Source organism: Pseudomonas mendocina (assembly GCA_037482215.1).
Taxonomy (GTDB): domain Bacteria; phylum Pseudomonadota; class Gammaproteobacteria; order Pseudomonadales; family Pseudomonadaceae; genus Aquipseudomonas; species Aquipseudomonas mendocina_E.
This window is the reverse complement of record CP148074.1, coordinates 748,086-978,771: the sequence shown is the minus strand read 5'-3', so window position 1 is coordinate 978,771 and position 230,686 is coordinate 748,086. Positions and strand designations below refer to the sequence as shown.

At 57.2% G+C, this 230,686-nt stretch carries 218 protein-coding genes, 4 pseudogenes and 3 riboswitches (2 of these 225 only partly in view); of the genes and pseudogenes, 133 read left to right on the top strand and 89 right to left on the bottom strand.

Annotated features, from left to right (window positions below):
- The 3 genes from WG219_04450 to WG219_04440 form a co-directional block, all read left to right on the top strand.
- Positions 1-3,030, top strand: partial view of a transporter substrate-binding domain-containing protein gene (locus tag WG219_04450; protein WXL26736.1) — the 3' portion only. It extends 504 nt beyond the left edge of the window; the window shows 3,030 of its 3,534 coding nt (coding positions 505-3,534); its start codon lies off the left edge, out of view; it ends in the stop codon at positions 3,028-3,030.
- Positions 3,031-3,229: 199 nt separating this feature from the next.
- Positions 3,230-3,862, top strand: coding sequence for a response regulator transcription factor (locus WG219_04445; protein WXL26735.1), 633 nt, complete (start codon positions 3,230-3,232; stop codon positions 3,860-3,862).
- Between the two features lie 297 nt (positions 3,863-4,159).
- Positions 4,160-5,656, top strand: a complete 1,497-nt coding sequence (locus WG219_04440) for a methyl-accepting chemotaxis protein (protein ID WXL26734.1) — start codon at positions 4,160-4,162, stop codon at positions 5,654-5,656.
- Positions 5,657-5,663: 7 nt separating this feature from the next.
- Here the strand turns inward: WG219_04440 and WG219_04435 are convergent, their stop codons facing one another.
- Positions 5,664-7,277 carry an ABC-F family ATP-binding cassette domain-containing protein gene (locus WG219_04435; GenBank protein ID WXL26733.1) on the bottom strand — a complete coding sequence of 538 codons (1,614 nt, stop codon included), beginning with the start codon at positions 7,275-7,277 and terminating at the stop codon, positions 5,664-5,666.
- Between the two features lie 151 nt (positions 7,278-7,428).
- Complete coding sequence (locus tag WG219_04430) at positions 7,429-7,980, bottom strand: TetR/AcrR family transcriptional regulator (protein WXL26732.1); 552 nt, start codon at positions 7,978-7,980, stop codon at positions 7,429-7,431.
- A 105-nt stretch (positions 7,981-8,085) separates the two neighbouring features.
- Here WG219_04430 and WG219_04425 point away from each other — a divergent pair, with 105 nt between their 5' ends.
- The gene (locus tag WG219_04425; protein WXL26731.1) at positions 8,086-8,598 is read left to right on the top strand and encodes an HPP family protein; all 513 of its coding nucleotides are present in this window, start codon (positions 8,086-8,088) and stop codon (positions 8,596-8,598) included.
- Positions 8,599-8,888: 290 nt separating this feature from the next.
- On the opposite strand, the gene WG219_04420 is transcribed toward WG219_04425, so the two are convergent.
- On the bottom strand, positions 8,889-10,022 hold the full coding sequence (locus WG219_04420) for an aminotransferase class V-fold PLP-dependent enzyme (GenBank protein WXL26730.1): 1,134 nt from the start codon (positions 10,020-10,022) through the stop codon (positions 8,889-8,891).
- Positions 10,023-10,146: 124 nt separating this feature from the next.
- Here WG219_04420 and WG219_04415 point away from each other — a divergent pair, with 124 nt between their 5' ends.
- The 7 genes from WG219_04415 to WG219_04385 all read left to right on the top strand — a co-directional run bounded on the left by WG219_04415 (position 10,147) and on the right by WG219_04385 (position 16,032).
- Entirely contained in the window at positions 10,147-11,391 is a 1,245-nt protein-coding gene (locus WG219_04415; GenBank protein WXL27935.1) for a TIGR03862 family flavoprotein, read from the top strand.
- Between the two features lie 70 nt (positions 11,392-11,461).
- Positions 11,462-12,454: a response regulator gene (locus WG219_04410; GenBank protein ID WXL26729.1), complete on the top strand. Its 993-nt coding sequence runs from the start codon at positions 11,462-11,464 to the stop codon at positions 12,452-12,454.
- A gap of 3 nt (positions 12,455-12,457) precedes the next feature.
- Complete coding sequence (locus WG219_04405; protein WXL26728.1) at positions 12,458-12,901, top strand: PAS domain-containing protein; 444 nt, start codon at positions 12,458-12,460, stop codon at positions 12,899-12,901.
- Positions 12,902-12,997: 96 nt separating this feature from the next.
- The gene (locus tag WG219_04400) at positions 12,998-13,783 is read left to right on the top strand and encodes a nucleotidyltransferase domain-containing protein (GenBank protein WXL26727.1); all 786 of its coding nucleotides are present in this window, start codon (positions 12,998-13,000) and stop codon (positions 13,781-13,783) included.
- Between the two features lie 37 nt (positions 13,784-13,820).
- Entirely contained in the window at positions 13,821-14,183 is a 363-nt protein-coding gene (locus WG219_04395) for a VOC family protein (GenBank protein WXL26726.1), read from the top strand.
- Between the two features lie 32 nt (positions 14,184-14,215).
- Entirely contained in the window at positions 14,216-14,965 is a 750-nt protein-coding gene (locus tag WG219_04390) for a class I SAM-dependent methyltransferase (GenBank protein WXL26725.1), read from the top strand.
- A 266-nt stretch (positions 14,966-15,231) separates the two neighbouring features.
- Positions 15,232-16,032 (top strand): hypothetical protein, encoded by an 801-nt coding sequence (locus WG219_04385; protein WXL26724.1) that lies wholly within the window; start codon positions 15,232-15,234, stop codon positions 16,030-16,032.
- A 61-nt stretch (positions 16,033-16,093) separates the two neighbouring features.
- On the opposite strand, the gene WG219_04380 is transcribed toward WG219_04385, so the two are convergent.
- From WG219_04380 to WG219_04365, 4 genes are all read right to left on the bottom strand, one after another.
- The gene (locus tag WG219_04380) at positions 16,094-17,425 is read right to left on the bottom strand and encodes a DEAD/DEAH box helicase (GenBank protein ID WXL26723.1); all 1,332 of its coding nucleotides are present in this window, start codon (positions 17,423-17,425) and stop codon (positions 16,094-16,096) included.
- Positions 17,426-17,554: 129 nt separating this feature from the next.
- Entirely contained in the window at positions 17,555-18,649 is a 1,095-nt protein-coding gene (gene zapE, locus WG219_04375; GenBank protein ID WXL27934.1) for a cell division protein ZapE, read from the bottom strand.
- 250 nt (positions 18,650-18,899) lie between these two features.
- Entirely contained in the window at positions 18,900-20,246 is a 1,347-nt protein-coding gene (locus WG219_04370; protein ID WXL26722.1) for a tryptophan--tRNA ligase, read from the bottom strand.
- Positions 20,247-20,296: 50 nt separating this feature from the next.
- Entirely contained in the window at positions 20,297-20,926 is a 630-nt protein-coding gene (locus WG219_04365) for an alpha/beta fold hydrolase (protein ID WXL26721.1), read from the bottom strand.
- 278 nt (positions 20,927-21,204) lie between these two features.
- Between WG219_04365 and WG219_04360 the strand changes: the two genes are divergently transcribed.
- The 3 genes from WG219_04360 (at position 21,205) to WG219_04350 (ending at position 24,118) form a co-directional block, all read left to right on the top strand.
- Positions 21,205-21,654: a DUF1043 family protein gene (locus tag WG219_04360; protein ID WXL26720.1), complete on the top strand. Its 450-nt coding sequence runs from the start codon at positions 21,205-21,207 to the stop codon at positions 21,652-21,654.
- Between the two features lie 230 nt (positions 21,655-21,884).
- On the top strand, positions 21,885-22,796 hold the full coding sequence (yddG, locus tag WG219_04355; protein ID WXL26719.1) for an aromatic amino acid DMT transporter YddG: 912 nt from the start codon (positions 21,885-21,887) through the stop codon (positions 22,794-22,796).
- Between the two features lie 68 nt (positions 22,797-22,864).
- Entirely contained in the window at positions 22,865-24,118 is a 1,254-nt protein-coding gene (locus WG219_04350; protein ID WXL26718.1) for a DUF2254 domain-containing protein, read from the top strand.
- Positions 24,119-24,148: 30 nt separating this feature from the next.
- Here WG219_04350 and WG219_04345 read toward each other — a convergent pair whose 3' ends face one another.
- From WG219_04345 to WG219_04330, 4 genes are all read right to left on the bottom strand, one after another.
- A complete protein-coding gene (locus WG219_04345; GenBank protein WXL26717.1) occupies positions 24,149-24,694 on the bottom strand; it encodes a GNAT family N-acetyltransferase in 546 nt (181 codons plus the stop codon).
- A 110-nt stretch (positions 24,695-24,804) separates the two neighbouring features.
- A complete protein-coding gene (gene cysN / locus WG219_04340; GenBank protein ID WXL26716.1) occupies positions 24,805-26,700 on the bottom strand; it encodes a sulfate adenylyltransferase subunit CysN in 1,896 nt (631 codons plus the stop codon).
- Position 26,701: 1 nt separating this feature from the next.
- The gene (gene cysD / locus WG219_04335; protein WXL26715.1) at positions 26,702-27,619 is read right to left on the bottom strand and encodes a sulfate adenylyltransferase subunit CysD; all 918 of its coding nucleotides are present in this window, start codon (positions 27,617-27,619) and stop codon (positions 26,702-26,704) included.
- A gap of 202 nt (positions 27,620-27,821) precedes the next feature.
- Positions 27,822-28,580, bottom strand: a complete 759-nt coding sequence (locus WG219_04330) for a Nif3-like dinuclear metal center hexameric protein (protein ID WXL26714.1) — start codon at positions 28,578-28,580, stop codon at positions 27,822-27,824.
- Between the two features lie 108 nt (positions 28,581-28,688).
- Between WG219_04330 and algW the strand changes: the two genes are divergently transcribed.
- Positions 28,689-29,837, top strand: a complete 1,149-nt coding sequence (gene algW, locus WG219_04325; GenBank protein ID WXL26713.1) for a Do family serine endopeptidase AlgW — start codon at positions 28,689-28,691, stop codon at positions 29,835-29,837.
- Positions 29,838-29,903: 66 nt separating this feature from the next.
- Here the strand turns inward: algW and WG219_04320 are convergent.
- Positions 29,904-30,104: pseudogene (locus tag WG219_04320) on the bottom strand (alkene reductase).
- Here WG219_04320 and WG219_04315 point away from each other — a divergent pair.
- Positions 30,078-30,275: pseudogene (locus WG219_04315) on the top strand (acyl-CoA dehydrogenase family protein). The pseudogenes WG219_04320 and WG219_04315 sit on opposite strands and share 27 nt — an antisense overlap.
- 61 nt (positions 30,276-30,336) lie before the next feature.
- Here the strand turns inward: WG219_04315 and hisC are convergent.
- The 10 genes from hisC to WG219_04265 all read right to left on the bottom strand — a co-directional run bounded on the left by hisC (position 30,337) and on the right by WG219_04265 (position 38,197).
- Positions 30,337-31,389: a histidinol-phosphate transaminase gene (hisC, locus tag WG219_04310; protein WXL26712.1), complete on the bottom strand. Its 1,053-nt coding sequence runs from the start codon at positions 31,387-31,389 to the stop codon at positions 30,337-30,339.
- Between the two features lie 63 nt (positions 31,390-31,452).
- Positions 31,453-32,763, bottom strand: a complete 1,311-nt coding sequence (gene hisD / locus WG219_04305; GenBank protein ID WXL26711.1) for a histidinol dehydrogenase — start codon at positions 32,761-32,763, stop codon at positions 31,453-31,455.
- Between the two features lie 122 nt (positions 32,764-32,885).
- Positions 32,886-33,521, bottom strand: a complete 636-nt coding sequence (hisG, locus tag WG219_04300) for an ATP phosphoribosyltransferase (protein ID WXL26710.1) — start codon at positions 33,519-33,521, stop codon at positions 32,886-32,888.
- Between the two features lie 4 nt (positions 33,522-33,525).
- On the bottom strand, positions 33,526-34,791 hold the full coding sequence (gene murA, locus WG219_04295; protein ID WXL26709.1) for a UDP-N-acetylglucosamine 1-carboxyvinyltransferase: 1,266 nt from the start codon (positions 34,789-34,791) through the stop codon (positions 33,526-33,528).
- Positions 34,792-34,803: 12 nt separating this feature from the next.
- The gene (locus tag WG219_04290; protein WXL26708.1) at positions 34,804-35,043 is read right to left on the bottom strand and encodes a BolA family protein; all 240 of its coding nucleotides are present in this window, start codon (positions 35,041-35,043) and stop codon (positions 34,804-34,806) included.
- A gap of 127 nt (positions 35,044-35,170) precedes the next feature.
- Positions 35,171-35,479 (bottom strand): STAS domain-containing protein, encoded by a 309-nt coding sequence (locus tag WG219_04285; protein ID WXL26707.1) that lies wholly within the window; start codon positions 35,477-35,479, stop codon positions 35,171-35,173.
- Complete coding sequence (locus tag WG219_04280) at positions 35,476-36,108, bottom strand: ABC transporter substrate-binding protein (GenBank protein ID WXL26706.1); 633 nt, start codon at positions 36,106-36,108, stop codon at positions 35,476-35,478. The genes WG219_04285 and WG219_04280 overlap by 4 nt, the downstream gene beginning before the upstream one ends.
- Before the next feature lie 10 nt (positions 36,109-36,118).
- Entirely contained in the window at positions 36,119-36,592 is a 474-nt protein-coding gene (gene mlaD, locus WG219_04275; GenBank protein ID WXL26705.1) for an outer membrane lipid asymmetry maintenance protein MlaD, read from the bottom strand.
- On the bottom strand, positions 36,592-37,389 hold the full coding sequence (mlaE, locus tag WG219_04270) for a lipid asymmetry maintenance ABC transporter permease subunit MlaE (GenBank protein ID WXL26704.1): 798 nt from the start codon (positions 37,387-37,389) through the stop codon (positions 36,592-36,594). Before mlaE ends, mlaD begins: the two co-directional genes overlap by 1 nt.
- Positions 37,382-38,197 carry an ABC transporter ATP-binding protein gene (locus WG219_04265; GenBank protein WXL26703.1) on the bottom strand — a complete coding sequence of 272 codons (816 nt, stop codon included), beginning with the start codon at positions 38,195-38,197 and terminating at the stop codon, positions 37,382-37,384. The genes mlaE and WG219_04265 overlap by 8 nt, the downstream gene beginning before the upstream one ends.
- 246 nt (positions 38,198-38,443) lie before the next feature.
- Between WG219_04265 and WG219_04260 the strand changes: the two genes are divergently transcribed.
- From WG219_04260 to WG219_04215, 10 genes are all read left to right on the top strand, one after another.
- The gene (locus tag WG219_04260; GenBank protein ID WXL26702.1) at positions 38,444-39,418 is read left to right on the top strand and encodes a KpsF/GutQ family sugar-phosphate isomerase; all 975 of its coding nucleotides are present in this window, start codon (positions 38,444-38,446) and stop codon (positions 39,416-39,418) included.
- On the top strand, positions 39,418-39,942 hold the full coding sequence (locus tag WG219_04255) for an HAD family hydrolase (GenBank protein ID WXL26701.1): 525 nt from the start codon (positions 39,418-39,420) through the stop codon (positions 39,940-39,942). The genes WG219_04260 and WG219_04255 overlap by 1 nt, the downstream gene beginning before the upstream one ends.
- Before the next feature lie 7 nt (positions 39,943-39,949).
- Complete coding sequence (lptC, locus tag WG219_04250) at positions 39,950-40,522, top strand: LPS export ABC transporter periplasmic protein LptC (GenBank protein ID WXL26700.1); 573 nt, start codon at positions 39,950-39,952, stop codon at positions 40,520-40,522.
- Positions 40,509-41,051: a lipopolysaccharide transport periplasmic protein LptA gene (lptA, locus tag WG219_04245; GenBank protein ID WXL26699.1), complete on the top strand. Its 543-nt coding sequence runs from the start codon at positions 40,509-40,511 to the stop codon at positions 41,049-41,051. The genes lptC and lptA overlap by 14 nt, the downstream gene beginning before the upstream one ends.
- A gap of 2 nt (positions 41,052-41,053) precedes the next feature.
- Positions 41,054-41,779 (top strand): LPS export ABC transporter ATP-binding protein, encoded by a 726-nt coding sequence (gene lptB / locus WG219_04240; protein ID WXL26698.1) that lies wholly within the window; start codon positions 41,054-41,056, stop codon positions 41,777-41,779.
- A gap of 265 nt (positions 41,780-42,044) precedes the next feature.
- Positions 42,045-43,553: an RNA polymerase factor sigma-54 gene (locus tag WG219_04235; GenBank protein WXL26697.1), complete on the top strand. Its 1,509-nt coding sequence runs from the start codon at positions 42,045-42,047 to the stop codon at positions 43,551-43,553.
- Positions 43,554-43,737: 184 nt separating this feature from the next.
- Positions 43,738-44,046, top strand: coding sequence for a ribosome-associated translation inhibitor RaiA (gene raiA, locus WG219_04230; protein ID WXL26696.1), 309 nt, complete (start codon positions 43,738-43,740; stop codon positions 44,044-44,046).
- Positions 44,047-44,061: 15 nt separating this feature from the next.
- Positions 44,062-44,535: a PTS IIA-like nitrogen regulatory protein PtsN gene (ptsN, locus tag WG219_04225; GenBank protein WXL26695.1), complete on the top strand. Its 474-nt coding sequence runs from the start codon at positions 44,062-44,064 to the stop codon at positions 44,533-44,535.
- A gap of 2 nt (positions 44,536-44,537) precedes the next feature.
- Positions 44,538-45,395, top strand: coding sequence for an RNase adapter RapZ (gene rapZ, locus WG219_04220; protein WXL26694.1), 858 nt, complete (start codon positions 44,538-44,540; stop codon positions 45,393-45,395).
- 12 nt (positions 45,396-45,407) lie between these two features.
- The gene (locus tag WG219_04215; protein ID WXL26693.1) at positions 45,408-45,680 is read left to right on the top strand and encodes an HPr family phosphocarrier protein; all 273 of its coding nucleotides are present in this window, start codon (positions 45,408-45,410) and stop codon (positions 45,678-45,680) included.
- Between the two features lie 69 nt (positions 45,681-45,749).
- Here WG219_04215 and pmbA read toward each other — a convergent pair whose 3' ends face one another.
- Positions 45,750-47,096: a metalloprotease PmbA gene (pmbA, locus tag WG219_04210; GenBank protein ID WXL26692.1), complete on the bottom strand. Its 1,347-nt coding sequence runs from the start codon at positions 47,094-47,096 to the stop codon at positions 45,750-45,752.
- A 102-nt stretch (positions 47,097-47,198) separates the two neighbouring features.
- On the opposite strand from pmbA, the gene yjgA reads away from it, so the two are divergent.
- Positions 47,199-47,720 carry a ribosome biogenesis factor YjgA gene (gene yjgA / locus WG219_04205; GenBank protein ID WXL26691.1) on the top strand — a complete coding sequence of 174 codons (522 nt, stop codon included), beginning with the start codon at positions 47,199-47,201 and terminating at the stop codon, positions 47,718-47,720.
- Between the two features lie 239 nt (positions 47,721-47,959).
- On the opposite strand, the gene tldD is transcribed toward yjgA, so the two are convergent.
- From tldD to mreB, 8 genes are all read right to left on the bottom strand, one after another.
- Positions 47,960-49,417: a metalloprotease TldD gene (gene tldD / locus WG219_04200; GenBank protein ID WXL26690.1), complete on the bottom strand. Its 1,458-nt coding sequence runs from the start codon at positions 49,415-49,417 to the stop codon at positions 47,960-47,962.
- Positions 49,414-50,268, bottom strand: coding sequence for a carbon-nitrogen hydrolase family protein (locus tag WG219_04195; GenBank protein WXL26689.1), 855 nt, complete (start codon positions 50,266-50,268; stop codon positions 49,414-49,416). Before WG219_04195 ends, tldD begins: the two co-directional genes overlap by 4 nt.
- Before the next feature lie 79 nt (positions 50,269-50,347).
- Entirely contained in the window at positions 50,348-54,130 is a 3,783-nt protein-coding gene (locus WG219_04190; protein ID WXL26688.1) for a YhdP family protein, read from the bottom strand.
- Positions 54,131-54,212: 82 nt separating this feature from the next.
- A complete protein-coding gene (rng, locus tag WG219_04185) occupies positions 54,213-55,670 on the bottom strand; it encodes a ribonuclease G (GenBank protein ID WXL26687.1) in 1,458 nt (485 codons plus the stop codon).
- 74 nt (positions 55,671-55,744) lie between these two features.
- On the bottom strand, positions 55,745-56,338 hold the full coding sequence (locus WG219_04180) for a Maf family protein (GenBank protein WXL26686.1): 594 nt from the start codon (positions 56,336-56,338) through the stop codon (positions 55,745-55,747).
- A gap of 39 nt (positions 56,339-56,377) precedes the next feature.
- Positions 56,378-56,863 (bottom strand): rod shape-determining protein MreD, encoded by a 486-nt coding sequence (mreD, locus tag WG219_04175; protein ID WXL26685.1) that lies wholly within the window; start codon positions 56,861-56,863, stop codon positions 56,378-56,380.
- A complete protein-coding gene (gene mreC, locus WG219_04170) occupies positions 56,863-57,873 on the bottom strand; it encodes a rod shape-determining protein MreC (protein ID WXL26684.1) in 1,011 nt (336 codons plus the stop codon). The genes mreD and mreC overlap by 1 nt, the downstream gene beginning before the upstream one ends.
- Before the next feature lie 154 nt (positions 57,874-58,027).
- Positions 58,028-59,065, bottom strand: coding sequence for a rod shape-determining protein MreB (mreB, locus tag WG219_04165; GenBank protein ID WXL26683.1), 1,038 nt, complete (start codon positions 59,063-59,065; stop codon positions 58,028-58,030).
- A gap of 238 nt (positions 59,066-59,303) precedes the next feature.
- Between mreB and gatC the strand changes: the two genes are divergently transcribed.
- From gatC to pcaC, 6 genes are all read left to right on the top strand, one after another.
- A complete protein-coding gene (gene gatC / locus WG219_04160; protein ID WXL26682.1) occupies positions 59,304-59,591 on the top strand; it encodes an Asp-tRNA(Asn)/Glu-tRNA(Gln) amidotransferase subunit GatC in 288 nt (95 codons plus the stop codon).
- Between the two features lie 14 nt (positions 59,592-59,605).
- Entirely contained in the window at positions 59,606-61,057 is a 1,452-nt protein-coding gene (gene gatA / locus WG219_04155) for an Asp-tRNA(Asn)/Glu-tRNA(Gln) amidotransferase subunit GatA (GenBank protein ID WXL26681.1), read from the top strand.
- 11 nt (positions 61,058-61,068) lie between these two features.
- Complete coding sequence (gene gatB / locus WG219_04150; protein WXL26680.1) at positions 61,069-62,517, top strand: Asp-tRNA(Asn)/Glu-tRNA(Gln) amidotransferase subunit GatB; 1,449 nt, start codon at positions 61,069-61,071, stop codon at positions 62,515-62,517.
- Positions 62,518-62,587: 70 nt separating this feature from the next.
- Positions 62,588-62,950, top strand: a complete 363-nt coding sequence (locus tag WG219_04145; protein WXL26679.1) for a septal ring lytic transglycosylase RlpA family protein — start codon at positions 62,588-62,590, stop codon at positions 62,948-62,950.
- 26 nt (positions 62,951-62,976) lie between these two features.
- Positions 62,977-64,086 (top strand): calcium/sodium antiporter, encoded by a 1,110-nt coding sequence (locus WG219_04140; GenBank protein ID WXL26678.1) that lies wholly within the window; start codon positions 62,977-62,979, stop codon positions 64,084-64,086.
- Positions 64,083-64,472: a 4-carboxymuconolactone decarboxylase gene (gene pcaC / locus WG219_04135; protein WXL26677.1), complete on the top strand. Its 390-nt coding sequence runs from the start codon at positions 64,083-64,085 to the stop codon at positions 64,470-64,472. Before WG219_04140 ends, pcaC begins: the two co-directional genes overlap by 4 nt.
- Before the next feature lie 31 nt (positions 64,473-64,503).
- On the opposite strand, the gene WG219_04130 is transcribed toward pcaC, so the two are convergent.
- Positions 64,504-65,445 (bottom strand): AEC family transporter, encoded by a 942-nt coding sequence (locus tag WG219_04130; protein WXL26676.1) that lies wholly within the window; start codon positions 65,443-65,445, stop codon positions 64,504-64,506.
- A gap of 343 nt (positions 65,446-65,788) precedes the next feature.
- On the opposite strand from WG219_04130, the gene WG219_04125 reads away from it, so the two are divergent.
- A complete protein-coding gene (locus WG219_04125) occupies positions 65,789-67,102 on the top strand; it encodes a CitMHS family transporter (GenBank protein ID WXL26675.1) in 1,314 nt (437 codons plus the stop codon).
- A gap of 52 nt (positions 67,103-67,154) precedes the next feature.
- On the opposite strand, the gene WG219_04120 is transcribed toward WG219_04125, so the two are convergent.
- Both WG219_04120 and WG219_04115 read right to left on the bottom strand, forming a co-directional pair.
- A complete protein-coding gene (locus tag WG219_04120; GenBank protein ID WXL26674.1) occupies positions 67,155-67,715 on the bottom strand; it encodes a response regulator transcription factor in 561 nt (186 codons plus the stop codon).
- Between the two features lie 11 nt (positions 67,716-67,726).
- On the bottom strand, positions 67,727-68,980 hold the full coding sequence (locus WG219_04115; GenBank protein WXL26673.1) for an ATP-binding protein: 1,254 nt from the start codon (positions 68,978-68,980) through the stop codon (positions 67,727-67,729).
- 200 nt (positions 68,981-69,180) lie between these two features.
- On the opposite strand from WG219_04115, the gene WG219_04110 reads away from it, so the two are divergent.
- The 8 genes from WG219_04110 (at position 69,181) to WG219_04075 (ending at position 78,821) form a co-directional block, all read left to right on the top strand.
- Positions 69,181-69,894: an SIMPL domain-containing protein gene (locus tag WG219_04110; GenBank protein ID WXL26672.1), complete on the top strand. Its 714-nt coding sequence runs from the start codon at positions 69,181-69,183 to the stop codon at positions 69,892-69,894.
- Positions 69,895-70,065: 171 nt separating this feature from the next.
- Entirely contained in the window at positions 70,066-71,667 is a 1,602-nt protein-coding gene (locus tag WG219_04105; GenBank protein ID WXL26671.1) for an ABC transporter substrate-binding protein, read from the top strand.
- A 216-nt stretch (positions 71,668-71,883) separates the two neighbouring features.
- Positions 71,884-73,206: an OprD family outer membrane porin gene (locus tag WG219_04100; protein WXL27933.1), complete on the top strand. Its 1,323-nt coding sequence runs from the start codon at positions 71,884-71,886 to the stop codon at positions 73,204-73,206.
- A 77-nt stretch (positions 73,207-73,283) separates the two neighbouring features.
- Positions 73,284-74,837 (top strand): ABC transporter substrate-binding protein, encoded by a 1,554-nt coding sequence (locus WG219_04095; GenBank protein WXL26670.1) that lies wholly within the window; start codon positions 73,284-73,286, stop codon positions 74,835-74,837.
- Positions 74,838-74,935: 98 nt separating this feature from the next.
- Positions 74,936-75,946: an ABC transporter permease subunit gene (locus WG219_04090; protein WXL26669.1), complete on the top strand. Its 1,011-nt coding sequence runs from the start codon at positions 74,936-74,938 to the stop codon at positions 75,944-75,946.
- A gap of 10 nt (positions 75,947-75,956) precedes the next feature.
- Entirely contained in the window at positions 75,957-76,868 is a 912-nt protein-coding gene (locus tag WG219_04085) for an ABC transporter permease subunit (protein ID WXL26668.1), read from the top strand.
- A gap of 10 nt (positions 76,869-76,878) precedes the next feature.
- Positions 76,879-77,853, top strand: coding sequence for an ABC transporter ATP-binding protein (locus tag WG219_04080; GenBank protein ID WXL26667.1), 975 nt, complete (start codon positions 76,879-76,881; stop codon positions 77,851-77,853).
- On the top strand, positions 77,853-78,821 hold the full coding sequence (locus tag WG219_04075) for a peptide ABC transporter ATP-binding protein (protein WXL26666.1): 969 nt from the start codon (positions 77,853-77,855) through the stop codon (positions 78,819-78,821). The genes WG219_04080 and WG219_04075 overlap by 1 nt, the downstream gene beginning before the upstream one ends.
- A 114-nt stretch (positions 78,822-78,935) precedes the next feature.
- On the opposite strand, the gene WG219_04070 is transcribed toward WG219_04075, so the two are convergent.
- A complete protein-coding gene (locus tag WG219_04070; protein ID WXL26665.1) occupies positions 78,936-79,373 on the bottom strand; it encodes a hypothetical protein in 438 nt (145 codons plus the stop codon).
- Positions 79,374-79,570: 197 nt separating this feature from the next.
- Between WG219_04070 and leuS the strand changes: the two genes are divergently transcribed.
- The 6 genes from leuS to WG219_04040 all read left to right on the top strand — a co-directional run bounded on the left by leuS (position 79,571) and on the right by WG219_04040 (position 86,962).
- Positions 79,571-82,186 carry a leucine--tRNA ligase gene (gene leuS / locus WG219_04065; protein ID WXL26664.1) on the top strand — a complete coding sequence of 872 codons (2,616 nt, stop codon included), beginning with the start codon at positions 79,571-79,573 and terminating at the stop codon, positions 82,184-82,186.
- A gap of 54 nt (positions 82,187-82,240) precedes the next feature.
- Positions 82,241-82,852, top strand: coding sequence for an LPS assembly lipoprotein LptE (gene lptE, locus WG219_04060; protein WXL26663.1), 612 nt, complete (start codon positions 82,241-82,243; stop codon positions 82,850-82,852).
- 35 nt (positions 82,853-82,887) lie between these two features.
- Complete coding sequence (holA, locus tag WG219_04055) at positions 82,888-83,931, top strand: DNA polymerase III subunit delta (GenBank protein ID WXL26662.1); 1,044 nt, start codon at positions 82,888-82,890, stop codon at positions 83,929-83,931.
- A gap of 79 nt (positions 83,932-84,010) precedes the next feature.
- The gene (gene arfA, locus WG219_04050; protein WXL26661.1) at positions 84,011-84,163 is read left to right on the top strand and encodes an alternative ribosome rescue factor ArfA; all 153 of its coding nucleotides are present in this window, start codon (positions 84,011-84,013) and stop codon (positions 84,161-84,163) included.
- A 71-nt stretch (positions 84,164-84,234) separates the two neighbouring features.
- Positions 84,235-85,533, top strand: coding sequence for a lytic murein transglycosylase (locus tag WG219_04045; GenBank protein WXL26660.1), 1,299 nt, complete (start codon positions 84,235-84,237; stop codon positions 85,531-85,533).
- A 112-nt stretch (positions 85,534-85,645) separates the two neighbouring features.
- On the top strand, positions 85,646-86,962 hold the full coding sequence (locus WG219_04040) for a PAS domain-containing methyl-accepting chemotaxis protein (GenBank protein WXL26659.1): 1,317 nt from the start codon (positions 85,646-85,648) through the stop codon (positions 86,960-86,962).
- A 50-nt stretch (positions 86,963-87,012) separates the two neighbouring features.
- Here the strand turns inward: WG219_04040 and lipA are convergent, their stop codons facing one another.
- The 12 genes from lipA to WG219_03980 all read right to left on the bottom strand — a co-directional run bounded on the left by lipA (position 87,013) and on the right by WG219_03980 (position 98,301).
- Positions 87,013-87,993, bottom strand: a complete 981-nt coding sequence (gene lipA, locus WG219_04035; GenBank protein ID WXL26658.1) for a lipoyl synthase — start codon at positions 87,991-87,993, stop codon at positions 87,013-87,015.
- Between the two features lie 110 nt (positions 87,994-88,103).
- Positions 88,104-88,775, bottom strand: coding sequence for a lipoyl(octanoyl) transferase LipB (gene lipB, locus WG219_04030; GenBank protein ID WXL26657.1), 672 nt, complete (start codon positions 88,773-88,775; stop codon positions 88,104-88,106).
- A complete protein-coding gene (locus WG219_04025; protein WXL26656.1) occupies positions 88,775-89,053 on the bottom strand; it encodes a DUF493 domain-containing protein in 279 nt (92 codons plus the stop codon). The genes lipB and WG219_04025 overlap by 1 nt, the downstream gene beginning before the upstream one ends.
- 67 nt (positions 89,054-89,120) lie before the next feature.
- Entirely contained in the window at positions 89,121-90,296 is a 1,176-nt protein-coding gene (locus tag WG219_04020; GenBank protein ID WXL26655.1) for a D-alanyl-D-alanine carboxypeptidase family protein, read from the bottom strand.
- Positions 90,297-90,411: 115 nt separating this feature from the next.
- Positions 90,412-91,422, bottom strand: a complete 1,011-nt coding sequence (locus WG219_04015) for a septal ring lytic transglycosylase RlpA family protein (protein ID WXL26654.1) — start codon at positions 91,420-91,422, stop codon at positions 90,412-90,414.
- Positions 91,422-92,432 carry a lytic murein transglycosylase B gene (gene mltB / locus WG219_04010; protein ID WXL26653.1) on the bottom strand — a complete coding sequence of 337 codons (1,011 nt, stop codon included), beginning with the start codon at positions 92,430-92,432 and terminating at the stop codon, positions 91,422-91,424. The genes WG219_04015 and mltB overlap by 1 nt, the downstream gene beginning before the upstream one ends.
- 17 nt (positions 92,433-92,449) lie before the next feature.
- Positions 92,450-93,595, bottom strand: coding sequence for a rod shape-determining protein RodA (gene rodA, locus WG219_04005; GenBank protein ID WXL26652.1), 1,146 nt, complete (start codon positions 93,593-93,595; stop codon positions 92,450-92,452).
- Entirely contained in the window at positions 93,592-95,481 is a 1,890-nt protein-coding gene (gene mrdA, locus WG219_04000) for a penicillin-binding protein 2 (GenBank protein WXL26651.1), read from the bottom strand. The genes rodA and mrdA overlap by 4 nt, the downstream gene beginning before the upstream one ends.
- A 12-nt stretch (positions 95,482-95,493) precedes the next feature.
- Positions 95,494-95,961, bottom strand: coding sequence for a 23S rRNA (pseudouridine(1915)-N(3))-methyltransferase RlmH (gene rlmH / locus WG219_03995; GenBank protein WXL26650.1), 468 nt, complete (start codon positions 95,959-95,961; stop codon positions 95,494-95,496).
- A gap of 15 nt (positions 95,962-95,976) precedes the next feature.
- Positions 95,977-96,354 (bottom strand): ribosome silencing factor, encoded by a 378-nt coding sequence (gene rsfS / locus WG219_03990; protein WXL26649.1) that lies wholly within the window; start codon positions 96,352-96,354, stop codon positions 95,977-95,979.
- Positions 96,355-96,376: 22 nt separating this feature from the next.
- Positions 96,377-97,036, bottom strand: a complete 660-nt coding sequence (gene nadD, locus WG219_03985; GenBank protein WXL26648.1) for a nicotinate-nucleotide adenylyltransferase — start codon at positions 97,034-97,036, stop codon at positions 96,377-96,379.
- The gene (locus WG219_03980; GenBank protein ID WXL26647.1) at positions 97,036-98,301 is read right to left on the bottom strand and encodes a glutamate-5-semialdehyde dehydrogenase; all 1,266 of its coding nucleotides are present in this window, start codon (positions 98,299-98,301) and stop codon (positions 97,036-97,038) included. Before WG219_03980 ends, nadD begins: the two co-directional genes overlap by 1 nt.
- A 265-nt stretch (positions 98,302-98,566) precedes the next feature.
- On the opposite strand from WG219_03980, the gene WG219_03975 reads away from it, so the two are divergent.
- From WG219_03975 to WG219_03935, 9 genes are all read left to right on the top strand, one after another.
- Positions 98,567-99,496: an AEC family transporter gene (locus WG219_03975; GenBank protein WXL26646.1), complete on the top strand. Its 930-nt coding sequence runs from the start codon at positions 98,567-98,569 to the stop codon at positions 99,494-99,496.
- Between the two features lie 172 nt (positions 99,497-99,668).
- A riboswitch (cyclic di-GMP riboswitch) is annotated at positions 99,669-99,755 on the top strand.
- Between the two features lie 137 nt (positions 99,756-99,892).
- A complete protein-coding gene (locus WG219_03970; protein ID WXL26645.1) occupies positions 99,893-100,516 on the top strand; it encodes a winged helix-turn-helix domain-containing protein in 624 nt (207 codons plus the stop codon).
- A 17-nt stretch (positions 100,517-100,533) separates the two neighbouring features.
- A complete protein-coding gene (locus WG219_03965) occupies positions 100,534-101,070 on the top strand; it encodes a GTP-binding protein (GenBank protein ID WXL26644.1) in 537 nt (178 codons plus the stop codon).
- The gene (locus WG219_03960) at positions 101,067-101,477 is read left to right on the top strand and encodes a hypothetical protein (GenBank protein ID WXL26643.1); all 411 of its coding nucleotides are present in this window, start codon (positions 101,067-101,069) and stop codon (positions 101,475-101,477) included. The genes WG219_03965 and WG219_03960 overlap by 4 nt, the downstream gene beginning before the upstream one ends.
- 63 nt (positions 101,478-101,540) lie before the next feature.
- Positions 101,541-101,900 carry a hypothetical protein gene (locus WG219_03955; GenBank protein WXL26642.1) on the top strand — a complete coding sequence of 120 codons (360 nt, stop codon included), beginning with the start codon at positions 101,541-101,543 and terminating at the stop codon, positions 101,898-101,900.
- A gap of 175 nt (positions 101,901-102,075) precedes the next feature.
- On the top strand, positions 102,076-103,062 hold the full coding sequence (locus WG219_03950) for an MBL fold metallo-hydrolase (protein WXL26641.1): 987 nt from the start codon (positions 102,076-102,078) through the stop codon (positions 103,060-103,062).
- A gap of 126 nt (positions 103,063-103,188) precedes the next feature.
- Positions 103,189-104,730 carry an alkaline phosphatase D family protein gene (locus tag WG219_03945; GenBank protein ID WXL26640.1) on the top strand — a complete coding sequence of 514 codons (1,542 nt, stop codon included), beginning with the start codon at positions 103,189-103,191 and terminating at the stop codon, positions 104,728-104,730.
- A 364-nt stretch (positions 104,731-105,094) separates the two neighbouring features.
- A complete protein-coding gene (locus WG219_03940; GenBank protein ID WXL26639.1) occupies positions 105,095-105,793 on the top strand; it encodes a DNA-3-methyladenine glycosylase in 699 nt (232 codons plus the stop codon).
- Positions 105,794-105,804: 11 nt separating this feature from the next.
- Positions 105,805-107,121, top strand: a complete 1,317-nt coding sequence (locus tag WG219_03935) for a bifunctional DedA family/phosphatase PAP2 family protein (GenBank protein WXL26638.1) — start codon at positions 105,805-105,807, stop codon at positions 107,119-107,121.
- Positions 107,122-107,272: 151 nt separating this feature from the next.
- Here the strand turns inward: WG219_03935 and WG219_03930 are convergent, their stop codons facing one another.
- From WG219_03930 to WG219_03920, 3 genes are read right to left on the bottom strand one after another with little or no spacing between them, the layout of a single operon-like run.
- Entirely contained in the window at positions 107,273-107,857 is a 585-nt protein-coding gene (locus tag WG219_03930) for an LON peptidase substrate-binding domain-containing protein (GenBank protein ID WXL26637.1), read from the bottom strand.
- Positions 107,858-107,869: 12 nt separating this feature from the next.
- Positions 107,870-108,577, bottom strand: a complete 708-nt coding sequence (locus WG219_03925; GenBank protein WXL27932.1) for an LrgB family protein — start codon at positions 108,575-108,577, stop codon at positions 107,870-107,872.
- Positions 108,578-108,579: 2 nt separating this feature from the next.
- Positions 108,580-108,939: a CidA/LrgA family protein gene (locus tag WG219_03920; GenBank protein ID WXL26636.1), complete on the bottom strand. Its 360-nt coding sequence runs from the start codon at positions 108,937-108,939 to the stop codon at positions 108,580-108,582.
- A 212-nt stretch (positions 108,940-109,151) separates the two neighbouring features.
- Here WG219_03920 and WG219_03915 point away from each other — a divergent pair, with 212 nt between their 5' ends.
- From WG219_03915 to WG219_03890, 6 genes are all read left to right on the top strand, one after another.
- On the top strand, positions 109,152-109,607 hold the full coding sequence (locus WG219_03915; protein ID WXL26635.1) for a MaoC family dehydratase: 456 nt from the start codon (positions 109,152-109,154) through the stop codon (positions 109,605-109,607).
- Positions 109,608-109,767: 160 nt separating this feature from the next.
- Entirely contained in the window at positions 109,768-111,480 is a 1,713-nt protein-coding gene (locus tag WG219_03910) for a C13 family peptidase (protein ID WXL26634.1), read from the top strand.
- Positions 111,481-111,530: 50 nt separating this feature from the next.
- Positions 111,531-112,172: an oxidoreductase gene (locus WG219_03905; protein WXL26633.1), complete on the top strand. Its 642-nt coding sequence runs from the start codon at positions 111,531-111,533 to the stop codon at positions 112,170-112,172.
- 18 nt (positions 112,173-112,190) lie between these two features.
- Positions 112,191-112,535, top strand: coding sequence for a DUF5629 family protein (locus tag WG219_03900; protein ID WXL26632.1), 345 nt, complete (start codon positions 112,191-112,193; stop codon positions 112,533-112,535).
- A gap of 78 nt (positions 112,536-112,613) precedes the next feature.
- Positions 112,614-113,390 carry a hypothetical protein gene (locus WG219_03895; GenBank protein WXL26631.1) on the top strand — a complete coding sequence of 259 codons (777 nt, stop codon included), beginning with the start codon at positions 112,614-112,616 and terminating at the stop codon, positions 113,388-113,390.
- Positions 113,391-113,415: 25 nt separating this feature from the next.
- Entirely contained in the window at positions 113,416-114,033 is a 618-nt protein-coding gene (locus WG219_03890; GenBank protein ID WXL26630.1) for a class I SAM-dependent methyltransferase, read from the top strand.
- A 6-nt stretch (positions 114,034-114,039) separates the two neighbouring features.
- On the opposite strand, the gene WG219_03885 is transcribed toward WG219_03890, so the two are convergent.
- The 3 genes from WG219_03885 to mpl are packed head-to-tail and all read right to left on the bottom strand — an operon-like array spanning position 114,040 to position 116,326.
- Positions 114,040-114,339: a YceK/YidQ family lipoprotein gene (locus WG219_03885; protein ID WXL26629.1), complete on the bottom strand. Its 300-nt coding sequence runs from the start codon at positions 114,337-114,339 to the stop codon at positions 114,040-114,042.
- A complete protein-coding gene (gene ubiX, locus WG219_03880; protein WXL26628.1) occupies positions 114,332-114,964 on the bottom strand; it encodes a flavin prenyltransferase UbiX in 633 nt (210 codons plus the stop codon). Before ubiX ends, WG219_03885 begins: the two co-directional genes overlap by 8 nt.
- 12 nt (positions 114,965-114,976) lie before the next feature.
- Positions 114,977-116,326: a UDP-N-acetylmuramate:L-alanyl-gamma-D-glutamyl-meso-diaminopimelate ligase gene (gene mpl, locus WG219_03875; protein ID WXL26627.1), complete on the bottom strand. Its 1,350-nt coding sequence runs from the start codon at positions 116,324-116,326 to the stop codon at positions 114,977-114,979.
- A 336-nt stretch (positions 116,327-116,662) separates the two neighbouring features.
- Between mpl and eat the strand changes: the two genes are divergently transcribed.
- From eat to eutC, 3 genes are read left to right on the top strand one after another with little or no spacing between them, the layout of a single operon-like run.
- Positions 116,663-118,111, top strand: a complete 1,449-nt coding sequence (eat, locus tag WG219_03870; GenBank protein WXL26626.1) for an ethanolamine permease — start codon at positions 116,663-116,665, stop codon at positions 118,109-118,111.
- Between the two features lie 51 nt (positions 118,112-118,162).
- The gene (locus tag WG219_03865) at positions 118,163-119,557 is read left to right on the top strand and encodes an ethanolamine ammonia-lyase subunit EutB (GenBank protein WXL26625.1); all 1,395 of its coding nucleotides are present in this window, start codon (positions 118,163-118,165) and stop codon (positions 119,555-119,557) included.
- A 9-nt stretch (positions 119,558-119,566) separates the two neighbouring features.
- Positions 119,567-120,376 carry an ethanolamine ammonia-lyase subunit EutC gene (gene eutC, locus WG219_03860; GenBank protein ID WXL26624.1) on the top strand — a complete coding sequence of 270 codons (810 nt, stop codon included), beginning with the start codon at positions 119,567-119,569 and terminating at the stop codon, positions 120,374-120,376.
- Positions 120,377-120,417: 41 nt separating this feature from the next.
- Here eutC and WG219_03855 read toward each other — a convergent pair whose 3' ends face one another.
- Positions 120,418-121,350, bottom strand: a complete 933-nt coding sequence (locus WG219_03855; GenBank protein ID WXL26623.1) for a LysR family transcriptional regulator — start codon at positions 121,348-121,350, stop codon at positions 120,418-120,420.
- A gap of 92 nt (positions 121,351-121,442) precedes the next feature.
- Between WG219_03855 and WG219_03850 the strand changes: the two genes are divergently transcribed.
- The 6 genes from WG219_03850 (at position 121,443) to WG219_03825 (ending at position 129,082) form a co-directional block, all read left to right on the top strand.
- A complete protein-coding gene (locus tag WG219_03850) occupies positions 121,443-121,997 on the top strand; it encodes a DMT family transporter (protein WXL26622.1) in 555 nt (184 codons plus the stop codon).
- The gene (locus tag WG219_03845; protein ID WXL26621.1) at positions 121,994-123,088 is read left to right on the top strand and encodes an efflux RND transporter periplasmic adaptor subunit; all 1,095 of its coding nucleotides are present in this window, start codon (positions 121,994-121,996) and stop codon (positions 123,086-123,088) included. Before WG219_03850 ends, WG219_03845 begins: the two co-directional genes overlap by 4 nt.
- A complete protein-coding gene (locus WG219_03840; GenBank protein ID WXL26620.1) occupies positions 123,085-126,156 on the top strand; it encodes a MexW/MexI family multidrug efflux RND transporter permease subunit in 3,072 nt (1,023 codons plus the stop codon). The genes WG219_03845 and WG219_03840 overlap by 4 nt, the downstream gene beginning before the upstream one ends.
- Positions 126,157-126,227: 71 nt before the next feature.
- Entirely contained in the window at positions 126,228-127,067 is an 840-nt protein-coding gene (locus WG219_03835; GenBank protein WXL26619.1) for a M90 family metallopeptidase, read from the top strand.
- Positions 127,068-127,145: 78 nt separating this feature from the next.
- Positions 127,146-127,673, top strand: a complete 528-nt coding sequence (ppa, locus tag WG219_03830; GenBank protein ID WXL26618.1) for an inorganic diphosphatase — start codon at positions 127,146-127,148, stop codon at positions 127,671-127,673.
- A gap of 203 nt (positions 127,674-127,876) precedes the next feature.
- On the top strand, positions 127,877-129,082 hold the full coding sequence (locus tag WG219_03825; GenBank protein WXL26617.1) for an integrase arm-type DNA-binding domain-containing protein: 1,206 nt from the start codon (positions 127,877-127,879) through the stop codon (positions 129,080-129,082).
- A gap of 182 nt (positions 129,083-129,264) precedes the next feature.
- On the opposite strand, the gene WG219_03820 is transcribed toward WG219_03825, so the two are convergent.
- Genes WG219_03820 through WG219_03805 form a run of 4 tightly spaced genes read right to left on the bottom strand, consistent with a single transcriptional unit; the run spans position 129,265 to position 132,935 of the window.
- Positions 129,265-129,975, bottom strand: coding sequence for an ABC transporter ATP-binding protein (locus tag WG219_03820; GenBank protein ID WXL26616.1), 711 nt, complete (start codon positions 129,973-129,975; stop codon positions 129,265-129,267).
- 4 nt (positions 129,976-129,979) lie between these two features.
- Positions 129,980-131,182, bottom strand: a complete 1,203-nt coding sequence (locus tag WG219_03815) for an ABC transporter permease (protein WXL26615.1) — start codon at positions 131,180-131,182, stop codon at positions 129,980-129,982.
- Entirely contained in the window at positions 131,179-132,330 is a 1,152-nt protein-coding gene (locus tag WG219_03810; GenBank protein WXL26614.1) for an efflux RND transporter periplasmic adaptor subunit, read from the bottom strand. Before WG219_03810 ends, WG219_03815 begins: the two co-directional genes overlap by 4 nt.
- A complete protein-coding gene (locus WG219_03805) occupies positions 132,327-132,935 on the bottom strand; it encodes a TetR/AcrR family transcriptional regulator (protein ID WXL26613.1) in 609 nt (202 codons plus the stop codon). The genes WG219_03810 and WG219_03805 overlap by 4 nt, the downstream gene beginning before the upstream one ends.
- 588 nt (positions 132,936-133,523) lie before the next feature.
- Between WG219_03805 and WG219_03800 the strand changes: the two genes are divergently transcribed.
- From WG219_03800 to WG219_03770, 7 genes are all read left to right on the top strand, one after another.
- Complete coding sequence (locus tag WG219_03800) at positions 133,524-134,387, top strand: MBL fold metallo-hydrolase (GenBank protein WXL26612.1); 864 nt, start codon at positions 133,524-133,526, stop codon at positions 134,385-134,387.
- 10 nt (positions 134,388-134,397) lie between these two features.
- A complete protein-coding gene (locus tag WG219_03795; protein WXL26611.1) occupies positions 134,398-136,140 on the top strand; it encodes a bifunctional protein tyrosine phosphatase family protein/NAD(P)/FAD-dependent oxidoreductase in 1,743 nt (580 codons plus the stop codon).
- Complete coding sequence (gene sulP, locus WG219_03790; GenBank protein WXL26610.1) at positions 136,137-137,903, top strand: sulfate permease; 1,767 nt, start codon at positions 136,137-136,139, stop codon at positions 137,901-137,903. Before WG219_03795 ends, sulP (WG219_03790) begins: the two co-directional genes overlap by 4 nt.
- A gap of 10 nt (positions 137,904-137,913) precedes the next feature.
- Positions 137,914-138,294: a rhodanese-like domain-containing protein gene (locus WG219_03785; GenBank protein ID WXL26609.1), complete on the top strand. Its 381-nt coding sequence runs from the start codon at positions 137,914-137,916 to the stop codon at positions 138,292-138,294.
- Between the two features lie 23 nt (positions 138,295-138,317).
- On the top strand, positions 138,318-138,857 hold the full coding sequence (locus WG219_03780; protein WXL26608.1) for a sulfurtransferase: 540 nt from the start codon (positions 138,318-138,320) through the stop codon (positions 138,855-138,857).
- A 285-nt stretch (positions 138,858-139,142) separates the two neighbouring features.
- Positions 139,143-139,787: a peroxiredoxin gene (locus tag WG219_03775; GenBank protein ID WXL26607.1), complete on the top strand. Its 645-nt coding sequence runs from the start codon at positions 139,143-139,145 to the stop codon at positions 139,785-139,787.
- A gap of 98 nt (positions 139,788-139,885) precedes the next feature.
- Positions 139,886-141,301 (top strand): dihydrolipoyl dehydrogenase, encoded by a 1,416-nt coding sequence (locus WG219_03770; protein WXL26606.1) that lies wholly within the window; start codon positions 139,886-139,888, stop codon positions 141,299-141,301.
- Between the two features lie 41 nt (positions 141,302-141,342).
- Here the strand turns inward: WG219_03770 and WG219_03765 are convergent, their stop codons facing one another.
- Positions 141,343-141,612 carry a metal-sensing transcriptional repressor gene (locus WG219_03765; protein ID WXL26605.1) on the bottom strand — a complete coding sequence of 90 codons (270 nt, stop codon included), beginning with the start codon at positions 141,610-141,612 and terminating at the stop codon, positions 141,343-141,345.
- The gene (locus WG219_03760; GenBank protein ID WXL26604.1) at positions 141,605-142,162 is read right to left on the bottom strand and encodes a DUF3365 domain-containing protein; all 558 of its coding nucleotides are present in this window, start codon (positions 142,160-142,162) and stop codon (positions 141,605-141,607) included. The genes WG219_03765 and WG219_03760 overlap by 8 nt, the downstream gene beginning before the upstream one ends.
- Before the next feature lie 188 nt (positions 142,163-142,350).
- On the opposite strand from WG219_03760, the gene WG219_03755 reads away from it, so the two are divergent.
- The 12 genes from WG219_03755 (at position 142,351) to WG219_03700 (ending at position 154,525) form a co-directional block, all read left to right on the top strand.
- Positions 142,351-142,599, top strand: a complete 249-nt coding sequence (locus tag WG219_03755; protein ID WXL26603.1) for a transposase — start codon at positions 142,351-142,353, stop codon at positions 142,597-142,599.
- Between the two features lie 74 nt (positions 142,600-142,673).
- Positions 142,674-143,000, top strand: a complete 327-nt coding sequence (gene tnpB, locus WG219_03750) for an IS66 family insertion sequence element accessory protein TnpB (protein WXL26602.1) — start codon at positions 142,674-142,676, stop codon at positions 142,998-143,000.
- Positions 143,001-143,061: 61 nt separating this feature from the next.
- On the top strand, positions 143,062-144,597 hold the full coding sequence (locus WG219_03745; protein WXL26601.1) for an IS66 family transposase: 1,536 nt from the start codon (positions 143,062-143,064) through the stop codon (positions 144,595-144,597).
- A 303-nt stretch (positions 144,598-144,900) separates the two neighbouring features.
- Positions 144,901-146,301 (top strand): cytochrome ubiquinol oxidase subunit I, encoded by a 1,401-nt coding sequence (locus WG219_03740; GenBank protein WXL26600.1) that lies wholly within the window; start codon positions 144,901-144,903, stop codon positions 146,299-146,301.
- A gap of 4 nt (positions 146,302-146,305) precedes the next feature.
- A complete protein-coding gene (gene cydB / locus WG219_03735) occupies positions 146,306-147,304 on the top strand; it encodes a cytochrome d ubiquinol oxidase subunit II (GenBank protein WXL27931.1) in 999 nt (332 codons plus the stop codon).
- On the top strand, positions 147,288-148,973 hold the full coding sequence (gene cydD / locus WG219_03730) for a thiol reductant ABC exporter subunit CydD (protein WXL26599.1): 1,686 nt from the start codon (positions 147,288-147,290) through the stop codon (positions 148,971-148,973). Before cydB (WG219_03735) ends, cydD begins: the two co-directional genes overlap by 17 nt.
- Positions 148,966-150,615, top strand: a complete 1,650-nt coding sequence (cydC, locus tag WG219_03725) for a thiol reductant ABC exporter subunit CydC (protein WXL26598.1) — start codon at positions 148,966-148,968, stop codon at positions 150,613-150,615. Before cydD ends, cydC begins: the two co-directional genes overlap by 8 nt.
- A 270-nt stretch (positions 150,616-150,885) precedes the next feature.
- On the top strand, positions 150,886-151,215 hold the full coding sequence (locus WG219_03720) for a hypothetical protein (GenBank protein ID WXL26597.1): 330 nt from the start codon (positions 150,886-150,888) through the stop codon (positions 151,213-151,215).
- Positions 151,216-151,312: 97 nt separating this feature from the next.
- Positions 151,313-152,281, top strand: coding sequence for a DUF932 domain-containing protein (locus WG219_03715; GenBank protein ID WXL26596.1), 969 nt, complete (start codon positions 151,313-151,315; stop codon positions 152,279-152,281).
- A 74-nt stretch (positions 152,282-152,355) separates the two neighbouring features.
- Complete coding sequence (locus WG219_03710) at positions 152,356-153,360, top strand: YqaJ viral recombinase family protein (GenBank protein WXL26595.1); 1,005 nt, start codon at positions 152,356-152,358, stop codon at positions 153,358-153,360.
- 92 nt (positions 153,361-153,452) lie between these two features.
- On the top strand, positions 153,453-154,352 hold the full coding sequence (locus tag WG219_03705; protein WXL26594.1) for a hydrolase or metal-binding protein: 900 nt from the start codon (positions 153,453-153,455) through the stop codon (positions 154,350-154,352).
- A complete protein-coding gene (locus WG219_03700) occupies positions 154,349-154,525 on the top strand; it encodes a hypothetical protein (GenBank protein WXL26593.1) in 177 nt (58 codons plus the stop codon). Before WG219_03705 ends, WG219_03700 begins: the two co-directional genes overlap by 4 nt.
- A 124-nt stretch (positions 154,526-154,649) precedes the next feature.
- Here the strand turns inward: WG219_03700 and WG219_03695 are convergent, their stop codons facing one another.
- The gene (locus WG219_03695; protein WXL26592.1) at positions 154,650-154,958 is read right to left on the bottom strand and encodes a hypothetical protein; all 309 of its coding nucleotides are present in this window, start codon (positions 154,956-154,958) and stop codon (positions 154,650-154,652) included.
- A 153-nt stretch (positions 154,959-155,111) separates the two neighbouring features.
- Here WG219_03695 and WG219_03690 point away from each other — a divergent pair, with 153 nt between their 5' ends.
- The gene (locus WG219_03690; protein ID WXL26591.1) at positions 155,112-156,200 is read left to right on the top strand and encodes a methyl-accepting chemotaxis protein; all 1,089 of its coding nucleotides are present in this window, start codon (positions 155,112-155,114) and stop codon (positions 156,198-156,200) included.
- A gap of 19 nt (positions 156,201-156,219) precedes the next feature.
- Here the strand turns inward: WG219_03690 and WG219_03685 are convergent, their stop codons facing one another.
- Complete coding sequence (locus WG219_03685) at positions 156,220-156,564, bottom strand: hypothetical protein (GenBank protein ID WXL26590.1); 345 nt, start codon at positions 156,562-156,564, stop codon at positions 156,220-156,222.
- Between the two features lie 260 nt (positions 156,565-156,824).
- On the opposite strand from WG219_03685, the gene WG219_03680 reads away from it, so the two are divergent.
- From WG219_03680 to WG219_03620, 13 genes are all read left to right on the top strand, one after another.
- Positions 156,825-157,688 (top strand): MBL fold metallo-hydrolase, encoded by an 864-nt coding sequence (locus WG219_03680; GenBank protein WXL26589.1) that lies wholly within the window; start codon positions 156,825-156,827, stop codon positions 157,686-157,688.
- Positions 157,689-157,697: 9 nt separating this feature from the next.
- Positions 157,698-159,440: a bifunctional protein tyrosine phosphatase family protein/NAD(P)/FAD-dependent oxidoreductase gene (locus WG219_03675; GenBank protein ID WXL26588.1), complete on the top strand. Its 1,743-nt coding sequence runs from the start codon at positions 157,698-157,700 to the stop codon at positions 159,438-159,440.
- Positions 159,437-161,206, top strand: coding sequence for a sulfate permease (gene sulP / locus WG219_03670; GenBank protein ID WXL26587.1), 1,770 nt, complete (start codon positions 159,437-159,439; stop codon positions 161,204-161,206). Before WG219_03675 ends, sulP (WG219_03670) begins: the two co-directional genes overlap by 4 nt.
- Positions 161,203-161,583 (top strand): rhodanese-like domain-containing protein, encoded by a 381-nt coding sequence (locus tag WG219_03665; GenBank protein ID WXL26586.1) that lies wholly within the window; start codon positions 161,203-161,205, stop codon positions 161,581-161,583. The genes sulP (WG219_03670) and WG219_03665 overlap by 4 nt, the downstream gene beginning before the upstream one ends.
- 16 nt (positions 161,584-161,599) lie before the next feature.
- Entirely contained in the window at positions 161,600-162,154 is a 555-nt protein-coding gene (locus tag WG219_03660; GenBank protein ID WXL26585.1) for a rhodanese-like domain-containing protein, read from the top strand.
- A gap of 12 nt (positions 162,155-162,166) precedes the next feature.
- A complete protein-coding gene (locus tag WG219_03655; protein WXL26584.1) occupies positions 162,167-162,352 on the top strand; it encodes a DUF2892 domain-containing protein in 186 nt (61 codons plus the stop codon).
- 166 nt (positions 162,353-162,518) lie between these two features.
- A complete protein-coding gene (locus WG219_03650; GenBank protein WXL26583.1) occupies positions 162,519-163,007 on the top strand; it encodes a Dps family protein in 489 nt (162 codons plus the stop codon).
- Between the two features lie 229 nt (positions 163,008-163,236).
- On the top strand, positions 163,237-163,452 hold the full coding sequence (gene cydP, locus WG219_03645; protein ID WXL26582.1) for a cytochrome oxidase putative small subunit CydP: 216 nt from the start codon (positions 163,237-163,239) through the stop codon (positions 163,450-163,452).
- On the top strand, positions 163,449-165,014 hold the full coding sequence (locus WG219_03640) for a cytochrome ubiquinol oxidase subunit I (protein WXL26581.1): 1,566 nt from the start codon (positions 163,449-163,451) through the stop codon (positions 165,012-165,014). The genes cydP and WG219_03640 overlap by 4 nt, the downstream gene beginning before the upstream one ends.
- Before the next feature lie 10 nt (positions 165,015-165,024).
- Positions 165,025-166,167 (top strand): cytochrome d ubiquinol oxidase subunit II, encoded by a 1,143-nt coding sequence (cydB, locus tag WG219_03635; GenBank protein WXL26580.1) that lies wholly within the window; start codon positions 165,025-165,027, stop codon positions 166,165-166,167.
- A 105-nt stretch (positions 166,168-166,272) separates the two neighbouring features.
- Entirely contained in the window at positions 166,273-166,389 is a 117-nt protein-coding gene (gene cydX / locus WG219_03630; GenBank protein WXL26579.1) for a cytochrome bd-I oxidase subunit CydX, read from the top strand.
- On the top strand, positions 166,364-166,672 hold the full coding sequence (locus tag WG219_03625; protein ID WXL26578.1) for a cyd operon YbgE family protein: 309 nt from the start codon (positions 166,364-166,366) through the stop codon (positions 166,670-166,672). The genes cydX and WG219_03625 overlap by 26 nt, the downstream gene beginning before the upstream one ends.
- 35 nt (positions 166,673-166,707) lie before the next feature.
- Positions 166,708-167,106, top strand: a complete 399-nt coding sequence (locus WG219_03620) for a group II truncated hemoglobin (GenBank protein WXL26577.1) — start codon at positions 166,708-166,710, stop codon at positions 167,104-167,106.
- A gap of 367 nt (positions 167,107-167,473) precedes the next feature.
- Here WG219_03620 and WG219_03615 read toward each other — a convergent pair.
- The 3 genes and pseudogenes from WG219_03615 to WG219_03605 form a co-directional block, all read right to left on the bottom strand.
- A pseudogene (locus tag WG219_03615) lies at positions 167,474-168,198 on the bottom strand (inovirus Gp2 family protein).
- A 585-nt stretch (positions 168,199-168,783) separates the two neighbouring features.
- The gene (locus WG219_03610) at positions 168,784-169,014 is read right to left on the bottom strand and encodes an AlpA family transcriptional regulator (GenBank protein ID WXL26576.1); all 231 of its coding nucleotides are present in this window, start codon (positions 169,012-169,014) and stop codon (positions 168,784-168,786) included.
- Between the two features lie 52 nt (positions 169,015-169,066).
- Positions 169,067-170,449 carry a hypothetical protein gene (locus WG219_03605; GenBank protein WXL26575.1) on the bottom strand — a complete coding sequence of 461 codons (1,383 nt, stop codon included), beginning with the start codon at positions 170,447-170,449 and terminating at the stop codon, positions 169,067-169,069.
- Between the two features lie 155 nt (positions 170,450-170,604).
- Here WG219_03605 and WG219_03600 point away from each other — a divergent pair, with 155 nt between their 5' ends.
- Positions 170,605-171,288, top strand: a complete 684-nt coding sequence (locus WG219_03600; protein ID WXL26574.1) for a hypothetical protein — start codon at positions 170,605-170,607, stop codon at positions 171,286-171,288.
- 601 nt (positions 171,289-171,889) lie between these two features.
- On the opposite strand, the gene WG219_03595 is transcribed toward WG219_03600, so the two are convergent.
- From WG219_03595 to WG219_03585, 3 genes are all read right to left on the bottom strand, one after another.
- The gene (locus WG219_03595; GenBank protein WXL26573.1) at positions 171,890-176,041 is read right to left on the bottom strand and encodes a ZirU family protein; all 4,152 of its coding nucleotides are present in this window, start codon (positions 176,039-176,041) and stop codon (positions 171,890-171,892) included.
- Between the two features lie 489 nt (positions 176,042-176,530).
- Positions 176,531-176,830, bottom strand: a complete 300-nt coding sequence (locus WG219_03590; protein ID WXL26572.1) for a metalloregulator ArsR/SmtB family transcription factor — start codon at positions 176,828-176,830, stop codon at positions 176,531-176,533.
- 424 nt (positions 176,831-177,254) lie between these two features.
- On the bottom strand, positions 177,255-177,755 hold the full coding sequence (locus WG219_03585) for a hemerythrin domain-containing protein (protein ID WXL26571.1): 501 nt from the start codon (positions 177,753-177,755) through the stop codon (positions 177,255-177,257).
- Between the two features lie 521 nt (positions 177,756-178,276).
- On the opposite strand from WG219_03585, the gene WG219_03580 reads away from it, so the two are divergent.
- A complete protein-coding gene (locus tag WG219_03580) occupies positions 178,277-179,128 on the top strand; it encodes a MaoC/PaaZ C-terminal domain-containing protein (protein ID WXL26570.1) in 852 nt (283 codons plus the stop codon).
- Between the two features lie 35 nt (positions 179,129-179,163).
- Here the strand turns inward: WG219_03580 and WG219_03575 are convergent, their stop codons facing one another.
- The 5 genes from WG219_03575 to WG219_03555 are packed head-to-tail and all read right to left on the bottom strand — an operon-like array spanning position 179,164 to position 184,870.
- On the bottom strand, positions 179,164-180,582 hold the full coding sequence (locus tag WG219_03575) for an OprD family outer membrane porin (GenBank protein ID WXL26569.1): 1,419 nt from the start codon (positions 180,580-180,582) through the stop codon (positions 179,164-179,166).
- The gene (locus tag WG219_03570) at positions 180,575-181,555 is read right to left on the bottom strand and encodes an HlyD family secretion protein (protein WXL26568.1); all 981 of its coding nucleotides are present in this window, start codon (positions 181,553-181,555) and stop codon (positions 180,575-180,577) included. The genes WG219_03575 and WG219_03570 overlap by 8 nt, the downstream gene beginning before the upstream one ends.
- A complete protein-coding gene (locus tag WG219_03565; protein WXL26567.1) occupies positions 181,552-181,755 on the bottom strand; it encodes a DUF1656 domain-containing protein in 204 nt (67 codons plus the stop codon). Before WG219_03565 ends, WG219_03570 begins: the two co-directional genes overlap by 4 nt.
- Positions 181,745-183,892, bottom strand: coding sequence for an FUSC family protein (locus WG219_03560; GenBank protein WXL26566.1), 2,148 nt, complete (start codon positions 183,890-183,892; stop codon positions 181,745-181,747). Before WG219_03560 ends, WG219_03565 begins: the two co-directional genes overlap by 11 nt.
- 39 nt (positions 183,893-183,931) lie before the next feature.
- Positions 183,932-184,870 (bottom strand): pirin family protein, encoded by a 939-nt coding sequence (locus tag WG219_03555; protein WXL26565.1) that lies wholly within the window; start codon positions 184,868-184,870, stop codon positions 183,932-183,934.
- Between the two features lie 360 nt (positions 184,871-185,230).
- Here WG219_03555 and WG219_03550 point away from each other — a divergent pair, with 360 nt between their 5' ends.
- The 6 genes from WG219_03550 (at position 185,231) to WG219_03525 (ending at position 188,823) form a co-directional block, all read left to right on the top strand.
- Positions 185,231-185,983 carry a hypothetical protein gene (locus WG219_03550; protein WXL26564.1) on the top strand — a complete coding sequence of 251 codons (753 nt, stop codon included), beginning with the start codon at positions 185,231-185,233 and terminating at the stop codon, positions 185,981-185,983.
- 72 nt (positions 185,984-186,055) lie between these two features.
- Positions 186,056-186,364, top strand: coding sequence for a MazG-like family protein (locus WG219_03545; protein WXL26563.1), 309 nt, complete (start codon positions 186,056-186,058; stop codon positions 186,362-186,364).
- Positions 186,357-187,115 (top strand): methyltransferase domain-containing protein, encoded by a 759-nt coding sequence (locus WG219_03540; protein ID WXL26562.1) that lies wholly within the window; start codon positions 186,357-186,359, stop codon positions 187,113-187,115. Before WG219_03545 ends, WG219_03540 begins: the two co-directional genes overlap by 8 nt.
- Before the next feature lie 39 nt (positions 187,116-187,154).
- Positions 187,155-187,757 carry a DUF4136 domain-containing protein gene (locus WG219_03535; protein ID WXL26561.1) on the top strand — a complete coding sequence of 201 codons (603 nt, stop codon included), beginning with the start codon at positions 187,155-187,157 and terminating at the stop codon, positions 187,755-187,757.
- 15 nt (positions 187,758-187,772) lie between these two features.
- Positions 187,773-188,327 (top strand): DUF4136 domain-containing protein, encoded by a 555-nt coding sequence (locus WG219_03530; GenBank protein ID WXL26560.1) that lies wholly within the window; start codon positions 187,773-187,775, stop codon positions 188,325-188,327.
- Between the two features lie 10 nt (positions 188,328-188,337).
- Positions 188,338-188,823: a GNAT family N-acetyltransferase gene (locus tag WG219_03525; GenBank protein WXL26559.1), complete on the top strand. Its 486-nt coding sequence runs from the start codon at positions 188,338-188,340 to the stop codon at positions 188,821-188,823.
- 15 nt (positions 188,824-188,838) lie between these two features.
- On the opposite strand, the gene WG219_03520 is transcribed toward WG219_03525, so the two are convergent.
- Positions 188,839-189,702 carry a hypothetical protein gene (locus WG219_03520; protein WXL26558.1) on the bottom strand — a complete coding sequence of 288 codons (864 nt, stop codon included), beginning with the start codon at positions 189,700-189,702 and terminating at the stop codon, positions 188,839-188,841.
- 222 nt (positions 189,703-189,924) lie between these two features.
- Here WG219_03520 and WG219_03515 point away from each other — a divergent pair, with 222 nt between their 5' ends.
- On the top strand, positions 189,925-190,407 hold the full coding sequence (locus WG219_03515) for an ATP-dependent zinc protease (GenBank protein ID WXL27930.1): 483 nt from the start codon (positions 189,925-189,927) through the stop codon (positions 190,405-190,407).
- A 20-nt stretch (positions 190,408-190,427) separates the two neighbouring features.
- Here WG219_03515 and WG219_03510 read toward each other — a convergent pair whose 3' ends face one another.
- Entirely contained in the window at positions 190,428-191,030 is a 603-nt protein-coding gene (locus tag WG219_03510) for a dual specificity protein phosphatase family protein (GenBank protein WXL26557.1), read from the bottom strand.
- Positions 191,031-191,265: 235 nt separating this feature from the next.
- Between WG219_03510 and WG219_03505 the strand changes: the two genes are divergently transcribed.
- The 3 genes from WG219_03505 to WG219_03495 all read left to right on the top strand — a co-directional run bounded on the left by WG219_03505 (position 191,266) and on the right by WG219_03495 (position 193,775).
- The gene (locus WG219_03505) at positions 191,266-191,964 is read left to right on the top strand and encodes an SDR family oxidoreductase (GenBank protein WXL26556.1); all 699 of its coding nucleotides are present in this window, start codon (positions 191,266-191,268) and stop codon (positions 191,962-191,964) included.
- A 57-nt stretch (positions 191,965-192,021) separates the two neighbouring features.
- Complete coding sequence (locus WG219_03500) at positions 192,022-192,471, top strand: DMT family transporter (protein WXL26555.1); 450 nt, start codon at positions 192,022-192,024, stop codon at positions 192,469-192,471.
- A 182-nt stretch (positions 192,472-192,653) separates the two neighbouring features.
- The gene (locus WG219_03495) at positions 192,654-193,775 is read left to right on the top strand and encodes a GGDEF domain-containing protein (GenBank protein ID WXL26554.1); all 1,122 of its coding nucleotides are present in this window, start codon (positions 192,654-192,656) and stop codon (positions 193,773-193,775) included.
- 23 nt (positions 193,776-193,798) lie between these two features.
- Here the strand turns inward: WG219_03495 and pbpC are convergent, their stop codons facing one another.
- Entirely contained in the window at positions 193,799-196,093 is a 2,295-nt protein-coding gene (pbpC, locus tag WG219_03490; GenBank protein WXL27929.1) for a peptidoglycan glycosyltransferase PbpC, read from the bottom strand.
- A gap of 198 nt (positions 196,094-196,291) precedes the next feature.
- Between pbpC and WG219_03485 the strand changes: the two genes are divergently transcribed.
- Positions 196,292-196,579 (top strand): hypothetical protein, encoded by a 288-nt coding sequence (locus WG219_03485; protein ID WXL26553.1) that lies wholly within the window; start codon positions 196,292-196,294, stop codon positions 196,577-196,579.
- A gap of 307 nt (positions 196,580-196,886) precedes the next feature.
- On the opposite strand, the gene WG219_03480 is transcribed toward WG219_03485, so the two are convergent.
- Entirely contained in the window at positions 196,887-201,812 is a 4,926-nt protein-coding gene (locus WG219_03480; protein ID WXL26552.1) for an alpha-2-macroglobulin, read from the bottom strand.
- A 188-nt stretch (positions 201,813-202,000) separates the two neighbouring features.
- Between WG219_03480 and WG219_03475 the strand changes: the two genes are divergently transcribed.
- The 7 genes and pseudogenes from WG219_03475 to WG219_03445 all read left to right on the top strand — a co-directional run bounded on the left by WG219_03475 (position 202,001) and on the right by WG219_03445 (position 208,637).
- Positions 202,001-202,543, top strand: a complete 543-nt coding sequence (locus WG219_03475; protein ID WXL26551.1) for a DinB family protein — start codon at positions 202,001-202,003, stop codon at positions 202,541-202,543.
- Between the two features lie 84 nt (positions 202,544-202,627).
- Positions 202,628-203,980 carry an MATE family efflux transporter gene (locus WG219_03470; protein ID WXL26550.1) on the top strand — a complete coding sequence of 451 codons (1,353 nt, stop codon included), beginning with the start codon at positions 202,628-202,630 and terminating at the stop codon, positions 203,978-203,980.
- Positions 203,981-203,997: 17 nt separating this feature from the next.
- The gene (locus tag WG219_03465) at positions 203,998-204,453 is read left to right on the top strand and encodes a DUF2214 family protein (protein WXL26549.1); all 456 of its coding nucleotides are present in this window, start codon (positions 203,998-204,000) and stop codon (positions 204,451-204,453) included.
- An 83-nt stretch (positions 204,454-204,536) separates the two neighbouring features.
- The gene (locus WG219_03460) at positions 204,537-204,779 is read left to right on the top strand and encodes an exodeoxyribonuclease VII small subunit (protein WXL26548.1); all 243 of its coding nucleotides are present in this window, start codon (positions 204,537-204,539) and stop codon (positions 204,777-204,779) included.
- Entirely contained in the window at positions 204,776-205,663 is an 888-nt protein-coding gene (ispA, locus tag WG219_03455; protein WXL26547.1) for a (2E,6E)-farnesyl diphosphate synthase, read from the top strand. The genes WG219_03460 and ispA overlap by 4 nt, the downstream gene beginning before the upstream one ends.
- 197 nt (positions 205,664-205,860) lie before the next feature.
- A pseudogene (locus tag WG219_03450) lies at positions 205,861-207,044 on the top strand (DUF2252 family protein).
- 261 nt (positions 207,045-207,305) lie between these two features.
- Positions 207,306-208,637, top strand: coding sequence for an amidohydrolase (locus WG219_03445; protein WXL26546.1), 1,332 nt, complete (start codon positions 207,306-207,308; stop codon positions 208,635-208,637).
- Positions 208,638-208,676: 39 nt separating this feature from the next.
- Here WG219_03445 and WG219_03440 read toward each other — a convergent pair whose 3' ends face one another.
- Positions 208,677-209,603 carry a LysR family transcriptional regulator gene (locus WG219_03440; GenBank protein WXL26545.1) on the bottom strand — a complete coding sequence of 309 codons (927 nt, stop codon included), beginning with the start codon at positions 209,601-209,603 and terminating at the stop codon, positions 208,677-208,679.
- 160 nt (positions 209,604-209,763) lie between these two features.
- On the opposite strand from WG219_03440, the gene WG219_03435 reads away from it, so the two are divergent.
- The 8 genes from WG219_03435 (at position 209,764) to WG219_03400 (ending at position 222,103) form a co-directional block, all read left to right on the top strand.
- Positions 209,764-211,455, top strand: a complete 1,692-nt coding sequence (locus WG219_03435) for an AMP-binding protein (GenBank protein WXL26544.1) — start codon at positions 209,764-209,766, stop codon at positions 211,453-211,455.
- A complete protein-coding gene (locus WG219_03430; protein WXL26543.1) occupies positions 211,452-214,730 on the top strand; it encodes a carboxyl transferase domain-containing protein in 3,279 nt (1,092 codons plus the stop codon). The genes WG219_03435 and WG219_03430 overlap by 4 nt, the downstream gene beginning before the upstream one ends.
- Positions 214,731-214,863: 133 nt before the next feature.
- Positions 214,864-216,768, top strand: coding sequence for a 1-deoxy-D-xylulose-5-phosphate synthase (dxs, locus tag WG219_03425; GenBank protein ID WXL26542.1), 1,905 nt, complete (start codon positions 214,864-214,866; stop codon positions 216,766-216,768).
- Between the two features lie 35 nt (positions 216,769-216,803).
- Positions 216,804-217,015: riboswitch (cobalamin riboswitch) on the top strand.
- 104 nt (positions 217,016-217,119) lie between these two features.
- Positions 217,120-219,027 carry a TonB-dependent receptor gene (locus tag WG219_03420; GenBank protein WXL26541.1) on the top strand — a complete coding sequence of 636 codons (1,908 nt, stop codon included), beginning with the start codon at positions 217,120-217,122 and terminating at the stop codon, positions 219,025-219,027.
- 77 nt (positions 219,028-219,104) lie between these two features.
- The gene (locus WG219_03415) at positions 219,105-219,866 is read left to right on the top strand and encodes an ABC transporter substrate-binding protein (GenBank protein WXL26540.1); all 762 of its coding nucleotides are present in this window, start codon (positions 219,105-219,107) and stop codon (positions 219,864-219,866) included.
- Entirely contained in the window at positions 219,854-220,840 is a 987-nt protein-coding gene (locus WG219_03410; protein ID WXL26539.1) for an iron ABC transporter permease, read from the top strand. Before WG219_03415 ends, WG219_03410 begins: the two co-directional genes overlap by 13 nt.
- Positions 220,831-221,559, top strand: coding sequence for an ABC transporter ATP-binding protein (locus WG219_03405; protein ID WXL26538.1), 729 nt, complete (start codon positions 220,831-220,833; stop codon positions 221,557-221,559). The genes WG219_03410 and WG219_03405 overlap by 10 nt, the downstream gene beginning before the upstream one ends.
- Positions 221,560-221,563: 4 nt before the next feature.
- Complete coding sequence (locus tag WG219_03400; GenBank protein ID WXL26537.1) at positions 221,564-222,103, top strand: hypothetical protein; 540 nt, start codon at positions 221,564-221,566, stop codon at positions 222,101-222,103.
- A gap of 14 nt (positions 222,104-222,117) precedes the next feature.
- Here the strand turns inward: WG219_03400 and WG219_03395 are convergent, their stop codons facing one another.
- The 11 genes from WG219_03395 to ribD all read right to left on the bottom strand — a co-directional run.
- Positions 222,118-222,534 (bottom strand): MFS transporter, encoded by a 417-nt coding sequence (locus WG219_03395; protein ID WXL26536.1) that lies wholly within the window; start codon positions 222,532-222,534, stop codon positions 222,118-222,120.
- A complete protein-coding gene (gene ribA / locus WG219_03390) occupies positions 222,531-223,151 on the bottom strand; it encodes a GTP cyclohydrolase II (protein WXL26535.1) in 621 nt (206 codons plus the stop codon). The genes WG219_03395 and ribA overlap by 4 nt, the downstream gene beginning before the upstream one ends.
- 149 nt (positions 223,152-223,300) lie before the next feature.
- On the bottom strand, positions 223,301-223,939 hold the full coding sequence (locus tag WG219_03385) for a TIGR02281 family clan AA aspartic protease (protein ID WXL27928.1): 639 nt from the start codon (positions 223,937-223,939) through the stop codon (positions 223,301-223,303).
- A gap of 25 nt (positions 223,940-223,964) precedes the next feature.
- Positions 223,965-224,693 (bottom strand): transporter substrate-binding domain-containing protein, encoded by a 729-nt coding sequence (locus tag WG219_03380; GenBank protein ID WXL26534.1) that lies wholly within the window; start codon positions 224,691-224,693, stop codon positions 223,965-223,967.
- 15 nt (positions 224,694-224,708) lie between these two features.
- Positions 224,709-225,239 (bottom strand): phosphatidylglycerophosphatase A, encoded by a 531-nt coding sequence (locus WG219_03375; protein WXL26533.1) that lies wholly within the window; start codon positions 225,237-225,239, stop codon positions 224,709-224,711.
- Positions 225,232-226,200, bottom strand: coding sequence for a thiamine-phosphate kinase (gene thiL, locus WG219_03370; protein WXL26532.1), 969 nt, complete (start codon positions 226,198-226,200; stop codon positions 225,232-225,234). Before thiL ends, WG219_03375 begins: the two co-directional genes overlap by 8 nt.
- A gap of 191 nt (positions 226,201-226,391) precedes the next feature.
- Positions 226,392-226,886 (bottom strand): transcription antitermination factor NusB, encoded by a 495-nt coding sequence (gene nusB, locus WG219_03365; GenBank protein ID WXL26531.1) that lies wholly within the window; start codon positions 226,884-226,886, stop codon positions 226,392-226,394.
- A complete protein-coding gene (gene ribE, locus WG219_03360; protein ID WXL26530.1) occupies positions 226,883-227,359 on the bottom strand; it encodes a 6,7-dimethyl-8-ribityllumazine synthase in 477 nt (158 codons plus the stop codon). Before ribE ends, nusB begins: the two co-directional genes overlap by 4 nt.
- Positions 227,360-227,412: 53 nt before the next feature.
- Positions 227,413-228,507 (bottom strand): bifunctional 3,4-dihydroxy-2-butanone-4-phosphate synthase/GTP cyclohydrolase II, encoded by a 1,095-nt coding sequence (gene ribBA, locus WG219_03355; protein ID WXL26529.1) that lies wholly within the window; start codon positions 228,505-228,507, stop codon positions 227,413-227,415.
- A 12-nt stretch (positions 228,508-228,519) separates the two neighbouring features.
- Positions 228,520-229,182, bottom strand: a complete 663-nt coding sequence (locus WG219_03350) for a riboflavin synthase (GenBank protein WXL26528.1) — start codon at positions 229,180-229,182, stop codon at positions 228,520-228,522.
- Positions 229,183-229,348: 166 nt separating this feature from the next.
- Positions 229,349-229,497: riboswitch (FMN riboswitch) on the bottom strand.
- Positions 229,498-229,583: 86 nt separating this feature from the next.
- On the bottom strand, positions 229,584-230,686 hold the 3' portion of the coding sequence (gene ribD / locus WG219_03345) for a bifunctional diaminohydroxyphosphoribosylaminopyrimidine deaminase/5-amino-6-(5-phosphoribosylamino)uracil reductase RibD (protein WXL26527.1). Its footprint extends 13 nt past the window's final position; the window shows 1,103 of its 1,116 coding nt (coding positions 14-1,116); the start codon falls outside the window, past its right edge; the stop codon is at positions 229,584-229,586.

Sequence of the window (230,686 nt, the reverse complement as noted above, 5' to 3'; positions counted from 1 at the left end):
ATCAGCGCCTACTACCGGATCAACCGCTCCTACTACAGCATGGTCAAGTTCGAGCGCCCGCTGGATGAAATCCCGGCAGGCCAATACAGCTATGCCGTGCGCAAGGACAACCAGTACCTGCTGAATCTTATTAACAGCGCTTTGGACTCCATCGGCAAAGAACGATTACATCGCATCGCCAAACGCTGGGTGGGCAGCGGCCTAATCCCCAATAACGAGCCAATAGCACTGACAACCAACGAGGCGCGCTGGATCGAGCGCAATCCGACCGTACGCTTAGTCATCAATGACGGGCTTGCACCCGTCGCATTTTTTACTTCTGAGGGAGTCTTCTCAGGCATAGCCGCTGACCTCTTCGACTTGATCTCCCAGCGCACCGGGCTGAAGTTTGAGGTTACATCGCACATGGGCGGATTCCCCGATAAAATTTCGGCGCTGGAAAAGGATAAGGCCGATTTAGCTATTCTGATTTCAGATCAGGACATCGGTGATCAGCTGCGCCTGTCCCGCCCAATACTTGCCAGCCCCTATGTCTTGGTAACCCGCCCAGAAGATGCCACGCAGGTGCTATCGGCCAAGCGACTCGCCAACGAGCACTTGGCTATTGCCGCTAACCATATCGACCCGGCTAAGGTTCATCTGGCCTATCCCCACTCCACGATCGCAATGGCCACCACCGCCTTGGATGCCATGCATCTGGTGCAAGAGGGTGAAGCCAAAGCCGCCATCATGAGCCTGCCCACGGCCCGCTATTACACAGCTCGCTGGTTTCACAACCAGTTGGCCATTGCTGACACGCTGCCGATGGGAATTAACACCACGCGATTTGCCATGCGCCCTGGCGACAGTGAGTTGGAATCGATCATCAACAAAGTACTGAGTGAAGTACCGCCCGATGAAATGAATGCCATCGCCAGCCGCTGGCGAACATTGCCCAGCATGAGCGAGCAGAGCTGGCGTAATTACGAACAGGTGATCCTGGAGATCGTCATCGCCGCAACACTGCTGTTGATGATGAGTCTGATTTGGGTGTTCTACCTGCGCCGCCAGATCAGTGCCCGCGAACATGCCGAGAAAGCGCTTAAAGACCAGCTGCAGTTTGTTGAAACCCTGACCGACAGCATGCCCCCGCCACTGTACGTACGCGATGTTGAAGGGCGCTTACTCTCTTGCAACCGCAGCTATCTGGAGTGTTTTGGCGTTGAAGCAAAAGATGTCCTGAACAAGACACTGATCGAGCTACCGTTCGAACATATCGAGCGTAAACCGGAGTTCCACCGCAGTTATCTCGAAGCCATACGCACGGGTAACACCATTAAGGATGTGATCAACGTGAATATGCGCGGCCGGAAAGTCTGGCTTGATCATTGGATCCGCCCATTTATGGACTCTGCCGGAAAAATCAAAGGCGTGATTTGCGGCTGGATCGACATCACCGAGCATCAGAATCTAATCAGCCAGCTTGAGGTCGCGAAAAACCAAGCCGACGAAGCCAGCCGAGCGAAAACAACGTTTCTCGCGACAATGAGTCACGAAATACGCACGCCCATGAATGCGGTGATCGGCATTCTCGAACTGGTACTCAAACGCACGGAGTTAACCAGTAATGATCGCAACAGCATTGAAATTGCCCACACCTCGGCCAAAAGTTTGTTGGAGCTGATTGGAGATATCCTCGATATCGCCCGCATTGAGTCGGGTCGACTGAATCTATCGCTAAAACGCGCCAACTTGCGTGAACTGGTGGAATCAGTCGCCCGAATCTTCGAAGGATTGGCTCGCCAGAAAGAGCTGACACTTAACGTCGATATCGATACCAGCGTTAACTGCGACGTTCTGATTGATGCAATGCGTTTCAAGCAGATTCTGTCCAACCTGACCAGCAACGCCATCAAGTTCACCGATGAAGGCTCAGTGTGCATCCGCATTAGCGGTGACAATACCGACACCACCACCCTGCGTATTGCCATGAGCGTGGCCGACACTGGCATTGGCATTTCGGAACAAGACCAACAACAACTGTTTCACCCGTTCTCGCAAGTCAACCCACGCGCCAATATCCGCGAAGGTGCCGGACTTGGTCTGGTCATCTGCCGCTCCTTGTGCAAGATGATGGGGGGCTCGCTGGTCATGCACAGTGAGCTCGGCAGAGGTACCCGGGTGGAAGTCGAATTACGCCTGCAAATCCTCGACCCAGTAGAAGAAAGCACTCCGACGCCCCTTACCTGCAATCAAACAGCTCGCTGCTTGCAAGTACTGGTAGTAGACGACCACGCGGTAAACCGCGAAATCTTGCACCAACAATTGCTCTACCTTGGTCATGAAGTGTCCGAGGCCGAAAACGGCCTGGAGGCCTTACAGCAGTGGCGAACTCAGCCCTTTGATGTGGTCATCACCGACTGCCGCATGCCAGGCATGGATGGCCACGACTTGACCCGGGCCATTCGCCTGGAAGAAACAGGGCATCACGAAGAGCCCACCATCATTCTTGGCCTGACAGCTGACGCGCAGCCCGATGAAATCCAGCGCTGTATTCAGGCAGGCATGAATGACTGCCTGATCAAACCAATTGGCCTGGATGTCCTGGAAAAATTACTGTTCAAGGTCAACAAAACGGATAGCGCCCCCGACCAATGCGAGCCTGGCCCAGACAGCGAATCTCGCTACTTTTGCATGAGCTCACTTAAATCCCTTTCAGGCAACAAACCCAAGGTATTTGAGCGGCTGATTTATGAGCTGATCAGAAACAACCAACAAGACCTTGATGCTTTGATCAAACACTTCACAACACAAAACCTCACTGAAATTGCCGAAATCGCCCACCGCATAAAAGGCGCGGCCCAGGTCGTGGGGGCAGATGCCCTGTTGGAGTGTTGCGAGCAGCTTGAACTGGCTTGCCAAGGCAGTCACGTCTCACTCGACGAGGTAGACAGTTGCTTAAAAAGGATCAAGGCCGAGATCAATGCGCAGAAAGAGCTGCTGTTAGACATACTGGCTCGTACACAAAATAAGTACGAGCCGGAGATATAACCAAACAAAAGTTCCAAACAAAGATTTAAAACACCGATTAATCGCACAACAATTATCAACCAAATAATAAAACGAACTTTTGTGCCAATTAAACCCATGCAATCTCGTACTGGAACTAAAGACAACCCATCACCCTAAGAATAAAATTACCGGCTTACTTACCAACTACCAAGCGACGACACAAAGGGTTGGCACTGTAATGCCTAAAATTATGATTATTGATGACCATCCGGCAATACGCGTCGCGATCCGGTCATTGCTTGAAGATAATGGCCTTGATGTCATTGCTGAAACCGACAATGTTACAGATGCCCTGAGTCTGGCCAAACAGCACAGCCCTGACGCAGTGATCGTAGAACCTGCCATTCCCAGGCTAGATACCTCTGCCCTAATCGCTCGTTTTGCCTCAATAGGCCTAAACTGCCCAGTTATTGCACTAACTTCCCAACCAGCTGATGCCTACTGCAACCGTTATATTGACGCTGGGGTCCAGGCCTATATATCCAAAGATGAAGACCTTTCACCGTTGCTGACTGCAATAGAAGCGACTATGAAAGGCTATTCTTTATTCCCAGCTCATATAAAAAATCAAACACCACACCTGCCCCCCGAACAACCGCATGAGCAACTACTTTTACAGTCGTTGACGGATCGCGAACTGACCATCCTCAAGCACCTTTCACTGGGTTATTCCAATAAGAAAATCGGTGAACTGTTATTTCTAAGTAACAAAACGGTCAGTACTTATAAAACACGCATCTATCAAAAACTCCACCTTAAATCCGTCGTAGAAATGGCAGCCTTTTCAAAGCGAAACTTGCTGATTCCCTAAGCGGTGGATCCTTTACATACCACGTAGGTAACCGAGCCAGCACACACCCCACAGTACCAAGCCCCCTCTCTCACAACGCCGCGCTTACTGCAGTGCACCTAAGCAGCCCACAACGTAGAACAATCGGACCGGCGTAGTGGCAGACTGCCAATCTCTTGACTACCGTTAAAACTCAATAACAAAACACGCGACCTACGATCGCGAAACTTAACAAGGGATGTCACGGCAGCTGACTAGCACGCGCCTTTCGACGCTCGTATGTAGCAGCTACCGAATCCATACAGGGAGTCCGTATTCGTGCCCTATTCGACGCGTTTTTATGAGCATTACCGTAAAGCAGACCGCATCATGTTGGGCATTATCTGGCTGATGTTTGTCTTCTCACTCGGCCTCGCGTTTTGGTTCGACACGTTCGCTCAAGCCTTGATTATCGGTGGCAGCACAAGCCTGTGTCTGACCCTGCTCTACCGTAATATCGGCGATACCCGCCTGATGCGTTGCTTACTCGGTGCAGGGCTGATGATTATGGCCGCCCTGCACATCAATCAGGCCCATGGTTTGATTGAGGTCCACTTCGGCATTTTTGCCCTGCTGGCAGTGTTGACCTTCTACCGTGATTGGCTGCCTATCCTGGTCGCCGCCGCCACCATCGCCGTACACCATGTGGTCTTTCACTTCCTTCAGCACCAAGGCTTCCCAGTCTATGTCATGAGCCACCACGCAGGCTGGGGCATGATCTTCGTGCATGCCTTCTACGTGGTCATGGAAACCCTCGTTCTGCTGTATCTGGCCGTACACAGTCAGGCCGATGCAGAAGAGTCCCAAGACATGCTGGACAACATGCTCAAAGCCACCTCACGGCTTACTGGGGCGGCGCAGTGCCAAGACAGTGCCCAACGACGTGTACGTCTGGCTGAGCGCTTCGACCAGTTCCTGATCCAGATAACCGCTCTGGTGGACGGTGTTGTGCGCGATGCCAACGGCCTAGGCGAGCTTGGCCAAGAGCTTTCCAGCGCCAGCAACACGCTGGAAGTTGGCGCCAAGCGCCAACTCACAGAAATTGAGCTGATGACTGACTCCATTCAGCGCATGGGGGATGCCATCCACCACATCACGGGGCAAGTCGAGCTCGCGGTGGAATACGCCGGTCAAGCCAGCACCCGGACAGCTGAAGTTGGGGAACGGGTTAACCGTGCCCAAACAGAAATTATCCACTTGGCCGAACGTATCGGTGAGACCAACACCACCATCAACACCCTGGCCAGTCAGGCTGAAAAGATCGGCACTGTGCTTGAGGTGATCACCAGCATTGCCGAGCAAACCAACTTACTCGCACTCAATGCGGCCATTGAAGCTGCCCGTGCTGGAGAACAAGGCAGGGGCTTTGCTGTGGTGGCCGATGAAGTGCGTAATCTAGCCCAGCGCACAGCTGTCTCGACGAAAGAAATCAGCACCATCATCTCCACGTTGCAACAACACAGCCGCAAGGCCGTCGAGTCCATGCAGCAAAGCCAGGCAGGGGTTGTGTTGTGCGTTGAAGACAGCCAGCAAGCCGCGCAGATGCTACAGGTGGTCAGCAACGATATCGGGCAAATCAATAGCCTTAACAACAGCATCGCCAACACCACTCGCGAGCAGTCCAGCGCCAGCCAAGACATCGTCGAGCACCTGCAGTCAGTGCAGGGCGTTGCGCAAAACACCGCCGCCGACATTGAAACGCTCAGCGTCAGCAGCCAGCGTCTGCTCCCTATTGCAACCCGCCTGGATGCGTTGGGGCAGACGTTTCATCGGTAAGCACCCACTACCACTGCTCCATCTCCCATCCGCCATCGGCTACAGATAGCCGATGGCTAAGGCGCAGTCGCTGCATAAATGCATCGTCATGGGAAACGACCTGCATCGCCCCCTGATAACTGCACAGCATCTCTTCAAGTGCATGTACAGAAGGCAGATCAAGATGGTTACTGGGTTCATCCAACAAAAGCAGCTCAGCCGGAGTTTCAACGTACAGCGCACAAGCCAGGGCTGCCTTGATACGCTCCCCGCCGCTGAGTTGATGACTGGGAACACTGATCTTTTGCGCATCCAACCCGAGCTGAGCCAGCCGAGTACGCAGCTCACTCTCAGGAGTTGCCCTGTTAGCTGAGCGCAATTGCTGCAAGACTGATTCGTGTGGCTCCAATGTGCTAACCATCTGGTCCAGATAGGCGCTCACAACCCTGACGTCACTGTAGCCAGAAACCAACTGACGCTGCCCAACCAGGACTTTCAATAAGGTCGTTTTGCCACAACCGTTCGGGCCTACAACCCCAACCCTGTGCTGCAAGGTCAGTGTCAGATCGACATAACGCGCGTCAGCCGAAACATACGGCAACTGCCCCGTCACTCGCGCAATCTGCCTGTTCGTATGGTTTCGCACCTGAGACGTAGCCCGCATCACCACAACAGAGTCTTCGTCCACCTGCTGCCTGATGTCGCTGATCTCTTGCGACCGCAGCTCCCTTAGCGCCGCCTGCTGCAACTGTAATCGTCCGGAAGACTGTTCACTTCGCCCCTTCTGCTGCCCCAAAAGGATTTTGGCTTGATTCGACACGGCACCAGTGCGTTTACCTCGTGCATTACGACGCTCCTGACGCTCAAGCTGCTTGCGCATGTTCTGCTCTTCACGCTTCTGTTCGCGCTTATGCTGATCCAGTCGTTCGAGAACCGATTGCTGTTGCTGTGCCCGGCTTTGGACGTAAAAATCGTAGTTCCCGCCATAACTGTTTAGCCCCAGAGTGGACAGTTCAACAATCCGCTCAACGCCACCTAACAACTCACGGTCATGGCTAACGACCAGCATCCCCCGGGGCCATGTTTGGATGTGCTCAATTAGCAATGTGCGATTAAGTCGATCCAAGTGATTGCTCGGCTCATCCAAGATCAAATAATCAGCCCGGGAAATCTCCGCACCGAGTAACGCCACACGCATGGCCTCACCGCCGCTAATCTGACTGACCGGTGTATCCAGCGCCAAATGCCCCAAACCACGTTGCTGTAAAGCCTGCTGCAATCGAGTGCGAATATCCCAACACTCCCCCACAGCATCAAAATCTAAGGCAGAGACACTCCCAGCCTCAATCCTTTGTATGGCTTCAAGTACTGGCAGTTGCCCTGTCAGCGAGGCAACCGTCATTCCCTCTGCGCGCACGATTTGTTGAGGCAGGTAATACACACTGCCAGCCCTCACACAGCACCCGGCAGACGGTGGCAGCAATCCAGCAAGAATCTTGGCGAGCACACTTTTCCCAATACCATTACGACCGACCAGGCCTGTAAGGCGCTCGTCGAACTGGGCATTGAGATTGGAGAACAATGTTCTGCCAGTCGGCAAAACATAAGACACGCTTTCCAGCGTCAGATAAGTAGAGGTCATGGTGTGTTCCACAGATGCCAAAGACTCCCCCCAGCCAGGGGGTAGAAGGAGACTGGCCGTCAGTAAGACGGCGGCATCAATGACGCATCGGACCAATACCTCTAAAGAGTTGTTGAGCAGCCATCATAGTCAATTAGCTAGCCCCGGGAAATTAGCGGCTATTTAGTATCAAATACTCCGCCATTTTCTGGGCCGAGCGGATTGCGCCTTCTTCAGGGCCCCTGACCTGACTGGCCACAATCAGCCCTTCGCCAAGCAGAAACAGCTGCATCGCGACGTCTTGAGGTGATGCCAACTGTGCCTGCTCGCAAATCTGCTGCAGGTAGCTGATCACCCGATCCTTGTGCTGCCGGGCCAGTATGTGAGGCGCGTCCTGCTCTGCGCTGTACTCTGCGGCGGCGTTTATAAACAAACAGCCATGGAAGTCAGGCTCCCGCACCCAACTTGCGATGAACTCGATATAGGCCGCCGGCCTGCCATCAACGGGTACCGCCTCAACAGCCGCCACCATACGCGCCATAAACTGCTCGTCACGCAGCTCGATAGCGGCATCCACCAGATGCTCCTTGCTGGGGAAGTGTCTGTACAGGGTCTTTTTAGTGACCCCGGCCTCCTGACTCAGCTGCTCCACACCCGACGCATGGAAACCCTGCCGGTAGAACAACGCCAACGCGGATTCGGTGATGGTACGGGAAGTGCTCATTGACTGACTCCGTGTACAAACAGAACAAAAGGTATACCGATCGGTTTACACAAGGGAAACCGATCGGTATCCTCAACATCTTCCAAGTCTTTGCGGAGCATTGCAATGCCTATCAGCAAACTGCTGCGATCCAGCGCTCCACCTGCGCCATCCTTGTACTTCACCTTTGTTTCATTTGTCGGCACTTTGCTGGCTATTGGTGTGACCGGCTGGCTCAGCCATGTTTCCGGGACACCCTGGCTGATGGCCTCATTCGGTGCCAGCTGTGTGCTGGCCTTCGGCGTGCCCGACTCCCCCTTGGCGCAGCCGCGTAGCATCATCGGCGGGCATTTGATTTCCACAGCGGTGGGATTATTGATTCTGCATACACTGGGCAATGCCTGGTGGGCCGGAGCCATTGCGGTCGGCCTAGCCTTGGCGGTGATGCAACAAACACGCACCCTGCACGCCCCTGCCGGAGCGAACCCGCTGGTGGTCATCAGCGCAGGCGCGTCGTTCAGCTTTCTGCTGACACCGGTGCTGATCGGTTCGCTGGTGATTGTGGCGGTGGCGTGGGTGATCAATAACGCCCGCCATCGCAACAGTTATCCGAAGTATTGGCTTGTAGGGCTCCGATGAATGCCTGACCTCTCGGTGGGTAACCTGCTGCGCAGGCTTACACCACCCTACAAATGCACTCAACTCAGGCCCTGAGAAAACCGAATCATTGTAGGGTGGACAAGGCCGCAACGCGGTTTGTCCACCAATGGCCCGCAAGGCTTCCGTTTAACACCCGCCCCATGGTGGGTAACCTGCTGCGCAGGCTTACACCACCCTACGAACCTAGCCCGTGGCTTGGATTAGCCACGAATGTGGCGTAATCCGGGTTTCGCAATCAAGGTCATCGCAAAACCCGGTTTCACCACTACTTACCCCGCCAACACTTTATCCAACGCTTGCTCAAGCGTGGCCACGGTGCGGTCGATATTGCCGAGCTTGTCCAAGCCGAACAGGCCCAGACGGAAGGTTTGGAAATCCGCCGGTTCATCGCATTGCAGCGGCACACCGGCAGCGATTTGCAGGCCTAGCGGGATGAACTTGCTGCCGTTCTTAATGCCCTCGTCGGTGGTGTAGCACACCACCACGCCCGGCGCTTCAAAGCCCGGTGCGGCTACACTCTTAAAGCCTTTCTGCGCCAGCATGGCACGCACACGGCTGCCCAGCTCGACCTGCTGGTTACGCACAGTGCTGAAGCCTCTGGCTTTCGCTTCCAGCATGGCATCGCGGAAACGCGCCAGCGCATCGCTCGGCATGGTGGCGTGATAGGCATGACCGCCCTGCTCGTAGGCCTGCATGATTTGCAGCCACTTCTTCAGGTCACAGGCAAAACTGGTGCTCTGGGTTACTTCGACACGGGCCTTGCCCGCTTCGCTGAGCATCACCAACGCACAACATGGCGATGCGCTCCAGCCCTTTTGCGGGGCACTGATCAGCACGTCGATGCCGCACGCCTGCATATCCACCCACAGCGTGCCGGAGGCGATGCAGTCCAGTACAAACAGACCGCCCACCGCATGCACAGCATCCGCTACGGCGCGCAGGTAGCCATCCGGCAGGACCATGCCTGAGGACGTTTCCACGTGCGGGGCAAACACCACCTGGGGTTTCTCTGCCGTAATGGTTTCCAGCACATCGGCCAGCGCTGGCGGGCTGAAAGGCGCCTGCGGCTCATTGCTCACCCGACGCGCCTTGAGGACCAGTGCCTCCGACGGAATCTGGCCCATCTCAAAAATCTGCGTCCAGCGATAGCTGAACCAACCGTTGCGAATCACCAGCGCCTTTTGCCCGGTCGCCAGCTGACGCGCCACCGCCTCCATACCATAGGTTCCGCTGCCCGGCACAATCGCCACAGCATGGGCGTTATAGACATCTTTGAGGGTGCTGGAAATGTCCCGCATCACGCCCTGAAACGACTTGGACATATGGTTCAGGGAGCGGTCGGTATACACCACTGAGTATTCAAGCAAGCCATCAGGATCAACACTCGGATACAGATCAGACATACGAAACTCCTAGCAGAAGGGCTGTCTGCGACCCTGCCTCAAGCCACAGGAAATGACAAGACCAAACGCCGGGATCACAGCAGCTGCGTTAGAATGCAGCACAGTCTTCGCCAGTGTTATCGCCATGCCCCACAGCAGCTCGAACTCCTCCCCGCGCGTCGCCGTCATTGGTGGCGGCCCCGCAGGCCTGATGGCCGCAGAAACCTTGGCCCAGGCCGGGCTTGCCGTGGACCTGTATGACGCAATGCCCTCAGTGGGGCGGAAGTTTCTGCTGGCCGGCGTAGGCGGCATGAACATCACCCACTCCGAAGCCAAGCCTGCGTTTATCAGCCGCTACGGCCAGCGTCAGGATGAGATCGCCCGGCTGCTCGAAGCCTTTGACGCCGACGCCCTGCGCCAGTGGATTCACGATCTGGGCATCGAAACCTTTGTCGGCACCTCCGGCCGTGTGTTCCCCTCCGACATGAAAGCCGCACCGCTGCTACGGGCCTGGCTCAAGCGCCTGCGCGAATTGGGCGTACAGATCCACACCCGGCACCGCTGGTTGGGCTGGAACGAACAAGGCCAGCTGCGTATTCAAAACAGCGAAGGCGAACTCACCGTACAGCCCGATGCCACCCTGCTCGCCTTAGGCGGCGGCAGCTGGGCACGGCTCGGATCGGATGGCGCATGGCTGCCATGGCTACAAGACAAAGGCGTGCAAGTCGCCCCTCTGCAAGCAAGCAACTGCGGATTTGATGTCGCGGCATGGAGCGATTTTCTGCGGGATAAATTCGCCGGTGCTCCGCTTAAAAACGTCAGCCTGCGACTGGGCCACAGCGAACCACGCATTGGCGAATTCGTCCTCACCCGCACCGGGATTGAAGGCAGCCTGGTTTATGCGCTCTCAGCCGGAATTCGCGAAACCATCAACGCCCAAGGCAGCGCCACTGTTTACCTCGACCTGCTGCCGCAAACGCCGCTGACTAAGTTGGAAAAAGCCCTGAGCAAACCACGGGGCAGCCACTCCATGGCCAAGCACCTGCACCGTCAAGCAGGTATTGACGGCGTAAAGGCCGCCTTGCTGCGTGAGCTCAGCAGCGCTGAAACCTTCACTCAACCGGCGCTACTGGCAGCCGCTATCAAAGCCCTGCCAATCACGCTGCAACAGCCACGGCCAATGGATGAAGCCATCAGCACCGCAGGCGGCGTCACCTTTGCCGCACTCGATGAACGCCTGATGCTGCGCCAACTGCCCGGCACGTTCTGCGCCGGAGAAATGCTCAATTGGGAGGCCCCAACCGGGGGATACCTGCTCACCGCTTGCTTTGCCAGCGGTAAAAATGCAGCCAACGGCCTTATCAATTGGTTGCGTACACAGACAAATTAAGCGTTTTGCCATCATCTATGCTTGAATGCGAAAACACACACCTTTCACATTCGCCAGCAGGTAAATCATCTTGATACCCATTGTGGTCTGCGACGACTCCAACATGGCCCGCAAACAGCTGATCCGCGCCCTGCCTACGGATTGGCCGGTCAGCATCACCCAAGCCAGTAACGGACAAGAAGCCCTGCTTGCAGTGCGCCAAGGTTTGGCGCAGGTCATGTTGCTGGATTTGACCATGCCAGTCATGGATGGCTATCAGACCCTCGCTGCGATCCGCGCTGAAGGGCTGAGCTGCAAAGTCATCGTGGTCTCCGGCGACGTACAGGACGAAGCCGTCAGGCGTGTCAAAGACCTCGGCGCACTGGCGTTTATCCGCAAACCGGCTGACCCAGATGAACTGCGCCAGACCCTGCACAACCTTGGTCTGCTGACACCCGGCGGCAGCCCCACCCAACCTGCGCCAGTGGCCGACATCAAGGTCAGCTTCCGCGATGCCCTGCGCGAAGTCAGCAACGTTGCCATGGGCCGCGCCGCCGCCCTGCTGGCGAAAACCCTCGGCGTATTCGTGCAGTTGCCGGTGCCGCAGGTGAACATCTTCGAAGTCAGCGAGCTGCACATGACCCTCGCCGACGCCATGCGCGGCGAACGCCTGACTGCACTCTGTCAGGGCTTTATCGGCGACGGCATTGCTGGTGAAGCACTGCTGTTATTCCATGATTCGGAGATCGCCGACATGGCGCGCCTGCTCGACTGGCAGCCCAAAGATGAAGCCGAAACCAGCGAAATGCTCCTGGACCTCGCCAGCATCCTGATCGGTGCCTGTCTGAGCGGTATCGCCCAGCAGATCGACGTGCGCTTCTCCCAAGGCCATCCACAATTGCTGGGCCGACATGCCTCCATCGAACGCCTGATCCAGCTCAACCAGCGCCGCTGGAAGAAGACCCTGGCGGTGGAGATCAGCTACAGCCTCGAAGCCCACAACATCCACTTCGACCTGCTCCTGCTGTTTACCGAAGACTCGATCAAACGCCTCACCCACAAGATCAACTACCTGATGAGCTAAGCCATGCCCGCCCAGATCGACATGAAAGAAGTGCATTGGCTGCTGGATATCGTCCAGTGCATCGACGTCGGCGTGATCGTTCTCGACCGGCAGTATCAGGTGGAAGTGTGGAACAGCTTTATGGAAAACCACTCCGGTATGCAGCCGGACGAAGTGCAGGGCAAATCCCTGTTCGACCAGTTCCCCGAAATCGACGAAACCTGGCTGCGGCGCAAAGTGGACACCGTCGTCCAACTCGGCACCCGCGCCTTCAGCTTATGGGAACAGCGGCCGTATCTGGTGCACTTCAAAAACTACCAGCCCATCACCGGGCAGGAAGACTTTATGTACCAGAACGTCACCCTCCTGCCCCTCAGCGGCCCCACCGGCGTGGTCGAACATATTTGTGTGGTGATCTATGACGTAACCGCGACTGCAACGTTGAAGAAGCAGCTAAATAAAGCGTGAAATATTGGCTCTACACAGCCAGTTAAACGCAGCATAATTTCCCCACTACCGGATCGATGAAGAGATCCGACCCACCCTATCTAATGGAGCTAGATAATGGTTTCCCCCGCCGCTAAGGAAGAGGTGCGCGCACGCCTTCGCCGCGCCGAAAGTGAACATAACGTAAAAGTCCTGCTGGCTATTGAGTCCGGCAGTCGAGCTTGGGGCTTTGCCTCACCAAACAGTGACTATGACGCACGCTTTATCTACGTCAACAAACCAGAGTGGTACCTTTCTGTTGGTTTAGAAGAGCAAAGAGATGTCATCGAATACCCAATAGTTGACGACATGGATATCAATGGTTGGGATCTACGAAAGGCCCTGCGCCTGTTCTGGAAATCCAATCCCAGTTTCGTTGAGTGGATCCAATCCAACATCATCTACGAGCATACGGGTTGTTTTCATGAAACCGCCAAAGCATTACTGCCTCAGGTGTACTCAGTAGAAAAAGGTATCCATCACTACCGTAGCATGGCCAAAACGAACTTCCGCCAATACCTCCAAAACGCAGAAGTCCCCCTGAAAAAATACTTCTATGTATTACGTCCACTGCTGGCCGTTCGCTGGCTAAATACGTTTGGAACACCTGCCCCAATCGAGTTTTCAACTCTGTGTGAACTCATTGATGATCCTCAGCTGCTGAAGGCAGTTGATGAGTTACTTGAGCTCAAACGAAATGCTCCGGAAATGGGCTTATACCCTCAAATCAAACCGATTCAGCATTTTATCGAGCAAGAACTTGAACGCCTTGAAAGCCTCACACCTGCCTCAAAAGAGCGCATTACTACTGAGCCATTGTTGTCCGATCTTTTCCGCAAAGCATTGAAAGAGGCTTGGGAATAGCCTCTTTCCCAACCTTCTAATCGTAAAGGGCTCTGCAATGCTCAACAGCGTCGAACTAAAAACCTTCGTCCCCGCTCGCAACTTTGAGCTGAGCAAAGCCTTCTATCTGGCTTTGGGCTTCAAGCCCGGCTGGAGCGATGAGCAACTGGCCTACTTCAGCCACGGCAAACACTGCGCCTTTCTGCTGCAAAACTTCTATGTGAAGGAGCAGGCAGAAAACTTCATGATGCACCTGCTGGTGGACGACGTGGATGCGTGGTGGCAACACATATCAGCGGAACGCCTGGATGAGCGTTTCGGTGCACGGCTGATCGCCCCACAAGATCAGCCATGGGGCATGCGCGACCTTGTTGTTATCGACCCCAGCGGCGCCCTCTGGCGCATTGGGCAAAATATCTGAGCGGCGCCCTATCAGAAATGGTATTTCTGCCCATGAGCAACGCGACCAAAAACTGGTTCGACCAAGGCGGCCAGGCCTACGCCCGCTTCCGCCCTGAATACCCTGCCGAGCTTGCCAGCTATCTCGCCTCACTGGTGCCTGACACAGCCCTCGCCGTCGATGTTGGCTGTGGTAATGGCCAGCTAACCCGCCTGCTCGCCGACCACTTCGACAACATCATCGGCCTCGACCCAAGCGCTGATCAGATCAAACACGCAGAACCGCAAGAGCGCCTCAGCTATCAGTGTGCCCCAGCAGAAAACCTCCCCCTGCCCGACCACAGCACCAGCCTGATCACAGCCGCTCAAGCCGCACACTGGTTCGACCTGGCCGCGTTCTACAACGAAGCGCGCCGAGTGGCAGCACCCAACGCAGTACTGGCACTAATTAGCTATGGCGTATTGCGTCTGGAGGGCGAACTGGGCGCTCGTTTCGAGCAGTTCTATTGGAATGAAATCGGCCCTTACTGGCCCGCCGAACGCAAACTGGTGGACAGCGCCTACACCACCCTCGACTTCCCCTTCAACGAACTGACGCCTCCCGCACTTGCGATTGACCTAGAGTGGAAACTCGACGAACTGCTTGGCTATGTCTCCACTTGGTCAGCCGTGCGCAGCGCCAAAGAAGCGGGGCGCGAAGGCCTGCTCAACCGCTTTTCCGCCGATATCGCCGAGCTTTGGAGCGAGCCTACGACCCGGAGACCGGTTAGTTGGCCGATCAATATGAGAATCGGGCGGCTATAAGCACCCGCAGCCAGAATCCGACTCCCCAAAGCACCCGTGAATCTGTACTCCGCACAACTAAGGCCATATGCGGGCAAATGCCCTGTAATTGAATCAGACCCTCTAGCCACTCTGCGTAGGTCATCGGGCGGTAGATTTGAGGCGTATGTAAGATGAGGAAAGGATTACGTACCTATAGCGTCTGGATTTTTTTATTTATAGGTACCGACAAGAGAACCATGAGGCATTAGTTTTGGTTCGTTTCCCACAAATAGGTATGTCTAAAAATGGGCACCCCATCCCAAGCTGTTCAAGTATGCGAAACGCTTCTTCGATTGGATTTGGAATACAACCAGACACGCAAAATCTGGCCAAGCATAAACTGCGTTATTGAACGCATGCTTGCACGGCAAAACGAATTGATCGATGCCTACGAAGAACTCCATACGTCGCTAGCGCACCGCCATCGCGCCCTAGAATCATTCTTCGACGTACTCACATCAATGCCCGTAGCATGGAGCCCCGATAAGATAACCAAAGCCCGGCAAACACGGAAAGATCTCACTGTTATCAACTCGCAGATTGCCGCAATGGCCGACAGTCTCGCCCAGCTGCTCACACGACGTAACGAGCTCAAGGAAACCTCTGGATTCAGCTGCGAGACCTTCCACCACGTTTTGGATGTGGTTGAGCTTGCGGCAGAGTCAGAGGGCAATCACCTTTTCGAGTGGCATGTAAAAGAACACCTAGACGCCCTGAGGTACCAGTACGACATAAAGTATTGGCCGCCACTAAGCATGGTGGTTGCTGCCGTTGGCGAAAATGCTCGAAACGCCGAGGTGTATGCGGCAGATTTAGCTACTGCTTCAGCTACGGAAAGTCCCCGCTCAGGCCTATCTGACTTTCTGAAAGCATTCCTCGCTCGCATTGAAGACAACAGCTCCATTCCAAGAAATTTCAAAATGTCAGACAATACCTTGGCCTCATTGGTCAACTGCGCCCTGGATCTGGACGCAGACAAGCTGATAGATGCTGAGTATGTTAGGCGCTTCAGGCAACGTGAGCGCAAACGCCAGACCGGCTCGTAGCGAGTTTTGCTACGAAAACTACAATAGTCAGAAGTAGCCGCCCCCTTACAGAAAAGTTCTCCTAGCGCCCACCTTTCTTCGGTTTACCACCAAAACTCGGCACTTTGCGCACGGCCTTGACCGCTGGAGCTGCTGGTTCATCTGCTTCCATCCAGCGGCCCAGGCTGCCGCCTTTACCGCCGCCGACAACTTTGGGCTTTTTAGGTTTTTTGGGTTTCTTCACCACTTGGCCGCCAGGCAGGGTTTGGGGCACGCGGTGGTCGGGGATAAAGTCGGGGTCTTCGATCCGCTGAATCACCTGTTGGATCAAGGTTTCGATGGCGGACAGCAGTTGCACTTCGTCTGCGCAGACCAGCGATACAGCCTGCCCGGTGGTGCCAGCACGGCCGGTGCGACCGATGCGGTGGACGTAATCTTCGGCGACGATGGGCAGGTCGAAGTTGACCACCAACGGCATGTCGTCGATATCCAAGCCGCGTGCGGCAACATCGGTGGCGACCAGTACCTTGACCTCGCCGTCTTTAAAGCGCTGTAAGGCGCGTTGGCGAGTGGCTTGAGGTTTGTCGCCGTGGATGGAGTCGGCGCTGATGCCGTTGCGTTGCAGTTCGGCTTCCAGCTCGTCCACGCCCTTGCGGGTTTTAACGAATACCAGCGCCTGGCTCCAGCGCTTGCTCTGGTAGAGGTGCAGGAACAGCTCAGTCTTGCGCTTCTTATCCACCGGGATCAGCCATTGCTTAACGGTTTTCGCCGTGGTGTTACGCGGGCTGACTTCGATGGACAGCGGGTCTTTCAGCATCAGCCGGGCCATGCCGCGGATGGCTTCGGAGAAGGTGGCGGAGAACAGCAGGGTCTGCCGCTTTTTCGGCAGGGTGACGAAGATGTCTTCCAGCTCGCGGGAGAAACCCAAGTCCAGCATACGGTCGGCTTCGTCCAGCACCAGCGCCTGCACCTGATTGAATTTCACTGCGTTCTGCCGGTACAGGTCGAGCAGACGGCCCGGCGTTGCTACCAATACGTCCACGCCTTTGCGCAGCTTCATCATCTGCGGGTTGATGCTGACGCCGCCGTAGACCGCATAGCTGCGCAGCGGCAGGTGCTGGCCGTAGGTGAGGAAGCTTTGCAGCACTTGCTCGGCCAGTTCGCGGGTCGGCACCAGCACCAGCGCACGCACGGAGTTGCTGGCCACTTGCGGGCCCTCCATCATCAAGCGTTGCAGCAGCGGCAGCGCGAAGCCTGCGGTTTTGCCGGTACCGGTCTGAGCCGCCGCCATGATGTCACGGCCTTTGAGCACCGGGCCAATGGCCTGCGCCTGTACGGCAGTCGGGGTTTTATAGTCGAGGCTGTCGAGGGTGCGCAGCAGTGGCTCAATCAGGCCGAGTTCAGCAAAGGTCATAAAGGTAACCGGGACATAAAGGTCGATGGCGCTAAGTTTAACGTGCCGCGAGCGATTCAGCCCAACAGCATCTGTATCCGCCAGAAACAACAAAGCCCGGAGACCGGGCTTTGTGTGGGGCGCAACAACTTATGGCTTGTGGGGGCGCGCTAAGAACTCATGCGACTGCATTTCCAGCAGACGGCTCAGGGTACGCTGGAACTCGAAGTTCAGGCGGCCACCGCTGTACAAGTCTTTCAGCTCCACTTCGGCGGAGATGATGAGTTTGACGTTGCGGTCGTAGAACTCGTCCACCAGGTTGATAAAGCGGCGGGCCATGTCGTCTTTGGCCACGCTCATTTGCTCGACGTTGGCGAGGATCACGGCGTGGAACTGCTTGCCCAGCTCGATGTAGTCGTTCTGGCTGCGCGGGCCGTCGCACAGTTCGCGGAACTCGAACCAAGCCACGTCCTGACAGGCGCGCACGGCGTTGATCACGCGGTTTTCGATGGTCAGGGCTTCGTTCTCGACAATCTGCGCGCCTTCCGGCAGCAGGCTGCAGAAGCTCTTGCGCAGGCTTTCTTCAGCGGCCGGGGTCAGCGGGCTGTGGAACAGCTCAGCTTGCTCCAGGGCACGCAGGCGGTAATCGACACCACTGTCGACGTTGACGATCACGGTGTGCTGTTTGAGCAGGGCAATGGCTGGCAGGAAACGCGCACGTTGCAGGCCGTCTTTATACAGACCGTCCGGCACGATGTTGGAGGTGGCCACCAAGCTGACGCCGTTTTTGAACAGCTCTTCCATCAGGGTCGCCAGAATCATCGCGTCGGTGATATCGGAGACGAAGAATTCGTCGAAGCAGATAACCCGCGCTTCATCAGCAAAGCGCTTGGCAATAATGGTCAGCGGGTTCTTTTCGCCCTTGAGGGTTTTCATTTCCTCGTGGACGCGCTTCATAAAGCGGTGGAAGTGGGTACGCATTTTCCGTTTGAACGGCAGCGCATCAAAGAAGGTGTCCACCAGGTAGGTTTTGCCGCGACCTACGCCCCCCCAGAAATACAGGCCCTTGACCGGCTCGTTGGACTTTTTGCCAAACAGCTTGCCTAGAAAACCACCGGAACCATTTTCCTTCGCGACCAGCTCCTCATACAGTCGCTGCAAATGGCGAACTGCATTCTCTTGGGCGGCATCGTGAAAGAAATCGGGACGTTTGAGATCAGCCTGATAGCGTTCTAGCGGGGTCATCATTTGTTTTGCCGGGCAAAAAAACGGGGGCGCTACTTTAACGACGCCCCCGCTTCTTGGCAAACGGATAGCCGAAATAACCGACAAAATCAGTGCGATTTAGTGGGATTTACCGCTTGGGATACCAAGGTGGATAAGCCTTCGGCCTTATCCACCCTACACGACTAGCCTATTCACGGCTAAAGCCGTTCCCGCAAAAGCAGCAATACTCGCGCCTCGTGGGAGCGGTTTTAACCACGAATTAGCCATATTACTCCTGCGGTGCCAACGCCTCGCGCAAGCGGGCAATGGCGGCCTGACACTCTGCAGCATCAGCGAAAGCCGGGCTGTGGGCGACGGCTTCGCCATCCAGCCACACGGCAAAACCACCGTCCTGCTCGCGTACGTCCAGCTCCTCACCGGATTGCAGGCGCTTGTTCACCTGACCGGCGGATTTGCCGTCTGCGAACGACTTGGACAGCAGCAGTTGCTCACCCGCAGCATCCAGCAGACGGAAGCGGAAGCTGCCATCGTCATCACGGAAGCTGACAAAGCGGGCCGATTTGCTGGCCTTTTTCTTCTCGCTGGTGGCCGCAGTCGCCTGTGTGCGGAAGGAGCGCAGGCCAACCGCTTCACGCAGCTCACCGAGGAACGGCGTAGCAATTTTGCGGGCTTTAGCAGCACCCGCCAGGAGGATATCTTCCAGATCAGCCGGTTTGCTGATCAGTGCGTTGTAGCGCTCACGGGCTTCGCTCAGCTCACCATCGAGCAGCTCGAACAGGCGCTGCTTAGCCTCGCCCCAAGCCAGACCATCCAGCAGCTCGGCGCGGAAAGCCGCTTGTTGCTCGGCACTGGAGAAGGCCTGATACAGGGTAAACAGGTGCGAGTTGTCCGGGTCTTTCGCTTCGCCTGGCAATTTGGAGTCTGTGACGATGCGGGCAATCGCGTTTTTCAGCTCTTTGGCGGTACCAAAGAGCGGGATGGTGTTGTCGTAGCTTTTGCTCATTTTGCGGCCATCGAGGCCTGGCAAGGTGGCTACGTCCTCTTCGATCACCGCTTCCGGCAGGACAAACAGCTCTTTGCCATTACCGAACAGGTGGTTGAAGCGCTGGCCGATATCGCGGGCCATTTCCACGTGCTGGATCTGGTCACGGCCCACCGGCACTTTGTGTGCGTTGAACATCAGAATGTCCGCTGCCATCAGCACCGGGTAGCTGAACAGGCCCATGGTCACGCCAGCATCCGGGTCTTCGCCCTGCTCGACGTTTTTATCCACAGAGGCTTTATAAGCGTGGGCACGGTTAAGCAGGCCTTTACCGGCGACACAGGTCAGCAACCAGCACAGCTCCGGGATTTCCGGGATGTCGGACTGGCGATAGAACGTCGCCTTGTTAACATCCAGCCCCAGCGCCAACCAAGTGGCAGCGATCTCCAGACGGGAGCGCTGAATGCGCGCCGGGTCATCGCACTTGATCAGCGCGTGGTAGTCAGCCAGAAAGTAAAAGGAGTCGGCATCAGCAGCGCGGCTGGCGACGATGGCTGGGCGGATGGCCCCGGCGTAGTTGCCCAGGTGCGGTGTACCGGTGGTAGTAATGCCGGTCAGTATACGAGTGGTCATGGTCACACTTGCTTATTCTGAGCGGGCTGCCGGTGAGGCAGCGGCGCTGTTTATAGACGCGGCAGCAGCAGATCTTTCAGATCAGTCAACTTGCCATGAAAAAAGTGTCCGCATTCTGCCACTTTCAGCAGCTCATGGGCACGCCCCAAACCTGCTGACCAGTCATAGACCGCTTGTGGCTCGATCACCTCATCCACCTCGGGCTGAATGATGGTGAGCGGGCATTGCGATGCTGGAGGTGTTTGCGCAGTGAGGCGATGGACTGCCGGTGCGACCATAAACAGGTTGTTCAGCTGCACACCTTGGGCCTCTAAACGTGCGCCCAGTGCGGCTGCCACAAAGCCACCGAAGGAGAAACCGAGCAGGGTCAATGGCAGGTTCGGGTATTGCTCCAGCACCCACTTGGCCACGGCTTCAGCATCATCCACCTCACCGGTACCCATGTCGTGGCTGCCTTCGCTGGCGCCCACGCCGCGGTAATTGAAGCGCAATGTAACCAAGCCACAATCGCGGGCGGTACGTTGCAGGGTGGAAACGACCTTGTTGAGCATGGTGCCACCCTGTACCGGGTTAGGGTGGCAGATCAGCGCAACGCCACGGGCGTCGGCTGTGTCCAGCAGCAAAGCTTCAAGCTGGCCGCAGGGGCCTTCGAGGGTGATGGGGGTTTCACGAATCAGCAACGGGGAACTCCGTGACCCGCTTCGGGGTCGGCACGTCTAGGTTCTTTACGGAAAGCCTGCAAGCGATAATCAGGCAAAGCAGAAACGATAAGTAGGCACAGTTTACGAACGGTAAGCGTCCAATGCGAATCGGTTTTCACTGCGGCTGAAAAGCATGATCACTTTTCGTACAGAACCGAACATTTGGCCTGACCGTACACACGTGCTAATGCTTTGCAGTGTACAGTGCAGACACAAGCCGCTAACGTTAAGCAAAGCCGTTTAAAGAGGAAGGACTCGTGGAACAGACCCTCACCGCCTGGTTACTACCCGCTGTTACTTTGGTTGCAGGTATCGCCATTGGCTTGCTCATTGCCCGTTTAGTGCCGAGTGCTGCCCCTGGCCGCACACAGCGTCAAATGGATGAGATGCAGGAGCGTTTTGACGCTTACCAAAGCGAAGTGGTCAGCCACTTCAACACCACTGCCAGCCTGGTCAAAAAACTCACCCAGAGCTATCAGGACGTTCAGGAGCATTTGTCTGACGGTGCTAACCGCCTGGCGCTGGATGAAATTACCCGTCAGCGTCTGCTGGCTGCCCTGCACAGTGAAGAAGGCAGCGAGAAGCGCGAACGCCTGACACCACCGAAGAATTACGAAGCACCGAAGGACTACGCCCCTAAAACGGCTGATGTCCCCGGCATGCTGGATGAAACCTACGGCCTGAAAAAGCCACAAGCGCCTCTCTAAGGCTTACCGTTCATCCGGTTAGAAGCCCTGCCAGTGCAGGGCTTTTTTATTATTGCCCAGCAGGAAGCAGGTCACACCTCACAGACACTGGATGTCCCAGGTTACTCCCGCCCAGCACCACCCTTCCCCTCTTCACATAACGCAGTCGTGTCTGCGTTCTAAGGTTTTTTTGTGATTGCGCTCATCACGTTCTGTCGCATACCGCCTGCAGACCAACTCAGGCCTCCGAAATGAGTACGAATCTGACTCGCCTCGGTCTGGACAAGGCCACCCTTATCGGCATGAGTGCCATCCTGATGTGGAGCTCCTCCATCGGGGTTTACCGCAACATTGCGGAAATTTTCGGCCCAGTTGGCGGCGCAGCGCTGACATTTACAGTGAGCGGCCTCGCCGCTGTGATCTACGCTGGACGTTCCGTGCTGCGGGGCCACTCGGTGAACTACCTGCTGCTGGGTGGATTCTTTTTTGTGGCTTATGAAGTCAGCCTGTCACTCGCCTTGGGCTTTGCCGACAACCGCAGCCAATCCATCGAGCTGGGGCTAATTAACTACCTGTGGCCCTGCCTGACCATTGTTCTGGCAGTGCTACTGGGGGATCAACGCGCCAATTTTGTGATTGTGCCGGGGGTGCTGCTGAGCCTGCTGGGTATTTTTTGGGTGACATCGGGCGGCGAATCGGTAGGGCTACAGCCGTTGCTGGCGAATATTGGCAAAAACCCGGTTGCCTACGCCCTGGCGCTGGCGGCCGCCATCACCTGGCCGATCTACACGCTGGCAACGCGCCGTATGGCCAATGGACGCAATGCCGTGCCGCTGTTCCTGCTGGGCACCGCTGCCGTGCTGTGGATAAAGTTTTTCATGACCGAGCAACCACCGCTGCATTTCGACCTAGAGGGCGCGCTGTTAGTCGGTGGGTTTGGGGTGATTACCACCCTCGCCTACTCCGCCTGGAACCACGGCGTCATGCACGGCAACCTGACACTGCTGGCCAGCGCCTCGTACTTCACCCCGGTGCTGTCGGTGCTGCTATCGAGCCTGCTGTTTCAAGTCATGCCAGAGGCCAGTTTCTGGATAGGCGCGCTGCTGGTAACTGGCGGCTCGTTGATGTGCTGGTGGGCAGTTCGCGCCAGTTCAAAATCTTGAAACAGGTTCGTCCGGCAGAGTAACCCCAGGCAACTATCCTTCCTTGAAACCCCATTCAAGGAATAGCTATGTCGCGTTGGCGTTGGGCTGCGGCCAAGATCAGTAAGCAACTCTGGGCCCGTGCAACCTTCATAGGTCTGCTGGGCATCACCACCGCGATTTTGGCAGCCGTCGTGGAGCGCTTTATTCCATGGGAGCTGCCTACAACCATTGGCGCGGATGCTGTAGGCAACATCCTCAGCATCATTGCGTCCAGCATGCTGGCCGTTACCACCTTTAGCCTGAGCGTGATGATTTCTGCTTACGGCTCGGCCACCAGCAACGTCACCCCCAGAGCCACAAAACTGCTGATTGAAGACAGCGTCAGCCAAACCGTACTGTCGACGTTTATTGGCTCATTTCTGTTCAGTATTGTCGGCATTATCGTGCTTAAGACAGGCATGTACGGCGAACGTGGACGCTTCATCCTGTTTATTGTCACCATTGCAGTCATTGCCCTGATCGTCGTTTCTCTGTTGCGCTGGATCGACCATCTCACCCGCTTGGGTCGGGTAGGCGAAACCACCCAACGGGTTGAAGATGCCACCCTTAATGCATTGCGAGCTTGGCGCGAGCAGCCCTACCTGGGAGGCAGCCCTATGCGGGGCGATGAGTCTCTTGATAAGGCAGTCGACATACCTGCTGACGGCATCGGCTACGTTCAATTTATCGACATGAATGCGTTGTCGAAGATTGCTGAACGCCTGCAAGGGACGATCTACATTCACTCAGTGCCCGGTGCATTTGTGTTCCCCCAGACCCTGCTTGCGCAGTTTCTGCCAGATGAGGCTGGCGATCTCAACGTCGAAGAGCTGCAAGAGGAAATTCGCTTTACCTTTGCTCTGGCCAGAGAGCGCAGCTTCGAGCAGGACCCTCGTTTTGGCCTGGCCGTGATGAGCGAAATCGGCTCGCGGGCACTGTCTTCAGCGATTAACGATCCGGGCACTGTGATTGACGTCATCGGACGCCTGGCGCGGCTTCTGTGCGGCTGGTCACGAGGCTATGAAGACAGCGAACCACTCTACCCGCGCGTGCACGTACCGCCGCTGTGTAACGAGGATATTTTTGATGATGCATTTGCACTGATAGCCCGCGACGGAGCCGCGCTGGTCGAAGTGCAAATCCGCCTGCAAAAGACCCTCAAGGCCTTGAGCGCAATGGGTGATGAAACCTTCAGGGCAGCCGCAGTGCATCAGGCTGAACTGGCACTGGCCAGAGCAGAAGCGGCGCTGACACTGGAGGCAGATAAACAACGTGTGCGTGAAATTGCAGGGCTGAGTTGATGGTGAGGGCGTAGGACTGCTGCGAGCGCCTCACGCCCGCTCCGCCAGATAGCTGGTGAGAATGTGATCCTTCCAGACGCCGTTAAGCTTCAGGTATTTTCTCGCGTAACCTTCGCGCTCAAACCCCAATGACTTGAGCAGACGAGCACTGCGGACATTGTCAGGCTCGTAGTTGGCCATAACCCGGTGAAGCCCAAACTCACCGGTAACATATTCAAGCGCTCCCCGTAGGGCCTCTTTCATCAGCCCTCTTCCCTGATAGTCAACATCCATGCTGTAGCCCAGATAACACGCCTGAAACGGGCCTCTGATAATCTGATCAAAGCCAATCTGCCCTACGACCTTAGCGCCATCCAGCAGAACATATCTGAGCGCGCCACCTTGTACGCGTAATGCTTTATAAGCAGCGAATTGGACACGCCAGAACTCGTGACTATAAAAAGCCTCCTCCCGCTCGGGCATGCTGGGCTCAAGGTGCGTTTTGTTTCTGCGAAAGTAATCGGCAACAGACTCAGGAGATGACAGCAGCATGTCCACCAACTGGATGTTACCCGCACTCAAAAGCAAAGTTTTCATGACCACTCCCTGGCATGTAATTAAGAAGCCAAGCAAGTGGCTCCAGACAAATCATACGCCCAATAAAAAGCCCCGCTACTTGAGCGGGGCTTTTGTTCTTCTGGCAGGGATCAGATCGCGCCGCGCTCACGCAGCAGCGCCAGCACCTGCTTAACGCCCTCCTCAACCGATACCGATTGAGTGTCGATCACCAGATCAGCATCCAACGGGATATCGTATGGGAAGGACTCACCCGGAATGTTGTCACCACCCGCGGCATACAGGCCCTGCGGATCACGCTCAGCGCAAACCTGCGGGGAAGCCTGAACGTACACAGTGATCAGACGATCATTGCCGATCAGTGATTTCGCTTGTTCACGGCCTTCTGCATCCGGCGCCACGAAGGCCGCTAACGTGATGATGCCGGCTTCGTTGAACTGACGCGCCACATGGGCGGCACGACGCCAGTTCTCAGTGCGACCAGCGCGATCTTGCGGCAGACCTTTGTTCATGTCGTGGCGCAGGTTCTGACCATCCAGCACATATACAGCGCGGCCTGCATCGAACAGTTTGCGTTCAACCGCATAAGCCAAGGTGCTCTTACCTGCACCGGAAAGACCGCTGAACAACACAGTGGCCGGTTGCTGGCCAAAGCGGTTAGCACGCTCTTCGGTAGACACGTGAGCGGCCTTGCCATGCTGGCTGCCACCTTGCGCTTGTGGCGCAGCGATGATCATGCCCGCACCTACGGTGCCGTTGGTCAAACGGTCGATGACGATAAACGAGCCAGTGGTGCGGTTTTGCTCGTAGCCGTCCAACGCAATCGGCGCATCCAGTGCAACACGCACTTTGCCGATTTCGTTCAGTTGCAGGCTGCTAGCAGCGCCCTTCTCCAGGGTGTTCACGTCCACGCGGTGTTCGATCGAACCCACGGAACCCGGCACATAGCTGGTGGCGCGCTTGAAGTCGTATTTCTTGCCCGGCAGCATCGGTTCTTCCGACATCCACACCAGCATCGCTTCAAAGCTATCAGCGATCTGCGGACGGTTGTCAGCGTGAACCAGCATGTCACCACGGGAGACGTCGATTTCGTCTTCCAGGGTGATGGTGATGGCCTGGCCCGGACCGGCCTGCTCCAGTTCACCCTCATAGGTGACGATGGATTTGACCTTGCTGCCCTTGCCGGATGGCAGGGTTACAACTTCGTCGCCCTTGCGCACGATACCGCTGGCCAGGGTACCTGCGAATCCACGGAAGTTCAGGTTTGGACGGTTAACGTACTGCACCGGGAAACGCATATCGGTGAAGTTGCGGTCGCCTGAAACCTCAACGGTTTCCAGAATTTCCATCAGAGACTGGCCGTCGTACCACGGCGAACGCTCGCTCTTGTTCACCACGTTGTCGCCCTTAAGGGCAGACATCGGTACGAAGTACAGAGAAGTCGGCTTCAGCGAGATACCCTCAGCGAACTTCAGGTAATCGGCTTTGATCTGCTCGAATACACCCTGATCAAAGTCCTTGAGGTCCATCTTGTTGACGGCCACAACGATGTGTTTGATCCCCAGCAGGCTGGCAATAAAGCTGTGGCGTTTGGTCTGAGTCTGCACGCCGTAACGGGCGTCGATCAGAATAATTGCCAAGTCACAGGTGGATGCACCGGTGGCCATGTTGCGGGTGTACTGCTCATGGCCGGGGGTGTCGGCGATGATGAATTTGCGCTTGGCGGTGCTGAAATAGCGGTACGCCACGTCAATGGTGATGCCCTGCTCGCGCTCGGCTTGCAGACCATCCACCAGCAGTGCCAGGTCGATATCGTCACCGGTGGTGCCGACTTTTTTCGAGTCGCGGCTGATGGCTTCCAGATGGTCTTCATAGATCATCTTGGAGTCGTGCAGCAGGCGGCCAATCAGGGTGCTCTTGCCGTCATCGACGTTGCCACAGGTGAGGAAACGCAGCAGTTCTTTGCGCTCGTGCTGAGCCAAGTAAGCGAGGATGTCTTCGCTGATCAGATCGGATTGGTGCGACATATTAGAAATACCCCTGACGTTTTTTCTCTTCCATGGAACCAGCACCATCGTGGTCGATGACGCGGCCCTGGCGCTCGGAAGTCTTGGTCAGGAGCATTTCCTGAATGATTTCCGGCAAGGTGGCGGCGGTGGATTCCACTGCGCCTGTCAGCGGGTAGCAACCGAGGGTACGGAAGCGCACCATTTTCTTCTGAATACGGGATTTCTCTTCGTCGCTGAGGTGCTCGAGGATACGGTCGTCGTCGATCATCACCAGCGTGCCGTTGCGCTCAATCACTTCGCGCTCAGCGGCGAAGTACAGCGGCACAATCGGGATTTGCTCAAGGTAGATGTATTGCCAGATGTCCAGCTCGGTCCAGTTGGACAGCGGGAACACGCGAATAGACTCGCCCTTCTTAACCTTGCCGTTGTAGATGTTCCACAACTCAGGACGCTGGTTTTTGGGGTCCCAGCGGTGGTTGCTGTCACGGAAGGAGTACACGCGCTCTTTGGCACGGGACTTTTCTTCGTCACGGCGTGCGCCACCAAAGGCGGCATCAAAGCCGTACTTGTTCAGCGCCTGCTTCAGGCCCTCAGTCTTCATGATGTCAGTGTGTTTGGCACTGCCATGGGTGAAGGGGTTGATGTCCTGCGCGATGCCGTCCGGGTTGACGTGGGTGATCAGGTCCAAGCCCATCTCCGCCACCATCTTGTCACGGAAGGCGTACATCTCCTGAAACTTCCAGCGGGTATCGACGTGCATCACCGGGAACGGCAGCTTGCCTGGGAAAAAGGCTTTGCGCGCCAGGTGCAGCATCACGGCAGAGTCTTTGCCGATGGAGTACAGCATTACCGGGTTGTCGAATTCGGCGGCCACTTCACGAATGATGTGGATACTTTCCGCCTCCAGCTGTTTCAGGTGGGTCAATTTGTCGAGCATGGCTACTCACGGAATACGGGTATTTTTTAAGGCCGGCGGGCCGTGGACGAGGGCGCACTCTAGCACAGCGCCCTCTTCTAATCAGGAGACCACTTAGAACGAAACGATCTAGTGTTATAGCTACAATATCGGCAACCCGGCCGGCTGTGAATCCTTGCCGGTTGCCGAAACGCCGCTGATACGCCAGGCAGATCAGCGGTAATTAGATTGGGTTAGGGCAATCAATAAAAATATGCTCCACCGCAAAGCGCCGGGCCAGGTAGTCGCCTAGGGCCTGCACGCCATAGCGTTCGGTGGCGTGGTGCCCTGCGGCAATGAAGCTGATGCCATTTTCACGGGCACTGTGGAAAGTTTGCTCCGACGCCTCACCCGTGAGGTACAAGTCCACGCCTGCAGCAATCGCCTGATCAATATAGCCTTGGCCACCGCCGGTGCACCAACCGACACGACGGATCATCTCTTGCCCCTCAACCAGCAGCGGTTCGCGTCCAAGAACTTCGCCCACATGCCGGGCAAACGCCTGCGGACTCATGGCTTCTGCCAAGGAGCCAATCAATCCGACCGTACGAGGGTTTTCAGGCTCAAGTGGCCCTTCAACGGTAATACCCAAACGGGCCGCCAGCTGTACGTTGTTACCAACGTCGGCATGCACATCCAACGGCAAGTGGTAGGCCAGCAAACTGATGTCATTGGCCAACAGTGTTTTCAAGCGACGCTGTTTCATACCTGTGACACAGGGATTTTCGCCTTTCCAGAAATAGCCGTGATGCACCAGCAGCACATCCGCCTCTGCCTCAACAGCCGCCTCAATTAGCTCAAGGCTGGCGGTTACGCCACTGACGATCTTTGAGACCTGAGGCCGCCCTTCCACCTGCAAGCCATTAGGGCAGTAATCGCTGATACGCGCAGCGTTCAGGTAGCGGTTGGCCTCTTCAACCAAGGCGGAAAGAGAAATAGCCATCAAAAAATCCTTAGACAAAATTACAAAACACTTTCTTGGCAGTGTTCGCCTCTATAATGCGCACCTTAAAGGGGGTGATGCGCCCCCGCAACCTTCAGGACTGTTTACATGTTCAAGGCCCTGCGTTTCCTTAGCTGGCCCCTTCTGGTCGGGGTTCTTCTGGCTCTGCTGATCATGGCTTATTTCCCCCGCTGGGTTGGCCTGCCGGAAAAGACGGCCCACATCACCATGAGTCCTTTTTATGGCCGCATGCAGCAAGGTCCTGTCTCATACGCTGAAGCGGTAAAAGTGGCCTCACCAGCAGTGGCTAACCTGTACAGCACCAAAGTGGTGAGCAAACCGGTTCACCCGCTGTTTGAAGACCCTCAATTTCGCCGCTTCTTTGGTGACAACCTGCCACAACAGCGGCGCATGGAATCCAGCCTGGGCTCGGCAGTGATCATGACGCCGGAAGGCTATCTACTGACCAACTATCACGTGGTAGCCGGTTCCGAGCAGATCGTCGTAGCGCTTAAGGATGGTCGCGAGACGATTGCCCGTCTGATTGGCAGTGATCCAGAGACTGATCTGGCCGTGTTGAAGATCGACTTGAAGAATATTCCGGCCATCACCCTCGGGCGCTCCGACAGCATCAACATTGGTGATGTCACGTTAGCCATTGGCAACCCGTTTGGCGTGGGACAGACCGTCACCATGGGCATCATCAGTGCCACCGGCCGTAACCAGTTGGGCCTGAACACATACGAAGACTTCATTCAGACCGACGCCGCGATCAACCCCGGTAACTCCGGCGGAGCACTGGTGGATGCCTACGGCAATCTGGTGGGCATCAATACGGCGATTTTCTCCAAGTCCGGCGGCTCCCAGGGTATTGGTTTTGCCATACCGGCCAAACTGGCTCTGGATGTGATGCAAGCCATCATTGAGCACGGCAAGGTGATCCGCGGTTGGCTGGGAATTGAAGTCCAGCCCATGACCCCTGAACTGGCTGAGTCGTTCGGCCTTGATGGCCGTCCTGGCATTGTGGTGGCCGGGGTTTACCGCAGCGGACCGGCGCAGCATGCAGGATTACAGCCAGGGGATTTGATCCTCAACATTGATGGTGTAGACACCAATGACGGTCGCAGCGCCATGAACCAAGTGGCTCGCACCAAGCCCGGCCAAACCATCCAAATCACCATTCTGCGTGCCGGTAAAACCTTGCGACTGAAAGCAGAGGTCGGGATTCGCCCTGCTGTAGAAACCAAACCCAACTAAGCACCAGAGCGTTAACCACCACAAACGGGTCAGCATTTGCACCCGTTTGTGGTCATCCACAGCATGTCATGCAGACCAAGCGGGATAGTCGGTGTAGCCTTGGGCACCGGCGGTGTACAGCGTCTTACGGTTGAGCGTGGCCAACGGGCGAGCATCGCGCAGGCGCTCAACCAGATCCGGATTGGCAACGTGGCGCCCGAACGACACAGCTTGGCCATGGCCATTGTCCAGCGAGCGTTCGGCCGACTCGCCATCGAAACCATCATTGGCCCAAAGGCAGAAGTGCTTGAGGGCGGGCCTTACGAGCTGTCGCGCTTACAGTCACTGTTCCTGTTTACCCGCTCAGACACCCTCTACGGCGGCAGTAACGAAATCCAGCGCAACATCATCGCCGAGCGTGCACTGGGCATGCCGCGCGAACCTAAGCTGCAACTGTAAGCCCATACAACGGGCAAGAAAAAACCGCTGCCGCTATCCGGCAGCGGTTCTTTATACCGCATCAAAGGCCTTTCAACGCATCCAGCAATGCCTGGTTCTGCTCCGGCGTGCCGATGGTGATCCGCAGGAATTGAGCAATACGCGCCTGCTTGAAGTGGCGCACGATGACACCCTGCTCACGCAAACCCGCCTGAAGCCCTGCCGCATCCTTTTGTGGATGACGAGCGAACACAAAGTTCGCGGCTGATGGCAGCACTTCAAAACCCAGCTCTTCCAGCCCAGCCACCACAACGGCTCGGCTTTCGATGACCTTTTTGCAGGTTTCATCGAAATACGCCCGATCTTCAAAAGCAGCCGCTGCGCCGGCAATGGCCATGCGATCCAGCGGATAGGAGTTGAAGCTGTTCTTAACCCGCTCCAGCGCCTCGATCAAATCCGGATGCCCCACGGCCAGACCGACACGCAGGCCTGCCAGGGAACGGGACTTGGACAGTGTCTGGCACACCAGCAGGTTCGGGTACTTATCCACCAATCCAATAGCCGTCTCGCCACCGAAATCAATGTAGGCCTCATCTACCAGCACCACCGTGTCCGGGTTGCCCTTGAGCAGTTGCTCAATCGCATCCAGAGCCAGCGCACGGCCAGTTGGCGCATTCGGGTTAGGGAAAATAATCCCGCCATTGGGGCGCTGGTAATCCGCCACGTTGATCTGGAACTGCTCGTCCAGGGCAATGGCTTCGAAGTCGATGCCATACAGGCCGCAATAAACCGGGTAAAAGCTGTAGGTCACATCCGGGAACAGCAGCGGCTTGCCATGCTGGAACAGCGCATGAAACGCATGGGCCAGCACCTCATCCGAGCCGTTGCCGACAAACACCTGGCCGGTTTGCACGCCGTAATAATCAGCCACGGCCTGTTTCAGCCGGTCGCTGTTCGGGTCCGGGTACAGACGCAAGTTGTCGTTCAATTCAGCCTGCATGGCAGCCAGCGCTTTGGGCGACGGTCCATACGGGTTTTCATTGGTGTTGAGTTTGACCAATTTGGTCATTTTCGGTTGTTCACCCGGCACATACGGCACCAGGTCCTTAACGAAGGGGCTCCAGAATTTGCTCATCTGCCCTTCACTCCTCAGAAACTTGGGGATTAGTGGGCGACGTAAACGCCGCCCAACTGACAATTAGCCTTTAATGCGGTACTCAGCGCTGCGGGCGTGGGCAGTCAGCGACTCACCACGGGCCAGCACGCTCGCCACTTTACCCAGCTCAGATGCACCGTCTGCCGAGCACTGAATGATCGACGAACGCTTCTGGAAGTCATACACCCCCAGTGGCGAGGAATAACGGGCAGTACCGGAAGTCGGCAACACGTGGTTCGGCCCGGCACAGTAATCGCCCAACGCTTCGGCGGTGTAACGACCCATAAAGATGGCGCCCGCGTGACGGATCAGCGGCAGCAGCTCCTGCGGGTTCTCCACCGACAACTCCAAGTGCTCCGGTGCAATACGGTTAGCCACTTCCACAGCCTGAGCCATGTCGGCAACTTGGATCAGCGCGCCACGACCTTCCATAGAGGTACGGGCAATTGCCTCACGCTCCAGAGTCGGCAGCAGCTTGGTGATGCTGGCGGCAACGCGGTCAAGGAACTCGGCATCCGGGCTCACCAGAATCGCCTGGGCGTCTTCATCATGCTCAGCCTGGGAGAACAGGTCCATGGCGATCCAGTCAGGATCGGTCTTGCCATCGCAGACAACAAGAATCTCGGACGGGCCGGCAATCATGTCGATCCCCACCTTACCGAAAACGTGACGCTTGGCTGTCGCCACATAGATGTTGCCTGGGCCGACAATTTTGTCCACCGGCGGCACGCTCTCAGTGCCATAAGCCAATGCCGCAACCGCTTGGGCACCGCCCACGGTGAACACACGGTCAACACCGGCGATGCAGGCAGCAGCCAGCACGATCTCGTTGATCTCACCACGTGGGGTTGGCACTACCATCACCACTTCTTGTACACCAGCAACCTTGGCTGGGATGGCATTCATCAGCACAGAAGACGGGTAAGTTGCCTTGCCACCCGGCACGTACAGACCTGCACGGTCCAGCGGCGTCACTTTCTGCCCCAGCACAGTGCCGTCGGCCTCGGTGTAGGTCCAGGAGTCCTGTTTCTGGTGTTCGTGGTATTCACGCACGCGTTTGGCCGCGATCTCCAGGGCATCACGCTGCTCCGGGCTGATGCGGGTCAGCGCCAGCTCCAGACGCTCACGCGGCAGGATCAAATCGGCCATAGAGCTGGCGTTTAAACCATCAAATTTGTTGGTGAACTCGACAAGTGCAGCATCGCCACGCTGGCGGACAGCCTGAATAATTTCCAGAACGCGATGGTTGACCGCATCGTCCGACACACTTTCCCAGCTCAGCAGATGATCCAGATGCTGGGCAAAGTCCTGGTCTGCGGCATTGAGTCGACGGATTGCAAGTGAAGCGGTCATAGCGGGCCTCATTGTTGGCTAATACTCGGACGTCGATAGGCTATCAAGCCCACCGTATGGACGCCCGAGATATTTGGCTATGACACGGATAGGCAAACGCGGCGTTTTGCCGCGCAATGGGATCAGATAGGGTGTCGTGCCTCGACCGCTTCACGCAGCGTGTCGATAAGCGCCTGAATGCGGGCGTGCTGAATCTTCATCGACGCTTTGTTCACGATCAGCCGAGAACTGATGGTAGCAATCAGCTCCTGAGCCTCCAGACCGTTCGCACGCAGCGTGTTGCCGGTGTCGACAACGTCGATGATCTTGTCAGCAAGCCCCACCAGCGGCGCCAGCTCCATCGAACCATATAGCTTGATGATATCGACCTGACGGCCCTGTTCGGCATAGTAACGCTTGGCCACGTTGACGAACTTAGTGGCTACGCGCAGACGCCCCTTGGGCTCCGGCGCACCGACAGCACCTGCCGTCATCAGCTTGCAGCGGGCAATACGCAGGTCCAGTGGCTCGTACAAGCCCTGACCGCCGTACTCCATCAGCACATCCTTGCCCGCCACGCCGAGATCAGCAGCCCCGTGTTCAACGTAAGTCGGCACATCCGTGGCACGCACAATCAACAAACGAACATCGTCCAGTGTTGTGGGGATGATCAGTTTGCGGCTTTTTTCCGGATTCTCGGTCGGCTCAATCCCTGCAGCTGCGAGCAGCGGCAGGGTGTCATCAAGAATACGGCCTTTGGAAAGGGCAATAGTCAGCATGGTCTTAACCCGGTACCCGACGAATCTTGGCGCCCAGCAACTGCAGCTTCTCTTCGATGCACTCGTAACCACGGTCAATGTGGTAGATGCGATCGATGAGCGTGTCGCCCTCAGCAACCAAAGCAGAAATCACTAGGCTGGCAGATGCACGCAGGTCAGTCGCCATCACAGGCGCGCCTTTGAGCTTCGGCACACCGGTGACAATCGCGGTATTACCTTCGACCTGGATTTGAGCGCCCATACGCAGCATTTCATGAACGTGCATAAAGCGGTTTTCGAATACGGTTTCGATGACCGTACCGGTACCTTCAGCGACTGCGTTCAGGGCAATGAACTGAGCCTGCATATCGGTTGGGAATGCTGGGTAAGGCGCAGTGCGCAGGTTCACAGCTTTCGGGCGCTTGCCCTTCATGTCCAGCTCGATCCAGTCTTCACCGCAGGTGATTTCAGCACCGGCTTCCTGCAGTTTGGACAACACGGCCTCAAGAGAGGTCGGATCGGTGTCTTTAACTTTCACACGGCCGCCAGTGACCGCAGCAGCCACCAAGTAGGTGCCTGTTTCGATACGGTCAGGCATCACGCTGTAGGTCGCACCGGTCAGACGCTCAACACCCTCAATGGTGATAGTGTCGGTACCAGCACCGGAGATTTTCGCGCCCATGGCGATCAAGCAGTTAGCCAGATCAACCACCTCAGGCTCGCGGGCAGCGTTTTCCAGTACAGTCCGGCCTTTAGCCAGAGTGGCTGCCATCATGATGTTTTCGGTACCCGTCACACTGACGGTATCGAAGAAGAAATGTGCACCGCGCAGGCCGCCTTCAGGAGCCTTGGCCTTGATATAACCGCCTTCTACATCAATCACTGCGCCCATGGCTTCGAGGCCACGGATGTGCAGATCAACTGGACGAGAACCAATGGCACAGCCACCTGGCAGGGCGACTTCGGCCTGACCGAAACGGGCAACCATCGGGCCAAGAACCAGAATAGAGGCGCGCATGGTCTTAACCAGCTCATAAGGCGCCACCAAGGTTTTGATCGCACGGGCGTCGACTTCAACGCTGAGTTTTTCGTCAATAACCGGCTCAACCCCCATACGACCGAACAACTCGATCATGGTGGTGATGTCATGCAGGTGCGGCAGATTGCAAATAGTGACAGGCGCATCGCCCAGCAGTGTTGCAGCCAGAATCGGCAGAGCAGAGTTCTTGGCTCCGGAGATACGAATTTCGCCATCAAGGCGAACGCCGCCGGTAATAATCAGTTTATCCATGAGTCTCTCAAATTAGGAGCGCGCAGCCCAATCGGCACGGCTGAAGAATTTCATGCTCACTGCGTGAATGCTGCCATCAGCAATCCAAGCGTTCAGGTGTGAGTAGACCTGCTGCTGACGCTTTACCGGGCTCAGGGCGGCCAGATCGTCGCTAATCAGGTTCAACTGGAAGTTGCAGCCTTCGCCTTCAACTTCAACCTGAGTATTCGGCAGTTTAGCCTCAAGGAGACTCTTTACTTCAAGGGCCTGCATGCTCAACCTCGATCAGGATATATTTAAACGACAGCAGAGCCGAGGCTCGCAAAGCAGGACATGATACAAAAAAGCCCTCGACCTGCGAACCCCGCACACACCACCAACCAGCAGGAAAGTGGGGAAATCAGCTTTGTTGCGGCAAAACGTCCAGCAATCCACTAACGCCAGCAATTTCCCGCATATCCTTGGGCAAGCCCCGGACAGTCAGCTGTTTACCGGCAGCACTGGCGTCACGCATGTACGCCAACAGAAGTGAAAGCCCAACACTGCTGGATTTGCTAACCGCGGTGCAGTCGATGACACATTCACTCGCTGCAGTCGCTTTGATGAGGCTACCGCCTTGCTTACGCAGGGCAGGCCCGCTGGAGTAGTCCAAGACGCCTGCCAGCTCGAAAACACCCGCTGTAACCTCGCGGATAGCGGCCTGACTCACGACTTGCCCGCTCCCTGACGCGCCTTGGCAACAGTATCGACCCAGCCATCAATCACTGCATCCAGCTTATTGCCGTTGTTCTGCATGGCCTGGGCGAACTGATCTCTGAAGAGCTTGCCAATGTTGATGCCATTGATGATGACATTGCGCATTTTCCACGTCCCGTCTTGGCTGACCATGGTGTACGACAATGGATAAATCACACCATTGCTGTCCTTAATCTCCATATTGACCGCAGCTCGCTGTGGATCATGCTGGCCACTGGCGGGCAGAACGCGGATGCCCTGATTGTCGTACTCAAGCAATGCGTTGCCGTAGAACTGCATCAGGCTACGCTTGAAATTATCTTGAAAACGCTGCATTTGCTCGGGTGTCGCCTGACGGGAATAGCGAACTGTCATGACGCCGCGGGATATACCATCAACATCAACTACCGGCCCGAGGATACGATCCAAGGCCCCGTAGAACGCACCGGGGTCGGTTCGATAGGTTTCTTTATTTGCTTTCAAGTCAGCCAACAACGTATCAGTAGTTTTCTGAACAATCTCTGTAGCAGTAGGCGCAGCCAGAACAGAGAATGAAAAGGCAGCCAAGCACACAAGCAGGCTGTTGCGCATCATCTTGATCATGTTCATACCCTTATTTACCGCCTTGGTCCTTATTGACCGAGTTCAGCAAAAACTTACCAATCAAATCTTCCAGCACCAGCGAAGACTGGGTGTCATTGATATGACCACCTTCAGTCAGGACTTCTTCGTCACCGCCCACACTGATACCAATATATTTTTCACCCAGCAGTCCCGCGGTAAGAATCGACGCAGTGGAATCCACTGGCAAATTGTTCACAGCCTGATCCAGTTGCATGGTCACACGACCAGTGTAGCTATCACGATCAAGGTCTATAGCCGTGACTTTACCAATGGTTACACCTGCCATCGTCACCTTGGACCGGACAGTAAGACCCGCAATGTTGTCAAAATGTGCATAGACCTTATAGGTATTATCGCTGTTGCCTACGGTCAGACCACTGACACGCAAAGCCAGCAGCAACAGAGCCAACAAACCAGCCAAGAGGAACAAGCCGACACCCACTTCCAGCGCGCGGTTTTGCATCAGAAATCTCCAAACATCAAAGCGGTCAGAATGAAGTCCAGCCCCAAGACGGCAAGGGAGGCATACACCACGGTTTTCGTGGTTGCGCGACTGATTCCTTCCGAGGTTGGCTCACAATCGTAGCCCTGGTACACGGCAATCCAGGTCACAACAAAGGCAAAAACGACGCTCTTAATCACGCCATTGAGCACGTCTTCGCTAAAAGAAACACTGGCCTGCATATTGGCCCAATAAGACCCCTCATAGACGCCAAGCCAGTCTACAGCGACCATTGCGCCGCCCCAGATTCCGACCACACAAAAAATGACGGCTAGCAAGGGCATCGAAATAAACCCCGCCCACAACCGCGGCGCGACAATATATTTCAGCGGATCCACACCGATCATCGACAAACTGGACAGCTGCTCGGTGGATTTCATGTTGCCAATTTCAGCGGTCAAGGCTGACCCAGCACGCCCCGCGAATAACAGCGCGGTAACCACAGGTCCCAACTCACGCAAGAGTGTAAGTGCGACCATTTGGCCTACGGCCTGCTCGGAACCATAGCTAGAAAGGATATTAAAGCCCTGCAACGCCAGCACCATGCCGATAAAAATGCCTGATACAACAATGATTGGCAGCGACAAAACGCCCACAGAATGCAGCTGCTTCACCAACAGCTGAAAACCATTGCCAGCCTGGCTGCGACCAATCAGAGCGTGCAGCAAAAACAACCCGGAACGCCCAAGGGACATCACCACGTCAATTCCGGCACGGCCGAACAGGCGCACCCGTTCAAGCAGGGAAACCTTACGCATCAGCGCCCCCCAGAAGATCGTCACGATAATCAGAAGCAGGAAAATGGAACGGCACCGGACCATCCGGCGATCCCTTCATAAATTGTCGGATACGTGGATTATCTGAATTCATCAGCTCTTCAGGAGTTCCATGACCAAGCACCTGTGCGTCCCCGACCACATAGATGTAGTCGGCGATACTCGCCGTTTCCGCCAGATCATGGGACACCAAGATGCTGGTGATACCCAACGCATCGTTGAGCAGGCGAATGAGGCGCACCAAAACCCCCATTGCAATGGGATCTTGCCCCACAAAAGGCTCGTCATAGATCAGAATCTGAGGATCCAAAGCAATCGCACGTGCCAATGCAACGCGTCGCTTCATACCGCCTGACAGCTCATCCGGGCGCAAATCCACGGCACCACGCAAGCCAACAGCCTGCAACTTCATCAAGACGATATCTCGGATCATTTCCTCAGGCAGCTTCGTGTGGACACGTAAAGGAAATGCAACGTTTTCAAACACGTCCAGATCAGTGAACAGCGCCCCACTCTGGAAAAGGACGCCCATCTGCTTGCGCATGTCAAACAGATCACTGCGGGAAAGCTCGGGCAGGTTAACACCATTGACCCACACCTCTCCCTTATAGGGCATCAACTCTGCGGCAATCAGACGCAGCAACGTCGTTTTGCCGCATCCGGACGGCCCCATGATGCCCACCACTTTGCCGCGGGGAATACAGATATCAATATTCCTGAAAATATCCCGCTCACCGCGCTTGAAGCTCAGTTGCTTCAGCTCAACTGCATATGGGGTCTCGGCGCTCATCTGGACTCCTTGTTCAAAGCCTGCCTGCAATGACGCGCATTACGGTTTAAAGGACACGCTTTACCAGCAGCGAGCCACAAAAAGGCTGCAAACTATACCATTGAGCCCCTATCTCCAACCAATTGAACTTGCCATGTCAAATTGGGATCAATTGATCGGAACATTGAATACCAAAGCGGAAAAGCTGGGCAGTTATCTCATTCCCGTTATAATCCTTCATTTAAGTCAATACGCCATAGAGCCACAATGAAGCACTCAAACGAACTGATCCAGTCCGCCCAGCGCACCATACGCCTTGAAGCAGAAGCCATTCAGGACCTGCTACAGCGTATAAATGGTGATTTCGTGCGCGCCTGTCAGCTGATTCTTGAGTGCAAGGGGCGCGTCGTTGTGGTGGGAATGGGTAAGTCCGGTCACATCGGCAACAAAATTGCTGCAACCCTCGCCAGCACGGGCACGACAGCCTTTTTCGTACACCCGGCCGAAGCCAGCCATGGCGACATGGGTATGATTACACGCGATGATGTTGTACTGGCCCTATCCAACTCAGGCACTACAGCAGAAATCGTTACCCTACTGCCTTTGATCAAACGCCTAGGCATTACCCTGATCAGTATGACAGGCAACCCCGACTCAGCATTGGCACAGGCCGCCGAGGTGAATTTGGATGCCCGTGTTTCTCAGGAAGCCTGCCCCCTGAACTTGGCGCCGACTTCATCCACAACTGTGTCCCTGGTTCTGGGAGATGCTCTGGCAATCGCGCTTCTCGAAGCGCGCGGCTTTACCGCAGAGGACTTTGCCTTCTCCCACCCTGGTGGTGCCTTAGGCCGCCGCTTGTTACTAAAAGTCGAAAACGTCATGCATGGCGGCGACGACCTGCCCAACATCAAACGGGGTACATCACTGCGCGACGCCCTGCTTGAAATGACCCAAAAGGGCTTGGGTATGACGGTGGTGACTGAAAATGATGGCCGCATGGCAGGAGTCTTCACCGATGGAGACCTACGCCGAGCCTTGGACCGAAACATAGATGTTCGCCAGGCAATTATCGACGATGTTATGACCTCTGGTGGAAAAGTAGCACGCCCAGAAATGCTCGCAGCCGAGGCCCTGAAGATCATGGAAGACAACAAGATCAGCTCGCTGGTGGTCATCGATGAACAAAACCACCCGGTAGGCGCCTTCAACCTTGGCGATCTACTGCGCGCCGGAGTGATGTAATGCACGACAACCTTCTGCAACGTGGCAAAGAAATCAAGCTCGCCGTATTTGATGTGGACGGTGTGCTAACCGATGGAAAGCTCTACTTTTTGGTTGACGGCAGCGAGTTCAAAACCTTTAACACCCTTGACGGCCACGGCATCAAGATGTTGATCAAGTCTGGCGTACGTACCGCCATTATTACTGGTCGCACTACAGCTGTCGTCGAACGACGCGCCAAGAACCTTGGCATCCAGCACCTTTACCAAGGCCGCGAAGACAAACTGGTAGTACTGGATGAACTCCTGAGCGAACTAGGCTTGGACTATTCTCAGGTCGCTTATTTGGGTGACGATTTACCTGATCTGCCTGCTATCCGCCGTGTTGGACTCGGCATGGCTGTTGCAAACGCCGACGCATTCGTACGGGAACACGCCCACGGGATCACCCAAGCCCGAGGTGGAGAAGGTGCAGCCCGTGAGTTCTGTGAATTAATCATGCGCGCCCAAGGCACACTCGAAGCTGCTCAAGCTGCTTACCTATAGGCCAATCATGCCCAGCAAAGCCATCAATTATGCACTGTTAGCCATTGGCGTTCTTCTGGTGGGCGCGCTCGGCTATTGGAAGAACCTACGCCCAGACGCATCCACAAATCCAGCACAACCGGATGCTGCGAAACAGACAATCGACTTTTACGCCAACAACACATACACCATTGAGTTTCAGGAAGATGGCACACTCGACTATGAACTGCTTGCTGACAAGGTCGAGCATGTCAAAGCGACCGACATCACCCTGGTGACCAACCCCAAGATGGACTTGTTTCGCGGGGAAGAGCAGCCCTGGAAGATTCAGAGCACTCGCAGCGAAGTCTCTCCGGGCGGAAAAGAAATTGAGCTCATCGATAACGTGCGCATTGAGCGCACCGATGAAAAAAATCGCACAACCATCCTAACCACCACTCGCCTGACCGTGTTCCCTGATAAGGAATTTGCGCAGACCGCCCAACCCGTTAAAATCGACGCGGCCGATGGGGTAACTACAGCTGTAGGGATGAAAGCATACTTGAACGACAGCCGGATGCACCTGCTGTCCAATGTAAGAGGTCAGTATGAGGCTCGTTAACACACTCTCCGCAATCCTAAGCCTCGGTGCCGCATTTAACTGCGCGACAGCACTGGCTCTGCCATCCGACAGCGAACAACCCATTCGCATCCAGGCAGACAGCGGGGAACTGGATGACAAAAAAGGCGTTGCGGTCTACCGCGGCGACGTAATCATTACCCAGGGCAGCATGAAAGTTACAGGCGACACTGTGACGGTTACCCGCAACGCCCAAGGCGAAGTTGAAGTATTCACCTCAGTAGGTAAGCCTGCTTATTACGAGCAAAAGCCCTCTGCTGATAAACAAATTGTTAAAGCCTATGGCCTGACCATCCAGTATTTCATGAGCAACGACAGGGTCGTCCTGATCGACCAGGCCAAAGTTGTGCAAGAAGGCAACACCTTCGAAGGCGAGAAAATCGTTTACGACACTAAACGCCAGATCGTTAACGCAGGCCGAGCAACAGGCACTAATGTCAGTGCACCTCGCCCCCGTATCGACATGGTTATACAGCCGAAGAATAAACCAGCCGGACAGCAGGCCCAGTAATCATGGCAACTTTGAAAGCTCAACATCTGGCTAAGAGCTACAAAAGTCGCCAGGTTGTACGTGACGTTAGCCTGAACATTGAGAGCGGTCAGATCGTTGGATTGCTTGGCCCTAACGGAGCCGGCAAAACCACTTGCTTCTACATGATCGTTGGCTTGGTTCAGGCAGATCAGGGCCGAGTCATGATTGACGACCTTGATGTGAGCTTTCAGCCCATGCATGGCCGCGCCCGCGCGGGCATCGGCTACCTGCCGCAGGAAGCCTCAATCTTCCGCAAGCTAAGCGTATCCGACAACATCATGGCGATCTTGGAAACCCGCAAAGACCTGAATGCTGCAGGCCGACGCGAGGCACTTGAGGCTTTGCTGCAGGAATTCCATATCACCCACATTCGCGACAACCTCGGCATGAGCTTGTCTGGTGGTGAGCGCCGCCGCGTGGAAATCGCCCGTGCGTTGGCAACCAACCCGAAATTTATCCTGCTTGATGAACCCTTTGCCGGTGTAGACCCCATTTCGGTTGGTGATATCAAACAGATCATCCACCACCTGAAATCCAAAGGCATCGGCGTGCTGATCACTGATCACAACGTTCGAGAGACCTTGGACATCTGTGAGACAGCCTACATTGTCAGCGATGGCCAACTGATCGCCGAAGGTGATGCCGAGACAATTCTGGCCAACCAGACCGTGAAAGAAGTCTATCTGGGCCACGAGTTCCGCCTCTGACATCAATGCAACTGCACAGCTGTCGCTAATGGTCAACACTCCAAAACAACGTACCATTTAGATCCCAAATGCGTATTTGAGTTGAACTGAAACGCACCACGACAGCCTGTGTAGCTTTTAGATACACCCTTCCCACCTTTTCACCGGCCAGCCCTTCCCGTATTGGTTAAACCCCTTATAATCGGGCATATAATTTGCTTCCACGTGGCACTTTGACGGTGCCCGCGAATGGATAGTACACAGACGCCGGTAAATAAGGTCTGCAATGAAACCATCGCTAGTCCTGAAGATGGGCCAGCAGCTGACGATGACACCTCAGCTGCAGCAAGCCATCCGCCTCTTACAACTGTCTACCCTCGACCTCCAGCAGGAGATTCAAGAGGCTCTTGAATCCAACCCGATGCTTGAGCGTCAGGAAGAAGGCGACGACTTCGACACCTCGGACCCTATGGCCGACGGCGCAGAGAGCGCTTCCTCTGACGAGCAGAAAGACGCCTCTTTTCAGGAATCCACCTATCAGGAGCCGACCCAGAACATCGACAACCTAGAGGATGGCGAGTGGAACGAGCGCATTCCTAATGAGCTTCCGGTGGACACCGCCTGGGAAGATATTTATCAGACCAGCGCCAGCAGCCTACCAAGCAATGACGACGACGAGTGGGACTTCACAACACGCACCTCTTCGGGTGAAAGCCTGCAGAGCCACCTGCTGTGGCAACTCAATCTGGCGCCGATGTCTGACAAGGATCGCCTGATTGCCGTAACGCTGATTGATTGCATCAATGATCAAGGCTATCTCGAAGAATCCCTCGAGGAAGTACTTGAGTCTTTTGATCCAGAGCTAGACGTAGAACTGGACGAGATAGAAGCCGTTCTGCACCGCATTCAGCAGTTCGAACCGTCTGGGATTGCCGCACGCGACCTGAGCGAATGCCTGCTACTGCAACTGCGCCAGCTCCCCCCCCATACACCCTGGCTGGACGAAGCTAAGCGCCTGGCCACTGACTTCCTCGATCTGCTCGGTAACCGCGACTACAACCAGCTCATGCGCCGCATGAAACTCAAGGAAGATGAGCTGCGCCCGGTCATCGAACTGATCCAGAGTCTCAACCCCCGCCCTGGCTCGCAAATTGAGTCCAGTGAACCCGAGTACATTGTGCCTGACGTCATCGTGCGCAAGCACAACGACCGCTGGCTGGTAGAGCTCAATCAAGACGCCATGCCACGCCTTCGCGTCAACGCGCAATATGCCAGTTTCGTTAAGCGCGCCGATTCCAGTGCCGACAACACGTTTATGCGTAATCAGCTGCAAGAGGCGCGCTGGTTCATCAAGAGCCTGCAAAGCCGCAACGAAACGCTGATGAAGGTCGCGACTCAGATTGTCGAGCACCAGCGTGGCTTCCTCGACTATGGCGACGAAGCTATGAAGCCTCTGGTACTGCACGATATTGCTGAAGCAGTAGGTATGCACGAGTCCACCATTTCTCGTGTGACCACCCAGAAATACATGCACACCCCACGAGGTATATACGAGCTCAAATATTTCTTCTCCAGCCATGTCAGCACCTCAGAAGGTGGCGAATGCTCATCCACAGCGATTCGCGCCATCATTAAAAAACTGGTAGCGGCAGAGAGCGCTAAGAAACCATTGAGCGACAGCAAGATCGCTGGTCTACTGGAGGAGCAAGGTATTCAGGTTGCCCGGCGTACCGTAGCCAAATATCGGGAATCACTCGGCATTGCCCCATCCAGTGAACGCAAGCGGCTGATCTGAGACCAACAAAGGACAAGCAGCACACTAATTAACAAATTACAGACTTGCCCCTCTGCCAAATCAGCCATACTGATTTGAAGCAAACTGCGAGTCTGTCAGACCCTGTAAATCAGTGACTTCAGCAAAGTGTTTCGCTGGCAGGCGTATCGCCTGCCTCCAATCACGGCAATAAGGAGAAAGTGGTATGCAAGTCAACATCAGTGGGCATCAACTGGTTGTGACCGACGCTTTACGCGACTACATCACCGAGAAACTCGGACGATTGGAGCGCCACTTCGACAAGATCACCAATGTTCAGGTCATCTTGGAAGTCGAAAAACTGAAACAGAAAATTGAAGCCACGCTGCATATCGCAGGTGGTGAGGTGGTCGCCAATGCCGAGCATGAAGACATGTACGCGGCCATTGATTTGCTGACCGATAAACTCGATCGACAACTCATCAAATACAAGGAAAAACAGCTCGATCGCCAGCAGGGCGTAACCGCCCGTTGAGATCGACTTACTCCTATGATCCAGCTTGAATCCATCCTGACCCCCGGCCGTTCCTTGGTGAACGTGCCGGGAGGCAGCAAAAAACGTGTACTTGAACAGATCGCCAACCTGATTGCTCGGGATCTACCCGATATTGACGGTCAGGACATCTACGAAAGCCTTATTGCCCGTGAAAAGCTCGGATCCACAGGCTTTGGTAACGGCATTGCCATCCCTCATTGCCGCTTGCCGGGCTGCACCACACCGATCTGTGCGTTATTGCATCTCGACGCCGCCGTGGACTTCGACTCAATTGACGGCGCCCCCGTCGATCTATTGTTCGTTCTGCTGGTACCTGAAGCCGCTACCGATGCACACTTGGAACTGCTTCGCCAAATAGCCAGCATGCTCGACCGCAGCGATGTTCGCGCCAACCTGCGCCAGGCTGACTCCAGTGAAGCCCTCTATCAGGCTGTAGTCGACGCCCAGAACCAGATCAACAAGGGTTAAGCATGCGCTTGATCATCGTCAGCGGCCGCTCCGGGTCGGGAAAAAGTACAGCCCTTGATGCCCTTGAGGACAATGGCTTTTACTGCATCGACAACTTGCCAGCCGGCTTGCTGCCAAGCCTAAACGAACTGGCATTGATGCACACCGAGCTGCTGCACCCGCTGGTCGCTGTGTCGATTGATGCGCGAAACCTACCCAGCCATCTACAACGTTTCCCTGATTTGCTTGCAGAGGTTCGCGCCCGGCATATCCGTTGTGATGTGATTTATCTGGACGCTGACGATGACACCTTGCTCAAGCGCTTCTCGGAAACCCGCCGGCGCCACCCGCTGACCAGCGACACCCGCTCACTGGCCGAGGCTATCCGCGACGAGCGCGTATTGCTCAGTCCTATTGTCGATCTGGCCGACCTGACCATCGACACCACCAACCTCAACCTTTACCAGTTGCGTGACACCCTCAAGTTGCGCCTGCTTGACCAGCCGGAACCCGGTACAGCTTTCCTGTTTGAATCCTTTGGCTTCAAACGGGGGATGCCAGTAGATGCGGATGTCGTCTTTGATGTGCGCTGTTTGCCAAACCCGTACTGGAAGCCTGATCTGCGTGGATTCTCCGGACTCGATCAGCCAGTAGCCGAATACCTGGCAGCCCAGCCAGATGTTGAAGAAATGTACCAAGACCTACTCGCCTACCTGAGCAAGTGGTTACCCCGCTTCGCTGCCAGCAACCGTGCTTATGTCACCGTGGCGATAGGCTGTACTGGCGGTCATCACCGCTCCGTCTACCTGGCCAACCGCTTAGGCGAAACGCTCAAACCGATTCTGAAAAACGTTCAGATCCGCCACCGTGATCTCCCTTAAGGAACTACCGCGATGCCATCCTGCGAAATCACCATCATCAACAAACTCGGCCTGCATGCCCGTGCGGCCGCTAAGTTTGTAGGCGTTGCAGGACGCTATCCGTGCCAAGTCAAGATTGGCCGCTCCGCGGAAAGTCTGGTCGACGGCAAGAGCATCATGGGCGTCATGATGCTGGCCGCCGGTAAAGGCACCACTTTGCATCTGCTCACAGAAGGGGCGCAGGAGCAGGAAGCCCTCCAAGCCATCTGTGATCTGGTTAATAACTATTTCGATGAGGGCGAATAACTCGCCTTCCTGCGGCCAATAAAAAGGGGCTGATTACCAAGGTAATCAGCCCCTTTTGCGTTCTAGTGGTTAGCTACCTGCGACCGTCATTCGCTCAATCAAAACCGAACCGGTTCGCACATTGCCGCGCAGTTCCAAATCACTGCCTACGGCCACTATCTGACGGAACATGTCGCGCATGTTTCCTGCGATGGTGACCTCTTGTACAGGGAACTGTATTTCACCATTCTCGACCCAGTACCCCGCCGCTCCACGGGAATAATCCCCAGTGACCATGTTCAGGCCATGGCCCATTAGTTCAGTAACCAACAGCCCGCGCCCCATGCGTTTGATCAGCGCCTGCTGATCCTCATCACCATGGCTCACGAACAGGTTATGTACACCACCTGAGTTGGCTGTACTCGGCATACCTAACTTGCGGCCAGAGTAGGTGCCAAGCACATAAGAGCGCAGCTCACCTTGCTCAACGAATGCCTTAGCGTAAGTCGCTAAGCCATCACCGTCGAACGAAGCACTGGCCATGGCACGGGGAATATGTGGACGCTCATCAATCGTCATCCACTCTGGGAACAGCTGTTGCCCAAGAGCCCCCTCAAGGAAGGATGATTTGCGGTACAAATTACCGCCGGAAATAGCACTGATAAGGCTACCGAACAGTCCAGTCGCCAGCTCCGCTGCAAACAATACCGGGACTTCGCAGGTTGGCACCGGGCGAGCGCCTAAGCGACTGGCCGCACGTTGGGCGGCACGCTGACCGATACTGACCGGGTCAGCCAGCAACTGGCCCTGACGACTTACGTCATACCAGTAATCACGCTGCATCTGCCCCTCACCTTCGGCAATCATCACGCAGCTCAGGCTGTGCCGGGTGCTGGCGTAGCCGCCGATAAAGCCGTGGCTGTTACCATAAACGCGACAGCCTTCATGGGTGTTCAACGTGGTGCCATCGGCATTAGTAATGCGCTTATCCGCCGCAAAAGCTGCAGCCTCACAACTCAACGCCAGTTCAATGGCCCTCTCCGGGGTGATGTCCCAGCGGTGATACAGATCGAGATCCGGAAACTCTGTTGCCATCAGGGCAGGGTCCGCCAGCCCTGAGCAATCATCCTCAGATGCATGCTTAGCAATCGCCAGTGCGGCTGCAACAGTTTCACGGATGGCCGCTTCACCAGTAGCCGACGTACTGGCTGAGCCTTTGCGCTGACCAACGTATAGGGTGATGCCAAAACCTTGATCGCGATTGAACTCCACCGTCTCCACGTCGCCCTGACGCACCGATGTGGACAAGCCCTGCCCCGCCGAAACAGCCACTTCGCAAGCCGTTGCGCCCTGTTTTTTTGCTTCGGCAAGAATCTGCTCGACCTGGGCCTGCAATTGCGGCACGGCTTGTGGGCCGACGCTATCTACTGCACTCATAAACACTCCTGACTTATAGCGGCCAAGCGCGGCACAAAGGCCAGACACTTGCAGCTGGTAACTTGCTGCTATCATGTCGGCGTTATCCACTGGAACACCGACATGTCTGAATATTTCGACGACGACTTCTCCGGCGAGAAAAGCAAAAGCCAGATCAAGCGCGAACTGCATGCGCTACAGGAGCTGGGCCAGCGTCTCACAACGGTCAAACCGGACCTGCTCAACAAAATGCCTCTGACCGACGAGCTGCGTCGTGCGCTCGCCGAGGCCCCGAAACACACCGCTAACGCTGCCAAAAAACGTCATATCCAGTTTATTGGCCGCTTGATGCGTGATCAGGATGCCGAAGCCATCCTCAACATTCTCGATCAGGTTGATGCCTCAACCCGTCAGTACAACGAGCGTTTCCACAACCTGGAACGCTGGCGTGACCGTCTGATCGCGGGCAATGACGAAACGCTTGAAGCCTTCGTCAACGATTACCCCGAAACCGACCGCCAACACCTGCGCGGCCTGATCCGCCACGCCCAACACGAACTTGCCCACAACAAAACGCCAACCGCTGCGCGCAAGATCTTCAAATACATCCGCGACCTGGATGAAACTCAGCGCGGCTTACGTTGATTTGCTCACCATGGGAGATCGCAATGATCTACCCATGGTAAAGCCACCACACAAACCCACCGAGCAGCAGCGCTAGCAATTCAATCACGCCCAACGCCACTAACCATCGCTCACTGCGTACCGTTCTTGTTGGGCGAAAAGTGCCCAATGTCACGGCGATCACGGACCAGCGTCCCAAGTGATAACAACACCGTTCGATAACGACCTCAAACAGCACACTCAGGACGTAATCCAAGCACTTAAGCTCCAGTTCCACCGACGGTGATGGCATCAATCTTCAACGTCGGCTGACCAACGCCCACCGGCACCGACTGGCCATCCTTACCGCAGGTGCCGACGCCGCTGTCCAGCGCCAGGTCAGTGCCGACCATAGACACCTTGCTCATGGCTTCCGGGCCATTACCGATCAGGGTTGCGCCTTTGACCGGCGCGGTAATTTTGCCGTCTTCGATCAGATAGGCCTCGCTGGTGGAGAACACAAACTTGCCGCTGGTGATATCCACCTGACCGCCACCGAGGTTGGCGCAGTAGATGCCCTTTTTCACCGAGCGGATGATTTCTTCCGGATCGCTTTCGCCTGCCAACATGTAGGTGTTAGTCATGCGAGGCATCGGCAGATGCGCGTAGGACTCGCGGCGACCGTTGCCAGTAGCGGCAACACCCATCAGGCGGGCATTAAGCTTGTCCTGCATATAGCCTTTGAGCACGCCGTTCTCGATCAGTGTGGTGCACTGGGTCTGGGTGCCTTCATCATCCATGCACAATGAACCGCGGCGGGATGCGAGAGTGCCGTCATCAACAATGGTGCACAGGCTCGAAGCCACTTGCTCACCCACACGACCGCTATAGGCCGAACTGCCCTTGCGGTTGAAATCGCCCTCAAGGCCATGGCCAACCGCTTCATGCAGCAGCACTCCAGACCAGCCTGCGCCCATCACCACCGGCATGGTGCCTGCCGGGGCCGCGATAGCCTCCAGATTCACCAGAGCCTGGCGCAGCGCCTCGCGGGCATAGCCCATGGCGCGCTCTTCGTTGTTCGCTGTCTTTTCCAGGAAATAGCGGTAATCGGTACGCCCGCCACCGCCATGCCCGCCACGCTCACGGCGGCCGTTCTGCTCGACGATGACACTGACGTTGAAGCGCACCAGCGGGCGCACATCAGCCCCCAGCGTGCCGTCATTGGCCGCAACCAGTATGCGCTCCCAGACACCGGCAAGGCTTACCGTGACCTGCTTGATCCGTGAATCAAGCGTCCGTGTGGCGACGTCGATGCGTTTGAGCAACTCAACTTTTTCTGCCCGACTCAATACATCCAGCGGGTTATCTTCACTGTACAGGGGAGCATGAACACCCGCAGAAAACGCCTGCACGCGCCCTTCCTGTCCCGAGCGGGCAATCGAACGGGCCGCACGTGCAGCCTGTGTCAGCGCATCGGCGGTGATCGCATTGCTGTAGGCAAAGCCTGTCTTCTCACCGGATTGCGCACGCACACCAACGCCCTGATCAAGGTTGAAACTCCCCTCTTTGACGATGCCGTCTTCCAACACCCAGGTCTCAGAGACCTGACTTTGGAAGTACAAGTCAGCCGCATCAATACCGGGGCCAGCTAATTCGCTCAGCACACCGGGTAAGTGTTCAACGCTCAAACCGCCCGGGTTGAGCAGGTGCTCACTCACGGACACCAACATAGTGCTCATAATTTCTCCAAAGCTGGCAGCCGAGGCTCGGCTGCTGCAAAAAATCGTTTGTGCTGGGCCACGGGCATCCGCTGGCGAATTGAGGCTTGCTCAGAAGCATCACGCTTGCTAACCAGTACACCAGGGCCTGCAGGCAGCTCAGCCTGCACACGGCCCCATGGGTCTATCAGCGCGGAATGACCGAAGGTCTGGCGCCCACCCGGATGGCTTCCACCCTGCCCACAAGCCAACACATAGCATTGGGTTTCAATGGCCCGCGCACGAGTCAGCACCTGCCAATGGGCCTCACCTGTCACTGCTGTAAAGGCTGCGGGAATACTGATCAGTTCTGCTCCTGCAGCCCGCAGGTTGCCGTACAACTCAGGGAAGCGCAGGTCATAACACACGGTCATTCCCAAACGCCCCACCGGCGTATCAGCCACCACCACCTGTGCACCAAATGCGTAATCATCCGACTCACGGTAACGACCGTGACTGTCACTCACATCAACATCGAACAGGTGCAGCTTGTCGTAGCGGGCAGCCCTCTGCCCCTGATTATCGATCAATAATGAGCAGGCATGTGCTTTGGCGTCTGGCTGGCCATCGGGCGGTAGCGGGATCGTTCCTGCGACGATCCATAATCCCAGGTCACGTGCAGTCTGCTGCAACCACGGTAGTATTGGCCCCTCACCTACGGCCTCAGCCCGCCCCAAAGCCGCCAGATCACGCCGCCCCATGGCCGCAAAGTTTTCTGGCAGCACAGCCAGTTGCGCCCCCTGCTCGGCAGCATCACTCAACAGGCGCCGAGCCTCGGCCAGATTGGCGAGGACATCATCCTGGCTAACCATTTGAATCACGGCAAAGCTCATGGCAATTCAATCTCTTTGGAAGGCAGACACCAGCTTACCCGGCAGACTGCAAGACTGCACGGGTCTGATGAATTGAGGCTTAACGGGGCTTTTCGAAAGGCTTGTCAAAGGTAATCTGCGGATCCTGCCAAGGGCCTTTAACGTCGTACTGCACACTGGCAAAACGGGCAACGTGATCACCCAATAGCTTGTCTACCACGAACAACGCCCCGCCAATGGCCGGAGCCCCAACAATCAAGGCGGCCAGTGGCAAGTTGTTACTAACCGGTAGCGTCACGAGCAGTTTGGCATCGATACGGTCACTGACCATGTCCAGTGTGCCATCCAGCTCCAAGTTACTCGATGGTCCCTCCAGGGTTATCGGCCTGCGAGTGACATACACCCCATTGCTCGCCGCCAGCACACCCTTAAAGCGGTCATAGCTCAGCCCCTTATCCAGCAAGTCGGAGAAGTCTAGGCGCAAACGGCGACCGATAGAGTTGAAGTTCAACAGACCGAACACCCGCAAGGCAGATGCCGTGCCGTCCACCTCAGAAAACTGTCCCTTGCGCAGGGACGCATCGAGGCTGCCACTGAAGCGCTTGAGGCTGAACCAGGCTGGAGAGCCCGGCCAATTACCATCCACATCAAGGCGGAAAGATTCACTGGTTGCGGTCGGGGCAAATCCCCAATTTCTGAGCACCTGCGCCAAGTCCCTGCCACCTAGCCGACCTTTATAGAGCGTGCGAACACCTTGCGGGCCATGCTCCCAGGTAGACTCACCAGCGATTTTAAGCCCCTTTAGATTCAGGTCCAGCTCGGAAAAACGCACTCCGGCGGTGCTTGGTCTGGCCTTGAGCTTCCACCCCCCAAGCGCCTCGTCCCCAAGAAAAACTGCATCAACTTTCACATCCAGCGCCGGGACGCTTCTCGGGTCGATACTGGCCAGCGTGTCTGGCGAATCAACGTCCTCTGTGCTGTCATTCCCGGTTTTGCGAGGCGGGAGGCGCAAGTAATTGAAATTGAGCGCGATTGGCGCACCGCTTTGGTCGGGCAACGAGACTTGTCCGCTGACTTGCTTACTGTCCACACTCACACGCCAGCTTGAACTGACACGGCTGAGTCCTACCTCGGCATCATTAACACTTACACCAAACCCCTCGAATCGCCCCAAACGCACCTGAGCATCCCTGAACAACTGCAGAGACTGAGTGCCTGATGATTTGGCATAAGGTTTGATCGCCTCCTGCCACTTCGACCAGTTCAGCTCAGCCAATCGACCACGCACCTGCAGCCCCCTCGCAGCCGGTAGACGTGCAGGCCCGTCAGCAAGGCGCAACTCGCCACGTCCCTGATTGAACTGTCCAGGGCTGGCCGCAAATGAAAGGCTCGCCAATGCCGCGTAATCAAACCAGTAACGACGCTCCGCTCCGCCAAGCGTCATGCGCCATACCGACGGCCGCTCCTCTTCTGCCAGCTTGCCAAAAGGTGCTGGCAGGTCGATTTTCAGCCCCTTGAGGGAGGAACTGACCCGAAGCTGACTATCCGGCCCCTCCAACGTCAGATTCACGAAATAAGGTATACGCCCGCTCAACGGCAAGGGTTGGTCCACACCTAACCAACCAGTCAAGGTTTCCAGACCAATCTGGCCAGTGGCTTCAATCCGACTGCGCGCCTTACCGCCTCTACCTTCGGCAAAGGCTTTGGCACGAACAGAGTGACCCAATACTTGGGCACGGATGTCGGGGGCGCTCAAACCGCTACGCGTGTCATAACGGAATGCCCCCTTGAGATGACTGAACTGCAAAGCCGGTGTTGGCATGCTGAGCTCGGCGTCATCGGCTGCAAAATCAACCACAACGACGGGAGCCTCACCCTTGCGCAGCGGTATGTTCAAGTCCAGCTTGCCATCCAGATCGCCTTTACCCTCCCAGCCGTCAAAGACAGACTGGGTGCCGATTGGGGCCTCCTGCAAAATTTTCAGTGCATCTGGGAGACTACTATTCAGGCTGCCTTCAACCAGTAAATGCGGGCTCTCCCCTGGTTTTACTGCAGGGACAAGCGCAGTGGCGTTAGTCACTTGGCTATCCAATATACAGCCAGAGTCCAACGCCACCCGGACGCCAGAGTCTTCGACAAACACCGTGCCGCGACCTTCCTGCAAAGAAGGCCAGCCTGGCTGGAATGCAAGCTCGGCGTCATGCACTGCAAAAAACAGGCTAATGCTGCGAGCTTCTGGCGCTGCGCCTTTATTCAGCGATCCCTGATACTGGAAGAAGCCTTCATCAACCGCTCCACCGCGTATTGCCGTTTTCAACCACTGATCCAGCGGTTTACTCAGCCCGGGGGACAAGCTCGGCAAGTACTTTTCAGTAAAGCGTGCATCGCCGTTACGCAGGCCTACACGCAAGTCCATGTAATCCTCAAGCGCCGGGTCCTTGCGCAGGCGGATCAAGAAATCCCCCGCAACTGGTCCCTCCTCACCTACCACCTGTAAATACGGTGCACGCAGAGTGAAGGCATCCGCATCGAGCTGCCATTTCAACAAGGCTTTCGCTGTCTGGTAATGCCATGGCTTAGGAAAGAGGGTATTCAGGTGCAGTGCAAAGTCCTGCGTGTCGACACGCAGCTCGCCCTGCCCCAGATCACCGCTGATACTACCGCTGACATTCTCAGCACCCGGCACACCTTGGGAAGGCGAAATGCTCACTCGTCGGAGGTTAGCAGCAAAGTTGAAACGCTCAGGCCCATCAGCCCCCGGACGGAACTGGAGCTGTATATTGCGCAACTCACCACGAGGGGCGAGTTGCTCTACACGCAGCATCTGTTCGTCCGGCACAGGTGCAAGAGCAGTCACCAACGGCAGCAGCGGCCCAAGGTCAAACCGGTCAATACCGATCTTCCAGTGCTCGCCGTCTTCGGCCGTGGCCAGTTGCCGAGTGACAGTGATATCAGTGTCGCCCCAGCGTACATCGCCATTGTTGAATGCAAGGTTATCCAGCAGGAGGCGGCTACCCTGCTTGCTCAAGTCGTAATAGGCATTGAGCGAAACACCATCGAGGCTGACGGGCTTACGATCCGCATAAGCCGCCTTTATGTCTTGCCCATGCAGGTGAGTTACAGCACGACTCACCGCCCCCTTGTCGACTGCTGCCCAGACCTCCCCCCCCAGCTGCAAATGCTCCACTCGCCACTTACCCAGCAAGGTTTTAGGCAGCCAAGCAGCCCAATCACTTTGCGGCAAGGTCAAATAAACATCCGCGCGCGAGTCCAGCAAACTATCGACATTTATCGACGTTGCCAGTTTGAGTGCGACTGGCTGGCCGTCAGGCAGTCGCAGGCGGCCTTCCAAGCTCTGCTTCCTGGCGCCATTGTTAAAACTAAGATTGGCGTAACTCAGTGTCACAGGGTCTTGCCCGTGCATGAGCACCGTCACTTGGCTGTTAGTCAGGGTAATGCGCTTGATCATTTGCATCTGCCCGAACAATTTAGGCAGATCTAACGGAGCGTGATCTTTACGCTCAGGCAGGCCCTTAACTGCCCAGCCACCCTCAGGACTCTGCTCCACGACAAGATTGAGTCCATCAAACTCAATCCGAGCCACCTGGGGCTTAAGCGCCAGCAGACTGCCGACAACATCAGGGACGATTTTGATGTGATCCAGATGGATAGACTGTTCGCCCTCACCGACTTGAACACCATTTGCGCTCAGAATCGGCGACAGGCCTTTCCAGCCACCCTCTAGGGATGTAATTCGCAGGGGCATTCCCAGCGCCTGCTGGGCGCGGCTCTCGGCATCAAACCGATACTCGGCCACCAACGGCATCAGCTCGCGCCCCAAACTCACATACAGGGCGGCCAAAACCAGCAATGCAACGCTCATCCCGAACGCTGCACGAAGCAAACACGTCAAGCCCCTACCCAGCATAGACACTCAGACGAGGCCTGAACGCTGGACGCAGCCATTAAAGTAAAACCACATCGTACTGATCCTGTGCATACATGGTTTCAACCTGAAATTTGATGGTGCGACCGATAAACGCCTCCAGATCGGCCACATTCCCCGACTCCTCATCCAGAAGACGATCAACCACCTTCTGGTTAGCCAACACCCGGTATCCCTCTGCCTGATAAGCCCTGGCCTCACGGAGAATTTCGCGGAAAATTTCGTAGCAGGTGGTTTCTGCCGTTTTCAACTTGCCACGACCCTGGCACGCACTGCAAGGCTCGCACAGTATCTGCTCAAGACTTTCACGGGTGCGCTTGCGCGTCATCTGCACCAGACCGAGTTCGGTGATGCCGATGATGTTGGTCTTGGCGTGATCCCGCTCCAGTTGCTTTTCCAGCGTGCGAAGTACCTGACGCTGATGCTCCTCATCTTCCATATCAATAAAGTCGATGATGATGATTCCGCCAAGGTTTCGTAGTCGCAGCTGTCGGGCAATGGCAGTCGCTGCTTCAAGATTAGTCTTGAAGATAGTTTCCTCAAGAGTTCGATGGCCGACAAACGCACCGGTATTCACATCAATGGTGCTCATGGCCTCGGCCTGATCAATGATCAGATACCCCCCGGACTTCAGCGGCACCTTACGATCAAGGGCCTTCTGAATTTCATCCTCAACCCCATACAGATCGAAAATCGGCCTTTCGCCAGGGTAATGCTCAAGACGGTCAGCGATTTCCGGCATCAATTCGCCTACAAATTGGGTGATCTTCTGGAAAGTCTCGCGAGAGTCGACACGAATTTTCTCGATCTTCGGATTCACCAAATCACGCAAAGTTCTCAATGCAAGGCTGAGATCTTCATAAATCACCATCGGCGTTGGACCGATCTTCATCTGCGTAGCGATTTGCGCCCACAACCTGCGCAGGTAACGGATATCAGCAAGAATTTCGTCGGCACGGGCACCATCTGCAGCCGTACGCAGAATAAAACCGCCAGCCTCTTCGATCCCTTCAGCTGCAATGCAGTCGGCCACCACCTGCTTCAGGCGTTCGCGCTCGACTTCGTCTTCGATCTTCAGGGAAATACCCACATGGCTGGTACGCGGCATGTACACCAAGTAGCGCGAAGGGATCGACAGGTGCGTAGTTAGCCGTGCCCCTTTACTGCCAATCGGGTCTTTGGTCACTTGCACAACCAAACTCTGCCCCTCGTGGACCAAGGCACTGATGCTTTCCACTGCCTGCCCTTCACGAGTAGAGATTTCAGCCGCATGAATGAACGCCGCACGCTCAAGGCCAATATCAACAAAAGCGGCCTGCATGCCCGGCAGCACGCGGACAACCTTACCTTTATAGATATTGCCGACGATGCCCCGCCGCTGCGTACGCTCGACGTGTACTTCCTGCAACACACCGTTTTCCACCACGGCAACCCGTGACTCCATTGGCGTGATATTGATCAGGATTTCTTCACTCATGGCTCATCTCTTCAGAGTAAAGCTGTCATCGCATCAGCCCCGACAGCAGGCTCTGACGATGAACAACCTCTTGGCTAATGTTCCGACACTTGCCAGCACGGAATTGCAAACTCAGCGAGCAATGCAGCTGTTTCACACAATGGCAAACCAACAACCGCGGAATAACTGCCCTGCAAATGACTGACGAAGATAGATGCCAGCCCCTGGATAGCATAACTACCCGCTTTGTCCTGTGGCTCGCCAGTGTTCCAGTAAGCCTCTATCTCAGCATCGTCCAATTCGCGGAAGCTGACCTCACTGGTGACGACTTGGGAAACCAGTCTATCTTCACTGATTAACGCGACAGCGGTTACAACTTGATGTTTTCGGCCCGAAAGGGCTTTAAGAGTCTGCAAGGCATCGGCACGATCAACCGGCTTGCCCAGAATGCGACCATCCAGCACGACTGAGGTATCAGCGCCCAGCACCACGGCCCCGCTACGCTCGGCAAGGGAGCCGAGCCCCGCTTGGGCTTTTTCCCGTGCCAGTCGCTCGACATAGTCCTGCGCAGACTCACCAGCCCGTACGGATTCGTCGATATTGCTTTTTAACAGGAGAAACGGCACGCCAATCTGCGTGAGCAACTCACGCCTGCGTGGCGATCCGGAGGCGAGGTAAAGAGTCGCCATAAGACATCTCCCTGTCAGAAGGTAGGAATGTGACGTGGATCAGTTGATCCTTAAACGCATCTGCACGATGCGCAACAGCACGTACACCCACGGCCAGAGCAAGGCACTGATCAACGCAGGTAATACAAACTCTAAGGTTGGCGGACGACTGCCAACCAGCGCATTCAGCCACAACTGCACCAGTTGAGCGAGACCAAACACAATCAACAGCACCATGCTCTGCTGCCACATGGGGAACATGCGTAAGCGCTGATGCAGGCTCAGCACGAGGAATGTGATAAACATCAGAGTAAGTGCATTTTGGCCTAACAGCGTACCGTTCAAAACGTCGGCCAGAAGGCCAAAGCACCAGGCAGTCGTCATGCCAATGCGGTGTGGCAATGCCAGCACCCAGTAGGTCAAGAACAGGGCAATCCACATCGGACGGCCGGGCTCCGCCCATCCCGGCAGTGCAGAAACGCTCAGCAACAGCGCCACCGCTAAGGTCAGCCAGACGAACCAGACATTACTCAATCGTGCAGCCATTATTGTGCAGCCTCAGGTGTATTCGCCGGTGCGGCAGGTGTTGCAGGAGCAGAGGTAGCGCCAGCAGGTGCAGCCGCAGGTTGAGCCGAACTGTTCTGACCAGCCGGCAAAGCCTGTTGCAGAATTTCCTGATCTAAGGCCTCCTGAGCCTGGGCCGAATCAGCCGCACGCTGCTCAGGCGTACGCGGATCAGAGAACACCAGCAGCATATAGCGGCTGCGGTTTAGCATGGCAGTCGGCACGGCCCGAACAATGGCGAAAGGCTGGCCCGAGTCATGTATCACTTCACTGACCACGGCAACCGGATAGCCTGCTGGGAACCGCTGGCCCAATCCGGAGCTAACCAGCAAATCGCCCTCTTTGATATCCGCAGTATCAGCCACGTGACGCAGCTCAAGCCGCTCAGGATTACCCGTGCCGCTGGCAATAGCCCGCAGACCATTGCGATTGACCTGCACCGGAATGCTGTGGGTGCTGTCAGTCAGCAGCAGAACGCGGGATGTATAAGGCAGGACTTCAACCACCTGCCCCATAAGACCTCGGGCATCCAAAACAGGCTGCCCCAGTACGACGCCATCCTTAGAGCCTTTGTCGATCAGAATACGGTGGCTGAACGGATTGGGGTCCACACCGATCAACTCAGTGGCCAACACTTCCTCATCGACCAGAGCCGCCGAATTAAGCAGCTCACGCAAGCGCACGTTCTGCTCAGTCAGGGCCGCCAGCTTTTGCAAACGGCGCTGCATGGCCAACTGCTCAGCTTTCAAACGCTCATTTTCGGCAACCAGCTCACTGCGTGTAGAGAGCTCAGCGGTGGCATCTTCCCATAGCGTCACAGGCAGGCGGCCAAGCACATAAGCAGGCTCGACAATCAGCCCCAACTGCTCGCGTAACGGTTTGACCACATCGAATCGCGCATCAGCCACCATCAGCGCTACCGACAAAACGGTGAACACCAACAGACGCACACCCAGCGATGGTCCTTTGGCAAATAGCGGCTTGATGGGCAATTCCTCGTAGCGGCAGCAACAAAAAGCTGCAAGCGGATCAATACCCGGCTTGCAGCTCAGTGGTTGTACACAAAATGTACAGGGTTGTCATTCAGCAGACACACTGCTGCGAAACCATAACCGGCCCCAATAAGAGCCAGGCAAAGTACGGACGTTACTCCGTGGACAGCAGGTCCATGGCGTGACGATCCATCATTTCCAGCGCCTTACCACCGCCACGAGCCACACAGGTCAACGGATCTTCGGCAACGATCACCGGCAAACCGGTTTCCTGGGACAGCAGTTTGTCCAGATCACGCAGCAGTGCACCACCGCCGGTTAGAACCAAGCCGCGCTCAGCGATATCAGACGCCAGCTCAGGTGGAGACTGCTCCAACGCGCTCTTCACCGCCTGAACGATGGTGGCCAGCGACTCTTGCAGGGCTTCCAGCACTTCGTTGGAATTCAGGGTGAAGCTACGCGGCACGCCTTCAGCCAGGTTACGGCCACGTACGTCGACCTCACGCAGCTCGCCCCCAGCATAGGCAGTACCGATTTCCTGCTTGATGCGCTCAGCGGTGGATTCACCGATCAGGCTGCCGTAATTGCGGCGTACATAAGTAATGATCGCCTCGTCGAAACGGTCACCACCGACACGAACGGATTCGGCATACACCACACCGTTCAGGGAGATCAGCGCGATTTCAGTGGTACCACCACCGATATCAACGACCATGGAACCACGGGCCTCTTCAACCGGCAGCCCCGCACCGATGGCAGCAGCCATCGGCTCTTCGATCAGGAACACTTCACGAGCACCTGCGCCCAGCGCAGATTCACGGATTGCGCGGCGCTCAACCTGAGTTGATTTGCACGGTACGCAGATCAGTACACGCGGGGAAGGCTGCAGGAAGCTGTTTTCGTGAACTTTATTGATGAAGTACTGCAGCATCTTTTCACAGACGCTGAAGTCAGCGATCACGCCGTCTTTCATCGGGCGGATAGCGGAAATATTGCCGGGAGTACGACCCAGCATGCGTTTGGCCTCAGTACCTACAGCCACAACGCTCTTCTGGTTGCCATGGGTACGAATGGCAACAACGGACGGCTCGTTCAGGACGATGCCACGCTCGCGAACATAAATCAGGGTATTGGCAGTGCCCAGGTCGATAGAAAGATCACTGGAAAACATGCCACGCAGTTTTTTGAACATGGGATTAGGGACCCTAGACAAAGCGTGGGTAAAAAAGTGCCGCAAACTCTAACAACGGCAGGGATTTTGAGCAAGGCACCATTGTGGTAGATTGCCGCTCTTTACGGGCTATTAAAGCCATCATCGCGGCCTTTGACCGCCACCTGTCACATTACGTTCCCTGCAATCTGTGCGGGCGTACGATTTACTTGTCCAATGGCGGCCCAAACTGGCGCCGCTCTATATAGGGAGAATTCTGATGGCGCTTGAGCGCTCCGACGTGGAGAAAATCGCCCATCTGGCTCGTTTAGGGCTGAACGAGGCGGAAATCCCCGCCACCACCGACACCCTGAACAACATTCTTGGCCTTATCGACCAGATGCAGGCCGTCAACACTGATGGTGTTGAGCCACTGTCCCATCCGCTGGAAGCCACTCAGCGTTTGCGTGCGGACCAAGTCACAGAAAGCAACAATCGCGACGCTTATCAGGCCATCGCCCCAGCCGTTGAAAGCGGCCTATTCCTGGTTCCGAAAGTCATCGAGTAAGGGAAAGACACGCCATGTATCAATTGACTCTGGCCGAGATCGCCCGCGGACTCGCCGAGAAACAGTTTTCTTCTGAAGAACTGACCCGCAACCTGCTGCAACGTATTCAGCAGCTGGACCCACAACTGAATAGCTTTATCAGCGTGACCGAAGAGTTGGCGTTGACTCAGGCCAAGGCTGCTGATGCCCGCCGTGCTGCCGGTGAGAGCAACCCTCTTCTCGGCGCCCCGATCGGCCACAAAGATCTGTTCTGCACACAAGACGTGCTGACCACCTGCGCCTCGAAAATTCTCTACAACTTTAAAGCGCCTTATAACGCCACTGTTGTTGAGAAACTCGCCGCAGCCGGCACTGTGACCCTCGGCAAGCTGAACATGGACGAATTCGCCATGGGCTCGGCTAACGAATCCAGCCACTATGGCCCAGTAAAAAACCCGTGGGACCTGACCCGCGTACCGGGCGGTTCCAGCGGAGGCTCCGCTGCTGCTGTTGCTGCACGCCTCTTGCCCGCTGCAACCGGCACCGATACGGGTGGTTCGATCCGCCAGCCTGCCGCACTGACCAACCTGACCGGCATCAAGCCCACCTACGGTCGTGTTTCGCGCTGGGGCATGATCGCTTACGCCTCCAGCCTGGACCAAGGCGGCCCACTGGCGCGCACGGCTGAAGACTGCGCCCTGATGCTGCAGACCATGGCCGGTTTCGACAGCAAGGACTCAACCAGCGTTGATCAGCCAGTTGATGACTATCTGGCATCACTGAGCCAACCGCTGAACGGCCTGCGTATCGGCCTGCCGAAAGAGTACTTCGGCGCAGGTCTGGACAGCCGCATTGCCGACAAGGTGATGGCCGTAGTCGAAGAGCTGAAAAAACTCGGCGCTACCGTCAAGGAAATCAGCCTGCCGAACATGCAACACGCGATCCCTGCTTATTATGTAATCGCCCCGGCGGAGGCCAGCTCCAACCTGTCGCGCTTCGACGGCGTACGCTTCGGCTACCGCTGCGAGAACCCGACCAACCTTGAAGACCTGTACAAGCGCTCCCGTGGCGAAGGTTTCGGTGCCGAAGTTAAGCGCCGCATCATGGTCGGTACCTATGCGCTGTCCGCTGGCTACTACGACGCCTATTACCTCAAGGCGCAGAAAATCCGTCGCCTGATCAAGAACGACTTTGTCGGCGCGTTCAACGAGGTTGACGTAATTCTCGGCCCAACCACGCCAAACCTGGCCTGGAAACTGGGCGAGAAGAACAACGATCCGGTCGCGGCCTACCTGGAAGACATTTACACCATCACCGCCAACCTCGCCGGTATTCCCGGCCTGTCGATGCCCGCTGGCTTCGTCGATGGCTTGCCGGTGGGCGTGCAACTGCTCGCACCGTACTTCCAGGAAGCCCGCCTGCTTAACGTGGCCCACCAGTATCAGTCGGTCAGCGACTGGCACAAACAAGCCCCAACCGGATTCTGAGGAAGACTCATATGCAATGGGAAACCGTGATCGGGCTGGAAATCCACGCACAGCTCAGCACTCAATCGAAGATTTTCTCCGGCAGCGCCATCGCCTTCGGCGCCGAGCCGAACACTCAGGCCAGCCTGATCGACCTCGGCATGCCCGGCACTCTACCGGTGCTCAACGCCGAAGCCGTACGCATGGCCTGCAAATTCGGCTTGGCAATTGATGCAGAGATTGCCGAGACAAACGTTTTCGCCCGTAAAAACTACTTCTACCCAGACCTGCCCAAGGGCTACCAGACCAGCCAGATGGATCACCCCATCGTTGGCAAAGGCCATCTGGACATCACCCTTGAGGACGGCACCACCAAGCGCATCGGCATCACCCGTGCCCACCTGGAAGAAGACGCAGGCAAATCCCTGCACGAAGATTTCCAGGGCATGAGCGGCATCGACCTGAACCGTGCCGGTACGCCACTGCTGGAAATCGTTTCTGAGCCGGATATCCGCAGCGCCAAAGAAGCCGTTGCTTACGTTAAAGCTATCCACGCACTGGTCCGCTATCTGGGTATCTGCGACGGCAACATGGCCGAAGGCTCGCTGCGCTGCGACTGCAACGTCTCTGTGCGCCCGAAAGGTCAGGCTGAATTCGGCACCCGCGCTGAGATCAAGAACGTCAACTCGTTCCGCTTCATTGAGAAAGCCATCAACTATGAAGTGCAGCGCCAGATCGAGCTGATCGAAGACGGCGGTAAAGTGGTACAGGAAACCCGCCTGTACGACCCGAACAAAGACCAGACCCGCTCTATGCGCAGCAAGGAAGAAGCTAACGACTACCGTTACTTCCCTTGCCCTGACCTGCTGCCGGTGGTGATTGAGCAAAGCTTCCTCGACGAAGTACGCGCCAGCCTGCCGGAGTTGCCGGTGCAGAAGCGCGAGCGCTTTGAGTCGCAGTTCGGCTTGTCCACCTACGACGCCACTGTGCTGGCAGCCAGCCGTGAAATGGCTGACTACTTCGAAGCCGTGCAGCAGGTATGTGGCGACGCCAAGCTGGCGGCCAACTGGGTGATGGGCGAGCTGTCCAGCCTGCTCAACAAAGACAACCTGGAAATCGACCAGTCTCCGGTCAGTGCCGAACAACTGGGCGGCATGATCCTGCGCATCAAGGACAACACCATCAGCGGCAAAATCGCCAAGATGGTCTTCGAGGCGCTGGCCGCTGGCGAAGGCGCCACTGCCGACGAAATCATCGAGAAGAAAGGCCTCAAGCAAGTCACCGACAGTGGCGCGATTGAAGCCATGCTCGATGAAGTGCTGGCAGCCAACGCTGAGCAGGTCGAGCAATACCGCGCCAGCGATGAAGCCAAGCGCGGAAAAATGTTCGGTTTCTTTGTCGGCCAAGCCATGAAAGCTTCCAAAGGCAAGGCCAACCCGGGACAAGTGAACGAACTTCTGAAGAAGAAACTCGAAGGTTAAGCTGTTCCATAGCGCACAACGCCGGGCTCGCCCGGCGTTGTGCTATCTGCGCCCGGCAAATTACAGAGGAATGACTATGCGCCTACTGCTACTCATCCTGATTAGCCTTGCTTTAACTGCGTGCTCCACACTTGGCCCTGGCTCATCAGATGAGGGCATGGCGTCTTACTATGGCGCGCAGCACCATGGCAAAAAAACGGCCAGCGGTGAGCCTTTTAATCAATATGCCCTTACGGCCGCCCACCGCACCCTGCCATTTGGTACCAAGGTTCGCGTCACCAACCTGCGCAACAACAAAAGCGTGGTGGTGCGTATCAATGATCGCGGCCCTCACATACGCAAGCGGATCATTGATCTTTCGTACCAAGCCGCAAAAGAGTTGGATATGCTCAGAGACGGCATAGCCCCCGTTAGGATTCAGCCCCTCAATTAGTCTGCCAACACGATCAGGAAACACGCATGACCATTATGACCTTTGTGTATCTGGTAGCCGGGATCGCTTTACTGGTCGCTGGCGCTGAAGTTCTGGTGCGCGGAGCCGCGAAACTAGCCGCACAGCTGGGCATCCCCCCGCTAATCATTGGCCTTACCGTGGTTGCCTTCGGCACCAGCGCTCCGGAAACCGCTGTCAGCGTACAAGCTGCGGTAGAAGGCAGCGGCGACCTTGCCATCGGCAACGTGGTCGGTAGCAACATCGCCAACGTCCTGCTGATTCTCGGTCTTACCGCACTGGTTGCCCCCTTGCTGGTCTCGCGCCAACTGATACGGCTGGATGTGCCCATCATGATCGGAGCCAGCCTCCTCACCTTTGCACTGGCATGGGACGGCCAGCTGGGAAAAATTGACGGCGCCATTTTGTTTGCCGGAATCATTGCCTACACCGCCTTCCTCATTTATTACAGCCGACGCGACGCTAACAGCGCAGCCGACGCAAATGATGAGTTTGCAAAGGAGTTCGGCGACACAAAGAGCAAAAAGCCAAATGCCTGGCTGATCAACCTGTCTCTCATCGTTGTCGGTCTTGTACTACTCGTTGTTGGATCCAACTTTCTGGTTGAAGGCGCCATCACCCTGGCCCGGGCGCTGGGGATTTCCGAACTGGTGATCGGCCTCACAGTAGTCGCAGTGGGCACCTCGCTGCCTGAACTGGCCACGTCATTACTGGCGGCCTTTAAAGGGGAACGGGATATCGCTGTAGGCAATATCGTCGGCAGTAATATTTTCAACCTGCTGTGTGTATTGGGCCTGTCAGCTCTAGTGGCCCCCTTGCCGATTAATGTTTCTGCAAACGCACTGGCCTTTGACTTCCCGGTAATGATCGGTGTCGCCCTAGCATGCCTGCCGATTTTCTTTGCGGGCTACTGCATCAATCGCTGGGAGGGCCTGCTATTCCTGGCGTACTACGTGGCCTACACGGCGTACCTCATCACCAGCTCAACGGGGCAAGCATTCGCCACCACGCTGTCCCATGCCATGCTCGGTTATGTTATTCCGCTGACTGCCGTGAGCCTGATCGTCATTGTCGGACGGGCCTGGAAAAAACAACGTAATCAGGAGTATGCGAAATGACTGACAACCACCAACAAGGCCTGAAAGCCCGCCGGGAAGTCATGGGCGATGCCTTCGTTGATCGGGCCTTGAGCAATGCAACCGAGTTCACCCAGCCGCTGCAGGACTTCGTCAATGAACATGCTTGGGGTGGCGTCTGGACACGAGAAGGCTTGGATCGTAAGACACGCAGCCTCATTACCCTCGCCGCGCTGACCGCTCTGAAATGCCCCCAAGAGCTCAAAGGCCATGTCCGGGGCGCTCTTAACAACGGCTGCAGTGTCGAGGAAATCCGCGAAGCGCTGCTGCACTGCGCCGTTTACGCTGGCGTACCAGCGGCCATTGATGCCTTCCGCGCCGCACAGGAAGTGATTGAGAGCTGGCAGCAAGCGCAGGCCGAAGGCTAAAACATTCTGATCGCCGTGAACTGCACGGCGATCAGATCCAGCCGCCCCATTGCAGGATGAACAAGCCCAAATTGGTGGAAATAGCTGCCAACAATGTCGTCAGCACAATAATCGCTGCAGCCAACTGGTAATTGCTACCCACCGCCTTCGCCATCACAAAGCTGGCCGCAGCAGTCGGGCTGACAAAAAACAAAAACAGAATTCCCAGCTCTGCCCCACGGAAGCCGAACATAAATGCCCCGAGGGTGCCCAGAGCAGGGAGCCATAAAACCTTCATCAGGCTGGCACTTAGCGCCAGCACACCACTCTCCCGCAGCGCCGCCAGCGACAAACTCGCACCGATGCAGATCAGCGCCAGCGGCAATGTCAGCTGAGCCAAGTACTCACCGGATGTCGTCACCCAAGCGGGTAAGCCTATTTTCCAATAGGCAAAGGGGATAGCTGTCACAACGCCCAGTATCAACGGATTGGTGATAATGCTCTTACTGATACTCCACACCGTTGCCTTCGCCTGCGGGCTGTACACAGCCAGAACCAGCGCAGACAAGGTGTTGTAGCTCAGAATTACCAAGCCACCGAGCACACCACCGAGGGATAAACCGTAATCACCGTACAGGCTGGTGGCCAGCGCCAGCCCAATGATGCCGTTATTACCCCGAAACGCGCCCTGAACATAAACCCCACGCTCAGCCTTCGGCACACGCCAAATGGCCCAAGCCCAGGCCAGCAGGAAGCCCACCACAGTAGCCAATAGAAAATAGCCCAGCAGTTTGGGCTGCAACGCGGTATTTAAGTCCGCATGCAAAATAGCCAGAAACAGCATCACCGGCATGCTGACATTGAACACCAGCGCTGTTGCCGTGCTGACAAATGCGGCATCAACCTGGCCCAAACGCTTCAGCAACACACCCAGAAACAACATCGCGAATACCGGCGCGGTAACCGCAAATGTCTCAGAAAAAATTGCAAACATGATCAAAGCCACGGGCTAGACAGGTTTCTTGATCATATCAGCCCACGCGGTGCTTATGCCCGTACTCTCTGAAGCCCCACTGCCCGACAAAAAGCCACTACAGCTGTCGCCCTGAAAGCTGGATGAAAGATTCTCTCCGTAGATTCAGGCCGCCGGCTCGAACCGGCCCGGTACCTGTCAGTTCATCTGACAGCCGAAGACAAAAACAACGGTGATAGCAATGTTTAACAGCCAGCCTGGTGCCCTCAGAGTATCTACCCTCTCCGACACCCTGCCGCCCACTCATGCTAGGGCTCGGCACGCCTGACTATCACTGCCCGTATCAGCGATTCGGAGAACCATAATGCTGACGTTCCTTGGCTTCGCCATGGTCATTACTTTCATGTACCTGATCATGAGCAAGCGCCTTTCCGCCCTGATTGCCTTGATCATCATCCCCATCCTGTTCGCCATCTTGGGCGGGTTCGCCCACGACATTGGCCCCATGATGCTTGAAGGCATCAGCAAACTCGCGCCGACAGGCGTGATGCTGATGTTCGCGATCCTCTACTTTGCTGTAATGATCGACTCAGGGCTGTTCGACCCTGCCGTACGGGCAATTTTGCGCGTGGTCAAAGGCGACCCTCTGAAAGTCTCTATGGGCACAGCCGCTCTGGCTCTGATCGTGTCACTGGATGGCGACGGTGCAACCACCTACATGATCTGTGTAGCCGCCATGCTACCGCTCTATAGCCGCCTGGGTATGGACCCTCGCATCATGGCCGGCTTGATCATTCTTGCCGGCGGCATCATGAATATGACCCCATGGGGTGGCCCTACCGCGCGAGCTGCAAGTGCACTGCACGTTGACCCGTCAGACATTTTTGTCCCCATGATTCCAGCCATGCTGATCGGTGCTGTGGTTCTGTTTGGGATTGCCTGGCTATACGGCAAACGTGAACGCGCACGACTGGGCATTCTTCGCCTAGCCGAAGACACACAGCACTACGAAAATATCAGCGTTTCGCAATCCCCAGAGGCTCGCCGCCCCAAACTACTGTGGGTCAACGCGGTTCTGACAATTACGCTGATGGGATGCCTGATCGCAGGCATTCTGCCGCTGCCAGTACTGTTTATGATCTTTTTCAGCCTGGCCATGATCATTAACTACCCCAACCTTCAAGAACAGAAGGATCGCGTCGCTGCCCATGCGGGAAACGTATTGGCAGTAGTGGGACTGATTTTTGCGGCAGGTATTTTCACCGGCATCCTCAGCGGCACCGGCATGGTTGATGCCATGTCCAAGAGTTTGCTGAGCGTGATTCCACCGTCGATGGGACCTTACTTGGCGACCATTACTGCCATCGTTAGCATGCCGTTTACATTCTTCATGTCTAACGATGCCTTCTACTATGGCGTTCTACCGGTATTGACTGAAGCGGCCTCACACTACGGTATTTCGGCAGTCGAAATGGCCCGAGCCTCAATCGTCGGGCAACCGGTTCACCTGCTAAGCCCGCTGGTGCCATCCACGTATCTGCTGGTCGGCCTGGCGAAGATCGATTTTGGTGAACATCAGCGCTTTACCCTGAAGTGGGCCATTCTTATCTGTCTAGCCATCATGGTCGCAGCCCTGCTGATGGGTGTTTTCCCCTTGATCGGTGAAGCCCACCAGTAAGCACTCTGTGGTGTGTTCGTTCCATACCCCGGAACGAACACACTGGCCACACTCAACGACGAACTGGGCGTTTTTGCAGCTTGCGTTGCAAGGTTCGGCGGTGCATGCCCAGAGCACGGGCCGTCGCGGAAATATTCCCTTCATGTTCGCTGAGCACCCGCTGAATGTGCTCCCACTGCAGCCGATCGACAGACATCGGGTTTTCCGGCACCAAGGTATCCAGATCCGCGTGCTGAGTCAGCAAGGCAGCTAACACATCATCGGCATCGGCCGGCTTGCACAGATAATTGCAGGCCCCACGTTTGATCGCCTCAACCGCCGTGGCAATGCTGGAATAACCGGTAAGGATCACCACACGCATTTCTGCGTCAACTTCCAGCAACTTGGGTAACAGCACCAGCCCAGAGTCGCCGGCCATCTTCAAGTCGACCACAGCGTAGTCCGGCACGTCCTGCTGGGCCATTGTCAGCCCCTCTTCGGCAGAACTCGCAATCGAGACACGCAACCCACGTCGACTCATCGCTCTGGCCATAACGCGGGTAAAGGTCGGATCATCATCGACCAACAGCAAATGCGGTTGTTCTTCACCGTCAAACAGGAGTTCTTCGCTCATACAGAGTTCCCTTATGCTCGGCTATAGGCACGCGGCAATTTAAGCTCCGTGAGCGTGCCACCTTCTTCGTGGTTATAGAGTTTAACAGTACCACCGGCACGATTGACGCTGGCTTGACTCAAGAACAGCCCCAGGCCAAAGCCTTTGCCTTTGGTGGTGAAAAAAGGCCGGCCTAATTGCTCAGCAATCGCCAAAGGTACCCCGGCTCCAAAGTCACGGATATTCAGGGTAATCCACTGATGATCCCAGTTCAGACGGACATCCAGGTTCTCAGGGCAGGCATCAGCAGCGTTGTTAAGTAGGTTCAGCAATGCCTGAGTCAAATCAGCGGGTGGCATCAACCGGGGTGGCTGCCCCCTGCCCATGCATTGATAACGGTAACTTGCTTCGGGTCTCATGAGGTGCCAGCGATTAAGTGCAGCTTCCAGCCACTCTACACAGGTCTGATCGACTACGGCTTGACGTCGATCAGCCTCAGCGGCACGCACCAATTGCTGCAAAGTCTCTTTGCACAACTTCACCTGCTCTTGGAGCACCGCCAGATCTTCCTGCAAGGTCGGCTCCGGGTGCTCCCGACGCATTTCCTTGATCAGCACGCTCATGGTCGCCAGGGGAGTCCCTAGTTCATGCGCTGCGCCCGCGGCCTGAGTGGCCACCGCCAGCAACTGCTGGTCACGCAAGCCCTCTTCTCGGCGCTCGGCACGTATTTCTTCCTGCTGGCGAAGCTCTTCAGCCATTTTCGCCACAAAGAAGGTAATCAGCCCGGCTGCTAAGGCAAAGCTCAACCACATGCCGTAAATCAGCAAACTTTCCCGCGAACCAGTGGGCATATCCAGTGGATGCGACCACACCAGCAACAAGGTATACCCTGCCAGCGCCAAGCCTGACAGGGTCACGGTATACATCCAGGACAAAGTTGCCGCAGCAATGGTCAGCGGCACCAAGTAATACGAGACAAACGGGTTAGTTGAACCGCCTGAGTAATACAGAAGCAGGCTGTGGATCACCAGATCGCAGGCCAAGTGCAAGGCGTACTCAGCCTCAGTGACCGGCCAAGGGCCACGTAAACGCAAGGCCGTGAGCAAACACAGCACCAGCGAAATCCCCAGGGTGACACTCAGCTCCAGCCAAGGCAGTGGCAAGATACCCGAGTTGTAGGCCAGCCCAACCGAGCCTGCCTGCGCAGCCAGTACCAAGATACGGATAAAAGTGAGACGCCAGAGGTTCTGCCGGCTCGCCGACAGCAATTGCACAGGTGCGAGCATAGATTCTCCAAAATGCTCCGGATACTCGTTCAGCGAGCTTGGCGAGTATAACCAAGGCCCACGCACACCATCTGCGGCAACAAGCCGCAGCGAGCATGGGCAAAACCAATAGCAGGCATTAACCCTTTTCAGCAGCCAACACCGTCTAACCTCAGGAAAGCTGTGCATAGACAATGCGCTCACCCACAAGGAAAACCGCCATGATGCCAATTACCCGTTTAGCGACCGCCACCCTGATCAGCGCCAGCGCCCTGTTCAGTCTGTCCGCCACGGCAGATGACCAGCGCTATAACCAGATTTCATTGAGTGCCGAAGTCAGCAAAGAAATCGCCCACGACCTGATGCACGTCACCCTCTACAGTGAAGACCAGAGCAGCGATCCTGCTGAACTGGCGACCAAAATCAGCACAAGCATGAACGACGCCATCAGCCAGGCGCGCAAGGTCAAAGGTATTACGGTCACATCAGGCAGTCGCAACAGCTACCCGGTCTATGACGACAAAGGCCAGAAAATTACAGCTTGGCGAGAACGCGCTGAGCTGCGTCTGGAGAGCGCCGACTTCGCCGTACTGTCAAAACTTACCGGCGAGCTACTCGGCAATCTGAAAATGGGTGGAATGAACTTCAGCATTGCTGACACCACCCGCAAAACCAATGAAGACGCATTGATGAAAAGTGCCATAGAGGCCTTTAAAGCCCGAGCCAAGATCGCCACCGAAGCGTTGGGTGGCAAGCACTACAAAATCGTCAACCTAAGCCTGAACAGCGGTGGCTACAACCCGCCTGTTTTCCGCACCAACATGGTGATGGCCAAAGGTGCCGCAATGATGGCAGATGCAACACCTGAGATAGAGGCTGGTTCAAGCCAAGTGAACGTATCAGCTAGCGGAACAATTGAGGTACAACCGCTCTAAAACGGGCATATTGACAGCATACCATTTTCATAAATGCGACACCAAAATACAGAGGCGTTCTTATTCGGCAACAGTAGCCTTTTTGTCTATTGATTGAGTTCAGAGCGATGCCTAGCCTGATCCAACCCCATACGGGTGCCTCAAGACAAACCAATAAGACATGAGGTCTTCATGGATAAGAACGCCTTTACCAAGGCTGCTTTGGCAATCGGACTGATTGCCGCCTTCGCCAACGCTCAAGCTGCAAGCAACCTGGTGTACTGCTCAGAAGGCAGTCCGGCAGGCTTCGATCCAGGTCAATACACCACAGGGACCGACTTTGATGCTTCAGCTGAAACCGTCTTTAACCGCCTGACTCAGTTCGAACGTGGCGGTACCCACGCCGTACCGGGCCTGGCCGAGAAATGGGATATCAGCGAAGACGCCCTTACTTACACCTTTCACCTGCGTCCGAACGTTAAATTCCACACCACCAATTACTTCAAACCGAGCCGCGACTTTAACGCCGATGATGTGCTGTTCACCTTTCAGCGCATGCTCGACAAGAATCATACGTTCCGCAAAGCCTACCCTGCAGAATTCCCGTACTTCGTCGATCTGGCGATGGACCGCAATATCGCCAAGGTGGAAAAGCTGGATGACATGACCGTCCGCTTTACCCTCAACAGCGTAGACGCGGCCTTTATCCAGAATCTGGCCATGAGCTTTGCCTCAATACAGTCAGCGGAATATGCCGACAAACTACTCAAAGAAGGCAAGCCTGCGGATATCAACCAAAGGCCCATTGGCACCGGCCCATTCGTATTCAGCCGCTACCAGAAAGATGCCTTCATCCGTTTCAAAGGCAACAAGGACTATTGGAAACCGGATGATGTGCGGCTCGACAACCTGATCTTCGCCATCAACACCGATGCCTCAATCCGGGTGCAGAAGCTCAAAGCCAACGAGTGCCAGGTGACACTATTCCCCCGACCTGCGGATATCAAAGGGTTACAAGAAAACCCTGAGCTAGATGTACCCACTCAAGCAGGCTTCAATCTGGGTTTTATCGCCTACAACACTCAACGCGCCCCCTTTGACCAGCTTCAGGTACGACAAGCGCTGGACATGGCGGTAAACAAACAGGCCATTATTGACGCGGTGTATCAGGGCGCTGGGCAACTGGCCGTGAATGGTTTGCCGCCTACCCAGTGGTCTTATGATGAAACCATCAAAGACGCGCCATACAACCCCGAAAAGGCCAAAGAGCTGCTCAAAGCAGCAGGTGTCAAGGAAGGCACTGAGATCACCCTGTGGGCCATGCCCGTACAACGCCCCTATAACCCTAACGCCAAGCAGATGGCTGAAATGCTGCAAGCCGACTGGGCTAAAGTGGGTATCAAAGCCAAAATTGTCAGCTACGAGTGGGGCGAATACATCAAACGCTCCAAAGCCGGTGAGCACGGCGCCATGCTGATTGGCTGGAGCGGCGACAATGGTGATCCCGACAACTGGCTCGGCACGCTGTACGGCTGCGACGCCGTTGACGGCAACAACTTCTCCAAATGGTGTTTTGCCGACTACGACAAGCTGATTCAGGCAGCTAAGCGCACGACCGATGTCGAAGAACGCACCAAGCTCTATCAACAGGCCCAGCACATCCTCAAAGAGCAGGTCCCCATTACACCCATTGCGCATTCAACGGTTTACCAGCCGATGCGCAAAACGGTGCAGGACTACAAGATCAGTCCGTTTGGTCTGAACTCTTTCTACGGAGTCGGCATCAAGCCCTGATCATAAAACTGGCGGCCTGCCTTTATCGCCAAAGGGCAGGCCAAGCCTGGACATAAACCTGTACCCCCTTACCTATCTGCCTTAGTTGCAAACCCGTTTGCAGGGTTTCATGCACCTGCTTTTCGGGCCTATGGACGACATCTTTAATACCCCAAGCAAAGGAGCGCACAGATGAAAACAACAAAATGGCGGTACTCAACCCTTGCACTGGCCCTTATGGCTGCTGGGCTACAAGCTCAGGCGGGCGAGTCTAAAAATCAGGCGGATGCCCCGGGTTTTGTCGAAGGACAAAGTCTGGACTTCATAACTCGCAACTTTTATTCCCACGAACGAGCAAGGGACAACAGCAGTTTCAGTATCCCTAAAGAGAACGGTAGAGAGAGCACTCACGATCGCTACAGCTGGGTCCAGTCGAACCGTCTCCAATACAGCTCGGGTTACACACAAGGCACCATCGGTTTCGGTCTGGACCTTACGGCGTTCAACGCCATCAACCTGGAAAAAGGCAAAGGCCGCATCGCCGGAGGCGGCAACCGTACGCTGGCGAACAGTGACGGCGAAGCAGAAGATCAGTGGTCAAAAATGGGCGTAGCGAATATCCGCCTGCGCGCCTCATCAACTGAGTTCAAAGCAGGCCGCTTTCAAGTAGAAACACCGGTCTTTAACTCAAATGACAACCGTGCACTGCCTGCCACCTTTACTGGTTTGGCCTTAATCAGTGATGAAATCGAACACCTGACCCTCCAAGCCGGCGACTTCCGCCGCGCCAGCCCTCGAACCGGTGCTGGCGACGAGCCGCTGACCACCGAATACGGTACGCGCGAGGTGAAAGGCGACCACCTGCGCTACCTAGGCGGCGACTATCTGGCGACGGATAAGCTGACGCTCTCCCTCTACTCCGCACACTTCGAGGATGTCTGGAACCAGTATTACTTCGGACTAGGACACGACCTCGGCGACCGCGACACCCTGGCACTGCACACTGCATTCAATCTGTACAGCACCCGTGACACGGGCTCCCGTGAAGCAGGCTATATCGACAACAACATCTGGAGCCTGGGCTTCACCTTGAGCCATCAAGCCCACTCGCTAACCCTGGCGTGGCAACAAGTTGATGGTGATGAGTACTTCGATTACGTGCATGAAACCGCCGCGATCTACCTGTCCAACTCTCTGTATTCGGACTACAACGGCCCCAACGAGAAATCAGCCCAAATCCGCTATGACATCGACTGGAGCTACTACGGTGTTCCGGGCCTGACCACAGCATTCTGGTATGCCAAGGGCTGGGATATTGATGGCACCCACTACGACGGTGGCCGTAACGGTGCGTACGGCAACTACAACGAAGTGCTGGCGCAAGATGACGAACGGCACCGCGAATATGCGGTTTATCTTAACTACAAGGTGCAAAGTGGGCAGATTAAGGACACGACCTTCAAACTGCTCTACATGTCGCACCGGGCTACTAAAAACCAAGTTGATGGCAGTGGTGATGAACTGCGTATCGTAACCACACTTCCATTCAACCTGTTCTGACCCTGACAAGCTGCCGGCCACAAGCTGGCAGCCGGAGATATCCCATGAAGATGCGCCCCCTACTGTCAGCACTGGCTATGGCATCCGTCGTCAGCCTGGCACAGGCCAAAAGCCTGGTCGTCTGCACAGAAGCCAGCCCAGAAGGCTTTGACCTAGTGCAATACACGGCGGCAACAACCTTTGACGCTACCGCTGAAACAATTTTTGATCGGCTGATTGGCTTTAAACCAGGAACAACAGAGTTGCAGCCTAGGCTGGCCACTAGCTGGGAGATAAGCGATGACGGCTTGAGCTACACCTTCCACCTACGTCCGGATGTCCACTTTCACACAACCAGCTACTTCACCCCGACTCGCACCTTTAATGCTGACGATGTGATCTGGACTTTCAAGCGCCCGATGGATCGCAAAGCCCCCTGGTACGACAGCGCTATCCGTGGCTACGCCTATTTTGACAGTATGGCCATGGGTGAATTGATTAAGTCAGTTGAAAAACTCGACGCGATGACAGTTCGCTTCACCCTTACGCGTCCGGATGCAGCTTTTCTGGCTGATCTGGCAATGGGCTTTACTTCTATCTACTCAGCTGAGTACGGCGACCAACTCCTAGCTGCAGGGAAAACCGGCCTTATTAATAGTCAGCCAATTGGCACCGGCCCCTTCGTTTTTGGCCGCTATGTTAAAGACGCTCAAGTACGCTTTAAGGCCAACCCTGCCTATTTCGGTGGAAAGCCCAAGATCGATCAACTAATTTTCGCCATTTCAACTGACGCATCTGTACGACTGCAAAAACTCAGAGCTGGCGAGTGTCAGGTTGCACTGTTACCTAAGGCCGAAGACATCCCAAAGCTGCGAGAGGACAGCAATCTGGCAGTAGAAGAAATTGATGCGTTGATGACTAATTATCTGACCATCAACACCGAACACCCACCTCTGGACGACGCCAGAGTTCGAAAAGCAATCAATCTTGCAATTGATAGAAAAGCGCTGCTTAACGCGATGTCCGGGGGAGGACAACTTACACCAGCAGTTAACCCTTATCCATCCTCGATGCTCGGCTATGACGAGACAGCTAAGCCAATACAGCGCGACCTAGAGGAAGCGAAAAGATTATTAAAGGAAGCAGGTGTCAACGATCTGAAAATTGATTTGTTCATGCGTAATGGCAGCTCGACAAGCGTACCTAATCCAGGTCTGATCGCTCAGATGATTCAGGCCGATCTGGCTCAAGCCAACATTTCTTTGAATATCCGAATGCTGGAATGGGGCGAACTACTTCGACGAGCTAAGAACGGAGAACATGATCTGGCATTGCTCGGCTGGATGAGTGACAACGGTGACCCGGACAACTTCCTCGGTCCCAATCTTTCCTGCGCTGCCGCCAAGTCTGGCGAGAACCAGGCCCGTTGGTGTAATCAGGAGTTCGAAAGTCTGATCCAGAAAGCAAAACTAGTTACTGATCCCGCAACCCGCGCAGATCTATACAAACAGGCGCTTCAAGTTTTCCAACGCGAATTACCCTGGGTTGCCCTGTCACATCCAAGGATGTACGTCGTCCTGAACAAGAAAGTCAGCGGATACGTCATCAGCCCACTTGGCAACAGTAACTTTTCAACTGTAGAGCTGAAGTAAAACGCCCGCCAGGCGTTGTCTCAAGAAGCGACAACGCCGCGAACGCTGCTCCTGCTGTTGTTTAGGTAGGAACGAATGATGAGGAGTCACCCTTTCAGATGTTTAGTTTTATCCTCCGTCGTCTGGGACTTTTGATCCCCACCTTCTTCGGCATCACCTTGCTGACCTTCGCCCTGATCCGCATAATCCCAGGTGACCCGGTGGAGGTCATGATGGGCGAGCGCCGTGTCGACCCGGTGATGCATGCCGAAGCCATGGAACGCCTTGGCCTGAACAAGCCGCTTTACGCCCAGTACATCGACTACATCAGCCAGCTTGCCCACGGCAACCTCGGTGAGTCATTGCGTACCCGCGAAGGGGTCTGGACTGAATTCACCACATTATTCCCGGCCACGCTGGAACTGGCATTGGCAGCCTTGCTGTTTGCCGGAACCATTGGCTTGATAGCCGGTGTAATCGCAGCACTTAAGCGGGGCTCGCTGTTTGACCACGGCGTGATGGGCATCTCCCTAGCAGGCTATTCCATGCCGATTTTCTGGTGGGGCCTGCTGTTGATCATGTTTTTCTCCGTCGGTCTGGGCTGGACGCCCGTTTCAGGACGCCTCGACCTGCTGTACGACATAGAGCCAGTGACCGGCTTTATGCTGATCGACACCCTCCTCTCAGACGAGGAAGGGGCATTTCTCGATGCACTGCATCACCTGATTTTGCCCGCCGTGGTATTGGGCACAATCCCGCTGGCAGTGATTGCCCGCATGACCCGATCGGCCATGCTGGAAGTGCTGCGTGAAGATTACGTGCGCACCGCCCGCGCCAAGGGGCTGTCCCCGGCCCGCGTGGTGTTTGTGCATGGTTTACGCAATGCACTGATTCCGGTGCTGACCGTAATCGGCCTGCAAGTCGGCACCCTGCTGGCCGGTGCAGTCCTGACTGAAACAATTTTCTCCTGGCCGGGTATCGGCAAGTGGCTGATCGAAGCCATTGGTGCCCGGGATTATCCGGTGGTGCAGAACGGCATCCTGCTGATCGCCTGCCTGGTGATTCTGGTCAACTTCGTCGTGGACATCCTGTACGGGCTGGCCAATCCACGCATCCGCCACCAGCGCTAAGGAGCCTAGAATGAATACGACTACGCACGTCTCCAGCGTCGATCAGGCGCTGCTTTACCCCTCCCCATTGAAAGAGTTCTGGCAGGCCTTTGCTCACAATAAAGGTGCAGTGGCCGGGCTAATATTTATGCTGATCTTGGTGTTCTGCGCCCTCTTCGCGCCTTGGGTGGCGCCGCATAACCCCAGCGAACAATACCGCGATTTTCTCTTGACCCCTCCGGCCTGGCTGGAAGGCGGCCAGATGCAGTTTTTACTCGGCACTGACGAGCTGGGCCGCGATCTGCTGTCACGGCTGATTCACGGTGCTCGCCTGTCGCTGCTGATCGGCCTAGCGTCAGTGGTGATGTCTCTTATCCCCGGCATTTTTCTCGGTCTGGTAGCTGGGTTCTTTCCGCGCCTGCTTGGCCCGGTCATTACCCGCTTGATGGACATCATGCTGGCCCTCCCGTCACTGCTGCTAGCAGTGGCCATTGTCGCCATCCTTGGCCCTGGGCTGATCAATACCATCTTCGCCATCGCCATCGTCTCGCTGCCCTCGTATGTGCGCCTCACCCGCGCTGCGGTGATGGGCGAGCTGAATCGCGATTACGTAACGGCTTCGCGACTGGCCGGAGCCAGTCTGCCGCGCCTGATGTTTATCTGCGTGCTGCCCAACTGCATGGCCCCGCTGATCGTGCAGGCCACCCTGAGCTTCTCATCCGCCATTCTCGATGCTGCGGCGCTGGGCTTCCTCGGCCTTGGTGTGCAACCGCCAACCCCAGAATGGGGCACCATGCTGGCCTCAGCGCGGGATTACATCGAACGCGCATGGTGGGTCGTGAGCCTGCCGGGCTTGACCATCCTGCTCAGCGTGTTGGCCATCAACCTGATGGGAGACGGCCTGCGTGATGCACTCGATCCCAAACTGAAAAATGCGCAGTAAGGAGGCCGCCATGAATTTGCTGGATATCAAAAACCTCAGCGTGCGCTTCGGCGGCGCCAACGCCGTACCGGTTGTAGACGGCCTTGATTTAAGTGTGAAAAAGGGAGAAGTGCTGGCCATTGTCGGCGAGTCTGGCTCTGGCAAATCAGTAACTATGATGGCGCTGATGGGCCTGATCGAAGCTCCCGGCATCGTGACTGCAGATACGCTGCACTTTGACGGCACTGATATGAAAAGCCTCAAGGGCAAGCAACGCCGCAATATCATCGGCAAAGACCTGTCGATGGTCTTTCAAGACCCCATGACAGCCCTAAACCCGAGTTTTACTGTCGGCTATCAAATTGAAGAGGTATTGCGTCAGCACCGCGGCCTCAAAGGCCGTGCTGCACGCCAGCGGGCCTTAGAACTGCTTGAGAAAGTCGAGATTCCGGCTGCTGCCAGCCGTCTCGACGCATACCCGCACCAACTGTCCGGCGGTATGAGTCAGCGCGTGGCGATTGCCATGGCGATTGCCGCCGAACCCAAGCTGCTGATTGCAGATGAACCCACCACTGCTCTGGACGTCACCATTCAGGCGCAGATCATGGACTTGCTGGTCGCCCTGCAAAAAGAACAGAACATGGCTCTGGTGCTGATCACCCACGACCTTGCCGTGGTGGCTGAAACAGCTCAGCGGGTGTGCGTGATGTATGCCGGACAAGCAGTGGAGATTGGCTCGGTGCCCATGCTGTTCAACTCCCCAACCCATCCTTATACCGAAGCGCTGCTCAAGGCCATTCCCGAGCACAGCCTGGGCCAGAGCCGCCTGGAAACCCTGCCGGGAATTGTACCGGGGCGCTATGACCGACCTAAAGGCTGCCTGCTCTCGCCACGCTGCCCCTACGCCGACAACCGCTGCCAGGCTCAACAACCAACCCTGACGACACACCCGCGCGGCGCCGTGCGCTGCTTCAACCCGCTTAATTTGACTGCGGAGGTGGCCTGATGAATGCCGTACTGACTGCCCGAGACCTAACCCGTCACTACGAAGTATCACAAGGCCTGTTCAAACCCAACGCTAAGGTACAGGCCCTTAATGGCGTGTCCTTTGAACTACTTCCTGGCAAAACCCTGGCGGTGGTTGGTGAGTCTGGCTGCGGCAAGTCAACCTTGGCCCGTGCCCTGACACTGATCGAAGAGCCGACCTCTGGCTCCCTGCAAATCGCCGGGCAAGAAGTGACAGGAGCCAGCAAAACTGAACGCAAACAACTGCGCCGGGATGTGCAGATGGTGTTTCAGAACCCCTACGCTTCCCTCAACCCCCGGCAGAAAATCGGCGACCAATTGGCCGAGCCACTGCTGATCAACACCTCTCTGTCTGGCAGCGAACGGCGAGATAAGGTACAGGCCATGATGCAGCAAGTTGGCCTGCGCCCTGAGCATTACCAGCGCTACCCTCATATGTTTTCAGGCGGCCAACGCCAGCGCATCGCCCTTGCACGGGCAATGATGCTGCAACCCAAAGTGCTGGTAGCGGATGAGCCGACCTCAGCGCTGGATGTGTCGATTCAAGCGCAGGTTCTCAACCTGTTTATGGATCTGCAGGAGCAGTTCAATACCGGGTATGTGTTCATCTCCCACAACCTGTCCGTAGTACGCCATGTGGCAGACGATATTCTGGTGATGTACCTGGGTAGGCCGGTGGAAATGGGCAACAGCGAGCTGATCTACAACCGGCCACTACACCCGTACACCCAAGCCCTACTGTCAGCAACTCCGGCCATTCACCCAGATCCGGACAAGCCAAAAATAAAACTCACTGGCGAACTCCCTAACCCTCTCTCACCGCCCAGTGGTTGTGCATTTCACCAACGCTGCCCTCGAGCCAGCGCACGCTGTCGTGAAGAGCAACCTACCCTGCGTGAGCTGGACAGCCGGCAAGTGGCCTGTCACCATGCAGAAGAGGGCATTTGATAGAAGGTAATTGCGTCTTTATGGTTCTGGGCGGCAGAACAACTGCATGGCCCGTACCGTAAGGCTCACCAGTACAGCGCCTTAGCTAAAGCTCTGGCGCTGTACTCAGCCCCATTAATAGCCTCGCTCGGCCCGGAACAACTGAGAACCACAGGCTTGGCATATCTGAACCCCGACGGCCTTCGGCCAGTCCCGATGCTCACCACATATCGCACAGCGTAGAGTCAGCTTTAATGACTCAGGCGCGTATCCACGCTCCCCCGCGCCTTCCAACATAGGCGTAACGGGTCTAAAGGGAGCGCTCTCGCCAACCTCAGCAGCCTCAGCTTCTTTTGCTGCCGCATGCCACCCGCTCAACCACTCCACGTCTCTATCCAGATAAGCCTGTATCAACTGCACCTCAGAACCTGTCAGTCCACGCAGCTCAAGCTCCATTTGAGGTTGCTCGGTCACAGCCTCTAATTCGTCCGCCTCATCAAGTGCTGTCGTCAGGCGCTGTAACAAATGCTCATAGGGCCCATCAGCAAATCCATGCCGCTTAATTTCGCCCATCACTACCTCACACAAAACACATGTCGTACCTGAATACCAAGTTTAGTGCCGCACTTCCGGCCCGACCCAGCCTGCGACAAACGGCCTTTAACTCGCAATGTGATTACTCTGATCGTCAATCAGGGTTTCCCTCAGCAAGCAGCGCTCATGTATGCTACGACGTTTCCCGCAAGCCCTTATTAGCAGCGCCGGTAGCCATGCAAGAACAGTATCAGCCACGTGAAATTGAAGCCGCCGCGCAGTCCCACTGGGATGCGCACAATTCCTTTGTAGTGAGCGAACAGCCAGGCAAGGACACGTTCTACTGCCTGTCGATGTTCCCCTACCCGAGCGGCAAGCTGCACATGGGCCATGTGCGTAACTACACCATCGGCGACGTAATCGCCCGCTATCACCGCATGCAAGGCAAAAATGTGCTGCAGCCAATGGGCTGGGACGCGTTCGGCATGCCGGCAGAGAACGCTGCGATGAAGAACAACGTCGCACCGGCCAAGTGGACCTACGAGAACATCGCGTACATGAAGACCCAGCTCAAGAGCTTGGGCTTGGCCATTGATTGGACCCGCGAAGTCACCACCTGCAAGCCTGATTACTACCGCTGGGAACAGTGGCTGTTCACTAAGCTGTTTGAAAAAGGTGTGATCTACCGCAAAAACGGTACTGTTAACTGGGACCCAGTTGACCAAACCGTACTGGCCAACGAACAAGTGATCGATGGCCGCGGCTGGCGCTCAGGCGCGCTGATCGAAAAGCGCGAAATCCCGATGTACTACTTCAAGATCACCGCCTACGCGGATGAACTCTTGAGCAGTCTTGATGAACTGGATGGCTGGCCTGAGCAGGTCAAAACCATGCAGCGCAACTGGATCGGTAAGAGCTTCGGCGCGGACATCGTATTCGCCTACGACGTAGACAGCATTGGCCAGGCTGGCCAGCTCAAGGTCTACTCGACCCGCCCGGACACCCTGATGGGCGCCACCTACGTGGCTGTTTCCAGTGAGCACGCACTGGCTGTACAAGCCGCTGCCAACAATCCTGAGCTGCAAGCTTTCATCGCCGAATGCAAAGCAGGCTCAGTGGCTGAAGCCGATATGGCGACCATGGAGAAGAAAGGCGTTAATACTGGCCTGTTCGTCATCCACCCGCTTAACGGCAACAAACTGCCGGTGTTCGTAGCCAATTACGTGTTGGCTGGTTATGGCGAAGGCGCCGTAATGGCAGTACCTGCTCACGATGAGCGCGACTTCGAGTTCGCCACCAAGTACAACCTGCCGATGGTTCAGGTTTACCAGGGCAATGCCGAACAGCAGTTCGACGCCGCCCAATGGCAGGACTGGTACGGTGATAAACAAGGCCTGACCACCATCAATTCCGGCAAATACGATGGCAAAGACTTCAGCGCCGCCTTCGACGCGATCGTTGCTGATCTGGAAGCCTGTGAGCACGGTGCCCGTAAGACTCAGTTCCGCCTGCGTGACTGGGGTATCAGCCGCCAGCGTTACTGGGGCTGCCCTATCCCAATCATCCACTGCGACAGCTGTGGCGACGTACCAGTCCCGGAAGACCAACTGCCCGTTGTACTGCCCGAAGACGTAGTGCCGGACGGCGCTGGCTCACCGCTGGCCAAAATGCCTGAGTTCTACAGCTGCACCTGCCCGAAATGTGGCGCTGCAGCCAAGCGCGAAACCGATACCATGGACACGTTCGTGGAAAGCTCCTGGTATTTCGCACGCTATGCCTCGCCTCACTACGAAGGCGGTATGGTTGACCCGCAAGCAGCCAACCACTGGTTGCCGGTTGATCAGTACATCGGTGGTATCGAACACGCCATTCTGCACCTGCTGTATGCGCGCTTCTTCCACAAGCTGATGCGCGACGAAGGCCTGGTCTCTTCCAATGAGCCGTTCAAAAACCTGCTGACTCAGGGCATGGTGGTTGCAGAAACCTACTACCGCACCCTTGAAAACGGCGGCAAGGATTGGTTCAACCCAGCTGATGTCGAAGTAGAACGCGATGCCAAGGCCAAGATCATCGGCGCCAAACTGAAGAGCGACGGCCTGCCAGTTGAAATCGGCGGCACCGAAAAGATGTCCAAGTCGAAGAACAACGGCGTAGACCCGCAGGCCATGATCGACGCCTACGGCGCCGACACCTGCCGTCTGTTCATGATGTTCGCCTCGCCACCCGACATGAGCCTGGAGTGGTCCGACTCTGGTGTAGAAGGTGCTAACCGCTTCCTGCGTCGTGTCTGGCGTCTGGCCCAAGCCCATGTTAATCAGGGACCTGCTGCCAAACTGGATCTGAGCAACCTCAGCGACGAACAGAAAGCCGTACGCCGAGCCATTCACCTGGCTATCAAGCAAGCCAGCACCGATATTGGCCAATACCACAAGTTCAACACTGCCATTGCTCAGGTAATGACGCTGATGAACGTATTGGAAAAAGCACCGCAGTCCACTGCTCAAGACCGCGCTCTGCTGCAAGAAGGCCTGGAAACGGTAGCTCTGCTGCTGGCCCCGATTACCCCGCACATCAGCCATCAGCTGTGGCAGGAACTGGGACACTCTGATGCCATCATTGATGCACAGTGGCCAACGGTGGATGAGTCCGCACTGGTTCAGGACAGCCTGACACTGGTGGTACAGGTCAACGGCAAGCTGCGCGGTCAGATTGAAGTACCTGCCAGCGCCAGCCGTGAAGAGATCGAAGCCAGCGCACGTAACAACGAAAATGTCCTGCGATTCACTGAAGGCCTGAGCATCCGCAAGGTCATCGTGGTTCCAGGCAAACTGGTCAACATCGTCGCCAACTGATAAAGCCCGGCGCGTCCTGAGCGGCGCGCCGTCAGACATGCCAAGGGGATAAAAATGATCAAACGGAATCTGTTGGTAATCGGCCTGGCTACCCTGCTCAGTGCCTGTGGCTTTCAGCTGCGTGGCACCGGCGATATCCAATTCGCCCTGAAAGAGCTGGATGTAAGCGCTCGCAACGAGTACGGCGATACCGTCAAAGAGCTGACCCAGAGCTTGAACAGCAACGGTGTCCGCGTTTACCCCGGCGCGCCTTATCATCTGGTCCTGGCCAGCGAGCAAGAAAACCGCCGCGCAGCCACCTTTACCAGTGCTGCTCGCACCGCAGAATACGAACTGACCAAAACCATTGAATATGAAATTCGCGGCAGCAAAAACGCCGTGCTACTCAATGACAAGGTCGAGGCCAATGGTTTCTACAACCAGGATGGCAACAACCTGATTGGCGGTGACCAAGAAGCCGAACAGCTGCGCAAAGAAATGCGCCGCGAACTGATTCAGCAACTGCTGCAGAACATTCGCCAGATAACCCCTGAGAAACTCGACGAGCTGCAAAGTATCGCCGATGCCAAAGCCCAGGCTGAAGCTGAAGCACTGGAAGCAGCCCGTCAGCGTGAGGCTGCCGAGCCGCAAGCGTCGCCGATCACACTGCCAGTTCAGATTCAGTAAGATCACGGGCCGCGTAAGCGGCCTGTTTCTTTCCTATGAAGCTCAATCCTACGCAGCTCAACAAACACCTTCAGGGCAACCTGAGTCCGGTTTACGTCATCAGTGGTGACGAACCCCTGCTTTGCCAGGAAGCGACCGACGCTGTCCGCAATGCGGCACGCCAACAAGGCTACAGTGAGCGCCAGGTGTTTAATGCCGACAACAGTTTCGACTGGGGCAACCTGCTGCAAGCAGGAGCCAGCCTATCGCTGTTTGCTGAAAAACGCATACTGGAACTGCGTATACCCAACGGCAAGCCCGGCGACAAAGGTGCAGCGGCCCTACTCGAATACCTAGCCCGCCCTGCCGAAGACACCGTCCTGCTAATCAGCCTGCCTAAGCTTGATGGCAGTACGCAGAAAACTAAATGGGCCAAGGCCCTAATTGATGGGCAGGACAGTCAGTTCGTACAGATCTGGCCAGTGGAGGTTGCTCAACTGCCTCAGTGGATACGCCAACGGTTGGCCTCAGCCGGCCTTAACGCCACAGCCGAAGCAGTGGATATGATTGCAGTCAGGGTCGAGGGCAACTTGCTGGCTGCAGCACAGGAAATTGAGAAGCTCAAGCTGCTGGCAGAAGGCACCCAGGTCGATGTCGATACAGTCCAGGCGGCGGTAGCCGACAGCGCCCGCTTTGATGTGTTCGGACTGATAGACGCAGCCCTCAACGGAGAAGCAGCCCATGCTCTGCGCATACTTGAAGGCTTGCGAGGGGAAGGTGTTGAACCGCCCGTTATTCTCTGGGCTTTAGCGCGAGAGATTCGCCTGCTCGCGGGAATCGCACAGCAATTTGCTCAGGGCATCCCATTAGAGAAGGCCTTCAGTTCAGCGCGTCCACCGGTCTGGGATAAACGTCGCCCGCTGGTCAGTAAAGCCCTTCAACGGCTTTCAGCTGCGCGCTGGTCTGCCCTGCTCCAGGACGCCCAGCACATTGATGCGCAGATCAAAGGCCAAGCGCCCGGTGATCCGTGGAGTGGCTTGAGCATGTTGACCCTGAATCTATGCGGGCAACGCTTCGGTTTATCCCACTCCGGCATTTGAGCCCCCTCTGGACTTTCCTAGCGCTCAGGTCCATGCTTTGCGCGCTTGTAATCTGCAAGCAGTCTATGAGGACACACGCATGGCGAAAAAGACCCGGCATAACAAGGCCAAATCCATTGTTGCTCAGCCATTGTTCCGCAGCCGACAGGAAAAACCCGGCAAAGGTAAAGGCAGCTACCGTCGTCAAGCCTCCCAGCAAAACTGGGAGGCTTTTTCTTTATTGGCTGCATAGAAAAGCTCTCAGACTCCCCTTGCTAGCCATTCATGCTAAGGTTAGAGCCTGCGAAATGTGCCGAGATCACCATGCCTGACCTGCTTATTCGTGGCCTGTCCCATAGCGCCACCGCCTGCACCCTGATGCTTTTGATCGCCTGTGCAGAAGTGCCAGCCCAGACATATGCTGCCGTTCCCGTTACAGCAGAGGCGCCAGCCCCTGTGCAGCCCGCTGTCACACCTCTCATTAATAACACTCAAGTCCCGTTGCTCACTTTTGAAGAATGGCGCTCGCTGCTGCGCAGTGATGCCATTGCTGCTGGCATTGACGAGCGCGTGTTTGACCGCGCTTTTTCCGGCGTCACACCGGACCCTAAAGTCATGGCCGCCGACAGCAGCCAACCGGAGTTCACCCGCCCAGTCTGGGATTACATTGACGGAGCAGTGTCCGTCTCTCGGATTGCTCAGGGCAGAGTGCTCAAAACTCAGCACCGCCCAACCCTCAAGGCAATCCGCAGTGCTTATAAGGTCGATCACGAAGTACTAATCGCCATTTGGGGAATGGAAAGCAACTTTGGCAGCAACATTGGCAGCAACAATGTTATTCGCTCCCTCGCCACCCTTGCCTATGAAGGTCGCCGTCAGGTGTTTTGGCGCAGCCAGCTGTTGGCCGCCCTGCAGATCATGCAAGCCGGGGACTATCATGGTAAAACCTTGATCGGCTCCTGGGCCGGTGCCATGGGCCAGACCCAGTTCATGCCTACAACATTCAACGAACATGCAGTGGATTTCGACGGCGATGGTCGGCGTGATCTTTGGAACTCCATTCCAGATGCCCTCGCATCTGCTGCCCACTACTTGAATAAATCCGGCTGGATAAACGGCGAGTCTTGGGGGGTTGAGGTCAATCTGCCGAAGAACTTCGATTACGCCCTGGCAGACCCCGAAGTTCGCCGCAGCATGGCGCAATGGCGTGAACTGGGAATCCACCCAGTGCGTGAGATCCGGGCAACGGATGAGAGTCAGGCCACTTTGTTTCTGCCAGCAGGCTATCGTGGGCCTGCCTTCCTGCTGCTGAACAACTTCCGGGTAATCCTGCGCTACAACAACTCTACTGCATACGCTCTGGCCATCGGCCTGCTGTCGGATGCACTGGATGGTGAGCCCGGCGTTCAGGCAGCCTGGCCGCGAAATGACCGCCAGCTGGGCCGAAGCGAGCGCATCGAAATGCAGCAACTGCTCACAGCCAAGGGCTATGACACAGGCCCGGCCGACGGCATCATCGGCGCCAACACCCGTAAAGCTGTGCGGGCATTCCAGCACACTCAAAACCTGCCCCAAGACGGTTATCCAAGTTATGAGCTGCTGAACATTCTGCGTAAACCATAAGTAGTTTATAGAATCAGCTAAACATTTCGTACTTTTGTACGATACTGATAAAGCGCCACCAGCAGACTGGGCCTGGCGCTATATCAGTGACGTACAACTGCAGGAAGTAGAAATGTTTAACAAGAGCTTACGCAAGGAACTCGCGGATCTCCGAGAGGCATACACTCAGCTCCGTCAGGTAAGCGACTCTGTTTATTCTGAAATGCTCGTTCTTGAGCTGGATGCTCAGGGTCGGGTGCAAATGGTCAATGAAAACTTCCTGCGTGAACTGGGCTATCGCGAGGGCGATCTGCTGCGCAAAGACATCGAGCAACTGTTTGCGCCAGCCTTCCACAACGAACCCAACTACCCGAAATTCCGCCGAGCACTCCAAAACAAAGAACACTTCTGCGGTGCTTTCCGCCTGCTTGATGCCAAGGGGCATGAGGCTTGGCTGCGCTGCATTTGGCAACCGGTACTGGATAGTCAGGGTCAAATGCTGCGCATGACCATGTGTGCGGTCAACCTGACCCGAACAATCGAAACCTCCCGGGAACATGAAAGCATTATCCAAGCCCTGCTGCGCTCGACTGCAGTTATTGAGTTTGACCTGTCAGGTAATGTGCTGACAGCCAACGAGCGCTTCCTAAACAGCATGGGCTATCGTCTCGAGCAGATTCAGGGCAAGCACCATCGCATGTTCTGTGAGCCGGAGGAATATAACTCTTCGTCTTACCAAAGCTTCTGGGAACAACTTAAACGTGGGGAGTTCGTCAGCAGCCGCTTCAAACGTTTGGACAGCCTAGGACGCGTGGTATGGCTAGAGGCCTCATATAACCCAATCTACAATCCCCATGGCGAGCTGTATAAAGTGGTCAAATTCGCCACGGTGATCACTGACCAGATTAATCAGGAGCTGGCCGTAGCTGAAGCGGCCACAGTGGCCTATGGCATCTCTCAACAGACCGACAGCACCGCCCAACAGGGCGCTCAGGTCATTAGCGAAACGCTCAAAGTCATGCAGGCTATCGCTGAACAAGTACAGAGCGCCACCGAAGGCATAGAGGCACTGGGTAAGCAGTCCGAATTGATCAGTGCCATGGTCAAGACCATCAATGGCATTGCTGATCAAACCAACTTACTGGCACTCAACGCTGCTATCGAGGCGGCCAGGGCTGGTGAGCAGGGCCGTGGTTTTGCTGTCGTGGCAGACGAAGTCCGGCAACTGGCGGCACGCACCAGCAAAGCAACAGAAGAGATTGTTGAGGTCGTTCAACGCAACCAAACACTGGCGCAAAATGCCGTTGAAGCCATGGCTAGCAGTAGCCAGCAAGCGTCACAAGGCTTAGAGCTAGCCGGACAAGCAGGCCAGGTGATCATTGATATACAAGACGGTGCACAGCAGGTCGTACAAGCCGTTGGGCAATTTGCAAACCAACTCAAGACCTAAGGCTGAAACACAAAAAATGACCGCCTCAGTGGCGGTCATTCTAACGGTAGTCAGTTACCGACCTTATTGCCGTGGGCTTGCTGGTCAGCGTGATAAGAGGAACGAACCAGCGGGCCAGATGCAACGTTCTTGAAGCCCATTTTTTCACCTTCTTCCGCAAACCAAGCAAAGGTATCCGGATGAACGAAGCGTTGCACCGGCAGGTGGCTGCGGGACGGCTGCAGATACTGCCCAAGAGTGAGCATGTCGATGTCGTGCTCACGCATGCGCTTCATGACCTCAATCACTTCTTCATCGGTTTCGCCCAGTCCCAGCATCAGACCGGACTTGGTCGGAACATGGGGAACTCGCTGCTTGAACTTTTGCAGCAGGTCCAGCGACCACTCGAAGTCAGACCCCGGACGCGCAGCCTTATACAAACGAGGCACTGTTTCGAGGTTGTGGTTGAACACATCTGGCGGCTCTTGGGCAGTGATGTCCAGAGCGACGTCCATACGACCACGGTAATCCGGCACCAGGGTTTCCAGCTGCACGTTCGGGGACAGCTTGCGGATTTCACGCAGGCAGTCGGCAAAGTGTTGGGCGCCACCATCGCGCAGGTCGTCACGGTCGACCGAAGTGATCACCACATACTTAAGGCGTAGGTCGGCAATGGCAATAGCCAAGTTGGTCGGCTCATCCACATCCAGAGGCTTCGGACGGCCATGACCAACGTCACAGAATGGGCAGCGACGGGTGCAGATATCACCCATGATCATAAAAGTGGCAGTACCACCGCTGAAGCACTCACCCAAGTTCGGGCAACTGGCCTCTTCGCAAACACTGTGCAGCTTGTGCTTACGCAACAACTGCTTGATGCGATCAACCTCAGGGGAAACCGGGATACGGACACGAATCCAGTCAGGCTTTTTCGGCAGCTCTTCCGTCGGAATGATCTTCACCGGAATACGGGCCATCTTCTCGGCTCCGCGCAGCTTAACGCCGACTTCCACTTTGGCCGGTTTACCGGGGGTTTGCACTGTGCTGCTCATAAAACAACCTACCCTCAATTTATCCAGCCTGCGGCACGCTGTTCAGGCCCAGGCTAATCGTCCGTTGTACGGCACTATTCGTCGTTAACTGCTGTAAAGCTGCTGCGCAACTAGGCGTGTACACCTGTCAGCTCAGCGATGTCGCCGGGCAAGGTCGCGTGTTTACTATAGCCAAGGTGATTGACCAACTGCTCACGCAGACGAGCACTCACCTCAGAAAAATCAACCGGAGCCGTTGTGAGGTCAGCCAGTTGTGTCATCGCCATTCCTGCATAACCACAGGGGTTGATGCGCTGGAACGGCTGCAAATCCATATCCACGTTCAGAGCCAAGCCGTGAAACGAACGACCGTTACGGATTCGCAGCCCCAGCGAGGCGATTTTCGCGCCGTTCACATACACACCGGGCGCGTCTGGTTTAGCGTTGGCTTCAATTCCGTAACTGGCCAGCAGATCGATCAAACTGCGCTCAATACGTGACACCAACTCACGCACACCAATACCGCTGCGGCGCACGTCTAGCAGCAGGTAAGCTACCAATTGGCCGGGGCCGTGATAAGTCACCTGCCCCCCACGATCGACCTGAACAACGGGTATATCACCAGGAAACAGAACATGCTCGGCTTTGCCTGCCTGTCCTTGAGTAAACACTGGGGCATGTTCCAGCAGCCACACCTCATCGGGCGTATTCACGTCACGGTTATCGGTGAAGTGCTGCATTGCGTGCCAGGTGGGCTCGTAATCAACCTGGCCCAGCTCACGGAAGCCGAGCGGAAGGTCCATCACAGCACCATATGAACGCGACCAGTGGCACGCAGATCAGTATGGATGGCTTGCAGTTGTTCAACACCCGTTGCAGTGATCAGCACTTGGACGGAAAGGAAACGACCGTTGCGGCTGTCGCGGCTGACCAGGGTCGTCTCATCGAAACCCGGTGCGTGACGGTGCATGATCTCAATGATCAGGTCAGAAAACCCTTCGCCCGCCTCACCAATCACTTTGATTGGGTAGCGCTCGCAAGGGAATTCGATTTTTGGAGCTTGTACGTCAGTATCTGTCATGGCAATCCGCGGGCTTATGGCCCGTCCAGAACAGAACGCCCTGCGTCAGGGCGTTCTGGCAAGTCAATCAGTTGAACAGTCCGTAGAAGAATAGGCGAATACCATCCCAAACGCGACGGAAGAAACCACCCTCTTCAACAGCATTGATAGCAATCAGATCGGCAGTGTGTACCACCTCATCACCCAATTTTACTTCAACTTTACCAATCACATCGCCCTGGGCGATGGGTGCGATTAGTTGAGGATTGAGGACCATGCTAGCTTGCAGCTTGTCCAACTGCCCCTTCGGCAGGGTCAGGCTCAGGTCTTGTGCCAAGCCGGCTTTAACCTGGCTCTCAGCACCTTTCCAAACCGGCGCTTGAGCAAGCTCAACACCTTGCTTGTAGAAAGTACGGGACTCAAAGAAACGGAAACCGTAGGTCAGCAGCTTCTGTGTCTCAGCGGCACGAGCAGATTCGCTGGCCGTACCAAATACGGCAGTAATCATCCGAGCGCCATCGCGAACAGCTGAAGCCACCAAGCAATAACCAGCTTCGGCTGTATGGCCAGTTTTCAGACCATCAACGGTCTTGTCGCGCCACAACAGCAGGTTGCGGTTGCCTTGCTTAATGTTGTTCCAGACAAATTCTTTCTGTGCGTAGATCGCGTAGTGTTCTTGGTCTTCATTGATGATAGCGCGGGCCAAGATCGCCATGTCATGGGCACTGGAGTAGTGCTCAGGATTGGGCAGACCAGTCGCGTTCATAAAGTGGCTGTTGACCATGCCAAGCCTTTTCGCGGTCTCGTTCATCATGTCAGCAAAAGCGTCTTCGCTGCCTGCGATGTACTCAGCGAGCGCAATACTGGCGTCATTACCAGACTGGATAATTACACCGTGCAGCAGGTCGCCCACTTTGGCTTCGCTGTTAAGGGGCAGAAACATGGTTGAACCGCCAGACGCAGCGCCACCCGTGCGCCAGGCGTGCTCACTGATAGGCACCATGTCTTGTTCGCTGATTTTGCCCTTACGGATTTCCAGAGTAGCGATGTAAGCCGTCATCAACTTGGTCAAGCTTGCTGGCGGCAGGCGCTGGTCACCATTGTTTTCGACCAGAACATTACCGGTGGCGGCATCCATCAGTACATAGGATTTGGCAGCCAGTTGCGGGGCAGCCGGGACCACTTGCTGGTCAGCCCAGGCAGTAGCCGCACTGAGCAGACCGATTGATAAAACAATGCGCTTGGCAAAACTGGTGATTTTCATCCGCTTCTCTGGTTTGCTTGGGTGGAACGATCCACAAGATTTCGTATTTCAAACAGATCTCCCTAAGGGCAGACCTGCTTTGCTGTTTAGTCCAGCTGATATCAAATAAGTGCCATTAATCCGGTTTAACCAACTTGGGCTCCCCAAGATTGGCCAACCTCACACTGCTTTGCAGACGCTCAGCCTCGCTTTGGCTGCTCACCGGCCCCATGCGAACCCGGTGCAAAATCTGCTGGTTTCGCACCACTGAGCTGACGAACACCGGGGCACTCACCGTCCCGCTCAGTTTGGCTTTCAGGAGCTCCGCAGCGTCCGGATTGGCGAAGGCTGCCACTTGGAGATACAGGCCAGACGCTCCGAGTGAATCGTTTTTTTTTGAGTCGATCTGGACTGGTAATACGGCCGCTGCATGTTGCTGCACCGGTGGAGTGTAAGTTTCCAGCGGTTGACTGATTGGCTGTGGCGTGACCTGTGCAACAGTGCTTGTCTGGGTCGACTTTGGTGCAGCCAGAACCATTGGCACCGGCTGACCCTGTTGAGCCCACCACTCACTCGGATCGATCCCTTCTACCTTCACCCGTGCGGTACCGCTTTCGGCATAACCAAGCTTCTTCGCAGCAGCAAAGGACAGATCAATAATCCGGTCCGAATAGAACGGCCCACGGTCATTCACACGCAGAATGGCCGTTTTGCCGTTTTCCAGGTTGGTCACCCGTACATAACTCGGCAGAGGCAGTGTTTTGTGTGCAGCGGTCATTCCATACAAATCGTAAGTTTCGCCATTGGCGGTAGCCTGGCCATGGAACTTGGTGCCATACCAAGAGGCCGGACCCACAGCGACGTAGCGCCGAGCATCGGAGATGGGATAGTACTGTTTACCAAATACTGTATACGGGCTTGCCTTTACAGGGCCGTAATGCGGCATAGGGACGGCATCTGGAATTTTCGATACATCCACATCCCACCACGGGGCACCATCCTTATGCGGACGATCAAAATCAGAAGGCCCAGAAATGCCGCCACCCTGCTGCACCGGCTGTACGGTTTTTGGCTTTGGCGATGAGCAGCTGATTAGCATCAGTGCCAAGCTACCGCACACGGCCAATTTGAATGGCAACTTACTCATTAATTATTACCCCGGGCCTCAACCAGCAGTTCCGCCAGCTGATTGACCGCCATCGCATACATGACACTGCGATTGTAGCGGGTGATCACAAAAAAGTTAGGCAAGCCCAGCCAGTACTCAGCACCTTGAGCTCCTTCCAAGCGGAACGCCGTTACAGGCATGTCATCACTGAGCGGCTCTGCTGTATTCCAGCCCAGCTCACGCAACTCACCAACATTCTTCACTGGGTCCAGAGCCGGACTCAGGCCCTCGTCGACGCGCTCGCCGCTGACAGCAGCAACTTTAGCCACGGCTTCGCCCGGCAGCCAGCCATGCACTTTGAAGTAGTTGGCAACACTGCCAATAGCATCCGTCGGGTTGTTCCAGATATTGATATGGCCATCGCCGTCAAAATCAACTGCGTATGCACGGAAGCTGCTCGGCATAAATTGCGGCAGTCCCATGGCACCTGCGTATGAGCCGGTCAGCGACAACGGATCGACCTGCTCCTCACGCGTCAGCAGGAGAAACTCTCGCAGCTCCTTACGAAAGAACGGTGCGCGCGGCGGATAATCGAAAGCCAAGGTAGAAAGTGCATCCATCACCCGGTAGCTGCCGGTATTACCACCGTACATGGTCTCAACACCGATGATGGCCACAATGAATTGGGCAGGCACGCCGTATTCGGTCTCAGCACGACTCAGGGCCGCTTCGTTGTTCTTCCAGAACTCCACGCCGCGTTTGATACGGGCATCGGTAATAAAGATCGGACGATAGTCTTTCCAGGGTTTAACCTTCTCGGCTGGACGAGAGATGGCATCCAGAATCGCCTGTTTGCGCTCAACTTTGGTAAACAGCTGCTCGAGCTGTTCGGCGGCAAATCCGTAATCACGGGACATTTCACTGACAAATTCGGTTGTCAGCGGAGCCTTGTCATAGTCCCCGGCGCTTACCGGCTGAACTGCTGCGCACACCCCCGCCAACATCAACCAGGGTGCTGTACGTCCTATCCAACCGCGCATGTTTTGCATTGATCTACTAACCCCAATCAAGACTGTGTCATCCACTTACGATGTGTGTGGATGGACATCAAAATTCCAAAGCCTGCCAATAACGTAATCAGCGAAGTACCGCCATAGCTGATAAAGGGAAGCGGCACTCCAACCACCGGCAACAGGCCACTGACCATGCCGATATTGACGAACACATAGACAAAGAAGGTCATGGTAAGTGCTCCGGCGAGCAGCTTACCGAACAGCGTCTGTGCTTGCACGGTAATCACCAGCCCCCGGGCAATCAACAGCAGGTACACCAGCAGTAACAAACAGACGCCTACTAAGCCAAACTCCTCAGCCAGAACCGCAATAATAAAGTCGGTATGGCTCTCGGGCAAAAAGTCGAGGTGAGACTGAGTCCCGAGCAACCAGCCCTTACCCATTACACCGCCAGAACCGATGGCCGCCTTGGACTGAATGATGTTCCAGCCGCTGCCCAGCGGATCGCTCTCCGGGTTAAGGAAAGTCAGCACCCGCTGCTTCTGATACTGGTGCATCACAAAGAACCACATGCCAATGGCAATCGGCACCACTGCAGCGACCGCCCCAACAACCCAACGCCACTGCAACCCACCGATGAACAGCACAAAACCGCCAGAAGCTAAAATCAGCAGCGAGGTGCCGAGGTCGGGCTGCATGAGAATCAGCACAAATGGCGTGATAATCATGGCCACGGCCACACACAGGTGCTTAAGACGCGGTGGCAGGCTACGGTTGGATAAATACCAAGCGATGGTCGCTGGCATGATGATCTTCATGAACTCCGAGGGCTGGAAGCGGATCACGCCGGGGATATTGATCCAGCGCGTCGCCCCCATGGCGTTGTGGCCCATCACATCCACCACAATCAACAACGCAACCCCCACCCCGTAAGCGAGAGGCACCCACCGAGCCATAAAGCGCGGCTCAAACTGGGCGATGATGAGCATGCCGACTAAACCAAGGCCAAACGAACTTGCCTGCTTCATCACCAGATCAAGATTCTTACCACTGGCTGAATACAGCACCAGCAAGCTTCCGACAGCCAAGATGATCAGCAGCAGCATGAGGATGCCGTCAATGTGCAACCGCTGCAGCAGAGTAGCCCGGCGGCGTACCAAGTCTTCATTGGAAAGATTGCGGTCGAAATTATTGCTCATGGCTGGGTCACTCCAGGTTCGACAGGGGGAGCGAACTCAGGCTTGAGTTGACCGTTTTCATCCAGCAACCAGGCATCCATCACCTGCTTAGCCACGGGCCCGGCCACACCAGAGCCGGACTCGCCGTTCTCAACCATCACAGCAACGGCGATCTGGGGGTTATCGAAAGGCGCAAAGGCAACGAACAACGCATGGTCGCGATGGCGCTCAGCCAGTTTATTCCGGTCGTACTTCTCGCCCTGTTTAATGGCCACGACTTGAGCCGTACCACTCTTACCTGCCATTCGGTAGACAGCCGAGTCACCGACTTTGCGCGCCGTACCACGCGCCCCATGCACCACAGACTCCATACCTTTACGGCCATAGTTCCAGAAGGATGGGTCGCGCAGCACAATATCTGGCATCGGATTCGGGTCTACAGGTTTCTCACCCTGAATATCCTTGGCCAGATGGGGACGAATCCACTTGCCGCCTGTAGCCAAAAGCGCAGTGGCCTGAGCTAGCTGTAAAGGGGTAGCCTGCATATAGCCCTGACCAATCCCAAGGATGACGGTTTCGCCGGGGAACCATGCCTGGCGGTAACGAGCCCGCTTCCAGTCACGGGATGGCATGAGACCACCGGTTTCTTCAAACATATCCAACGCAACCCGCTGACCAAAGCCGAAACGACTCATGTAGTCGTGAAGGCGATCAATGCCCATTTTATGAGCTAGGGAATAGAAGTAGGTGTCATTGGAGCGGGCAATGGCTAAGTCCATATCCACCCAGCCGTCACCAGATCGGTTCCAGTTACGGTACTTGTGGGTGTTGTTGGGCAACTGGAAGTAACCAGGGTCAAACACGCGGGTTTGCGGCGTTACAATGCCCGCATCCAGGCCTGCAACAGCCACCATGGCTTTAATGGTTGAGCCTGGCGGGTACAGCCCCCGTAGCACACGGTTGTACAACGGGCGGTCAATGGAATCACGCAGGTCAGCATAAGCCTTGAAACCGATCCCCGTGACAAAGGGATTGGGATCGAAACTCGGCTGGCTGACCATCGCCAAAACCTCACCGGTTTGTGGCTGAATGGCGACAATAGCACCGCGACGCCCGCCCAAAGCCGCTTCGGCTGCCTCCTGCAAACGTACATCCAAGGTCAGGGTAATATCTTTACCAGACTTAGGCTCTGTACGATTGAGCACCCGCAGAACCCGACCACGGGCGTTAGTCTCGACTTCCTCATAACCGACCTGCCCATGCAGCTCAGCTTCGTAGAAACGTTCAATACCGGTTTTGCCGATATGGTGGGTGCCGCTGTATTCAACGGCATCTAGCTCTTTTAGTTCTTTCTCGTTGATCCGCCCGACGTAGCCAACGGAATGGGCAAAATGCTCACGCAACGGATAATGCCGCACCAGCTGTGCGGCCACCTCGACACCCGGCAAACGGAATTGGTTTACCGCAATCCGGGCAATCTGTTCTTCCGTCAGTTCAAACAGCACAGGAACAGGCTCAAAGGGACGACGCCCCTGCTTGACCCGACGCTCGAACAAAGCGCGGTCTTCCGCCCCCAGCTCCAGCACTTCAACAATCACGTCCAGCACATGATGCCAGTCACCGGCCCGCTCACGGGTCAGCGTCAAGCTGAAACTCGGGCGGTTGTCGGCGATAATCACGCCATTGCGGTCAAAAATCAGCCCGCGACTGGGCGGAATTGGCTGCACATGGATGCGGTTATTCTCTGCCAGCGTGGTGTGGTAGTCGTACTGCACCACTTGCAGGTAATACATCCTGGCCAACAACACCATCGTCAGCAAAAGCACGATGCCGGCCCCGACGATCGCGCGCTTGCGGATCAGCAGTGCATCCTTTTCGTGGTCTTTGAGGCGAATCGGCTGTGGCATCGGTTGGGCTGATTACTTGTGGTATGGATGACCGGACAACACCGTCCAGGCCCGGTAAATCTGCTCGCCTATCAAAATCCGCACCAACGGGTGCGGCAGAGTCAGCGGAGACAGCGACCAACGCTGTTCACTGCGTGCCTGTACTTCAGGCGCCAGCCCTTCCGGGCCGCCTACCATCAGGTTGACAGTTCGCGCATCCAGGCGCCACTTGTCCAGTTCCACCGCCAGTTGCTCGGTGCTCCATGGTCGCCCTTGGACTTCTAAGGTGACGATGCGTTCCCCCGCCCCGACCTTACTCAGCATGGCTTCGCCTTCCTGGCGAATCATGCGGGTTACATCCGCATTCTTGCCACGGGTGGTCAGGGGGATTTCAACCAGCTCGAGTGCAAGTTCGGCAGGCATGCGCTTGGCGTACTCCTGCCAACCTTCCTCGACCCAGCGCGGCATGCGTGAGCCAACAGCAATCAGTTTGATCCGCACGGAGGCGTTTCCTTCTTATTGCTCGCCTTCACCCGCCGACTGGGCGCGGCTCTGTTCAGCACCCTGCCACAGGCGCTCAAGGTCGTAGAACTGGCGAGCGGTCGGCAGCATCACATGGACGACCACCTCACCCAGATCCAACAGCGCCCACTCACCGGTATCCAGGCCTTCACTGCCCAGGGGACGCACGCCCTGCTCTTTGACCTTTTCCAGCACGTTGTCGACCAACGACTTTACGTGGCGGCTGGAAGTACCGCTGGCGATCACCATAAAGTCAGTGATGCTGGTTTTGCCGCGCACATCAATGGTAGTGATGTCCTGGGCCTTAATGTCTTCCAGAGCGTCGATGGCCAGCTTGACCAGCGCTTCGCCCGCTACAGTTGCCTTTGTCATAATTAACTCAATTGCCTCATGTTCATTTCATGCCACGGTACAGACCGTGGTTATTGATATAGGCCAGAACCGTGTCTGGCACGAGGAAGCGCGCAGACTTCCCTTCAGCTAACAAGGTGCGTATCTGGGTCGCCGACACCGCAAGCGGCGTTTGCCAGATAAATGCAATTTGCCCGCCTGGCCCACTCAGAGCCTGCGGATCACCAACACTGCGCGCTGCCAGTAAATCGCGCAGCGCCTCAGGGGCATCGGTATCAGCATCAGGCCGCTGCAACACCAAAATATGGCAGTGCTGCAGCAACTCTTCCCAACGATGCCAACTGGGCAAGCCACAAAAGGCATCCCAGCCCAACAGCAGAAACAACTGATCTTCTGCGGCCAACTCACCCCGAACAGACTCCAGGGTATCGATCGTGTAGGACGGTCTCTCGCGCAGCAACTCGCGGTCATCCACCCTCAGTACGGGGCTGTTCGCCACCGCCAGCTCAACCATGTCCAGACGCTGCTGAGCGCTGACCTGTGGTGTCGCTCGGTGCGGTGGACGTGCACTGGGAATCAGACGTAACTCGTCCAGCTCCAGCGCCTCCGCCACTTCAACGGCGCTACGCAAATGCCCGATGTGCACAGGATCAAATGTGCCACCGAGCAGCCCGATGCGCCGGGATTGGCTTGTTGTGCTCATCAGGTACGGATATGTCCGTCGCCAAACACAACGTACTTCTCACTGGTCAGCCCTTCCAGGCCAACCGGGCCACGGGCGTGCAGCTTATCGGTGGAAATACCGATCTCAGCGCCCAGGCCATATTCAAAACCATCAGCAAAACGGGTAGATGCGTTGACCATCACTGACGAGGAGTCCACTTCAGTGAGGAAACGCCGAGCATCCGAGAAGTTCTCGGTGATGATCGCGTCCGTGTGCTTGGAACCATAACGGTTGATGTGCTCAATCGCCTCATCCAGCGACTCAACAATGCGAATCGACAGGATTGGGGCGTTGTACTCGGCGGCCCAGTCTTCTTCGGTGGCCTCCAGTACATCAGCCCCCAGAAGCTCGCGGGTCGCTACATCACCACGCAGTTCCACACCCTTTTCGCGGTAAATCGCTGCCAGAGGTAACAATGCTGCCTTGGCGACATCACGGTGCACCAGGAGGGTTTCCATGGCGTTGCAAGGTGAGTAGCGCTGGGTTTTGGCGTTGTCGGCCACGCGAATTGCTTTATCCAGATCAGCAGCCACATCGATATAGACGTGGCAGACACCGTCCAAATGCTTGATCACCGGCACTTTGGCTTCGCGGCTGATACGCTCGATCAGGCCTTTACCGCCACGGGGAACGATGACGTCAACAAACTCCGGCATGCTGATCAGCGCGCCTACTGCGGCGCGATCAGTGGTTTCCACCACCTGAACGGCAGCCGCAGGCAGACCCGCTTCAGACAGGCCCTGCTGAATGCAGCGGGCAATCGCCTGATTAGAGTGGATGGCCTCTGAGCCGCCACGCAGGATAGTGGCGTTACCTGATTTCAGACACAGACTTGCCGCATCAATGGTGACATTAGGGCGGGACTCATAAATGATGCCGATTACCCCCAGTGGCACGCGCATTTTGCCAACCTGAATGCCGGAGGGCAGGTAGCGCATATCGCGGATTTCACCAATCGGATCGGGCAAGGTCGCCACTTGGCGCAGGCCTTCGATCATGGAATCGATGACAGCTGGAGTCAGCGCCAGACGATCCACCATAGCAGGCTCCAAGCCATTAGCACGGGCGGCCGCTAGATCCAGCTCATTAGCTTGCACCAGTTCACTACGGGCAGCATCCAATGCAGCCGCAGCAGCCTGAAGCGCGCGGTTTTTCTGGGCGGTACTGGCACGCGCCAGCACACGGGAGGCACTGCGGGCCGCCTGGCCCAGGCGGGTCATATAGTCGAGCACTGACTCTGTCATGTTTTCGGCAGATCTGGGAATTGAAAAAAGTGGTTGAGTATACCGGTCACGGGCTTCCAAGCCCAGCACTGCGCGGCAGGTGGTATGACCCCCATTCATATCAGCACTCGGCAACACCAGCACGAGCACCCAAAACTCACATCAAGCCAACACTGTCCTGCTGCCTTACAACATTGCAACCCGCCTATCACGACACACTAACAACTGTTGGACTGATGCCCGGTGCAGCTCTAAGCTCTGCCATCCCCTTGCTCCAGAGCCGCTGATGCATACCGTTTTTGCTGTCGTGTTGCCGATTTTCGCCCTCATTCTGCTGGGCTATATCTGCCGCAAAACCAACCGACTGGGCGAGCGCGCCGCTTCTGAACTGAACCGCATGGTGGCCTGGCTGTGTTTGCCAGCACTGCTATTCAAAGTCACAGCCACCTCAACCTGGGCTGAAATCTGGCAACCGGGATTTGTTATCAGCGTAACAGCCAGTTGCCTGCTGATTTTTTTCGCCACGCTGATTTGGCGCCTAACACGCCGCCACACTTTGGTGGTAGCCAGCCTCGATGGTCTTAGTGCCTCCTACGCCAATACGGGTTACATCGGCATCCCCTTGTGCCTGTTGGTGTTCGGTCAGGACGGACTTGAACCTGCGCTGATCGCATCGCTGATCGTGGTCTGTCTGCTGTTTTCCCTCTCAGTGGTGTGTATTGAGGTGGGTTTACAGGATGAGAAAAACATCGGCAGAGCCACACTGGCAGTGACCAAGGCATTGGCCAAAAACCCACTGGTGGTATCCCCCATCGCAGGCGGCTGCTGGGCCGCTACTGGGCTAGGGCTGGCGGAGCCTGTGATGCATCTGCTGGATATGCTGGCCACCGCCACAACGCCCTGCGCGTTGATCTCTCTCGGCCTGTTCCTTGCTCAAAAACAACAGGGCAACACCCATGGCGCATGGCCGCTGGTGGTCATCAAGCTGATTGGCCAGCCATTACTCACCTGGTACTTGGCCTTTGAGGTTTTTCACTTGCCGTTGGTATGGGCGCAGGCTGCGGTTTTACTCAGCGCCCTGCCCACCGGGACCGGCCCGTTCATGCTGGCAGAACATTATGATCGCGAAGCCGGCGTAGTCTCCCGCGCCATACTCCTGTCCACGGTTTTGTCCATCGCCAGCCTGACACTCATCCTGTTCTGGATGGGTCACTAAAGATGCGCCTCATACCCCACTGCGAGCCGAGCCTCTCAGTTACTTCCTCAGCGCTATAGCACAAACTTCTGGCTCTGCAGCTGAATTTCGCAAAAATGGGACGATAGTCACACCACTCACCGACAGTCCACCAAAGTGTGTTTGCTGGTCTCCCACGACCAACTAGTCTCCTTTCAGACAAAAGCAAACCTGCGTGAAAACCAGGGACGCAAAGCCACCGATCTAAAGCCTCAAAGGCTATGACAGCGGGGTTGCCTGGATAAAGCTGAGACAGCTCAGCTCTTCTGCCGTCAGAACCCAGGTGGCCTCCCTTTGAGCAGGGGTATACAGGATGAACTGGGCTCTGACTTGGCATTGGCAAACCGGCCTTGAAGCAACAGGCACGGAGGACAACCAATGCCGCCTTTGAATAACAGGGATAACTACACCTACGCTTTCGCGCACCTCAACTTGCGTGACGAGGTGGTGTTCAAGTCCATTGTCGGTCTGCTGGCAGGTCGTACTCACCACCATTGGCAACATGTCGAAGAGGGCGAGGCAGACCTGCTAGTCCTGGGTGTGGATGGTCACGACAATAAGCCAGCCCAGCGCCCTGCCCGAGCCATTCTGCGGATTGCCTACCAACAGACAGATAACCAAGGCCTGTCGGTGCACTGGCCCTTGCGCGCCAACGAAGTATTCGAACGCCTAGAGCAAGTAGCCAAGCTGCTCAACCAGCCCCAGGCAGACACAAACGTAGCTGCGCAGCCAGCCTACAAGCTCACTCGCTGGCCCCCACACGACGTACTCGGCCACAACCCGGCCCACCTGCGTTTGGCAACACTATTGGGGGCTAGGGCCCTCAGCTGTGCAGAACTTAGCGAACGCAGCGGGCTTTCTACGACGCAGTGCCATCACTTTCTCCAACGCCTTAACAGTGCGGGCCTGCTGCTGGAAGAAAGCCAACCCGATAAACCCAAAAGCGAAAGCGCTCCCCAAGGTTTTTTTGCCCGCCTGCGGGCGCACCTGGGCCTTTCCTAACGTCAGGCGAACGAGTAATGACTGAATATAAGATCCTCTTTACAGGGACGATGGGTGCAGGGAAGACCACAGCAATTTCCGCGATCAGTGAAATTCCCCCTGTCATTACTGACGTACAAAATAACGACCCCAGCCTGCTCAAGGAAAAAACCACCGTCGGCCTCGACTACGGTGAGCTGACCTTGCCCGGCGGAGAACAACTGCGGTTGTACGGAACGCCGGGGCAGCAGCGTTTTTCATTTATGTGGCAAATCCTCGCCAAGGGCGCTTTGGGCCTGATCATCTTGCTTGATCACAGCCGCCCAGATCCTGTCGCCGACCTGTCCATTTACCTCACCAACTTCGCTGAGCTGATCGCCCGGACTGGCTGTGTCGTAGCGGTTGGACGGATTGCCGCAGACGCCCACAGTGAGCTGGATGGCTACGCCAAGTGCCTTGCCGAACACGGCGTGATCTGCCCTGTTCTGAGCGCTGACGTGCGCGACAAAACACAGGTACTGGCCCTGCTCGATCTCCTCCTCTTACAACTCGAACATCAGGTACCCCAGGCATGACTCAACTCAGCGCTGCACACCCCGAACTGTTCCATCGCCTGCAAAAACTGGCCGAGACGGAACTCGACGAACTGATGCAAGCACTCTCTGGACTGAGCGCTGGCGTTATCGCCACTTCCGATGGTTTTGAAGTCGCCGCCCGCGCCAAAGCAGGCGTGGACGTTTCCAAACTTGCCGCCATGGCCTGCTCTATCTCCGCCCTCGGGTCAATGGTGGGTGTTGAAAGCGAAATCGGCCAATACCAAAACGTCGTGGTTGAAGCGGATGAGGGTTATGTCGTGATCATCGATATCCCCCACCCCCAATACCCGATGATCCTGAACCTGGTAGCTGCCCGCAACGAAGTACTCGGGCAAGTCCTTTATCTCGCCAAACGCGCGGTTGCACGCGTGTCAAAGGCAAGCTGAATCATCCCGGGCCGTCGTGTAGCCCGGTATGCATAACCTGTTAACACGCAATGGAGAATAACAATGGCAACTATCCAAGAATCCCTTAACGCACTTCTGCAACTCGACGGTGCACTGGCATCAGCCGTGGTGGACGCCAACAGTGGCATGTTATTGGGGGAAGCAGGATCAGGCGTGGACATGGAGCTGGCAGCAGCAGGTAATACCGAGGTGGTGCGCGCCAAGATCAAGACCATGAAGTCCCTCAACCTCAATGATGTAATCGAGGACATGCTCATTACCCTAGGCAAGCAGTACCACATCATTCGTCCGCTTGCCTCATCTGAAGGCGTGTTTATCTACTACGTACTGGACAAGAACAAAGCCAACCTGGCCTTGGCCCGCCGCAAAATCCAGGAAGTAGAAGGCGCATTAGCTCTCTAACTTCAGTCAAGTAACCGGCCACATGGACGTGACCGGCCCATCATCTTGCAGCCACTGCCCCCCCCCGTTCTTATATAGCTACAGATAATTTCCTCCGATGCGTTGACGCCACTCGCTACGGACAGTAAATCTGCTGATCACACCTAAGCAGCTAACTGTCTCTCAGGAGTTTTCAATGCATGCCTCACTGATCCACAAACCTTTACGTCACCTGTTTATGGCGGTTGCTTTGGGCGCCATGACTGCCGCAGGCATCTCATCTGTACAGGCGGCCCCCGCTGCGCAGACCACACAAGCCCCAGGCTTCTTCCGCCAAGCCATTGGCGAAACAACCGTCACAGCCCTGTACGACGGTTACGTAGAACTCGCCCCCTCAGTACTTAAAGGGCTGGATAGCAAGCGAATCGAAACCCTGCTGAAGAGCAACTACCAGAATACCGATCCTGGCTTCCAAACAGCGGTTAACGCCTACCTAATTCAAACCGGAGACAGACTGGTGTTGATTGATGCAGGGGCCGCTAAATGCTTTGGCCCCACGCTGGGCAACATTGTGCAAAACATCGAAGCTGCCGGTTACAAAGCAGGTGATGTGGACACAATCCTCTTGACTCACATGCACCCTGATCACCTGTGTGGGATAGCTACGGCTGACGGTAAAGCAGCCTTCCCCAATGCGACCGTGCTGGCATCACAAGAAGATGCTGGTTTTTGGTTAAACGAGAAAGTGGCACTGGCTGCGCCCGAAGCTGGTAAGGGCTTGTTCAAAATGGCCCATGAATCAGTAGCCCCCTATAAATCTTCCGACAAATTCAACACATTTAAAGAGGGCGATGAGCTGTTCCCCGGCGTGCATGTCATTCCTTCTCACGGCCACACTCCAGGTCATACATCTTTCCTACTAGAGTCCGGCGGGCAGAGCTTGTTGATCTGGGGGGACATTGTTCACTCGGCCACCGTGCAGATGCAGCACCCCGAAGTGTCCATGGAGTTTGATGTGGACTCAACCCAAGCCATCAAAACCCGCACAGAAATGTTGAAAAAAGCTGCCGCAAACGGTTGGTGGATTGCCGGAGCGCACCTACCCTTCCCGGGCATCGGCCACGTACGCACCGAAGGCAAAGCCTACGCTTGGGTACCTGCTGAGTACGGTCCGCTGCGCTGACCACCTAGCGGAGGCGCCATGGCTGCCTCCGCCCTCTCCCCAGCAGCTGCTCAAACGCCCTGCGCTGTCACATAACCTCCATATCAACAGGCTAGGTTACGGTGCCGCCAATTACAGGACGTAACCATGAGCAACGTTATTCTGGGGAGACGCCACCTACTACAACTTACCGGGGCAGGCTTAATGCTGCCCGGGATAGCCCCGGCAGTCATACTCTCCGATAAAGAGCGACCGCGAATCACCGACGGTGTGCAATCCGGCGACATTTTGGCCGACCGGGCCATCATATGGAGCCGTTGTGACCGACCTGCCTTCATGGTGGTGGAGTGGGATACCCGCAGCCAGTTCGGCAACCCACGCCGGGTTACCTCAGCCCTGGCAACCGCCGAAAGCGACTTTACCGCACGGGTTGAACTGACAGGTCTACCTGCTGACCAGTCCATTTTCTATCGCGTTAGCTTCACTGATGCCCGCAGCGGTGCCAGTAGCGAACCTTGGTTTGGCCACTTACGCAGCGCTCCTACCCAACCCCGTGACATTCGCTTTGTCTGGAGTGGCGATACTGTTGGCCAGGGCTTCGGCATCAATCCAGACGTAGGTGGCATGCGAATTTACGACGCCATGCGCCGGCGCCTGCCCGACTTCTTTATCCACAGTGGTGACACCATCTACGCAGACGGCCCCGTTCCCGCGCAAATTACCGTGGAAGACGGACGCACCTGGCGCAACATCACCACCGAAGCCAAAAGCAAAGTCGCCGAAACACTGGACGACTACCGCGGCAATTACCGTTACAACCTGCTGGACGAAAACCTGCGCCGCTTTAACGCTGAAGTCCCGCAGATCTGGCAGTGGGACGACCACGAAATCGTCAACAACTGGTCCGACAGCAAAGAGCTGGATGAGCGTTATACCGAAAAAAACATCCGCACTCTGGTCAACCGGGGCCGCCAAGCCTGGCTCGAATACGCACCCATGCGCCTTGCCAGTGCCGATGGCGAAAACCGGATTTACCGCAAGATCAGCTACGGACCACTTCTGGATGTGTTCGTACTGGACATGCGCAGCTACCGCAGCCCGAACGACGACAACCTCGGCGAACTAAAGCCGTTCCTCGGACGCGAGCAGTTGGACTGGCTGAAAATGGGCCTGAAAAACTCTAAAGCTCAGTGGAAGGTAGTGGCCGCTGATATGCCCATCGGGCTGAACGTGCCGGACGGTGAAGTCAGTCCCGGCGTACCACGGTGGGAAGCCATCGCCAACGGCGATTCCGGCAAGCCTCAGGGCCGAGAGGTGGAGATTGCCGAACTGCTTACCTTCCTGCGTGACAACAAGGTGCGCAACCATGTCTGGATCACCGCCGACGTGCACTACTGCGCGACCCACTATTACGACCCGAACAAAGCCGCATTTCAGGACTTCGAACCCTTCTGGGAGTTTGTCGCAGGCCCGTTGAACGCAGGGAGCTTCGGCCCCAACGAGCTTGATGGCACCTTCGGCCCGCAACTGATCTTCCAGAAAGCACCACCCGCAGCGAATACCTCACCGTTTGCCGGTTTCCAATTTTTTGGCGAGGTGAATATCCAGGCACAGAGCGGCGAACTCACGGTTACCCTGCGGGATCTTGATGGGGTATCGGTATACGAGAAAACCCTAAAACCTGCCTGATTCTCCTTACGTAACTGACTCAACCATGCGCAGCAGGCCGCTCTGATTACCCTGCTGCGCAGCCGGGTCGAACACCTGATCAGCATTGAAATCACACTTGCAGTAATGGCTTGCTTGTCGCAGAAATGCAGCAGGTGAGCGGCCCGGATGAGGCACCAGTCCCCAACAACACTCTATATGCAAAACGGCCGAAGGGCGTGACAAGAGCAGGATCGGACAGGTTGTGTCGATATCAGCTATAACCGGCAAAGCGCGCCCTAGGGCTGATGCGCGCGCTGTTCGCCCGGGCTCGCCTGGACATGGGTCAGGGCCTTATTATGGTCATCCTCAGAGCCTAATCTCCGCGCTACGAGCAGCCCACCCAATGCCCGCTAAACCTAACCTTAGTTTGCCCTGGCCAAATAACCGTGCGCTGCCGGATGCGTTCTTCAATCGCGATGCCTGTCTGGTTGCCCGCGAGCTTCTCGGCAAAGTGATCCGCCACAAGCAGGGCGATCTCTGGCTCAGCGCACGCATCATTGAGACCGAGGCCTATTACTTAGAAGACAAGGGCAGCCATGCCTCCCTAGGCTTTACCCATAAACGCCGGGCGCTGTTTATGGATGGCGGACACATTTATATGTATTACGCCCGCGGTGGCGACTCCCTGAACTTCAGTGCGCAAGGGCCTGGTAATGCTGTGCTGATCAAGTCCGCGTTTCCTTTTCAGGATGAGCACAGTGGCGCAGCAAGCTTGGCACTGATGCAAGCCAACAACCCAGACGCACAGGGTCGTCCAAGAGCGTTAGAAAAACTCTGTAACGGTCAAACATTGCTCTGTAAAGCGCTAGGCTTAAAAGTGCCGCAGTGGGATGCCCAGCGCTTTGATCCGGAGAAACTATTTGTCGAGGATGTCGGTCAATACCCGACCCTCATTGTGCAGTGTCCACGCCTGGGAATTCCCCATGGCCGGGATGAACACCTGCCTTACCGATTTGTAGATGCACAGTACGCACAGTTCTGTACACGCAACCCGCTGCGACGTGGACAGGTGGCTGGCAAGGACTATCACTTACTAACCTGAAGGTGCCGCAAATGAGCCAATGGCTCGATAATCTGACTCAGTGGCTTGGAGCCAATCCGGAGTGGCTAGGTCTGGCCATATTCCTGATCGCCTGTGTGGAATGCCTGGCGATTGCTGGGATTATCGTCCCCGGCACCATCCTTATGTTTGCAGTCGCGGTTCTGGCTGGTAACGGTGCGCTGGGCCTGTGGGAAACACTGCTGCTGGCCTATCTTGGCGGCCTGCTGGGCGACGCGCTCTCATATGCCATTGGCCACTATTTTCACCAAGACATCCGGCGCCTGCCCATTTTGCGTAACCACCCACAGTGGCTGACCTCTGCTGAGGTTTATTTCAACCGTTACGGGGTCGCCAGCCTGTTAGTCGGCCGCTATATCGGCCCCCTTCGGCCTATGCTGCCGATGGTGGCAGGCATGCTTAACATGCCCTTGCCGCGTTTTATCGTCGTGAGCCTGATTGCAGCGGCCGGATGGGCGATTGCCTACATGCTGCCGGGCTGGGCCACTGGTGCAGCTCTGCGCCTGCCCCTGCCAGAAGGCTTCTGGCTACAGGCCGGTGCTGTAGCGGCAGGCGTAGCAGTAGTGGTGGGCCTGAGCATACAGGGCAGCATGCGCGCTCAACGCCATGCCAGCTTGCTGTCGGCAATCGCAAGCCTGGCTCTGTTGGTTGCCCTGATGAGCACCTGGCCGTTACTCAGCCATCTTGACCAAGGCCTCATGGCAGTCGTTCAAGAGCAGCGGACTGAGTCCCTCGATAAGCTCATGGTTTTGATCACCCGCTTAGGCGATTTCCACACCCAGCTTACTGCGGCTGTGTTGCTGAGTTTGATGCTGCTGATTGCCCGCAAATGGCGCGCCCTTGCCTTAGCGGCCGGCGCAACCCTTGGAACAGCGTTGGCCAATGGCCTGTTGAAACACCTGTTCAGCCGTGCCCGGCCTGATGTCCTGCTGGAGCCTCTTTCCAGTTATAGCTTTCCCAGCGGACACAGCTCTGCCGCATTTGCGTTCTTTTTGGTCATAGGGATTTTGGCCGGACGCGCGCAACCACCGCGCATGCGTCTTACTTGGTTGCTGCTGGCCTGCATTCCTGCCGGAGCGATTGCTATATCGCGGGTTTATCTGGGCGTTCACTGGCCAACCGATATCATTGCTGGCGCAATGCTGGCTGGCTGCATCTGTGCGCTCACACTGGCCATTGTGCAATGGCGCACACCAATGCAGGCACTGCCAGCAAAAGTCTGGTGGCTGATTCTCCCAGCGGTGCTGGCCTTGCTGGGCGGAATCAGCACCTGGGAGTATTCGTCTGGACTGATGCTGTACCGCTACTAGTGCTGTTCTAAAAGCTTCCAAGCGCAGATCAGCTGGTGTCAAAAACGGTGAGGAACGAACTCGACCCGCCCTCGAATTTACGAGTGAAGAAGAACGTTCTTCACCATTTTTAACGAGCCATGATCCAGTGCAAGCATTTCTAGTGCGGAGACTAAGCCCCCTCCTGCATCTGTTGCACAACCTCTTGTAGCAGGTGCAAGCGCTGGTCGGCCTGATCCATTTCCAGCAATTGCACCTTATGCGGCAACTCCAGTGGCAACAGGTAGGCAAGCTGATTCGCCAGGGCGGACTGCCCACTTAAATCACGATCCATTCCCAGCGACTTCACCATCGGGTGTGCCGTCAGTGCTCGCAGGAGGGCGACCAAATCTTCGTGCTCCAGCCCCAACGGCTGCTCAGGCAATTCATCCAGCCACTGAACCTCGGCAACCGTCAGCTGATCCGGCAACACCTGCGCTTTCTCAACACGGAAGCGGCGGCCGCCCTCTACGCGAATCCCCAGCAGGCCATTGGGTAACTGCTCGAAGTCACGGATCAGCGCTTCGCAGCCAATTGCAGAAAACTGTGACGCAGCCTCGCCCACCTCACGCCCCTGCAAAATACACACAACACCAAAACTTTCACCTTGGCGCATACAACGGCTGATCATGTCCAAGTAGCGTTTTTCAAACAGCTGCAAGTCCAAGATACAGCCGGGAAACAACAAGGTATTAAGCGGAAACAGTGGCAGTATCACGTAGCCTCCTCATCACCACAGCAGGATCGCCAACGGCATCAGCACAGCCGTCATCACACCCATCAAACTCATGGCCAGTGCCGCAAAGGCGCCGCACTCCTCCCCCTCTTGCAAAGCCCGTGACGTACCCACCGCGTGGGCGGTAATACCCAGCGACAGGCCAATTGCAGCCGGATGCGTCACACCAAAACGCTTGAGCAGGGAGGGCCCGACGATGGCCCCAAGAATACCGGTCAACATCACAAACACCGCTGCCAATGCGGCAATCCCGCCGATCTCCTCCGCCACCAACATGGCAATGGGTGAGGTCACCGACTTAGGCGCCATGCTCATCAGTAACGTGGTATCCATGCCAAACAGCAGCCCCAGGCCGATCCCCAGCAACGTGGCAAAAAAGCCACCAACCAGTAGGGTAATCACCACCGGCCAAAACAGCTGACGAATCCGCCGCAAATTCAAGTACAGAGGTACCGCCAGCACCACAGTAGCCGGGCCTAGGAACAACGTGAGAGCCGAGGCACTGCCCCTGTACTCGTCAAAGGTCAGCCCACAAGCCAGCAGAACCCCAATGATGACCAGCGTCGACACCAGCACCGGTTGCAGGAACACCAAGCGGGTTTTCTCGTAGGCGGCTAAAGCCAACTGAAACGCCCCCAAAGTGATCCCGGCGCCAAACAGTGGATGATGGATGACCGCATCCCATGCGGCCTGCCACTCCAGGCTCATACGTCCTCCTTGCGCTGTTGGCGGTTAATCAACTTTTGCATCAGCCATCCGACAAACACCAGAGACACCACCAGCGACAAGCCCAGAGCACCGACCAATGGCCAGAACCCTCTGGCGATAGGCTCGGCATAGGCCATTACCCCGACAGCCGGTGGCACTAGCAATAGTGGTAGGTATTTCAGCAGGCTATTGGAAGCTTGCTGCAAGGGTTCAGAGACCTCGCCCCGGAACAATAGAAAAGCAAAGAGCAGCACCATACCCAGGATTGGACCGGGCAACATCGGCAGCAGCAAGACATTCAGCGCTGTACCAAGTAATTGGCACAACACCAGCCAAGTAAGGCCGCGTAACAGCATGATGAGGTATCTCCGATTCTTATGATTGACGCCATAAGTCGGCGCATTATAGGCCTATCCCCCCCGCAAAGGCCCGATTTGAGGGACTTCATTGGTCGTAAGTCGAAGGTTTTGCCCAAACGGCAAGACCCTTGACCCTGCTTGCACAGCATGGTGATCTAGCCGCTTCAGGATTTGACGATAAACAAAAAAGACGTCTTCAAGGAGAAACCATGAAATCAGTGCCCACCGCTGAACTCGCCAGCTACGTTGGTAAAGAACTGGGGCGTTCCGACTGGTTAATCATTGACCAAGAGCGCATCAACCAGTTTGCCGAATGCACCGGCGACCACCAGTTCATCCACGTTGATCCAGAAAAGGCCAAACTCACCCCGTTTGGCAGCACCATCGCTCACGGTTTTCTCTCCCTGTCCCTCGTCCCGAAACTGATGGAAGACATCATGATCGTTCCGCAGGGGCTCAAAATGGCCGTCAACTACGGCCTGGACAGCGTACGGTTTATCCAACCGGTCAAGGTCAATTCAAAAGTTCGTCTTGGCCTCACCCTGACCGACGTGACTGAAAAGAGCCCAGGTCAGTGGCTGCTAAAAGCCAAAGCCGTCCTTGAAATTGAAGGCTCGGAAAAGCCCGCCTACATCGCTGAGCCACTTACCCTCTGCTTCGTATAACCCTGTCGAATTCGCGACTGAAGTCGCTCCTACAGATGATATAGAACGGCTGTAGGAGTGGTTTCAGCCACGAATGCCCTCCGCTCCCACTTTGATCTATACCCCAACCGGGAAATCCTTAAGGCATACTTACCCTCGCACTTCTCATCGGACGACGACCATGCGTTTTTTTGCCCCCCTGGCCCCGCTAACCTTTGCCGTTCTGCTGACTGCCTGTGGCGATGGAGAACCCCTGCTGCCGCCTGATGCCGTACTGCCGGATGGCGGACGCTACCGTGGCGAGGTGGTCGATGGGCTGTTACAAGGCAAAGGGCGGATCGACTACAAGGACGGCAGCTACTTTACCGGTACCTTTAAGGACGGCCAGTTCAACGGCAACGGCGAATGGCACAAAAACAACGGTGAAACGTACTTAGGCGAATTCAAGGATGGCCTGCCCCATGGCACAGGCCTGATGACCTATGCCGATGGCAGCACCTATCAGGGCAGTTTCTTCGAAGGTGACGCCCACGGTGAAGGCCATCTCAAAACTAAGCACAGCGAATACCGTGGTGAATTCCGCCGAGGGCGTTATCAGGGGCTAGGCAAGCTGCAATGGAAGAGTGGTGAGAGCTTCCAGGGCCAGTTCAAAAATGATGAGCCCGATGGCCAGGGCATCCTGACCGACGCAGACGGCAACCAATACATCGGCACATTCAAGAATGCTCAACTTAATGGCTTGGGCAGCTACAAAGGGCAGGACGGCACCCTGTACAGCGGTGAATTCCGCAATCACCAGTTCAATGGCAAAGGACGTTTCCAGAGTGCCGATGGGCAAGTCTGGAGCGGCCAGTTCAGCGAAGGCAGTTTTACCGGCAAAGGTGAATTCATTGGCGTGGACGGAGAGCGCTACCAAGGCCAATTCAGAAACTGGCGTTATCACGGTGAAGGCAAACTGAACCTGGCTGACGGCAGCCAGTACGAAGGTCACTTCTTCTACGGCCGCTATCAGGGCCAAGGCACCTTGACCCTGGCAGACGGCACGCAGGAAAGTGGCACTTGGCTGCGGGGCCGTCGCGTAAACGACGCCCAAGGCAACGCGCTACCCGACCCGCTGGAAGTCGGCTTGCTCGAACAAGGCCGCCTACTGGATAAAGAAATCGCCGCCTTGCCCGCCTCCACTGAGGCCATCGAACTCTACGCACTGACCCTGGCTGGTGACGGCAAACAGAGCGTGTTTATGCGTGAGGCGGATTACGTCGGCAAACTCTTAGAAGACCGTTTTTCAGCCCATGGCCTGATCAGCCTAACCAACCATCGTGACCACCTCGCCGACCGCCCACTGGCCACCGCCGCCAGTCTGGGCCGTAGCCTGCAAGCACTGGCCGAACGCAGCGGGCCCGAAGATGTGATCTTTATCTACCTCACCAGCCACGGCTCCGCCGAGCACGAACTGAACCTCGACCAGCCGCGCCTGCAACTCAACGACTTGCCGGCGAGCCAGCTGGCAGACCTGCTCAAACCATTGAAAGACCGCTACAAAGTGCTGGTGATATCAGCCTGTTATTCCGGTGGCTTTATCCCTGTGGTGAAAGACGATAAGACCCTGGTGATGACCGCAGCCCGCGCCGACCGAGTGTCATTCGGCTGCTCGGAAGAAAACGACTTCACCTATTTCGGCCGCGCCCTGTTTGCCGAAGCGCTGCAAGAGACCGATGACCTGCAACGCGCCTTTGATCTTGCCAAAGCCCGTGTAGCCGAACGTGAACAGGCTGATGACTTCGAACCTTCCGAGCCACAAATCTGGCCGGCCAAGGCGGTCATCGCACAATGGAACAAACTGCGCGAGCATCAGGCTGAACAAGCACTAGGCGAAGCGGAAACTCAGCAGTAGCCCTATGCTCAAAGATAAGACAGTTAAGTGCCCGACGGAGTAAGCGAGCCATGTACCTGACGCCCCAGCACATTCTAATTGCCGGAGCCAGCGGGCTGACCGGCGAGTACCTGCTCGACCGCCTGCTCAACGAACCCACTATCACCAAGGTCGTAGCCCCCAGCCGCCGCCCACTGGCACCCCACCCTCACCTGCACAACCCCACCGGCGAGCTGCTGCACGTACTGCCACAACTCAGCGGCCCGGTAGAGGTCGCCTTTTGCTGCCTGGGCACGACCATCAAACAAGCGGGCTCACAAGAAGCCTTTCGCGCGGTGGATTACGACTTGGTCGTAGCCTTTGCACAGCGTGCACGGGAGCTGGGCGCCCGGCACCTGATCGTGATCAGCGCACTCGGCGCCAACAGCACCTCCAGCGTGTTCTACAACCGCGTAAAAGGAGAGGTCGAACAGGCACTGCAAGCCCAAGGCTGGCCACAACTGACCATCGTCCGTCCGTCTCTGTTGATCGGCCCCCGTCGCGAGTATCGTCTTGGCGAACGCTTGCTGGCCCCGTTGTCCCGGCTGCTGCCCGGCAAATACCGGGGAATCAGCGCTGGCGTCCTGGCCCGCGCCATGTGGCGCCTGGCCTTGGAAGAAGGCAATGGCACCCGCATTATCGAATCAGACCAACTGCGCCGTCTCGGCCGCTAACAGAAGTAAAGACACGTTATGACCACAACCACCCTGCTCGACGCCCTGCTCAACACCGACATGCTGGAAATTGACGAGCTGCATGCCTGGCAATTTGATCTGGACGAAGAACAGCTGCAACAACACGCGGCAGGCTCATCCAGCACCAGCGAAACACCGCTGCTGAGTATCGAATGCATGGACGGGCGCAACCTGCGCAAATGGAAGTTCAGCCTGGCGCAAGTGCTCGCCGCTCAATACGACGCCGACAGTGATAGCTGGCTGATAGCAGGTGCTGATGCCCAGCACCGGATCAAATGCTTCGAAGCGTTCAGCGGCGACAACAACGACCAGCCAGACGACGAAGACGCTGGCGAGAGCTAATAAAAAACTGTCAGATCAACAAGAGCTGAGTGAAATCAGCACAGCCCTTCGAACAATAAAAAAATGCCAGGAGTCAGCATGAATCAGCGCGGATACCTGTACCTAAGCTTGATGGTCGCAGTTGGTATTCTCAGCTTTAGCCTACCTTCCGAAACAGCAATGTTTCCGTTGCTGATTGTCTGGCCTGTCGGGCTCGGCTACTTCATTTACTACATTTTCCATAAAGACCTGCACCACGGAATTTTCAAAGCCTTACTACTGTCATTCGCCATACTGGCACTGGCTTTTATCCCTGTTGTGGGCTGGCTCATCCTGCTCGGTTTTGTTATCTACAACCTCAAACGGACTCTGGGCAGCCTGAAAAACCTCTGGCCTGACTTGAAGCTCAGCCTGATCTTTTATGGCGTATTTCTGTGCAGGACCATTCTGGAGATTGAGGTTGATGACCTAGCCCCCTTCGCCGCGCTAGCCACAATCTATCTGCTTGCTGCCGTAATTTACTGCCGCAAACTACAAGTGCTCCCCTACCGCGAGGGGCTACTAAAACTCAGCCTGATGTGGTTGGCACTGCCGTTCATTGTCTTGCTGATCATTTCCATTTTTTCAGCTCTGGGCAACCTGTTCAAAACAGTGACCGGTACCGTCACCCGCACTATCCTCACGCCGCAAACCGTATCGGCACACATGCGCGGAGGCGTGGAGATTGCAGCCTACACGCGCAACATCAGCTCAACCGTCACCCAAATCACCACCAGCACAGCACCAAACACAGCAGTCATTGGCGCAAGCGTGGTTGCCAGTGGTGTGACCGGAGAAGTCGCAGAGTCTGCTCAGAAAAAGAGCGACCACGCCTGACCATGCCATAACACGGAGCCAGCCCATGGGCCTGTACGACCGTTACGTTCTACCGTATTTGATCGACTATGCCTGCGGTGTTGGCACCGTGATGAAAGCCCGCTCGCAGATCGTGCCCCAGGCCCATGGCCGGGTACTGGAGATCGGCATCGGCAGCGGGCTTAACCTGAGCTTTTACGACCCGGCAAAAGTCGATGTGATTGTCGGTGTCGATCCCAATGCGGCCATGCAACAGCGCGCTAAAGAACGCGTTGCAGCGATCAGTATTCCGGTGGAGATGATTGCTCTGGAGCTGGGGCAGATTCAGGCCGAAGATGCCTCGTTCGACAGCATTGTCTGCACCTTCACCCTCTGCACCATTCCCGATGCCGTCGCCGCCCTTAAAGAGATGCGCAGGGTGCTCAAACCCGGTGGCCGCTTGCTGTTCTGCGAACACGGCAAGTCGCCTGAGCTGCCGATATTGCGCTGGCAGAATCGGCTGACGCCAGTCTGGAAGCCGCTTGCTGGCGGTTGCCATTTGAACCGGGATATCAGCGCATTACTGGAAGCTGGCGGTTTCCGGATTGGGGAACTGCACAACCGCTATATCAAAGGCCCTAAGCCAATGGCCTATATCTACCAAGGCTGGGCAGAAGTGGCATAAAGAGCCTCAGAGCCCGCCACTGACACTCAAACCAATGCCCAACTCTGTCGCCAGTGAAAGCGGCAGCAACAGCGTATCCAACAAGGCGCTACCGGGCAGATCCAGCGCCGGATATTTAGGTGCTTCAGCACCAAACTTATCCACCGCGCAGCAACCGCCCTGCATGGCATACAGATCGAGCCGCGTACCGGCATAAATCACCGGCGCGTCGACCTTAGCCGCGTCCAGCGTGCGCACGGTGGCGCAGCCGCTGACACTGCTCAGCATCGCCAGCGCCAACCCTACGCCTGCGGCCTGTTTAATCATCGGTTGAGTTCTGATGATGCTCGCCCCAACGCGGCAGCATGTCTTGTGGGATGCCCAGGCAATTGAGAATCCGCGCGACGACAAAGTCGATCAGGTCATCAATGGTCTGTGGCTGGTGATAGAAGCCCGGTGCTGCAGGCAGGATGGTCACACCCATGTTCGACAGCTTGAGCATGTTCTCCAGATGGATGCTGGAGAACGGTGCTTCACGCGGTACCAGAATCAGTTGGCGGCGTTCCTTGATCGCAACATCCGCCGCGCGCTCGATCAGGTTATTGCAGGCGCCGGTGGCAATCGCCGAAAGCGTCCCGGTGCTGCACGGCACCACAACCATAGCCGCCGGGGCGCCAGAGCCTGACGCAACCGGTGCCATCCAGTCTTCCTTGCCGTAAACCCGGATCTGTCCCGGCGCAGCGCCAGTGTACTCACTCAGAAACGCCTGCATGGCCTGCGGCTTATTCGGCAGGCTGACATCCGTTTCGGTAGCCATCACCAGTTGCGCCGCCTTGGAGATCAGGAAGTGCACCTCACGGTCCTCCTGCACCAGACAATCCAGCAGGCGCAGTCCGTATTGCGCGCCGGACGCGCCAGTCATGGCCAATGTGATGCGTTCAGGACCGTTCATGCCGCTACTCCTTTATGCCAACGCCGCCGCCAACTTGCCATGCAAGCCACCAAAGCCGCCATTACTCATCACCACCACTTGCGTGCCCGGCGCAGCCTCGGCTTTGACGCCTGCAATGATGGCCTCCAGCGAATCACACACCTGTGTTTTCACCGGCGAGCTGGCAACCGTGGCAGCCAGGTCCCAACCCAGATTTGGCGGAGCGTACCAGTACACCGAGTCAGCCAGTTTCACCGACTCTGGCAGGCCGTCGCGGTGCGCGCCGAGCTTCATCGAGTTAGATCGCGGCTCAACGATGGCAATCAGTTTGGCACTGCCAATGCGTTTGCGCAGGCCATCCAATGTGGTGGCGATGGCCGTCGGGTGGTGGGCAAAGTCATCGAAGATCGTGATGCCGTTGACCTCGGCGACTTTTTCCATGCGGCGCTTGGCGTTAATAAACAGGCCTAGCGCTTGAATACCCAGCTCCGGCACGACGCCGACGTGACGCGCCGCAGCCAGGACGGCCAAGGCGTTGGCAACGTTGTGCTGGCCGGTCAGTTGCCAGTCCACCACGCCTGCGACCTTGCCTTCGAAGCTGACTTCGAAGCGCGAACCGTCTTCGCTGAGCAGGCGAGCCTGCCACTGGCCGCCTTCGCCGGTGGTCTGAACCGGCGTCCAGCAGCCCATGTCGATCACGCGCTTGAGTGCAGGCTCGGTGGTCGGGTGAATTACCAAGCCTTCGCTTGGAATGGTGCGGACCAAATGGTGGAACTGCCGCTCGATCGCTGGTAGATCAGGGAAGATGTCTGCGTGATCAAACTCAAGGTTGTTCAGAATCGCCGTGCGCGGGTGGTAATGGACAAACTTGCTGCGCTTGTCGAAGAAGGCGCTGTCGTATTCATCCGCCTCCACCACAAAGAACGGCGTATTACCCAAGCGGGCTGAAATGCCGAAATTCTGCGGCACGCCACCAATCAGGAAGCCGGGACTCATGCCTGCATGTTCCAGTACCCAGGCAAGCATGCTGGAGCTACTGGTTTTACCGTGGGTGCCGGCCACCGCCATCACCCAACGGCCTTGCAGGACATGATCCGCCAACCACTGCGGGCCGCTGACATAAGGCAGACCTTTGTTCAGCACGTACTCAACGGCCGGGTTGCCACGGGACATAGCATTGCCGATCACCACCAGATCAGGCGCGGGTTCCAGCTGCGCGGGGTCGTAGCCCTGAGTCAGCTCAATGCCCTGCGCCTCAAGCTGCGTGCTCATCGGCGGGTAGACGTTTGCGTCGGAGCCCGTCACACGGTGGCCCAACTCCTTGGCCAGCACCGCCAGCGAACCCATAAAGGTGCCGCAGATGCCGAGAATATGAATATGCATGGATAACCTCTTGCAGCGTCCAGAGCCCGTTGGACACAGCGCAGTGCGCACTGTTCACGGCCGGGAATGGCCCGATCAAATAGTGGCAGGCAGGTTAGCACAGCGGCGCCCCGGCGAAGAGGGTGCGGTACGTGTGTCCGACTGTCAGAAAGTTTGAACGTTATTTCCAAGTTAATGATCAATCCAAAAGTGCCACGTCATTTGGCACAGCAGTTGCTCCACGTGCATGGGCTTTTGCCGCTTGGTAGGCGGTGATGTCGTAGCCACCTAGATCCCGCAAACGCTTAACGCCAGGTTTCACCTGAGCTGTGACTTGGCGGCTATTGAGGATGTGCCATGACAACAGAACAATTAAAGGCAAACAGCAACACCGCAGGCACCGAATTGGAGCACGTCGATGCCGACTACTTCGCCCACCGACAACTCAAAAAAAGCGCCGCTGGCTGGGTGCTGCTGATTGGGCTGGGCGTGGCGTATGTGATTTCCGGTGACTATGCCGGATGGAACTTTGGCCTGGCACAAGGCGGATGGGGCGGCATGTTTCTCGCCAGCTTGCTGATGGCGCTGATGTACTTGTGTATGTGTTTCTCCCTAGCTGAGCTGTCTTCGATGATCCCCACCGCTGGCGGCGGTTACGGCTTTGCCCGCAGCGCCTTCGGCCCACTCGGAGGCTTCCTCACGGGCACTGCGATCCTCATTGAATACGCCATCGCCCCAGCGGCGATTGCCGTGTTTATCGGCGCTTACTGCGAATCACTATTTGGCGTGGGCGGCTGGGTGGTCTACCTGACCTTCTACATCGTGTTTATCGGCATCCATATCCTGGGCGTCGGTGAAGCGCTGAAGCTGATGTTTATCATCACCGCCGTGGCCGCCCTCGCGCTTGCCGTATTTCTGCTGGGCATGCTGCCGCACTTTTCCCTGAGCAACCTGTTTGATATCGCCCCAACCAACGCCCCCGGCGCCAGCAGCTTCCTGCCGTTTGGCTATGTCGGCATTTGGGCAGCCATTCCTTATGCCATCTGGTTTTTCCTCGCCGTAGAAGGCGTACCGCTGGCCGCTGAAGAAACCCAAAACCCGCAGCGCGACATGCCCCGTGGTTTGATCGGCGCGATGTTGGTGCTGTTGGCCTTTGCCCTGCTGATTCTGCTGATCGGGCCGGGCGGTGCCGGTGCTGAAGCCCTGAAAGCCTCTGGCAATCCGTTGGTGGAAGCGCTGACCATTGCCTACGGCGAATCCACTTGGATGAGCGGCTTCGTCAACCTGATCGGCCTGGCCGGGTTGATCGCCAGTTTCTTCTCGATCATCTATGCCTACTCGCGGCAGATTTTCGCCCTGTCCCGCGCGGGCTATCTACCGCGCTCGTTGTCTATCACCAATAAAAACAAAGTACCGGTACTGGCGCTGGTGGTCCCAGGCCTGATCGGCTTTGCTCTGTCGCTGACCGGCCAGGGTGACCTGCTGATTCTGGTGGCCGTGTTTGGCGCGACGATCTCTTATGTGCTGATGATGGCCTCGCACATTACCCTGCGTGTACGTCGCCCGGACCTGCCTCGCCCTTACCGTACCCCTGGCGGGATCGTGACCTCCGGCATTGCCCTGCTGCTGGCCTGTGTGGCGGTGGTTGCCGGTTTTCTGGTTGACCCTCGGGTGGTCATTGGCGCGGTGATTATCTACGCTGTGCTGATCGCCTACTTTGCCTTTTACAGCCGTCACCATTTGGTGGCAGGCACGCCAGAGGAAGAATTCACGGCCATCAGCGAAGCCGAGGCAACCCTGAAGTGATGCAGTGAGCCGGGCATGAATTGCCATGCCCGGCCAGCAAGGAGAATAAGGATGTCCAGTTTCCAGCACAGCATCGGCGGTAACGCTTACCGGTTTGACAGCCTGCGTGAGCTGATGAACAAAGCCAGCCCGGCCCGCTCCGGGGATTATCTGGCCGGTGTGGCAGCGAGCACAGCAGGCGAGCGGGTGGCCGCGCAAATGGCGCTGGCAGAGGTGCCGCTCAAGCAGTTTCTGACTGAAGCGCTGATCCCGTACGAAAGCGATGAAGTGACCCGGCTGATTATCGACAGCCACGACGCTGCCGCCTTTGCCCCGGTCAGCCACCTGACGGTGGGCGACTTCCGCAACTGGCTGCTCAGCGATGCCGCCAACGAAGACAGCCTGCGCGCACTCGCCCCCGGCCTGACGCCTGAAATGGCCGCTGCGGTGTCGAAGATCATGCGCGTGCAGGACTTGGTGCTGGTGGCGCAAAAGATTCGTGTGGTCAGCCGCTTCCGCAACACCGTTGGCCTACGCGGGCGCATGTCCACCCGCTTGCAACCCAATCACCCGACTGACGATCCCTCCGGCATCGCCGCCAGCATTCTCGACGGCCTGCTCTACGGCAACGGCGACGCGGTAATCGGCATCAACCCGGCCACCGACAGCATCGGCTCCATCAGCGAGATGCTGAAGATGCTCGACGCTATCATCCAGCGCTATGAAATCCCCACCCAATCCTGCGTGCTGACCCACGTCACCAGCTCCATTGAGGCGATCAACCGCGGCGTGCCGCTGGACTTGGTGTTTCAGTCGATTGCAGGCACTGAAGCAGCCAACGCCAGTTTTGGGATCAACCTGCAAATTCTGCAGGAAGGCTACGAAGCCGGGCTGTCGCTCAAGCGCGGCACCGTCGGCAGCAACCTGATGTATTTCGAAACCGGCCAAGGCAGCGCCCTTTCCGCCAACGCCCACCACGGACTCGACCAGCAAACCTGCGAGGCCCGCGCCTATGCCGTTGCGCGCCATTACAAACCGTTTTTGGTGAACACCGTGGTGGGTTTTATCGGCCCGGAGTACCTCTACAACGGCAAACAGATCATTCGCGCCGGTCTGGAAGATCACTTCTGCGGCAAGCTGCTGGGCCTGCCGATGGGCTGTGACATTTGCTACACCAACCACGCCGAAGCGGATCAGGATGATATGGACGTGCTGCTGAGCCTGCTCGGCATGGCCGGAATCAACTTCATCATGGGCATTCCCGGCTCCGATGACGTGATGCTCAACTACCAGACCACTTCATTCCACGATGCGCTCTACGTGCGCCAAACCCTAGGCCTCCAAGCCGCGCCGGAATTCGAAAGCTGGTTACAGCGCATGGGCATATTCAACCGTGACGGCAAGCACTTGCGCCTGCCTGAACAGCTGCCTGCGGCCTTCCGCCAGGCATTGGCGCAACTGAGTTAGGAGACAGGTATGACGGATAAAACCAACAGCTCTGCCATCGCCAATCCGTGGCAACAGCTGCGCGAACTGACACCTGCCCGTATCGCTCTGGGCCGTGCCGGGACCAGCCTGCCAACTCAGCCGCTCCTGGAGTTCCAGTACGCCCACGCCCAGGCGCGGGATGCCGTGCACCTGCCATTTGATCACGCCCAACTCAGCGCTGAACTGGCAAAGCAACAGCTGCAAACCCTGCTGCTGCACAGCGCAGCAAAAGACCGCGATACGTATCTGCAACGCCCCGATCTCGGACGCAAACTGGATGAGGATTCCGCCGCATTGCTGGATCAGCATCGCAACGAGCAAAGCTGCGGATACGATCTGGCGATTGTGGTGGCCGATGGGCTTTCCGCCTTGGCAGTTCATCACCATGCCCGGCCAATGATCGAACGCATTAGCGATATCGCCACACAAGAAAGCTGGAGCCTCGCCCCCATTGCGCTCGTGCAACAAGGTCGTGTCGCCGTGGCCGATGAAGTGGCTGAACGCTTAGGGGCACGCATGGTGGTGATCCTGATCGGCGAGCGGCCTGGTCTCAGCTCACCGGACAGCCTTGGTCTGTACTTCACCTATGCACCAAAAGTTGGCCGTACCGATGCTGACCGCAACTGCATCTCCAATATCCGTCTGGAAGGTCTCAGCTACAACATGGCCAGCCACCGCTTGTTGTACTTGATGCGTGAAGCCAGCAAGCGACAGCTCTCAGGCGTCAGTCTGAAGGACGAAGCAGACGTTCCGGTGCTCAACGAGGGAAAAAACGGCCAGAGCTTTTTGCTTGGCTGAGGCAGCGAGTTCAAGAGTTTTGTACTGCCGATTAGCGAGGGCTACACCACAGGCTGAGTCTTCCCCTTCGGTATTTGGCAAATTTCCACAACCCGCTCACGAAGCCAATGCTGAGCGACGTCACCGTCTCGCCGCTGATGCCAGATCAGTTGAAAATCAAACGCACTAATTTCAACCGGTGGCTTGAAACACTTAAAGCGAGCGTCTCCTCTTATCGACTGCAGATTGCGCTCAGCGACCGTCAAAATCAGATCGGTACCGGCAATCAACTCATTGGCCACACTCCAATGTGGCAACTGCACAGCAATGCGTCGCTGCAAACCTGCCTGGGCCAAGGCCCGCTCAATCTCGTTTTCCGCAGCGGAGCGCGTGGCTACCAAAATGTGTGGCCTGGCCAGCCAATCTTTCAAGCTGAGCGCTGATCGGCGCGGCACTGTCGCTGCATCCGCCACACACACGAAGCGTTCCTCAAAAAGCGTCTGTGTACGCAAACGACCACTCAGCCTGCCAGGGAACACGCCGAGCGCCATATCTACCTCGCCATCCGTTACATCAGCCAGCATGGCTTCGCGGCTGCCATGAGTAATGACCAGATCAATCCCTGGCGCGTCTTGACGCAACCTCCGGATCAACTGGGGTAACACCACCCTCGCGCCGAAATCCGACATAGCCAGACGTAAAGTGCGTTTTGAATCCAAGGGATCGAACGGAGGTGTACCAAGCACTTCCCCAAGATGCCCCAGGGCGATATTCAATGCGGGTAACAGCTCGGTAGCCCGAGGCGTCAGCTCCAAGCCGCCATCCCTCCGAATCAACAGGGGGTCATTGAACTGCCGACGTAGGTTGGCCAACGCATGACTGATCGCAGGTTGGCTTTTGTGCAGGCGTAACGCAGCACGGGAGATGTGTTTTTCCTCCAGCAAGGCCTGCAAAGTGACCAGCAGGTTAAGGTCGACGTTGCGCAAATTATTCATTGAATGAATACCAATACTGAAAAATACGAATTTCCATTCAGATAACACATACAAAAGACTAGTTCCGAATAGGCAACGTCGGAGCAACTTTTATGGGCAGCTCACTTTCAAGCACTGCGCTCATACTTGGAGGCGCAGCACTGGTTGCAGGCGCACTGGTGCCATTCCAAGCCGGCAGCAACGCAGCACTGGGTCGTGCGCTTGGCCACCCACTGTGGGCCACTCTGGTGTCGTTGCTGATCAGTTTGCTGGTGTTATTACCGGTTCTGCTTAGCTTGCGAGTCCCTGCCCCGCTGGTTGGGCAAGCCGGGCAATTACCGCTGTGGGGCTGGCTGGGCGGAGTAGCAGGTGTGATCTATATCAGCGCTGCGCTGTTACTAACACCGCGACTCGGTGCGACGGGTTTTATCGTCTGCGTCATTGCCGGGCAAATGCTGGCTTCGCTGTTGATTGATCACTTCGGCTTGATGGGCCTGCCGCTTAAAGAAATCAACCTCGGGCGTGTAGGCGGCGTGTTGTTAATTCTGATCGGCATGCTCGTGGTGCAGTGGAGCTCTCAACCCAGCACCACCGACCGCCCTCAGGCTAACAGCACAACGCATCAAGCTGAGCTATCGGGGAGCCGCGATCAGAGGTCTGCACAATGAACAAGGGGCTCGTTATTGGCGTGCTTGGCATTGCCGTATTGGCAGGGGTAGTCCTTACCTACGAGGCCAATCAGGAGAGCCCCCAGCAGGTCGCTCAGCCCAAGGTGCAAGTGGCCTTAGCCACCACTCAAAACAGCGTTCTGCCGCACTACTACAGCAGCGTGGGCACGCTTGAGGCGAGCCAGCAAGTCATCGTCACAGCAGAGCTAGGCGGGCGAATTGCCCAGCTGCATTTCGATTCCGGGCAGGCAGTAAAAAAAGGTCAGCTATTGGTGACGCTCAATACCGAGACCGAGCTAGCCCAACAGGCCCGTCTAACAGCCGTACTGCGCAACGCGGAACAACGCCTTAAGCGCATCCGCCAGCTACTCCCCAGTGGCGCTGCGAGCCGTGAACAGGGCGATCAGGCTGTGGCCGACCGGGATGCGGCAGCCGCTGAATTAAAACAAGTCAGCGCCGTGATCGCACAGAAAACAATCCGCGCGCCCTTTGCTGGGCAAGCCGGTATTCGTCAAGTGAATCTGGGCCAATACCTCTATCCCGGCGCCCCTATTACCAGCCTCAGTGATAATCAGCACCTGCGCGTGAACTTTTCGCTGGATGAAAGCACCAGCGCCGAGTTAAGCAAGGCGCAGCAGGTCGAACTGCAGGTTCGCGCCCTGCCCGGCCAACAGTTCAAGGCCCGCATCATCAGCATCGACCCCATCCTTGATGAAAACCGTCAGACCCGCTTGCAAGCCACTCTTGAAGATCAGCATCCAACTTTACGCTCTGGCATGTTTGCTGAGGTCCGCGTGCGCCGCCCACAACAACAGCCCAGCCTCAACGTTCCACGCACAGCCGTTACGGCAACGGCCTACGGCAAAGTGGTGTTTGTCGCCCGCGACGCTGGCGAGGGTTTGCACGTACAGCGTGTACTGGTGACAACTGGCAACAGTTATGCCGACAGTATTGAGATCACTCAGGGCCTAAAACCCGGTGATCAAGTAGTGGTTTCCGGGCAAATCAAACTCAGCGATGGCACCCCAATTGAGGCAGTATCAAGCAATGCCCTGGAGCCAACGCAAGCTGCAATTGAGCTCCAGCCATGACCTTTACTGATCTGTTTATCCGCCGCCCGGTTCTGTCGCTGGTGGTTAACGCCCTGCTTCTGTTGCTAGGTCTGCTCGCGCTGGATCGCCTGCCCATCCGCCAGTACCCGCAACTGGAAAACGCCACCATCACTGTCACCACCGAATACCCCGGTGCGCCTGCTGATTTGATTCAGGGGTTTATCAGCCAACCCATTGCCCAGTCGCTGGCCTCGGTCGAGGGTGTGGATTACATGAGCAGCAGCTCCGTGCTGGGCTTGAGCACCATCAATGTACGCCTGCGTCTGGGGCAAGACTCCAACGTCGCCCTGAGCGAGGTCATGGCCAAGGTTAATCAGGTGCGTTACCGCCTGCCGGAGCAGGCTTACGACCCGGTTATCGAACGCTCCAGTGGCGACACCACTGCCGTCGCTTATGTCGGTTTCTCCAGCGCAGACCTGCCGGTTTCTGCGTTGACCGATTATTTATCCCGGGCCATTGAACCATCGCTGTCATCCATTGAGGGGGTCGCCAAGATTCAGGTCTTCGGCGGCCAGCGGCAGGCCATGCGCCTGTGGCTCGACCCTGATCGCCTTGCCGCCCGCGGCCTGACCGCCGAACAAGTCGCACAAGCGATTCAGGCGGAAAACTACCAGGCAGCGCCCGGTAAAATTAAGGGCCAATATCAGATCGCGAATATCCGTATCGACACGGATCTGACCAGCGTCGAACAGTTCCGCGAGATGGTGATCCACAGCGACGCAAACGGTCTGGTTCGGGTTAAAGATGTAGGTAACGTGGAGCTGGGCTCAGCCACCACGGAAACCAGTGCGCTGATGGATGGTGAACCCGCCGTGCACATCGGCCTGTTTGCAGCACCACGGGGTAATCCGCTGGTGATTGTCGAAGGCATCAAGCAGCGCCTTGATGACATCCGTAAAAACCTGCCACCAGGGGTTAAGGTCGAGCTGGCATTCGAAACCGCTCGTTTTATTCAGGCATCTATCGACGAGGTGGTAAAAACCCTGATCGAAGCCATGGTGATTGTGGTGCTGGTCATCTACTTCTGCCTCGGCTCATTTCGTACCGTGCTTATCCCGCTGGTGACGATTCCGCTGTCGATGCTTGGCGCTGCCAGCCTGATGCTCGCCTTTGGCTTCAGCGTCAATCTGCTCACCCTGTTAGCCATGGTGTTGGCCATCGGGCTGGTGGTGGACGATGCCATCGTCGTGGTGGAAAACACCCACCGGCATATCAGCGAAGGAAAATCACCGGTGATCGCAGCCCTGCTCGGTGCCCGCGAGGTGACCGGACCGGTCATCGCCATGACCCTGACCTTAGCGGCGGTCTATGCACCGATTGGCTTTATGAGCGGCCTGACTGGCGCATTATTTCGCGAATTCGCACTAAGCCTGGCGGGAGCCGTGATCATCTCCGGCATTGTCGCTCTGACCCTGTCGCCGGTTATGTCATCCCTGATACTGAATCACGATGACGACAGCTATGTGGCCCGCCAAGCCAACCGTTTTTTTGACTGGCTGGCGCACCATTACGCCCGCCTGCTGGAGCACACGCTCAACCAACGCCTGCTGATCTGCTTACTGGCCCTAGCGGTGTTTATCAGCTTGCCGTGGCTGTATCAAAAGACACAACGTGAACTCGCCCCAGTGGAGGATCAGGCCAGCATTCTCACCGCCATCAAGGCGCCTCAGTACGCCAACTTGGAGTACAGCGAGCGCTTCTCCTTGAAACTCGATGAGGTGTTTCAGACGCTGCCGGAGACCACCAGCCGCTGGATCATCAACGGCACCGACGGCCCAGCCAACAGTTTTGGCGGCATCAACCTGACTGAGTGGAAAGGCCGTGAACGAGACGCCTCCACCATCCAAAACGACCTGCAACAAAAAGTGAATGCTGTCGAAGGCACCAACATCTTCGCCTTCCAACTACCCGCGCTACCCGGTTCCACAGGCGGCATGCCAATACAGCTGGTGCTGCAATCCCCCCTGGACTTCACCAGCCTGTTCGAAGCCATGGAAACCCTCAAGAAAGAGGCTCGGGACAGCGGGCTGTTCGCCGTGGTGGACAGCGACCTGGAATTCAATACGCCCCTGGTGAAGATTTCAGTCGACCGCGACAAAGCCAATCTGCTGGGCATCAGCATGCAGTCGATTGCCGAGTCGTTGGCAGTACTGGTGGGTGAAAACTACGTCAACCGCTTTGGACTACTTGGCCGCTCTTATGACGTTATCCCGCAGAGCATCCGTGAAGCACGCCTGAATGCTGAAAGCCTCAGCGAGCAACGCATCCGTACCCGCAGTGGTGAGCTGGTGCCCCTGTCTGCCGTGGTACGCCTTGAGGAAACCGTCGAACCTAACAAGCTCAACCAATTCAACCAACAGAACTCAGCCACCCTGCAAGCCATCCCCGCACCGGGAGTGTCCATGGGCCAGGCCGTTACAGCGCTGGAACAGGCCATGCAATCGCTGCCACCGGGCTTCAGCCATGATTGGCTGGCCGACTCCCGCCAATACACGCAGGAAGGTAATACGCTGGTGCTGACCTTCCTGTTTGCAATCATCGTTATTTACCTGGTGCTTGCTGCTCAGTTCGAGAGCCTCGTCGATCCGCTGATCATTCTGCTCACCGTTCCTCTGTCAATGTGCGGCGCGTTACTGCCACTGGCCCTGGGCCTGACCACGCTGAATATCTACACACAAATCGGCCTGGTGACCTTGATTGGCCTGATCAGTAAGCACGGCATTTTGATGATCGCCTTTGCCAATGAAACCCAACTTCACGAGCAACTGGATCGGCACGCCGCCATCCTGCATGCCGCTAAAATCCGCCTGCGGCCTATTCTGATGACCACCGCCGCCATGGTCGTCGGCCTCACCCCCCTACTGTTCGCCTCGGGCGCCGGGGCACAGAGTCGACAAGGGCTGAGTCTGGTCATCATTTGCGGCATGCTGATCGGCACGGCCTTTACCCTCTTCGTCCTGCCAACGGTGTACAGCCTGCTGGCCCGTGACCATCGCCACACACACCAATCGGAGCGTGAACGTGAACTGGCCAATTTCACCCAGTAAGCCGATGGTCGCCTTGCCCAGTCTGCAGCCCGCCTTTATGGTGACCGAACTTTAATCTGCCGAGTTGAGCCATGTGGTCCTATCGTGCTTGGCGTCGCCGACGCATTCTTGCCCGCAACCCCGTCAGCCCTGAGGTGTGGCAGTCGGTCAGCCGTCGCCTGCCCATACTGGATGGGCTTACGGCAGAAGAGCTGAAGCGCTTGCAGGAACGGGCTGTCGTGTTCCTCAACGAAAAGCACCTCACCGCCCTGCCCGGCGTAGTCCTGGACGAACAAGCCCGCCTATTGCTGGCCGTACAGGCACAACTGCCGCTGCTGCACTTGGCCGATTTGAACTGGTATCAAGGCTTCCACGAAATCGTTCTCTACCCCAATGACTTCATCAGCCCACAGCGCCATCGGGACGCTAACGGCATTGAGCACGAATGGGACGCCGAACACAGTGGTGAAGCCTGGTTACAAGGCCCAGTCATCATGGCCTGGCCAGGTGTGGAGGAAAGCGGCCAATGGGACGGCTACAACCTGGTGATCCACGAACTCGCCCACAAGCTCGACATGCTCAACGGCGATGCCAACGGCCTGCCCCCCCTGCATGGTTACATGCGCGTTAGCGAATGGGCTGAGGCCATGCAAAGCGCTTATGACCAGTTGAACGCACAGCTGGATGCCGACCCGGATGCCGAAACAGCGATTGATCCTTACGCCGCAGAAGACCCGGCGGAATTCTTTGCCGTCACCAGCGAATACTTCTTCAGCGCCCCCGACCAGTTACACGAGGCCTTTCCGCTCGTCTACAAACAACTGGCCCTGTTCTACCGCCAAGACCCACTGCAGCGCCTGAAACACCTGCAGAAAAGCAGCGCTGACTACCAAAACCCTACTTCCGACAGCTCAACCGCGACCAATGGCTAGTGATTCCGCCGTAGCATCAGCCTAAGAATGTGCCTATAATCCGCCCCACTTTTTTTGGCCCACACCGGAAGTCGCCCCATGAGCTACAGCAAGATCCCGGCTGGCAAAGACCTGCCGAACGACATCTACGTTGCAATCGAGATCCCGGCCAACCACGCCCCGATCAAATACGAAATCGACCACGACACCGATTGCCTGTTCGTAGACCGTTTCATGGCCACTCCGATGTTCTACCCGGCCAACTACGGTTTCATCCCACACACCCTGGCTGACGACGGCGACCCGCTGGACGTGCTGGTAGTAACCCCATACCCGGTTGCTCCAGGCTCCGTAATCCGCGCCCGTCCGGTTGGCGTACTGCTAATGAGCGACGAAGCTGGCGGCGACGCCAAGCTGGTTGCCGTACCGCACGACAAACTGACCGTGCTGTACAAGGACGTTCAGGAATACACCGACCTGCCACCGCTGCTGATCGAGCAGATCAAGCACTTCTTCGAGAACTACAAAGACCTCGAAAAAGGCAAGTGGGTAAAAGTTGAAGGCTGGGCAGGTGCTGACGAAGCCCGCAACCTGATTACTAAGGCAGTCGCCGCTTACCAAAAATAAGCAGAGACTCCCTCCTAAAAGCCGGCCACAAGCCGGCTTTTTTATTGCCCGAAGAAATCCAGCAAGATCCTACAGCACTAGCAAATACGGGACCTGCAGCTTAGCATCCGTCCTAAGACATCCAGTAACCATCCATAAAATCCGCAACCAAGGTGTGGGTCAGAGTGTGGGTTGAGGGGTGTGGGTTGGAGTAGGAGCGAGTAATGGGCAAGCTGACCAGCAAGACCGTAGAGTCGATAGCCAAGGCTGCAACGCCAGGAAAAACCAATGATGGCGATGGCCTGTACTTCCAGGTATCCAAGAGCGGCGGCACCAGCTGGATCTTCCGCTACAAGCTGGATGGCCGCAGCCGCGAAATGGGGCTAGGCCCCTTCCCTGCCATCACACTCGGCCAAGCACGGCAGTTGGCCGCCGACCAACGCAAGCTCCTCGCCTCCGGAAGCGACCCACTGGCAACCCGCGACGCGGCAAAGGAAGCCAAGCGCGAGGCCGAACGCCAAGCCGCAGCACGTCGCACGACGTTCGAAGATCTCGCTCGCGAATACCAACAGGCACATGGCGGCAGTTGGTCTGAGAAGTGGCGGAAAGGCTGGCTACGCAAGCTGGAGCTCTACGCCTTCCCGACTATGGGCAAGCTGTCGGCTGACATCATCAGCACCGAGCATGTGCTTGCTGCGTTGCAACCCATCTGGGTAACCAAAACCCGCACTGCTGATGAAGTCAGGGGCCAGATCGAGCAAATACTGGATGCAGCCAAGGCTCGGCGCTTACGCGAGGGGGACAATCCTGCCCGCTGGCGCGGACATTTGGACAACTTGCTGAGTAAGGCAGAGAAGAAGAAGGCCAGGCAGCGCCAGCACTTTCCAGCACTGCAATGGAAAGACACTCCGAAGCTTATAGCCTCCCTGGCCAACATCAATACACGTGACGCCATCGCAGCCAGGCTGCTGATTCTGACCGGCGCTCGTTACCACATGATCCAACATGCTCAATGGTCCGAGTTTGACCTCGAAGCGGGCATCTGGGCACTTCCGGCCGGGCGCATGAAGATGCGAAAACCTTTCGTCATCCCGCTATCCCCACAGATAGTCGAGATGCTGAAAAATATGAATAAGACGCATTCTAATTACATTTTTCCTGGACAAGGGAAACGCGGCGTCATGCATGGCAACGCATTACGCAATCTATTGCAAAAGCTGGGGTATGCAGACATCACGAGGCACGGCTTTCGATCCACCTTCCGGGATTGGGCAAACGAATGCACCAACTACCCGCGCGAGGTATGCGAGCTGGCGCTTGCCCATGACGAACGCGACCAGACGGAGGCGGCCTATTCGCGCTCCGATCTTCTGGAGAAGCGCAGGGCACTGATGGCGGAATGGGCAGAGTTCTGCACGAGAGAAAAATGACCATCCACAGTCAGCAACAAAGCAGCCGGTAGCAACAGTCAGAAACCGGCCAGAAGCGGACGTTCAAGCATAGACCGGGGATGTCTACCAGAGCGGGGTAGTCCAAGCAGTCATTCAATGCGTCTACAAAAGTAGGGTCGATTCAGTGGTTCATGAAATTCTCCTGTAATACAAACGCTCTCTCATTCGAACTCCCGCCCTTCACCAGCTTCCTCATGGGTCACTCCGTCGCGGATGTGGTAGATGCGTTTGAAAGTGGGGATGATTTTTTCGTCATGAGTGACGACGATGATGGCGGTCTCGAACTTCCGAGCCATGTCGTTGAGGATGCGAATCACCGCCATGGCACGCACGCTGTCGAGAGGTGCGGTGGGTTCATCCGCCAGGATCACCGGTGGGCGGTTAACCAATCCGCGCGCGATGGCAACCCGTTGCTGCTCGCCACCGGAGAGTTGCGATGGCATGGCGTGAACTCGGTGTTGCACATCAAGCGCCGTAAGCAATTCCAATGCCTTCGCTCGCGCCTCTGCATTCGCGACGCCTGCAAGCATCGGCAGCAGGGCCACGTTGTCGGTGACATCGAGAAACGGAATCAGGTACGGCGATTGGAAGACAAAACCAATTTTGTCGCGCCGCAAGGCGCGCAGATCACGAACTTGCCAACCGCCGTCGTATATCACTTCATTACCCAGCGTCATGCGGCCGTCGCTCGGATCGATCACCGCACCCAGGCATTTAAGCAGCGTGCTCTTGCCCGAGCCGGAAGGGCCGACCAATCCGACCACCTCACCTGGTGCAACCTGCATATTCACGTCCTTCAACGCGTAGACAGCCGTGTCACCTTTGCCAAAGCGTTTGCTTAGGCCTTCGATGCGGATTCCTTTTCCAATCATGGGGTCACCCTATCGCTTCGGCCGGATCGACCTTGAGTGCCATGCGAATGGCGACGATGCTGGCCAGCACGCAAATCACGAGCACGGCAAAAAAACCGGTCACGGAATCCATTGGCGTGAGCAGCACATATTTGGGGAACAGGGGGGCTGAGAAAGTGGCGGTGATCTTGCCGACCACGAAGCCAATCACCCCCAAGGCGAGCGCCTGCTGCATGATCATCGCGGCGATAGTTCGGTTGCGTGTGCCGATGAGCTTCAATACCGCGATCTCGCGGATTTTGTCCATCGTCAGCGAGTAGATGATGAAAGCGACGATGGCCGCGCTAACGATGGCCAGAATCACCAAGAACATGCCTATCTGTTTGGCCGACGTGGCGATCAACTTGCCGACGAGGATGTCTTCCATCTGTGCCCGTGTGTAGACCGTCAAACGCTTCCAGCGTCGGATGGATTCGGCAACCCTGTCCGGCGCATGACCAGGTTTTAGAGTGACCAGCACTGCATTGACGAACGCGTTGGTGCTCTGTGAAGCAATCACGGCATCCAGCAAACCAGGAACACCGGGTCTATTGAAGGCCGGGTTGGCTTCGGTGCGACGCCGGCTTTGCCAAATGGCGTCGTTATCCTTGAGGAACTGAGCCTCTTGGGCATCCTTGAGCGGAATGAATACCATCGGGTCGCCGCTGGAAGACACCATGCGCCGAGTCAGCCCAACGACGGTGTAATGATTACGGCGAATGGCAAGACGATCTCCCAGTTTGAAGCCGGTGGCGATGTCGGCCACTGCCTCGTAGTGACCGCGCGTGATCTGGCGTCCAGCGACGAGATAAGGAGGCCATCCAGGTGTAGCCCCCAACGCGCCGGGCGCGATGCCGACCACCATGGTGCGTACATCACTCTCGCCCTTGCGTACCTGCATGGTCAGGTAGGTCACGTTCGCTGCCTGGGCGACTCCCGGCATGGCGAGGATGGCGCGATACACGTCATCGTTGAGGCTGGACGACTCCGCATAAGGACCCAGAGTGTCCTTTTGCACCACCCAAAGGTCGGCGCCACTGTTGTCGAGCAGCGCCTTGCCGTCGTCCACCATGCCCCGGTACACCCCGGCCATGACCAGGGTGACGCCGATCAGCAGACCCAGACCGATGCCAGTGAAGACGAACTTTCCCCAGGCATGGAGAATGTCGCGGCCGGCCAGGCTGATCATCGTGACACTCCTGGGATATGGTCGACAACATGGATGCGGCTGCGCGTCGTCAGTGCCTTTTCGCTATAGATCACAACCTGGTCCCCATTCTTGAGCCCTTCGCGCACCTGCACGTAACCATTGAGGTCGGAAGTGCCGAGCTTGACCGGGGAGAAATGCAGATCATCATCCACGATTTGCCAGACACCAACTTTGTCGCCCTCACGCTGGACGGCAGCGTTGGGGATCAGTGGAGCGGCCGGGAGCGCCGGCAAGTCAACCGTGACTTCGGCCAATTCACCCACCGGTGGCAAAGGTTCTGGTTTGTTATCGAATGTCACCTTGGCAAGCGTTTCCTCGGTTACCGCGTCGGCCTTGGGTTCCACCCGCAACACGCGACCTTTCAAGGTCTGGCCACCACGCGAACGCAGCACGATACGAGCCGGCAGCCCCCCAGCCAGCCCCGATGCGCTGATCTGGTCGAAGCGCGCATTGATCCACAAACTCTTGGGGTCGATTACTTCCACCACGGCCTCGCCCGCGACGATGGTCGTGCCGGGATCGGCATCGCGCACGGCGACTACACCGTCGACCGGCGCGATCAGGCGCAGATTACTCCGCTGCGCGACGAGTCCTTCGAGGTCGGAGCGTGCCCGGGCAATATCTTCGCGAGCGGCGGATAGGGCGGCATCGGCGATCTGCAGTTCCTGCTGCTTGGTGGTGACGATTTCCTCGCTGATAAAGCGCACCGCTAACAATTGCTCGTAGCGGCGCGCTTGGGTTTGCGCGTAGGCTTGCCGGGCTTCTGCCTCGCGCAAAGCCGCTTCCGCACGCTTGAATGCCGACTCCTGTGAGCGCACCCGAGCATCGAGGTCGACCGGCTCCATCTCGCCGAGCACCTGTCCGGCCTTGACCTGGTCGCCTACATGCACCTCCAGGCGTTTGACGCGCCCGGCAAACGTCGGCCCGATCTTGTAGGTGTAGCGCGCCTCCACCGTGCCGATGCCGAACAGCGCCGGTGTGATAGCCCGTGATTCCACGCTTGACACCGTCACAGCGACCGGGGCGAGCGGCCCTGATCGCAGACCGACATAAATAAAAAGCACCAGCAAAGGAATGATGACGGCAAGTAGCGCCAGGGTGCGGCCTTGCAAGGGTAATTTTTTCATTGCGCATTCCTTATGCCACGTCGATAAATTGCAAAGACGCGCGGCGCATCGCGGTGCATACGGCCCACATCACCCGCCAACAGCGATTGCATGACCAAGCCCTGGATCGTGCCAATGAACAGCGTTGCCGCCGCCTCGTTGTCAAGCGAGGGAGACAACTCGCCGCTGGTCTTGCCTTTCTCGATGAGACGATGCAAACGTTCGCCGTAGCGCTGAATCAAGGTTTGCACCATGCGCTTGGCCGGTGTCGATTCGGCACGTTGAAGCTCACCAAACATCATTCTTGGCACACCTGGGTGCTCAGCAACGAATTCGATATGACTCATGAACATCGCCTCCATAGCTGCCAAGGGCGACTCGATTCCTTGTGCGGATCGATCGATTCTGGCTAATAGACGCTCTGCTACCCACTCCATGACCGCCTGCCAAATGGCTTCCTTGTTCGGGAAGTGCCGAAACAGCGCACCTTGGGTCAAGTTCATGTGTTTAGCGATAGCCGCAGTGGTTATCTCGCTTGGGTTTTGTGAACCGGCAAGCGCCACGACGGACTCGACAGTTACGGCACGACGCTCATCGGCCGGCAGATGCTTTGGATGGGTGTCCACGAGCACTCCTCGTAAGATAGTAACTGATTACTATCTTACCGCAAGAAGCAACTCACACAAGAACTAAGTCAAAACCTGACGTGCTCGTCAATATCTAGCATCTGCAATGGGCTTAACCCACACGCATCCACACCTCCCAGACGCGCACCACTGGCACAAACATTAGGCGTACATAGGGATTGGGTAGTTGCAACCTGCTAGTACCTAACGAAGTGGCTATTAGGGGCGGGGCAGAATCATCAGCGCGGTGGGTCACAATCACTGGAATGGGTGGGTCAGAACTTCCAGCGCGGCTGAGTCACAATCGCTGGAATTGGGTGTCAGCATCACTGGAATACACACCAAGGCTGACGGCTACAGGTAGCAATGATTTTCATGGCAAGTTCTCCACGTGCGGGAGAACAAGCATGGCTAGCCTAAGCAGTGGTCGCTAACCCACCAGAATCGACCATTAAAACTAGGTACGAAACTAGAGGCGACTCACAATACATATACCTCTTATTCTATTTAGATCTATGCATAGAACAGAATAAACATGTAGCCTAGATCTCAAATAAATACCCCTAGGGGTATATTGAGGAGACGGCCATGCAAGTCAATGTCGAAGCGTTTTTTGACCCCGCCACGTTCACCTACAGCTATGTAGTAATCGACCCCAGCAGCCAGCGCTGCGCCATTATTGACTCGGTGTTGGATTATGACCCGGCCTCCGGGCGCACTTCCTTCGCCAGCGCTGATCGGATGATCGCGTTCGTTAAAGAGCATGACTTAAAGGTGGATTGGCTGCTAGAAACCCATGTGCATGCAGACCACCTCTCGGCTGCGCCCTACCTGCAACGCGAACTGGGCGGCCAGTTGGCGATTGGTGAAAACATCACCGTAGTGCAAGACACATTCGGCAAGTTGTTCAACGCCGGCACCGAGTTCGCCACCGATGGTCGCCAGTTCGACCACCTGTTTAAAGATGGCGATACCTTTCAAATAGGCAACATCGCTGCCCAAGCCATGCACACCCCGGGGCACACGCCGGCCTGTATGACCTACCTGATCGGCGATGCCGGCTTTGTGGGTGATACGCTGTTTATGCCGGATTACGGTACGGCGCGGTGCGACTTCCCCGGTGGCGATGCGCGCACCTTGTTCCAATCAATTCGCAAGCTGTTCACCTTGCCGGGTAGCACTCGTCTGTTTATGTGCCACGACTACAAGGCACCGGGGCGCGATGATTTCCGCAACCAAACGACCGTTGCCGAAGAGCGCGCGCACAACGTGCATGTGCATGAGGGCATTGATGAAGCCAGCTTTGTCGCCATGCGTAGCAGCCGTGATGCGACGCTGAGCATGCCCACGCTGATTCTCCCGGCGGTGCAAATAAACATGCGCGCGGGGCAACTGCCACCCGCCGAAGACAATGGCACTCGCTACTTGAAAATCCCCCTCGACGTGCTCTGAGGTGCTGACCATGGATGCACTAAAACACCTCAGCCCGTTTATCGCCGTCGCTGGGCAGTTGCAACCAGCAGACATGGGCACACTCGCCGCGGCAGGGTTTCGCAGCGTGATAAATAACCGCCCCGACGGCGAAGGTGAAGACCAACCCAGCTCAGCCGAAATTCAAACGGCAGCGCTGGCGAGTGGCCTTGAATACTTCTTCCTGCCAGTGACGGCGGGGCAGATCAGCGATGAACAGGTGGCGGCTTTTACTGAGCTGCTCGGCCACGTGCGCGGCCCGGTGCTGGCGTTCTGTCGCACCGGCACACGCTCCACAACGCTGTGGGCATTGAGTGAAGCGCGCCACTTAGACCCGCACGCGCTGCTTAAAACGGCGCAGAACAACGGCTATGACCTCAGCGGCCTGGCGCCGCGCTTAGAGCAGCGTTGGCAGAATGCCCCCCTCGCCACAGCGCAACGCAGCACGCCGCCTACCCAGCGCTATGACGTGGTGGTGGTTGGCGGTGGCGCCGCCGGTTGCGCGGTGACGGCCAGCCTGCTACGGCGAGACCCGCACTTGCGAATCGCCGTAGTCGATCCAAGTGAACATCACTACTACCAACCTGGCTGGACGCTAGTTGGCGCTGGTATTTTTGACCGAGCCCACACCGAACGGCCGATGGCCCGTTGCATTCCCCGAGGTGCGCAATGGATTTGCGCCGCAGTGGCCGGCTTTGAGCCCGAGCAGCAATGTGCGGTGCTTGAAGACGGCAACCGGATTGGCTACCGCGCCCTGATCGTCTGCCCCGGTTTAAGCCTGCACTGGGATGCCGTCGAAGGCCTCAAAGAGACGCTGGGGCAGAACGGCGTCACCTCCAATTATCAATTTGAGCTGGCGCCCTACACCTGGCAACTGGTGCAAAATTTACGCAAAGGCAACGCGCTGTTTACCCAGCCTCCAATGCCGATCAAGTGCGCCGGTGCGCCGCAGAAGGCGCTATACCTGTCGTGTGACTGGTGGCAAAAACAAGGGGTACTGCCTGACATTGACGTCGAGTTTTGCACCGCTGGTGCGGTGTTATTCGGCGTGCCGACCTTCGTTCCGCCGCTGATGAAATACATCGAGCGCTACAACGCCCAGCTTCACTTCAACACCACCCTAACGGCAGTGGACGGCCCGGCGCGCAAAGCATGGTTTAACCAGGTGGATACGGCAGGCAACAGCCAAACCATCGAAAAATCCTTTGACATACTGCACGCCGTGCCGTCCCAACGCGCGCCTGAGTTTATTCGCCAAAGCTCTTTGGTTAATGCCGAGGGCTGGGTTGAGGCAGACGCAGAAACCCTGCGCCATCCGCGCTTCGGCAATATCTTCAGCTTGGGTGACGTTTGTGCATCACCCAACGCCAAAACCGCTGCCGCGGTGCGCAAGCAAGCGCCGGTGGTCGCGGAAAACGTGATCTCTGTTCTCGCCGGAAAAGGGCCACGCGCGCTGTACGACGGTTACGGCTCATGCCCGCTGACGGTTGAGCGTGGCAAAGTGCTACTGGCGGAGTTTGGCTACGGCGGCAAACTGCTGCCTACCTTCCCGTTAGACCCCGCCATACCGCGCCGCTTGGCTTGGGAGCTGAAAGTTAAGCTGATGCCCAGCATCTACTTCGACATGATGCTACACGGCCGTGAATGGCTGGCCGCACCCAAACGTTTGCAGCATGAACCCGCTGCCGTTCAAGCAGCAGCGGCCTGTGATTTTGGAAAGGATCAGGCCAAATGAAACTGAGCCACTGGCTGCCCTGCCTCGAGTGGGGGCGCTGTTATGACCGCAGCAGCGCGGCCCAAGACGGCCTGGCCGCACTGATCGTAACGCTGATGCTGATCCCGCAGAGCCTGGCCTACGCCATGCTCGCCGGTTTGCCGCCGGTGACGGGCCTGTATGCGAGCATTTTGCCGCTGTTGGCTTATGCCGTTTTTGGCTCCAGCCGCACCTTGGCCGTAGGCCCAGTGGCGGTGGTGTCGCTGATGACTGCCGCAGCGCTCGCGCCACTGTTCCCTGCGGGCAGCGAAGCCTATATCGGCGCGGCGATGCTGCTGGCGCTTTTGTCTGGGTTGCTGCTCAGCAGCATGGCGATGTTGCGGCTGGGCTTTTTAGCGAATTTCCTCAGTCACCCTGTCGTGTCTGGTTTTATCAGTGCCTCCGGCATTCTTATCGCTGTGGGTCAGCTTAAGCACCTGCTGGGCATCAGCGCCTCGGGTGAGAGCCTGCGGCAGGTAATCCCGCAGCTGTGGTTAGGGCTGCCGAGTGCGCACTGGCAAACCGTGCTGATCGGTGTGTTCAGCCTGGTATGGCTGTGGTGGGCGCGGGCGCGCCTAAAACCTGTTCTGCAACGGATGGGGCTGTCTGTGCAAATGGCCGGCAACTTAGCCAAGGCCGGGCCGGTGATGGCGATTATTGCCGCCATTACCGCGGTGTCACTGCTGCAACTGGAGCACGCTGGGGTGAAAGTGGTCGGGGTCATCCCACAGGGCTTACCAGGGCTTATGTTGCCCACACTGGATATCGCTTTAGCCATGCAACTGCTGCCCGCAGCGCTGTTGATCAGCTTGGTAGGTTTTGTTGAGTCGGTGTCGGTAGGCCAAACGCTCGCAGCAAAACGGCGCCAACGTATCGAGCCCGACAATGAGTTGCTCGGCTTGGGGACAGCCAATCTGAGTGCAGCCTTTAGTGGTGGCTTTCCTGTTACCGGTGGTTTTTCTCGTTCGGTGGTCAACTATGACGCCGGCGCGCAAACTCCCATGGCCGGAGTGTTCACCGCCGCCGGTATCGGCCTCAGCGTCATGCTGCTGACCCCGCTGCTGCATAACCTGCCGCAAGCCGTATTGGCCGCGACGATTATTGTCGCGGTGCTGAGTTTGGTTGACCTTGGTTCGCTGAGCCGCACCTGGCGATATTCGCGCCCTGACGGCGTCGCGCAGTTGGCGACGATTATCGGTGTGCTGTTGATCGGTGTTGAGGCTGGCATCCTGATCGGCGTGGGGCTCTCACTGTTGCTGTTTCTTTGGCGCACCAGCCAGCCGCACATGGCGGTTGTCGGCCAAGTACCGGGCAGCGAGCATTTTCGCAATATCGAGCGTTTTGCGGTTATTGAGTCGCCCAACGTGCTGTCGCTGCGGGTCGATGAAAGCCTGTACTTCCCCAACGCCCGCTACCTCGAGGATCGGATTGGCGAACTGATAGCCAATCGACCTCAAGTTCGCCATTTGGTGCTGATGTGTTCGGGCGTCAACCTGATTGATGCCAGCGCCCTTGATTCGCTGGAAGCCGTTGTTGAACGCCTAAAAACCGCCAACATTCAGCTGCACCTGTCCGAAGTTAAAGGCCCGGTGATGGATCAGCTGCGCCGCTCAAGCTTTCTCCAGCACTTTGGTGGCCAGGTGTTTATCAGCCAGTTCGAGGCCCTAAAAGCTTTAGCGCCGCAGCTTACCCAGCAGACCTTACTGCCGAGCAATCTGCGCGCCGACACCCAACCCCATGCATAAGGACATTCTGATGAAAACTGCCCATGACTTGGTAGCCGCCGCTAAAAAGCGCATCCATGAAATTGACCTGCAGGAGGCTGACGCTGCTATCAAGGCGGCTGATGTAGTGATCGATGTGCGCGAAGCCGATGAATTTCACGCCGGGCACATCCCCGGTGCCATCAACATCCCCCGCGGCTTGCTGGAATTCAAACTGAGCAATGAACCTGAGCTGGCGCAACGCGACCAGAAGCTGGTGCTCTATTGCAAAAACAGCGGCCGCGCGGCGTTAGCCGCGTGCTCATTAAAAGAGATGGGCTACCTGCACGTGCTGTCAATTCAAGGTGGCTTTGAGGCGTGGAGCGCTGCCGATAAGGCTATCGACACACCGCACCTTCCTGCATTCGATTAAGGCCATTGGCCAAAGGAGCACTCATGCAACGCCTACTGACTGCTATTTGCCTCAGCCTGCTGACCTTCGCCGCCCACGCGGTGGATCTTTCCGCCAATGCACAAGAGGTGCACAAGCGCCTGCAGCAAGACGTAACGCAACTGCTGTTTATCGATGTGCGTGACCCAGTCGAGATCATGTTTGTCGGCTTTACCGATGACGTGCACACCAACATCCCCTATCTGCTGGTTGACCGCAGCGCGTGGGATGAAACACGCGGCACTTACTCAATCGCACAGAACCCCAATTTTATTGCCGAGGTAAAAGCGGCGTTGGCCAAGCACGGCCTAACTGCCCAAAGTGAAATTATTACCATGTGCCGTTCCGGCAGTGAGCGCGGTAAGCCAAGTGCAGATTTTCTTCGCGCTAACGGCTTCCCCAATGCCCGCTACGTGGTTGATGGCTTCCAAGGCTCGGCGCTCAAAGAGGGCCCGCAAGCCGGCATGCGCCTGCAAAGCGGCTGGCAAAACGTCGGGCTGCCATGGAGCGCAAAAATGAACCCCTCCAAGATGTATCGCCCTTAACCGCTTGCCAGCCCAGGGTTAGTCACCTCTGGCTTAGCGGCTCATGTACCCGGCCATACACCGAGTTTTAACGCCGTATTGCTTGTGCCTATGCCATCGATAGAAACGCTTCGGTTTAATCACTAGAAGAATTTGCTACGCTAGCCCAATATACCCCCAGGGGTATATTGGGTGACTGCAGGAGGACTATGTTGATGACCACTGACGTCGCTACCTTTTTCATCCGGCCACATCGCCCAAATACGACCGCTGCACCTAATCGTATTCATCAAAAGGAAATGCACCATGGAAAATAGCCCGCAGATGAGCTTCCCTCGCCTCAACGAGCCAGCACCTCCGTTCACCGCTCGCACCACGTCTGGTGATCGTTCGCTGGAAGACTACCGTGGCAAGTGGTTAATTCTGTTCTCCCACCCGGCAGACTTCACGCCGGTGTGCACCACTGAATTTATTGGCTTTGCTAAAGCTGCGCCAACGTTCGCTGAAATGAATTGCGAGCTTCTGGGTCTGTCCATCGACAGCCTGTTTTCGCACTTGGCCTGGATGCGCAACATCAAAGAGAAGTTCGACGTCGAAATCCCCTTCCCGATCATTGAAGATATCTCCATGAAGGTGGCCAGTGCCTACGGCATGGTTCACCCGGGCGCGGCGGATACCCAAGCGGTACGGGCGACCTTTTTTATCGACCCAAACGGTATTCTGCGCGCGATGGTGTACTACCCAATGAGCAACGGCCGCAGCATTGATGAGTTCGTGCGTCTGCTACAAGCCATGCAAACAGCCGACGACAACAGCGTGGCAACTCCGGAAAACTGGCGTCCGGGCCAGCCGGTTATCGTACCGCCGCCAAAAACTGCAGAAGCTGCCGAGAAACGCGCCGCTGAAGGCTACGAAACAGTGGATTGGTACTTCTCCACTAAAACGCTGTAACGCTTAGCAAAAGGGCTTTACTGCCCGTCAAACCGCTGCATATGCCTTCGCATATACAGCGGTTTTCTGCATCTCAAGTCGAAAAGGATTCTCCGGTCATGCGTACAGAAATCACCGTCGACGTTGCCATTATTGGTGCCGGTACAGCCGGGCTTTATGCACTGCGTGAGGTACGCCGCGCCGGGCGAAGTTTTGTCCTTATCGACCACGGCCCGCTCGGCACCACCTGCGCCAGAGTGGGTTGCATGCCCTCCAAGTTGGCGCTGCATGCAGCCGATCTATGGCAGTCACGTTTGGCCATGCCGGCCATCGGTGTGGCGAATAGCGAGGCGCTGCAGCTTGATAACGCCATAACTTGGGCAGCTCTGCGTGAGCAGCGTGATTTCTTCTCTAACAACGCCGCTAACAAAGCCCGCGCCGCGGCGGGTAAACAGCTGATCGAGGGGCGCGCACGCTTTCTTGAACCCACCTTGCTGGAAGTTGAAAGCGCTGAAGGTACGCACGTCATCCGCGCAGGCGCGGTGATTATCGCCACCGGCTCGCGCCCGTTTATCCCCGACTGGCTGGCTCCGTTTGCAGACCGGATTGTCACCACGGACACGCTGTTTGAGATGGCAGAATTGCCGGCACGCATCGGGGTGTTGGGTTTGGGCGCGCTGGGGCTGGAAATGGGTCTGGCGCTCAGCCGGCTCGGCATTGAAGTCACAGCGGCTGGCGGTTCAAGCCTGGCAGGTATTGACGACCCACAGGTGGCCGCCCGTGCAGTCGAGGTTTTCTCGCAAGAGATGCCAATCTGGCTCGGCCAACCCGCCAGCGTTGAACGTGCAGAGCATGGGCTGGTGCTGCGTTCAGGTGAGCGCTGCGTAACTATTGACCTGCTATTGGTGGCAACCGGCCGGCGCGCGAACACCGATGAGCTGAATCTGCAGGCTGCAGGTTTTACCCTGCAAGAACGTGGCGAGCCGCTGTTTGACCCGGCCACTCTGCGGCTGGACGATTGGCCGGTGTACATTGCCGGTGACGCTAACGGGCAGCGCGCTTTGATGCATGAAGCGGCTGACGAAGGTGCGATAGCCGGCTATAACGCAGCGCGGACCACTCCCACACGCTTCCGGCAAAAAACTTCGCTGTCCATCGCCTTCGCTAAACCTGATGTCGCGACCATTGGTAAACGCTTGAGCGAGCTAGAACCCAGCCGGATTATCGTTGGCAGTGCGTCGGGCGAAGCGAATGGCCGTTTGCGCATCTTGGGCGGTGAACGCAGCCTGCTGAATATTTACGCCGATAGCACCAGCGGTTTACTACTCGGCGCCTCGCTTCTCAGTATCGACGGCGAACACTTGGCGCATCAACTAGCGTGGGCCATACAGCGCGGTGAAACGGCGCAAAGCCTGCTGCAAATGCCGTTCTACCACCCTGTGGTGGAAGAGTTGCTGGCCACAGCATTGCAAGAAATCGCCAAACACTTCACTGACCCTCAAGGCTTGCCCCTTGGGCTCTCGGCCGAAGAGTGAGGCGCTACGACGGCTGCGCCAATTTTTGGCGTACGCAGCCGTTAGGTGTACTTGGTGAAGATGGCCCTGACTTGCGCCAGCTTGTCTTGGTTACTGTGGTCAGGGGTGAGGATGGCCTCTTCGGCCAAGCAGATCAGCATCTCCTGATAAGCCTTATCCAGCGCCTTACGGGCGGCGCTGAACTGCTGAGCAATAGACTCGCATTCATCGCCGCGCTTGATCATGGCTTGAATGCCACGCACCTGGCCCTCGACGCGGGCCAGACGCTTTAACAGAGAGTCACGATGTTCTAACTGCGTTAATTCAATCATTTCCAACTTCTAAAGTACGCCGCAAAGTAAAAGCACCTCGCAATTCACCCAAAGCGAATCCACGAGCCTCATCCTCTGGGTAGCGTACATCAATCACCGCGGCAAGAGACGGCTGAATGTTTTTGCCATGACAGGCTAGGCATGGCTCACCAGTGGCAATGGCTTTCATCATGCGGAACTCGCCGCCAACAACCTCGGCATGACTGAGCTCAGTCACCGGTTCACCTGCAGCTGCACGCTCGGCAAATTGCTCGAGGACCTGTTTTTCCCAGGCATCTGCAGTATTGGCCGGGTTACGTACCTTCAATGAGGTACGTCCAACCTTCCAAGGTTGCTTGCTGTGCTGCCCAGCAATCTCTGGAGCCAATAACTGGCAAGCCTCTACGGCCTTTACAGGCCCGCCGGACTCCATCGCAGACTTTACGGTAGACATCAAATGCTGCCCGAAAGGTGGTATTAGCGCTGCGCCCTCTGCCTTTAAAGCCTGAAAATCCTCAGCGTAAGCAGCCATGCTCAACGAACCTATAAGAACTGCAGTGATCAATCGCATAACGTCTCCAGAGAAATAGCTTTCCACATACCCGTGGGAGTATAGCTACGACTTAGCCAAGGTGACTACTCAGAATCAACTAAAGGGAGTAAGCGTCCAGCCAAGTCACCTTCCGCAATCCCGCATTAAGGGCGATGGTGTCCGCGTATTTTTAAGCGGACGCGATAGCCCTTATCGCCGGGATTTCCATGCGCCAACGAAGCTCTTACCCCAAACCGTTCAAGGCCCAGGTTGTTCAGGAGTGCCTGCAACCTGGTGCGACCGTCTCCAGCGTGGCCATACGCCATGGCATCAACGCCAACGTCATTCGCAAGTGGCTACCGCTTTATCGGGATCAACTGCCAGCGGCGTTGCCGGCGTTCGTTCCTGCGAGGGTTACGCCCAAACGACCAGCTGAAGCAGCGGTGATTATCGAGCTACCGCTGGGCGCGCAATAGGTCACGGTGAAATGGCCAGCCTCCGATCCTGAAGGTTGCGCCCGCTTTGTCCGTGGGCTCGCCCAGTGATCCGCGTGGATAGTATCTGGCTCGCCACCGAGCCGATGGATATGCGTGCGGGTACTGAAACCGCGTTGGCCCGCGTGGTGGCGGTGTTCGGTGCGGCGAAGCCGCACTGCGCCTATCTGTTCGCCAATCGCCGCGCCAACCGCATGAAAGTTCTGGTGCATGACGGCGTGGGTATCTGGCTCGCCGCGCGGCGCTTGCACCAGGGCAAGTTTCATTGGCCAGGCATCCGGCACGGCTCGGAAGTCGAACTCGACACCGAGCAACTTCAGGCTTTGGTACTGGGGTTGCCCTGGCAGCGAGTCGGCGCAGCCGGCGCGATCACAGTGCTGTAGCACCTGCCATTAGCCCAACGGTTTATCTCCGCTGACCGCCTGCTCTGGCACAATCAGCGGCATGACTTCCTCGCCCAATCTCGACCAACTGACACCTGACCAGCTGCGCGCACTGGCCGCGCAGTTGCTCACGCAAGTCGATGCGATGGGCAAAAAGATCCACCGCGATCAAACAGTCATCGAGCAGCTCACCCACGAAATCGCATGGTTCAAACGGCACAAGTTCGCCAAGCGCAGCGAGCAGCTAAGCCCTGATCAGGGCAGCCTGCTTGATGACCTGCTCGACACCGACATCGCCGCCATCGAGGCCGAGCTGAAAGCCGTCAATCCTCCGGTTACCCCAGCCGAACCACGCCAACAACCCAAGCGCACACCGCTGCCACCGCAATTTCCGCGCACCGTGATCCGTCACGAGCCGGAGAACACCCAGTGCGCCTGCGGTTGCCAGCTTCAGCGCGTCGGCGAAGACGTCAGCGAAAAGCTCGACTACACGCCGGGCGTGTTCACCGTCGAACAGCACGTGCGTGGGAAATGGGCCTGCCGCCAATGCGAAACGCTGATCCAGGCGCCCGTGCCGGCCCAGGTGATCAACAAGGGGATCCCTACCGCCGGCCTGCTGGCTCACGTGATGGTGGCCAAGTTCGCCGACCACCTACCGCTGTACCGGCAGGAGAAGATCTTTGGCCGTGCCGGCCTGGCCATCGCTCGTTCGACACTGGCACAGTGGGTCGGGCAAACCGGCGTGCAGCTCCAGCCCCTAGTCGATGCGCTGCGCGAAGCGGTGCTTGCCCAGCGCGTGATCCATGCCGACGAAACCCCGGTTTCGATGCTCGCGCCCGGCGAGAAGAAGACCCACCGTGCCTACGTCTGGGCCTACAGCACCACGCCCTTCGCCGATCTGAAGGCCGTGGTCTACGACTTCAGCCCCAGCCGTGCCGGCGAGCATGCGCGCAATTTTCTTGGCCAGTGGAATGGCAAGCTGGTCTGCGACGACTTCGCTGGCTACAAGGCCAGCTTCGAGCAAGGCATCACCGAAATCGGTTGCATGGCTCACGCCCGCCGCAAGTTCTTCGATCTGCACGCGGCGAACAAAAGCCAACTGGCCGAACAGGCGCTGCACTCTATCGCTGGGCTGTACGAAGTCGAACGCCAAGTGCGCGACATGAGCAATGAAGAACGCTGGCGAATACGGCAGGAAAAGGCTTCACCGCTCCTCGACGCACTACATGACTGGATGCTGGCCCAGCGTGATCTTGTGCCCAACGGCTCAGCCACGGCGAAAGCTTTGGATTACAGCCTCAAACGCTGGGTAGCGCTGACGCGCTACCTGGACGATGGCGCTGTGCCCATCGACAACAACCAAGTCGAGAACCAGATCCGCCCGTGGGCTCTAGGTCGCTCCAATTGGCTGTTTGCCGGGTCGCTACGCAGCGGCAAACGGGCGGCGGCAATCATGAGCCTGATCCAGTCGGCGCGGATGAATGGGCATGATCCGTATGCCTATCTCAAGGATGTGCTAACGCGACTGCCGACGCAGAAGGCCAGCGCTCTGGCCGAGCTGCTGCCGCACAGCTGGGTATCCGTCGGCAAGGTGTAATGCCCGTTCGCTTACTAAAGGGACGCGCCATTGCATGCAGAAAAACCATGTCGTGTTCATGCCAATGACTAAACACACAAAATTACTGGCCTGAAGACGGGATAGCTGAAGACTCACTGACAAACAGATACGCTTTTCATCTGCATGAAGTGATTACCTGACGGTGGCAGAAAGTGTGCTGCGCAAGGGAGTGCAGCATTTCGCCCACATACCCCCAGGGGTGTTATGAGTTAGACTGAAATGGCCGAAAAAGGCGACTGCTTAATCGGTTTTCAGTCAGTTCCAAACACAGGATCGACTCAGATGGAATTAGACCCGCTCTTCCTCTCGCGACTGCAATTTGCCTTTGTGGTTTGCTTCCACGCCATCTTCCCGGTGTTCACCATCGGCCTGGCCTCATTCATCGCCTTTTTGGAAACCATGGCCTTTCGAACGGGTGATCCCGTTTGGGTAAGGCTGTCGAAGTTCTGGACGCAGGTTTTTGCCGTGGTATTCGGCATGGGGGTAGTGTCGGGCATCGTCATGGCCTTCCAGTTCGGTACCAACTGGAGCAACTTCTCATATGCGGCGTCTAACTTCCTCGGCCCAGTGCTGAGTTATGAAGTGATCACTGCATTCTTCCTTGAAGCGGCGTTCCTCGGTGTGTTGCTGTTTGGCCGCGATAAAGTACCGCCAGGCGTACACCTGCTGGCTGCCTGCATGGTGGCGTTGGGCACCTTTATCTCCTCGTTCTGGATTCTCTCGGCCAACAGCTGGATGCAAACGCCGGTTGGCACCGAGCTGCGTGATGGCATGATCCATGTCGTGTCCTGGTCGCAGGCGCTCTTCAGTCCCTCGTTTATCTACCGTTTTATGCACATGGGCCTTGCCTCGTTCCTCACCGGTGCCTTTGTGGTGGCGGGCGTTAGCGCCTGGTATTTACTGCGCAAGCGCGAGGTGGAGGTGAACCGCAAAGCCCTGTCGGTCAGCCTGTGGATGATCCTGGTTATCGCCCCTACCCAAGCGGTTGTAGGTGATTACCATGGTTTGAACACGCTGCAACATCAGCCGACCAAAGTGGCAGCCATGGAGGGTAACTGGGAGCGCGCTTCTGGCGTGCCGCTGCTGCTGTTTGCCTGGCCGGATCAAGAGGCGCAAACGAACCACTTTGAGATTGCCATTCCCAAACTAGCCAGTCTTATATTGACTCATGACTGGGAAGGTGAGCTGCCTGGTATTTCCGAAGTGCCCTATGCCGAGCAACCGCCTGTGTTTGTTGTGTTCTGGGCGTTCCGAGTGATGGTGGGTATTGGGTTGCTAATGATTGCCTTCGGTTTGACAGGGTTCGTACTGCGCCGTGGCGGTCGTTACTGGCAAACCCCTTGGTTTCTCAATGGCATGCGCTGGATGAGTGTTACTCCTTTTCTGGCTGTGCTCGCCGGCTGGGTTGTAACTGAGGCCGGGCGTGCGCCCTGGCTGATCTACGGAGTGATGACACACGCGCAAGGGTTAACGCCTTCACTCACTGGCGGCATGGCGTTGTTCACTCTGATTGGTTACATACTGGTCTATGCCGTGGTCTTCAGTGCCGGGCTGTATTACCTATTCCGCGTGTTGCAGGACGGACTCGAAGAAGACTTAAGTGCCGAAGAAACCCACGAAGTGGAACGCCCAGCACGTCCGCTGTCGGCCACCCATGTACGTCTAGAACAGGGGGACAATTGAAATGGTGCCTTTTGACCTTACACTCATTTGGGCAGGGATCATTGCCTTCGGCATCATCATGTATGTGTTGATGGACGGTTTTGACCTGGGCGTGGGGATTCTCTTCCCCTTCGCCCCGGACGAGCAGGCCCGCGATGTGATGATGAACTCGGTGGCACCGGTCTGGGACGGTAACGAAACCTGGCTGGTGCTAGGCGGCGCGGGCCTGTTAGCGGCCTTTCCGCTGGTGTACTCGGTGTTGCTGCCGGCCATGTACATCGGTGTGTTTTTGCTGCTGGCGGGTTTGATCTTCCGTGGCGTGGCGTTTGAGTTTCGCTTCAAGGCAAACACCTCGCGCTACCTGTGGAACTGGGCCTTTGCCGGCGGTTCGATCATTGCTTCGTTCGCCCAAGGTGCGGTAGTGGGTGCCTACATTCAGGGCTTCAATACCGAGGGGCTGGTGTATGTGGGCGGTGCGCTGGATTGGTTAACGCCGTTCACCGTGCTCACCGGCATCGGCCTGCTGGCCGGTTACGCCTTGCTCGGCTGCACCTGGTTGATCATGAAATCCGAAGGCTACATTCAGGACTGGGCCTTCACGCTGGCACCGAAGCTATTAGCGGCGGTATTGGTGGTGTTTGTCGCCATCAGCGTCTGGACGCCATCGGTAGACCCGAACGCCTATGCTCGCTGGTTCACCTCAATTAGCCTGATCTGGGCCTTCCCTGTATTGGCCGGCTTGTGCGCGCTACAGATTTTCCGCAGCCTGCTCAAGCGTCGTGAAGCCATGCCGTTTATGGCAACCATGGGCCTATTTATCTTCACCTATTTGGGGTTGTTGATGACCAAATGGCCATACATTATCCCGCCTAATCACACTATCTGGGACGCTGCATCGGCACCCGAGTCGCAATTATTTCTGCTGCTGGGTCTGTTGTTCGTCATCCCTATCGTGCTGACCTATACCGCGTGGACCTACTGGGTGTTCCGCGGCAAGGTAAAAGCAGGTGTCGGCTATCACTGATAAAACCCGCAGCCAGCGCAGCCGCCACTGGCTGACCCGCCAGCAGCATGCCGTTCGCCCGTTGCTGCATGGCGCGGTGGCGGCCGGCATGCTGGGCGGTGTGGCGATTGCGGCGCAAATGGGATTGATGGCCTGGCTGGTGCACGCCTTGCTGATCGACGCGGCCCCGGCGCATAGCCTGTGGCCAACGATGGCTGCGTTGCTGTTGGCGGTGTTGCTGCGTGTGCTAGCGGCTGCCGTGCAGGAGCGACTAGGCCAACTGGCTAGCGCCAAGGTTCGCCAACAGGTGCGGGGGGAATTGAGCGCCTTGTGGGCCCGGCTCGGGCCGGTGCGTTTGGCAGCGCTGCCCAGTGCAAGCCTCACCAACCAATGGGTCGAGCAAGTCGACGCCCTCGATGGCTATTACGCCCGTTACCTGCCGCAGCAATGGCTGGCGGCGCTGGTGCCGTTGATGCTGGTGGCGCTGGTGTTCTGGCTGGATTGGCTTGCGGCGCTGTTTCTCTTGCTGGCCGCACCGCTTATTCCGTTATTTATGGCCCTGGTCGGCATGCACGCCGAACGCATTAGCCAGCGCCATGTGCTGCAGGCCGGGCGCATGGCCGGACAGTTTCTCGACCGGGTGCGCAACCTCACCAGCTTGCAATTATTCGGTCAGGTTGAGCGCTCAGTCAGTCGTATCGAAGAAGCTACTCAGGCGTACCGTAAGGTAACGATGGAGACGCTGAGGGTGGCGTTTCTCTCGTCGGCGGTGCTGGAGTTCTTTGCCTCGGTGGCCATTGCGGTGGTGGCCATGTACATCGGCTTTGGCTTGCTCGGCTACATCAGCTACGGCCCATCGCCGTCGCTGACCCTCTTTAGCGGCTTGTTTATCCTGCTGCTGGCACCGGAGTTCTTCCAGCCGCTGCGCAGCTTGGCCCAGCATTATCACGACCGCGCAGCGGCGTTGGCAGCAGCTGATGCATTGGCGGAACTGGAGGCACTGGGTAGCACCATCCCGGAACTAACCGCGCAACAGCCAGGCGGCGACGCCAACGGCATCACCGTGCAGAACCTGCAGCTTGGTTATGTCGGTCGCGGCTTAATCCTGCGTGACGTAAACCTGAGCATTAAGGCCGGTGAGGTGGTGGCTCTGGTCGGCCCCTCTGGGTCAGGCAAGTCGAGTCTGCTGCATTGCCTAGCCGGTTTTATCCAGCCAGATGCCGGTCATATCAGCCTGTTCGGCCGCCCGCCGGGTGAGCAACCACTGGCGTGGATGGGCCAGCGGCCGTTTCTGATTAAGGGCAGTTGGGCCGATAACCTGCGCCTCACCGCGCCCCATGCAGACGCGGCCGCCTTGCAGCGGGCACTGGCGGCTGTGGGCTTGAGTAAACTGTTGGCCGCTCAACCACAGGGCCTCGATAGCCTGCTGGACGAAAGCGGTCGCGGGCTTTCAGGCGGCCAAGCGCAGCGCTTGGCGTTAGCGCGGGTGTGGCTGAACGACGCCGCCTTGGTGCTGCTAGATGAACCCACCGCGAGCCTGGATGAAGAGAGCGAAGCTGACGTGGTCAAAGCCTTACAGGCGCTGGCAGCAGCCGGCCGCACAGTGGTCATCGCCACCCACCACCCGGCCCTGATGCACATGGCTGATCGCGTTGTACGCTTGAACAACGGAACGTTGGCCGATGACTGAGTTATTGCCCTGGCTGCGCGACATGCGCCATTGGCGCGGGCGCCTGTTAGCAGGCGCCCTGCTAATGCTGCTGACCGTACTAAGCGCTATCGGCTTGCTGGCCTTGTCGGGATGGTTTATTACCGCCACCGGCGTCACTGCATTGCTTTGGGCCGCGGGGCAAAAAGTTTTTTTTGATATTTATGTGCCGGGCAGCGGCATCCGTTTTTTTGCCCTGTCGCGCACGGTAGCGCGCTATGCCGAGCGGGTGTTTAACCACAACACCGTGCTTGGCTTGCTGGCCGATCTGCGCGTTCGCCATTTTAGCGCCTTGGCGAAATTGGACGGTGCCACCTTGGGTCGGCTGCGCGCAGCGCAGTGGCTCAACCGCTTGACCGCCGATATTGATGCGCTGGATACGCTCTACCTGCGCCTGCTGGCCCCACCAGCTGTGGCTTTACTGGCGATTGTGCTGGTGTGCGGGCTGGTCGCGCTTTTTCATCCGATGCTGGCGCTAACGCTGCTGTTAGTGCTGCTGGCGCTGTTGCTACTGGTAACCGCCGGCATGGCCACCGCCGGTCTGCGCCTGAGTGCTAACCGCGTCGAGCAGTTGGATGGCTTGCGCGTGCAGTGCATCGAGCAACTGCAGGGCTTAGCTGAGTTGTCTGCTGCCGGTAGTCTGGCCATGCATCAACAAGCTCTACTTAGCCGCAGCCAACAGTTATTGACTGAGCAACTAAGCCTGCAAGGCCGTGTGGTGCTGTTTCAAACACTAGGGTTATTCGGTGTCTTAGGGGCCAGTCTGCTCGGCCTGTTCGCTGGCGTATTTGCCTACCAGCAAGGGCTGCTCAGCGGACCGCTGATGGTGATGATCGCCTTGGCGCTGATGGGGCTTAACGAAGCCTTTAGCGTGTTACCCGCCGCCTTCGCCCAGTGGGGCGCAACCACCGCTGCCGCAGCACGGCTGAACCAACAGGTGGCGATTGTTGGACGCTTGCCCCGCGCTATAGCGCCGCTACCGGTACCTGCGGTCATGGTCCTGAGCTGGAAGGCGGTAAACGTGGCGTATGCCGGTATTAGCCAACTGAAATTGAACATAGCGGCGGGTAAGCGCCTAGCGGTAATTGGACCATCCGGTTGCGGAAAATCAACCTTAGCTGCACTGGCCGCACGCTTGATCGACCCCGACAGCGGCGAGGTGTGCGTAGCTGATATAGCGTTAACGGCGCTTGATCTCGACGCTTGGCGCAGCAAAGTAGCTTACCTGACCCAAGAGACCGAACTGCTACACGGTAGCATCGCCGACAACCTGCTGCTCGGCCAGCCCGATGCAAGTGATGACCGAATGTGGTGGGCACTGGAGATGGTCGACCTCGCCGACACGGTTGAAGGCACGGCTAACGGCCTGAATACCTGGGTAGGCGAAACCGGCAAACAACTCTCGGGCGGTGAAGGTCGGCGCTTAGCGCTGGCCCGTGTGCTGCTACGTAACGCGCCGTTGGTGATACTCGACGAGCCCTACTCCGGGCTTGATCTGGCCACACGCGAACGCATCAAACCGCGCATTGACGCGTGGTTACAGGGCCGCACAGTGCTGCTTCTGGGCCATAGTGAGCAAGCACTACCCAAGGCCGATCACCTAATAAGCTGGCGCGATATTTAAGTTACTCAGCACGCTCCGTTAGCGATTGGTATTTGATTCGATTTCGTTCACGCATCGCTGAAGTATAGCTCTGGTAGCTACGATCCAATTTTTCACTGCCTCAGGCCTGCCACCTGAATCGCCCATAATTTTGTATAAGCCGGATGACTGCTGTTGGCCGACTGTAGCCTGTTGCCCCCTTGGTTTCGCAGCTGCAAAGCTGCCATTCGATTCAAAAAAATCTCAACCCTACATAACAGCAATGACATCACCATCAAGAAGGTTTACCTCATGTCGTTGCAATGCCCTCGCTGTCACTCCCCCAAAGTCGCTTCTTTCCATCACGCCATGAAAGCGGGCGCGGCCATCGGTGCCGTCGGTGGCCTCGCACGCGGCGTAAGCGCCGCCCTGGCAGGAGGCAAGGCCGGTGCAGCGCTAGGCCTAATCGCCGGCCCTGTCGGCATCACCCTCGGCTCGGTATCCGGCGCCATTCTCGGCGGGCTGGCCGGAGGCGTCGGCGGCTGTGCGATTGGCGCTCAGCTCGGCGAATCGCTCGATCGCCATGTACTGGCCCACAACCTCTGCCTGCTCTGCGGTCATCGCTTCAACCTGCCGGCCTGATCCGGCCACCGTTCCCCTCTTACTTATACATCACTGATTGCCGGTGCTGCGCTCTGCGTGGCGCTTTATGCCGGCCCGCACCCAAAGGAAATTCGTCATGGCTCATCAAATCGAACAAATGGCCTACGTTGGCGCTACTCCGTGGCACGGCCTGGGCAACAACCTGCCACAGAAACAGCCCATCGAAGTCTGGCAACGCGAAGCCGGTATGGACTGGCAGATCCTGGAAAGCCCTGTGCATTTCAAGTCGGACGCTATCGGCCATCTGGGCGCGATCCATTCTTTCCCCGAGCAGAAGGTGCTCTACCGTTCGGACACCAAGGCACCGCTTTCGGTGGTCTCGCAGCGTTATCACACCGTGCAGCCTCAGGAAGTGCTCGAATTTTATCGTGACCTGACCGAGGTCTCCGGCTACGAGCTGGAAACTGCTGGCGTACTCAAGGGCGGGCGCAAGTTCTGGGCGCTGGCGCGGACCGGCCAGGGTGCAGCAATCAAAGGTAACGACCAGGTGAATGGCTACCTGCTGTTGGCCACTTCCTGCGACGGCACTCTGGCCACCACGGCAACGCCCACCACCATTCGCGTGGTCTGCAATAACACCCTCACCATCGCCCTGGACGGCACCAGCCGTGCGATCAAGGTGCCGCACAGCACCCGCTTCGATGGTGACCTGGTGAAGAAGCAGCTCGGTATCGCCGTCTCGCAATGGGATGAGTTTATGTACCGCATGCGCCACCTGGCTGAACGCAAGGTGCAGTGGCATGAGGCGCTGGGCTTCTTTATGAACGTGATGTGTGAGACCAGCCCGACCAGTCCGCTTCCTGAACAGCTGCCGAACGAGCGCGCTCTGCGCAAAGTGCAGGAGCTGTACGAAGGCCGTGGTCGCGGCAGCCAGCTGGACTCGGCACGCGGCACCGCCTGGGGCTTGCTCAATGCCGTGACCGAGTACGTCGATCACGAGCGCCGGGCACGCAGCACGGAATACCGTCTCGACTCTGCCTGGTTCGGCCAGGGTGCCCAGATCAAGCAACGCGCCTTGGATACCGCCCTGCAATTGGTCGCTTGACCTTTTACCCACCCCATAACGCCCGACCCGCTTCGTTGCAGGTCGGGCGTTTCTATTTCTGCAAGGTGAACACTATGAAAGCCACTTCATTGAATCGCAGCACCAGCAAAGCCCGTCCGGCTCTGCGCCTGGTCAGCACCAAGGAGCTGCCACGCGAGGACTGGCTGCAGATCCGCAAGCAAGGCATCGGCAGTTCGGACGCTGCGGCGGCGGTCGGTCTGAACCCCTATAAGTCGCAGCTGGAGCTGTGGCTGGAAAAGACCGGGCGCGATGCTGGCATGCCCAAGGCTGATCCTCAGGATGAGGAAAGCCCGATGTACTGGGGCAACGTGCTGGAGCCCATCGTGGCCTGGCACTACAGCAAGCGCACTAAGAACAAGGTACGGCGCATCAACGCCGTGCTGCAGCATCCTGATCCGGAGTTGCCCTGGATGCTGGCCAACATCGACCGCGAGGTGATCGGGGCCGACGATGTGCAGATCCTCGAATGCAAGACAGCCGGCATAAACGGGGCACGCCTCTGGAAAGAAGGCGTGCCTGAGTATGTGCAGCTGCAGGTGATGCACCAGCTCGCCGTCACCGGCAAGCATGCGGCAGATGTGGCGGTGCTGCTGGGCGGTCAGACACTGGAGATCCACCGCATCGAGCGGGATGAGCAGATGATCGCTCGGCTGATCGAGCTGGAGCGAAAGTTCTGGCAGTACGTGGAGACCGATACACCGCCACCGGCTGATGGCACTGCTTCCGCTGAGTTGGCGCTGCGCTGCCTCTATCCGGAGGACAACGGCCAGGTCGTCGACTTTAGTGGCCATGCGGGGCTGGCCGCAGCCTTCATTGAACTGAAGGCAGTGCGTCAGTCGATTGCCGACAAGGAGAAGCGCGAGGCCGAACTCAAGCAAATGCTGCAGCAGGCCATGGGTGACGCGAGCCGGGCGGAGTTCTCCGGTGGCTATGTCAGCTGGCGCAAGGCCAAAGACAGTATCGGTCTCGATGTCGCTCAGTTGCTCAAGGACAAGCCCTACCTGCAGGCCAAGTACCCAATGCTGAAACCGGGTGCACGACGCTTCCTGGTGGGCTGAAACCCAGCTTTTCCAACTATTCCCTCCCCTTGGCCAGTCCATGCTAGTTCGCGCTGCGTGGCTGGCCTTTTTTCATTTCCAGGAGACTCACCATGCTCAAAGGTCTGGCTATCACTCCACCGGTACTCGGGCGGATTTCCATCGGTAAGGTCATCGAGAAGAACGGCAAGCGACTGCCAGAGAAGGATGACCAGTTCACCATCACGTCACAGTTGCAGGGTAAGGACGGCTGGCTGCTGCACCCGCTGAATGACGAGCTACGTCAGGGCAAGGACGACAAGCTGCGCAGCATTCCGGTACGCCTGCTGTTCAACGAACCGGAGCTGAATTTCCGAGCCGACTACACGCTGTTCGACCGGCAATCGGGGCGACCGGTTTGCGTCGGCAATGGCGAGACCTGCAAACGGGTCACTCAGGACGGCATGCAGTCGTTGCCTTGTCCATCGCCGGACGCTTGTCAGTTAGCCAAAGGCGGTGCCTGCAGGCCCTATGGCCGACTGAATGTGGTCATTGGTGATGAGGATCCGCTGGGCAGCTTTGTGTTTCGCACCACTGGCTTCAACAGCATCCGCACCTTGGCCGCTCGCCTGCATTACTTCCAAGCCATCTCTGGAAACCGCCTGGCCTGTCTGCCTCTGGAGCTGCGCCTGCGTGGTAAGTCGACACGCCAGAGCCATGGCACGCCGATCTTCTACGCCGACCTGACAGTACGCGGCGGCATGGACATGGCCGAGGCTCTGGTAACCGCCAGTGAACTCGATTCGCGACGGCAGGCAGCAGGCTTCAATCAGGCTGCTTTGGATGAAGCCGCACGACGCGGATTCGGCAACGGTGCCTTTGAGGACAGCGAGGAGGATGTAAGCGCCATCGTTGAGGAGTTTTACCAGGAAGGTGAAGTGCCCGTCTCAACAACCACACCACAAGTCACCTCCAGCAGGCCCAGCCTGGCTGAAAAGTTGGAAGCGCAAGCCGCACGGAAGGAGGAGGTATGAAACGGCTGCTACGTACTTTCGGTGCTGCGATGATGTTTGCCGGGATCCTGACAGGCTGCCTGGCGGTCTTGTTGCTGGCGATTATGATGGTACGCTTTCCACCATTGCTGATAGCGGTGGTACTGGCGTGCTGGATCCTCTGTCGACTGCAGGCAGCACCATCAAGCAAGTGACTGACGTCAGCGAAAACGGATGTCCCCGCTCCGCTAAGAGCGGGAGATCCTTTATTTTTTGTCTCTCGCTGATAAGGCCCGATGCGCGATTGCTAATCAGCCAAGCCCGAGAGGGACTCCGCTATCAGATATCCCTGATCTTAAACCCAGGGGTCACCTTGACGACTGCATCCAACGGAGCACTGACAAGCGTAACGTCCTCCACACAGTCATCGGCGTCACCGGTACTGAAGAGTACATGCCAGGTGAATTTCCCTTGAGGTGTAGTCGCAGCGAACGTAGCTCGACGCACTTCGTCAGCACCTTTGAACGCTGGTGTTGATACCTGCGTCGTCTCATCAACGACTTGCTCTATCTGATCGGCGCTGATCGTGCTGGGTTGCCCAGCGTGTAAAAACTCAGCCCCACGGTAGCACTCGATATAAAATCCCATGTGAAGCACTCCTTCAGTTGAAGGAGTGACTCTACCAAATCTTCAACAAGGTGAATCGCTCCGGACTCCTAGACACCTGCGCACCTAAGCCTTAAGTTCTACAGGCCACAGGCGATAAGTAGAAACGGCCTATCGCATTCTCGGAGTCAAACCATGTTCGACCGCAAGTGGCGCATGCACAGTGAAGCACTGCAACAACAAGTCAGTCAGCTTGAGCAGGAAAAGCGCGCAATGCAGCAAGAGCTTGAGGCCTTGCGTAGCCTGCAGCAGTCGAATCAACAAGAATTGACCGACCTGAATGTACAGAGTCGATACCAAAGCCAATTGCACAGTAAACTGGATCAGTTCGAGGACTCGCTGTCGCAAACCCGTGATGGTGTTGTGACTCAAGCCGACCAACTGCGCGGCGAAGTTAACAAGCTGCGCCAGCACAGCGGTGTCTTCGAGCAAACCTCGGCGCTGCTCGGCGGCTTCTCCAGCTCTCTCGGCACCATGGCCGAGCAGGGGATCAGCAGCGTGCAGAGCGTAGAACTTCTGCGGCAGCGGGTCAGCGAGATCAGCCGCATCGTCGAGCTGATCAAAGCAATTTCCGACCAGACCAACCTGCTGGCTCTTAACGCTGCCATCGAGGCTGCCCGGGCCGGTGAACAAGGTCGCGGTTTCGCCGTGGTTGCCGACGAGGTGCGCGCCCTGGCCCAACGCACTTCCCAGGCCACCCAGGAAATCAGCCAGCTTGTCGGCTCGATCAATCAGGAAACCGAAACCGCCAGCCGCTCCATCGGCACCCTCTCCGAGGAAGCATCTCGCCTGGCTGGCGATGTCTCCAGCTCAGCTCAGACTCTTGATGAAATGGTGGTGCTCGGCGAGCACATGAACCAACTGATTGAGGGTATTGCCCTCGGCTCCTTCTGCGAAGCCGTCAAACTCGACCACCTGCTGTTCAAGCTGTCCGTCTATCAGCGCCTGTTCAAGCACGACAGCAACACTCAACTTAGTGACCACGACACTTGCCGACTCGGGCAGTGGTACAAAAACAGCGATACCCAGGCTCTCTATGGCCGTCTACGCAGCTACCAACAGTTGGAACAACCGCACCGACTGGTACACGATGCCGCCCATGAGGCCCTGCATGCCGCCCAAAGCCAGGACTGGAACAAGGTCCTGCGCGCAGTAAACGACATGGAGCAGAGCAGTATGCAGGTCAACCAGTTGCTCAGTGAGCTCGTCAACCATTCAGACTGAATGGTTCTTCAGACTTCTCTCAACCGCGTGCCATCAGCTGTGCGGTCACTGAACGCGGCACACTCATCTTCGACTGGGCAGATAAACGCTTTCGGCTCAAGCGCCGTCTGAGCACCACGACCAACAGCGTGCGTAACCACCTGCTCCAGACCCAGAATCCAGCGCCGGTTTTCGCCCCGGGGAGCAACTGGGAGGTACTGGCGGCAAACGCTGGCACGAAAGCTCTGTGGGGGCTTAGACGCAATGCCGCTCCGTTCTCATCAAGGTAGGCTGCGACCACCTCGGTGCAGAGATGGATTCGACTGGCGGGCAAGCTGGCAGTCAGTGTCGTGATCAGACGAGTCGTACCGCCTTCGATTCGCATTGCAGTATTACCCTCAAATAGACCACTACAAGCGCCCCTACAAACATCCACAGATCACCCATACCACCTCCTCAGCTGTAGACGGCACGCCCTGCAGCCACAGAAATAATGAATTAAATCCATATATTTCAATTGCTTAATCAGAGTAGAGCCCAAAGAACAAAGCCAAAAATTAATATTCTCTTTTATTCTAAGCATAGAACAGAAAATTAGGTATGCTCAAAAAAGATACCCCATGGGGTATGTATAGGAGCACAGCCATGCAACCCAAAGTCGATGCATTCTTTGATCCCGCCACGTTCACCTACAGCTACGTGGTCAGCGACCCCACCACCAAACACTGCGCCATTATTGATTCGGTACTGGACTACGACCCGGCATCCGGACGCACTTCCTTTGCCAGTGCCGACCGACTGATCGCCCATGTCCATGAACATAAACTGACCGTTGACTGGCTACTGGAAACCCATGTGCACGCCGATCACCTGTCAGCTGCGCCTTATCTGAAGCGTGAGCTGGGCGGAAAACTGGGCATCGGCGCCAACATCACCGTGGTACAGAACACTTTCGGCAAGCTGTTCAATGCTGGTTGTGAATTCGCCACCGATGGCAGCCAGTTCGATCATCTGTTCGCTGACGGCGACACCTTCACCATCGGCAGCATCAAAGCCCATGCCTTGCACACCCCTGGGCATACTCCTGCCTGCATGACTTATGTGATTGGCGATGCAGGATTTGTCGGCGACACCCTGTTCATGCCTGACTACGGCACCGCGCGTTGCGACTTCCCCGGTGGAAGCGCTCATACCCTGTATCAGTCAATCCGCAAGCTGTTCAGCTTGCCTGGCGAGACTCGCCTGTTCATGTGCCACGACTACAAGGCACCAGGACGAGACGATTACCGTTTTGAGACCACCGTTGCCGAGGAGCGCGCGCATAACGTGCATGTGCATGAAGGGATCAGCGAAGAAGACTTCGTTGCCATGCGCAGCAAGCGCGACGCCACCCTTGGCATGCCGACCCTGATTCTTCCCTCGGTTCAGGTCAATATGCGCGCAGGTCAACTCCCTCCCGCAGAGGAGAATGGCACCCGGTATCTGAAGATCCCGCTCGACGTGCTCTGAGGTGACGCTATGGACTCGCTCAAACGCCTGACACCCTTCATCGCCGTTGCGGCCCAACTGCAGCCAGCCGATATGGGCACGTTAGCCGCCGCCGGATTTCGCAGCGTAATCAACAATAGGCCAGACGGAGAGGGTGAGGGACAGCCCTCTTCTGCTGAGATGCAAGCTGCAGCCGAGGCTAGTGGCCTGGAGTACCATTTTTTACCGGTAGTATCCGGGCAGATCGGGGATGGTGACGTCAGCGCCTTCGGCGATCTGATAAACCAAGTTCGAGGCCCAGTGCTTGCCTTTTGCCGAACGGGAACTCGCTCGACTAGCCTGTGGGCACTGAGCGAAGCGCATCATCTTGATCCGCTCACCATCCTCGCTACAGCCCGCGATGCGGGCTACGACCTGACGGGGCTGGCACCCCGCCTAGAAGAGAGCTGGCAAAAGGCCGCCATCAGAGTGCCGCAGGCCAGCACGCCGCCCACTCAGCGCTATGACGTACTGGTAGTCGGTGGGGGAGCCGCCGGCTGTGCCGTTAGCGCCAGCCTTCTAAGACGCAATCCGGATCTGCGCATCGCCATCGTTGAGCCACGTGACCAGCACTACTACCAACCTGGTTGGACACTGGTAGGTGGCGGTATTTTCGACCGTGCCCGCACAGAGCGCGCCATGGGCCGTTGCATTCCTCAGGGCGCTCAATGGATTCGCGCTGCCGTGGCCGGGTTCGAGCCAGACCAGCAGAGAGTGGTATTGGAAGATGGCAACCGCATCGGCTATCGCGCACTGATTGTCTGCCCAGGTCTGACACTGAATTGGGACGCGATTGAAGGACTCAAATCCACACTGGGCAAACACGGTGTAACGTCCAACTACCAGTTCGAACTGGCGCCCTACACCTGGCAACTGGTACAGAGCCTGCGACAGGGTCGTGCCCTGTTCACCCAACCGCCAATGCCGATCAAATGTGCAGGCGCGCCGCAGAAAGCAATGTACCTTTCCTGCGACTGGTGGCTGAAAGAGGGCGTGCTGTCGAATATCGAAGTCGACTTCTGTTCAGCCGGTGCCGTGCTGTTCGGGGTACCGACCTTCGTGCCCCCCCTCATGCAGTATGTCGAGCGATACGGTGCTCACCTTAACTTCAACACCACTCTGCTTGCCGTCGACGGCCCCGGCCACAAGGCTTGGTTCAAGCAGGTCGATGCGCAAGGCAATAGCCAGGAGATCGAGAAGACCTTCGATTTCCTACACGCCGTACCGCCACAACGGGCTCCCGAATTTATCCGTCAGAGCCCACTGGCCAATGCAGACGGCTGGGTCGAAGCCGATCATGAGACCCTTCGCCACCCGCGCTTTGGCAATATCTTCAGCCTCGGCGATGTCTGTGCTGCCCCAAATGCCAAGACTGCTGCGGCAGTTCGGAAGCAGGCGCCAGTCGTCGCCGAGAACGTCCTTGCCGTGCTCGCAGGCAAAGGGCCGCGTGCACTCTACGACGGCTACGGCTCCTGCCCGCTAACGGTCGAGCGCGGCAAGGTGGTGCTTGCCGAGTTCGGTTATGGCGGCAAGCTACTACCTACATTCCCACTCGACCCGGCCGTACCTCGCCGCCTGGCATGGGACCTTAAAGTGAAGATGATGCCCAGCATCTATTTCGACATGATGCTGCGTGGGCGTGAGTGGCTAGCCGAACCCAAGCGTCTACCCCATGAGCCCCTGCCGGTGGAGGCTCCTGCCGCCTGTGACTTTGGACAGGACCCACGAAAATGAGCATCAGCCGCTGGCTGCCCTGCCTAGATTGGGGGCGTCAATACAACAGAAGCCACGCAGCCCAGGACAGCATGGCCGCCCTGATCGTCACGCTGATGCTGATACCTCAAAGCCTGGCATATGCCATGCTCGCCGGCTTACCACCTGTGCATGGACTGTACGCCAGCCTACTACCATTGATGCTCTACGCCATTTTTGGTTCCAGCCGTACCCTGGCGGTTGGCCCGGTGGCTGTAGTGTCACTGATGACGGCCGCCGCGCTACAGCCGCTGTTTCCGCAAGGAGGCCCCAGTTACATTGCTGCAGCCATGCTACTAGCAATGATGTCTGGCCTGATCCTGACCTTGATGGCGGTTTTGCGCTTGGGCTTCTTCGCCAACTTTCTCAGTCACCCGGTGATTTCAGGTTTTATCAGCGCCTCGGGCTTACTGATCGCCATAGGTCAACTGAAGCATGTGCTGGGTATCTCCGTCTCGGGGGAAAGTCTTGTACAACTGATTCCCGGACTGTTCAGCGCGCTGCCGGACACGCATGGGCCAACATTGCTGATTGGCCTGCTCAGCCTTAGCTGGCTCTGGTGGGCGCGCAGCCAGCTGAAGCCACTGTTGCAGAAGCTAGGCCTAAATGCCCAGGTGGCTGCCAATATGGCCAAGGCGGGGCCCGTACTGGCCATTGTGATGACGATTCTTGCCGTCAGTGTGCTGCATCTTGATCAGAGTGGCGTCAAGGTCGTAGGGACTATTCCCCAAGGGCTGCCGGCCTTCAGCCTGCCGGAATTGGATTGGCGGCTGGCATTACAACTGTTACCAGCAGCTTTGCTGATTAGCCTGGTCGGCTTCGTCGAATCAGTATCGGTCGGCCAGACCCTGGCGGCAAAACGCCGCCAGCGCATTGACCCGGACAGTGAACTGTTGGGTTTAGGCACAGCCAATCTGAGTGCGGCCTTCAGCGGCGGCTTCCCCGTTACGGGAGGCTTCGCCCGCTCGGTGGTCAACTATGACGCCGGCGCACAAACGCCCATGGCTGGTGTCTTCACTGCAGTCGGGATTGCCCTCAGCGCGCTACTGCTGACGCCGCTACTGCACAACCTTCCTCAAGCGGTACTGGCCGCCACCATCATTGTCGCAGTGCTCAGCCTCGTCGATCTAGGCTCATTGAAACGAACCTGGCAGTATTCCAAGCAGGATGGACTGGCCCAACTCGCCACCTTGCTGGGCGTAATGTTTATCGGCGTTGAAGCCGGCATCCTGATTGGCGTTGGCCTTTCTCTGCTGCTGTTTCTGTACCGCACCAGCAAGCCGCACATGGCCGTTGTCGGCCAAGTTCCGGGGACCGAACACTTTCGCAATGTGCAGCGCTTTGACGTGATCGAATCACCAAGCGTTCTTTCCCTTAGGGTCGATGAAAGCCTCTACTTCCCCAATGCGCGCTACTTGGAAGAACGCATCAGCGAGCTGATCGCAGCACGCCCGCAGGTACGACATTTGGTGCTGATGTGCCCAGGAGTCAACCTGATCGATGCCAGCGCCCTGGACTCTCTGGAGGCTATCGCCGAACGCCTGAACATCGCTGGGGTGCAACTGCACCTGTCCGAAGTCAAAGGGCCGGTCATGGATCAACTGCGCCGCTCGGATTTTCTGGAGCGCTTCGGCGGCCAGGTTTTCATAAGTCAGTACCAGGCTCTGAAAACCTTGGCGCCAGAGCTGACACTCAGCACCTTGGAACACAGTCACTCATTCGCTGCATCCAATAGGAGAAACCCATGAAGACCGCGCATGACCTGGTGGAGGAAGCCCGCCAACATATCGACGAAGTCAGCCCGGAGGCTGCAGAAACGCTGATGCGCGAAGCAGACGCAGTGATTGATGTACGCGAACCCGATGAGTACCAGTCAGGACATATCCCCGGCGCCATCAATATTCCACGCGGCCTGCTGGAGTTCAGGCTCAGCAACAGCCCTGAGCTGGCGGCCCGAGATCTGAATGTCATTCTGTACTGCAAGACCAGCGGCCGCGCTGCACTGGCTGCCCGTAGCCTGGCAGATATGGGCTACCTGCAGGTTAGATCAATTGAGGGGGGCTACGACGCCTGGCATGAGGCGGGCAAGCCCATCGCCCGCCCTACGCTCCCACCTTTCGAATGACATAAGGAGAAAAGGTATGAAAGCTCTGATCATGGCCACGCTGCTGGCTCTTCTAAGTCTTCCGGCTATGGCTGATACCGACATTGGCATCAGTGCTCAGGACACCTACGCCAAACTCGGTCAAGGGGAAGCCAAGCTACTGTTCATCGATGTCAGGGATCCGGTGGAAATCATGTTCGTGGGCTTCACCGATGCAGTAGACATCAATATTCCTTACCTGCTGGTGGACCGCACCACTTGGGATGATGAGCGGGGCTCCTACAAGGTGGCGCAAAATCCCCGCTTCATCGAAGAGGTGCGCGCAGCACTCAAAGAGCGCGGCCTGAGTACTGACGCCGAAATCATCACCATGTGCCGCTCCGGCAGCGAGCGTGGCAAGCCAAGTGCGGACTTCTTACGAGCCAATGGATTTCCCAATGCGCGCTATGTAATCGACGGCTTCCAAGGGCCTGCACTCAAGGAAGGACCGCAAGCTGGTTTCCGCCTGCAAGGCGGCTGGCAGAACAGCGGCCTGCCATGGAGCGCCAAGATGAACCCTCTCAAGATGTACCGTGCCAATAACAGTCTTTAATGGAGTTCGATCATGAAGAAAAACGTAGGTGGTATCGACAGGCTCATTCGCATTCTGGCCGGGGTGGCGCTCATCCTCTGGGCAGTACTGGGTGGCCCCATTTGGGCATGGATTGGCGTACTGCCACTGGCCACTGGCGCCTTGAGCTGGTGCCCGGCGTATAGCCTTGTAGGTATCAAAACCTGCCCAAGGCAATAACTGAGGTTGAAGCAGGATGCCTTGTGCTGAATAGCGAGTGCAGTAGAAGTGCTAGCGTCTCGGTTTCCACTAAGCAGAAACCAAGGGTCAATTTTTCACTCGTGCTAACACCTCTGCTGCAAGTTTTTCCAGACAGATCACCACTCAGCCAAAAAAGGAAATGAAGATGGCAAGTAAGAAGATCAAGCCCATCGATATAGGCATCAGCAGCGCTGATCGCACAAAAATCGTCAAAGGCCTATCTGCCCTGTTGGCAGACAGTTACACGCTGTATCTGATGACTCACAATTTCCACTGGAACGTAACGGGCCCGCAGTTCAACGGCCTCCATCAGATGTTCATGCTGCAATACACCGAGCAGTGGAATGCACTGGACATGATCGCCGAGCGTATTCGCGCTCTGGGGCACCCCGCTCCGGGCACGTACAAGGAGTTCGTCAAGCTGGCATCCATCAAGGAAGTCGAAGGCGTGCCCAAAGCGGATGACATGGTTCGCCACCTCGTGGAGGCTCAGGAAGCGACGGCGCGCACTGCACGCAAGCTTTTCCCCACGGTGACAGCGGCCGATGATCAGCCCACTGCCGACCTGCTCACGCAGCGCTTGGAAGTCCACGAGAAGACTGCCTGGATGCTGCGCAGCCTGCTTGAGGAATAACTCCCGGCGGATGCTTGGCTTTCCTGCAAGCGACTGATACGCTTGTAGGAGAGCCTCGATACCAATTCCCGATACAGCCGTAGATGCTCGCCTTAAACAGCAAAGGGCTTTGACTCGAATCAAAACCCTAAAATACCCCCGCCAGTATTCTTAACATCAAGTAGATGATGGGGGCGTGAGGTTGAACTGAAGCACTTTTTTGCCGCCCAGATTCCTCCGGTGAACCAAAATGAGTAAAGCCGCCCCCCGATCACCCTGGCGCCTCCCGCTGGTACGGGAAATCACCGCCATCCTGCTGATCAAACTGGCCCTGCTGCTCGGCATCAAGGCCATCTGGTTCGACCAACCGACCCTGCCTGAAAACGGCACCGAACGCCTGGACAGCCACCTGTTCAGCCGTCCTGCCACACCGTCTTCCCCCCTTGCCGAGGAGACCCCGAGATGATCTCGGAAACCGTCGTCGACCTGTCGCGTCTGCAATTCGCCATGACCGCGATGTACCACTTCCTGTTCGTGCCCCTGACGCTGGGCCTGGCCTTCCTGCTTGCCATCATGGAGTCGGTCTACGTCATGACCGGCAAGCAGGTCTACAAGGACATGGTCAAGTTCTGGGGCAAGCTGTTCGGCATCAACTTCGCCCTCGGCGTCACCACCGGGCTGACCATGGAGTTCCAGTTCGGCACCAACTGGGCCTACTACAGCCACTACGTGGGCGACATCTTCGGCGCGCCGCTGGCCATCGAGGGGCTGATGGCGTTCTTCCTCGAATCCACCTTCATCGGCCTGTTCTTCTTCGGCTGGGACCGCCTGTCCAAGGTGCAGCACCTGGCCGTGACCTGGCTGGTGGCCATCGGCTCGAACCTCTCGGCACTGTGGATCCTGATCGCCAACGGCTGGATGCAGAACCCGGTCGGCGCGGAGTTCAACTACGAAACCATGCGCATGGAGCTGACCGACTTCGGTGCCCTGCTGTTCAACCCGGTGGCGCAGGTCAAGTTCGTCCACACCGTGGCGGCCGGCTACGTCACCGGGGCGATCTTCGTCCTGGCGATCTCCAGCTACTACCTGCTGAAGAAGCGTGACCTGGGCTTCGCCCGCCGTTCATTCGCCATCGCCTCGGCCTTCGGCCTGGCCTCGATCCTCTCGGTCATCGTGCTGGGCGACGAGTCCGGCTACGAGATCGGCGACGTGCAGAAGACCAAGCTGGCGGCCATCGAGGCCGAGTGGGAAACCCACCCCGCGCCGGCCGGTTTCACCCTGTTCGGACTGCCCAACCAGGAGGAAATGCGCACCGATTACGCGGTGAAGATTCCCTACGCGCTGGGCCTGATCGCCACCCGTTCGCTGGATACCGAGGTCAAGGGCATCAAGCAGCTGGTGGCCGAGCATGAGCTGCGCATCCGCAACGGCATGCAGGCCTATGCCCTGCTGGAGCAGCTGCGCAGTGGCGACAAGAGCGCCGCAACCATTGCCGCGTTCGAAGCGGTCAAGCAGGACCTGGGCTACGGCCTGCTGCTGAAGAAGTACACCGCCAAGGTGGTGGACGCCAGCGACGCGCAGATCAAGCAGGCCGCGCTGGACACCATCCCCAACGTGTTCAGCCTGTTCTGGACCTTCCGCATCATGGTCGCCTGCGGCTTCCTCATGCTGGCGCTGTTCGCCTGCGCCTTCTGGGCCTCGGCGCGCAAGAACGAGGAGCGCAAGCCCTGGCTGCTGAAGTGGGCGTTGCTCAGCCTGCCGCTGCCGTGGATCGCCGCGCAGACCGGCTGGTACGTGGCCGAGCATGGCCGCCAGCCCTGGTCCATCGGTGAAGTGCTGCCCACCCACCTGTCCGCCTCCAGCCTGTCGGCCGGCGACGTGTGGGGTTCGCTGACCGCGCTGATCGCCTTCTACAGCCTGCTGCTGGTGGTGGAGATGTACCTGATGATCAAGTTCGCCCGCCTCGGCCCGTCCAGCCTGCACACCGGGCGTTACCACTTCGAACAACAGCAGCCGGCCGCCGCCTGAGGAGACAACCATGTTCGACTATGAAAGCCTCAAGCTGATCTGGTGGGTGCTGGTCGGCGTGCTGCTGATCGGCTTCGCGCTGACCGACGGCTTCGACATGGGCGCCATGGCGCTGATGCCCTTCGTCGGCAAGACCGACAACGAGCGCCGGGTGGCGATCAACACCATCGCGCCGCACTGGGATGGCAACCAGGTGTGGTTCATCACCGCCGGAGGCGCGCTGTTCGCCGCCTGGCCGCTGGTCTACGCGGTAGCCTTCTCCGGGCTGTATTGGGCGATGCTGCTGGTGCTGTTCGCGCTGTTCTGTCGCCCGGTCGGCTTCGACTACCGCAGCAAGCTGGAAAACCAGAAGTGGCGCAGCGCTTGGGACTGGGCGCTTTTCGTAGGCGGCGCGGCCCCTGCGCTACTGTTCGGTGTGGCCTTCGGCAACCTGTTCCTCGGCCTGCCGTTCCGCCTCGACGATCTGATGCGCTCCACCTACGAGGGTTCGTTCTTCGCCCTGCTGCACCCGTTCGCCCTGCTCGCCGGGGTGGTCAGCCTGAGCATGCTCTGTGCCCATGGTGGCGCCTGGCTGATGATGCGTACCGACGCCGATCTGTACCAGCGCTCGCGCAGGGCTACCCAGCTGTGCGCGCTGGTGTTCCTGATTGCCTTCGCCGGCGCAGGGGCCTGGCTGGCGCTGGGCATCCAGGGCTTCAGCCTGGTCGGCGGCTCCGCCGATCTGGGCGCGGCGCTCAACCCGCTGCACAAGCAGGTAAGCCTCAACAACAGCGGCTGGCTGGCCAACTACGCGCAGTACCCGCTGACCCGCATCGCCCCGCTGGCGGGCCTGGCTGGCGGTGTACTGGCGCTGCTCGGCGCGCTGTTCAGCCGAGGCGGCGTGGCCTTCCTCGGTAGCAGCCTGGCCATCGTCGGCACCATCTGCACTGCGGGCTTCGCGCTGTTCCCCTTCGTCTTCCCGTCCAGCCTCGACCCGGCGTCGAGCCTGACCGTATGGGACGCTGTGTCCAGCCACAAGACCCTGGGCATCATGCTGGTGGTGGCGGGCATCTTCGTCCCGCTGATCCTGCTCTACACCCTGTGGTGCTACACCCGCATGTGGGGCCGGCTGACCGACCAGACCATCGAAAGCAACCCGCACGGCCTGTACTGAAACCCCGAACCGTAGGAGCTCGTTTGCTGGCGATCATCACACGGCATCGCGAACAAACTTGCTCCTATCCGATCAATGCCCACTCAGGGCCAAGGAGAACGACAGATGTGGTACTTCACCTGGATTCTCGGCGTGCTGCTGGCCTGCAGCTTCGGCATCATCAATGCCCTATGGCTGGAGACCACGCAGAACCTCGATGAGGAACCGGTCGGTGACGACTGAGGTCCGCCCCCTGCTGCGGCGCCCATGGAGCCGGGCGCTGTCGCTGCTGCTGGCCAGCCCGCTGGCCTTGCTGCTGCTAATTCACCCTGCGGCCTACCTGGACGATCAGGGCGGTTACAGCCACAGCCTGCTGATGCTGGTGATGCTCGGCATCAGCGGCGGCTTCGTCCACGGCGTCGGTTTCGATCCGTACAGCCGACTGTGGCGCACGATTTTCCATCCGCTGGGCTGCTGGCTGCTCCTCGGCCTTGGCTACCTGATCCTATGGCGGGCGCAGGGCTGATCCTGCGCCGGCACCTTCCGCTGCAAGAGGCCCTCATGGCAATCGCATCCGAATTAATCCCCTATCAGCAACTGGGCGGGGACCAGCCGCTGCGCCAGCTGGTTGATCGCTTCTACGACCTGATGTTCAGTGAGCAGGGCGTTGAGATCGTGCGCGACATGCACAACCCCGACACCCGCGAGATCCGCGATAGGTTCTTCGACTTTCTCAGCGGCTGGCTCGGCGGCCCCCAGCGCTTCATCGAAAAGCACGGCCATCCGCGCCTGCGCGCCCGGCATTTGCCGTTCTCTATTGGAAAGAGCGAGCGCGACCAGTGGCTGCACTGCATGAATCTGGCGCTGGACGACACGCCGATGGATGCCGAGCTGCGTGCCTACCTGAAAGATGCCTTCGCCAAGACCGGAGATTTCCTGCGCAACCGGGGTGAAGCATGAGCGAGCAGCCGAAAGTCCCCGCTGCCCCACCAGCGCTGGAGCCGAAGAAGCAGTTCATCGTTGGCGCTAGTTGGAAGGCTGGTTTTTCGGGTGCCTATGTAAACTGTGTCAATCTATGTTGAGCTGGGAGAGTGATGTGATTGGCATGAGCCCCCAATTTCTGGGGGGGGGTAATGTGTCAAACTATGTTGTCAACATCCAGCGCTGGCTGATTCCGTTCGTATACCGACAGATAATGCTGCCGGCAGCGCTCTCCATTTTCCGTCATCCCGCAGCGCTCTCGTCAGCATTTTATTCCTGGACGGAGCCTAAACCATCGGCAGGCCAGGACTCCATGGGCACGACGCTATTGCGCAGCAGGTAGGAACTACCCTCGGCTGGTTCCGAATCCCCGCTGACGATCCCCGTAGGACTTGGTCGCTTTCTTACACAGGTAGCTGGCCCGGTAGAACAGATCCGGTAGCTCATCAACAAGAACCTTGTGTTCTGACCATGCAACCTTCCGCATACGGGGATGCCGATCTATCCGATACGTTGGATTTTCGGGGATATGTACCAGCCCATCGACTTCAGACATCAACAACCCCAGCGCACTGGCCCATGACTCTTCTATGCGGCTGATCATGTTGACCCTCTCTGAGCCCAGCAGCCCTAGGGTGTAATAGGCATCACGGTTAAGCAGGATCAGCAGGTGATAATGCTGGCGGCCTCCTGACCGATCTCTCTCGACCAGACGTACCGTACTTTGCAACCACGCGAGTAGCCACGCTCAGCCACCCGCTCCTGGTGGTACTGGATCTTCTTCGTAAACGATTCGAAGAACCGGCTGATGACCTGATTCGTATAGGCGAAGTCGGGTAGCTCGATACCTTGGGGTAGCCTGAGATCCACCCTGAACGCCAGCACCCTCGGATACTCAGCCAAAGCCAGGTCGATGGTGCGCTTGAGCTCAGACAGGTACTCCCGAATAAAGGGGCCTACTTCGCTCTGAATGGGAAAGCCCTCGAAGGTATCCCCGTAGTGCAGGTGGAGGTTGGGATTGTCAGGGTGACGGAGTGGAAAGCGCTGGGTGGTATTGGTATCGCTGAACATGGTTATGACCTCTCATGGTTGAGTTTCATAAGCCATGCCTGCGGAGTTTTAATTTACTGGATACCTTTCCCTGCCTGATCACCCTCGACTGGATGCTCGGTGACGAAGCTCATCCGCGATGAATGGGTAGCTGGTCTCCCGTGGTGAACTGATCGTGTTGCTTGGTGGTTGGTAGATCCCCGGATAATTGCCCCTTCAGATAGTGCTTCAGTGCCAGATGATTAAGCCCCTCCAGGTACATGGGATCTGGTCGGTGATGCTTGCTACTGCACGGTTAGTGAGGCAAGAACCCTTCGGGTAGGAATAGCTAGTAAAAGCATACTACCCACACCGCAACTGACAGCTCCGGCTGGCTCGGAAAAATCCACCCTGTGCACCCAGCCGCAACGGCATTTTATGCTGAAGACGTATTCCGGACATAAACCAGACCAAAAGCCCATGGAGACCGATGCCTAGCCAGAGTCTGCCGGATCGATGGGGAGCAACATCGCTCCGGCTTTCTGAAGATCGCCGAGCAGCCAGAATCAGGCAGCCGGCATAAGCGCCATGACCAGCTCCGACTGGTCATGGCACAGGTGGTCAGTTCTAGCTGGCCATGCTCAGGTGGCCGGTGGAACGTACTGCAGTACCCTCGGCCAGGTCCCGCTCCTCGATCCTTGCCAGGATCCAATCATGCACCTCGCTGTCGACCCAGCCGACGCAGCGGTCCCCCAGCGAGACGGGCTTCGGGAAGGTGCCCTCCCCGATGTATTTGTAGATGGTCGACCGGGCAAGACCAGTCGAATCGATGACTTCTTTCAGGCGGATGATCCTCATGAGCAGGCTCCTCTGTTAGCTCAGAAGATCTGCAGGGGTGGTAAAAAATGACTTACCGTTTCAGTAACCGCCGCGCTGGCGGCGTCAACAACCCGCAATAGAGGCGATAGTCCAGCGGCACCTCCGTTTCTGCCCCCCAGTGTTCTGGGTTGACGTCACCGCGTGAGTCCTCCCGCAGAATCGTGCATATCGATGCCTCTGTCGGCCGTGGCTGCAGAAGCAGCGCAATGACTTCATCCCCTTCGCTCTGCAAAACCGGCAAAATGCAGAGTTGAGCCAAGTCAAACCCTATCCAATTTGCCACACCAAACCTGGCTCTGTAGGCCTGGGCGATCTCCACTGCCAGCTTGTAGAAATGGCTGAGAATTTCCCGCCACGCCCCATCAGGCTCCACGCCTGCCCCGCCATAGCCAGCCGGAGGCTGTAGGTCCGCCTCAATACGATCGCGCAGCCAGTCATAATCCCCCTCACCGTCACGGGCCAGATCATTCCAGTGGCGCGAGAGCAATTCGGACGCGCATCGATAGAGCATGAGCCGCAAGACATCAAAAACAGGTCGCCGCTCACGAGCTAGAAAGTGAAGAACCGTCTTGGGCGTCTCGGGGCGATTCAGCGGTGGCAGGGAACTACGAAATCCAAGCACATCTCGCCACAACACGTCGAAAGTATCATTCCGAACTTTGGACTGCGGCAGCCAGTGCACCAGAACCGCCCCCACCTCGCACAAGCCATAGCCTGGATGATTTAGGTTGAGGAAATACGTGCTGCTGACCTTCTTGGTACGAAAAACAGAACTCGTAACTCCAGGTACATAGCTGCGGATCAAACCCAGCCCTCTGAGGCGCTGGAGCCGATGACTCAAACTCTCGGAGTCGAGCCCTGTCAGCTGCCTCAATTCCAGGTTGCTAAGACCCACCACAACACCAAATTGATCGGCATTCGCCAGCAATGCCCCCAGCAGCAATCGATTGCAGATGCTCAACCTGCTACGACCCCCTGGAGGCGCAGGTTTTCCATGCTTGGTGACAATCGCGCTTTCTTTCCGAGGCTTCGGCTGCGCACCCGATATTTCCGCAGGGATATCCGCTTCAGAAAAGAGCCGCTGCATATGTTCCGAGTGGAGGGCATGTGAGCATTGCTGACCCTCCGGAAGCACCAGTGACTGTGGTGCAACTTGATAGCTGACCTTTGGCCGACCTTTGCCGGTGGAGGCCGACTCGATACGCTCCACCAGGCCAGCCGCCACAAGCTCTCCCAACGCCGCAGTAACTGTTCCCTCCACCATATGCAGCTGCTTCGCAAGCAGCTTGCTTCGGATGTACTCGCCCTCACACCTACCAAGCGAGCTATCCCTTGCAATGGCTTCCAAGATGAATCGCGCCTCCGGCTCGCAGCCTGTCAGCCGATCCAGAACAGCCTGTATCTTGAGAGACATGCTCAAATATCTCTGATAAAAAATACAGATTATACACCCTGTACAAAACCAATCAGAGTTATATGTAACGTTACGAGTAACACAAAGCTATTAATGGCGAAACGAAGGGGTTCAGACCTAGAATGAACCAACAGAATCAGCGGGGAGGACGAGAGATGGGAGGCACTGCAGGCAGGCCCAAATGGCTGCGAAACGATGGAGGCGAGTGGGAATGGGTTTATAAGTACATGCGGCAAGCCACAGACCTAGGCATAAAAACCAGCTTCAGACACGCAACAAGGGGAAGGGCACCCAGCTACGAAATGGTCGCGGACGCGATTGCATACCTGCAGGAAACTCGTGACGGCTTGGAGTTCGTGACGAGACTGAGGAATGCTCTTCGACAGCATCGACATCGTTCAGTGAATTCAGAAAAAAACAGAAAGCCCTACTCGTTTACGCTCCCGGTTGAGACTAAGAAGGCCATAAGCGTCCAGGCAAAAAAACTGAAGATGTCCGGGGAAGAGTTAGTCGCAGACCTCCTCAGTGGCGCTGAAAAATCGCTTGAGGAGCACCGCAAGCGCGAACAGGCCCTGCAAGACGCCCTGGCGTACGAGCGTAAACGCCGCACTCAACTCGACGAGCGCTGGAAGGTGAAGCATGACGAAGCCATCAAACAGATCGAGCGACTGGCTACCGTACTAACCATGTGGGAACTCACCTCAGGGCAGGCCGACCCTGGCTTCGATGGGGACGAAGCCAGGCTTCAATCTGAGACGAAGAAAAAGGTCAGCGGCATTAAGAAGGCCATAACCGATGCCCTCAAAATGCATGCATTGCTGGAGGCAAGGCTGATCTGAGAGCCCCTTCCCGATCCAGGGCTCAGCCAGCGTGTGGGTCAGAGTGTGGGTCAAAATAAATTTCGATTATGAGTTTCAATAAAATCAGATAGATAAGCAAAAAGAAAACCGGCCACAAGCCGGCTTTTTTATTGCCTGTATCCCGTTGTACTAGGATGCCTCGATAAGAAGTAACAGAAGCCAAAACCTGAGTGCCGCGAGAGCAAGCAGTTTAAAAGCGCATCAAGAAGCTTGAACAGCAACTGTTGTTTAAGCGTTTGAAACGGTGGCCACTACTCAGAAGAAAGATTACGGCGCTTCGATCTTAAAAATCGACCAGGCAAGTGGTCTTGTAAGCCCAAAGGTTGACCATTGTTAGGTCGTGCTAGTTTTATCTATCAGCCACCAAGTGCGCAGTGGCTAAATTAATTTTGAAGCACACCCCTTACAACTTGAAACATGACAGAGCGATGGGCAGTGCAACTGTCAGAATCTACAACACAAAATGATCGCATTTAGCTCTGGGATAAAAAACGCCCAATGCAGTGCACCAGGCGTTATAGACTCCGGAGTAGTAACTGAATTGTATGCAGCTGCCTTTAGAAAGCAGCTGCATAAACTCTTATAGCAGTGAGACTAAAACACGAATCTTACGTCGCTGCTCATCAGATTTGGGGATATAAGTATTGCTTGTAGCACCATTTATATTCACAAAGTTATCACTGCCAATTGTACTTTCAATCTGCCACTGATATTTAAGTTCAGGCGCACAAGTACCAATACACGTCACTTCAGCAGATAAAGCCTGACCTACTTTGGGATGGCCTTGCGCGTCCAACCCTGTAATAACTACTGCAGACGGTGCAGCTGGGTTGTCATTCGGGTCTAGCGGGTTCAGACCTGTCGCCACTTCCTCACCGTCTGGTATGCCGTCGCCGTCAGTGTCCGGGTTGTTCGGGTCAGTACCCAACTTGCCTTCTTGGTAGTCGCTGATGCCGTCACCATCGGTGTCCACCTGGTCATTCGGGTCCAGCGGGTTCAGACCTGCCGTCACTTCTTCACCGTCTGGCATACCGTCACCGTCGGAATCCGGGTTGTTCGGGTCAGTACCCAACTTGCCTTCTTGGTAGTCGCTGATGCCGTCACCATCGGTATCCACCTGGTCGTTCGGGTCCAGCGGGTTCAGACCTGCCGTCACTTCCTCACCGTCTGGCATACCGTCACCGTCGGAATCCGGGTTGTTCGGGTCAGTACCCAACTTGCCTTCTTGGTAGTCGCTGATGCCGTCACCATCGGTGTCCACCTGGTCATTCGGGTCCAGCGGGTTCAGACCTGCCGTCACTTCCTCACCATCGGGCATGCCGTCGCCGTCGGAATCCGGGTTGTTCGGGTCAGTACCCAACTTGCCTTCTTCGTAGTCGCTGATGCCGTCACCATCGGTGTCCACCTGGTCATTCGGGTCCAGCGGGTTCAGACCTGCCGTAACTTCCTCACCGTCTGGCATGCCGTCGCCGTCGGAATCCGGGTTGTTCGGGTCAGTACCCAACTTGCCTTCTTCGTAGTCGCTGATGCCGTCACCATCGGTGTCCACCTGGTCATTCGGGTCCAGCGGGTTCAGACCTGCCGTCACTTCCTCACCATCGGGCATACCGTCGCCGTCAGTGTCCGGGTTGTTCGGGTCAGTACCCAACTTGCCTTCTTCGTAGTCGCTGATGCCGTCACCATCGGTGTCCACCTGGTCATTCGGGTCCAGCGGGTTCAGACCTGCCGTAACTTCCTCACCGTCTGGCATGCCGTCGCCGTCGGAATCCGGGTTGTTCGGGTCAGTACCCAACTTGCCTTCTTCGTAGTCGCTGATGCCGTCACCATCGGTGTCCACCTGGTCATTCGGGTCCAGCGGGTTCAGACCTGCCGTCACTTCCTCACCATCGGGCATACCGTCGCCGTCAGTGTCCGGGTTGTTCGGGTCAGTACCCAACTTGCCTTCTTCGTAGTCGCTGATGCCGTCACCATCGGTGTCCACCTGGTCATTCGGGTCCAGCGGATTCAGACCTGCCGTCACTTCCTCACCGTCTGGCATGCCGTCGCCGTCGGAATCCGGGTTGTTCGGGTCAGTACCCAACTTGCCTTCTTCGTAGTCGCTGATGCCGTCACCATCGGTGTCCACCTGGTCATTCGGGTCCAGCGGGTTCAGACCTGCCGTCACTTCCTCACCGTCTGGCATACCGTCACCGTCGGAATCCGGGTTGTTCGGGTCAGTACCCAACTTGCCTTCTTCGTAGTCGCTGATGCCGTCACCATCGGTGTCCACCTGGTCATTCGGGTCCAGCGGGTTCAGACCTGCCGTCACTTCCTCACCATCGGGCATACCGTCGCCGTCAGTGTCCGGGTTGTTCGGGTCAGTACCCAACTTGCCTTCTTCGTAGTCGCTGATGCCGTCACCATCGGTGTCCACCTGGTCATTCGGGTCCAGCGGGTTCAGACCTGCCGTCACTTCCTCACCATCGGGCATGCCGTCGCCGTCGGAATCCGGGTTGTTCGGGTCAGTACCCAACTTGCCTTCTTCGTAGTCGCTGATGCCGTCACCATCGGTGTCCACCTGGTCATTCGGGTCCAGCGGGTTCAGACCTGCCGTCACTTCCTCACCATCGGGCATGCCGTCGCCGTCGGAATCCGGGTTGTTCGGGTCAGTACCCAACTTGCCTTCTTCGTAGTCGCTGATGCCGTCACCATCGGTGTCCACCTGGTCATTCGGGTCCAGCGGGTTCAGACCTGCAGCGACCTCGTCCTTATCGGACATACCGTCACCGTCGGTATCCGGATTCTTCGGATCGGTCCCTAATTGCTCTTCTTCATAGTCGCTCAAGCCGTCACCATCGGTGTCAACCTGGTCGCTTGGATCCAGCGGATTCAGTCCAGCATCGACTTCGTCCTTATCGGACATGCCGTCACCGTCGGTATCCGGATTCTTCGGATCCGTTCCGTAATGCGCCTCTTCAATGTCGTAGAGACCGTCACCATCGCTATCCAATGGCTCCTGAACATCCAGTTGATAAGTGGCAGACGACTTAACCAGACCAGCGATTTCAAGGTAAGCAATTACCTGCACAGTATGGGCACCAATGCCCGGTGGGACCGTGATACTGCCAGTGCGGGAGTCGATGGTTACTGCCTGACCATTTACGGATTTTGTGTGATCTTTATAGGTCACTTCTCCTAGTTCATAACGCACCTGACTATTCTGACTCACCCCACGCAGCTCCGGGCTTTGAACAACCAAAGCCTCAGGAGCGGACGGCACAGGAGCAGTCAGTGACAATACGCTGAGTACAAACTCGAAGGGCTCAACACGCTTCTCTTTGTGTTTGTAATCCAGGACCACGCTGTAATCACGCTCAACAAAATCCTTACGGGCATCGGCCAGCGGACGGATTGCAGTCGCTTTGCGGGTGTTAAGTTGCTCATCCAGCGTCAGATCGAAACTCCAGTTGAGGCTTGCACCAAACTGCCAGTTGCCCTCGCCACCATTGATCTTTTGGTGTTCAGCTGTGAAACCAAGCAGAGGCATCGGCTGCCATTTCATACCGAAGCTATGGCCTTTAGGATTTTTCTCCAGCGAGCCGCTGCTGTTGACATCAACCCCATCGCCTTTCCACTGGAAATACTTACCAGTGAGCGCAACCTGAGGCGCCCCTGGTAGGGCGATTTCGCCACGAGCATCCCAACCCTTTGCCGGACGCTCATAGAGGTCATACAGCTCTGGGTCCTTGTTCAGCTGATCTTCACCCGATTCCTTCCAGCCGCTAATCGGCGCATATACGTTGGCAGCCAGGCGGGCGCTGTTACCCCAGGCTTCAACACCCACGCTTCCGCGGGTATGGTCACGCGTGAAATCCTGATCAACAAAGGCGTTGGTACCGACCATCAGGTCTGGGGAGACCTCATGACGATAACCAACACCCAGGTTACCGATATTGCGCTCGCCAACAGTTCGCGTACCGATCTGAGCAAATGCGATGCCGTCTTTGTTTTCCAGCAATGGATGCAGGTAATCCAGCTCAAGATCAACATCGTGGGTATCAACATTGGTACGCACATTGACCCGGGCACGGCCAAAGGAGCCCAGCAGTTCCTGCGTTTCCTGCGACAGGGCACTGCTAGCACCGGCAGCCGCTTGCTGAGCCAGTAGGCTCATCGTATCCTGGCCCGCGCCATCATTCTTCACACGGTTCTCATGCGCTTGTCCAACACTGGACAGCAATTGAGCAACACGCTGCTCATAGGCCTGATATTGTCGGCGGGAACCTTCGCTGACTTCTGCTGAGGCATTTTTCAGCGGGGCAGGCAGCAGAATCAGTTCGCCACGTTGCAAACTGGACACATCGGCTTTACCCATCGCCAGTGCATTCAGGCGTGACAATTCAGCCGTAGAGCGGTTATTGGCCAACGCCAGCGAAGCAATGCTCTCGCCCTGACGCAGCGAGTACAAAATGTAGGATGGGTAGCTGGACGTTTCGCCGGTGTGACGATTCGGGATCAACCAAACATGTCCGGCCCATCCCAACTCACTGAGTTGGGCGCGCAATGCAACAAGTTCTGCCTCTGGCACATCAAAACGCTGCGCAATCTGGCTAAGGGTTTCGCCTTGGACCACATGCAGGATGAACTCTTGATCATTCACCTGAATAGCATGCTTAGCTATCTGATCCCCCGTAGTGGCGGCGACTGCCAATGGAGCCAGTGCTACTTCATAGCCATAAAAGAAAAGTGCCATACCAGCCCATGCTGGTGTTCTTTTGCCTTTAGCTTGTGCGCGAGCACTACTCTGGGAAGTAGTAGTGTTAGACCGGGATTGATTAGACATATTGAAACCATCTCTGCTTCTAACTGGATGATTTCAATTATTCGAAATAGCTCTCATAAAATGAGCCAGCACACCCCTATAGGCATGTAGGGATTATCCTAAGCACCACAGCAATGCTCATTCGTCGTCATCGTAACTTAATAGTGGCCCGCTCATCTTCTCCCTACTGCACCTCAATGCCATAACCGTGGACAAGCTAGCCTTTGGTTGCACTGCCGTGAGTGCTGATCGCATTTCCAAGTGCTACCTGCTACACAAAGACTGCTTGGGATTTCATAGTGAGGCTTCTGTGAACGATGCTTCCTTAGTCATCGTGTAGGAAACCATTAGACGCTATTGATCGCGCTAAGCGTAATAACGATCGCAGCGGTTAAGAACGCCAGAAGCAGAGGCGAGCAGTCACGGCTTAGGGCAATAAAGCTCGTAAAGCGTCCCCAAAATTTGCAGCGCTTTTGGGTCTTTGACGGAATAGAAGATGCGCTTGCCTTCGCGACGAGTGTCGACCAGTCCTTCAGCACGAAGTACCCGCAAATGCTGGGACAGATTAGGTTGGCCAATGCCCAGCATTTCTTCCAGCTCCCCCACGGAACACTCGCCCTGGCTTAGCTGGCACAGCAGCAAGAGACGATCAGGATGACTCAGAGAGCGCAAAACCGCTGCTGCTTCTGAAGCGGCCTGCCGCATGAGCAGAATATCCATAGGCCAGTATCAATTCTCGAGGGTTGGATCAGTCGCGCAGGATATAAGAATTTCGAAGACTTTTCCGTTAATTCGGCAAGCGCAGCGTATCCCAACATGAAGGGGATTGATGGAACGGCCCAGCAGGCTTGCAGACTAGCGCGAGCGCTTGTCGTCATGGGCTTTTGGGCATGCGATGTAGTACAACTCACCGTCGGGCATGTAACAAAAGCCTCCGTGCCCTGTTCTGTCATATCGCAGCCGCCAACGTAGAAGTAGAGTTAAGCGATGTAGCGTTGGGGATGCACAGCAAAGCTGTCGGAAACTTTTCATTTACCACTCCGAAACTGGGCCTAAATAGCGCCTCGCCTCAATCACCACATTGTTAAGCACAGAGTTTGTTTTACCCTTGAAACGACGGGGCACACAGCCCTGTCGACACTGATTAAGAGGCTTTTTTTACCTTCTCTTTCTCGGCCGCCTTCCGTTTTTTGAAGACGCTGTCCATGTAGGTTTTATCGTTTTTGGTGAGTTTCTTCTCCACCGAGACAAACAACTCCTGCTCCTCTTCCTTGATATGGTGCAGGTATTCCTCCTTCACCTTCTTAAAACGCAGGAGCCAGCCGCTGGAGGACATGTCAGTCTCTGCGAGCTCCTCCAGCAGATCATCCATTTCTTTGTGCTCGGCAACGGCGTGACGGCCATCTTCAGTAATTTCGGGTTTACGCAGTACGGTCGACCATAGCGCCTGTTCTTCTGCAGCGGCGTGACCTTTGATTTCTGCGGTCAGTTCGGCAAACAGTTTTTTGCGTGTTTCAGAGGCACCCTTGGTTTCTTCTATTTGAGCGATGAGCTGGCGGTGATGGTCGTGGTCTTCAACCAACGTTCCAAAAATTGCTGGGTCGCCCCGAAACTTAGTATTGGGTTTGCTTCCGATATTAGCCATGGTGTTTCCACTCCTTGCTCTTGGATCGAGATGACGGAGACTCATCCCCTGCGTGGTCATCGCCAGCGAGAGAGCTGAGACCGGCTCAACTACGTCTGTTCAGGAAAGGTTTCCGTGCAACAAGGATAGATAAGGAATACAAACGTGCTGCTCACTCGGCATGCCACTGATCGAATGAGTCGCGCTGTGGCGTCCAGGCTTTACCCCGCTTGAGGTACTCATCGTTTATTCGGTGCCTCAGCGCTCAGTCTTGGGCAAACGGCCGCGGTAGTCGGTGGCCAACTCACTAGAGCGTACGTCATCCGTAGCCATTTTCATCAGCCACGTTATCCGTGACGATCGCACATTTTTCTGTCGTGCTCACTGGCGCGCGAATAAACGCCACTTATGCGAGATGCTGGATAAGATAAAGTCAGGGTAGTTCCAGACATTGACTGACTCGCCGTTCACAAGGGCGAAACGGCCAATGTAGGATCGCGCTATACGACTATGCTGCGCATCCGGTTAACAGGAGTTTACGAATGACCACAGAATGGCTCGATCTTCCGGCACCAGCCGGTCTGGCGGGATTTTTTATCGGCGCCTTATTACGCCGTAAGGTGACCGGGTGTGAGCTGCCTGCGCTGGGTGTCCGCTGCCCAGTTACGGTCGATACCAAACACCTCGAACGCTACCGCAAGATTTGTGGATTCACCGACGAACATCACCTTCCGGCCACCTACCCTCATCTGCTGACCTTCCCCTTGCAGATGCAGTTACTGACCGATAAGCGCTTCCCCTTTCCGCTGCTGGGGTTGGTTCACCTGGAAAATCACATCCGTGTAGTACGCCCCCTGGCTGGACTGGGCCCGTTCACCCTAACTGTGCAGCTACAAGATTTACAGCCCCACGCCAAAGGCGTGACCTTCAGCATGCTGTGCCAATTACACGATCAACTGGGCCTACTTTGGCAAGGCGACAGCCGCTACCTGTGCCGCTCGATCAAGTTGGATCAGCCGCCCGCTGAGCACGTAAATGAGGAGCCCCTTCCACAAACCACCCTCACCAGTTGGCAAGCCCCTGCAGATATCGGCCGTCGCTATGCGCGGATCGCCGGGGATTACAACCCGATCCATATGTTTGCCCTGACTGCCAAACTGTTTGGCTTCCCCCGCGCCATCGCCCACGGGCTGTGGAACAAAGGCCGCGCACTGGCGGAGCTGGGCGAACGCTTGCCCAAGGCAGGGTATGAAGTAGGGGTACGCTTTCAAAAGCCGGTGCTGTTGCCCAGCCAAGTGCATTTACAGGCCAGTGATGATGCTGCGCAGGGGCAGTTTTCGATAACAGGGGATAAAGGCCAAAGCCACTTCAGTGGCTACTGGCGTAGGGATTAGGCAGGCTGCCCCGATGGTTAGCCTGCCAGTCTCACTTAGAAGATGCTGAACGGGTAATCCACCACCACCCGGTATTCATCCGCGTCCGCATTACCACGGGTGTTGCCGGATGCGGTGTAACCCTGGCCGTTGCGGTGCGTTGCCCAGCGCGCGGTGACCGTCATGCCCTTGGCTTTGCCCGAAGGTACGGCATAGCGCAAACCAATGTCCCGTTCCCAGTGTTTGCCGTCTTTGCCATCAGCGTTGTAGATGTAGCCATAGCCTTTGCTATTGGGATCAACCCGCGTCAGATCTGCCTCACCCCGCGCATAGGAGGCGGTGAACTGGAAGTCTGGCGCTCCGATAAAGCCCAGATTGGCCGCATATTGCAGCTTCCAGGACAGCTCGCCCGGTGCGTTAAAGTCAGAGTACTGCTGGGAGTTAGGCAGATAGAGGAACGAGCGGTCGTACTGGCTGAGGTAGTCAAACGGCGTGTTGCCGTCGATCTTTTGTACGCTGAACGCCAAGCTGTGGCCGTGACCAGCCAATGTCAGGCCACCGCTGTAGGTATCGTTCTCGATCCGCCCAAGCTGGCTGCTGCCCGTATCACGGGTATGGTAGAAGTTGGCGAACGGGGTGAGGCTCCACTGCGGAGTCAGCTGAAGCGGCCAACTAATCCCCGCGTAAGTTTGCTGCCAGATATCACTGAGTCGGCCGCTATAGACCTGTAACGAAAAAGACTCTGGCGCGTGATAGGAAGCCCCCAGCCAAGACAGCGAAGAACTATCAGTATCAGCCCTCACACCGGCCTTGTTACGCGAACCATAGTTACTCACAAGATCGCTGCGGCCACTCTGATTTCTCAGGCGAAACGCATCCACCCAGCCCGTATCCAGCGTCAGGTTTTCCACTGAATAATTGCGCAGAGTGATCCCCCTCAGGGTTTGCGGAAACACCCGCCCCATGCCGCCACCAGCAACGGGGTTTTCGACAATCTGGTCACCGGCAATCATCAGGCTACCGAAACCCCGAAATTTAAGGGCCGCTCCCGCAGCGGAGAATTGCGACTCAGGCTCCCCCTTGCTGTTAAGCGGCATCGCCAGCACCCCGCCGGAGCCACCACCGCCATCGAGCTTCAGGCCATAGAAGCCATGCACATCAACGCCGACGCCAATCGGCGTATCGGTGTAGCCCGAGCGAAACGAGAGGAACACACCCTGCACCCACTCTTTAGGATCGCGACTACCTGACTCATGGTTATCGCGGGTCTGATAGTAGTTACGCAGCAGACCGCGAAACGAAGATCCTTCAACGAAACCCGGCGTCACCTGCATTTCTGCTTTTTGCCGCACGTTCACATCACTGTTGATGTCATCGCGCTGGTCCATCGAGTTATCAGCCAGGGCCATTGGCGAAACCAGGCTGATACCCAATACAGCCTTGGCGCAGATCAGGTTTCGAGTGCAGTTATTCATGGGGCGATCCTTGTCCTTTTGCATCTTCATCCAACACCGTTACGGTGGCAGTGGTCCCGGCGCGCAGTCGCTCCTTGCCGGCATAATCAGGGTCAATGCTAATTCGCACAGGAACACGCTGTGCCAGTTTGACCCAGGTGTAACTGGGATTAACGTTGGCCAACAGGCGGCTGCCCGGTGAGTTTTCGCGATCAGTGATGGCGTAAGCGATGCTCTCCACCGTGCCGTCAAAGGTCTCGCCACTCATCAACTGAATGCGCACACGATGGCCTTCAACAACGTGAGGCAACTTAGTTTCTTCAAAGTAACCACTGACATAGAACGAGGCGCTGTCCACCAGCGCCAGCAAGCCGCTGCCAACCGTGGCGTAGTCGCCCTCGCGGGTTAGCAGGTTGGTGACATAGCCACTGACCGGGGCAATAACCCGGGTACGCTTGAGATCGAGTTCCGCTTGGTGCAACGCGGCCACGGCAAGCTGCACATTGGCTTCGGCTAAGCCCAGGTCGGCCTGGTTCCGTAACAACTCAGCCTGCGCCACGCTGACATCAGTGCGCGAGCGCTCCCACTCTTCCCTGGATACCGACGAAGCCTGCGCCAGCACCTTTCGCCGGCGCTCCTCGCTTTGGCGCTGAGCCAGTTGCGCGGTACTGGAACTGATAGCCGCTTGGGCCAGACCGAGACTGGCTTGCGCCACATCGACAGATCGGCGCGCGCGCTCCACGGCCAACTGATAGGGCTCAGGGTCGATCTGCAACAGCAGCTGGCCTTTATCCACATGCTGGTTATCGTGCAGTGGCAGGCTGACGATACGCCCCGAGACATCCGCCGAGAGCGTCACCACATCCGCCCGCACCCGGGCGTCCCGCGTCCACGGCGAACGGGTGTAATGCTCCCAGGCAAACCAGCCAAGTACCAAGGCGAGTGCCAATACCAGCAAGGTGATCAGCATTGCGGCCAGTTTTTTGATGTTCATACATTCCCCATCCACAAAATCACCCCTGCACAAACGCAGGTGTACAACGCTCCTTCGAAAAGAGCCTCATGCCAGACAAACTTCATAAGCCCTGTCTTGCGGACCAACCAATCCAGTACAAAAAAGATCGGCAAAGCCAACAAAATGGCCTGGGCAAGGGGTGGCAGGTAAAGCCCGCCAATTTCAAAATCAATGGGCAAGTTGCGGCTCTCCTTGCGGGTCTGGCTGCATGAAATCGCTGTAGCGTTCGATAAACGACGCCACGATTAGCAGTGCAACGTTGATGCGAAACAACGACCACAGTTGCTGCTGAACAGTGGCAATCGCCGCGCTATGGCGTTGATCCAACTCGGCGCCGAACTGACGCAAGTCAGTCGCCAGCCTGACGTGATCAATCAGCTGACGATTGATCATCAATGCGCCTACCTGATCGACCATCGCGTGCAAACGCGCCTTAAGCTCACTGCCCAGGTAATCCCCATTGATGGCCTGCTGCTTAAGTTGATGAAGGGCCAGACCAACCGACATACAGGCCAGGCTGACCTCATACAAGCGCTTGCCCTGCGGGTCACTTACGGACGGCAACAGGCCGAGCATCATCGTCAAGCGATCGACCATGCGGCTCTCGAAAGCGAAACGCGGGGCATCCCCGTCAGGTGACTGCAACAATGCCCAAGCTTGAGCACGGCTTTCGCGGTACAAACGCTGAATACGGCGCAGCGGGTTGAAAGGGAAAACCAGCATATAGACCAGCAACGAGAGCACACCGGCAAAGGTGTATGCCCCGATAAACTCGAGCCATTGCATGGCGCTGTTATGCCAAACGGTAATGTTCTGCGGCCCGACCATTAGAAAGGTTGAGAGGCCAAGCCCCATGCTAATACCCGCCGTAAGCGGACTCGCCAAACCGGCTGAGACCACATACAGCAAGGGGATGAGAAACATCACCAGCATTTCGATGTCGCCCACTGACGGTAACAGCGCGAACTGGTAGACCGCCGACACCACCACCGCCAGACCAAACCCACGCACGTAGTTCTGGCTGGCCAACAAGGGCCGAGGGAAGGTGGCCATCAGTGAGCAAAGTACACCCACCAAAATGATCCCGCCTCGCGCGCCATCCCAGCCTGTTTCGATCCACACCAGACCAGCCGTCATCAAGGCGATGAAGGCCCTTACGGCATTCATGCCCGCAAGCCGGTAATCCATATACAACGGGTTACTAAGTTGCTCTGGATAGATGCAATTGGCCTCATGTCCACTCTGGATGGCATCGCTTAATTGCAGAATCTCATCCAGTTGCTGCAACAGCCTTGCCTGCTCCCAACGCAGCGCCCAAGCCAATGAGCGCAGATGATCGGGTATCGGATCACTGAGGTTCTCTGCTCGCTGAGCCAGCTCGTCAAAGCGCTGCTGGAGCTCTTTGAATTTCTCCCTGGATGCGTGCGGCAGAGATCGCCCATGCAGAGCCAGCTCCTCAAGAAAAGCGACCTCATCAGCCCGCAGCCGCTGAATTTCTTCAGGAAGATCACCGACCCAACGATCCTTGATAAGGATGCGCTGGTGCCGTAACACGGTGAGCCGGGACGTCAGCAATACCAACTGGTTACGCAACAACTGCACCATTGCGTTTGCTTTGCGCAGCCTGGGAGCATCGAAATACAGGTGGCGGCGTAGCCCCTCAAGGGCAGAAATCTCGCCCAGCAGTTGCATTTGCCGTTGCTGGAAAGCCGCATCGCTCTCATCGGTGCGAATCACTTGTGCGGCGTGCTCAGCCATCAACTTGATCAGGTGATCAGTCTTGGCGAAATAACCTCGGGCCACCGCACCTGGACGTGCAGTCAGCAAACTGACCACGGCGACACACACTACGGCGAGCAAGGTTTCAGTCACCCGCGTTACAGCCAGCATCACCGTGTTCTGTTGATCAGGCACGGCGAGCAAAGCGACGACTACAGCCGTAAATCCACTGAGCACAAAAGCGTGGGAGTTGGTGTAGCGCAGCAGTGTTCCACCAGCAGTACAAAACGCGAGCCACAACGACAGCGTGACCAGAAATGGCAGAGGCGCCTGAGGGAAAACTCCCATGATGGCAACCGCCACCGCCGCCCCCACCGTGGTCCCAATGACTTGAGCGAAACTACGTTGCAGGGCCATGCCCGCCAGGGGTTGGCTGACGATGAATACAGCCATGACCGCCCACTTCGGCTCCGCCAGATCAAAAATGAATGACAGGTAAAGCGTCAGCAGTGCGGCCAGGGTCGTGCGCAAGGCAAACAGAAAAGCAGCCTGATTGGGCCTGAATACCGCCTTGAAATACGTAATATAAGCTTGCATCGGATCTCGATCCCTGAGTCCGGAAAGTCGACTGAGCGATCAATCCGGAAGGCGCGGGGCCTTTAGCCGTTCACCTTTGTAACCAGGGACAAGCCCAAAGCGCTCGGTGTTTTCACTGTTCCAGCCAGCCAGTGCTTGCTGGATGTCTTCCTTGCTGTGCCCGACAAAGTTCCACCACAGGTAAATCGGACTGTCGAAGGGCACACCGCCCAACAGCAGCGCTCTGGCGCCCTGCTCGGCCTGCACATCCATCTCAGTCAGGCCGCGCCCGACAAACGCCAGCTCATTGGCCGCGAAGGTCTCACCGTTGATTTGCACAGAACCTTCAAGCACCAGAACGCCGTACTCGAACGTTTTTTCCAACTTAAGCTGACTGCTGGCGGTGGCCTGCCAGGTCAGGTCGACGCCCACCAGCGGTGAGAAAATCCGTGTCGGCGCCTCACGGCCTTCAAATGTCCCAGCCAATACGGTGAATTGCAGGCCGTTATCGCTCCAGACAGGCAAATCTGGGTAATGGTCGAACGCGGGGGCACAGTCTTTATCAGCCTTAGGCAAGGCGATCCACAGCTGCGCGGCGTGAAGATGGCGTTCGCCCTCTGGAGACTCCTCTGTGTGGACAATGCCGCGGCCAGCCGTCATCAGGTTCACCTGTCCCGGACGAATCAGCTGCTCGTTACCTAGGCTGTCGCGGTGCAAGCCTTCTCCACGAATCATCCAGGTAAACGTTTGCAAGCCGCTATGCGGATGCGGCCCAACGTCCAGGCCCTCAGCATCATCAAACTCAGCAGGACCTGCGTGATCAAGAAAGCACCACGCCCCAATCAGCTTACGCTGTGAGTCTGGTAGTACCCGATTAACACTCAGTCCACCACCAATAGTTGCTCCCCGTGCACGGATGCGCAAAATCTGGCGCACACCATCGACCACAGGACAATCTGCAGAGGTGTAAAGCTGGCATTCAACATCCCGGTTGCTCATCAGGCAGTCCTCTTATTTACCGCTAGCTATTTTCGTGACCTGAATCACAGTTTAACCAATCCAAGACGAAGCTACACATTGGGCCCAGGGCCAGCCCTCTTGAAGCTTGGGTCATTGTCGAACAAGACAGGCCAGCGAGGTAGCCGCCTTAAAACTGCACCATAGAACCAAATAAAAGACTGAACGAGTGGAACACGGCTCTAAATCGCGATAAAAAGTGAGAAAGTCCACACCTAAAGTGTTGGCGTTTTGCTCCGCGGACTTTATCTTTCCGGGCGCCAATACCGTTCGTCGGGTTACGAACACCTGACGACTACGGACTCACCTGCCAACAAATACCTATAAGCCAGCGAGCCCTCCATGTTGAAACGCCTGATTATCGCCTCAGCCCTGTGCTGCAGCAGCGCAACGACCTTTGCCCTTGATCCTTCCGGCCAGCGTTACGTGGACCAACTGGTGCAAGGTGGTGCCGTGTCCATCCGTGATGCAGCACAAAGCATCTACCACAGTAGCTACCGCGATGTTGAAACCTTGGACGTAGCAGCCGAAGTGTTGTTACAGCGCTATCGCAACGCCTCCGACAACACCACCAGCGATGCCTTGGCATGGGTGTGTAAGGCGCTGGCCAGCTCTGGTAACGGCCGCTATAAAGCCGTGCTGGACGAAGTGGTTGCCAACTCCAATAACCGCAAAATGAATCGCCACTGCCAGAAAGCAGCGAGCAGCTTGAGCGCAGGTGCCTCAACCTACGTAGCAGGCAGTGTGAACCTCAACGCTTATCGCAATGGCCAGGGCAAACCTGCCGCCAACACCACGGCGGCAGCAGCCCCGGCGCGTACCGTCAGCGTGAGCGGCACGGGTGCGTTTTCCAACGTTCGCCAAGGCATGAGCATGGATGAGGTCAACGCCCTGCTAGGCGCGCCGACCGCCACCTATTCGCACCAAACCGGCAAGGCATGGATTCCCTTTAACTTTAAAGGCAAGGACATTGCCCGCGTGGTCAACCTGTACAAAGGCAAAGGCCGCATCACCTTCTCCCAAGAGAGCATGTACGCCAACGTATGGCGCGTGATGGAGATCACCAGCAACCCGAACGAAAGCGGTTACCCGTAAACGTTAGGAGCTTTGCCGACTTGAAGACAGGTCGGCAAAGACCGAAGCTATGCGCTCTTGCTTGGAGCGCCCATGAATATCAGTGAACTAACCGCACGCCTGCATGCCATCCGTGATCGTAACGACTGGAAGCAGTTTCACAGCCCGAAAAACCTGGCCATGGCCGCCAGCGTGGAAATGGCCGAGCTGGTGGAGATTTTCCAATGGCTGACTGAAGACCAGTCACGCCAGTTACCCGCTGAGAAACTGGCCCATGCTGGCCAGGAAGTCGGTGACATCGTCCTCTATCTCCTACTCCTGTGCAGCGAACTTGGGCTGGACATGAATGAAGTTGTACGGGCCAAGCTGGCCGACAGTGAAAGGCGCTTTGCTCATGTCTGATCGCCACTTTGACGAACTTGCCACACGCTTTGCCGAGAAGATTTACGGTGGCGCCAAGGGTGCAATCCGACTCGCCGTTTTGCAGGCAGACCTTAAAGAAGCCCTGCCCGATCGCCCCCTGCGCGTCTTGGATATTGGCGCAGGTCTTGGCCACATGTCGTTGTGGCTGGCACAACAGGGGCACAGCATCACCGTCACGGAGCCGGCCGAGCCCATGTTGCAAGGTGCCCGCGAGCGCTTCGCCGCTGCCGGTCAACAGGCCCAGTTTATTCAGGCGGCATGGCAAGAACTGCCTGATCTGCTGCACGAGCCGTACGACCTGATGGTCTGCCATGCTGTTCTGGAATGGCTTGCCGAACCTCACACCATCCTGCCGGTACTGCACCAGCTGTGTAAGCCTGAAGGCTGGCTGTCATTGGCGTTCTATAACAAAGATGCGTTGATTTACCGCAACCTGCTCAAAGGCCACTTCCGCAAACTGCGCAAGGAAGAGTATGCGGGTGAAAAACAGAGCCTGACGCCGCAAAAACCACTCGACCCACGTGAACTGGCGTCCAGACTTGAGGTCGATTGGCATATCGAAAGCCAAAGTGGCGTGCGTGTTTTCCACGACTATATGCCGCAGCCCTTTCAAGCCAAAGCTGAGCTGTCCGAGCTGCTGGAGATGGAACTGGCACACCGTCGCCATCCGGCGTTTGCCGGGCTTGGACGGTATCTGCACTGGATTTGCCGACCCACTAAACGTTCATAACTGATTCCAATCGCTGCCCATAGGCAGCAGGAAACCGCAATGAAACTGCTCGGTGCGTTATTACTGCTGATCAGCCTGACCGCCTGCCAGAGCCAGAACCCTTATGTGGCAGACGGTAAACCGCTGCCACCTGCGCCAGCCTCGGCCGCGCAGCACCTAGACCGCAGCGCCTACCCGGCTACTCCCCGTGATTTCGCTCGCTACCGCAGCTGGCGTTGGCAGCAGTTACCAGCGGCAACCAACTGGGCCAGCTCAGAAGACATTCAGCAAGCCGTGAGCAACGCCCTCGACCAGCGCGGCCTTCGCCCGCAACAAAGCGATGCTGCCAGCGACCTATTGATCAAGACCGAACTGCGCCAGGAACAACGCCTGCGTCAGGTGGTAGATGATTACGGTGGCTACTATGGTCGGGGTTACTACGGCCATGACTATTACGGTGACCGCTATGGCATGTGGGGCAGCGCCCCGCGAGTACGCACTTACCATGAAGACGTGCTGGTGGTGCGCATCGAGTTCTACGACAGTACAAGCAAGCAGTTACTGTGGAGCACCAGCGCAGAATCCCTTGCTGACAAAAACCAGCGCAGCCAGACGCTGCATCAAGCCGTGAAACTGGCGCTAGATGATTATCCCCCCTATTGATATCAGGAGACTGCCATGGGCAAGTCGCTACTGCTTCTTCCCTTTGTTCTATTACTCAGTGCCTGCCAAAACCTGCAGCTGGAACGCGATTTTGATCCAAACCGTGATTTTGCCGCCTACCGCAGCTTCAGCTGGGCTGAAACCCCGGTGCAGTTCAAACCGACCGACCCTCGCCTCACCAGTGATCTGACCAGCCAACGCATCCAGTACGCCGTCAACGAGCAACTTGAACAGCGGGGCCTGCGCCCTGCGACACAAGGCAGCAGTGCCGACCTCAAGGTACAAGCTTGGGTTATTGTGGATAACCGTCAGGAGCAGATCACCAGTAGCAATGCAGGCTGGGGCTACCCATGGGGATACTGGGGCGGAACCGGCTACGTTGAAACCCGCACCTTGGATTACCAGGTCGGCACCCTGCAAATTGATCTCTTCGATGGCAAGGACGGCAAACTAGTCTGGCGTGGCAGCACACAAGAAGTGCTGCGTAACAACCAACCCGGCCCTGCCGAGCGCAGCGCAGCCATTCGCAAAGCAGTCACAGACGTACTGAGCCAATACCCACCACGTTAAGGACACTGCAATGAGCCATAACCCGCACTTCAGCCATCGCCCCGTAAACGCCAGCGACCTTGAAGACGTTATCGCTTTTGTGCAAAACGCGGACGAACTCTTCTACAGCTACCCCAAAGGGCATTGGCCGCTGACCATCGGCCAACTGGCCGCCACAATGGCTGAACGTCGTGACTGCACCGTGGCACTGGTCGACGGTAAAGTCGCCGGGTTTTCCAACTTCTTCCAATGGCAATACGACGGCTACTGCGCCCTGGGCAATCTAATGATCGCCCCTTGGGCTAGAGGCAAAGGCGTGGCCCAGTATCTGATTGAGGTGATGGAACAACTGGCTCAGCAGCATTACCACGCCAAACAACTGCGGGTGTCCTGCTTTAACGGCAACAGCGCTGGCCTGCTGCTGTATCCCAAGATGGGGTACAGCCCTGTGGCGGTCACAGAACGTAGCCGGGGCGATGAGCGCGTCGCGCTGATCCAGTTCAGCAAAACCCTCTGAATCAGCGCAGCAGCATTAGGCGCTGGGGCTGCGGAAAACGTCCAGAATCCGTCCACGCCCCTGCTCAGACAGCAGGTAGTGGCCGGTTTCAAGCTCAATAATGGTCTGCGCAGAACGCAGGTGAGTCAGCACCGTCAGCAGCTTCCCATCTGCCCCCAGCAACAACAGGCGGGCACCATGGGTGGCATCTTCCGTTATCCACAAGCCATCACTCGAACACTCCACATAACCCGGAGCATTCAGACCGCTGGCCACCACGGAGTCGTTACCGTCCGGGTTCCAACGTTTCACCAGACCATGGGTCTTCTCAGTGTAATAAATCGCGCCGTCCGTACAGGCTGCAATCCCCTCACCCTGAACCAGCCCTTCGCGCAGGACCTTCACTTCAGCCGTTTGCGGGTCGTAACTGAACAAGCGCCCATCTTGCTTGCGATCTTCAATGGCATAGAGGAGACGCCCATCGGTCGCCACACCTTCAATACTGTCGGCATCAAACAGCTTCTGCACGTTACCACTCTGATCCAGCAGCAGCGGTAAGGCACCCCCTTCTTGCCCAACGATCAGAGAGCCGTTGAACATGACTAAACCATCAGGCTTAGAAAGCCCGGTCAGCACCTCACTCATCTCACCATTGGGTTTGCGCAACAGGATCTTGCCGCGCTGGCTGGTGAACTCCTGGCTTAGGTACAACCCCACTCGCTCATCCATAGCCAAGGCACTGACCATGGGAATCTTGTCGGCAAATACCTTGTAAGCCCACCCATCAGCGGCGGAAACAGGATGCAGGTGTCGCCAGGCTGGGTAGGCACCAATTGCCAGCACAAGCAGGACAAACAGTCCCAACCCTTTCCACCACCACTGTTTCAATCCACGCCCCATTTCCGCCCCTCACTTACGACCTGAGTGAATTTGCCCGTTGGGGCGCGGCGAGATTAGCCGGGCAAGTGTGAATAAATCGTTATTTATAAAACCAGTCGTCTCTTCGCACCTTAACGATTTCTTCACGTCTAACAGTGCAGAGTGCGGAACGCTCTTACTAAGGAATCGGTTATGACTCACACCTTATGCAAACGTATTGCCGTATTGGCGCTGTCACTGCTGATGGCACCACTGTGTCTGGCGGCGGCGGAAAAGCCGACAAAGGTTTTTGGCTGGATTGAAGAAGGCCAGCTGATGCCGGAAAAAGTCACCTTGAAGATCAAGCTGGATACCGGAGCCCTGACCTCCTCCATGGATGCTAAAGACTTGGAACGCTTCGAAAAGAACGGCGAGCACTGGGTACGCTTCAATGTCGAGGTTAAAGACAGCAAAACCGGCGAAGACGTAAGCATCCCCTTCGAGCGCCGGGTAGAACGCAACGTCAAAGTCCGAGGTGCTGGCGGCTCCGAACGTCGCCCGGTGGTGGTCATGAGCCTGTGTATTGGCAATCAGGTCTACAACGAACAGTTCTCCCTAAAAAACCGCGGGAAAATGCTCTACCCCGTACTTATCGGCCGCCGCACTTTGGAACACTTAGGGGCGGTGGATGTGTCTAGGACGTTTACGAATAAACCTAGCTGTGAGAATGCACAAAGCAACAGATAACTGCCGTATTGACTGCACGTTTACGGTTGAGCCTTAACCTGTGCAGTCGACCTCACGCTCAACTGTTGTCGAATCCAATCCACGTTCTCGGCGGTAAACAGCCGCTCGATATTGATCCAGATCGGATGGAAGCCATAACCGCCTTTTTTCATCTCTCTGAGAGCATCCTCAATCGACCAACCCTCGAAGATGATCCTGTACATGGCAACACTGGCACCGGTTCGATCCGAACCGTGGTAACAGTGAATCAGCACCTTTTCATTGGCCACCTGCGCGTCGCGCATGGCCTTCATGACGCGAAGCAAGTCATCCCGAGAGATAGCCCAAGTGTGGATAGGAATATGCACTCGCCTGAACTCATCAGAAGAAAGCACCTCCTTGTCCTTGTCACGGGAGCGTAAATTAATGACCACGGAGATCTCGTGCGCCTTTAACTGCTCAACCAGAGCAGCGCTGGGTTGTTCACTGCGAAACACCCAAGGGCTCATTTGGTAGAAATTGTGCGTCTCACTGACCAGTGTTCCCCAGTGCTGAGGCCTCTCCTGCTGGTCAAGCGCCAATGACGGCAAAGCAGAAAACGCTAGTGCTAAACCAATTACAAATGAGGTCAACAGTTTTTCCATAACGCCACACGCTCCTTAATCCCTTAATACACATCCATCGAACTATCCCCATACACCACGGTATAAGCAGATAGACCGGATTTATACCTTAGTTCCACACGTTGTTATGCCAACCGCCCACCAAGCTTGGCCATGAGGGTATAAGTCCCCCAAAGAAATCGACGACAAGCAGATAACCGCCTTTTCGGCACTGAGTAGAATCAACGTGTGAACCCCGCTCTCAAGGAGTTACAACATGGCGTCTCCCCCCCAAATTCTGATAGTTGGTGCATCCCGAGGTATTGGCCTTGGTCTGAGTAAAGCGTTTGTTGACGCAGGTTGGACGGTGCACGCAGTGGCCCGCTCACTGCACAACAGCCCTCAGCTGACTGCACTGGCCAGACAATACGAAAGCCAGATTCAACTGATTGAGTGCGACCTGCTCCAAGCGGATGCCGCGCACGTGATCAAACAGGCGCTGGATGAGCAGAAGCTGCAAGCTGCTCTGCTTAATGCTGGGGTTTATGGCCCGGCACACCAGGACCCGAAACAAGCTGATGCAAGCGAAATCGGTGCTTTGTTTCAGGTCAATGCCGTGGCCCCTGTAGCACTTGCCCAGCAGCTCACATCCTCCATTACAGAAGGTGGTGTAATCGGGTTCACCAGCTCGCAAATGGGCAGCTTACAACTTAACCATGCCCAGGCAATGCCACTCTATGGTGCGAGCAAGGCCGCCTTAAACAGCCTTCTGCTGAGCTGGAGCAGCACGTTTGAGCAACTGCCCTGGAGCTTGCTGGCCATTCACCCCGGCTGGGTACGAACGGATATGGGAGGGCCAAACGCTACACTGAGTGTTGAACAAAGCGCTCAGGGCATCGTTCAGGTCATTACCTCGCACATCGGACGTAACCACTGTGCGTTCGTCGACTACCAGGATACCGAGCTCCCCTGGTAAGAGCATCCTGAAGCATTTTGCGACATAATTCGCCGCCCTTTTTCAGGAGTCTGCCTAATGCCTGCAATGCCTTGGTGGTTGCTTGTCCTTCCGTTGCTGGCAGGTGCTCTGATGCCCTTGCAGGCGGGTATTAACGGACAGCTGGCTAAACACCTTTCTAGTGTTCTGGCCGCTGCGCTGATTTCCTTTTTAGTCGGCTCACTAGCATTACTCTGTCTCACCCTCTGGCAGCGTGAACTGCCCTCTCTTGCTGCCTTTAAAGGATTGAGTTGGTGGCACTGGAGTGGTGGCCTGCTGGGGGCATTTTTTATCGCCACGGCTGCGTTTGCAGGGCCCAGGGTCGGAGCCTTGCTGTTTATGGCCCTGGTGATTGCCGGACAACTGACTGTCGCTATGCTGCTGGATCACTACGGCTGGGTAGGCTTTCGCGAATCCCCCATCAGCCTTGGCAAAATTGGCGGTCTGATCCTTATTATCGGTGGAATCTGGCTAATTCGCCGCAGTTGAACAACGCTGAAAATAGCGGCCTAGGCTTGCTCCTCATATCCCGCCCCATGTTCCAACTTGGCAGGGCCGTCTAAGCACTGTGCAAACACTGGTGTCACGCTCGTCTAAAATGATGGCTTTTTGACAGCTTTTTTCTGGCGAAACAGGTATGCTGGCATCAGTCTTTAGTGTGATTGATTCTCATGCCCCTGCGTAAAGTCCCTCGTAACCCCGCTGAGTTTGCTCTATGGCGGGAAGTGCAGGACACCCATAGCCGCTCCGCGATGGCGGGCGTTTACTACTTTCTGGCCTGGCCACTGACGTGGCTGTTTAGTGATGCCCCCGGAGCACTACTTGTTCCTGGCTTGGCCGGGATTGCCATGTCGGTGTTGCTGCTGTGCCTGTACCTCGTCCACAAGCCTCCCAAGCTGCATGACGAAGCCACGCTCCAGCGTTGGCTCAAACGCCAATGGGGGCTTATTTTTGCCACTGCTTTAGGATGGGGCTTGCTCAACGCGGTCGCCCTGAGCAACAACCTGTTCGGCAAGTCAGAAATAATCGCCACCCTCAGCACGGTGGCGCTGAGTACGGCTATTGTTTTCAACTTAGGTATGCGCAAACTGCCAGTCTGCGCAGCATTGATGTTGATTTATGCACCACCGATCACCTGCTTGGTCATCGAGTGGCGAGAGCAATACCCGCTGCTGATTTCATTGCTGGCCTACATGAACTTCCTGCTGTTTGCCCTGCAAAATAAGCACAAGGGCTATCACCGCACGCTGAACATGGAGCTGCAGTTGCTGCGCCAACAGGAACATTTGGACCAGCTCAGCCGCACCGACAGCCTGACCCAACTGGGCAACCGCTATCAGTTCAACAGCTTGTTCCCCAACTTGGTGGCGACTGCACAACGTCAGGGCCAACCACTTTCGTTGATTTTGCTGGACATTGACCACTTCAAGCAGATTAACGATGTCCATGGCCATGCCTGTGGGGACGAGTGCCTGAGTCTGTTTGCTGAGCGCATGCGTTCGCACTTCCGCCGGGCTAGCGATGCTTTACTGCGTTTGGGCGGTGAAGAGTTCGGCGTGCTTATGCCCAACACCCAGTTGGAACATGCACAAGCCATGGCCGATCAATTCCGTGCCGACTTGGCCCGTGAACTTTTTGAAGTTTCAGGTGCGCAAATCGTACTCACCGCCAGCGTAGGTGTCGGCTGCTTTGATCCAGAAAAAGGCTGCAGCTCAGAGGCTTTCTACAAACGCGTCGACGCAGCGTTATACATAGCCAAAAACTCAGGCCGCAATTCGCTGATCATGGCCTGATCCACAGGCACGTGCAGTTCAGCCTACTCGACAAGGCTGAACTGAACCTGCGCGGTCTGCCCGGACTCATCCAGCACACTCAGTTGATAGCGCCCAACGCGGCTTAAGCCGTAGTCAAATGCACCCTCCGCTGTTGTCTCAGCCACCGGCTGGCCATCGACAAACCACCACAGCCGCCCGCTCCCTCCCACGGCAGAAAGCCGCAGTTGCAGCGGCTCGCGGCTGGAAGCTGGGCGGCGCAACTGATCACCCTCTTTCACCCCAACCACCGACAATGGCGCAACCGCACCGATGAGTCTCGGCGGGCACTGCCCATCCGCCGCTGGCAAACGTGCAAGGCGCCGTTCACGACGTGGCAGCCATGGCTCCAACGCTGCCGGCCACAGCACCAGCGTGCGCTCGCTGGCACCGGCACAGGCTGCATCAACCCTCAAGCCCGCCGTATTGACCCAATAGCTTTCCTGCAGGCCCCGTCCCAGTGGCTGGTCTTGCGCCAGCAATGTTGGCGGTGTGGTGCCGTCCAACGTCCAGGCAAAACGTTGCTGACGGCAGTTGGGGTCGCTCTTATCCATCGCCTGCCCGGACGGCCAGCAGATAGCAGCGACACCGAGGGAGGATGGCTGCGGATCAGCCGGTAATGCATCACCACGTTGGTTATCGCGGTTACTCAACAGATCATGCACTTGCAGCATAAGCGGGGCAGCCGAGGCCAGGCCAAACTGACCGGGCACCGGCGTGCCATCAGGACGACCAATCCATACACCGATGAGGTAACGCGGCGCCACGCCAATCGACCAGGCATCACGGAAGCCGTAGCTGGTGCCGGTCTTCCAAGCCAGTTGCGGGCGCTCCAACAGCGCCGTGGTCGGATCACGATCTGGCCGCGCCTGACCACTGAGAATGCGCCGGGTGATCCACGCAGCCCCCGGCGACAACAGGCGCCGCTCACGCAACTGATCATCTGGCTGCAAACGCACAGCGGCGACCTTGCCACCGCGGGCAAACGCGCTGTAGCCAGCCACCAGTTCTTCTAACCGACTGCCGGTACCGCCGAGAATTAGTGCCAGATTCGGTTGCGCCAGTGGCGGAATCCGCAACGGTACCCCGACTGCACGCATTTCCCCGGCAAAGCGTTTCGGCCCGTAAGCCTCCAGCAATTGCACAAACGGTAGATTGAGGGAACGCGCCAACGCCGAACTGGCCGCCACCGGACCACTGAAGCCGGATGAGAAGTTGCCAGGGCGATAATCCCCGTAGCGCCTCGGCACATCCTGCAACAGCGACTCGGAATGGATCAGCCCTTCATCCAGCGCCATACCGAACAGAAAGGGCTTCAGGGTCGAGCCCGGTGAGCGGATCGAGCGGATCATATCGACATGGCCAAAGCGCTTGGCGTCGGCAATATCCACCGAACCGACATAGGCCCGCACCGCCATGGTCGAATGCTCCACCACCAAAATCGCCGCTGAGGTGCGCTCCGGCAAGCGCGCCCGCCAGCCCAGCAGCAACTCCTCCAGACGCAGTTGCAAGGCTGCATCCACTGTGGTACGGATCAGCGGCGGGCTGTTGGGTTTATTCAACCGTCGCGCCAGCAAAGGGGCCAGCCGAGGTTCCTGACGCGGCGCCAGAATCACCGGTTCCTGCATCGCATCAGCCACTGCCGCCTGCGGCCATACCTCAAACTCCGCCAGACGCTGCAACACCTTATCCCGCGCAGCCTGTGCCCGTTGCGGGTGACGATCGGGCCGCAAGCGGCTCGGTGCCTGCGGTAGCACCGCCAACAGCGCGGCTTCCGAGCGGGTCAGCTGCGCAGGTGATTTACCCAGATAAGCCCAACTGGCCGCCGCCACACCCTGCAACGTGCCGCCAAACGGCGCACGGTTGAGGTATAGGGTAAGGATTTCATCCTTGGACAGATGCCACTCCAGTTGCAGCGTGCGCCACAGCTGCTTGAGCTTGCCGCCGTAGCTGCGCGCATGGGGATCAAGCAGGCGCGCCACCTGCATCGACAAGGTGCTGCCGCCGGACAATACGCGCCCACCGCTAAGGTTCTGCCACGCCGCCCGCCCCAGCGCCAGCGGGTTTACCCCCGGATGCTTATAGAACCAGCGGTCTTCGTAAGTCAGCAGCGCCTCAAGGTAATAAGGCGAAACCTCCTGCGGGCTGACCGGATATCGCCAAACACCGTCGGCATCTGCAAAGCGCCACAGCGGCGTGCCGTCTTCAGCCAGTACCACACGGGCCAGATCATCCCCAGGCAAGGGCAGCGGGAACAGGCGGTCGGCCACCAGCAATACACCCAGCACCAACAGCGGCACCGCCAGCCAGGGGCGGAGTAACCAGCGGGCACTCTGAGGGGCGTATGTGCGAAGACCATTCAAGCCGATCAATCCTTGAGTCATGCAGTTGAGATAAGTGGAACAGTCGCAATCGACAACAACGCACGCATTGTGTCAAATGACGGCCTTATTTCGCGCCCACTTTGCAGACAACACAGTAATTAAGGAACGAAGACAGTGGATGGTTTTTTCGAAACCCTCGGCGAGGCGGTCGGTACGTTTATCCGCTTTATCGTTGAGAACATCGGCGCCGTATTCAGCGCACTGGGCAGCATCATCAGCAGTTTTATCACTGGCCTATCGAATGCTCTGGGCGTAACGCCCTCGCTGCTGAGTATTGTCGTGTTAGTGATTGGCCTGTGGCTGCTGTACCTCGGGATTCGCGCATTCATGCGCAAATCATTTATCGCCGGGATCATCTGGTTGCTGCTCGGTTTATGGCTGCTCAGCGGGTTGATCTCCTAAGCCGCCATTACGTGCACCATCAAAAGACGTAGAGCACTGCATCAGTGCATCATTTGCGTGTTGAACAGGCTTTCTGCGGCGTAATGACGTGGAAACACGCGCCCAGAGAGTTGGCATGCAATCTGCTAATTCTCTGGCACAAATCTAAGATCGTGGCTGTCACCGACGATGGCCTTTTCCTGGAGCATCGGGATCTGAACAAAGGCGTCCTCATCAGGTAACTGATAGGCGCCTTTTTTGTCTTCTTAAGTCGCCATAAATGACGAGGGCCTGTACTCAGACAGGCCCCGGTCAGTGCTAATGCGCGTTAGCGCTCAAACACGTTCATCACCCCAGGCGATGTGCCCACGGCCTGCCAGTTTGGCCGGTACATGGACTCAACCTGTGGTGGCGGTACGCGGTAGCTGCCCGGCGTTACAGCACGGGCCAGGTAGAGCAGATGAGTGGTCTGATAGTCGTCTACATCCACCGCTGCCACGTAGCGATCCGCGCGGAACTCCTGATGTTTGATGTTGGCCTCCTGCATTTGCTGCAGCACCTCTTTCATGGCGCTGCTGGCGTCTTCCAGGCTGGCGGAGCTTTGCGCCAGGTTTTGGTTTTCCAACTCAAGGCCTGCGGGTAGCAAGTCCACCACCAACGCATCCGGCACGCGCTGGTTGGCGCGGACCGACAGGTGTACCAGCACCAGCTCGCCACTGCGCAGGTTGCTGATATCCAGCGGGTTGCCCTGCATATCCAGATAGCGGCGGCCAATGGACAGGTTCTGCCCGGAAGCCACCGGCGCATGGGTCGGGTAGCCGGATAGGGTCAGCTGCTGGTACAGCGGCGTTTCCGCTGCATTGGCCGAGGTATTAGTAACGGTGAACGGCGCAGCCAGATCCTTGCCATCCAGCTTCACACCGCTCTGTTGATTGCCCAAGTCAAAACTCAGGCTGCCGCTTTGCAGGTTGGCGCTCCAGTTCGGTTCTGGCTTGTTGAGCAGGTTGCGACCGGCGAGGAACAGCGCATTGCTCTCCTGCGTAGACAACCAGCGCTGGCTGGCGACTTCGTCTGACAGCTCAAACAGGCGCTGATCGCGGCTGTTCGCCGCCAGATTGTTCTCCTCCAGCAGAGCCAGAATCAGTGCCTGATCACGCAGCGAGCTGCCGTAATCCCCCAGCCAGTCGCGGGTATTACGGCGAGCGTTCAGGCCCTCCTGCAACGCTTTGTCAGCCCGGGGTTTATCACCCATTTTCTGCAAGGCAATCGCCAGTTGCACCAGCGGCAGGCCGGACGCACTCTGGCCACGGCGATCATACAAACTACGCAAAGAGCCAAGCGGCGCCTGTTGGCTACGCGACAGTACGTAACCGGCATAGGCCTGCAAAGCAAAGCGGGCATGGGCGTTGTTGTCGTTGTAGCCGAGGTCAACCACGCTGCTGTCTTGCAGGTAACGCAGCAGCCGATCGCTGGCTTTTTTCAGCGCTTCATCTGGCACGCCAAAGCCCTGTTCGCGGGCACGCAGGAGGAAGTCGGTGACGTACACCGAGACCCACGCGGCCTCTTCGCTGTCCGCGCCCCACATGCCGAAGCTGCCGTTGTGGCGCTGCATACCGAGCAGACGATCAATGCCTATTTCGATGGAGCGACGGCGTTTTTCTTCCGGCTCGCCTTCTATGCCGAGACGTTTGAGCGATGCATTGTCCGCATACAGCGACGGATACAGGCCGCTGGTGGTCTGCTCAGCACAACCATACGGATAGGCTTTCAGCGCCCGGATGTGCTCACCGATGTTCAGCGGCGGGCGGCTGGACAAGGCCAGACGCGCTTCCAGCCCGGCCGGTTCAAACGACTCCACAGCGCTGTGCGGCAGGGTCCAGTTTTCGTCTTTGATCACCGCGCGGAACTGCTGCAACTGCGCAGGGAACGCCGGACGCACGCCGATCTGCCACTGGCGGCTGAACGGAGCTGCGCCCTCCGGCAATTGCAGGCCCTGCACTTCCACCTTGATCACCCCTTCGCCGTAACCGCCGCGGGCCGTTACAGGGATTTTCAGGGTATTGCGCTGTTTGTCTTTCAGGGCGACGCTCAGGCTCTGGCTGGCCTGGCCGTTTTCCAGCGCCAGTTGGCCTGTGGCCGACACCAGAACAGTCAGGTTCTGCACCTGCCCGGAGAGGTTGTTGAGGTCCAGCGCGACGCGGGTCTGGTCGCCACCGGCCATAAAGCGCGGTGCGGCCAGTTCAGCCACCAGCGGTGCGGCTACAACGGTCTTAGCTTCAGCGACGCCAAATTCTTCTTCATCCCACACTTGCGCCATCAACCGCAGCTCGCCGTTGAAGTCGGGGATGTTCAGGGTGACTTGCGCCTCGCCCTGCTCATTCAACGTCACCGCCTCACTTTGCAGGGCAACGATCTGCACCGTGGTATTCGGGCGTTTGCCACCAGCGGCCATTTCGCCGTCACCACCGAAGGCCAGTGAAGCCACCCGGCCCTGACCGGCCTCGATCAGTTGCCCGTACACGTCGAACTGATCGGCACCGTAAGCCTTGCGGCCGAAGAAACCAGTGAACGGATCAGGCGTGGCGTATTCGGTGATATTGAGGATGCCCACATCCACCGCAGCCAGCAGCACCCGTGCTTTTTCGGCAGGGCTGCCGTCAGCCTTCTGCGCTTTGACGTTGACCGTCAGCGGCTGATTCGGGCGAATACGCTCGGCAGCGTTCAGTTGCAGCGCCAGCTTGCGCTCGTTGCGGTCCAGCGGCAGGTGCAGCAGGCCCACGGCACGTTTCGGGGTGGCGTTGCTTTTGCGCTCACCGGGGCGAATCACCAGTGCGCTGATGTACAGGTCATGCCGCGCCCAGGCTTTATCCACAGGTACGGAGAAGGTTTTGCCTTCAGCCGGTACGTCGATTTCTTCCCACCACAGCGGCCCTTCGCTGGACTCCACCATCAGGTAGCCCTTACCTGCCGCGGGCGGGGTGACAGTCACCTGCGCCTTGTCGCCATCGGCGTAAGCCGGTTTATCCAGCGCCAGTTTGACCTGATCCGGGCGCACCGCGCCGCCTTCGGCATTATCCTGCCAGCGGTAACCGGCCCAGAAACGCAGGCTGCTGAGCAGGCCGGTCTGGCTGTCGATCACTTCAACCCGATACGGGCCCCACTCCACCGGGAAGCTGACTTTGGCCGTGCCGTCTTTTTGCACGGCGACGGTTTCTTCAGCCAGATTCAGGTACTTCTCGGTGTAACCGTGGCTCCAGCCATCGCTCTCGGAGTAGTTCCAGTAGTAGTCGCGGCGCTCGCGCACCAATCGCACTTTCAACTCATTGGCGGCCAATTTGTTACCGTTGATGTCGGCGACCAACACTTCAAATTCGGCCAGCCCGTCGGCGTCGACTTCTTCGCCATCGAACAGACCACGCACACCCGGCAGGCGGTCAGCAGGCCATACCGGCTGAGAGATACGGCGGGTAATCGCGCGACCGCCGGACTCTTGCAGGCTAGCTTGCAGGGTCAGGTTGAGCGGGGATTTAACCTCGCTCCAGCGGCTCTCCTGATGAATCTGGCCGTGGCCGTCGTCGTCCAGTTTGATCTCGTCCAGTTCAATGTCTTCGCTCAACTCCCCTTCCGTGACGGAGCCGAACTGGTAGCCGGGCAGCTTTTCCACCGCCTCGCGGGCCGGGCGCACATACAGCTGGCCGCTCAGGCGATTGCCCGAGGCCGGCGCGCCGTAGAGATAACGACCTGTGACGTCGAAGGTGACGCTTTCATCCGGGCGATATGCGACCGTTTCACCGCGGCTTTTCAGATCCAGCGCCAAGCGCTCGGGGAGGAAGTCTTCCACGGAGAATTCATACAACTGCGGCTTGCCATCGCCCAGATCAAGCAACAGTTTCCAGCGGCCAGTAGGCGCTTCATCAGCCAGTTGCAGCTGGTACTGATAGAAGCCGGACTCATCCGCCTGCCAGACAAACTTGCGGCTGACCTGCTCATCCGGGCGGCGCACTTCGACGTTGACCGGCTGGTTGTTGACCTTGCGCCCGTCAGCGGTGCGCAGCAGGCCGTTGAGCAGTACGGTTTCGCCGGGGCGGTACAGATCGCGCGGGCCAAACACAAAGAATTGCAGCGGGTGGGCTTTGGGCCCAGTGATATCGAATTCGGACAAATCCAGCGCAGCGGTATTCAGGCGCAGCAGGCTGGTCTGGCCGTCTTTATGGGCAATGACCAGCTCGGCCTTGGCAGGAAGCGGCAGCTCGGCGTGGCCGTCTGAATCGGTCTTGCCTTCTGCCAATAGGCTGCCTTTGTTATCCACAACCTCAAGGTTGACCCCACTGATGGCGCTGCCGCCTTCCAGTGCTTGGGTGAACACATCCAGGCGGTCCTGATAACGGCGGGCCGACAGGCCGATATCGCTCAGGCTGAACAGCGTGGCGGGCTGGGAATAGTTGTAGGTCCCGGCCTGACGCATCACCGCCAGGTACAGGCCCGGCTCTTTAAAAGCGTCCACACCGCCAATCGGCAGGAGCAGGGTTTCGCGGGTATTCCGCTTGGGGTTCAGATCGAAGCGGCCGGTGTAGACCAGATCGGCCATCGGCAACAGCTCGCGGGACTCCCAGTTATCCAGCATGCCGGATTGATTCCAGCGGTTAAGGAAGCTCGGCAAGGCATCGGACTTGATGCGGAAGAACTCGACGTTGACCTTATCCACATTCAGCGCGATCACCGGCAGGCCTTCGGCCAGGCGTGCGGGCAACAGCGACCCCCGGCTGGCAAAGCCAACGGTGGGTTCGATATCGCGGGTTTCCAGACGAGCCACAAACTCACTGCCCAAGCTCTCGCCATTTACCGCCTTGAGCCCGGCATCAACCGTCAGCACCAGCCTGCGCTTGGGCTCTAGGTGGCGCATGCGCACTTCCATCTGGTTATCGGACAGCTCCCAGGCGCCGTCCACTTTGCCGTCTTTGCTGTCGACCAGATGCAAGCGGTCTGCGAGTTTCTGATCGGCATCCAGCGGCACCGAGAAGGTCACCGACAGCGTGCTGGCACCGTCCAGCTGCACCTCGGAAACGTCGATTACAGAAAGATCACGCCCGGCATAACGCTCAGCCAGCGCCTTGCTGTCCGGCTTAGCTTTTGTCGCCTCAGCCACCACAGGCGCAGCAGGTGTTGCAGTGGCCTCCGTCCCGGTTTCTGTAGATGAGTCACAAGCACTGAGTAAGCCTAATACCAGTGCCAGAAGTATCCCTTTCTTCTGCATCGCTACGAACTCCGCGGAGGCTCTAAATAAAGTGTCGACACTATAGTCGACTCAAGTTGCGTTTTTATAGAGCAACAGCACGCTGGTTCAGCCAGCGTAGAGGTGACAGTCTAAGCAATGGCTGTGCATTGTTTCGCCAGCATTAGAAAGACAGGAAAGGCTACCCTCACACATACCAAGGTCCCGCCATGAACAGCATCGAGCACCTAAAATTGCTGGCCGAGTACAACCAGTGGATGAACCAGAAGCTCTACACCAGTGCGTCACAATTAAGCGAAGAACAGCTCAAAGCGGACCAAGGCGCATTTTTCGGCTCGCTGTTTGGCACCCTGAATCACCTTGCAGTGGCAGACACCATCTGGCTTAAGCGCATAGCCTACCATCCAGCCTGTGCCACTCTGCTTAGTGAGCTCACCAACATCCCGGCTCCAAACCGTCTCGACACCCTGTTTTACACCGACCTGAGAGCGTTACAGGAATACCGCGTCTGGCTGGATAGGCTGATCATCCGCTTTGTCGATGACCTACCTGTAGAAGTTCTAAATGACGAAATGTCCTACGCCAACATGAAGGGCATCCAGTCCACCCGTAACCTGTATGCCTTATTGACGCACGTTTTCAATCACCAGACCCATCACCGGGGGCAGGCTACTACCTTGCTGTATCAGATGGGCATTGATCCGGGGTCCACAGACTTGCTTAATCTGATCCCTGACACACAGCCGGACTGACCACTGATCCCAGCGAACACAGTTAATCAACCTTTCGTCATCCAAGCCCTCTAAACTGGCGTTTTTATGGTTAGAGCAGACTGGATGAACGCCCTCCGTGAAGCCTGGCAGCACGCCCCCACCCACAAACGGGTATGGGCGCTGGCTGCGCCGATGATTCTGAGCAACCTTTCTGTGCCCATGGTGGCGCTGGTGGACAGTGCGGTGATCGGTCGCCTGCCCCATGCCCATCAGTTAGCGGCGGTAGCCGTGGGCGGCAGCCTGTACACCCTGCTGACGTGGGTCGTGGGCTTTCTGCGCATGGGCACCACGGGCTTCAGCGCGCAAGCTGCGGGACGCAATGACGGCAGCGCGCTGCGTCAGGTTCTGGTACAGGGTTTAATGCTGGGTGGCGTATTTGCCGCTGTGCTGATTCTACTGGCGCTGCTGTTCAGTGGCTCAGCCCTAAACCTGATGAATCCCTCTGCCGACCTGAATGATCAGGCACGCACTTACCTGCACATCCGCCTGTTCGGCCTGCCTGCCGCACTCACTACCTTCGCCCTGGTCGGCTGGTTACTCGGCACTCAAAATGCCCGAGGCCCGCTGGCAGTTCTGCTGACGACTAACCTGACCAACGCCGGATTGGATGTACTGTTCGTACTCGGTTTCGACTGGGGTGTAGCCGGGGCCGCATGGTCATCCGTGATCGCTGAGTGGAGCGGCATGCTGCTGGGGCTGTGGCTGGCACGCAAAACCTTGCGCAATTACAGCGGGGCGCTGGACGTCACAGCATTAAAGCGCTGGATGAACTGGCGACCGCTGCTGGCGGTTAACCGCGACATCTTTATCCGCAGCCTGGCCCTGCAATCCGTGTTCTTTTTGGTCACCGTCCAAGGCACCCGGCTGGGTGATGCCACCGTTGCTGCCAACTCGCTGATACTCAATGGTTTGATGCTCGCGGCTTATGCACTCGACGGTCTGGCCCACGCACTGGAGGCACTGTGTGGCCATGCACTGGGCGCCCGGGACCGTAACGGACTGCGCCGCACCTTGATCGTCGCCGGTGGCTGGGCCGTACTGGCCAGCGCCCTGTTTGCGCTGTTCTTCCTGTTTGGCGGGCAGTGGTTCATCCAAATGCAGACCACCATGGAAGACGTGCGCGCCACCGCCTACATCTACCTGCCCTATCTGGCCGTGCTGCCCATGATTGGCGTTTGGAGCTATCTGCTCGACGGGCTGTTTATCGGCGCCACCCGCGCCCGGGAAATGCGCAATGCCATGGTCCTCTCCCTGCTCCTGAGCCTGCCCTTAGCGCTGGCCTTGCAGCCGCTGGGCAACCATGGGCTGTGGCTGGCATTCCTGAGTTTTATGGCCCTTCGCAGCGTGACGTTAGGCGCTTATGCTTACCGGCTGACCCGGCGCGACCAGTGGTTTGCGCCGCCTGCCACTGCCTGACAACGCAGAACTCACCCATGACCCAAGCAACCGTAGCGTATGCGCACTACCTGTCAGTATTCGCCCTGCTGGCCTTGTTGATCACCGAATACGTGCTGTTCAGCAAACCGCTGACGCTGAGCCGTGGGCGCCGTCTGATCATCACCGACTTGTCCTACGGTGTTGCTGCCGGGGTGGTGCTGATGACCGGGCTGGCGCGAGTAATCTGGTACGGAAAAGGGTTGAGTTATTACCTGAACAACAGCCTGTTTCTGAGCAAATTTGGCTTGTTTCTCGTGGTGGGCCTTATCTCTGCCCTGCCGACTTTTGTCTTTATCAACTGGCGCAACGAGCTGAAGGCAGGGCGTGTTCCACAGGTCAGCGCCAATATAGCCCTTGGGGTGAAGTGGGTGATCCGTCTTGAACTGCTGCTGTTGCTGATCATTCCCACACTGGCGGTTTTGATGGCCCGAGGTTACGGCAGTGCCGGTTGATGGTCTGATTTGCCCGTGTGGGGCGGCTCTGCTAGTGTCCCCCGTTTTATAATCTGCTCAATCCCTTTCCCGAGAAGTCTGTTATGGCCCGCAAAAAAGCCGCGCTCGATTTCGAGCAATCCCTGACCGACCTGCAAGCACTGGTCGAGCGTCTGGAAACTGGCGAGCTGTCGCTGGAAGACTCCCTGACCGCCTTCGAGCAGGGTGTGCGTCTGACCCGCGAATGCCAGACTGCACTGGCTCAAGCTGAACAGAAAGTGCAGATCCTCATGGAGCGCAACGGCGAGCTGGAAGAAGCACCTTTTGATGCGGATCAGCAGGCATGATTGCAGCGTACCAAACCCTTTGCCAGGGCCGCGTTGACGCAGCCCTCGAACACCTGCTGCAAAGCCCGCGCAGTGAGCTGAACCGGCTCTATGACGCCATGCGCTACAGCCTGTTCAATGGCGGTAAACGCGTACGCCCGTTGCTGGTGTACGCCGCTTGCGAAGCTTTAGGCGGGCAGGCGGAAAAAGCCAATGCTGCCGCCTGCGCAGTGGAGTTAATCCACGCATACTCGCTGGTGCACGACGACCTTCCGGCCATGGACGATGACGATCTGCGTCGCGGCCAGCCGACTACCCACATCGCGTTCGATGAAGCCACCGCCATTCTTGCGGGTGATGGTTTGCAGAGTGTGGCCTTCGGGGTACTGGCTGATGCCGCAGCTAACCCCCACGACGCCGAAGTGCGCCTGAGCATGCTCAGTACCTTGAGCCATGCTGCCGGGCCTGCCGGGATGGTAGGCGGTCAGGCGATTGACCTGGGTTCGGTCGGCATCAAGCTCGATCAGAGCGCGCTGGAGGTCATGCACCGGCATAAAACCGGCGCCCTGATCGAAGCCAGCGTGCGCCTCGGCGCACTGGCCAGCGGCGCTGCCAGCGAGCATGCCCTGAGCGCCTTGCACCGTTATGCACAGGCCATCGGTCTGGCCTTTCAAGTGCAGGATGACATCCTCGACGTGGAAAGCGACACCGCCACGCTGGGCAAAACCCAGGGCAAGGATGAGGCCAACGACAAGCCGACCTACCCCGCTCTGCTAGGCATGGATGCAGCCAAAGCCTACGCGCTGGAACTGCGCGATCAGGCGCTGGATGCGCTCAGTGCTTTTGATGACAAAGCCGAGCCGCTTCGGGCTTTGGCGCGCTATATCGTCGAGCGCCGCAACTAGCATCATCCCCTGTGCGTCCATCCTCATGGCTGGACGCATCCACATTGATCTCCTACGTGCGGTAGCAGCGGCTGATTAAGGGGCCAACTGTGCTCTTCTGCCCTGAACCAGATACTAATTAACCAACAGAACAGAATCATTTAGAAACATTTTAGCCTGCACAGTGGTCAACAGTTATCCAGCCCAGAGTGACAACTATGACCCCTCCTCGTCCCGCCGATCGTCAGCCCCATCTCACCCATTTACGTAACTTAAAAATGGCCCGTTCGGCCCACGCCTATGTACGTGGCAGCACCGTGCAGTTTTATGAATGGCTACACAGCCAGTCGGGTCGGCGTTTGCCGCAAGGTCCATCGATTTGGATTTGTGGCGACTGCCATGCCGGCAACCTCGGGCCTACGGCTAACAGCGAGGGTAAGACCGACGTGTATATCCGCGATATGGATCAAACGGTGATCGGCAACCCGGTGCATGACTTGGTCCGTTTGGCGCTGTCACTGGCCACCGCTGCACGGGGCTCCGACTTGCCGGGGGTGACCACCGCCCACCTGCTTGAGGAAATGATCCGCGGCTACGAAAGTGCCTTTGAGGATCGCCCCGATGAGCCGCCTAGTCGCCCGCCGCAAGTTAAGTCGAGCATGCGCAGCGCGGTTAAGCGTACCTGGAAGCACTTGGCCCGTGAGCGAATCGAGCACGCCAAACCGACCATCCCCCTTGGCAAGAAATTTTGGCCGCTGTCGCACAAGGAACGCAGTGCGATTAAAACCCTGTGCGCTTCGGATGATGTGCACAAGCTGGTCACGTCACTCAAAGGCCGCCCCAATGATGCGCGGGTTGAACTGCTCGATAGCGCGTACTGGGTCAAGGGCTGCAGCTCCTTGGGCCTATTGCGTTACGCCGTGCTGTTAGGGGTCGGTGATGAAGACGAGCAGGAGTATTGCCTGATCGATATCAAGCAGGCCGTGGGCGCCGCCGCGCCGCGCTCGGCGCGGGCAAAGATGCCGCGTGACAATGGCAAACGCATTCTCGAAGGCGCCCGCCACCTGTCGCCTGCACTGGGCGAGCGCATGCTCAGTACGCGCTTTCTGGATAACGGCTTTTTGTCCGCGAGCTGCTGCCGCAAGATATGAAGCTGGAACTGGATCAACTCAGTCAACGCGATGTGGTGCAAGCAGCCGGCTATCTGGCCCGTGTTGTGGGTGAGGCGCATGCCCGTCAGATGGATCGAGCTACCCGCTTGCGCTGGCTGGCGGACCTACAGGTCAATCGCTCCAAAAACCTCGACGCGCCGTCGTGGCTGTGGACCAGCGTGGTGCAGTTAGTCGGCAAGCATGAGGAAGGCTATCTCAACCACTGCCGGCGCTATGCCTTACAACAGTAAATCGAGCTAGCGCTTTGCGTAGGCCAGCCGCTGTGGCCTACGGCGCGTCCTCAAACAACGCTGGCGGAATGAGCGCTAAGCCGTTCGCTGTGCGTCCATCCTTATGCCTGGACGCATTCAGATTGATCTCATACGTGCTGCACCAGCGCCTGATTAGGGTGTCCGGACGTTTCAGTTCCGGCCCTCAGTGCAGTCGCACCTGAAAAATGCGTAGAGCCACCCGGAGCTGGATTCCAGCCCATAACAAAAAGGCTCTCCATCATGAAAACAATGACTGCCCTAGCGCTGATTGCCGCCTTGAGCGCTGCCAGCTTAGTTGCCCATGCCGATAACAACTGGGTCAAACAGGCCGCCGACGCTCAGGCTGATGAGGTTATCCAGTGGCGCCGCCACTTGCACGAACACCCCGAATTGGGTAACCAGGAGCACGAAACATCGGCCTTCGTTGCCGACCACCTGCGCAAATTCGGCCTGGAGGTTCACACCGGGATTGCCGGAACCGGCGTGGTGGCCGTTCTGAAAGGTGGCCAACCGGGACCAACCGTTGGCCTGCGCGCCGATATGGATGCGCTGCCCATCAAAGAGGCCACTGGCCTGCCGTTCGCCAGCAAAGCTAAGGGCAACTACTTCTTCAAAACCGTGGATGTGATGCACGCCTGCGGTCACGATGGGCACACCGCCATGCTGCTCGGCGCGGCGAAAATCCTCAGCGCCCATAAAGATAAGGTGTCGGGTACTGTGGTGTTTGTCTTCCAGCCCGCCGAGGAAGGCCCTTCGAATATCGACATTTACGCAGAAGGCGCCCCAAGCTGGGGGGCGCGACGCATGGTTGAAGAAGGCGTGATTGAGCGCTTCGGCATTCAGGCCATGTTCGCCATGCACGTTCTCAGTGCCAGCCACACCGGGCATATCACCTACCGGGTCGGCACCGCATTCAACAGCTCCGACAGCTTCCGCATTCGCCTTCAAGGCACACAAACCCATGGCTCAGCGCCCTGGCTGGGAACCGACCCCATTACAGCCAGCGCCAGCGTCATCAACGCCATGCAAACCTTGGTCAGCCGCCGTGCCGACATCACCCAGGGCATGGGTGTAGTCACCGTCGGCAGCATTCATGCGGGCACCGCCAACAACATCATTCCGGCTGATGTAGAAATGCAGGGCACCATTCGCTCAGACAACGCCGAAATCCGTCACACACTCACCAGTGAGTTGCCCGATCTGGTGCAGAAAACCGCTGCGGCCCAGCACGTTAAGGCTGAAACCAAGGTGGTTGAGATGATGCCACTGACGATCAACTCCGAGCAGCTCACTCGCGCTCTGGCTCCGGCCATGAGTCGGGCCTCCGACGGCAGGGCTGAAGAGGTGTTCCAGTCGCTGCCCGGCAGTGAAGACTTTGCTTATTTCGCCAACAAGGTTCCCGGCATGTATGTACTGCTCGGGCAAACCGCTCCCGATGTGGATGTGCGCACCGCGCCCGTGGTGCACTCACCTAACGTCATGCTGGATGAGAACACCCTAGTCACAGGCGTGCGCGCTCATATCGAGTTTGTATTGGGCTACGCCGAGTACGTCAAACAGCTGAAACAGTGACCCAAGCCTGTGCGCACGCTAAAAGCCGTGCGCACAGGTTTATTGCAGATGAATCCTGCGGGCCAGATCAGCCACCTGCTCGCGCAACCAGACACCCGCTGCATCGCCCTCACTCTGGCGCAGCCAGTACATGCTCAGAGTGATCGGCGGCAACGCCAGCGGTAAAGGCAATATCCGGTTACTGCCGCCCTGATTGAGCAGCTGTGCATAACCCCGGCTGAGCGTCAGTAACAGTCCGCTCTGCGCCACCAATAAAGCGGCAGACAAATAATTACGGCAATGCTGACGTACCGTGCGGGTCAGGCCCAAATGCCCCAGCGCCAAATCCTCAGCACAGATACCACGCCGCTGAGAGGTAATCGCCACATGCTCTGCTGCCAAATAGCGCTCGGCAGTCAGCTCGCCTTCAAAATCCGGCCCGGCCAGCACGCAAAACTCATCACTGAGCAATAGGCGATGTCGTAGCTCGTTATCGGTTGGCCGGGTGATTTCCACCGCCAGGTCCACCCGCCCCGCCGCCATCTCCCTTGGCACATCGGCCCAGTGCAAGCTGCTGCTGCGTAGCGCTAACTGCGGTGCAACATTGCGAAAGTGCTGCACTAAACGCGGCAGCAACAGGGGCTCCATTTGCTCCGGCATGTTCAGGCAGAACACCCGCCGATCCGTGCTCGGGTCAAAGCCCTGGGCACTGCCCAAACTGCGGCGCAAACCATTGAGGGAGTCCTGAATGACCGGCGCCAGCTGTTCCGCCAACGCAGTCGGCACCACACCACGCCCCTCACGGACAAACAGAGGATCGCCCAGTTGCTCGCGCAGCCGAGCCAGCGCATGACTCACGGCAGACTGACTTAAATAAAGCAGGCTGGCCGCACGGGTCAGGTTGCGCTCGCGGTAGACCACCTCGAACACCCGAAACAGGTTGAGATCAATGCGGTTGAGGGCAGACGACTCATGCTGGATATTCATGGATTCTGTACCTATAGAGGCAATCTGCCTCAGCCTAGCAAGGCTGAAAGCAAATTAAACCATGCATAGCATTCATGATTGATGATGAATAAGCGTCAGTTTTGGGGTGAAAGCGGCCTGACTATGATGCGTACAACAAGAACAACAACGAGTGCGCGCCATGACCCTCGACCGCTATATGCAACACCTGGACACCTTGCACGCTGCTGCCTGGCCCGCAGATAAACCCCGTGAAGCGAAGTACCCCCATGGCCAGCAACCGTTGCCGGGCTACCTGCGCGCCTGGGCCCAAGGCCAACCAAACGCCATTGCCCTCGACTTTTACGGCTACAGCCTGAGCTGGGCTGAGCTGGATCAACTGGCCAACCGCTGCGCCAATCTGCTGACCGAGCTGGGCGTAAAACCCGGCGACCGCGTGGCGGTGTACATGCCCAACTGCCCACAGCTGCATATCGCCTTCTACGGCATCCTGCGCAGCGGAGCCGTGTACGTACCGGTCAGCCCGCTGGCACGGGGGCTGGAACTGAGCTATCAGTTGAACGACAGCGGCGCGCACACCCTGATCTGCTTCGACCAGTTGCTGCCGCTGGTGCGCCAGGTGCAGGCGGAAACCGCCGTAAAAACCCTGCTCGCCACCAGCCTCAGCGAACTACGCCCCGAGCAGCCAACCATTCCCGTAGCGGATCTGCTGATGGCGCCCAAGGTCAGCGGTGATGACTTTATCGACCTGCTCCCGGCGCTGAATAACTGCTCTGCCGACGCGCCACAGCACACAATCCGTCTCGATGATATTGCCGCCCTCAACTACACCGGCGGCACCACCGGCCTGCCTAAAGGCTGCGTGCACACCCACAGCGACATGCTCTACACCTGCGCCAGCTTCGTGCCGGTGGCGCTGGGCCTGAAGCCGGACGACATCCTCCTCAACTTCCTCCCCGAATTCTGGATTGCCGGGGAAAACTCCGGCCTGCTGTTCCCGGTGTACAGCGGCTGCCGCCTTGTGTTGCTGGCGCGCTGGGACGCTGAAGCCTTTATGGCGGCGGTACAGCATTACCGAGTCAGCCACTGCGGCGTGCTGGTCGATAGCGCCGCGGAAGTGCTGGATCACCCCAAGCTGGGTCAGTACGACCTACGTTCGCTGAAGGCTGTCGGCTGCATATCCTTCATTAAAAAACTCACCATCGATTACCGCCGCCGCTGGAAAGAGCTGACCTGCACCACCCTGTTTGAATTCAGCTTCGGCATGACCGAAACCCACACCTGCGACACCTTCACCGCCGGGCTGCAAAACGACAACTTTGACCTCAAAAGCGCACCGACTTTCGTTGGTCTGCCAGTGCCGGGAACGCAGTTCAAAGTCTGCGATTTCGACACGGGCGAGCTGCTGCCTCTAGGCGCAGAAGGCGAACTGTGCGTGCGCTCGCCGTCACTGCTGCACGGTTACTGGCAGCGCCCGGAAGAATCCGCTCGCGCCCTGCGCGATGGCTGGCTGCACACCGGCGACCTCGGCCAGATCACCGAACAGGGCTTCATCCGCTATCTGGGACGCCGTAAGGAGATGCTCAAGGTGAACGGCATGAGCGTATTCCCCAGCGAGCTGGAGGCCATGCTCGGCCAGCACCCGGACATTCTCGCCAGCGCTGTTATTGGCCGCGCCGATGAAAAACGCGGGCAGCAGCCCGTGGCCTTTATCGTGATCAAACCGGGTAGCGCCAGCAGCGTGGAGAGCCTGAGTGCCTGGTGCCGCGATTCCATGGCTGTGTACAAAGTGCCGGAGATCCGGCTGGTCGAGGCTCTGCCCATGACTGCCACCGGCAAAGTGAAAAAGAACGAGCTGGAGGCTCTGCTGTGAACGTACTGTTTACCAAGTTGCTGATCGCCAACCGCGGCGAAATCGCCATCCGCATTGCCCGCGCGGCTGGCGAGCTGGGCATTCACAGCGTGGCGGTCTACGCCGAAGATGACGCCCAATCCCTGCACTGCCGGGTCGCCGACAGCGCCGTTGCCCTGCAAGGTCGTGGCGTACCGGCTTATCTGAACATCGACCAGCTGATCGAAATCGCCCAGCGTGAAGGCTGCGATGCGGTCCATCCCGGCTACGGATTCCTCGCGGAAAACCCGGGATTTGCCCAACGCTGCGCTGAGGCCGGCATCCGCTTTATCGGCCCAGATGCCGAAGTGCTGCGCCTGTTTGGCGACAAAGCGGCTGCTCGCCAACTGGCCGAGCAATGCGACGTACCACTGGTGGCCGGGATCAATCAGGCGATCACCCCGGAGCAGGCCCAGGCATTTCTCGCCGAACATGGCGCGGTGATGCTCAAGGCACTGGCCGGTGGCGGCGGGCGCGGCATGCGTCCGGTTTTCGACGTGGCAGAGCTGGATGAAGCCTTCGCCCGCTGCCAGTCCGAAGCACGCGCCGCGTTTGGTAACGATGCGTTGTATGTCGAACAACTGGTGAGCAATGCCCGCCACATTGAAATTCAGGTGCTGGGCGATGTCGACGGTAACGTAAGCCACCTGTGGGAGCGGGATTGCAGCCTGCAACGACGCCAGCAAAAACTGGTGGAAATCGCCCCCAGCCCGGACCTGCCCGGCGACACCCGCGAACGCATGATTGATGCGGCCCTGCGTATGGCCAAAGCCGCCCACTATCAGGGCCTGGGCACATTCGAATTTCTGCTGGATGGGGAAAACCCGCAGCGCTTCTACTTTATGGAAGCCAACCCGCGCATTCAGGTCGAGCACACTGTCACTGAGCAGGTGAGCGGCGTCGACCTGCTGCATACCCAGCTCAAACTCGCGGCTGGCCACAGCCTCGCCTCACTCGGTTTGAGTCAGCCACCCGCGCTGAACGGCTGTGCCGTGCAGCTGCGCATCAATCTGGAAAGCATGAACGCCGACGGCAGCACGCGCCCAGCCATCGGCACCTTAAGCGCCTATCAACCGCCCAGCGGCCCCGGCCTGCGCGTAGATGGCTACGGCTACGCTGGTTACTGCATCAGCCCCAGCTACGACTCACTGCTGGCCAAACTCATCGCCCACGCCGCGGATTACCCAAGCGCCCTGCGCCGTGCCTACCGTGCGCTGTGCGAATTTCGTCTGGAGGGCGTCAGCAACAACATCAGCCTGCTGCAAAACCTGCTGCGCCGTCCGGAAGTCGAAGGCTATACGGTCAACACCCGTTTTGTAGAAAGCCAACTGACCAACCTGTTGCAAACGCCCGCAGACGCTCACCCAAACCGCTATGTCGCAGGCAATCCGGTTCAGACACAAACCGAGCAGCAAGCTGCCGTTATCCCCGAAGGCTATGTGCCCCTGAACACGCCCAGCACCGGCGTGGTGGTGACCCTTGAGGTGGCTGAAGGCGACGCAGTAGCCGTCGGCCAGAGCATCGCCGTGCTGGAAGCGATGAAGATGGAGTTCGTGATCAAAGCCAGCCACAGCGGCATCGTCCGCAGCCTGCTGGTCGAGCCTGGCGCCAGCGTCGCAGAGGGCCAGCCGCTGGTGATAATCGAACCAGCGGAAGTGACCGCCGAGCACAGCGCCACGGAAGAGAGCTTCGACCTCGACCACATCCGCGCTGACCTTGCCGAAGTACTCGAACGTCACGCCATCACCCGTGATGAGCGCCGCCCGGACGCCGTGGCCAAGCGCCGTAAAACCGGCCAGCGCACCGCCCGGGAGAATCTGGCGCAGCTGCTGGATGAAGGCAGTTTCAGCGAATACGGCGCACTGGCGATTGCCGCCCAGCGTCGTCGCCGACCGTTGCAAGAGCTGATCGAGCAAAGCCCGGCGGATGGGCTGGTAGCAGGCATCGGCACAGTCAACGCCTCCACCTTCGGCGCGGAAGCGGCACGCTGCATGGCCATCGCTTACGACTACACCGTATTCGCCGGTACTCAGGGGGTGATGAACCACAAGAAGACCGACCGCATGCTCGGCCTTGCCGAACTGTGGCGCTTGCCTGTGGTGCTGTTTGCCGAAGGCGGCGGTGGTCGCCCTGGCGATACCGACTGGGTCGGTGTAGCCGGGCTGGACTGTCACACCTTTGTCGGCATGGCCAAGCTGTCCGGGCTGGTACCGCTGGTGGGCGTTGTGTCTGGCCGCTGTTTTGCCGGCAACGCCGCCCTGCTGGGTTGCTGCGATGTGATCATCGCCACCGCAAATGCCAGCATCGGCATGGCAGGCCCGGCCATGATCGAAGGTGGCGGGCTGGGCAGCTTCAAGCCTGAAGAAGTTGGCCCAACCAGCGTGCAAGGCCCTAATGGAGTCATCGATGTGCTGGTCGCTGACGAAGTGGAGGCCGTGCGCGTGGCTCAGCAATACCTGAGTTACTTCCAGGGTACGACCAGCGACTGGCAATGCGCCGACCAACGCGAGCTGCGCCACTTGATCCCGGAAAATCGCCTGCGCGTCTACGACATCCGCAGCGTCATCGAAACCCTGGCCGACACAGGCTCAGTACTGGAATTGCGCCGTCAGTTTGCGCCGGGGCTGATCACCGCCTTTATTCGCATTGAGGGCAAGCCGTTCGGCCTGATCGCCAACAACCCGGCCCACCTCGGCGGGGCGATTGATGCGGTGGCGGGCGACAAGGCTGCGCGCTTTATGCAGCTGTGCGATGCCTTCGATATCCCGCTGCTGTCGCTGTGCGACACACCCGGTTTTATGGTCGGCCCGGAGTCGGAGAAACAGGCCACGGTGCGCCATGTGTCGCGCATGTTTGTGGCAGCAGCAAGCCTGTCGGTGCCGTTCTTCACCGTGGTCTTGCGCAAAGGCTACGGCCTGGGCGCTCAGGCCATGGCGGCAGGCAGCTTCCACTCGCCGATGTTCACCATCGCTTGGCCCAGCGCCGAGTTTGGCGCCATGGGCCTGGAGGGTGCCGTGCGGCTTGGCTTTGCTAAAGAGCTGGCAGCCGTGGAAGACCCGGCCCAGCGCCAGCAGTTGTTCGACAAACTGGTGGCTAAGGCTTATGAAAACGGTAAAGGCATCAACATGGCCAGCTTTCTGGAGATTGATGCGGTGATTGATCCACTGGAAACCCGCTCTTGGCTACTACGTGGACTAAATGCCGCACCCCAACCGGCGGCCCGCTCAGGCAAGAAACGCCCAATCGACACGTGGTGACGATAATTGGCGCCGCTCGTCGGCAGCGGCGCCAGTTATCCACAAATGACATGTCGTAACACGGCATGTTTGGGCAGTTCTCCACGCTTCGGGTAAACTTCTTAATTCTTATGAATTTATAACGATCCGCCTGATGCCGACGACCTTCCACGAGATCCCCCGTGAACGCCCGCTGACGCCCCTCTTAGACCGTGCCAGCACGCCGGACGCACTGCGCCGTCTGGGTGAGGCCGAGCTGGAGACGCTGGCCGATGAGTTGCGTGAGTACCTGCTCTACACCGTTGGTCAGACTGGAGGCCACTTCGGTGCTGGTCTGGGTGTTATCGAACTGACCGTTGCCCTGCACTATGTATTCGACACCCCGGATGACCGCTTGGTGTGGGACGTAGGCCACCAAGCCTACCCGCACAAGATTCTCACCGGCCGTCGCGAGCGCATGTCCAGCCTGCGCCAGAAGGACGGCATTGCCGCCTTCCCGCGCCGCAGCGAAAGTGAGTACGACACCTTTGGCGTCGGTCACTCCAGCACCAGCATCAGTGCAGCGCTGGGCATGGCCATTGCCGCCCGCCTGCAAGGCAGCAAACGTAAATCCGTGGCTGTAATCGGCGACGGCGCGATGACCGCCGGTATGGCATTCGAGGCGCTTAACCACGCCACCGAAGTCAATGCCAACATGCTGGTGATCTTGAACGACAACGACATGTCGATCTCCAAGAACGTCGGCGGCTTGTCTAACTATCTGGCCAAGATACTCTCCAGCCGCACCTACGCCAGCATGCGTGAAGGCAGCAAAAAGATTCTGTCGCGCTTGCCGGGTGCCTGGGAAATTGCCCGCAAGACCGAAGAGCACGCCAAAGGCATGCTGGTCCCCGGCACATTGTTCGAAGAACTGGGCTGGAACTACATCGGCCCCATCGACGGCCACGACCTGCCGACACTGCTCGCCACCCTGCGTAACATGCGCGATCTGGAAGGCCCGCAGTTCCTGCACATCATCACCCGTAAGGGCAAAGGTTTCTCCCCAGCTGAAGCTGACCCAATTGGTTATCACGCCATCACCAAGCTGGAGCCAGTGAAAACAGCCAACGCCCCCGCAGCGCCAAAAGCTGTCAGCGGGCCGAAATATTCCAGCGTGTTTGGCCAGTGGCTGTGCGATATGGCTGCCGCCGATCCGCGCCTGATTGGTATTACACCGGCGATGAAAGAAGGCTCCGATCTGGTTGCCTTCAGCGAGAAATACCCCGAGCGCTATTTCGACGTCGCGATTGCCGAGCAACACGCCGTCACCCTGGCCGCAGGTATGGCCTGTGAAGGTAGCAAGCCGGTGGTGGCGATTTATTCGACCTTCCTCCAGCGCGCCTACGATCAGTTGATCCACGACGTGGCTGTGCAGAACCTCGACGTGCTGTTCGCCATCGACCGTGCAGGTCTGGTTGGTGAAGATGGCCCGACTCACGCCGGTAGCTTCGACCTGTCCTACCTGCGCTGCATCCCCGGCATGCTGGTGATGACCCCGAGCGATGAGAACGAACTGCGCCGTATGCTCACCACCGGCCATCTGCATAACGGCCCGGCAGCTGTGCGTTACCCGCGCGGCACCGGCCCGAACGCCACGATCGAAACTGAGCTGACGCCGCTGGAAATTGGCAAAGGCGTGGTACGTCGCCAAGGCAAACAAACCGCCCTGCTGGTATTCGGTGTGCAACTGGCCGAAGCCCTGAAAGTAGCCGAGCAACTGGATGCCACCGTGGTCGATATGCGCTTCGTCAAACCACTGGACGAAGCCTTGGTACGCGAACTGGCAGGCAGTCATGAGTTACTGGTGACGATCGAAGAGAACAGCATCATGGGCGGCGCAGGTAGCGCGGTCAGCGAGTTCCTCGCCCAAGAAGCCATCGCCAAACCGATCCTGCACCTGGGTCTGCCTGACTACTACGTAGAGCACGCAAAACCCGCTCAAATGCTGGCTGAGTGCGGCCTCGACGCTGACGGCATTGAAAGCGCTGTGCGCAAACGTCTGGCTCAGCTGAATCTGTAACTTGTAATTGCTGTATCCGCGCATTAAGGTGCGCGGCGTTTTACTTCCGCCAGGGTGCGCTTGCTTCATATGAAGCGGCGTTAAACGGGAAGCCGGTGCGTCATCAGACAATCCCGGCACTGCCCCCGCAACGGTAATCGACAGCAGCTTTGTGCTGCACGCGCCTCAACAGCCACTGGGTCAAACCGGGAAGGCGAGGTTGCGCAGGTCGAGAGTCCGGAGACCGGCCCTGATGGTTGCGACTGGTGTTGCGGAGGGCATCACCGTCAAGCTCGGGGCGCGTCTGCCCGCCCCCCGTTCTTGTCCCTGCCCTCCTCAAAAGTCTTTCTGACCTTTTGAGGATTCTTCCTGATGAAACTGTCCCGAATTGCCTTGGCCGTGGCCCTGGCACCCTGCTTGCCATTGGCTGATGCGGCATCCCGTGATGATGCACTGCAATTGTCCGATACGCTGATTACCGCGAACCGCGATGTACAAAAGCGCGCCGACTCCACAACCGCCAGCAGCGTGTTCACCCGCGCTGACATCGAGCGCCTGCGCCCGACCAACGTGCTGGAATTACTGACTCACGTCCCCGGCGTACAAGTCGCCAACTACGGTGGTCGCGGTGCCAGCTACGGCCTGTACATTCGCGGCACCAGCACGGCACAAAGCTTGGTGCTGATTGATGGCGTACGAGTAGGTTCGGCCACCGTGGGCGGGGCCAGCCTGCAATACCTGAGCGTTGATCAGATCGAACGTATTGAAGTACTACGCGGCTCACGCTCGGCCATTTACGGCGCAGACGCCATGGGCGGCGTTGTGCAGATCTTCACCCGCCGCGGCGCTGCTCAGGGGCTGAACCCGACAGTACGCATTGCAGGTGGCAGTGACGGCACTTGGGAGCGTTCACTGGGCCTGTCCGGTGGCGATGAGCGCACCCGTTTCAGCCTCACCGCTGCACTGGAAGAAACCCAGGGTTTCGACCGCACCCGCAAATCCTACCCGAAGGATGCCGACCACGACGCGTACCGCAACCGCTCCCTCTCCGGCACCCTCAGCCATCAACTGACTGACGATATCGAACTGGGCCTGTCCGTCTTGGATCAACGGGGTAAAACCGAGTTCGATAACCCCTTCGGCCGCTGGGACAGCACGACCTTCACCAGCAGCCCCAGCAAGCCTTACGACGAATACAGCGTCAGCAGCAGCTCGGCTTATCTGGATGCCCGCATCAATGACCTGTGGAACACCCGCATTGAGCTGGGCCACAGCGAAGACAAGCAAGAAAACTTCGACAAGCTTTTTGCTGGCAGCACCGTCAACAACACCTACCGCGACACCGTCAGCTGGCTCAATACCCTGTCACTGGGCAACGGCCACAGCCTGCGCACCGGTGCTGAGTACCTGAACGACAAGGTGCGCAGCAGCAATGACTTCTCGCAGAACGACCGCGATAACCAAGCGCTGTTCGCTCAACACAGTTTCGAGGGCGAGCACTTCTCTACCGAACTGGGCATGCGCCACGACGACAACGAGCAGTTCGGCAGCGAAAACACCTTTAACGGCGCCCTGACTCTGCCGTTGAACGACGATAATCAGTTGATTCTGTCCTACGCCGAAGGCTTCCGTGTTCCGACCTTTGCTGATCTTTACTGGCCCTACGACAGCGGTTACCAAGGCAACCCAAACCTCAAGCCTGAAACCTCCAAAAGCTATGAGCTGCAATGGCGTAGCCAGCTCAGCGAAACCACCACACTGGAGGCATCGCTATACCGCACCGACTTCCGCGACCTGATTGCCTATGTCAGCGACCCGGTCACATGGGAAAGCACCATGGATAACGTGTCCCGCGCACGCATCCACGGCTTTGAAGCCAGCCTGAAACAAAAGCTGTTCGGCTGGCAGACTAACCTTGGCATCAGCATTATCGACCCGCGTGACCGTGAGTCCGGCCACACCCTGCCTAACCGCGCCCGCCGCACCCTAAACTTCGATGTGGACCGCCAGTTCGGCAGCATCGGCGTCGGTGCTAGCTTCAGCGCGGTCAGCAGCAGCTATGCCAATGCCGCCAACAGCTCCGAACTGGCTGGCTACGGCGTGCTGGATCTGCGCACCAGCTGGAAGGCCAGTGACGAGCTGAGCTTTGATTTGAAGTGGAACAACGCCCTGGACAAAGACTACAGCCGCTTGGTCTACAGCTATCAGGGCAAAGAGTATGGCTATCAGGAAACACCGTCCGCCGTCATGCTCGGCATGACCTGGACACCGTCGCTGTAATCAACAGGCTCCGCTGTTACGGCGGAGCCACTTATTCACAGGCGGAGGCAATAGCCTCCGCTCATCAGAGAGCCGATGTGCGCCTGCTAACCCTGCTGTTTATCGCCCTGTTGAGCCCCGCACTGCACGCTGTGCCGCAGCGGGTGGTGTCGCTCGACCTGTGCATGGACTGGTTGCTGGCCTACTACGCTGCTCCTGAGCGCATCACCGCCCTGTCTCCCCTGAACAAGCGCTACCCAGTTGAATGGATCGGCACAGACTGGCCAAGCCATGACGGCAGCCTGGAACAGGTCTACGCACTCAAACCAGACAAAGTGCTGGTGGGTCAGTACGCCGCCCAACTGCTGCGCAAACGCCTGGTCGAGTTAGGTGTGGATGTGGAGGTACTGCCGCTGCCGCAGACCCTTGAGCAGGTGACGGCCTACGAGCAGCAGTTCCTTAAAGCGCTGGATTTGCCCCTGAGCCTTGCCGATCAGCCCCCAACCGCCCTAACCGCGCCAGCCCACCCCAAGCGCTTACTGTTATTGGGTGCAAACGGAATCGGAACGGGGCGCATGACGTTGGAAGATGAAATTCTGCAACGGGCAGGTTGGACCAATTATCTGACCGCCGAGGGTTACCAGCGGCTGGATTTGGAACAAGTCGCACAGGACCCACCTGACGCTATTCTCTGGGCGGCGCCGGAGCATCGCGCCCTGGCCAATCAGTTCGCTGAACACACGGCTTTGCAACAAGCAGTGCCCGCCGGGCGCTGGCTCACCACCGATTACTGGCGCTGGCAATGCCCCGGCCCCTGGACCTGGGAATTGATAGGACAACTGCACCAATGGCTCGACTGATCACCCCCGCATTGTGTGGCCTGCTGCTGGCCCTGGGACTGCTGTCGCTTGGACTGGGCTCAACCAACACACCGGTGCTGGCAGGCCTGCTTGACTGGCTTAGCGGTGTGCAAAGCCCGCAAGCCATCGTCGTGGGCGATATCCGTCTGCCTCGCACCTTGCTCGCACTTTCCGTGGGTGCGGCGCTCGGCTTAGCAGGCGCAGCGCTACAGGGTCTGTTGCGCAACCCACTGGCTGATCCAGGCCTGACCGGTGCCAGCCAGGGCGCGGCTCTTGGCGCCGCCAGTGTGTTCTACTTTGGCCTGCTGCCTTCGGCTGGGGCATTGGCACCGGCGCTGGCTGGCCTCGCAGGCGCAGCCATCGCGCTGTTGCTGATGGTCCTACTGGCGGGCAGCAGTGGTGCCGGCATGGTGATCATGGCTGGCCTTGCCATCAGCACCCTGAGTGGCGCGTTATTAGCCACCGTGCTCAACTTCGCGCCCAATCCGTATGCCATGCAGGAGCTGGTGTTCTGGCTGCTGGGCTCCGTCTCAGAACGCGGCCTCGATCACCTGTTAGTGATAGGCCCGGCTCTGCTGTTGGGCTTTGTGCTGATCTACAGTCAACGCCGTCTGTTGCTAGGCCTGAGTCTGGGCGAGCAGGTGGTGGAAAGCCTGGGGCTAAACCCCAAACGCGGCAGCCGTTTGGTTGTCCTGGGGTGCGCCATTCTGGTTGGCGCTGCGGTTGCAGTGGCGGGTGGCATTGCCTTTGTCGGTTTGCTGGTTCCGCACCTTATCCGCCCGCTGGTCAATCAACGTCCTGACCGTCTGCTGATCCCCTCGGCATTGGCAGGCGCCTGCTTAGTCTGCCTGGCAGATATCTGTATCCGCCAACTGCCAGCCGGACGCGAGCTTAATCTGGGCGTCCTCACTGCGTTGCTGGGTGCACCGCTGTTTATCTGGCTGGTGTGGAAGGAGCGCAAACAATGGATCTGATTCAGGTTGAGAACCTCACAGTTGGCACGCGCCTAAACTCCATCAGCTTCACCGTTAAGCGTGGAGACATGCTCGGAGTGATCGGCCCCAATGGCGCTGGCAAATCCACCCTCCTACGTTGCCTTGCCGGCATTCAGCCTTACAGCGGCCGTATCGAATACGAATGCCGTGACCTCAGCGAACTGAACCAGCGCCAGCGCGCCCGCCTGTTCGGCTATCTGCCCCAGGCCCAACACAGCGCCTGGGCCCTGCGTGTGGAAGACGTGGTGGCTCTGGGGCGCTTGCCATGGGGCGATGAAGACCGGCAAAAGATCGAAGCCGCCATGCGCCTGACTGATGTCGACCAGTGGCGCAAGCGCTCAGTGGCACAGCTTTCAGGCGGTGAACAGGCGCGTGTCTGGCTGGCGCGGGTGCTGGCTGGTGAGCCGAACGTGTTGCTCGCTGATGAGCCGATCGCCAGCCTCGACCTCAAACACCAACGCACCATTATGGAGTTGCTGCGCGGTCACTCTAACTGGCAACAGGCGACGATTCTGTCTTTGCACGACCTGAGCTTGGCGGCCCGTTATTGCGACAAGCTATGCCTGATGGCCGAAGGCAACTTGCTGGCGTTTGGCACACCAGAAGACGTCCTGACACCGCAGCACCTGAGCTTGGCCTTTGGTGTTGATGTGTACGTGGACCTCAACAGCCAGCCACCCATTATCCTGCCCCGGTAATCCCATGCCCCTGAAACTCAGCAAGAACCTGGACGAAGTGTGTTATCCCTTTATTCAGGAAACCTCGTACTTGTGCGACTTCGAAGTGCTCACCGACGAACTGTGTGCGCTGATCGGCGCGGTACTGGCCTACCTCAGCGAAGACATGGCGGATATCCGTAAAGACCTAGAACAGCTACAACCGTTAGCCTTTCACCTCAATGGCTCGGTACGCGGCAGGTTGGCCATTGAGGAGGCAGACCTGTGCTGGCTCAACGCCCGCCTGGAACACTATCGCAATACGTTGCAGGGTCAGCAGCACCGTTTTGTGCTGCCGCGCGGTGACGCGCCGGTGCCACAACTGAACCAAGCGCGCTCAGCCGCTAAAAAAGCCATTCGGGCACTGGTGCGTGTTGATCAGGAAGGTATAGAAGTGGCGCCGATTCTGCCGCGCCTGTGCAATCTGATGTGCAACTTCTTCTTTTACCTGACACTTGTGGTGAACCAGCGTCGAGGCTTCGTCGAGACGGAGTTTGTCAGCAAGAGCTATGGCCCACACAGGTGAGACGATAGCCCAACTCAGGCGAGCTGGCGGGGTGTGCGGTACAGGTAGAGGATGACCAGACTGGCAACAGTCAGCAGGATCAGCGGCACGGCCTCAAGCCCTGCAAACACCGCGGCAGCTGCAATCCACGCAGGCAAGGCGCCGACCAATATGGCTTTACGGCGCACCTGAGCCAGAGCCTGCCAAGCAGCGGGCTCACCTTCTGAGTCGAAGGACTTCCCAGTGGCAATCAGCGCATGCTTGTAGCGGTGAAACATCGGCAGGCTGACGAACATGGAAATCAGCCCGAGCATGAACACCGGCATGGTCAGTTTTCCATGCTGGAAGTTATCCCCAAACAGTGTGTTCAGCACCAGCACTGGCAGCACGATGGCCAATAGCAGCAGCCACCACTCAAATGCTAGACGGCGGCGTTGTTGCAGACGAGTCACAGCTTGCCCTCAACCTCACCCTGATGCAGGCTGCCGAGCATGTGTCCGAGCTTACCGGCTTTGGTTGCCAGGTATTTCTCGTTGTACACATTCAGCCCTTTCTGCAACGGTACGCGGGACGCCACGTTGATGCCCATCTCACCCAGCGCTTTGACTTTACGTGGGTTGTTGGTCATCAGTTTGAGCTGGGAAACCCCCAGGTGCTCAAGCATCGGCAGGCAAATCGAGTAGTCGCGCAGGTCTGCCGCAAAGCCCAGACGCTCATTAGCCTCTACGGTATCGGCACCGCCATCTTGCAGCTCATAAGCACGAATTTTGTTCAGCAGGCCAATGCCACGGCCTTCCTGACGCAGATACAGCAGCACGCCACGGCCTTCCTCAGCGATGGCACGCAGCGCAGCTTCAAGCTGGAATCCACAGTCACAGCGCAAGCTGAACAAGGCATCACCGGTCAGGCACTCAGAATGCAGGCGGCCTAAAACAGGTGCACCGTCTGCCACATCACCCATGGTTAACGCGACATGCTCCTTGCCCGTAGCTTCTTCCTGGAAGCCATGCATGGTGAAAACACCAAATGGCGTAGGCAATTGGGATGCGGCCACAAACACAACTGACACCGGATGCTCCTAAGATCAAAGACGGAACGAATAGGGCCCGCATTGTAACAGCAGGTCCCGAAAGCCGGTCAGTCTGAATTATTGATGTAATAGATCAATGGTATTGGTAGTTGTCGGATACAAACGGTCCGATTTTGCCTGCCCAAACGCTAGTATTTTGATTCAAGCAGCAGGGCATCCTGCTCAACCTTCCAACTCACGCGGCTGAGAAAACTCATTCCCAGCAAGGCTTCACCTGGGGAGCCTCCTTCAAGCACCACCCCTTCAACACCCAGCACCTCAATCTCACCGACCTTGATGCGATCAAGGCTGACCTTCCAGCCCCGAACAACACCACTGGCGGTATTGACCTGAAGTTGCTGCCCGCTCACGCGGAAGTCGATACCCAAGCGGCGAGCCTGCTCCTCATTGAGCGCGACCGATGTGGCGCCGGTATCCACCAAAAAATGTATGGTGTGGCCATTTACTGAACCGGGAATCCAGTAGTGCCCGCCAACACCTTTGGCGATGGTCAGGCTTTTCTTTTGGGCACCGGCATAGCCATCACTGTATTCGCGACTCAGGGAGTAACTGCGCTCAACACCGTCGACTCGCAACACCGCGCCACGGCTGTCAGCACTGACTACCTGCACACCACCCGGGCCGGTTTGGCCAACTTTAACTAACTTACGCTGACCATCAACGTTGATCACCGCCGCCCCTGGAAACAACCCCACCACGCGCACCTGTGTTTCGGCATTTGCCCACGCGCTAAGCAGCAAAGGCACACTCACTAACACCGCTCGCAGTAGGGACATGCAGGTACTCACATTCTCAGTCGAAGGGATACATCTGTTTCCAGCGTTTGAAAACCGGCCGTAGGCTACCATCGGCAATCAGTACTTTCATCCGCTGATCAAAAACGTCCGCCAACCGTTTACCTTTTGGCGTGTCGCTGAAGCCCACATACACAGGCAGCCGAATCAAAGGGGTGACCTTGTAGCGGGAACGATCGGACGCCTCAGCAAGCACATGCTCAAGCTCACTCAGGTCATCCAGAAAGAAATCGGTATGACGCATTTCCAACATGCTGAGCACGTTACTGCTGCGGGAAATCTCGCGATAAATCCCGGTCGCAGGCAGGTAGCGCTGATACTGATAACCACGCGGCCACGCCAGCCGGTAATCCTTTAAGGTCTCAAGCTCTGGTACCGGCGAGCTTTTCAAGCCCAACGCGGCGACGACATCAAAGTCGTAGTACATCTCCGGATAGTGAATGCCCTTACGCACCTCGTAGAGATAAGAACCGGCAAACGCATCCAGTTCCCCACGCTTGGCTAAGCCCATGGCACGCGTATGCGGGACGCTGTGAACCACCAATTCGATATCCAAAGGGCCATAGACCAAACGCAGGATATCCCAGGCCAATCCTTGTCCATCAGACTGGGTGTAATCAGGCCAGTGCTCACTGGCCACATTGATCTGTTCACGGGTATTGGCATGTGCAAACGGAAACTGCCAGACCGCAAGTGTAAGCACCAGCCACACCAAGCCACGCCCCATATAACGCTCCTAACGTTATGCCCCCAGCGCCGTGCCTAATCCGTTAGCCCAGCCCCAGACAATAAGTTGCATGCTCAGCCAGGCCAACACACCTGCAAGGATGTCGTCCAGCATGATGCCGAAGCCGCCATGTACCTGGCGGTCCACCCAGCTTATCGGCCAGGGTTTGAGAATATCGAACAGACGGAACAATAAAAAACCCAGCGCCAGCCAACCCCACCCGGCCGGCGCCAGCCAGAAGGTGATCCAGATGCCAACGAATTCGTCCCACACAATGCCTTCGTGGTCATGCACGCCTAAGTCACGGGCGACCTTGCCGCATAACCAGCACCCGAAAACGATACTCACGGCCAGCACTAACCAGTAGCCCCAGTCTGGCAGTTGCTGCAAAAGCGGCACAAACGGCAGCGCGACCAATGAACCCCAAGTCCCCGGAGCCTTACGCATAGTCCCGGAGCCAAAGCCAAAGGCCAGAAAGTGCCACGGATTACGCCACACCTGCAGCGGTACATGGGCGGTGGTTTTAGGCTTAAGTTGATCAGTCACGAGGATTTCCAAAATGTTGATAGCCGCTGGCGGGCGCCTGCACGCAACGTCCCTGCGTATCCAGTAGTGTAACGCCCTCTCCAACTTCCACACGGCCAACCACGTAGACCGGCAGTCCCTGCTCTTGCAAGGTAGCAAGATGCTCAGGTGGAAGAGTGAAGGCTAAACGGTAATCATCGCCGCCGCTAAGGGCACAGTTCAGCGCACCTTCCTCACCGGCAACGTCGAGCAAATCCGCAGAAAGCGGCACACGGGCTTGTTCGATCAACAGCGCGACACCCGAGGCGCGAGCGATATGACCGCAGTCAGCGAGCAAACCATCGGAGATATCCAGCGCCGCCGTGGCTTTACCACGCAAGGCAAGGCCCAGCTGCAGTTGTGGTTTAGGCGACCAGTAGCGTCCCAGCAAGGCATCACCCGCCTCGCTCACTGACAATGAGGGATCAAGCACCAGAGGCAGTGCACCTGCTGCGTCCCCCAATTCGCCACCGACACAAAGCAGATCGCCGACCTGAGCACCACTGCGCTTTAGAGCCTGCTGGTGCGGCACTTGACCGAAAACAGTCAGCGTCATACTCAGCGGCCCACGGGTAGTGTCCCCCCCGATCAGGCGGATGTCACAGTAATGCGCCATTTCATCCAAGCCGCGTGCAAATGCCTGAAGCCAATCTGCTTCCGCGTTGGGCAGGGTCAGCGCCAAGGTAAAGCCAACGGGCTGTGCGCCCATCGCCGCCAGATCACTGGCGGAAACAGCCAACGCACGCTGAGCGAGCAAATAAGGATCAGCCTGACGGGGAAAGTGCACGCCCTCAACCAAGGTGTCGGTGGACACCGCCAGTTGCTGCTCAGCAGGTAGCGTTAATAACGCGCAGTCATCACCAATGCCCAAGGCAATACCTTCGCCGCCGCGGGCGCAAGCTGCCGCAGCAAAGTAATGACGGATTAATTCGAATTCACCCAAGGCCGTTCATACCAGTTAAGGCTACAGCTCAAGGGTTGCCGCGCTGGCCAGAACAGCCAGCGGCATGCAACAACTCCGCAGAGCGGGCGCCAGTGAATAAAACAGCTGCCACGGCAGCCTGCACGAAACGCGCATGGACCCTGAAGTCCGGGTTTACCCTGTTCCCTGACACCCGTGCGGAGTTACCGCTGTCAGCGCTTGTAAGCGCTGACTTCGGCTGCCCGCAGGCTTGGCGCCAGCTTGTCGAGAACGCCGTTGACGAACTTGTGCCCGTCAGTGGCGCCAAAGACTTTGGCCAGCTCAATGCCTTCGTTGATCACCACGCGATAGGGAATATCAACGCGGTTCTTCAGCTCGTACGTGGACAGGCGCAGGATCGACAGTTCAACCGGGTCGATTTCATCCAGCGGGCGGTCCAGCAGCGACTCAAAGGCACCGTCGATTTCACTCTTCTGGCGCGGAACACCGTGCAGAATTTCGTGAAAGTAAGCACCGTCTACAGCGCTGAAATCGTTATCGACGCGGAATTGCGCTTCGATTTCGTTCAGCGACTGACCCGCCATATGCCAGGAGTACAACGCCTGCATGGCTAGGGAGCGAGCCTGACGGCGCGCCTGGGTTTTGCCGCCGGGCGCTTTCGGGCCTTTAGCCTTCTGAGGCTTCTGGCCGTTTGTATCGTTACTCACTTGGCCTCCAACTGCGCCAGCAGGCTGACCATTTCCAGGGCAGACAGCGCAGCTTCAGCACCTTTGTTACCTGCTTTGGTGCCGGAACGTTCGATGGCTTGCTCAATGGAATCAACAGTCAGTACGCCGAACGCAACCGGCACACCGAACTCCATGGAGACCTGAGCCAGACCTTTAGTGCACTCACCCGCAACGTATTCGAAGTGCGGAGTACCGCCACGAATCACAGCGCCCAGAGCGATGATCGCGTTGTATTCGCCACGCTGAGCGACTTTCTGCGCCACCAGCGGGATCTCGAATGCACCCGGAGCACGGATGATGGTGATGTCGCTTTCGCTCACGCCGTGACGAACCAGCGCGTCAATGGCGCCACTTACCAGGCTTTCAACAACAAAGCTGTTGAAGCGGCCCACGACCAGGGCAAAGCGGCCCTTCGGGGCGATAAAAGTACCTTCAATGGTCTTCAGGGTCATAACGCATCTCGTCTATGTTAAAGAGCCAGACCGCCAGGGGCGGCCGGCGGAAATCAGTTAGAGGGTAGGTATTCTACAACTTCCAGATCGAAACCGGACAATGCATTGAACTTCATTGGCGAACTCATCAGGCGCATTTTGCGTACACCAAGGTCACGCAGTATCTGCGAGCCTGCACCTACTGTGCTGTAGGTCGTCGGCGCGGCCGCCTTGGTTTCACCTGCCAATTGACGTTGCAGGCCCTGCATCAGTTCATTACCAGTCAGCGCGTTGCCCAGCAGCAAGACAACACCGTTGCCCGCCTTAGCCACTTCAGCCATGGCCGCACGCATGCTCCAGCGTCCATCCAGGTTGACCATAAACAGGTCGCGCAGCGGGTCCATGTTGTGCACACGCACCAGCGTCGGCTGCTCAGGGTTGATCTCGCCCAGGGTCAATGCCATGTGCACGGTGTCTTCCACCGCATCGCGGTAAGTCACCAGATTGAACTGGCCCAGCTCGGTATCGAGCACTTGCTCACCGGCGCGTTCAACAGTGCGCTCGTGGATCAGGCGGTAGTGGATCAGGTCGGCGATGGTACCGATCTTGATACCGTGCTCGGCAGCAAACACTTCCAGCTCAGGGCGACGCGCCATGGTGCCGTCGTCATTCATGATCTCGCAGATCACGCCGCTGGCCTCAAAACCACCCAAACGCGCCAGATCACACGCGGCCTCAGTATGACCGGCACGGGCCAGTACACCGCCCGGCTGCGCCATCAGCGGGAAGATGTGACCGGGGCTGACAATATCGTCGGCGACTGCATCTTTGGCGACAGCAGCCTGCACCGTGCGGGCACGGTCAGCAGCGGAAATACCGGTGGTTACACCTTCAGCCGCTTCGATGGAGACGGTGAACTTGGTGCCGAAGCCAGAACCGTTACGCGGCGCCATCAGGGGCAGCTTCAAGGTTTCGCAACGCTCGCGGGTCATCGGCATGCAGATCAGGCCACGGGCGAAACGCGCCATGAAGTTAATGTGCTCGGCGGTGACGCACTCGGAGGCGATGATCAGGTCACCTTCGTTCTCGCGGTCTTCGTCATCCATCAGGATGACCATTTTCCCGGCGCGGATGTCTTCAACTAATTCTTCAATGCTGTTCAGAGCCATGCTGGCAAATCCTTAATTCTTCAGGTAGCCGTGTTCGGCCAGGAAACTTTCAGTCAGACCGGAGGCCTTGCCATCAGCGGCCTTTTCGCCCAGCAACAGACGCTCCAGATAGCGCGCCAGCAGATCCACCTCAAGGTTGACCTGACGTCCGGCTTGGTAGTCAGCCATGATGGTCTCGCCAAGGGTGTGCGGCACGATCGTCAGTTCAAACTCGGCGCCATTGACTGCATTGACGGTCAGGCTGGTGCCATCAACCGTGATCGAACCTTTGTGCGCAATGTATTTGGCCAACTCGCGCGGGGCACGGATGGTGAACTGCACAGCACGGGCGTTATCAGCACGGGCGATGACCTCACCGACACCGTCAACGTGGCCGCTAACCAGATGCCCACCCAGACGACTGCTTGGGGTCAGGGCTTTTTCCAGATTGACCTTGCTGCCGGCTTTCAGATCAATAAATGCTGTACGCGCCAGGGTTTCACGGCTGACATCAGCCCAGAAGCCGTCACCCGGCAGCTCTACGGCCGTCAGGCAAACGCCGTTCACGGCAATACTGTCGCCCAGTTTGACATCACCCAGGTCAAGCTTGCCGGTTTGCACATACACCCGCACATCACCTCCTTTAGGCGTCAACGCACGAATGGTGCCGATGGCTTCGATTATTCCGGTGAACATGCTACCCCCTGAGAATCGCGCAGCTTTGAGCGCTGGCACATCAGGCCAGTAAAGCAATGCGGAAGAAAACAAACATACATCTGAAGCAACTCCTGTTTCGCAAAAAACAGGGCAAGTCAGATCGATAGGGATTTCGGGGCACGTCTAGCGCGCCAGATACAGGCAATCCCGCTCTCTCTTTATCCGGACTTTAACCGTCGGCCCCGGAATCACACCGGGTCTGCTGACCTTGCTCATTGAGCAAGCGCTCGCGGGCTAGACGCTTTGCGCGTCATTACCGCCGGTGGGGAATTACACCCCGCCCTGAGAACGTTACGGCCATCACAGAATGGCCGAAGCGCTTTTTATCACAAACTGCCCTGTGACTGCACTGTCCGGCGGGCAGTTTGCGCAACCTTTCATCACTCGTCGCGTTGCGGCACAGCAATGATTCGCCAGTCATCCCCTACTGCGCGCATATCCACAATCTTCAGCGACTGGGCTTCTGCCATACGCGCCAGTGGCAAATCCATCAGTGGGCGTGCAGCTGAGCCCAGCAGTTTAGGCGCCATAAATATCTGGTATTCATCCACCAAACCAAGGCGGGCAAATGCACCAGCCAATCGAGGGCCAGCCTCGACCAACACCTCATTAGCGCCCTTAAGCGCTAGCTCACTGAGCAATTTACGCAGATCAACATGCCCATTGCTGCCTGGAACGGCCAGTAGCTCATGGCCATCCTCAAGATAGCGATCGCGGGCCTTGGCTGCTGCGCATGTCGCAACCACTACAGGGCCTGCCTGGAAGAACGGTACATCCAGCGGCACCCGCAGGCGTCCATCGACCAATACTCGTAACGGTGGTCGATTCAGCGCCAGCGCACTCAGCTCTGCGCCCAAGCCCAACTCTTCGTTACGCACCGTCAGCCGGGCATCGTCGGCCAGCACCGTATCGGCGCCAGTGAGCACCACGCTGGAACGAGCGCGCAAGCGTTGTACCGCCGAACGTGCAGCCGGCCCTGTAATCCATTTGCTTTCACCGTTGGCCATGGCGGTGCGACCATCCAGGCTCATTGCCAACTTCACCCGCACAAACGGCAGCCCACTCTCCATGCGTTTGATAAAGCCAGCGTTCAATGCACGGGCTTCGGCTTCCAAAACACCGCTCTGCACCGCAATACCGGCATTCATCAGGCGCAACAGCCCACTGCCGCCCACCTGTGGGTTGGGGTCCTGCATGGCCGCCACAACACGGGCCACGCCAGCATTCACCAACGCGTCGGCACAGGGAGGCGTGCGCCCGTGATGGCTACACGGCTCAAGCGTGACGTAAGCCGTGGCGCCACGGGCCTTATCACCCGCCTTACGCAAAGCATGCACCTCCGCATGGGGCTCCCCAGCCTTGGCATGCCAGCCCTCGCCGATGATGCGGTCATCTTTAACGATGACACAGCCAACGCGGGGATTGGGATGAGTGGAATAAAGCCCTTTACGGGCCAGCTCAAGCGCACGCGCCATGTAGGCGT

Coding starts and splice junctions, on each gene's coding strand:
- WG219_04445 (WXL26735.1), top strand. CDS start 3,230: ATGCCTAAAATTATGATTATTGATGACCATCCGGCAATACGCGTCGCG.
- WG219_04435 (WXL26733.1), bottom strand. CDS start 7,277: ATGACCTCTACTTATCTGACGCTGGAAAGCGTGTCTTATGTTTTGCCG.
- WG219_04430 (WXL26732.1), bottom strand. CDS start 7,980: ATGAGCACTTCCCGTACCATCACCGAATCCGCGTTGGCGTTGTTCTAC.
- WG219_04425 (WXL26731.1), top strand. CDS start 8,086: ATGCCTATCAGCAAACTGCTGCGATCCAGCGCTCCACCTGCGCCATCC.
- WG219_04420 (WXL26730.1), bottom strand. CDS start 10,022: ATGTCTGATCTGTATCCGAGTGTTGATCCTGATGGCTTGCTTGAATAC.
- WG219_04415 (WXL27935.1), top strand. CDS start 10,147: ATGCCCCACAGCAGCTCGAACTCCTCCCCGCGCGTCGCCGTCATTGGT.
- WG219_04405 (WXL26728.1), top strand. CDS start 12,458: ATGCCCGCCCAGATCGACATGAAAGAAGTGCATTGGCTGCTGGATATC.
- WG219_04400 (WXL26727.1), top strand. CDS start 12,998: ATGGTTTCCCCCGCCGCTAAGGAAGAGGTGCGCGCACGCCTTCGCCGC.
- WG219_04395 (WXL26726.1), top strand. CDS start 13,821: ATGCTCAACAGCGTCGAACTAAAAACCTTCGTCCCCGCTCGCAACTTT.
- WG219_04390 (WXL26725.1), top strand. CDS start 14,216: ATGAGCAACGCGACCAAAAACTGGTTCGACCAAGGCGGCCAGGCCTAC.
- WG219_04385 (WXL26724.1), top strand. CDS start 15,232: ATGGGCACCCCATCCCAAGCTGTTCAAGTATGCGAAACGCTTCTTCGA.
- WG219_04380 (WXL26723.1), bottom strand. CDS start 17,425: ATGACCTTTGCTGAACTCGGCCTGATTGAGCCACTGCTGCGCACCCTC.
- zapE (WXL27934.1), bottom strand. CDS start 18,649: ATGACCCCGCTAGAACGCTATCAGGCTGATCTCAAACGTCCCGATTTC.
- WG219_04370 (WXL26722.1), bottom strand. CDS start 20,246: ATGACCACTCGTATACTGACCGGCATTACTACCACCGGTACACCGCAC.
- yddG (WXL26719.1), top strand. CDS start 21,885: ATGAGTACGAATCTGACTCGCCTCGGTCTGGACAAGGCCACCCTTATC.
- WG219_04350 (WXL26718.1), top strand. CDS start 22,865: ATGTCGCGTTGGCGTTGGGCTGCGGCCAAGATCAGTAAGCAACTCTGG.
- WG219_04345 (WXL26717.1), bottom strand. CDS start 24,694: ATGAAAACTTTGCTTTTGAGTGCGGGTAACATCCAGTTGGTGGACATG.
- cysN (WXL26716.1), bottom strand. CDS start 26,700: ATGTCGCACCAATCCGATCTGATCAGCGAAGACATCCTCGCTTACTTG.
- cysD (WXL26715.1), bottom strand. CDS start 27,619: ATGCTCGACAAATTGACCCACCTGAAACAGCTGGAGGCGGAAAGTATC.
- WG219_04330 (WXL26714.1), bottom strand. CDS start 28,580: ATGGCTATTTCTCTTTCCGCCTTGGTTGAAGAGGCCAACCGCTACCTG.
- algW (WXL26713.1), top strand. CDS start 28,689: ATGTTCAAGGCCCTGCGTTTCCTTAGCTGGCCCCTTCTGGTCGGGGTT.
- hisC (WXL26712.1), bottom strand. CDS start 31,389: ATGAGCAAATTCTGGAGCCCCTTCGTTAAGGACCTGGTGCCGTATGTG.
- hisD (WXL26711.1), bottom strand. CDS start 32,763: ATGACCGCTTCACTTGCAATCCGTCGACTCAATGCCGCAGACCAGGAC.
- hisG (WXL26710.1), bottom strand. CDS start 33,521: ATGCTGACTATTGCCCTTTCCAAAGGCCGTATTCTTGATGACACCCTG.
- murA (WXL26709.1), bottom strand. CDS start 34,791: ATGGATAAACTGATTATTACCGGCGGCGTTCGCCTTGATGGCGAAATT.
- WG219_04290 (WXL26708.1), bottom strand. CDS start 35,043: ATGCAGGCCCTTGAAGTAAAGAGTCTCCTTGAGGCTAAACTGCCGAAT.
- WG219_04280 (WXL26706.1), bottom strand. CDS start 36,108: ATGATCAAGATGATGCGCAACAGCCTGCTTGTGTGCTTGGCTGCCTTT.
- mlaD (WXL26705.1), bottom strand. CDS start 36,592: ATGCAAAACCGCGCGCTGGAAGTGGGTGTCGGCTTGTTCCTCTTGGCT.
- mlaE (WXL26704.1), bottom strand. CDS start 37,389: ATGCGTAAGGTTTCCCTGCTTGAACGGGTGCGCCTGTTCGGCCGTGCC.
- WG219_04265 (WXL26703.1), bottom strand. CDS start 38,197: ATGAGCGCCGAGACCCCATATGCAGTTGAGCTGAAGCAACTGAGCTTC.
- WG219_04260 (WXL26702.1), top strand. CDS start 38,444: ATGAAGCACTCAAACGAACTGATCCAGTCCGCCCAGCGCACCATACGC.
- WG219_04255 (WXL26701.1), top strand. CDS start 39,418: ATGCACGACAACCTTCTGCAACGTGGCAAAGAAATCAAGCTCGCCGTA.
- lptC (WXL26700.1), top strand. CDS start 39,950: ATGCCCAGCAAAGCCATCAATTATGCACTGTTAGCCATTGGCGTTCTT.
- lptA (WXL26699.1), top strand. CDS start 40,509: ATGAGGCTCGTTAACACACTCTCCGCAATCCTAAGCCTCGGTGCCGCA.
- lptB (WXL26698.1), top strand. CDS start 41,054: ATGGCAACTTTGAAAGCTCAACATCTGGCTAAGAGCTACAAAAGTCGC.
- WG219_04235 (WXL26697.1), top strand. CDS start 42,045: ATGAAACCATCGCTAGTCCTGAAGATGGGCCAGCAGCTGACGATGACA.
- raiA (WXL26696.1), top strand. CDS start 43,738: ATGCAAGTCAACATCAGTGGGCATCAACTGGTTGTGACCGACGCTTTA.
- ptsN (WXL26695.1), top strand. CDS start 44,062: ATGATCCAGCTTGAATCCATCCTGACCCCCGGCCGTTCCTTGGTGAAC.
- rapZ (WXL26694.1), top strand. CDS start 44,538: ATGCGCTTGATCATCGTCAGCGGCCGCTCCGGGTCGGGAAAAAGTACA.
- WG219_04215 (WXL26693.1), top strand. CDS start 45,408: ATGCCATCCTGCGAAATCACCATCATCAACAAACTCGGCCTGCATGCC.
- pmbA (WXL26692.1), bottom strand. CDS start 47,096: ATGAGTGCAGTAGATAGCGTCGGCCCACAAGCCGTGCCGCAATTGCAG.
- yjgA (WXL26691.1), top strand. CDS start 47,199: ATGTCTGAATATTTCGACGACGACTTCTCCGGCGAGAAAAGCAAAAGC.
- tldD (WXL26690.1), bottom strand. CDS start 49,417: ATGAGCACTATGTTGGTGTCCGTGAGTGAGCACCTGCTCAACCCGGGC.
- WG219_04195 (WXL26689.1), bottom strand. CDS start 50,268: ATGAGCTTTGCCGTGATTCAAATGGTTAGCCAGGATGATGTCCTCGCC.
- WG219_04190 (WXL26688.1), bottom strand. CDS start 54,130: ATGAGCGTTGCATTGCTGGTTTTGGCCGCCCTGTATGTGAGTTTGGGG.
- rng (WXL26687.1), bottom strand. CDS start 55,670: ATGAGTGAAGAAATCCTGATCAATATCACGCCAATGGAGTCACGGGTT.
- WG219_04180 (WXL26686.1), bottom strand. CDS start 56,338: ATGGCGACTCTTTACCTCGCCTCCGGATCGCCACGCAGGCGTGAGTTG.
- mreD (WXL26685.1), bottom strand. CDS start 56,863: ATGGCTGCACGATTGAGTAATGTCTGGTTCGTCTGGCTGACCTTAGCG.
- mreB (WXL26683.1), bottom strand. CDS start 59,065: ATGTTCAAAAAACTGCGTGGCATGTTTTCCAGTGATCTTTCTATCGAC.
- gatC (WXL26682.1), top strand. CDS start 59,304: ATGGCGCTTGAGCGCTCCGACGTGGAGAAAATCGCCCATCTGGCTCGT.
- gatA (WXL26681.1), top strand. CDS start 59,606: ATGTATCAATTGACTCTGGCCGAGATCGCCCGCGGACTCGCCGAGAAA.
- gatB (WXL26680.1), top strand. CDS start 61,069: ATGCAATGGGAAACCGTGATCGGGCTGGAAATCCACGCACAGCTCAGC.
- WG219_04145 (WXL26679.1), top strand. CDS start 62,588: ATGACTATGCGCCTACTGCTACTCATCCTGATTAGCCTTGCTTTAACT.
- WG219_04140 (WXL26678.1), top strand. CDS start 62,977: ATGACCATTATGACCTTTGTGTATCTGGTAGCCGGGATCGCTTTACTG.
- pcaC (WXL26677.1), top strand. CDS start 64,083: ATGACTGACAACCACCAACAAGGCCTGAAAGCCCGCCGGGAAGTCATG.
- WG219_04130 (WXL26676.1), bottom strand. CDS start 65,445: ATGTTTGCAATTTTTTCTGAGACATTTGCGGTTACCGCGCCGGTATTC.
- WG219_04125 (WXL26675.1), top strand. CDS start 65,789: ATGCTGACGTTCCTTGGCTTCGCCATGGTCATTACTTTCATGTACCTG.
- WG219_04120 (WXL26674.1), bottom strand. CDS start 67,715: ATGAGCGAAGAACTCCTGTTTGACGGTGAAGAACAACCGCATTTGCTG.
- WG219_04115 (WXL26673.1), bottom strand. CDS start 68,980: ATGCTCGCACCTGTGCAATTGCTGTCGGCGAGCCGGCAGAACCTCTGG.
- WG219_04110 (WXL26672.1), top strand. CDS start 69,181: ATGATGCCAATTACCCGTTTAGCGACCGCCACCCTGATCAGCGCCAGC.
- WG219_04105 (WXL26671.1), top strand. CDS start 70,066: ATGGATAAGAACGCCTTTACCAAGGCTGCTTTGGCAATCGGACTGATT.
- WG219_04100 (WXL27933.1), top strand. CDS start 71,884: ATGGCTGCTGGGCTACAAGCTCAGGCGGGCGAGTCTAAAAATCAGGCG.
- WG219_04095 (WXL26670.1), top strand. CDS start 73,284: ATGGCATCCGTCGTCAGCCTGGCACAGGCCAAAAGCCTGGTCGTCTGC.
- WG219_04090 (WXL26669.1), top strand. CDS start 74,936: ATGTTTAGTTTTATCCTCCGTCGTCTGGGACTTTTGATCCCCACCTTC.
- WG219_04085 (WXL26668.1), top strand. CDS start 75,957: ATGAATACGACTACGCACGTCTCCAGCGTCGATCAGGCGCTGCTTTAC.
- WG219_04080 (WXL26667.1), top strand. CDS start 76,879: ATGAATTTGCTGGATATCAAAAACCTCAGCGTGCGCTTCGGCGGCGCC.
- WG219_04075 (WXL26666.1), top strand. CDS start 77,853: ATGAATGCCGTACTGACTGCCCGAGACCTAACCCGTCACTACGAAGTA.
- WG219_04070 (WXL26665.1), bottom strand. CDS start 79,373: ATGGGCGAAATTAAGCGGCATGGATTTGCTGATGGGCCCTATGAGCAT.
- leuS (WXL26664.1), top strand. CDS start 79,571: ATGCAAGAACAGTATCAGCCACGTGAAATTGAAGCCGCCGCGCAGTCC.
- lptE (WXL26663.1), top strand. CDS start 82,241: ATGATCAAACGGAATCTGTTGGTAATCGGCCTGGCTACCCTGCTCAGT.
- holA (WXL26662.1), top strand. CDS start 82,888: ATGAAGCTCAATCCTACGCAGCTCAACAAACACCTTCAGGGCAACCTG.
- arfA (WXL26661.1), top strand. CDS start 84,011: ATGGCGAAAAAGACCCGGCATAACAAGGCCAAATCCATTGTTGCTCAG.
- WG219_04045 (WXL26660.1), top strand. CDS start 84,235: ATGCCTGACCTGCTTATTCGTGGCCTGTCCCATAGCGCCACCGCCTGC.
- WG219_04040 (WXL26659.1), top strand. CDS start 85,646: ATGTTTAACAAGAGCTTACGCAAGGAACTCGCGGATCTCCGAGAGGCA.
- lipA (WXL26658.1), bottom strand. CDS start 87,993: ATGAGCAGCACAGTGCAAACCCCCGGTAAACCGGCCAAAGTGGAAGTC.
- lipB (WXL26657.1), bottom strand. CDS start 88,775: ATGGACCTTCCGCTCGGCTTCCGTGAGCTGGGCCAGGTTGATTACGAG.
- WG219_04025 (WXL26656.1), bottom strand. CDS start 89,053: ATGACAGATACTGACGTACAAGCTCCAAAAATCGAATTCCCTTGCGAG.
- WG219_04020 (WXL26655.1), bottom strand. CDS start 90,296: ATGAAAATCACCAGTTTTGCCAAGCGCATTGTTTTATCAATCGGTCTG.
- WG219_04015 (WXL26654.1), bottom strand. CDS start 91,422: ATGAGTAAGTTGCCATTCAAATTGGCCGTGTGCGGTAGCTTGGCACTG.
- mltB (WXL26653.1), bottom strand. CDS start 92,432: ATGCAAAACATGCGCGGTTGGATAGGACGTACAGCACCCTGGTTGATG.
- rodA (WXL26652.1), bottom strand. CDS start 93,595: ATGAGCAATAATTTCGACCGCAATCTTTCCAATGAAGACTTGGTACGC.
- mrdA (WXL26651.1), bottom strand. CDS start 95,481: ATGCCACAGCCGATTCGCCTCAAAGACCACGAAAAGGATGCACTGCTG.
- rsfS (WXL26649.1), bottom strand. CDS start 96,354: ATGACAAAGGCAACTGTAGCGGGCGAAGCGCTGGTCAAGCTGGCCATC.
- nadD (WXL26648.1), bottom strand. CDS start 97,036: ATGAGCACAACAAGCCAATCCCGGCGCATCGGGCTGCTCGGTGGCACA.
- WG219_03980 (WXL26647.1), bottom strand. CDS start 98,301: ATGACAGAGTCAGTGCTCGACTATATGACCCGCCTGGGCCAGGCGGCC.
- WG219_03975 (WXL26646.1), top strand. CDS start 98,567: ATGCATACCGTTTTTGCTGTCGTGTTGCCGATTTTCGCCCTCATTCTG.
- WG219_03970 (WXL26645.1), top strand. CDS start 99,893: ATGCCGCCTTTGAATAACAGGGATAACTACACCTACGCTTTCGCGCAC.
- WG219_03965 (WXL26644.1), top strand. CDS start 100,534: ATGACTGAATATAAGATCCTCTTTACAGGGACGATGGGTGCAGGGAAG.
- WG219_03960 (WXL26643.1), top strand. CDS start 101,067: ATGACTCAACTCAGCGCTGCACACCCCGAACTGTTCCATCGCCTGCAA.
- WG219_03955 (WXL26642.1), top strand. CDS start 101,541: ATGGCAACTATCCAAGAATCCCTTAACGCACTTCTGCAACTCGACGGT.
- WG219_03950 (WXL26641.1), top strand. CDS start 102,076: ATGCATGCCTCACTGATCCACAAACCTTTACGTCACCTGTTTATGGCG.
- WG219_03945 (WXL26640.1), top strand. CDS start 103,189: ATGAGCAACGTTATTCTGGGGAGACGCCACCTACTACAACTTACCGGG.
- WG219_03940 (WXL26639.1), top strand. CDS start 105,095: ATGCCCGCTAAACCTAACCTTAGTTTGCCCTGGCCAAATAACCGTGCG.
- WG219_03935 (WXL26638.1), top strand. CDS start 105,805: ATGAGCCAATGGCTCGATAATCTGACTCAGTGGCTTGGAGCCAATCCG.
- WG219_03920 (WXL26636.1), bottom strand. CDS start 108,939: ATGCTGTTACGCGGCCTTACTTGGCTGGTGTTGTGCCAATTACTTGGT.
- WG219_03915 (WXL26635.1), top strand. CDS start 109,152: ATGAAATCAGTGCCCACCGCTGAACTCGCCAGCTACGTTGGTAAAGAA.
- WG219_03910 (WXL26634.1), top strand. CDS start 109,768: ATGCGTTTTTTTGCCCCCCTGGCCCCGCTAACCTTTGCCGTTCTGCTG.
- WG219_03905 (WXL26633.1), top strand. CDS start 111,531: ATGTACCTGACGCCCCAGCACATTCTAATTGCCGGAGCCAGCGGGCTG.
- WG219_03900 (WXL26632.1), top strand. CDS start 112,191: ATGACCACAACCACCCTGCTCGACGCCCTGCTCAACACCGACATGCTG.
- WG219_03895 (WXL26631.1), top strand. CDS start 112,614: ATGAATCAGCGCGGATACCTGTACCTAAGCTTGATGGTCGCAGTTGGT.
- WG219_03890 (WXL26630.1), top strand. CDS start 113,416: ATGGGCCTGTACGACCGTTACGTTCTACCGTATTTGATCGACTATGCC.
- WG219_03885 (WXL26629.1), bottom strand. CDS start 114,339: ATGATTAAACAGGCCGCAGGCGTAGGGTTGGCGCTGGCGATGCTGAGC.
- ubiX (WXL26628.1), bottom strand. CDS start 114,964: ATGAACGGTCCTGAACGCATCACATTGGCCATGACTGGCGCGTCCGGC.
- mpl (WXL26627.1), bottom strand. CDS start 116,326: ATGCATATTCATATTCTCGGCATCTGCGGCACCTTTATGGGTTCGCTG.
- eat (WXL26626.1), top strand. CDS start 116,663: ATGACAACAGAACAATTAAAGGCAAACAGCAACACCGCAGGCACCGAA.
- WG219_03865 (WXL26625.1), top strand. CDS start 118,163: ATGTCCAGTTTCCAGCACAGCATCGGCGGTAACGCTTACCGGTTTGAC.
- eutC (WXL26624.1), top strand. CDS start 119,567: ATGACGGATAAAACCAACAGCTCTGCCATCGCCAATCCGTGGCAACAG.
- WG219_03855 (WXL26623.1), bottom strand. CDS start 121,350: ATGAATAATTTGCGCAACGTCGACCTTAACCTGCTGGTCACTTTGCAG.
- WG219_03850 (WXL26622.1), top strand. CDS start 121,443: ATGGGCAGCTCACTTTCAAGCACTGCGCTCATACTTGGAGGCGCAGCA.
- WG219_03845 (WXL26621.1), top strand. CDS start 121,994: ATGAACAAGGGGCTCGTTATTGGCGTGCTTGGCATTGCCGTATTGGCA.
- WG219_03840 (WXL26620.1), top strand. CDS start 123,085: ATGACCTTTACTGATCTGTTTATCCGCCGCCCGGTTCTGTCGCTGGTG.
- WG219_03835 (WXL26619.1), top strand. CDS start 126,228: ATGTGGTCCTATCGTGCTTGGCGTCGCCGACGCATTCTTGCCCGCAAC.
- ppa (WXL26618.1), top strand. CDS start 127,146: ATGAGCTACAGCAAGATCCCGGCTGGCAAAGACCTGCCGAACGACATC.
- WG219_03825 (WXL26617.1), top strand. CDS start 127,877: ATGGGCAAGCTGACCAGCAAGACCGTAGAGTCGATAGCCAAGGCTGCA.
- WG219_03820 (WXL26616.1), bottom strand. CDS start 129,975: ATGATTGGAAAAGGAATCCGCATCGAAGGCCTAAGCAAACGCTTTGGC.
- WG219_03815 (WXL26615.1), bottom strand. CDS start 131,182: ATGATCAGCCTGGCCGGCCGCGACATTCTCCATGCCTGGGGAAAGTTC.
- WG219_03810 (WXL26614.1), bottom strand. CDS start 132,330: ATGAAAAAATTACCCTTGCAAGGCCGCACCCTGGCGCTACTTGCCGTC.
- WG219_03800 (WXL26612.1), top strand. CDS start 133,524: ATGCAAGTCAATGTCGAAGCGTTTTTTGACCCCGCCACGTTCACCTAC.
- WG219_03795 (WXL26611.1), top strand. CDS start 134,398: ATGGATGCACTAAAACACCTCAGCCCGTTTATCGCCGTCGCTGGGCAG.
- sulP (WXL26610.1), top strand. CDS start 136,137: ATGAAACTGAGCCACTGGCTGCCCTGCCTCGAGTGGGGGCGCTGTTAT.
- WG219_03785 (WXL26609.1), top strand. CDS start 137,914: ATGAAAACTGCCCATGACTTGGTAGCCGCCGCTAAAAAGCGCATCCAT.
- WG219_03780 (WXL26608.1), top strand. CDS start 138,318: ATGCAACGCCTACTGACTGCTATTTGCCTCAGCCTGCTGACCTTCGCC.
- WG219_03775 (WXL26607.1), top strand. CDS start 139,143: ATGGAAAATAGCCCGCAGATGAGCTTCCCTCGCCTCAACGAGCCAGCA.
- WG219_03770 (WXL26606.1), top strand. CDS start 139,886: ATGCGTACAGAAATCACCGTCGACGTTGCCATTATTGGTGCCGGTACA.
- WG219_03765 (WXL26605.1), bottom strand. CDS start 141,612: ATGATTGAATTAACGCAGTTAGAACATCGTGACTCTCTGTTAAAGCGT.
- WG219_03760 (WXL26604.1), bottom strand. CDS start 142,162: ATGCGATTGATCACTGCAGTTCTTATAGGTTCGTTGAGCATGGCTGCT.
- WG219_03755 (WXL26603.1), top strand. CDS start 142,351: ATGCGCCAACGAAGCTCTTACCCCAAACCGTTCAAGGCCCAGGTTGTT.
- WG219_03745 (WXL26601.1), top strand. CDS start 143,062: ATGACTTCCTCGCCCAATCTCGACCAACTGACACCTGACCAGCTGCGC.
- WG219_03740 (WXL26600.1), top strand. CDS start 144,901: ATGGAATTAGACCCGCTCTTCCTCTCGCGACTGCAATTTGCCTTTGTG.
- cydC (WXL26598.1), top strand. CDS start 148,966: ATGACTGAGTTATTGCCCTGGCTGCGCGACATGCGCCATTGGCGCGGG.
- WG219_03720 (WXL26597.1), top strand. CDS start 150,886: ATGTCGTTGCAATGCCCTCGCTGTCACTCCCCCAAAGTCGCTTCTTTC.
- WG219_03715 (WXL26596.1), top strand. CDS start 151,313: ATGGCTCATCAAATCGAACAAATGGCCTACGTTGGCGCTACTCCGTGG.
- WG219_03710 (WXL26595.1), top strand. CDS start 152,356: ATGAAAGCCACTTCATTGAATCGCAGCACCAGCAAAGCCCGTCCGGCT.
- WG219_03705 (WXL26594.1), top strand. CDS start 153,453: ATGCTCAAAGGTCTGGCTATCACTCCACCGGTACTCGGGCGGATTTCC.
- WG219_03700 (WXL26593.1), top strand. CDS start 154,349: ATGAAACGGCTGCTACGTACTTTCGGTGCTGCGATGATGTTTGCCGGG.
- WG219_03695 (WXL26592.1), bottom strand. CDS start 154,958: ATGGGATTTTATATCGAGTGCTACCGTGGGGCTGAGTTTTTACACGCT.
- WG219_03690 (WXL26591.1), top strand. CDS start 155,112: ATGTTCGACCGCAAGTGGCGCATGCACAGTGAAGCACTGCAACAACAA.
- WG219_03685 (WXL26590.1), bottom strand. CDS start 156,564: ATGCGAATCGAAGGCGGTACGACTCGTCTGATCACGACACTGACTGCC.
- WG219_03680 (WXL26589.1), top strand. CDS start 156,825: ATGCAACCCAAAGTCGATGCATTCTTTGATCCCGCCACGTTCACCTAC.
- WG219_03675 (WXL26588.1), top strand. CDS start 157,698: ATGGACTCGCTCAAACGCCTGACACCCTTCATCGCCGTTGCGGCCCAA.
- sulP (WXL26587.1), top strand. CDS start 159,437: ATGAGCATCAGCCGCTGGCTGCCCTGCCTAGATTGGGGGCGTCAATAC.
- WG219_03665 (WXL26586.1), top strand. CDS start 161,203: ATGAAGACCGCGCATGACCTGGTGGAGGAAGCCCGCCAACATATCGAC.
- WG219_03660 (WXL26585.1), top strand. CDS start 161,600: ATGAAAGCTCTGATCATGGCCACGCTGCTGGCTCTTCTAAGTCTTCCG.
- WG219_03655 (WXL26584.1), top strand. CDS start 162,167: ATGAAGAAAAACGTAGGTGGTATCGACAGGCTCATTCGCATTCTGGCC.
- WG219_03650 (WXL26583.1), top strand. CDS start 162,519: ATGGCAAGTAAGAAGATCAAGCCCATCGATATAGGCATCAGCAGCGCT.
- cydP (WXL26582.1), top strand. CDS start 163,237: ATGAGTAAAGCCGCCCCCCGATCACCCTGGCGCCTCCCGCTGGTACGG.
- WG219_03640 (WXL26581.1), top strand. CDS start 163,449: ATGATCTCGGAAACCGTCGTCGACCTGTCGCGTCTGCAATTCGCCATG.
- cydB (WXL26580.1), top strand. CDS start 165,025: ATGTTCGACTATGAAAGCCTCAAGCTGATCTGGTGGGTGCTGGTCGGC.
- cydX (WXL26579.1), top strand. CDS start 166,273: ATGTGGTACTTCACCTGGATTCTCGGCGTGCTGCTGGCCTGCAGCTTC.
- WG219_03625 (WXL26578.1), top strand. CDS start 166,364: ATGAGGAACCGGTCGGTGACGACTGAGGTCCGCCCCCTGCTGCGGCGC.
- WG219_03620 (WXL26577.1), top strand. CDS start 166,708: ATGGCAATCGCATCCGAATTAATCCCCTATCAGCAACTGGGCGGGGAC.
- WG219_03610 (WXL26576.1), bottom strand. CDS start 169,014: ATGAGGATCATCCGCCTGAAAGAAGTCATCGATTCGACTGGTCTTGCC.
- WG219_03605 (WXL26575.1), bottom strand. CDS start 170,449: ATGTCTCTCAAGATACAGGCTGTTCTGGATCGGCTGACAGGCTGCGAG.
- WG219_03600 (WXL26574.1), top strand. CDS start 170,605: ATGGGAGGCACTGCAGGCAGGCCCAAATGGCTGCGAAACGATGGAGGC.
- WG219_03595 (WXL26573.1), bottom strand. CDS start 176,041: ATGGCACTTTTCTTTTATGGCTATGAAGTAGCACTGGCTCCATTGGCA.
- WG219_03590 (WXL26572.1), bottom strand. CDS start 176,830: ATGGATATTCTGCTCATGCGGCAGGCCGCTTCAGAAGCAGCAGCGGTT.
- WG219_03585 (WXL26571.1), bottom strand. CDS start 177,755: ATGGCTAATATCGGAAGCAAACCCAATACTAAGTTTCGGGGCGACCCA.
- WG219_03580 (WXL26570.1), top strand. CDS start 178,277: ATGACCACAGAATGGCTCGATCTTCCGGCACCAGCCGGTCTGGCGGGA.
- WG219_03575 (WXL26569.1), bottom strand. CDS start 180,582: ATGAATAACTGCACTCGAAACCTGATCTGCGCCAAGGCTGTATTGGGT.
- WG219_03570 (WXL26568.1), bottom strand. CDS start 181,555: ATGAACATCAAAAAACTGGCCGCAATGCTGATCACCTTGCTGGTATTG.
- WG219_03560 (WXL26566.1), bottom strand. CDS start 183,892: ATGCAAGCTTATATTACGTATTTCAAGGCGGTATTCAGGCCCAATCAG.
- WG219_03555 (WXL26565.1), bottom strand. CDS start 184,870: ATGAGCAACCGGGATGTTGAATGCCAGCTTTACACCTCTGCAGATTGT.
- WG219_03550 (WXL26564.1), top strand. CDS start 185,231: ATGTTGAAACGCCTGATTATCGCCTCAGCCCTGTGCTGCAGCAGCGCA.
- WG219_03545 (WXL26563.1), top strand. CDS start 186,056: ATGAATATCAGTGAACTAACCGCACGCCTGCATGCCATCCGTGATCGT.
- WG219_03540 (WXL26562.1), top strand. CDS start 186,357: ATGTCTGATCGCCACTTTGACGAACTTGCCACACGCTTTGCCGAGAAG.
- WG219_03535 (WXL26561.1), top strand. CDS start 187,155: ATGAAACTGCTCGGTGCGTTATTACTGCTGATCAGCCTGACCGCCTGC.
- WG219_03530 (WXL26560.1), top strand. CDS start 187,773: ATGGGCAAGTCGCTACTGCTTCTTCCCTTTGTTCTATTACTCAGTGCC.
- WG219_03525 (WXL26559.1), top strand. CDS start 188,338: ATGAGCCATAACCCGCACTTCAGCCATCGCCCCGTAAACGCCAGCGAC.
- WG219_03520 (WXL26558.1), bottom strand. CDS start 189,702: ATGGGGCGTGGATTGAAACAGTGGTGGTGGAAAGGGTTGGGACTGTTT.
- WG219_03515 (WXL27930.1), top strand. CDS start 189,925: ATGGCACCACTGTGTCTGGCGGCGGCGGAAAAGCCGACAAAGGTTTTT.
- WG219_03510 (WXL26557.1), bottom strand. CDS start 191,030: ATGGAAAAACTGTTGACCTCATTTGTAATTGGTTTAGCACTAGCGTTT.
- WG219_03505 (WXL26556.1), top strand. CDS start 191,266: ATGGCGTCTCCCCCCCAAATTCTGATAGTTGGTGCATCCCGAGGTATT.
- WG219_03500 (WXL26555.1), top strand. CDS start 192,022: ATGCCTGCAATGCCTTGGTGGTTGCTTGTCCTTCCGTTGCTGGCAGGT.
- WG219_03495 (WXL26554.1), top strand. CDS start 192,654: ATGCCCCTGCGTAAAGTCCCTCGTAACCCCGCTGAGTTTGCTCTATGG.
- WG219_03480 (WXL26552.1), bottom strand. CDS start 201,812: ATGCAGAAGAAAGGGATACTTCTGGCACTGGTATTAGGCTTACTCAGT.
- WG219_03475 (WXL26551.1), top strand. CDS start 202,001: ATGAACAGCATCGAGCACCTAAAATTGCTGGCCGAGTACAACCAGTGG.
- WG219_03470 (WXL26550.1), top strand. CDS start 202,628: ATGAACGCCCTCCGTGAAGCCTGGCAGCACGCCCCCACCCACAAACGG.
- WG219_03465 (WXL26549.1), top strand. CDS start 203,998: ATGACCCAAGCAACCGTAGCGTATGCGCACTACCTGTCAGTATTCGCC.
- WG219_03460 (WXL26548.1), top strand. CDS start 204,537: ATGGCCCGCAAAAAAGCCGCGCTCGATTTCGAGCAATCCCTGACCGAC.
- ispA (WXL26547.1), top strand. CDS start 204,776: ATGATTGCAGCGTACCAAACCCTTTGCCAGGGCCGCGTTGACGCAGCC.
- WG219_03445 (WXL26546.1), top strand. CDS start 207,306: ATGAAAACAATGACTGCCCTAGCGCTGATTGCCGCCTTGAGCGCTGCC.
- WG219_03440 (WXL26545.1), bottom strand. CDS start 209,603: ATGAATATCCAGCATGAGTCGTCTGCCCTCAACCGCATTGATCTCAAC.
- WG219_03435 (WXL26544.1), top strand. CDS start 209,764: ATGACCCTCGACCGCTATATGCAACACCTGGACACCTTGCACGCTGCT.
- dxs (WXL26542.1), top strand. CDS start 214,864: ATGCCGACGACCTTCCACGAGATCCCCCGTGAACGCCCGCTGACGCCC.
- WG219_03420 (WXL26541.1), top strand. CDS start 217,120: ATGAAACTGTCCCGAATTGCCTTGGCCGTGGCCCTGGCACCCTGCTTG.
- WG219_03410 (WXL26539.1), top strand. CDS start 219,854: ATGGCTCGACTGATCACCCCCGCATTGTGTGGCCTGCTGCTGGCCCTG.
- WG219_03405 (WXL26538.1), top strand. CDS start 220,831: ATGGATCTGATTCAGGTTGAGAACCTCACAGTTGGCACGCGCCTAAAC.
- WG219_03400 (WXL26537.1), top strand. CDS start 221,564: ATGCCCCTGAAACTCAGCAAGAACCTGGACGAAGTGTGTTATCCCTTT.
- WG219_03380 (WXL26534.1), bottom strand. CDS start 224,693: ATGGGGCGTGGCTTGGTGTGGCTGGTGCTTACACTTGCGGTCTGGCAG.
- ribE (WXL26530.1), bottom strand. CDS start 227,359: ATGACCCTGAAGACCATTGAAGGTACTTTTATCGCCCCGAAGGGCCGC.
- ribBA (WXL26529.1), bottom strand. CDS start 228,507: ATGGCTCTGAACAGCATTGAAGAATTAGTTGAAGACATCCGCGCCGGG.
- WG219_03350 (WXL26528.1), bottom strand. CDS start 229,182: ATGTTCACCGGAATAATCGAAGCCATCGGCACCATTCGTGCGTTGACG.